General features: G+C 37.2%; 213 protein-coding genes, 2 tRNA genes, 1 other RNA gene and 2 pseudogenes (2 of these 218 only partly in view). 115 read left to right on the forward strand and 103 right to left on the reverse strand.

Going from position 1 to position 230,686, the window contains the following annotated elements; genetic code table 11:
- From SJY44_RS06730 to SJY44_RS06745, 4 genes are all read left to right on the forward strand, one after another.
- A protein-coding gene (locus SJY44_RS06730) for a S9 family peptidase (RefSeq protein WP_396591790.1) crosses the window boundary here: on the forward strand, window positions 1-1,184 show its 3' portion. It extends 847 nt beyond the left edge of the window; the window shows 1,184 of its 2,031 coding nt (coding positions 848-2,031); the start codon falls outside the window, past its left edge; its stop codon occupies window positions 1,182-1,184.
- A gap of 269 nt (window positions 1,185-1,453) precedes the next feature.
- Complete coding sequence (locus tag SJY44_RS06735) at window positions 1,454-1,657, forward strand: hypothetical protein (protein WP_396591791.1); 204 nt, start codon at window positions 1,454-1,456, stop codon at window positions 1,655-1,657.
- A 114-nt stretch (window positions 1,658-1,771) separates the two neighbouring features.
- The gene (locus SJY44_RS06740; protein WP_396591792.1) at window positions 1,772-2,830 is read left to right on the forward strand and encodes a sensor histidine kinase; all 1,059 of its coding nucleotides are present in this window, start codon (window positions 1,772-1,774) and stop codon (window positions 2,828-2,830) included.
- Window positions 2,827-3,552: a LytR/AlgR family response regulator transcription factor gene (locus tag SJY44_RS06745; protein WP_396591793.1), complete on the forward strand. Its 726-nt coding sequence runs from the start codon at window positions 2,827-2,829 to the stop codon at window positions 3,550-3,552. Before SJY44_RS06740 ends, SJY44_RS06745 begins: the two co-directional genes overlap by 4 nt.
- A gap of 60 nt (window positions 3,553-3,612) precedes the next feature.
- Here SJY44_RS06745 and SJY44_RS06750 read toward each other — a convergent pair whose 3' ends face one another.
- The 3 genes from SJY44_RS06750 to SJY44_RS06760 form a co-directional block, all read right to left on the reverse strand.
- The gene (locus tag SJY44_RS06750) at window positions 3,613-3,987 is read right to left on the reverse strand and encodes a DoxX family membrane protein (protein ID WP_109661542.1); all 375 of its coding nucleotides are present in this window, start codon (window positions 3,985-3,987) and stop codon (window positions 3,613-3,615) included.
- A 96-nt stretch (window positions 3,988-4,083) separates the two neighbouring features.
- A complete protein-coding gene (locus SJY44_RS06755; protein WP_396591794.1) occupies window positions 4,084-4,869 on the reverse strand; it encodes an SDR family oxidoreductase in 786 nt (261 codons plus the stop codon).
- Window positions 4,870-4,871: 2 nt separating this feature from the next.
- The gene (locus SJY44_RS06760) at window positions 4,872-5,183 is read right to left on the reverse strand and encodes a cupin domain-containing protein (protein ID WP_396591795.1); all 312 of its coding nucleotides are present in this window, start codon (window positions 5,181-5,183) and stop codon (window positions 4,872-4,874) included.
- A 96-nt stretch (window positions 5,184-5,279) separates the two neighbouring features.
- On the opposite strand from SJY44_RS06760, the gene murC reads away from it, so the two are divergent.
- Together murC and SJY44_RS06770 are read left to right on the forward strand one after the other, a co-directional pair.
- Window positions 5,280-6,635, forward strand: coding sequence for a UDP-N-acetylmuramate--L-alanine ligase (murC, locus tag SJY44_RS06765; RefSeq protein WP_396591796.1), 1,356 nt, complete (start codon window positions 5,280-5,282; stop codon window positions 6,633-6,635).
- A gap of 69 nt (window positions 6,636-6,704) precedes the next feature.
- The gene (locus SJY44_RS06770; protein ID WP_396591797.1) at window positions 6,705-6,890 is read left to right on the forward strand and encodes a hypothetical protein; all 186 of its coding nucleotides are present in this window, start codon (window positions 6,705-6,707) and stop codon (window positions 6,888-6,890) included.
- Between the two features lie 22 nt (window positions 6,891-6,912).
- Here SJY44_RS06770 and SJY44_RS06775 read toward each other — a convergent pair whose 3' ends face one another.
- The 12 genes from SJY44_RS06775 to SJY44_RS06830 all read right to left on the reverse strand — a co-directional run bounded on the left by SJY44_RS06775 (window position 6,913) and on the right by SJY44_RS06830 (window position 16,638).
- Complete coding sequence (locus tag SJY44_RS06775) at window positions 6,913-7,152, reverse strand: hexameric tyrosine-coordinated heme protein (RefSeq protein ID WP_396591798.1); 240 nt, start codon at window positions 7,150-7,152, stop codon at window positions 6,913-6,915.
- A gap of 63 nt (window positions 7,153-7,215) precedes the next feature.
- A complete protein-coding gene (locus SJY44_RS06780; protein WP_396591799.1) occupies window positions 7,216-7,839 on the reverse strand; it encodes a Crp/Fnr family transcriptional regulator in 624 nt (207 codons plus the stop codon).
- Between the two features lie 38 nt (window positions 7,840-7,877).
- Window positions 7,878-8,420, reverse strand: a complete 543-nt coding sequence (locus SJY44_RS06785; protein WP_396591800.1) for a DUF7010 family protein — start codon at window positions 8,418-8,420, stop codon at window positions 7,878-7,880.
- Window positions 8,421-8,452: 32 nt separating this feature from the next.
- Entirely contained in the window at window positions 8,453-9,466 is a 1,014-nt protein-coding gene (locus SJY44_RS06790) for a metallophosphoesterase family protein (protein WP_396591801.1), read from the reverse strand.
- A gap of 23 nt (window positions 9,467-9,489) precedes the next feature.
- Window positions 9,490-10,752 (reverse strand): nitrate/nitrite transporter, encoded by a 1,263-nt coding sequence (locus SJY44_RS06795; protein ID WP_396591802.1) that lies wholly within the window; start codon window positions 10,750-10,752, stop codon window positions 9,490-9,492.
- Window positions 10,753-10,870: 118 nt separating this feature from the next.
- A complete protein-coding gene (locus tag SJY44_RS06800) occupies window positions 10,871-11,293 on the reverse strand; it encodes an SRPBCC domain-containing protein (protein ID WP_396591803.1) in 423 nt (140 codons plus the stop codon).
- A gap of 12 nt (window positions 11,294-11,305) precedes the next feature.
- Window positions 11,306-12,382 carry a ribosome small subunit-dependent GTPase A gene (rsgA, locus tag SJY44_RS06805; protein WP_396591804.1) on the reverse strand — a complete coding sequence of 359 codons (1,077 nt, stop codon included), beginning with the start codon at window positions 12,380-12,382 and terminating at the stop codon, window positions 11,306-11,308.
- A 17-nt stretch (window positions 12,383-12,399) separates the two neighbouring features.
- On the reverse strand, window positions 12,400-13,155 hold the full coding sequence (locus SJY44_RS06810) for a hypothetical protein (protein ID WP_396591805.1): 756 nt from the start codon (window positions 13,153-13,155) through the stop codon (window positions 12,400-12,402).
- 205 nt (window positions 13,156-13,360) lie between these two features.
- Window positions 13,361-14,470 (reverse strand): serine hydrolase domain-containing protein, encoded by a 1,110-nt coding sequence (locus SJY44_RS06815; RefSeq protein WP_396591806.1) that lies wholly within the window; start codon window positions 14,468-14,470, stop codon window positions 13,361-13,363.
- Window positions 14,471-14,618: 148 nt separating this feature from the next.
- Window positions 14,619-15,161, reverse strand: a complete 543-nt coding sequence (locus SJY44_RS06820) for a dihydrofolate reductase family protein (RefSeq protein WP_396591807.1) — start codon at window positions 15,159-15,161, stop codon at window positions 14,619-14,621.
- A 21-nt stretch (window positions 15,162-15,182) separates the two neighbouring features.
- A complete protein-coding gene (locus SJY44_RS06825) occupies window positions 15,183-16,061 on the reverse strand; it encodes a bile acid:sodium symporter family protein (protein WP_298928987.1) in 879 nt (292 codons plus the stop codon).
- Between the two features lie 127 nt (window positions 16,062-16,188).
- Complete coding sequence (locus tag SJY44_RS06830; RefSeq protein WP_396591808.1) at window positions 16,189-16,638, reverse strand: DUF1569 domain-containing protein; 450 nt, start codon at window positions 16,636-16,638, stop codon at window positions 16,189-16,191.
- A 58-nt stretch (window positions 16,639-16,696) separates the two neighbouring features.
- Here SJY44_RS06830 and radC point away from each other — a divergent pair, with 58 nt between their 5' ends.
- The 6 genes from radC to SJY44_RS06860 all read left to right on the forward strand — a co-directional run bounded on the left by radC (window position 16,697) and on the right by SJY44_RS06860 (window position 22,300).
- Complete coding sequence (gene radC, locus SJY44_RS06835) at window positions 16,697-17,395, forward strand: DNA repair protein RadC (RefSeq protein ID WP_298928981.1); 699 nt, start codon at window positions 16,697-16,699, stop codon at window positions 17,393-17,395.
- A 13-nt stretch (window positions 17,396-17,408) separates the two neighbouring features.
- Window positions 17,409-18,704 (forward strand): polysaccharide deacetylase family protein, encoded by a 1,296-nt coding sequence (locus SJY44_RS06840; RefSeq protein WP_396591809.1) that lies wholly within the window; start codon window positions 17,409-17,411, stop codon window positions 18,702-18,704.
- Window positions 18,697-19,386: a YjjG family noncanonical pyrimidine nucleotidase gene (locus SJY44_RS06845; RefSeq protein ID WP_396591810.1), complete on the forward strand. Its 690-nt coding sequence runs from the start codon at window positions 18,697-18,699 to the stop codon at window positions 19,384-19,386. Before SJY44_RS06840 ends, SJY44_RS06845 begins: the two co-directional genes overlap by 8 nt.
- A 58-nt stretch (window positions 19,387-19,444) precedes the next feature.
- Window positions 19,445-19,996 carry a hypothetical protein gene (locus SJY44_RS06850; RefSeq protein WP_396591811.1) on the forward strand — a complete coding sequence of 184 codons (552 nt, stop codon included), beginning with the start codon at window positions 19,445-19,447 and terminating at the stop codon, window positions 19,994-19,996.
- Window positions 19,993-21,450 (forward strand): DUF5723 family protein, encoded by a 1,458-nt coding sequence (locus SJY44_RS06855; protein ID WP_396591812.1) that lies wholly within the window; start codon window positions 19,993-19,995, stop codon window positions 21,448-21,450. The genes SJY44_RS06850 and SJY44_RS06855 overlap by 4 nt, the downstream gene beginning before the upstream one ends.
- 67 nt (window positions 21,451-21,517) lie before the next feature.
- Window positions 21,518-22,300: a hypothetical protein gene (locus tag SJY44_RS06860; RefSeq protein WP_396591813.1), complete on the forward strand. Its 783-nt coding sequence runs from the start codon at window positions 21,518-21,520 to the stop codon at window positions 22,298-22,300.
- Here the strand turns inward: SJY44_RS06860 and SJY44_RS06865 are convergent.
- Window positions 22,297-23,574, reverse strand: coding sequence for a replication-associated recombination protein A (locus SJY44_RS06865; protein ID WP_299166930.1), 1,278 nt, complete (start codon window positions 23,572-23,574; stop codon window positions 22,297-22,299). The genes SJY44_RS06860 and SJY44_RS06865 overlap by 4 nt on opposite strands.
- Before the next feature lie 137 nt (window positions 23,575-23,711).
- Between SJY44_RS06865 and SJY44_RS06870 the strand changes: the two genes are divergently transcribed.
- A complete protein-coding gene (locus tag SJY44_RS06870) occupies window positions 23,712-24,440 on the forward strand; it encodes a rhomboid family intramembrane serine protease (RefSeq protein ID WP_396591814.1) in 729 nt (242 codons plus the stop codon).
- A 6-nt stretch (window positions 24,441-24,446) separates the two neighbouring features.
- Here SJY44_RS06870 and rlmB read toward each other — a convergent pair whose 3' ends face one another.
- From rlmB to SJY44_RS06895, 5 genes are all read right to left on the reverse strand, one after another.
- Complete coding sequence (gene rlmB, locus SJY44_RS06875) at window positions 24,447-25,178, reverse strand: 23S rRNA (guanosine(2251)-2'-O)-methyltransferase RlmB (RefSeq protein ID WP_298928958.1); 732 nt, start codon at window positions 25,176-25,178, stop codon at window positions 24,447-24,449.
- A gap of 48 nt (window positions 25,179-25,226) precedes the next feature.
- Complete coding sequence (locus SJY44_RS06880; protein WP_396591815.1) at window positions 25,227-28,565, reverse strand: VCBS repeat-containing protein; 3,339 nt, start codon at window positions 28,563-28,565, stop codon at window positions 25,227-25,229.
- Window positions 28,566-28,791: 226 nt separating this feature from the next.
- Entirely contained in the window at window positions 28,792-30,114 is a 1,323-nt protein-coding gene (locus tag SJY44_RS06885) for a hypothetical protein (protein WP_298928952.1), read from the reverse strand.
- A 32-nt stretch (window positions 30,115-30,146) separates the two neighbouring features.
- Window positions 30,147-31,880, reverse strand: coding sequence for a SusD/RagB family nutrient-binding outer membrane lipoprotein (locus SJY44_RS06890; protein WP_396591816.1), 1,734 nt, complete (start codon window positions 31,878-31,880; stop codon window positions 30,147-30,149).
- Window positions 31,881-31,891: 11 nt separating this feature from the next.
- Complete coding sequence (locus SJY44_RS06895) at window positions 31,892-35,143, reverse strand: SusC/RagA family TonB-linked outer membrane protein (protein WP_396591817.1); 3,252 nt, start codon at window positions 35,141-35,143, stop codon at window positions 31,892-31,894.
- A gap of 336 nt (window positions 35,144-35,479) precedes the next feature.
- On the opposite strand from SJY44_RS06895, the gene SJY44_RS06900 reads away from it, so the two are divergent.
- From SJY44_RS06900 to SJY44_RS07080, 37 genes are all read left to right on the forward strand, one after another.
- On the forward strand, window positions 35,480-36,259 hold the full coding sequence (locus tag SJY44_RS06900) for a hypothetical protein (RefSeq protein WP_396591818.1): 780 nt from the start codon (window positions 35,480-35,482) through the stop codon (window positions 36,257-36,259).
- 195 nt (window positions 36,260-36,454) lie between these two features.
- Window positions 36,455-36,829 (forward strand): 30S ribosomal protein S12, encoded by a 375-nt coding sequence (gene rpsL / locus SJY44_RS06905; RefSeq protein WP_031445118.1) that lies wholly within the window; start codon window positions 36,455-36,457, stop codon window positions 36,827-36,829.
- Window positions 36,830-36,849: 20 nt separating this feature from the next.
- Entirely contained in the window at window positions 36,850-37,326 is a 477-nt protein-coding gene (rpsG, locus tag SJY44_RS06910; RefSeq protein ID WP_055397037.1) for a 30S ribosomal protein S7, read from the forward strand.
- 8 nt (window positions 37,327-37,334) lie between these two features.
- Window positions 37,335-39,467 carry an elongation factor G gene (gene fusA / locus SJY44_RS06915; RefSeq protein ID WP_298928937.1) on the forward strand — a complete coding sequence of 711 codons (2,133 nt, stop codon included), beginning with the start codon at window positions 37,335-37,337 and terminating at the stop codon, window positions 39,465-39,467.
- 12 nt (window positions 39,468-39,479) lie between these two features.
- Window positions 39,480-39,785: a 30S ribosomal protein S10 gene (gene rpsJ, locus SJY44_RS06920; protein ID WP_007094989.1), complete on the forward strand. Its 306-nt coding sequence runs from the start codon at window positions 39,480-39,482 to the stop codon at window positions 39,783-39,785.
- 157 nt (window positions 39,786-39,942) lie between these two features.
- Window positions 39,943-40,560, forward strand: coding sequence for a 50S ribosomal protein L3 (gene rplC, locus SJY44_RS06925; RefSeq protein WP_298928935.1), 618 nt, complete (start codon window positions 39,943-39,945; stop codon window positions 40,558-40,560).
- On the forward strand, window positions 40,560-41,189 hold the full coding sequence (rplD, locus tag SJY44_RS06930; protein WP_298928933.1) for a 50S ribosomal protein L4: 630 nt from the start codon (window positions 40,560-40,562) through the stop codon (window positions 41,187-41,189). Before rplC ends, rplD begins: the two co-directional genes overlap by 1 nt.
- 7 nt (window positions 41,190-41,196) lie before the next feature.
- The gene (rplW, locus tag SJY44_RS06935; protein ID WP_109661640.1) at window positions 41,197-41,487 is read left to right on the forward strand and encodes a 50S ribosomal protein L23; all 291 of its coding nucleotides are present in this window, start codon (window positions 41,197-41,199) and stop codon (window positions 41,485-41,487) included.
- 9 nt (window positions 41,488-41,496) lie between these two features.
- Window positions 41,497-42,321: a 50S ribosomal protein L2 gene (rplB, locus tag SJY44_RS06940; RefSeq protein WP_298928922.1), complete on the forward strand. Its 825-nt coding sequence runs from the start codon at window positions 41,497-41,499 to the stop codon at window positions 42,319-42,321.
- A 12-nt stretch (window positions 42,322-42,333) separates the two neighbouring features.
- Window positions 42,334-42,612, forward strand: a complete 279-nt coding sequence (gene rpsS, locus SJY44_RS06945; protein WP_298928920.1) for a 30S ribosomal protein S19 — start codon at window positions 42,334-42,336, stop codon at window positions 42,610-42,612.
- 7 nt (window positions 42,613-42,619) lie between these two features.
- On the forward strand, window positions 42,620-43,027 hold the full coding sequence (rplV, locus tag SJY44_RS06950) for a 50S ribosomal protein L22 (RefSeq protein ID WP_163423574.1): 408 nt from the start codon (window positions 42,620-42,622) through the stop codon (window positions 43,025-43,027).
- 8 nt (window positions 43,028-43,035) lie between these two features.
- Complete coding sequence (gene rpsC, locus SJY44_RS06955; RefSeq protein WP_298928918.1) at window positions 43,036-43,752, forward strand: 30S ribosomal protein S3; 717 nt, start codon at window positions 43,036-43,038, stop codon at window positions 43,750-43,752.
- 20 nt (window positions 43,753-43,772) lie between these two features.
- Window positions 43,773-44,192: a 50S ribosomal protein L16 gene (gene rplP / locus SJY44_RS06960; protein ID WP_109661647.1), complete on the forward strand. Its 420-nt coding sequence runs from the start codon at window positions 43,773-43,775 to the stop codon at window positions 44,190-44,192.
- Window positions 44,193-44,210: 18 nt separating this feature from the next.
- Window positions 44,211-44,402 (forward strand): 50S ribosomal protein L29, encoded by a 192-nt coding sequence (rpmC, locus tag SJY44_RS06965; RefSeq protein WP_163423571.1) that lies wholly within the window; start codon window positions 44,211-44,213, stop codon window positions 44,400-44,402.
- 13 nt (window positions 44,403-44,415) lie between these two features.
- Complete coding sequence (rpsQ, locus tag SJY44_RS06970) at window positions 44,416-44,673, forward strand: 30S ribosomal protein S17 (RefSeq protein ID WP_163423570.1); 258 nt, start codon at window positions 44,416-44,418, stop codon at window positions 44,671-44,673.
- 2 nt (window positions 44,674-44,675) lie between these two features.
- Entirely contained in the window at window positions 44,676-45,044 is a 369-nt protein-coding gene (rplN, locus tag SJY44_RS06975) for a 50S ribosomal protein L14 (RefSeq protein ID WP_055397059.1), read from the forward strand.
- Window positions 45,045-45,060: 16 nt separating this feature from the next.
- Window positions 45,061-45,372, forward strand: a complete 312-nt coding sequence (gene rplX / locus SJY44_RS06980) for a 50S ribosomal protein L24 (protein WP_298928905.1) — start codon at window positions 45,061-45,063, stop codon at window positions 45,370-45,372.
- A 2-nt stretch (window positions 45,373-45,374) separates the two neighbouring features.
- Window positions 45,375-45,926, forward strand: a complete 552-nt coding sequence (gene rplE / locus SJY44_RS06985) for a 50S ribosomal protein L5 (protein WP_298928902.1) — start codon at window positions 45,375-45,377, stop codon at window positions 45,924-45,926.
- 2 nt (window positions 45,927-45,928) lie between these two features.
- Window positions 45,929-46,198, forward strand: a complete 270-nt coding sequence (rpsN, locus tag SJY44_RS06990) for a 30S ribosomal protein S14 (protein ID WP_055397065.1) — start codon at window positions 45,929-45,931, stop codon at window positions 46,196-46,198.
- Between the two features lie 17 nt (window positions 46,199-46,215).
- Window positions 46,216-46,614: a 30S ribosomal protein S8 gene (gene rpsH, locus SJY44_RS06995; RefSeq protein WP_396591819.1), complete on the forward strand. Its 399-nt coding sequence runs from the start codon at window positions 46,216-46,218 to the stop codon at window positions 46,612-46,614.
- A gap of 19 nt (window positions 46,615-46,633) precedes the next feature.
- Window positions 46,634-47,176, forward strand: coding sequence for a 50S ribosomal protein L6 (rplF, locus tag SJY44_RS07000; RefSeq protein ID WP_298928897.1), 543 nt, complete (start codon window positions 46,634-46,636; stop codon window positions 47,174-47,176).
- 11 nt (window positions 47,177-47,187) lie between these two features.
- The gene (gene rplR, locus SJY44_RS07005) at window positions 47,188-47,541 is read left to right on the forward strand and encodes a 50S ribosomal protein L18 (RefSeq protein WP_163423565.1); all 354 of its coding nucleotides are present in this window, start codon (window positions 47,188-47,190) and stop codon (window positions 47,539-47,541) included.
- A gap of 6 nt (window positions 47,542-47,547) precedes the next feature.
- On the forward strand, window positions 47,548-48,072 hold the full coding sequence (gene rpsE, locus SJY44_RS07010; RefSeq protein ID WP_109661663.1) for a 30S ribosomal protein S5: 525 nt from the start codon (window positions 47,548-47,550) through the stop codon (window positions 48,070-48,072).
- A gap of 13 nt (window positions 48,073-48,085) precedes the next feature.
- Window positions 48,086-48,265, forward strand: coding sequence for a 50S ribosomal protein L30 (gene rpmD / locus SJY44_RS07015; RefSeq protein WP_055397075.1), 180 nt, complete (start codon window positions 48,086-48,088; stop codon window positions 48,263-48,265).
- A 13-nt stretch (window positions 48,266-48,278) separates the two neighbouring features.
- A complete protein-coding gene (gene rplO, locus SJY44_RS07020) occupies window positions 48,279-48,731 on the forward strand; it encodes a 50S ribosomal protein L15 (protein WP_163423564.1) in 453 nt (150 codons plus the stop codon).
- Window positions 48,732-48,741: 10 nt separating this feature from the next.
- Window positions 48,742-50,085 (forward strand): preprotein translocase subunit SecY, encoded by a 1,344-nt coding sequence (gene secY / locus SJY44_RS07025; protein ID WP_298928885.1) that lies wholly within the window; start codon window positions 48,742-48,744, stop codon window positions 50,083-50,085.
- A gap of 3 nt (window positions 50,086-50,088) precedes the next feature.
- Window positions 50,089-50,304, forward strand: a complete 216-nt coding sequence (gene infA / locus SJY44_RS07030) for a translation initiation factor IF-1 (protein WP_014031991.1) — start codon at window positions 50,089-50,091, stop codon at window positions 50,302-50,304.
- A gap of 4 nt (window positions 50,305-50,308) precedes the next feature.
- On the forward strand, window positions 50,309-50,425 hold the full coding sequence (ykgO, locus tag SJY44_RS07035) for a type B 50S ribosomal protein L36 (RefSeq protein ID WP_013621733.1): 117 nt from the start codon (window positions 50,309-50,311) through the stop codon (window positions 50,423-50,425).
- Between the two features lie 2 nt (window positions 50,426-50,427).
- Window positions 50,428-50,802: a 30S ribosomal protein S13 gene (gene rpsM, locus SJY44_RS07040; RefSeq protein WP_298928882.1), complete on the forward strand. Its 375-nt coding sequence runs from the start codon at window positions 50,428-50,430 to the stop codon at window positions 50,800-50,802.
- Between the two features lie 12 nt (window positions 50,803-50,814).
- Window positions 50,815-51,207 carry a 30S ribosomal protein S11 gene (gene rpsK / locus SJY44_RS07045; RefSeq protein WP_298928879.1) on the forward strand — a complete coding sequence of 131 codons (393 nt, stop codon included), beginning with the start codon at window positions 50,815-50,817 and terminating at the stop codon, window positions 51,205-51,207.
- Between the two features lie 100 nt (window positions 51,208-51,307).
- The gene (rpsD, locus tag SJY44_RS07050; RefSeq protein ID WP_396591820.1) at window positions 51,308-51,913 is read left to right on the forward strand and encodes a 30S ribosomal protein S4; all 606 of its coding nucleotides are present in this window, start codon (window positions 51,308-51,310) and stop codon (window positions 51,911-51,913) included.
- Window positions 51,914-51,931: 18 nt separating this feature from the next.
- On the forward strand, window positions 51,932-52,924 hold the full coding sequence (locus SJY44_RS07055; RefSeq protein ID WP_298928873.1) for a DNA-directed RNA polymerase subunit alpha: 993 nt from the start codon (window positions 51,932-51,934) through the stop codon (window positions 52,922-52,924).
- A 61-nt stretch (window positions 52,925-52,985) separates the two neighbouring features.
- Window positions 52,986-53,489, forward strand: coding sequence for a 50S ribosomal protein L17 (rplQ, locus tag SJY44_RS07060; RefSeq protein WP_298928870.1), 504 nt, complete (start codon window positions 52,986-52,988; stop codon window positions 53,487-53,489).
- A gap of 95 nt (window positions 53,490-53,584) precedes the next feature.
- Window positions 53,585-54,697 carry a glutamine-hydrolyzing carbamoyl-phosphate synthase small subunit gene (carA, locus tag SJY44_RS07065; protein ID WP_396591821.1) on the forward strand — a complete coding sequence of 371 codons (1,113 nt, stop codon included), beginning with the start codon at window positions 53,585-53,587 and terminating at the stop codon, window positions 54,695-54,697.
- Between the two features lie 117 nt (window positions 54,698-54,814).
- Window positions 54,815-56,107, forward strand: coding sequence for a phosphopyruvate hydratase (eno, locus tag SJY44_RS07070; RefSeq protein ID WP_396591822.1), 1,293 nt, complete (start codon window positions 54,815-54,817; stop codon window positions 56,105-56,107).
- A 108-nt stretch (window positions 56,108-56,215) separates the two neighbouring features.
- Window positions 56,216-57,754: a glycogen/starch synthase gene (locus tag SJY44_RS07075; RefSeq protein ID WP_298928861.1), complete on the forward strand. Its 1,539-nt coding sequence runs from the start codon at window positions 56,216-56,218 to the stop codon at window positions 57,752-57,754.
- 128 nt (window positions 57,755-57,882) lie between these two features.
- Window positions 57,883-59,166 carry a citrate synthase gene (locus tag SJY44_RS07080; protein WP_298928856.1) on the forward strand — a complete coding sequence of 428 codons (1,284 nt, stop codon included), beginning with the start codon at window positions 57,883-57,885 and terminating at the stop codon, window positions 59,164-59,166.
- A 60-nt stretch (window positions 59,167-59,226) separates the two neighbouring features.
- Here SJY44_RS07080 and SJY44_RS07085 read toward each other — a convergent pair whose 3' ends face one another.
- The gene (locus tag SJY44_RS07085) at window positions 59,227-59,694 is read right to left on the reverse strand and encodes a hypothetical protein (RefSeq protein ID WP_298928852.1); all 468 of its coding nucleotides are present in this window, start codon (window positions 59,692-59,694) and stop codon (window positions 59,227-59,229) included.
- Between the two features lie 287 nt (window positions 59,695-59,981).
- On the opposite strand from SJY44_RS07085, the gene SJY44_RS07090 reads away from it, so the two are divergent.
- Together SJY44_RS07090 and ctlX are read left to right on the forward strand one after the other, a co-directional pair.
- Window positions 59,982-60,896, forward strand: a complete 915-nt coding sequence (locus SJY44_RS07090) for a dimethylarginine dimethylaminohydrolase family protein (RefSeq protein WP_396591823.1) — start codon at window positions 59,982-59,984, stop codon at window positions 60,894-60,896.
- Window positions 60,897-60,909: 13 nt separating this feature from the next.
- Entirely contained in the window at window positions 60,910-61,845 is a 936-nt protein-coding gene (ctlX, locus tag SJY44_RS07095; protein WP_396591824.1) for a citrulline utilization hydrolase CtlX, read from the forward strand.
- Window positions 61,846-62,090: 245 nt separating this feature from the next.
- Here ctlX and SJY44_RS07100 read toward each other — a convergent pair whose 3' ends face one another.
- From SJY44_RS07100 to SJY44_RS07120, 5 genes are all read right to left on the reverse strand, one after another.
- Window positions 62,091-63,578: a carboxypeptidase-like regulatory domain-containing protein gene (locus SJY44_RS07100; RefSeq protein ID WP_396591825.1), complete on the reverse strand. Its 1,488-nt coding sequence runs from the start codon at window positions 63,576-63,578 to the stop codon at window positions 62,091-62,093.
- Window positions 63,579-63,694: 116 nt separating this feature from the next.
- Entirely contained in the window at window positions 63,695-65,119 is a 1,425-nt protein-coding gene (locus SJY44_RS07105) for an SDR family oxidoreductase (RefSeq protein WP_396591826.1), read from the reverse strand.
- Window positions 65,116-65,634 (reverse strand): DUF1648 domain-containing protein, encoded by a 519-nt coding sequence (locus SJY44_RS07110; protein ID WP_298928841.1) that lies wholly within the window; start codon window positions 65,632-65,634, stop codon window positions 65,116-65,118. The genes SJY44_RS07105 and SJY44_RS07110 overlap by 4 nt, the downstream gene beginning before the upstream one ends.
- Entirely contained in the window at window positions 65,631-66,056 is a 426-nt protein-coding gene (locus tag SJY44_RS07115; protein WP_396591827.1) for a hypothetical protein, read from the reverse strand. The genes SJY44_RS07110 and SJY44_RS07115 overlap by 4 nt, the downstream gene beginning before the upstream one ends.
- A gap of 11 nt (window positions 66,057-66,067) precedes the next feature.
- A complete protein-coding gene (locus SJY44_RS07120; RefSeq protein WP_396591828.1) occupies window positions 66,068-66,439 on the reverse strand; it encodes an MmcQ/YjbR family DNA-binding protein in 372 nt (123 codons plus the stop codon).
- A 115-nt stretch (window positions 66,440-66,554) separates the two neighbouring features.
- Between SJY44_RS07120 and argS the strand changes: the two genes are divergently transcribed.
- Complete coding sequence (argS, locus tag SJY44_RS07125; RefSeq protein WP_396591829.1) at window positions 66,555-68,333, forward strand: arginine--tRNA ligase; 1,779 nt, start codon at window positions 66,555-66,557, stop codon at window positions 68,331-68,333.
- Between the two features lies 1 nt (window position 68,334).
- Here the strand turns inward: argS and SJY44_RS07130 are convergent, their stop codons facing one another.
- The 3 genes from SJY44_RS07130 to SJY44_RS07140 form a co-directional block, all read right to left on the reverse strand.
- Entirely contained in the window at window positions 68,335-70,902 is a 2,568-nt protein-coding gene (locus SJY44_RS07130) for a carboxypeptidase-like regulatory domain-containing protein (RefSeq protein WP_396591830.1), read from the reverse strand.
- Complete coding sequence (locus SJY44_RS07135) at window positions 70,880-71,794, reverse strand: FecR family protein (RefSeq protein ID WP_396591831.1); 915 nt, start codon at window positions 71,792-71,794, stop codon at window positions 70,880-70,882. Before SJY44_RS07135 ends, SJY44_RS07130 begins: the two co-directional genes overlap by 23 nt.
- 63 nt (window positions 71,795-71,857) lie before the next feature.
- The gene (locus SJY44_RS07140; protein ID WP_298928829.1) at window positions 71,858-72,355 is read right to left on the reverse strand and encodes a sigma-70 family RNA polymerase sigma factor; all 498 of its coding nucleotides are present in this window, start codon (window positions 72,353-72,355) and stop codon (window positions 71,858-71,860) included.
- A gap of 113 nt (window positions 72,356-72,468) precedes the next feature.
- On the opposite strand from SJY44_RS07140, the gene SJY44_RS07145 reads away from it, so the two are divergent.
- The 3 genes from SJY44_RS07145 to folD all read left to right on the forward strand — a co-directional run bounded on the left by SJY44_RS07145 (window position 72,469) and on the right by folD (window position 76,592).
- The gene (locus tag SJY44_RS07145) at window positions 72,469-74,232 is read left to right on the forward strand and encodes a hypothetical protein (protein WP_396591832.1); all 1,764 of its coding nucleotides are present in this window, start codon (window positions 72,469-72,471) and stop codon (window positions 74,230-74,232) included.
- Between the two features lie 98 nt (window positions 74,233-74,330).
- Entirely contained in the window at window positions 74,331-75,659 is a 1,329-nt protein-coding gene (ffh, locus tag SJY44_RS07150; RefSeq protein ID WP_298928825.1) for a signal recognition particle protein, read from the forward strand.
- A gap of 45 nt (window positions 75,660-75,704) precedes the next feature.
- Entirely contained in the window at window positions 75,705-76,592 is an 888-nt protein-coding gene (gene folD, locus SJY44_RS07155; RefSeq protein ID WP_396591833.1) for a bifunctional methylenetetrahydrofolate dehydrogenase/methenyltetrahydrofolate cyclohydrolase FolD, read from the forward strand.
- On the opposite strand, the gene SJY44_RS07160 is transcribed toward folD, so the two are convergent.
- Window positions 76,589-76,747, reverse strand: coding sequence for a hypothetical protein (locus SJY44_RS07160; protein WP_299166953.1), 159 nt, complete (start codon window positions 76,745-76,747; stop codon window positions 76,589-76,591). The genes folD and SJY44_RS07160 overlap by 4 nt on opposite strands.
- Before the next feature lie 148 nt (window positions 76,748-76,895).
- Between SJY44_RS07160 and SJY44_RS07165 the strand changes: the two genes are divergently transcribed.
- A complete protein-coding gene (locus tag SJY44_RS07165; protein WP_396591834.1) occupies window positions 76,896-78,623 on the forward strand; it encodes an alpha/beta hydrolase-fold protein in 1,728 nt (575 codons plus the stop codon).
- 184 nt (window positions 78,624-78,807) lie between these two features.
- Window positions 78,808-79,434 (forward strand): DUF2306 domain-containing protein, encoded by a 627-nt coding sequence (locus tag SJY44_RS07170; RefSeq protein ID WP_298928817.1) that lies wholly within the window; start codon window positions 78,808-78,810, stop codon window positions 79,432-79,434.
- A gap of 88 nt (window positions 79,435-79,522) precedes the next feature.
- Here the strand turns inward: SJY44_RS07170 and SJY44_RS07175 are convergent, their stop codons facing one another.
- Window positions 79,523-79,945 (reverse strand): VOC family protein, encoded by a 423-nt coding sequence (locus SJY44_RS07175; protein ID WP_298928815.1) that lies wholly within the window; start codon window positions 79,943-79,945, stop codon window positions 79,523-79,525.
- Between the two features lie 193 nt (window positions 79,946-80,138).
- Between SJY44_RS07175 and SJY44_RS07180 the strand changes: the two genes are divergently transcribed.
- Complete coding sequence (locus tag SJY44_RS07180; RefSeq protein WP_396591835.1) at window positions 80,139-80,930, forward strand: DUF1080 domain-containing protein; 792 nt, start codon at window positions 80,139-80,141, stop codon at window positions 80,928-80,930.
- 12 nt (window positions 80,931-80,942) lie between these two features.
- Window positions 80,943-82,379 carry a Gfo/Idh/MocA family protein gene (locus SJY44_RS07185; RefSeq protein WP_396591836.1) on the forward strand — a complete coding sequence of 479 codons (1,437 nt, stop codon included), beginning with the start codon at window positions 80,943-80,945 and terminating at the stop codon, window positions 82,377-82,379.
- Between the two features lie 42 nt (window positions 82,380-82,421).
- Here the strand turns inward: SJY44_RS07185 and SJY44_RS07190 are convergent, their stop codons facing one another.
- Complete coding sequence (locus SJY44_RS07190; RefSeq protein ID WP_396591837.1) at window positions 82,422-83,261, reverse strand: alpha/beta hydrolase; 840 nt, start codon at window positions 83,259-83,261, stop codon at window positions 82,422-82,424.
- Between the two features lie 97 nt (window positions 83,262-83,358).
- Between SJY44_RS07190 and SJY44_RS07195 the strand changes: the two genes are divergently transcribed.
- The gene (locus SJY44_RS07195; protein WP_163423529.1) at window positions 83,359-83,781 is read left to right on the forward strand and encodes a helix-turn-helix domain-containing protein; all 423 of its coding nucleotides are present in this window, start codon (window positions 83,359-83,361) and stop codon (window positions 83,779-83,781) included.
- Here the strand turns inward: SJY44_RS07195 and SJY44_RS07200 are convergent.
- The 3 genes from SJY44_RS07200 to SJY44_RS07210 form a co-directional block, all read right to left on the reverse strand.
- A complete protein-coding gene (locus SJY44_RS07200; protein WP_396591838.1) occupies window positions 83,778-84,740 on the reverse strand; it encodes a YybH family protein in 963 nt (320 codons plus the stop codon). The genes SJY44_RS07195 and SJY44_RS07200 overlap by 4 nt on opposite strands.
- 74 nt (window positions 84,741-84,814) lie before the next feature.
- Window positions 84,815-85,363 carry a hypothetical protein gene (locus SJY44_RS07205; protein WP_298928807.1) on the reverse strand — a complete coding sequence of 183 codons (549 nt, stop codon included), beginning with the start codon at window positions 85,361-85,363 and terminating at the stop codon, window positions 84,815-84,817.
- Between the two features lie 5 nt (window positions 85,364-85,368).
- Window positions 85,369-86,880, reverse strand: coding sequence for a helicase HerA-like domain-containing protein (locus SJY44_RS07210; protein ID WP_298928806.1), 1,512 nt, complete (start codon window positions 86,878-86,880; stop codon window positions 85,369-85,371).
- A 56-nt stretch (window positions 86,881-86,936) separates the two neighbouring features.
- On the opposite strand from SJY44_RS07210, the gene SJY44_RS07215 reads away from it, so the two are divergent.
- Together SJY44_RS07215 and SJY44_RS07220 are read left to right on the forward strand one after the other, a co-directional pair.
- The gene (locus SJY44_RS07215; RefSeq protein WP_396591839.1) at window positions 86,937-87,389 is read left to right on the forward strand and encodes a RidA family protein; all 453 of its coding nucleotides are present in this window, start codon (window positions 86,937-86,939) and stop codon (window positions 87,387-87,389) included.
- Between the two features lie 45 nt (window positions 87,390-87,434).
- Window positions 87,435-88,067: a 7-carboxy-7-deazaguanine synthase QueE gene (locus tag SJY44_RS07220; RefSeq protein WP_396591840.1), complete on the forward strand. Its 633-nt coding sequence runs from the start codon at window positions 87,435-87,437 to the stop codon at window positions 88,065-88,067.
- A gap of 9 nt (window positions 88,068-88,076) precedes the next feature.
- On the opposite strand, the gene SJY44_RS07225 is transcribed toward SJY44_RS07220, so the two are convergent.
- Together SJY44_RS07225 and SJY44_RS07230 are read right to left on the reverse strand one after the other, a co-directional pair.
- Window positions 88,077-88,874 (reverse strand): hypothetical protein, encoded by a 798-nt coding sequence (locus SJY44_RS07225; RefSeq protein ID WP_396591841.1) that lies wholly within the window; start codon window positions 88,872-88,874, stop codon window positions 88,077-88,079.
- A 42-nt stretch (window positions 88,875-88,916) separates the two neighbouring features.
- Window positions 88,917-89,627 carry a class I SAM-dependent methyltransferase gene (locus SJY44_RS07230; RefSeq protein WP_396591842.1) on the reverse strand — a complete coding sequence of 237 codons (711 nt, stop codon included), beginning with the start codon at window positions 89,625-89,627 and terminating at the stop codon, window positions 88,917-88,919.
- Between the two features lie 82 nt (window positions 89,628-89,709).
- Here SJY44_RS07230 and SJY44_RS07235 point away from each other — a divergent pair, with 82 nt between their 5' ends.
- From SJY44_RS07235 to SJY44_RS07250, 4 genes are all read left to right on the forward strand, one after another.
- Window positions 89,710-90,204 carry a YkgJ family cysteine cluster protein gene (locus SJY44_RS07235; protein WP_396592083.1) on the forward strand — a complete coding sequence of 165 codons (495 nt, stop codon included), beginning with the start codon at window positions 89,710-89,712 and terminating at the stop codon, window positions 90,202-90,204.
- A 71-nt stretch (window positions 90,205-90,275) separates the two neighbouring features.
- Window positions 90,276-91,493, forward strand: a complete 1,218-nt coding sequence (locus SJY44_RS07240; protein ID WP_396591843.1) for a hypothetical protein — start codon at window positions 90,276-90,278, stop codon at window positions 91,491-91,493.
- Window positions 91,494-91,599: 106 nt separating this feature from the next.
- On the forward strand, window positions 91,600-92,436 hold the full coding sequence (locus SJY44_RS07245; protein ID WP_396591844.1) for a sterol desaturase family protein: 837 nt from the start codon (window positions 91,600-91,602) through the stop codon (window positions 92,434-92,436).
- 21 nt (window positions 92,437-92,457) lie between these two features.
- The gene (locus SJY44_RS07250) at window positions 92,458-93,315 is read left to right on the forward strand and encodes an alpha/beta fold hydrolase (protein WP_396591845.1); all 858 of its coding nucleotides are present in this window, start codon (window positions 92,458-92,460) and stop codon (window positions 93,313-93,315) included.
- A 22-nt stretch (window positions 93,316-93,337) separates the two neighbouring features.
- On the opposite strand, the gene SJY44_RS07255 is transcribed toward SJY44_RS07250, so the two are convergent.
- Window positions 93,338-94,564 carry an exo-beta-N-acetylmuramidase NamZ domain-containing protein gene (locus SJY44_RS07255; RefSeq protein WP_396591846.1) on the reverse strand — a complete coding sequence of 409 codons (1,227 nt, stop codon included), beginning with the start codon at window positions 94,562-94,564 and terminating at the stop codon, window positions 93,338-93,340.
- Window positions 94,565-94,567: 3 nt separating this feature from the next.
- Here SJY44_RS07255 and SJY44_RS07260 point away from each other — a divergent pair, with 3 nt between their 5' ends.
- From SJY44_RS07260 to SJY44_RS07275, 4 genes are all read left to right on the forward strand, one after another.
- Window positions 94,568-95,809, forward strand: a complete 1,242-nt coding sequence (locus tag SJY44_RS07260) for an ABC transporter permease (protein WP_396591847.1) — start codon at window positions 94,568-94,570, stop codon at window positions 95,807-95,809.
- A gap of 78 nt (window positions 95,810-95,887) precedes the next feature.
- Complete coding sequence (locus tag SJY44_RS07265; protein ID WP_396591848.1) at window positions 95,888-96,868, forward strand: PLP-dependent cysteine synthase family protein; 981 nt, start codon at window positions 95,888-95,890, stop codon at window positions 96,866-96,868.
- A 33-nt stretch (window positions 96,869-96,901) separates the two neighbouring features.
- Window positions 96,902-98,200, forward strand: a complete 1,299-nt coding sequence (locus tag SJY44_RS07270) for a M20/M25/M40 family metallo-hydrolase (protein ID WP_396591849.1) — start codon at window positions 96,902-96,904, stop codon at window positions 98,198-98,200.
- Window positions 98,200-98,976 carry an aldose 1-epimerase gene (locus tag SJY44_RS07275; protein WP_396591850.1) on the forward strand — a complete coding sequence of 259 codons (777 nt, stop codon included), beginning with the start codon at window positions 98,200-98,202 and terminating at the stop codon, window positions 98,974-98,976. The genes SJY44_RS07270 and SJY44_RS07275 overlap by 1 nt, the downstream gene beginning before the upstream one ends.
- Before the next feature lie 316 nt (window positions 98,977-99,292).
- Here the strand turns inward: SJY44_RS07275 and SJY44_RS07280 are convergent, their stop codons facing one another.
- Entirely contained in the window at window positions 99,293-100,654 is a 1,362-nt protein-coding gene (locus SJY44_RS07280; RefSeq protein WP_396591851.1) for an exonuclease domain-containing protein, read from the reverse strand.
- Between the two features lie 118 nt (window positions 100,655-100,772).
- Window positions 100,773-100,904 carry a hypothetical protein gene (locus tag SJY44_RS07285; protein WP_298928768.1) on the reverse strand — a complete coding sequence of 44 codons (132 nt, stop codon included), beginning with the start codon at window positions 100,902-100,904 and terminating at the stop codon, window positions 100,773-100,775.
- 467 nt (window positions 100,905-101,371) lie between these two features.
- Between SJY44_RS07285 and SJY44_RS07290 the strand changes: the two genes are divergently transcribed.
- Genes SJY44_RS07290 through SJY44_RS07305 form a run of 4 tightly spaced genes read left to right on the forward strand, consistent with a single transcriptional unit; the run spans window position 101,372 to window position 106,782 of the window.
- Window positions 101,372-103,243, forward strand: coding sequence for a fibronectin type III domain-containing protein (locus SJY44_RS07290; RefSeq protein WP_396591852.1), 1,872 nt, complete (start codon window positions 101,372-101,374; stop codon window positions 103,241-103,243).
- On the forward strand, window positions 103,240-104,442 hold the full coding sequence (locus SJY44_RS07295; RefSeq protein WP_396591853.1) for a fibronectin type III domain-containing protein: 1,203 nt from the start codon (window positions 103,240-103,242) through the stop codon (window positions 104,440-104,442). The genes SJY44_RS07290 and SJY44_RS07295 overlap by 4 nt, the downstream gene beginning before the upstream one ends.
- Before the next feature lie 5 nt (window positions 104,443-104,447).
- On the forward strand, window positions 104,448-105,617 hold the full coding sequence (locus SJY44_RS07300) for a fibronectin type III domain-containing protein (RefSeq protein WP_396591854.1): 1,170 nt from the start codon (window positions 104,448-104,450) through the stop codon (window positions 105,615-105,617).
- Window positions 105,604-106,782 carry a discoidin domain-containing protein gene (locus tag SJY44_RS07305; RefSeq protein ID WP_396591855.1) on the forward strand — a complete coding sequence of 393 codons (1,179 nt, stop codon included), beginning with the start codon at window positions 105,604-105,606 and terminating at the stop codon, window positions 106,780-106,782. The genes SJY44_RS07300 and SJY44_RS07305 overlap by 14 nt, the downstream gene beginning before the upstream one ends.
- 272 nt (window positions 106,783-107,054) lie before the next feature.
- Here SJY44_RS07305 and SJY44_RS07310 read toward each other — a convergent pair whose 3' ends face one another.
- The 22 genes and pseudogenes from SJY44_RS07310 to SJY44_RS07415 form a co-directional block, all read right to left on the reverse strand.
- Entirely contained in the window at window positions 107,055-107,618 is a 564-nt protein-coding gene (locus tag SJY44_RS07310; RefSeq protein ID WP_396592084.1) for an REP-associated tyrosine transposase, read from the reverse strand.
- 415 nt (window positions 107,619-108,033) lie between these two features.
- Window positions 108,034-108,312 (reverse strand): hypothetical protein, encoded by a 279-nt coding sequence (locus tag SJY44_RS07315; protein WP_396591856.1) that lies wholly within the window; start codon window positions 108,310-108,312, stop codon window positions 108,034-108,036.
- Between the two features lie 2 nt (window positions 108,313-108,314).
- Complete coding sequence (locus tag SJY44_RS07320) at window positions 108,315-118,325, reverse strand: RES domain-containing protein (RefSeq protein WP_396591857.1); 10,011 nt, start codon at window positions 118,323-118,325, stop codon at window positions 108,315-108,317.
- Between the two features lie 127 nt (window positions 118,326-118,452).
- On the reverse strand, window positions 118,453-119,166 hold the full coding sequence (locus tag SJY44_RS07325; protein WP_396591858.1) for a hypothetical protein: 714 nt from the start codon (window positions 119,164-119,166) through the stop codon (window positions 118,453-118,455).
- Complete coding sequence (locus tag SJY44_RS07330) at window positions 119,166-126,977, reverse strand: immunoglobulin domain-containing protein (RefSeq protein WP_396591859.1); 7,812 nt, start codon at window positions 126,975-126,977, stop codon at window positions 119,166-119,168. The genes SJY44_RS07325 and SJY44_RS07330 overlap by 1 nt, the downstream gene beginning before the upstream one ends.
- A gap of 48 nt (window positions 126,978-127,025) precedes the next feature.
- Complete coding sequence (locus SJY44_RS07335) at window positions 127,026-133,358, reverse strand: hypothetical protein (RefSeq protein ID WP_396591860.1); 6,333 nt, start codon at window positions 133,356-133,358, stop codon at window positions 127,026-127,028.
- Between the two features lie 11 nt (window positions 133,359-133,369).
- Window positions 133,370-133,966, reverse strand: coding sequence for a hypothetical protein (locus SJY44_RS07340; protein WP_396591861.1), 597 nt, complete (start codon window positions 133,964-133,966; stop codon window positions 133,370-133,372).
- A 57-nt stretch (window positions 133,967-134,023) separates the two neighbouring features.
- On the reverse strand, window positions 134,024-135,073 hold the full coding sequence (locus tag SJY44_RS07345) for a hypothetical protein (RefSeq protein ID WP_396591862.1): 1,050 nt from the start codon (window positions 135,071-135,073) through the stop codon (window positions 134,024-134,026).
- A 59-nt stretch (window positions 135,074-135,132) separates the two neighbouring features.
- Window positions 135,133-135,438, reverse strand: a pseudogene (locus SJY44_RS07350) (OmpH family outer membrane protein); the annotation flags it as partial.
- A gap of 289 nt (window positions 135,439-135,727) precedes the next feature.
- Window positions 135,728-136,213, reverse strand: a complete 486-nt coding sequence (locus tag SJY44_RS07355) for a hypothetical protein (RefSeq protein WP_396591863.1) — start codon at window positions 136,211-136,213, stop codon at window positions 135,728-135,730.
- Window positions 136,213-137,169 (reverse strand): hypothetical protein, encoded by a 957-nt coding sequence (locus SJY44_RS07360; protein WP_396591864.1) that lies wholly within the window; start codon window positions 137,167-137,169, stop codon window positions 136,213-136,215. Before SJY44_RS07360 ends, SJY44_RS07355 begins: the two co-directional genes overlap by 1 nt.
- On the reverse strand, window positions 137,153-137,680 hold the full coding sequence (locus tag SJY44_RS07365) for a hypothetical protein (RefSeq protein ID WP_396591865.1): 528 nt from the start codon (window positions 137,678-137,680) through the stop codon (window positions 137,153-137,155). Before SJY44_RS07365 ends, SJY44_RS07360 begins: the two co-directional genes overlap by 17 nt.
- Window positions 137,673-138,872, reverse strand: coding sequence for a hypothetical protein (locus SJY44_RS07370; RefSeq protein WP_396591866.1), 1,200 nt, complete (start codon window positions 138,870-138,872; stop codon window positions 137,673-137,675). The genes SJY44_RS07365 and SJY44_RS07370 overlap by 8 nt, the downstream gene beginning before the upstream one ends.
- Window positions 138,872-140,803 carry a type II secretion system protein GspD gene (locus SJY44_RS07375; protein WP_396591867.1) on the reverse strand — a complete coding sequence of 644 codons (1,932 nt, stop codon included), beginning with the start codon at window positions 140,801-140,803 and terminating at the stop codon, window positions 138,872-138,874. The genes SJY44_RS07370 and SJY44_RS07375 overlap by 1 nt, the downstream gene beginning before the upstream one ends.
- Window positions 140,803-142,221 carry a GspE/PulE family protein gene (locus tag SJY44_RS07380; protein WP_396591868.1) on the reverse strand — a complete coding sequence of 473 codons (1,419 nt, stop codon included), beginning with the start codon at window positions 142,219-142,221 and terminating at the stop codon, window positions 140,803-140,805. Before SJY44_RS07380 ends, SJY44_RS07375 begins: the two co-directional genes overlap by 1 nt.
- A 53-nt stretch (window positions 142,222-142,274) precedes the next feature.
- Complete coding sequence (locus SJY44_RS07385) at window positions 142,275-142,763, reverse strand: hypothetical protein (protein WP_396591869.1); 489 nt, start codon at window positions 142,761-142,763, stop codon at window positions 142,275-142,277.
- A 1-nt stretch (window position 142,764) separates the two neighbouring features.
- A complete protein-coding gene (locus SJY44_RS07390; RefSeq protein WP_396591870.1) occupies window positions 142,765-143,136 on the reverse strand; it encodes a type IV pilin protein in 372 nt (123 codons plus the stop codon).
- Window positions 143,137-143,251: 115 nt separating this feature from the next.
- The gene (locus SJY44_RS07395) at window positions 143,252-144,268 is read right to left on the reverse strand and encodes a type II secretion system F family protein (RefSeq protein ID WP_396591871.1); all 1,017 of its coding nucleotides are present in this window, start codon (window positions 144,266-144,268) and stop codon (window positions 143,252-143,254) included.
- 112 nt (window positions 144,269-144,380) lie between these two features.
- Window positions 144,381-144,860, reverse strand: a complete 480-nt coding sequence (locus SJY44_RS07400) for a type II secretion system protein J (RefSeq protein ID WP_396591872.1) — start codon at window positions 144,858-144,860, stop codon at window positions 144,381-144,383.
- Window positions 144,860-145,228: a hypothetical protein gene (locus SJY44_RS07405; protein WP_396591873.1), complete on the reverse strand. Its 369-nt coding sequence runs from the start codon at window positions 145,226-145,228 to the stop codon at window positions 144,860-144,862. Before SJY44_RS07405 ends, SJY44_RS07400 begins: the two co-directional genes overlap by 1 nt.
- Window positions 145,191-146,255 (reverse strand): hypothetical protein, encoded by a 1,065-nt coding sequence (locus SJY44_RS07410; protein WP_396591874.1) that lies wholly within the window; start codon window positions 146,253-146,255, stop codon window positions 145,191-145,193. The genes SJY44_RS07405 and SJY44_RS07410 overlap by 38 nt, the downstream gene beginning before the upstream one ends.
- Window positions 146,256-146,459: 204 nt before the next feature.
- The gene (locus SJY44_RS07415) at window positions 146,460-147,104 is read right to left on the reverse strand and encodes a toxin-antitoxin system YwqK family antitoxin (protein ID WP_396591875.1); all 645 of its coding nucleotides are present in this window, start codon (window positions 147,102-147,104) and stop codon (window positions 146,460-146,462) included.
- A gap of 572 nt (window positions 147,105-147,676) precedes the next feature.
- On the opposite strand from SJY44_RS07415, the gene SJY44_RS07420 reads away from it, so the two are divergent.
- The 11 genes and pseudogenes from SJY44_RS07420 to SJY44_RS07470 all read left to right on the forward strand — a co-directional run bounded on the left by SJY44_RS07420 (window position 147,677) and on the right by SJY44_RS07470 (window position 158,015).
- Entirely contained in the window at window positions 147,677-148,276 is a 600-nt protein-coding gene (locus SJY44_RS07420; RefSeq protein WP_396591876.1) for a hypothetical protein, read from the forward strand.
- Window positions 148,261-148,590: a hypothetical protein gene (locus SJY44_RS07425; protein WP_396591877.1), complete on the forward strand. Its 330-nt coding sequence runs from the start codon at window positions 148,261-148,263 to the stop codon at window positions 148,588-148,590. Before SJY44_RS07420 ends, SJY44_RS07425 begins: the two co-directional genes overlap by 16 nt.
- A gap of 22 nt (window positions 148,591-148,612) precedes the next feature.
- Window positions 148,613-149,098 (forward strand): response regulator transcription factor, encoded by a 486-nt coding sequence (locus SJY44_RS07430; protein WP_396591878.1) that lies wholly within the window; start codon window positions 148,613-148,615, stop codon window positions 149,096-149,098.
- An 18-nt stretch (window positions 149,099-149,116) separates the two neighbouring features.
- Window positions 149,117-149,236: pseudogene (locus tag SJY44_RS07435) on the forward strand (LuxR C-terminal-related transcriptional regulator); the annotation flags it as partial.
- 238 nt (window positions 149,237-149,474) lie between these two features.
- Window positions 149,475-150,014, forward strand: a complete 540-nt coding sequence (locus SJY44_RS07440; RefSeq protein WP_396591879.1) for an RNA polymerase sigma factor — start codon at window positions 149,475-149,477, stop codon at window positions 150,012-150,014.
- Window positions 150,015-150,094: 80 nt separating this feature from the next.
- On the forward strand, window positions 150,095-151,087 hold the full coding sequence (locus SJY44_RS07445) for a FecR family protein (RefSeq protein WP_396591880.1): 993 nt from the start codon (window positions 150,095-150,097) through the stop codon (window positions 151,085-151,087).
- Window positions 151,088-151,160: 73 nt separating this feature from the next.
- On the forward strand, window positions 151,161-154,796 hold the full coding sequence (locus tag SJY44_RS07450) for a SusC/RagA family TonB-linked outer membrane protein (RefSeq protein WP_396591881.1): 3,636 nt from the start codon (window positions 151,161-151,163) through the stop codon (window positions 154,794-154,796).
- A gap of 19 nt (window positions 154,797-154,815) precedes the next feature.
- Window positions 154,816-156,282: a SusD/RagB family nutrient-binding outer membrane lipoprotein gene (locus SJY44_RS07455; RefSeq protein WP_396591882.1), complete on the forward strand. Its 1,467-nt coding sequence runs from the start codon at window positions 154,816-154,818 to the stop codon at window positions 156,280-156,282.
- 17 nt (window positions 156,283-156,299) lie between these two features.
- A complete protein-coding gene (locus SJY44_RS07460) occupies window positions 156,300-156,785 on the forward strand; it encodes a hypothetical protein (protein ID WP_396591883.1) in 486 nt (161 codons plus the stop codon).
- Window positions 156,786-156,804: 19 nt separating this feature from the next.
- Window positions 156,805-157,374 (forward strand): peptidylprolyl isomerase, encoded by a 570-nt coding sequence (locus SJY44_RS07465; protein ID WP_396591884.1) that lies wholly within the window; start codon window positions 156,805-156,807, stop codon window positions 157,372-157,374.
- 8 nt (window positions 157,375-157,382) lie between these two features.
- On the forward strand, window positions 157,383-158,015 hold the full coding sequence (locus tag SJY44_RS07470; RefSeq protein WP_396591885.1) for a peptidylprolyl isomerase: 633 nt from the start codon (window positions 157,383-157,385) through the stop codon (window positions 158,013-158,015).
- Window positions 158,016-158,231: 216 nt separating this feature from the next.
- Here SJY44_RS07470 and ssrA read toward each other — a convergent pair.
- Window positions 158,232-158,631, reverse strand: a transfer-messenger RNA (tmRNA) gene (gene ssrA, locus SJY44_RS07475).
- 208 nt (window positions 158,632-158,839) lie between these two features.
- On the opposite strand from ssrA, the gene SJY44_RS07480 reads away from it, so the two are divergent.
- Window positions 158,840-160,045, forward strand: a complete 1,206-nt coding sequence (locus SJY44_RS07480; RefSeq protein WP_396591886.1) for an NAD(P)-dependent oxidoreductase — start codon at window positions 158,840-158,842, stop codon at window positions 160,043-160,045.
- Between the two features lie 83 nt (window positions 160,046-160,128).
- A complete protein-coding gene (locus SJY44_RS07485; RefSeq protein ID WP_298928743.1) occupies window positions 160,129-160,404 on the forward strand; it encodes a hypothetical protein in 276 nt (91 codons plus the stop codon).
- On the opposite strand, the gene SJY44_RS07490 is transcribed toward SJY44_RS07485, so the two are convergent.
- From SJY44_RS07490 to SJY44_RS07510, 5 genes are all read right to left on the reverse strand, one after another.
- Window positions 160,401-161,519 carry an Sb-PDE family phosphodiesterase gene (locus SJY44_RS07490; protein WP_396591887.1) on the reverse strand — a complete coding sequence of 373 codons (1,119 nt, stop codon included), beginning with the start codon at window positions 161,517-161,519 and terminating at the stop codon, window positions 160,401-160,403. The genes SJY44_RS07485 and SJY44_RS07490 overlap by 4 nt on opposite strands.
- Before the next feature lie 108 nt (window positions 161,520-161,627).
- Window positions 161,628-162,266: a DUF1361 domain-containing protein gene (locus tag SJY44_RS07495; protein ID WP_396591888.1), complete on the reverse strand. Its 639-nt coding sequence runs from the start codon at window positions 162,264-162,266 to the stop codon at window positions 161,628-161,630.
- A 65-nt stretch (window positions 162,267-162,331) separates the two neighbouring features.
- Window positions 162,332-163,690, reverse strand: coding sequence for a cell envelope integrity protein CreD (creD, locus tag SJY44_RS07500; RefSeq protein WP_396591889.1), 1,359 nt, complete (start codon window positions 163,688-163,690; stop codon window positions 162,332-162,334).
- A gap of 53 nt (window positions 163,691-163,743) precedes the next feature.
- Window positions 163,744-164,037 carry a winged helix-turn-helix domain-containing protein gene (locus SJY44_RS07505; RefSeq protein ID WP_396591890.1) on the reverse strand — a complete coding sequence of 98 codons (294 nt, stop codon included), beginning with the start codon at window positions 164,035-164,037 and terminating at the stop codon, window positions 163,744-163,746.
- 1 nt (window position 164,038) lies between these two features.
- Window positions 164,039-164,647 carry a hypothetical protein gene (locus tag SJY44_RS07510; RefSeq protein WP_396591891.1) on the reverse strand — a complete coding sequence of 203 codons (609 nt, stop codon included), beginning with the start codon at window positions 164,645-164,647 and terminating at the stop codon, window positions 164,039-164,041.
- Window positions 164,648-164,739: 92 nt separating this feature from the next.
- On the opposite strand from SJY44_RS07510, the gene SJY44_RS07515 reads away from it, so the two are divergent.
- Window positions 164,740-165,105: a DUF1801 domain-containing protein gene (locus SJY44_RS07515; protein WP_396591892.1), complete on the forward strand. Its 366-nt coding sequence runs from the start codon at window positions 164,740-164,742 to the stop codon at window positions 165,103-165,105.
- A gap of 2 nt (window positions 165,106-165,107) precedes the next feature.
- Here SJY44_RS07515 and SJY44_RS07520 read toward each other — a convergent pair whose 3' ends face one another.
- Complete coding sequence (locus SJY44_RS07520) at window positions 165,108-167,075, reverse strand: DUF3857 domain-containing protein (RefSeq protein ID WP_396591893.1); 1,968 nt, start codon at window positions 167,073-167,075, stop codon at window positions 165,108-165,110.
- 17 nt (window positions 167,076-167,092) lie between these two features.
- Entirely contained in the window at window positions 167,093-167,911 is an 819-nt protein-coding gene (gene kdsA / locus SJY44_RS07525; protein ID WP_396591894.1) for a 3-deoxy-8-phosphooctulonate synthase, read from the reverse strand.
- Between the two features lie 69 nt (window positions 167,912-167,980).
- Between kdsA and SJY44_RS07530 the strand changes: the two genes are divergently transcribed.
- Together SJY44_RS07530 and typA are read left to right on the forward strand one after the other, a co-directional pair.
- Window positions 167,981-168,538, forward strand: a complete 558-nt coding sequence (locus SJY44_RS07530) for a hypothetical protein (protein ID WP_396591895.1) — start codon at window positions 167,981-167,983, stop codon at window positions 168,536-168,538.
- 97 nt (window positions 168,539-168,635) lie between these two features.
- Complete coding sequence (typA, locus tag SJY44_RS07535) at window positions 168,636-170,435, forward strand: translational GTPase TypA (RefSeq protein ID WP_298928716.1); 1,800 nt, start codon at window positions 168,636-168,638, stop codon at window positions 170,433-170,435.
- Here the strand turns inward: typA and ppgK are convergent.
- From ppgK to SJY44_RS07550, 3 genes are all read right to left on the reverse strand, one after another.
- Complete coding sequence (ppgK, locus tag SJY44_RS07540) at window positions 170,432-171,199, reverse strand: polyphosphate--glucose phosphotransferase (RefSeq protein ID WP_396591896.1); 768 nt, start codon at window positions 171,197-171,199, stop codon at window positions 170,432-170,434. The genes typA and ppgK overlap by 4 nt on opposite strands.
- Before the next feature lie 87 nt (window positions 171,200-171,286).
- A complete protein-coding gene (locus tag SJY44_RS07545; RefSeq protein ID WP_396591897.1) occupies window positions 171,287-171,718 on the reverse strand; it encodes a hypothetical protein in 432 nt (143 codons plus the stop codon).
- A 2-nt stretch (window positions 171,719-171,720) separates the two neighbouring features.
- Window positions 171,721-172,404 carry an ATP-binding cassette domain-containing protein gene (locus tag SJY44_RS07550; protein WP_298928709.1) on the reverse strand — a complete coding sequence of 228 codons (684 nt, stop codon included), beginning with the start codon at window positions 172,402-172,404 and terminating at the stop codon, window positions 171,721-171,723.
- A gap of 146 nt (window positions 172,405-172,550) precedes the next feature.
- On the opposite strand from SJY44_RS07550, the gene SJY44_RS07555 reads away from it, so the two are divergent.
- The 3 genes from SJY44_RS07555 (at window position 172,551) to SJY44_RS07565 (ending at window position 178,530) form a co-directional block, all read left to right on the forward strand.
- Complete coding sequence (locus SJY44_RS07555) at window positions 172,551-175,574, forward strand: tetratricopeptide repeat protein (RefSeq protein ID WP_396591898.1); 3,024 nt, start codon at window positions 172,551-172,553, stop codon at window positions 175,572-175,574.
- 13 nt (window positions 175,575-175,587) lie between these two features.
- Window positions 175,588-177,339, forward strand: a complete 1,752-nt coding sequence (locus SJY44_RS07560; protein WP_396591899.1) for a TonB-dependent receptor — start codon at window positions 175,588-175,590, stop codon at window positions 177,337-177,339.
- A gap of 102 nt (window positions 177,340-177,441) precedes the next feature.
- The gene (locus tag SJY44_RS07565; protein ID WP_396591900.1) at window positions 177,442-178,530 is read left to right on the forward strand and encodes an OmpA family protein; all 1,089 of its coding nucleotides are present in this window, start codon (window positions 177,442-177,444) and stop codon (window positions 178,528-178,530) included.
- Between the two features lie 86 nt (window positions 178,531-178,616).
- Here SJY44_RS07565 and SJY44_RS07570 read toward each other — a convergent pair whose 3' ends face one another.
- The gene (locus SJY44_RS07570) at window positions 178,617-179,042 is read right to left on the reverse strand and encodes a hypothetical protein (RefSeq protein WP_396591901.1); all 426 of its coding nucleotides are present in this window, start codon (window positions 179,040-179,042) and stop codon (window positions 178,617-178,619) included.
- 152 nt (window positions 179,043-179,194) lie between these two features.
- Here SJY44_RS07570 and SJY44_RS07575 point away from each other — a divergent pair, with 152 nt between their 5' ends.
- Both SJY44_RS07575 and SJY44_RS07580 read left to right on the forward strand, forming a co-directional pair.
- Window positions 179,195-180,283, forward strand: coding sequence for an OmpA family protein (locus SJY44_RS07575; RefSeq protein WP_396591902.1), 1,089 nt, complete (start codon window positions 179,195-179,197; stop codon window positions 180,281-180,283).
- Window positions 180,284-180,340: 57 nt separating this feature from the next.
- Window positions 180,341-181,963, forward strand: a complete 1,623-nt coding sequence (locus SJY44_RS07580; protein ID WP_396591903.1) for an amidohydrolase — start codon at window positions 180,341-180,343, stop codon at window positions 181,961-181,963.
- A gap of 47 nt (window positions 181,964-182,010) precedes the next feature.
- Here SJY44_RS07580 and SJY44_RS07585 read toward each other — a convergent pair whose 3' ends face one another.
- Window positions 182,011-182,544, reverse strand: coding sequence for a DUF2911 domain-containing protein (locus SJY44_RS07585; RefSeq protein WP_298928683.1), 534 nt, complete (start codon window positions 182,542-182,544; stop codon window positions 182,011-182,013).
- Window positions 182,545-182,784: 240 nt separating this feature from the next.
- Between SJY44_RS07585 and asnB the strand changes: the two genes are divergently transcribed.
- The 3 genes from asnB to SJY44_RS07600 all read left to right on the forward strand — a co-directional run bounded on the left by asnB (window position 182,785) and on the right by SJY44_RS07600 (window position 187,729).
- A complete protein-coding gene (asnB, locus tag SJY44_RS07590) occupies window positions 182,785-184,455 on the forward strand; it encodes an asparagine synthase B (RefSeq protein ID WP_396591904.1) in 1,671 nt (556 codons plus the stop codon).
- Between the two features lie 250 nt (window positions 184,456-184,705).
- On the forward strand, window positions 184,706-186,646 hold the full coding sequence (gyrB, locus tag SJY44_RS07595; RefSeq protein ID WP_396591905.1) for a DNA topoisomerase (ATP-hydrolyzing) subunit B: 1,941 nt from the start codon (window positions 184,706-184,708) through the stop codon (window positions 186,644-186,646).
- Window positions 186,647-186,718: 72 nt separating this feature from the next.
- Entirely contained in the window at window positions 186,719-187,729 is a 1,011-nt protein-coding gene (locus SJY44_RS07600; RefSeq protein ID WP_298928674.1) for a DUF6588 family protein, read from the forward strand.
- 76 nt (window positions 187,730-187,805) lie between these two features.
- Here the strand turns inward: SJY44_RS07600 and SJY44_RS07605 are convergent, their stop codons facing one another.
- The gene (locus tag SJY44_RS07605) at window positions 187,806-188,174 is read right to left on the reverse strand and encodes a hypothetical protein (RefSeq protein ID WP_298928671.1); all 369 of its coding nucleotides are present in this window, start codon (window positions 188,172-188,174) and stop codon (window positions 187,806-187,808) included.
- Window positions 188,175-188,419: 245 nt separating this feature from the next.
- Between SJY44_RS07605 and SJY44_RS07610 the strand changes: the two genes are divergently transcribed.
- Window positions 188,420-189,346 (forward strand): malate dehydrogenase, encoded by a 927-nt coding sequence (locus SJY44_RS07610; RefSeq protein WP_298928664.1) that lies wholly within the window; start codon window positions 188,420-188,422, stop codon window positions 189,344-189,346.
- Window positions 189,347-189,485: 139 nt separating this feature from the next.
- The gene (gene secDF, locus SJY44_RS07615; RefSeq protein WP_396591906.1) at window positions 189,486-192,449 is read left to right on the forward strand and encodes a protein translocase subunit SecDF; all 2,964 of its coding nucleotides are present in this window, start codon (window positions 189,486-189,488) and stop codon (window positions 192,447-192,449) included.
- Window positions 192,450-192,515: 66 nt separating this feature from the next.
- Here secDF and SJY44_RS07620 read toward each other — a convergent pair whose 3' ends face one another.
- The 10 genes from SJY44_RS07620 to folE form a co-directional block, all read right to left on the reverse strand.
- Window positions 192,516-193,286 (reverse strand): HEAT repeat domain-containing protein, encoded by a 771-nt coding sequence (locus tag SJY44_RS07620; RefSeq protein ID WP_396591907.1) that lies wholly within the window; start codon window positions 193,284-193,286, stop codon window positions 192,516-192,518.
- A gap of 11 nt (window positions 193,287-193,297) precedes the next feature.
- On the reverse strand, window positions 193,298-193,621 hold the full coding sequence (locus SJY44_RS07625; protein ID WP_396591908.1) for a hypothetical protein: 324 nt from the start codon (window positions 193,619-193,621) through the stop codon (window positions 193,298-193,300).
- An 11-nt stretch (window positions 193,622-193,632) separates the two neighbouring features.
- Window positions 193,633-194,148: a GNAT family N-acetyltransferase gene (locus SJY44_RS07630; protein ID WP_396591909.1), complete on the reverse strand. Its 516-nt coding sequence runs from the start codon at window positions 194,146-194,148 to the stop codon at window positions 193,633-193,635.
- On the reverse strand, window positions 194,135-195,394 hold the full coding sequence (locus SJY44_RS07635) for an ATP-binding cassette domain-containing protein (RefSeq protein WP_396591910.1): 1,260 nt from the start codon (window positions 195,392-195,394) through the stop codon (window positions 194,135-194,137). Before SJY44_RS07635 ends, SJY44_RS07630 begins: the two co-directional genes overlap by 14 nt.
- A gap of 46 nt (window positions 195,395-195,440) precedes the next feature.
- Complete coding sequence (locus SJY44_RS07640; protein ID WP_396591911.1) at window positions 195,441-195,965, reverse strand: GNAT family N-acetyltransferase; 525 nt, start codon at window positions 195,963-195,965, stop codon at window positions 195,441-195,443.
- Window positions 195,966-196,448 (reverse strand): DUF192 domain-containing protein, encoded by a 483-nt coding sequence (locus SJY44_RS07645; RefSeq protein ID WP_396591912.1) that lies wholly within the window; start codon window positions 196,446-196,448, stop codon window positions 195,966-195,968.
- A gap of 1 nt (window position 196,449) precedes the next feature.
- A complete protein-coding gene (lgt, locus tag SJY44_RS07650; protein WP_396591913.1) occupies window positions 196,450-197,418 on the reverse strand; it encodes a prolipoprotein diacylglyceryl transferase in 969 nt (322 codons plus the stop codon).
- Window positions 197,419-197,539: 121 nt separating this feature from the next.
- A complete protein-coding gene (yidD, locus tag SJY44_RS07655; protein ID WP_163418107.1) occupies window positions 197,540-197,767 on the reverse strand; it encodes a membrane protein insertion efficiency factor YidD in 228 nt (75 codons plus the stop codon).
- 27 nt (window positions 197,768-197,794) lie between these two features.
- On the reverse strand, window positions 197,795-199,276 hold the full coding sequence (gene cysS / locus SJY44_RS07660; protein WP_396591914.1) for a cysteine--tRNA ligase: 1,482 nt from the start codon (window positions 199,274-199,276) through the stop codon (window positions 197,795-197,797).
- A 14-nt stretch (window positions 199,277-199,290) separates the two neighbouring features.
- Window positions 199,291-199,971, reverse strand: a complete 681-nt coding sequence (gene folE / locus SJY44_RS07665) for a GTP cyclohydrolase I FolE (protein WP_298928635.1) — start codon at window positions 199,969-199,971, stop codon at window positions 199,291-199,293.
- A gap of 133 nt (window positions 199,972-200,104) precedes the next feature.
- On the opposite strand from folE, the gene SJY44_RS07670 reads away from it, so the two are divergent.
- Window positions 200,105-201,910, forward strand: coding sequence for a T9SS type B sorting domain-containing protein (locus tag SJY44_RS07670; protein WP_396591915.1), 1,806 nt, complete (start codon window positions 200,105-200,107; stop codon window positions 201,908-201,910).
- A gap of 115 nt (window positions 201,911-202,025) precedes the next feature.
- Window positions 202,026-203,471 (forward strand): T9SS type B sorting domain-containing protein, encoded by a 1,446-nt coding sequence (locus tag SJY44_RS07675; protein ID WP_396591916.1) that lies wholly within the window; start codon window positions 202,026-202,028, stop codon window positions 203,469-203,471.
- Window positions 203,472-203,520: 49 nt separating this feature from the next.
- Here the strand turns inward: SJY44_RS07675 and SJY44_RS07680 are convergent, their stop codons facing one another.
- Window positions 203,521-205,020: an OmpP1/FadL family transporter gene (locus SJY44_RS07680; RefSeq protein WP_396591917.1), complete on the reverse strand. Its 1,500-nt coding sequence runs from the start codon at window positions 205,018-205,020 to the stop codon at window positions 203,521-203,523.
- A 37-nt stretch (window positions 205,021-205,057) separates the two neighbouring features.
- Window positions 205,058-206,398, reverse strand: a complete 1,341-nt coding sequence (locus SJY44_RS07685) for a hypothetical protein (RefSeq protein WP_396591918.1) — start codon at window positions 206,396-206,398, stop codon at window positions 205,058-205,060.
- A 94-nt stretch (window positions 206,399-206,492) separates the two neighbouring features.
- Here SJY44_RS07685 and proS point away from each other — a divergent pair, with 94 nt between their 5' ends.
- From proS to rpsT, 4 genes are all read left to right on the forward strand, one after another.
- On the forward strand, window positions 206,493-207,968 hold the full coding sequence (gene proS, locus SJY44_RS07690) for a proline--tRNA ligase (RefSeq protein ID WP_396591919.1): 1,476 nt from the start codon (window positions 206,493-206,495) through the stop codon (window positions 207,966-207,968).
- 74 nt (window positions 207,969-208,042) lie between these two features.
- Window positions 208,043-208,114: transfer RNA gene (locus SJY44_RS07695), tRNA-Glu, on the forward strand.
- Between the two features lie 92 nt (window positions 208,115-208,206).
- A tRNA-Glu gene (locus SJY44_RS07700) sits at window positions 208,207-208,278 on the forward strand.
- Between the two features lie 93 nt (window positions 208,279-208,371).
- The gene (gene rpsT / locus SJY44_RS07705) at window positions 208,372-208,623 is read left to right on the forward strand and encodes a 30S ribosomal protein S20 (RefSeq protein ID WP_298928617.1); all 252 of its coding nucleotides are present in this window, start codon (window positions 208,372-208,374) and stop codon (window positions 208,621-208,623) included.
- Window positions 208,624-208,781: 158 nt separating this feature from the next.
- Here rpsT and SJY44_RS07710 read toward each other — a convergent pair whose 3' ends face one another.
- From SJY44_RS07710 to rho, 5 genes are all read right to left on the reverse strand, one after another.
- A complete protein-coding gene (locus tag SJY44_RS07710; protein WP_396591920.1) occupies window positions 208,782-210,701 on the reverse strand; it encodes an LruC domain-containing protein in 1,920 nt (639 codons plus the stop codon).
- Window positions 210,702-210,888: 187 nt separating this feature from the next.
- A complete protein-coding gene (locus SJY44_RS07715; RefSeq protein ID WP_396591921.1) occupies window positions 210,889-212,934 on the reverse strand; it encodes an LruC domain-containing protein in 2,046 nt (681 codons plus the stop codon).
- 254 nt (window positions 212,935-213,188) lie between these two features.
- Window positions 213,189-213,878, reverse strand: a complete 690-nt coding sequence (locus SJY44_RS07720; protein ID WP_396591922.1) for a hypothetical protein — start codon at window positions 213,876-213,878, stop codon at window positions 213,189-213,191.
- 6 nt (window positions 213,879-213,884) lie between these two features.
- A complete protein-coding gene (locus SJY44_RS07725) occupies window positions 213,885-214,550 on the reverse strand; it encodes a hypothetical protein (protein ID WP_298928606.1) in 666 nt (221 codons plus the stop codon).
- A 144-nt stretch (window positions 214,551-214,694) separates the two neighbouring features.
- Entirely contained in the window at window positions 214,695-216,287 is a 1,593-nt protein-coding gene (rho, locus tag SJY44_RS07730) for a transcription termination factor Rho (protein WP_396591923.1), read from the reverse strand.
- Between the two features lie 192 nt (window positions 216,288-216,479).
- Here rho and SJY44_RS07735 point away from each other — a divergent pair, with 192 nt between their 5' ends.
- A complete protein-coding gene (locus tag SJY44_RS07735; protein WP_298928600.1) occupies window positions 216,480-216,890 on the forward strand; it encodes a DUF4293 domain-containing protein in 411 nt (136 codons plus the stop codon).
- A gap of 84 nt (window positions 216,891-216,974) precedes the next feature.
- On the opposite strand, the gene SJY44_RS07740 is transcribed toward SJY44_RS07735, so the two are convergent.
- From SJY44_RS07740 to SJY44_RS07750, 3 genes are all read right to left on the reverse strand, one after another.
- Window positions 216,975-217,826: a DUF6503 family protein gene (locus SJY44_RS07740; RefSeq protein WP_396591924.1), complete on the reverse strand. Its 852-nt coding sequence runs from the start codon at window positions 217,824-217,826 to the stop codon at window positions 216,975-216,977.
- Window positions 217,827-217,907: 81 nt separating this feature from the next.
- Window positions 217,908-218,867, reverse strand: coding sequence for an MBL fold metallo-hydrolase (locus SJY44_RS07745; RefSeq protein ID WP_396591925.1), 960 nt, complete (start codon window positions 218,865-218,867; stop codon window positions 217,908-217,910).
- 3 nt (window positions 218,868-218,870) lie between these two features.
- Window positions 218,871-219,365 carry a metallophosphoesterase family protein gene (locus SJY44_RS07750; protein WP_298928591.1) on the reverse strand — a complete coding sequence of 165 codons (495 nt, stop codon included), beginning with the start codon at window positions 219,363-219,365 and terminating at the stop codon, window positions 218,871-218,873.
- Between the two features lie 88 nt (window positions 219,366-219,453).
- On the opposite strand from SJY44_RS07750, the gene truA reads away from it, so the two are divergent.
- Entirely contained in the window at window positions 219,454-220,200 is a 747-nt protein-coding gene (gene truA, locus SJY44_RS07755; protein WP_396591926.1) for a tRNA pseudouridine(38-40) synthase TruA, read from the forward strand.
- On the forward strand, window positions 220,193-221,965 hold the full coding sequence (locus tag SJY44_RS07760; RefSeq protein WP_298928584.1) for an ABC transporter ATP-binding protein: 1,773 nt from the start codon (window positions 220,193-220,195) through the stop codon (window positions 221,963-221,965). The genes truA and SJY44_RS07760 overlap by 8 nt, the downstream gene beginning before the upstream one ends.
- A gap of 1 nt (window position 221,966) precedes the next feature.
- On the opposite strand, the gene SJY44_RS07765 is transcribed toward SJY44_RS07760, so the two are convergent.
- From SJY44_RS07765 to folP, 3 genes are read right to left on the reverse strand one after another with little or no spacing between them, the layout of a single operon-like run.
- Window positions 221,967-222,731, reverse strand: coding sequence for a DUF3667 domain-containing protein (locus SJY44_RS07765; protein ID WP_298928581.1), 765 nt, complete (start codon window positions 222,729-222,731; stop codon window positions 221,967-221,969).
- Window positions 222,732-223,517, reverse strand: a complete 786-nt coding sequence (gene cdaA, locus SJY44_RS07770) for a diadenylate cyclase CdaA (protein ID WP_298928578.1) — start codon at window positions 223,515-223,517, stop codon at window positions 222,732-222,734. It abuts the gene before it with no gap.
- Window positions 223,518-223,561: 44 nt separating this feature from the next.
- Window positions 223,562-224,395 (reverse strand): dihydropteroate synthase, encoded by an 834-nt coding sequence (gene folP / locus SJY44_RS07775; protein WP_396591927.1) that lies wholly within the window; start codon window positions 224,393-224,395, stop codon window positions 223,562-223,564.
- Between the two features lie 95 nt (window positions 224,396-224,490).
- Here folP and SJY44_RS07780 point away from each other — a divergent pair, with 95 nt between their 5' ends.
- The 5 genes from SJY44_RS07780 to SJY44_RS07800 are packed head-to-tail and all read left to right on the forward strand — an operon-like array spanning window position 224,491 to window position 228,040.
- On the forward strand, window positions 224,491-225,030 hold the full coding sequence (locus SJY44_RS07780; RefSeq protein WP_298928570.1) for a DUF1599 domain-containing protein: 540 nt from the start codon (window positions 224,491-224,493) through the stop codon (window positions 225,028-225,030).
- On the forward strand, window positions 225,030-226,124 hold the full coding sequence (locus tag SJY44_RS07785; protein WP_396591928.1) for a BT_3928 family protein: 1,095 nt from the start codon (window positions 225,030-225,032) through the stop codon (window positions 226,122-226,124). The genes SJY44_RS07780 and SJY44_RS07785 overlap by 1 nt, the downstream gene beginning before the upstream one ends.
- Before the next feature lie 27 nt (window positions 226,125-226,151).
- Window positions 226,152-226,901: a triose-phosphate isomerase gene (tpiA, locus tag SJY44_RS07790; protein ID WP_396591929.1), complete on the forward strand. Its 750-nt coding sequence runs from the start codon at window positions 226,152-226,154 to the stop codon at window positions 226,899-226,901.
- A gap of 6 nt (window positions 226,902-226,907) precedes the next feature.
- A complete protein-coding gene (gene prmA / locus SJY44_RS07795; protein ID WP_298929195.1) occupies window positions 226,908-227,744 on the forward strand; it encodes a 50S ribosomal protein L11 methyltransferase in 837 nt (278 codons plus the stop codon).
- Between the two features lie 20 nt (window positions 227,745-227,764).
- Window positions 227,765-228,040 (forward strand): ATP-dependent Clp protease adaptor ClpS, encoded by a 276-nt coding sequence (locus tag SJY44_RS07800; protein WP_298928561.1) that lies wholly within the window; start codon window positions 227,765-227,767, stop codon window positions 228,038-228,040.
- Window positions 228,041-228,088: 48 nt separating this feature from the next.
- Here SJY44_RS07800 and SJY44_RS07805 read toward each other — a convergent pair whose 3' ends face one another.
- The 3 genes from SJY44_RS07805 to SJY44_RS07815 form a co-directional block, all read right to left on the reverse strand.
- Window positions 228,089-228,976: a glycosyl hydrolase family 17 protein gene (locus SJY44_RS07805; protein WP_396591930.1), complete on the reverse strand. Its 888-nt coding sequence runs from the start codon at window positions 228,974-228,976 to the stop codon at window positions 228,089-228,091.
- A 113-nt stretch (window positions 228,977-229,089) separates the two neighbouring features.
- Window positions 229,090-229,704: a hypothetical protein gene (locus SJY44_RS07810; RefSeq protein WP_396591931.1), complete on the reverse strand. Its 615-nt coding sequence runs from the start codon at window positions 229,702-229,704 to the stop codon at window positions 229,090-229,092.
- Window positions 229,705-229,752: 48 nt separating this feature from the next.
- Window positions 229,753-230,686, reverse strand: partial view of an MFS transporter gene (locus tag SJY44_RS07815; protein ID WP_298928554.1) — the 3' portion only. Its footprint extends 497 nt past the window's final position; the window shows 934 of its 1,431 coding nt (coding positions 498-1,431); its start codon lies beyond the right edge, outside the window — the gene reads right to left on this strand; it ends in the stop codon at window positions 229,753-229,755.

The following is a 230,686-nucleotide window of genomic DNA, read 5'->3' on the forward strand; positions in this document are numbered from 1 at the left end:
TAGTGCTCTATGATTTAATGGAAGATAAAGTAATAGAGAAAGTCTTTACAAATGATCAGTATGATGTTCAGAGTATGGGGCTTTCCAGAAAAAGAAATTATGAAATAGATTACTTCTCCTACGAAGGAGAAAAGAACATTGTGGTACCAATAAGTGATTCGTACAAAAAATTGGATAGCAAGATCAAAAAAGAACTTCCTGGAAAGCAATACAGTGTTTTAGACACTACAGATGATGAAAACCTTTATATGGTATATGTGGACAGCGATCGCCTGTATGGAGCATATTACGCTTTCGATGTTCAAAAAAATGAACTCAAGGAACTTTATAATACCATGCCTCAGCTTAAGGAAGAGGATATGTCAGAAATGAGGCCTATAACTTTTAAAAGCAGAGATGGTATAACGTTGCATGGTTACATTACTTTACCCAAAGCAGCGTTGGCAGGGGAAAAAGTTCCTGTAATTGTAAACCCTCACGGAGGTCCACAGGGAATACGTGATTCATGGGGTTTTAATCCAGAGTCGCAATTGTTTGCCAGTAGAGGGTACGCTACACTTCAGGTAAACTTTAGAATATCAGGAGGCTATGGAAGAGAATTCTTAGAATCTGGTTTCAAGGAAATTGGTAGAAAAGCTATGGATGATGTAGAGGATGGATTGCAATATGTTATTGACCAAGGTTGGGTAGACGCGGACAAGGCAGCAATATATGGAGGTAGTCATGGTGGATATGCTGTTTTAAGAGGTTTAACCAAAACACCGGATTTATATGCTTGTGGTGTAGATTATGTCGGAGTTTCAAATCTTTTCACTTTTATGAAAACCATTCCGCCTTATTGGAAACCTTACTTAAAGATTATTAAGGAAATCTGGTATGATGAGGATGTGGCCGAGGAGAAAGCAATAATGGAAGAAGTTTCTCCAGTATACCAAATAGAGAAGATTAAAAAACCACTGTTTGTGGTACAAGGCGCCAATGATCCTAGGGTTAATATAGATGAGTCTGATCAAATTGTAAGCGCTTTAAGAGGAAAAGGCTATGACGTACCGTACATGGTAAAATATGATGAAGGACATGGTTTTGGTAAAGAAGAAAACAGAATTGAACTGTATAAGGCCATGATGGGCTTTTATTCCAAACATTTAGGAAATGAAGAAATACCAACACCTTTAAAAGATTAAGTTCAACACCATCTATTTGTAAGATAAAAAGGAGCTTTTAAGCTCCTTTTTTTTATGGCTTAAAATCTTCGGATATTTTTAGATACCGTTCGCACTTTCAATTTTACCACTGGTCATAATCTGCTTCTTTTTGGAAGGGTTGTTGGGTATTTTCGAAGTATAAATAATTAGAATCTAAAAAACATGATAGCCTTAGCTAAATTAATCATCACTTTACTAGTTGACATTTTTATCTAATCAACCCATGGGTTAAACTTTAAAATTCAACAATGAAAAAACTAAACACATCACAAAAAATAGTATTGATTTCAGGAATAATAGGCGTGCTTATTGGGCTTTATGGAAAGTTTAATGGGTGGGAATACGATGATTACTTTATCTTTTTTTACACGGGGATATCACTTACTTGGGTGGCCTTCTTGAAAACGGATAAGAAAAGTTGTAGCCTTCCCGGAAAAAGAGGTAGGGCATAGGTCATTTATTTAATGGTGCATTGGGCTTTTGGAAAATACAACACCGAAAGAATCTTTAAAAATAAATGGCAAAACTGCAAAGAAGTATATTTGAAATAGTATTGATTACTAAAAATGGAATTGACCAATAAAAAAAACAAGTACACTTTTTGGATTCTACAAGTTCTTGGTTGGGGCTTTGTTAATATGCTTTCACTCTTTGTTCTAAAGAAAATAAGCATAGAGCTGATAATATACTCAAGTATATTTGGGATGTTTATCGGTATTTCTTCTACTTCTATGCTTCGTTGGTATTTAAAAAGAAATATTCAATTTGATTCATTCGGTATTAAGGAACTCACCAAAGTAATGGTGTCTTTTCTTATAACTGCAATGTTGTTTGGAGCAATGAACTATGGTTTTGGTTATATCTACGCAAAATTTGGACCTGAACTAACTGAAGTGGAACTCCAGATGTTCAATAATTACGATAAAGTTTGGATTCAAATATTAAATTCACTTTTTGTAATTGGAGCATGGACTACAACATATTTGGTTGTAAAACTGCTTCTAAAGCTAAATAAAGATAGAATTGAACGTTTGGAACTTAATACCAACCTTAAACAAGCACAACTTAATACTTTAAAAGGGCAAATCAATCCACATTTTATGTTCAACAGCCTTAATAATATTAGAGGGTTAATGTTGGAAGATGTTGAGAAGTCCAGAGAAATGCTAACAAAATTATCTGAGATTTTAAGATACTCGCTTACCAAGAATAACACAAACGCTATAACGGTGGCAGAAGAGTTGGAAATGGTTGGTAATTACATAGATCTCTCAAAAATTCAGTTGGAGAATCGATTGGAATTTGTTGAAGAAATAGATGATGATACGCTCTCATTAAACATTCCGCCAATGGTTGTGCAACTATTGATAGAGAATGCTGCAAAACACGGAATTTCCAACTTAAAACAAGGGGGGAGAATTGTTTTAAGTATAAAAAAAGATGGAGAACTGCTGGTAATTCAGGTAAGAAATACTGGAAAACTGCAAATAGGTAAAAATACGACCCAATTAGGACTAAAGAACATCCGCCAAAGGCTAAAACTATTGTATGCGGACAAAGCTTCTTTTAGTTTAAAAGAAGTCTCAAGTGAAGTTGTGGCCCATATAAAAATTCCTCTGGCATGAAAATTAGAGCTGTAATTGTTGAGGACTCCAGATTAGCTCGAAATGAATTAAAAGAGCTTATCAAAAAACATGAAGAAATTGAGCTTATCGGGGAGGCTGAAAATGTGGACAAAGGGTTTGAACTCATACAGAAGGAAAACCCAGACTTACTTTTTTTAGATATCAATATGCCGGAAAAAGATGGTTTTGAGCTCCTTGAGATGTTAGATGAGGTGCCAATAACAGTTTTTACCACCGCTTTTGATGAATATGCCATTAAATCTTTTGAGTATAATGCATTAGATTATTTGTTAAAACCAATAAATGAAAAGCGTTTTGCCATGGCTTTGGAAAAAGTAAAAACGCAATTAAGTGGAAACCCAGAAGAAACAGAATCTGAAAAGAAGCTAACAGAAAACAGTCAAATATTTATTAAAGATGGAGAATCTTGTTGGTTGGTGAAGATTGGAGATATTTCTCATTTTGAAATTGTTGGGAATTATACTCGTGTTTTTTTTGAAGAGAAAAAGCCATTATTGTACAAGTCTCTTAATCAAGTAGAAGAAAAACTTCCTGTAGAATCTTTTTTCAGAGCGAATAGACAGCAAATTGTGAATACCAATTTTATAGAAAACGTAGTGCCATGGTTTAACGGCAAGCTAAAGCTTCAGATGAAAAACGGCGAAGAAGTTGAAGTGTCCAGAAGACAGTCTTATATATTTAAGGATAAAATGAGCTTATAATCAAAAAACGAGTAGTATTTAAAAAGCCCTTCTTTTATAGAAGGGCTTTTTTGTTTGAGCTTAAGCTCGTAAGATATCTTTGTATCTATCCTTATAGCCAAGAAGGACAACTATATTTAAAATAATCAATGCCAAAGCCCCACCAATATCTGCGGGCGCTAGAGTAGCATGGAACAAAACAGCGTTTACTGAAACACTCATTAAAATAAGAGCCATTAGAGCGCCATATTTATTTAGTATAAATGCCAATCCTGCTAATATCTCAATAACACCTACAATTTTTAAGGTGTGTGTTGAAGACAGTGCACCAAAATAGTTCATTGCCGCTTCGGGCATTTCTCCAAATGGGATAAAACCAAAGAATTTGTTTAAACCAAATACTAAAACAAATAGCCCAAGAAGAATACGTGCGACTAGAAAAACTTTTGAATTCATGTGTTTGAATTTTATTGGTTAAGCAATAAAATTAACTAAAAATTACGAATACGATAATTTAATAGACAAACTGTTTGTTTTTTGAAATTTTTTAGATTAGAAAGATTTTAATAACCCACCGTCAATGGGAATGTTTGTTCCTGTAATATAAGCGGACTGATCTGATGCTAAAAACGCCACTAAAAAGCCATATTCCTTGGGTTTACCTACACGTTTCATTGGTACCTGTGCTTCCATAGCAGAACGAACTTCAGCGGATGTTATCCCTAGTTTTTCTGCCTTGGTGGTATTAAGTTGGGCAATTCTGTCCGTATCAAAATAACCTGTAAGAACACTGTTTACGGTAATTCCGTCTTTTGCAACATCAAAAGCAAGACTTTTTGCCCAAGTAACCACAGCCGCTCTTATAGTATTGGATAATGCCAAATAGTTTAAAGGCTCTTTTATAGAAATGGATGCTACGTTAATGATTCTTCCCCATTTCTTTTTCTGCATGTTTTTGAGTGCAAGCTCTGTTGTAAAAACAACGGACTTAAACAGAAAATCGAAGGCTTTTTGGTAATCTTCTACATTTTTTTCCAATGCCCCCCCTGCTTGTGGGCCTTGGGTGTTATTCACCAAAATATCAATGGTATGCTGTTCAAAAAATTGAGTGATGGTTTTTTTAAAAGCGTCAAAGTTTGAAAAGTCAACCACCAGATATTGATGTTTTTGCCCTTTGTCCATGGCAAGTTCTGAAACGATGGTTTTCATTTTATCCTCGTTTCTTGCCATAAGTATCACATTTGCTCCACTATCCGCTAATTGCCTTGCAATAGCTTCTCCAATACCTTTACTACTGCCCCCAACCAAGGCATTTTTACCTAAAAGAGATATATTCATAACTATTTATATTCTTCTCTAGCTGGACTAAAAACATCCATCAATTTACAGGCAGTTATGGCTTTTCCACCATGCGGTACGTTAGACGGAATTATAACAACATCCCCTGGACTATAAATATCCGTTTTCCGGCCAACGGTAAATTCAAAATCACCTTCCACAACATGCATAATTTGTTCATGTACATGGTTGTGTTCAGGCACTTCAGCGTCTTTTTCAACATCCCAAAACACCCACGTCATTGTTTCACTATGTACCATTTTTCCATGATACCCGGGCATGATTTCTTTGGATTGAATTTTTGATAAGTTCATTGCATCTAATTTTAGTCTAAGATAAAAATTAATAAGATGAATGGTTTATTTGTATTGGCTTTGCCAATGTCTATTTTTGACCTTTAAATCGTAACGATGAAAATCCATTTTATAGCAATTGGTGGGAGCGCCATGCATAACCTTGCCTTGGCGTTGGAACATAAAGGGTACGAAGTCACAGGGAGTGATGATGTTGTTTTTGAGCCTTCAAAAAGCCGTTTAAAAGAGAAAGGATTGTTGCCAGCTGAGTTTGGTTGGTACCCTGAGAAAATTCATGATGAATTGGATGCGGTAATTTTAGGAATGCACGCCAAACCTGATAATCCTGAGTTGCGAAAAGCTCAAGATCTTGGAGTCAAAATCTATTCCTATCCTGAGTTTTTGTATGAACAATCCAAATATAAAACAAGGGTTGTCATTGGTGGGAGCCATGGCAAGACCACTATAACATCCATGATATTGCATGTACTGCATTATCATGACATTGCTGTGGATTATATGGTAGGGGCACAGTTAGAAGGCTTTAACCGAATGGTTCACCTTACGGAAGAAAATGATTTTATAGTATTGGAAGGAGATGAGTACTTATCTTCTCCAATAGATAGAAGACCAAAATTTCACCTTTATAAGCCCAATATAGCCTTATTGAGCGGCATTGCCTGGGACCATATTAATGTATTTCCCACTTTTGAAAATTATGTGGAACAGTTCCAGATTTTTGTTGATAGTATTGTCCGCGGAGGTAGTATTACCTATAATGAAGAGGATTTGGAGGTGAAAAAAGTGGTGGAGGCCACTGAGAATTCAATTCGTAAGTTTCCATATAATACACCAAACTATAACGTGGAGGATGGGGAAACGCTTCTGGATACACCTGAAGGGGAGATGCCCATTGCCGTTTTTGGCAAACATAATTTAAATAATTTGGCTGGAGCAAAATGGATATGCCAGAACATGGGTGTGGACGAAGATGCTTTTTATGAAGCAATAGCTTCTTTCAAAGGAGCATCAAAACGAATGGAAAAAATTGCAGAAGGAACGGGGAAAGTAGCGTTCAAAGATTTTGCACATTCTCCCAGTAAAGTAAAAGCGACCACACTGGCCGTAAAGGAACAATATTCTCAAAGAAAATTGATTGCCTGCCTAGAATTGCATACCTATAGCAGTCTTAATGCTGAATTTTTAAAGGAATATGATGGAGCTTTGGATGCGGCGGATGAAGCTGTCGTCTTTTATTCACCAGATGCTGTAAAGATCAAGCAGTTGGAAGAAGTGACCGCAGACCAAATTGCAAAGGCATTAAACCGGGAAGATGTGCAGATTTTTACCGATTCCAGTGTTTTTCAAGACTACCTTTTTGCCCAGAATTTTGATAATACTGCTTTACTGCTAATGAGTTCTGGCAACTATGGAGGATTGGATTTTGATAGGGTAAAAGCCACTTTTCAATAAAAGAGCTACCTAAAAAGGCAATTTTGTCAGCATATATAGGTGTGGAACAATAATTGTCATAAAATCAAGGTGAAGCAACAACAACATTTTTCTATTAAAAGGGGATATTGCAAACTTCAACGCTTTGCTTCCATAGTGTTGGTTTCATTCATGCTGGGAATCTCCAATGTTATCTTAGAGGAGGACAGAATGATCAATGATTCCTATAACAAAGTTGAATTGCAAGAAACCCAAGACGAGGATGAAAACCTCTAATACAGCTGATTTTATTTTTTAACTATTTCCAATAATTATTGGCTTTTGCAATGATTGCAAATTCCATGGCAACCGTTTGACCAATAGCAATTAGCATTGAAGCATCATTGGCATATACCGGGCGTAATTTTTCTCTGGTTTCAGCATTTGGCTGCGTAATCTTTATGGTTAATCTAGCAATCTTAACCGCTAGTGCCCTTCCTTCTTCGGGCGAATTGGTTTTTAATGAGTTACCGGGAATTAATTGAAATTGTTCTGACATGTTTTTATAATTTGAGCATAAAACTATTGGTTATGCAATTCAAAAACAGTGACATATGCTACTTTACAGCACTTTTATTTTTCGTCCCATTTGTTCCACTTTTTGATTTTTCCCCAGTTTTTTCAATACACGGGTTATAACTTCTCTAGACGTACCAAGATTGTCTGCAATTTCTTGGTGGGAGATTTTTAGAAGGGTGGACTTTTCGATTTCCGCTTTGGTTTTTAAATAGTCTATCAATCTATCTTCAAGGTTATAGCAAATAACCTGTTTTGTGGTATGCAACAGGTCTGTATAATGTTTTTGATAATCATTCAACACTATACTGGCAAAAGATGGATATTTTTTTAGCCATAAGCGAACTCTTTCTAACGGAAGGAGCATTAAAGTGCTTTTTACTTCTGTAATGGCAGAAAATTCTGCAGGTTCATTATTGAAGGTATGTGCAAAACTGTAAATACAAGATACCCCTGATGAAATGTAGTACAGTAGAAATTGCATGGTATCTTCAGTACTATAGACCCTTATACTTCCGTCTAGCACAATGGGCAATGATCGAATAAACTCCCCCTCTTTTACAATGTATTCTTTGACCTCAAAATTTTTGATGGACGAATATTGCTCTATTTCAGCAACGAGCTCTTTCTCAAGGTTTGGAAAACAGTCAACCAAAAAAGATGTTTTCATTTGGATTATTCTTTAGTTAGTGAAGCTTCAGCGTATTCCTATTTAGTTTTCATACCCTTTTTTTCTAAAGATATCAGTACGAATGAAAAGAGTATTTCAAGTGCTCCTCCTACCAATCCAAATAAATAGAAGGATGAGTTAAAAAAGAAGCCAAGAGCTCCTGACAATGCTAATATTGAGCCTAAAAGCCAGTAAAAACGCATTCCATAAATTGATGAAAACAAAAAATATCGCCCACCAATAATGAGCATCATCACTGGAAAAAACCAATTTGGACGAATGTACATTATAGAATAAGCAATAAATAACCCAATAAACAATAGAAGGGTGCTTTCCAATGCTAAAACGGATAATGGGTTTCCCTTTTTATGCTGGCCGCTACGTTTTAAAAGCTTGGACAACAAAATCCCTAAAGGATGTATGAACATTCCCCCGAAGAAGAATACCAAAACACCTGTTTTTTCTGTGGTTAACCATGCAGTTACTCCAGATGCGAACCACACAATCCCTGATGCAAAAACTCCCGGGCCACCTCCAAAGTAAGAGGTGCGCATATCTTCCTGTGCTTCTGTAAAATTCATTTTTAATCTAATTTGAAAGGCTAATAATGGAATTACTGTTCTGGAACTCTCCCTGTCTCATCTAAAATGCCTTCCATTTTTAAATGTGTGATGATAGGTTCTTTTGCCATTCTTACTAAAGTGACGTGATCAAAAGACAGTGAATCCGTCTTGTCTTGACCACCTCCGGTAGTACCTAATATAGTGTAATCCCTACCCTTTCTTTTACGATGGGAAAAGGAATGAAAATGACCATTAATTACGGTGTACGGGCGATTGGCTAAAAGGGTTTCAAGATTGCCCAGTCCTTTTTCATCTTCTCTCATCCAAAGTGGTTTATGCATGAGCACAAAAGTCCACTTTGCATCTGGGTATTTTTCCAGAACTGTTTTAAAGTAATCAAATTGGTCACCGCTCATTCCGCCAATTCTGCGTTCATCCATGCCGAAGTATTCGGATTCTTCATAAACGCCTTCAATTTCACCGTTTATAATCTTAATTGCTTTTGCTCTGGCATGATAAATTTCTAACATCCTTTTTTCTTCATAATCTTCAGAATCCATCATTAAGAACAACACATCATCATATAAAAAATGGTAGTAACGCGGGCCAAATCTATTCTTCCAAAAATCCCGCATTTTAGGGTTGGTCAAATCGTGATTTCCGCCCAAATAAAAGAAGGGCATATTCAATTTTGAAGTTCTTTGATCAAAAGAGTCCCATTCCTTTGCTAATTGCAAAGAATCTTCTGTTCCTCCGTCAATTAAATCCCCCACACTGAGCACAAATGTTGGGTCTAGCCTATTTAATTGAGAGACCGCGGTACTATAGACACCTTCACGTTCACCTCCATTTAAATCAGAAATTATCGCAAAAGTGAAGTCATCTTCAGTGGTTTCAAAGTTTTCGGAAGTCCAGGGTTTTGGTCCATTTGCAACATCAGAAACAAAAAGAACCTCTTTTTCCTCTATTACTTTTGATTTTTCCTTGCATGCTGAAACAAGGAGAAGTAAAATCAATAGCTTCCAAAGCCTAAACTTTAAAGCAATCTTAGCATTACATTTCATGATCTTCAGATTTTTGAGCATATTTATTTTTTCTCTTTACTGTATAAACGGAAATAGAACCAAGCAGCTACACCTCCTATCAATGAAAACACCGCGAGCATCCAAAAGACATGTTGATGTCCTTCTGCCCCTGGAGAATTATCCAACAGATACCCCATAGCTGGACCTGCAAATATATCTGGGGTATATCCTATTATGGAAATAAGTCCAACCGCTGTCCCGGTAAGTATTAAAGGAATCTCACCTCTTTCCATTACGGCGAAATAAAGTGAGCGTGCGGCATAAATCCCTGCCGCCACAATTAGAATAGAAATAAAGAACAAGGCCGTAGCCGATTCTGAAATAATACCTGTGGCAAACAACAGTGCTCCCAAAAAGGCAATTATAAAACTAACCACTAACCAATATGTAGTTCGTGAGCGATCTGCCAAAATTCCAATAACGACTCCAATCACTGGACGTATAAATAATAGAAAAGTACCCACTTGTGCTGATCGTACTTGATCATAACGCATAACATCCTGTGCGTAGAGCGAAAACACATCGGTAATTTTATAGCCTACATAAGCACAAAGGATAATGACCATCAATAATAAAACAGAAGGGAGCTTTAATACCTCTTTTATTTGCGAAACGGATATTTTCTCCAAAATAATGGCCTGTTCTGCATTACGATCCATTTTCATGAAGAACCATACCAAAAACCCAACCAACACTGCTATTCCTGCCGAAACTAAAATTACATACTTAAAGGCGTCCCTACTTTCTGAGACTGAAGCCTCTGCAATTTCCGAGGTAATGAACAAGGAGAAAATTAGTACGCCCATTGCACCGAACAGTGCGCCTACCAAACCACGCCCTCCATCTAAAAAGCCAAAGGCTTTACCTTGTGAGTTTGAGCCTCCCCAAACGCGGGTAGCCTTAATCATTGGAGCCCAGAATAAAAAAATAGTGGTAAAGCCCCAATAACCATAAAGTATTTTTAAAACGGTATAGCTAGGAAAAGTGGCATAGACCAGGCCTCCTAAGGCTGTCATCCAAAGTGCCGTGGCAATCAATTTTCTTGGAGGGAATTTATCGGCCAAAGGGCCACCAATAAGGTATGATACCAAGGCTACGATACCGTAAACAGAAAAACACAAACCCAATTGTACGTTATCCAACCCAAAGACATCGAGTACGGTGGGTCTAAATACGCGGGAAAGTACAAATGGAAGTATAAAAACGGTCTCACCAGCTAAAATAAGTAGAAGGAGGTAATACCAAGGAGCTTTCTTTTGTTGCATGCAGCTTAGGCTAAAAAACTATCTATTGTTTGCTAATGCTTAAAGATAAGGTTTCAAGATTAGTTAAAAACATTTGGGAGGTTTGCCCTGCTAATATGTTGTGAGATCTATTGATTTTTTAATTGTCAGCATATTTTTGATCCCAAGTTTTGTTTGGGTCATGATTTCTTAAATCAATTTGAAAGTCGGCTGCTGCTTTTAGATTCATTAATACAGATACCCAACCAGAATGTACTTCTAGAAATTCGTCTTCAACTACGCCTTCATTTGTTAGAGTTAAATCTGTTCCATTATTTTTAGAAGGTTCTAAGCTAAACGTGACTATCGAATTGAAGTAATCCAATTGAAATTCATTGTTGGCATTAGATTCCACGATTTGACTCTCATAAGATTCTCCATTTGGAAAATAAAATTGGATGATTCCATCTTTTTCTGGAGCTTTTTCAGCCCAGAACTTTTCCCGTCCGCTTGCTGTGGAAAGAAGGTCAAAAACTCTTTCAGGAGAAGATTTTAAATGTATTTTCCAAACAATACTTTTCATAAATAGCTACACTTAGAATTTATTCTGTTTTCGCTGTTTTTTGACCTCTCTAATCATTTTTCCAAAGTTCTTGTCCTTCTTTTTCTTTTCTGCAATACTGGATTCAAAAAAGACCCTTTCTTTTTCCATTTTCTGAAAATTTGCATACGAATCCGCATCAACCTCGCCGCTTTCTACGGCATCAAGTATGGCACAACCATCTTCGTTTGAATGTGTGCAGTTATTGAATTTACAATTTTGTGCCAATTCAATAATTTCATCAAATGTAATTTCAAGTCCAACGGAAGCATCGGTAATACCAATTTCTCTCATTCCAGGATTGTCGATTAGGATGCCACCATCTTCCAAAACGATTAATTCTCTGCGAGTGGTTACATGCTTTCCTCTATCAATGCGCTCACTTATAGACCTTGTATCCATAAGTTCTTTACCCGTTAGTTGGTTTAAGAGCGTTGATTTGCCTACGCCGGATGAACCTAATAAACAGTAAGTCTTACCTTTTTGGATAATCGCTTTTATCTCATCTAGCCCAACATGGGATTGATTGCTAATGGCAATAACTTGAACTTCTTTGATTCTTTCTTTTATTTCATCATGAAGCGTGCTTAACGTTTGTTCGTCTATTAAGTCTATCTTACTTAAAATGATGATGGGTGCTACTTTGGCAGTATTGCAAATGGTTAAATATCTTTCTAAACGGTTGATGCTAAAATCCCTATTTACAGATTGAACAATTAAACCAAAATCAATATTTGTTGCTATTATTTGGGTATCCGTAGATTTACCAACTGCCTGTCGTTCTAATATAGAATGTCTTGGGTAAACAGCATGTATTAGAGCCTTATTCTCATCGTATTCTGAAATAGCTACCCAATCTCCAACGGCCGGTAAATCGTATCTGCTTTCCGCTGTAAATCTGAGGTTGCCAATTAGTTCTGCATCCAGTTCTTCAGTTGCGGTTTTGACCACATATCTGTCCTTATGTTCCAACACAACACGACCAACATCAAAAGAATTGATGTTATGTTCTTTTCCGTATTCTTCCAACGTAGCATTGTATCCTATGTCTTCAAGTGTCATTTTATTCATTGTTGGTAACTGATTTATTATTTTTGTTTCGTAATAAGTTTTACAAAGTTGTCCAAATCTTTTAAATCTTCTTTTGTTTTAAGATATTGGTCAGTTCTTTTGTCTCCCATATCCTGTACTCGGTAATCTGGTAAATACTCATTGAAGTTTAAGAATACAAAAGTGTCCACAATCCGTTCTTTTAAAGCATGAGGAACTTTATATTTATTAATAATCGCTTCTTCAACTCCGATATGGGTTATTTCGTGAATAATGGTATTGGCCGGATTATCATAATTCTTGAACCGTCCGTTGGTTGTAGTGAAAATCAGCACTGAACCTTCATCAGGATTATAACTTCCGCCTGGTCCATAGAGGGTAAGATTTACTTGATAGGTACTGAATTTTTTGAAATTCCATTTAAAGTTTGATTGACTTATTTCATCAATCATTCTATTGATCAGTTCAAGTTCATCCTCTATTTTTTGATACCCTTTTTGGTAGTCAGCTTTGTTGTATACGCTATCTCGAACAAATGCCTTTAATCTTTCATAATCCTCATTTGCAAGCTTCCCTAATTTAGATTTAATCTTTAAATCACTAATTAATGAGCCCTCTGGAAGACTAACTTGATAATTTTGTTCTTCAAAGAATTTGATATCTTGGATTGTTCTCCAGATATATTCTGACTCTGACTCTGCTGTCGGAATATTAACTACAACACGATTTTGACTGCTTCCATAGCAAGACGTAAGAAAGATTAATAGCGTTAATATGCTGATTTTAAGCCTCATTTTTATTTCTAGTTCGTTTCCATCAAATTTTAGAGTAAGGTTTTATCAAAAACAACTTTCAGGTATGGGCTTTTCAATACAATTTCCATCTCCAAAACACACTGTTTCTGTTTCGTAGCCTTCCTCTTCTTGTGTGCAGGGAAATTACTTAATTTAAACAAAATAGCGATTCGGGTTAGCACCCAATTCACTATTGTTCTTATACTTATTTGTTTTTATTAATAAACCCGAACAATTCATACCCAAAATCATATACTTCGTTAGCATTATTGAATTGAACCATACCCCATTTTTTCTCTTTGTTAAAAAGAAACAAGCTGTTGAATCCATCATTGTTCCCTTCGTGTCCATAGACTATATGACCAGAATTCTTATACTTTGCAAACCCAAGGGTCCAAGCGATAGCACCTTCATTGGTTAAAAGGGATGGTGCTTTTAAAGATGTGATTTGATCATCAAATAAATTTGCAGAACTATCCTCTGAAAGTAGGCTTTCCTCCATTATAGCGATTAGCCATTTGGAGAATTCCCGAGATTCGGTATGCATTGCAGAAGCTGCATTAAATTCATTAGCCGTCCAATTGTTTTTTTCTTTTTTAACGCCATTAAAATGGGGAAATGCCTTGTGGTTTCTGTTATATTCATCTTGAACAAATTTGGTATGAACCATTCCCAGTGGTTCTGCAATGCGTTTTTGGAAATAATTCTCTAGACCCTGAGAATCAGTTTGTAAAATTGATTTGACGGCCGCAACCAAGAATTGATATCCTTCACCAGAATAACTGAAGTTTGTACCCGGTTCAAACGATATGGTCAATTCATTTTTTCCACGCCAATTAGGAAAGCCAGTGGTATGGGACAGCACCATTCTTGCGGTAATTTTTTGATATCGGACATCATAATCATAATTATCGCTAGCATTTTTATCTAGATAAGTGTATAACGGAGTATCCAAATCCAATTTTTCGTCTTCTACCAATAACATAACCAAAGAAGCAAATACTGGCTTTGAAGTTGAAGCTCCTTCAAATAGAGTTGTATTATTTACGGGTTCTTTGGTTTCTAAATTGGAGTATCCCATTACATTGTGAAAAACTAACTTCCCATTATTGATAATAGCATAGGAAACCCCTGGAATATTCATTTCTTCCATTTTAAGTTTCACATATCTGTTTATTGAATCGATTGGTACTTCTCGATTGTTTAAGTTCAGGATAGTTTTTGTTTCTTTTTGCGATGAAGCTTGATGAGAATTTTCTCTGCAACTGGTGATTAAAACCAATGTAGCCATCAAAAAAATGAATGGAATTTTCATAGGAAGGGTATTGTCTTTGTTTTTAAAGACAAAATCAGAAATAGATCGTTACAGTATGCAAGTAATTTGAAATGAATGTTTAGTGCAAGTGGCTTCCGTTCTAAGTGATTAAATGTACTTGGAATTACATATGGTCATTGTCGCTATTTTATTCTCTTTTTCTACAATAACGACTTTGCACCAATTGATTAATATAGACCTCAGAAGAAACTAGTTCAAAATCAAGTTTCCGGTTTAATACAGTAAAAAGAGGAATGCCATCACCAAGAACAATAGGAATGATTGTTATAGTTAAATCATCTATTAAATCTTCTTTTAAAAAACTCTGAACGGTTGCTCCTCCATCTATGTACAAACGATAATGCCCTTTTTGATGAATTTGTTCAATTACTTTTTGCATGGTGCCCTTTACCAAATACGCTTTGTCTTGATAATCTTTCGGAATTTCTTTTAGAGAATTACTAAGCACAAATACGGGTATTTTATAAGGCCATCCAAAATCGAATCCACATACGGTTTCAAAGGTATTTCTTCCCATGACCAAGGCGTCTATTTGTTCAATGAATTTATTAAATCCTAAGTCAGATTTGTTTGGGTTTGGTGTGCTTTCCAGCCAGTCAATCCCTCCATTTTTATCAGCAATGTACCCATCTAAACTTGTTGCTAGAAAGACACTATTTCTTTTGTTCATTTTGTTGCGCTTAGTGTTTTCTTATTTAGAATCTGTTTCAGGTCTTTTTCCGAGTTGCCACATTAAAACCCCACCAGTTATAAACATCCATATAGCATAAGCTCCAGTTGGAATGCCCATTTCTATATTATTTAATATTGAAGTAGCAATCACAAATGCCAACGTTCCATTTTGTATACCACTCTCTACTGTGATTGAAATGGCGCTCTTTAAGTTCAATTTAAATAATCTAGCCGTTAAATAACCCAATCCCATGGTTATTAAGTTTAATAGCAAGGTGACTAACCCTACTTCTTTCATTGCTTTGCCTATTATGTTGAAATTTGCGGCTAATACTGCTAGAAAGACTAAAATAAAAATTACGGTGGAAGCAATTCGCATTGGTTTTTCCATACGCTTTGCAAAGTCTGTTTTAAACCTGCGGATGAGCATTCCTATGGAAATAGGAATTACAGTGATTACCATTATCTGAAGGATAGTATCTAATATGGGCAATTTGATTGTGACATTTGTGGCAGTACCAAAATACTCCAGCGCATAGGACAAGATAAAGGGTATTGTTATGATACTTACAATACTGGCAATAGCGGTTAATGTAACCGATAATGCAATATTTCCTTTGCAAACCTGTGTTATCAAATTGCTGGTAGGCCCGCCAGGACAAGTGGCTAAAATCATTAACCCAACTGCCATTACGGGATTTAAATTAAAAATTATAGCTAGTAAAAAACCAATAATAGGTAAAAAGATAAGTTGATTTAAAAGGCCAATTAAAATTGCCTTAGGATATCTTACAATTCTAGTAAAATCGGCAGGAATTAAAGTCATTCCCATACCAAGCATAATAATAGCAAGAGATAATGGTAAAAACACTTTACTTATAAGTTCGGTTGCGGTCATAGTTTGATTAATTATATTCTTCGTAAACGTATAAAACCCAACAACCTCATGTATTATTAGTTGTGTTGGCTAGAATTAAATTAGGAAAAGAAAACGAACTGGAGGAAATAATTACGGATTTTGTCAATTAGACTCCAAACTGTCTTAGGTGGTGGTCCAAGTGTTTGTATTGCATTTTTCCCCACTGTTCATGAGTAAAAAGCCCAAAAGCAGGGTGGGGTTCCCATATTTTTCTATCTTTTTCCAAATGAAAATCATTAACTAGGTCAACCAAAATGATCTTTTCAGGCTCAAAATCTTTTTTATCCGACACTTTAAAGTCTTTTGCTGTTGGCAGATTGGGTTTCCAGAGTTTATCATCATACATGCCTTTTTTAAAGCTTTTAAAAATTAGCTTCACAAAAGGGTTGGGCTTTTTCATTTGGTATCTGCCCAAAGCAAGACTTAAAGGAAACTGGCAATGGTGTAACATTTGGCCAATTTCCATTTCCCCCCAGGTAGCTTTGGTGGATTTGGTCAAGGTGTTAATACGGTTTAGTATTTCGGAACAAGTTTCAGTATCAAAAAGAGATTTCATGGTGGAAATATTTAGTGATAGAAAATTACATAAAATATTAATCTCCTATATTTAGACCATGCAAGAAAAAGTGGCTTCTTTTTCCATTAAAAATTGGGCGGATGACGATAGGCCAAGGGAAAAATTGGTGCAAAAAGGGCGCTCCGTACTTTCAGATGCCGAATTGATAGCCATTTTAATAGGTTCAGGTAATAAAAAGGAAAGTGCAGTGGAGCTTTCCAAACGTATTTTGGCCTCTGTAAATCATAATTTAAACGAGCTGGGTAAACTTTCTGTAAACCAATTAATGCAGTTTAACGGTATTGGTGAGGCCAAGGCGGTTTCCATTGCAGCGGCCCTAGAGGTAGGCCGTCGAAGAAGGGGAGAAGATGCTGGAAAAATTGCCAAGATTTCAGGCAGTAAAGATGCTTTTGAATTAATGCACCCCCTGATTGGCGAATTACAGCACGAAGAGTTTTGGATTGTCTACCTTAACAACTCCAACAAGGTGATTCACAAATCCCAGTTGAGCAAGGGTGGTATTACGGGAACCTTGGTAGATGTACGTTTGGTGTTAAAACAAGCGTTGGAACTTGGGGCAGTGGGCATTATATTGGCCCATAACCACCCCTCGGGAACGGTAAAACCAAGCACTGCAGATAAAGAGGTTACAGACAAACTCAAAAAGGCTTCAGAAGCTTTAGATATTAAGATATTGGATCATTTGATTTTAACCCAGCATGATTATTTAAGTTTTGCGGACCAAGGAATACTTTAGTTGACACGTAGAGATGTTATTGATATTTACCCATAAAATTACCAACCGACTTACTTATACAGCAAAACAGCTGTTTGAAAAGATTTTGGGTATAGAAGTAACGTTTACAACCAAGGTTGAAGATTTTATTAGGCACACAGGCCCAAAAATAACCTACTCAAAACAACCCCTGCAGAACGAATTTTTTATCAGGAGCAATGATCTGTTGTTTGAGCAGGGCATCAACGATTTGGATATTAAAATAGCAAGTTGGGACGGCATCCCATGTTTTTTTGCTTGTGGTGAAAAAAGCGCTATACCATATGATATATTTTCGGCAAGTTTTTACCTTTTAAGCAGGTATGAGGAATATCTGCCCCATGTAAAAGACAATGTGGGAAGGTTTCCAGCAAAAGAGAGCATTGCCTACCAAAACAAATTTTTGGAACTTCCCGTTGTTGATTTATGGGCGTATAAGATGTTGCAGGCCCTAAAAGAACGTTTTCCGGATATAAAAAACCCAAAAAGAAAATACAGCTTCACGTCTATAATAAACGTAACTACATCTCATAGTTATGCATTAAGAGGGTTTATAAGAAGTTTAGGGGGCTTCTTTTTAGATATTGGTGGTTTTAAATTTAGGAGTATGGCCAAACGTACCTTGGTGCTTTTGGGTATAAAAAAGGACCCCTATGATAATTTTCAGGAGCTGATAGCAATTCATAAAAAGTTTCCGATCAAAACCATGTTTTTCTTTCAGTTTGCCAAGTATTCAGCACATGACAAAAACATTTCACCAAACAATAACAAATTCGGGTACCTTATAAAATCGGTTGCAGATTACAGTGCTGTTTCCTTGAGTACATCCTTTTTGTCCTCTACAAATAAGATGGTCTTAAAAGAAGAAAAACGGCTCTTGGGCAACCTTGTTAATAGGCCAATTAAATATTCCAGATTAAGATATAATAGGGTCAATGTGCCAAGTACTTACCGCAACCTTATTGAAACAGAGTTCACAGATGATTTTTCTATGGGATATACCCATGAAATCGGTTTTAGGGCTGGTACCTGTACGCCGTTTTATTTTTATGATATTAATATGGAAGTAAGGCAACCCCTAAAAGTCCATCCCTTTGCCATACATGATTATGCCCTTGCAAATTGTAAAAAGAAGGAAGAAGCTTTTGAGGTTATGGATAGGGTGTATAGGCAAGTAAAGCAAGTAAATGGAGATCTAGTAATAATTTTCTCCAATGAGTTGCTGGGAAGTAGCCATAAGTTAAATTGGTTAGAACTGTATCAATCCTTCTTAAGGCGTTACTATGTTTAAAGAAGTGGTTACAGATGTTTTCTTTGATTTGGACCATACCTTGTGGGACTTTGAAAAAAATTCCGCGTTGACATTTCAAAAAATTCTTGAAGAAAATCAATTGAATGTGGATTTGGAGGATTTTCTAACAGCATACATCCCCATAAATCTTGAGTATTGGAAATTATACCGAGAAGATAGAATAAGCAAATCTCAACTTAGATACCAACGTTTAAAAAGAACTTTTGACAACATAGGCAAAACAATTTCAGACGAAACCATAAATGTTCTGGCGTATGAGTATATAGAACATCTGTCCTCTTACTCTCATTTATTTCCAAATACCGTTGAAGTATTGCAATACTTGTCGCCAAGATATAAACTTCATATTATCACGAATGGGTTTCAAGAGATTCAAGAAAAAAAATTAAAAGGATCAAATATCCATCAATACTTTGATCAAATAATTGATTCAGAAATCGCGGGAGTGAAAAAACCGCACCCATACATTTTTGAATTGGCATTGACAAAAGCAAACGTTGCACCTCAAAACTCTTTGATGATTGGAGATAGTATCGAGGCAGATATCATGGGAGCAAAATCGGCAGGTTTCCATACACTTCACTTTAATGCACACAAAGAACCTGAACATGGTTTATGCAAAATCATCAACAATCTCATTGAAATAAAAAGCATTTTATAGAGTTATATTAGGGTATAACAGGGCCACGTTGTTTTATTACAAAATGCTTTTAGAACCTATGAAAAAATTGCTTTCCCCCTGCCTGTTGTTGGTTATGGCTGCCATGCTGATTCTGTCATGCTCTGAAGAACAGGATTTTGACCAGTTTGATGATTTGAGCGTTACCCCAACAGTTGCTTCTAGTATTTTTTATCTGGAATCGGATGAAGAATTCATCAATTCTGTAAGCGCAGTAAACACTTTTTATGCACAAACTTTCAATTTTGATGCTTTCAATGAACAATTTGTGGCAGAACGATTGCTGGAAGGAACCATTAGTTATGAACTTGAAAATACTACAAGTAAAAGATTAAACATTACTATTGAATTTTTGGATGAAGGGGGGAATATATTGGACGTAGAGTCCTTAAGCATTGACCCTGCACCCGCTCAAACGGAAACTTTAGAAGTGGCCTATGGTCCTGGAGGAAAAAGTTTAGATATACTTACCAATACTTCAAGTTTTAGAGTAACGGGAAATAACCTAGGAGATGCCACAAGTATTTCATCCGAGCCAGAACCCAAGATTATAGTGCGATCTGCCGCTGAATTTTTATTCCGATTAAAATGAGGCTAGGCAAATTATTCTTTTTAACCACTTTTTTTGGGGTATCTTCTATGTGGTCCCAAAACAAGCAATTGCTTTATGATTTTTATGAGATTCCACAATCTTTAATGGTCAATCCCGGGGTGAAGACTTCAGAAAAATGGCACACCGGAATACCTGTTTTATCTGGATTATACTTTCAAGCTGCAACAAGTGGAGTGACCGTAAATGACCTATTTGCAAATGACGGTGTTGACTTTACTACTAAAGTTAGGGAGCGGTTGATAGAGGACATGAACAAAAGAGATGATTTTAGTACCACCAGTCAGATAGAGCTGTTCAATGTAGGTTTTAGAGGAAAGAATAGACCAGATGATTACTATTCCTTTGGAGTGTATGGTGAAACGGATATCATTGCGTATTGGCCCAAAGATTTGGCAATTTTAGCGTTTGAGGGAAATGGAGGAGATAACATAGGAAGAAGTTTTGATTTGAGTGATTTAAACGTGAGGGGAGAAATGGTCAATGTGTTTCATTTTGGTGTTAATAGAAAAATGAGTAATGATCTTACCATTGGAGCTAGAGCTAAAATCTATTCTAGTATTTTTCAATTCCAATCTATAAAAAACTCAGGATCTTTTACAACTACCCAAGGGCAGAACAATATCTACGCCAATACTATTAATGCTGATATGAAATTACAAACATCTGGGGTGCAAGAAATTATAGATATTTTGGATGAAGACACTTCATCAACCCAAAGGGATTTAACCAGTCTTTTTACTAGAAGGGTTTTGCTTGGTGGAAATCTTGGACTGGGTTTTGATGCTGGTTTTACATATCACCTAAACCCGCAAACAACTATTACAGGAAGTGTATTGGATGTTGGCTTTATTTATAATTCCAAGGATATTAAAAATTATACATTGAGAGGCAGCGCTACCAATGAGGGGATAGATGTTATCCTACCAGAGGATATAAACGATTTAAACAATGATTTGTGGCAGGAACTTATAGATGAAATTGAAGAATCCGTTCCGTTTGATGATAATGATACAAGTAGCTACATTTCTTTTAGACCGGTTAAGGTTTATGGGTCAATCCGTTATGATTTTGGTCTGGCTGAAACTTCCAATAAAGATTGCGGTTGTGCAATTAATACAGAAAGCGGTCAAAATGGTAATCTATACAGAAATAGTGTTGGGGGACAGTTATTTATGATGAAGAGACCTAGAGGTGTTCAAGCCGCGTTAACGGGGTTTTACCAAAAAAGATTGGGCAGAACCCTTTCTCTTAAAACTACTTATACTGTTGATAAATATTCATTGTCCAATATTGGACTAGGCCTTAATCTTCAGGCTGGACCAGTTAATTTCTATATTTTGGGCGATAATCTTTTAGGGTATAGAAATGTTGCTGATAGCCATTATGCCTCTTTACAGTTTGGATTTAATATTATATCTTGGAACGATAATTGATTATCTATTCCATATGAAATCTAGACTACTATTTTTTTTGATATTTACAATAGGATTGAGTTGTTCAATGAATGGTCAACTAAATGATTATAAATACATTATAGTGCCCAAAAAATTTGATTCTTATAATATTCAAAACAAGCACCAGACAAGTACCACAATAAAACATCTCTTTAACCAGAGAGGATATCAGGCGGTTTATGATGATGAATTACCTGAGGATTTGAGAAAAAACAGGTGTTTGGGCCTTTTGGTAAACCTTGAGGATACTTCATCGCTTTTCAGCACCAAAACTACTTTGGTTCTTAGAGATTGTCAGTCTATTGAAATTTTTAGGACCGTTGAAGGTAAAAGCAAGATCAAGGAATTTAGGCCTGCCTATACAGATGCACTGAAGAAATCATTTGTGTCGTTTGATACGTTGCAGTACAAATACATGCCAAAAGAAGAAGAGAAAGAAATTGCAGGACCTATTACGGTTAGTTTTAAAAACGATGTAAAAACATTGGAAGAAAAGCCTAAGGAGCCAATGGTAGTTCAGGAAGCGACTACAGAAACCCAGAGTTTTAAAAGCATGGAGCCAGTACCTTCTTCCATGAAAAAAGCAGATGTGGTTGCAGAACCCATAAATTCCGATTTGTTATATGCTCAACCTATAGAAAATGGATATCAACTTGTTGACAGTACTCCAAAAGTTAGGTTGAAATTGGTGGAAACTTCTGTGGAAAATGTTTTTTTAGTGAGCCACGGAGATAAAAATGGAGTGGTTTTCAAAAAAGATGATAAATGGTTTTTTGAATATGCCGAAAACGGCGAAAAGGTACTTAAAGAACTAAATGTCAAATTTTAAAATTGATATTTATCCTTCCATCTGTTTTTTAAAAATTCTTTCATAGCATTTTCTCTGGGATTGCCCCCTGGTCTATAGAATGTAGTTCCGGATATTTCTTCAGGGAGAAATTCAAAATCAACAAAGCTGTTTTCATGGTCATGGGCATAATTGTACCCTTTACCATAACCTATATCTTTCATTAATTTTGTTGGTGCATTTCTAATTGCTAAAGGAACTGATAGATCTCCCGTTTCCTTTACTTTTTGTTGTGCTTCTTTAATGGCCACATAACTGGCGTTACTTTTTGCTGAACTGGCTAGGTAAGTAGCGCATTGGCTAAGTATAATCCTTGCCTCAGGGTACCCAATAGTATTTACTGCCTGAAAAGCTGAGTTTGCCAGTACTAATGCTGTCGGATTTGCATTTCCAATATCTTCGGATGCTAAAATAACCAGTCTGCGTGCAATAAACTTTACATCTTCGCCACCTTCTATCATTCGTGCCAACCAGTATACTGCCGCATTGGGATCACTTCCTCTTATAGATTTAATAAAGGCGGAAATGATATCATAGTGCTGTTCTCCAGTTTTATCATAAAGCACAGTGTTTTTTTGCACCTTTTTCATAACCAAATCATTGGTTATAGTAACATTATCACTCGTTTCAGAATTTATGATAAGCTCAAAAATATTTAAAAGCTTTCTTCCATCACCACCGGACAATCGCAACAGAGCTTCAGTCTCTTTTAGCTTTATTTTTTTTGAACTTAAGGAGTTGTCAGTGTCCATGGCCCTTTTTAAAAGCGCTTCCAGATCTTCTTTTCCAAATGGATTTAGTATGTAGACCTGACATCTGGATAAAAGTGCCGGAATTACTTCAAAACTTGGATTTTCCGTGGTAGCCCCAATAAGGGTAACCCATCCTTTTTCAACAGCACCTAAAAGAGAATCTTGTTGTGATTTACTAAATCGATGTATTTCATCAATAAATAGGATAGGGTTTTTAGAAGTGAAAAGGCCTCCGCTTTGTTTTGCCTTCTCAATAACCTCTCTTATATCCTTTACACCGCTGCTAATTGCACTAAGCGTATAGAAAGGTCTTTGGCTCTCATGGGCAATAATATTGGCCAATGTAGTCTTGCCAGTACCTGGAGGGCCCCATAAAATCAATGAAGGAATAATTCCTTTTTTAATCTGATGCGTCAATGAGCCTTGTTCCCCAACCAAATGATTTTGGCTAATGTAATCATCCAGGGTTTTAGGTCGTATACGCTCGGCAAGAGGTTCATTCATAAAGATAAAAATAAGACAATTTTATATGAAGAATGTATCGTAATAACCATCTTTCAAATAAGAAGAACTTTTTAGTAAACCTGACAATTTGTGTAAATTCACTTGTATGGTCAAGTATTTGAATGTGAAATATAGTTATGACGGATAATAATCATTTCAAATTTTCTAACTGGGTTTTGTTGGCTCCTTTGCTAGCTGTACTGTCTATTTGGACCGTATTTTGGGTTGAAGTGCAATTTGGGCTCAATTTTAATGAGTTTGGGGTTTACCCCAGAAGACTTTCGGGCCTAATAGGTGTTTTGCTCAGTCCATTTATTCATGGGTCTCTAGAACACTTATATAACAATACCATTCCATTGGCGGTATTGACAGGCTTTCTGGTATACTTTTACAGACATGCCGCATTAAGAACATTGGTATTGGGCGTTCTTATCTCAGGATTTTTAACCTGGTTTATTGCTAGACCTTCATATCATATTGGAGCCAGTGGCCTTATTTATGTATTGGCAAGTTTTATTTTTTTTAAAGGGATTTTTGCCAAGCATTTTAGACTGGTGGCACTCTCATTGATTGTTGTTTTTGTTTACGGAAGTATGATATGGTATATTTTTCCAGTAAAAGAGAACATCTCCTGGGAGGGGCATCTTTCAGGGTTTCTAACAGGTTTATTTTTGGCACTTACCACGAAGGTTAGGCTTCCGGAGGAAAAAAAATACGATTGGGAAAAAGAGGGTTATAGGGAAGAAGATGATCCTTTTTTAAGTCATTTTGATGAAGATGGTAATTTTATTGAAACCAAAACGGAGGAAGAAGAGCATCAAAAAATTAAAGTGACCTATCACTATAAAAAAGATAAGGATGAATAGAGCTTTTTAACTCATACGTTGCCGTACTGCTTCATATAAGAACACTCCACAAGCTACAGAGACATTTAAAGAACCAATTTCCCCCAATAAAGGGAGCTTTGCCTTATGATCGACCAGATTAAGTATGGAGGTTGAAATACCCCTGTCTTCTGCACCCATAATTATTGCGCAGGGAGTCTTGAAGTCTACCGTGTAGATATCATTTTCAGACTTTTCTGTGGCAGCGATAACTTTAATGCCTGAAGATTGAAGGTAAAATATAGCATCTTTTAAATGGTCAACCTTTGCAATGGGAACTTTAAAGGCAGCACCTGCAGATGTTTTAACCGTATCGTCGGTAATTGGCGCAGCACCACTTTTAGGTATAATAATACCATTTACACCACAACACTCTGCGGTTCTAATAATTGCACCAAAATTTCTAACATCAGAAACTTGGTCCAGAAGCAAAAAGAAAGGACTTTTTTCTTGCCCCAATACTTTTTCCACCAATTCCTCAAAAACATGGAATTGAACAGGAGAAATATTGGCTACAGCTCCTTGATGATTGTTTTTGGTTAACCGATTTAGCTTTTCAATAGGCACATAGGAACTACTGATACCGTTTTTTCGTATTGAGGTTTCCAGTTCCCTGAACAACTCACCGCCAAGTCCTTTTTGAAGAAATATTTTATTTATGGGCTGTTCGGAATCAATCGCTTCCAGTACTGCCCGGATTCCATAGATTTGGTTGTTCATAGTGTTCAATTGAATAGAATCTTTCAGATGAAAATTTACTAAAAGATTTTACAAAGATATTTTATGTACAGACAATGGACCGTTATTAACTGTATTTATTATGAATTTCTCGTTTTTTTGATTGCTGATGATTTCAATGTCCTTGACATTACCATCTAAAAACAACCCAGATTCATTATTGGAGAGACATGTATAACCATCTTTTCCATTTGATAAAAGGATAAGACCGGAAATTGCATCAAGTCTAGGCGTTTCAACTTCCGTTTCATAAATATTTCCCACGGGAATTACATCTTCATATCCATCACCATTTATATCGATAAAAACACAATCCAAAAGTGGAAAAGATTGGCTTTCGGCTGGGAGAAGCACTTTTTCAAAGCTTAAATCTCCTTTATTGATAAGGATTGTTGAGTTGAATTCCGTAACGCTACTCTCATAGGAAGCATTTAATTTTTCTCCATAAATATCAACTAGACTGGCGTTGGCAAATTCTGAGTAAGTTTCAAATTTATCTTTTATAAAGGGCATTTGTTGAGATGAACATTCCCTTCCTCTTACGGGTACATAGGTGCCATTATATTTTTTGCTCAATACAATATCATTGGTGCCGTTTTCATCAAAATCGGCAGCATATACCTTAAAAGGTTTTTCAGAAGAGGCTTTAAACTTTATATTAAGTCCGGCATTTCCAATAATATAGTCTTTAAGGCCATCATTGTTCACGTCGGTTTCACTGACAGAAAACCACCAACCTTTTTCGTTTAAAACTGGGACGTTCTCCCCAATCCTTTCAAAGGTGCCTTGTTTGTTTATGAAAACACCAATACCCGTCCATTCACCAACCACGATAAAATCTTGCCAGCCATCATTATTAATATCTGTAACCTGTAAATCGTTTACTATTCCAAAATCTAAAAGCCCTGGAACAACTTTTTGCGTTACATCAACAAGTTCTCCTTCCATATTTTCGTATAGCACCGATGATTGATGGTTAGGGTATTTTTTGGGAACAACCCTATTCCCAACTAGAATGTCATTATCTCCATCTTTGTCATAATCAATTATGGATACTGTTTTGCCATTTTTTTGGTAAGAGCTTAAAACTTCGCTGTGAAGTCTGTTAAACTGCCCATTACCATTGTTTATATAAATTCTATCTGCATGATATGATGAATGTTCGGCAAATTCATTTCCTCCACTTACCACATATAGGTCTAAGTCTTTGTCTCCATCAAAATCAAAAAAGACAGACTCCATGTCTTCATAATTGGCATCGTCTGAGAGGGCAGGGGAGTTGATCTTTGTAAAACCATGCTCCGATTGAAGATATAACTGCCCAGATTGCCCAGAGGCGCCTCCTACGTGTAAATCTAATAAGCCATCATTGTTTATATCTCCTTTGGTTAAAAACGGGCCTAAATTAGATTGTTTGTATGGTAATAGAATTTCTTCTTCAAAATCATCATAAGCGTTTTCGCTATGGATAAAACCCAAACCTAAACCAGTTGCACTAACTTCTTGGAAATATTTGGATTTTCCTTGAGGCCTTTTAATACTAATATCAGCTTCACTTTCATTAAAGGACATTGTTGTATTTGAGGGGACGTTGAATTTTTGCTCCATTTTGCCAGATTTCCAAAAAATGGTAACCGTATCAATGGTTTTTTGATTACCTACGCCAAATAGTGCGTTGTTTTCTTGTGATGACCGGTAACCTCTTACCCTTTTTATTTCGATTATCTGAGAGTTTCCCCCAACGTCTATTTTTACTTTGGCAAATTCTTCAGATAAATCTCCATTGGCAGTCACTTTTAAGTAGTTGCCTTTTTTTTCTTCTATAGATGTGTTTTGATATAGAAATGCATTCTCATCTATATTATTGATAACAAGGTCCAAGTCCCCGTCATTGTCTAAATCTCCTGAGGCCGCACCATTGCTAAAGGAAAAATCATCTAATCCCCAATCGGAAGAAACATTGTCATAGCTTAGGTCTGACTTTCTTTTGTAGAGAATATTTGGCAACTTTTCCGATGGCATAGATTCATAAAGCCTTCGTTTTACATCCAAAGGAACATTTGAGCCATACTTTTGCCTAGCTTCAAACACCTGTCTTTGAAGGTCATTATCAAGTGCATAACGTCTATAACCGTTAGTGATGTGTATTTCTTTATGTCCATCAAGATCAAAGTCGTTCATAAGCACAGACCAGCTCCAATCTGTGTTTGCAACACCTGATAATTGTGCAATATTGTTGAACTTTGAATCACCTATATTCTTCTGCAATGAGTTATACATGTATTGGTGCTGGAAATCTGCCTTATTCACTAAGTAGTCAAATCTTCCTGTGCTCATAGAGGCCATGAGCGTTTTTGAACGTACGTGGTCGTTTGCAGCCATGTCCAAAACAAAAATATCCTGTAGGTTATCATTGTCTAAATCGGCAATATCAATACCCATCCCATAAAAGGAAATTTGGTTTGTGGATTCTTTTATTTTGTCTGAAAATGTCCCATTTTGATTGTTTATATAAAGCGCATCAGGAAGGTAATAGTCGCTTGCCATATAAATATCCATCCAACCATCTTCGTTGATGTCTGAAATTGTTAACCCCAATCCAAAAATTGGTTTTTCTAGCCCCGCAATTTTAGTGACATCCACAAACTTCCCATTATCGTTGCGGTAAAGATGTGAGGAGTTAAAATATATATTGTCTGGATTGGCTTTTAAGAGCCTTTGAAGGTTGATAGGGTCCACACCATAAAGCTCATTTTCGTTCATTACCAGACAATCTAAATCGCCATCCTTGTCAAAGTCGAAAAAGGCGGATTGTGTGCTAATTCCCATATCAGCAAGGCCGTATGTTTCTGCACTTTCAGTAAACGCACCGTTTTTTTGATTAATGAAGAGTAGGTTTTTACGATTTTCTCTAGTATTGGGGCCTCCTTGAGATATGTAAATATCCATCCAGTTATCTCCATTGATATCAACAAATGTGATACCATTGGACCAATTTTTCCCAGTATTAATGTTTGAAGTTTCGGTGGCGTCTTTGAACTTTAAATTACCTTCATTAATATAGAGTTGATTGGCTACTTGGTTTCCACAGAAAAAGATATCTAAAAGGCCATCATTGTTTAGGTCTTCAAGCCCAACTCCAGCACCATTATAAAAGTAATCGTAGTCAAATAGGTTTTGCATTGTTGCTACATCATGCTCAATAGTGTTTGAGAAATTGATGCCACTTGCTGTTGTCTCCAACCTTTCGAATACTGGACTTTCCTTTTCGGTTTCAGGTTTTTCAATTGTACCCTGATTGTCTTTTGTTTTGTCACCACAGCTTACGAGAAGAAAAAGTAAGAGTGTTATGTAAAAAACCTTAATCATTTAATTCAACCAATTTTGATGAAATATAAACTAATAATTCAAATTTTAAACGTAGGCGGCTATAAAAGTGGGGTGTTACAAAGTTAAACGGTTTCTTTTGAAGATAGTCGGCACTTAGTGTTTAAACTTATCTAGGAGTTAAGATAATCGCGTATTTCAATTTTAAGTATAAAAAAAGGGCATCTTAAACAGATGCCCTTTATATGAAATTATCTAATGATAAAGTTTACTCACAAACAGCTATACCAACTGTACCAACAACAGGGCCTAAGGCTCCGCCATTATCTACAGCAGCTTGGTTTCCATTTGGATCGGCAATATTATAGGAATGCTCAGATTCAAAGGCACCAGGAACATAAGAGACCACTAATGAAGTAGCACCCTCTGGTACAGTGAATTTACTATTTCCTGAAGAACCATTTCCAAGCGTAAAGGATGCTGCACTACCGCCATCAATAGACACAGTAATTTGAGCTCCATCCCATCCATCTCCAAAACTATCGAAGAAATTGATGGTGTATTCACCTGGGAACGGTGCATCTGCGTTCAACAATGTACATTCTAGAACATTGATTTGAACATAATTTTCCGTATCGGGTGCATTAGTTGTTACTATTCTGCCATCTGCAGTCTCAAATTCGAAACGTAGATTGAATTCATCATTTATTCCTAAGTCAGCAAACGTTAGCGTAGCACCATAAAGCTCCTCAAGTGTACGAGTGAATTCAACAGTTCTTACACCATCTGCGTCAGAAGTAAGACTGGAAATATCATAGCTGATCAACTCTGCTTCGGCTTCTGAAAGATCTGGATCTCCATCTTCGATGGTCCTGTCAACGAACTCTCTGAATATTGTTAGCGTGTTAAGCAAAGCTCCATCAGCTCCATCATCAATTCTAATCTGAACAGAGTAGATATCATTAGTTGCCGTTGGGGCAATATTGATACCAGTCTTGTCAGCAACATTGATACCATCGTTTAGAAATGGCAATAGAAGGCTAATGCCATCATCAACCGTTTCAGTATAACGATAGGGAGAGCTAAAGAAAGAACCTCCACTTACATTACCCGTGGTATCTTCGTTTTTAAATGATCTACCATCCGTAAGGAAAAGTTCCATGTCCACTACAAATTGATCACCTGGCAATACTTGCGTAAGAGGTATACCAACTGCAGTAAGAAACTCTGCCAAAGTAAGGCTGTAATCAAAAGTTGGAAGCCCATCTAACTCACCAAATTCACTAGCAGCAATAGTTGCAAGGGCAGCACCGGAAACAGAATCATCATCAGTACCATTGTTGTCCACATAACTTCCTGTAATCTCAACACGATCTAAAAGGGCTCCACCTTCTGCATCTTGCTCTTGAATACTAAAGGACAAAACACTTGCTGTGTCGAACATGTCCAAAGAACCAGATGAGTCCAAGGTTCTCAAGACTGCACCGGCTGTTACAGTATCCTGCACCAGTAAAGTAATCTTGTCGTCCTCACTACAGGCAGTAACAAAGACTGCCATGGCCAACAGGACATATATCTTAAAATTTTTCATGAAATTAAATTTTATGTTCATTGCTCTTTTTTTTAGTTGGCCACAGGGGCACTTGGGTTAGTATCCCAGAATACGGGCTGTGTTTGATCCGTTTTTTGCGTGATATTGGAATTCGTATTCACAGCATTTGCAGGATAATACATGGATCTAATAAAAGTACCTGGGTCAGGCTCTAGGTTTGGCTGTAATGTTGTTGGGAAACCTGTTCTTCTGTAGAAGTTGTAGGGTTCAACACCATTTCCAAAATGAGCAATAAAGAACTGCTCTGCCAAAACATCCCATTTTCCATCTATGTCAGCGTCGTCAAAACGAATTCCAACCGTTGTGTTCATGTATAAATCGATAGCAGCCTCTGAAGGTTCAAATGAAGTATCAGCTCCAGCTACTCTTCCGGATAGGAAAGCCTGAACCTTAGCGATAGATTTAGAAATACCAGCCATCATAAATGTACGAGCACCTCCTGTATTTCCAGCTGCCAGTGCCATCTCTGCTCTCATAAAATCCACGCCAAAAGCTGTCAATAGGTTGGTGATGCCTGTTCCGCCTCCACCTGAAGATGGGTTAATAGCTTGGAAACTGTCATCATCAAATCTACCACCAACTGGATAAGTACCGTAAGTAGCTCTCAACAAACCATCTGGTGGAATACCATCTGCTTCTCCATGTGCTCTACCCCAAAAACCGTTTGGTAAAAAACAGAAATCTCCTCCAAATCCTGCATCAAGATAATGTTGCGGTGGAGTCTCTAAAGAACAGTTTAATAATTCTTCATTTGGCGCTATACCAGCTCCTGGAACTGCCGAAGTCTGTCTGTAAAAGTAGTAACGAATCCTTGGATCATCTGTAGTATCCATCAATTGCATCAACCAGTTTGACATATACTCCCCAGCACCTGCTGCTTGATAGTTAAGTCCATATCTAGGATGTCTGGTATCTGGCTGTGTGGCACTAGCCGCTGGCCAGCTATACAGGAAATCATCTGCAGTATCGGTGATATAGTTACCGCTGGCAATGATTGCATTAAAACTAGCTTCTGCGTTTGTATCCACCAATCTACGTTGTAGATAGATTTTTAGTTTAAGCGTATTGGCCGCATTCACCCATTTGTCATAATCATTTCCATAAAAGAAATCATTAGCTGGATCAGAGGAAGGTGAGCTATTGAAATTAGCAATTGCATCATCTAAAAGCAGCAACATGGCATCATAAATGCTTGCTCCTGAATCCAAAGCAGGGTTAAAATTCTGCTCCGCCCCTTGAATGATTTCGGAGTAAGGAACATCACCGAAGAAATCCACCATACTGATCATCAAATACGCCTCAATAAACTGGGCAATACCAATGTGTCTAGTTTGTTCTGCAGCTTCAGCCAATGGTGTCATAGCGCGAATATCCGCAAGAACACCCCTATAGGCATTGATCCATTCATCGTTCATGTCACTATCTTGATAAACACTTTGGTAATTTCTACCATTCATGTTCACAACACGTGTCATCTCCATGCCCAACTCATTAAAACCATCCCCGGTGGTATTACCACCTGACTGGAAGTTGTCGTTAAGGTCAAAATCGGCATCACCTTCATACTGTCTTACAAAATCCTCCTGAATAGAATTCAAGAAGAAATCTACACCCGCTTGATCGGGGGTAAGCGCATTTGGATCTAAGGTAATGTCGAGCTCTGTAGTCTCACAAGAGGTGAATGCAAGCAATCCTCCCAAGACCGTCAAAGTCATATACTTATTTATGTTTCTCATTGTTTTCATTGTTATAATTCTTAGAATGTTGCTTTTACACTAAACCCGTACCTTCTTGAACTTGGTCCGTTGATAAAGTCAAAACCAAATCCGTTACCTACTCCAGTACCATTGGTGTTAGGATCAAAGTTTGCACCTTTTGGTGTATTTATTGCTCTGTACCAAAGGTTATTACCAGATACCGTGAATGTAAGTGCACCAAATGGAGTCTTGTCCAAGAATTTAGATGGCAAGCTGTAGCTAAAAGAAGCTTCTTGCAATCTAACCGTTGTGGCATCATACACTTGCAATTCATTAGGACCAAATAAAAGGTTACTAAAGAAATAGGTAGAGTTGTTAATCTGTCTGTTGTTGACATTGCCATTGGCATCAACACCAGGTAGAATAAAAGTATTCTCTCTATCTATAGTTTCAGTAATCAATCCTCTACCCAACAATGTAGAAATGGTAGATGAATATACATCTCCTCCTTGAGTGTAGTTCCATTGAAATCCGAAAGTAAAGTTCTTATAAGAAATACTGTTTCTTACGTTAGCTACCCAGTCTGGGTTTGGATCACCAATAATACCATCATTTGGATCCTGAACGTAGTTACCATCAGCACCTACAACAAAATCACCATTGGCATCTGTCAAAATTTTACTTCCAAAGAATACACCAAAAGCCTCACCTTCTATAGCAGCGTTACCTAAGTTAGAAAAACCAGAGAAAACTACTTGATCAGTATCCAATCCAAGATCATTTACCGTAGTCTCATAAGCGGTAAAGTTTACGTTGGTCGACCAATCAAAGTCACCTTCTTCTTTTCCTCTTATCCAGTTAACTCCCAAATCCAGCTCAATACCTTCAGATTCAATCTCACCAATATTGGTAGCAGTAATTGTAACTCCAGTTGCTGGATCCAATGGTCTGTCCAAAATCAAATCATTGGTTTTTCTCTGATATACGGAAGCATCCAATGTAATTCTGCTATCCCACCATCTAGACTCGATACCAACTTCGATTTCTTGTAAAGTTTCAGGAGATAAGTCTGGGTTTCCAAGACGTATACCTGTGGTGTTGGTCACTATATTTTGACCAGAACTATCTTGTGCATCTTGAGTATCCAATGTTAAAGTATTCGCTACTGGGAAATTAGAAGTCAGTACATCAAAGTTTGCAGAAACTCCAATACCACCACGAATCTTTAAGTAGTTAAGCACATTTTCTGATTTCAGACCATCAATTGCCGCAGTTGGTATGAAAGAAATACTTGCAGAAGGATAGAACTGTGAGCGGTTATCTTTTGAGAAGTTAGATACCCAGTCATTTCTACCTGCAAGCGTTAAATACAAAAAGTTGTCATAATCAAAATCTGCTTGCGCATATACACCAGCAATATTTCTTTCAGACGTTTGCTGAATTTCATTTTGGTTCAAGAAGTTGAAGTGTCTTAATACTCCAAATACTTGCTGACCATCACTGGCAACACCTTGCTGATTGAATTCCTCTCTTCTTGTAGTTGCTCCTATGTTGAAAGTAGAACCAATCTTTTCAGTGATGTCATAATCCCCGTTCAACACAAGGTTGTGATCCCAAATAGTATTGGTATTGTTCCATGTTTCATAGATACCACTGGCCAATCTTACATCTCCAGAGTTACTGTTGATACCACCTTTGTTTTGAAAGTTCGTATTTGCTTCACTATAAACATCAATACCAGCACGGTAAACAATGTTTAGGTTGTCGTTAAGCTCATATTGAATCGTTGCCTGACCGAAAACCCTGTTGGTTTCCTGATTTGTCTCTGCGTTGTTAACGGTCCAAAGTGGATGTTGAATAGAGTTGTTCTGTCTGTAGTATACACTGCCACCAGTAACTGGGTCTTGAAATGGAAGCCCTTGAACATCTATACTCCTTGGAGTAAACCAAAGGTCACCAAATACGGAAGAACCTGTTCCCGTAGCACCGTTACCTTGACTTAAAGCAACTGGAGGTGAAATGAACTTGGTTCTTGCATAGTTCAATGTACCATTTATAGTAAACTTGTTAGATAAGATAGCACGACCCCCAACAGAAAGTGTGTTTCTGTTAACACTGTTGTTTGGAGTAAAACCATTATCCTTAAGGTAACCATAGTTCATATTGTATCCAACTTTACCGTCATCAGAAGTTCCTCTAACGTTAATAGATGTATTTGATACAGTACCTGTTTTAAAGAAGTTTTTTACACTGTCATAAGGTCTCCAATCGTAACGAGCTCCCTGAAATTCTGGGAATGCTGCTTGGATACCTGCAGTGGAAGTTGAATAAGGATGAGCAAGCGTTGCATTTTCATCAATTGCAGGCTGATTTCCATATCCTGAAGCTCCGCCTTCTGCGAATGCAGGACCCCAGTTACTAAAGAACCATCCGAAGTTTTGATCAAAACCGTTACCATAAACATCTTGGTAATCTGGAAGTGAGGCAATCTCGTTAAAGAAAACCGAAGAATTAACAGTGATTTCTGTTTTCTTAGGACCTTGCGTAGTTGAACCACCTTTAGTTGTGATCAAGATAACCCCGTTACGTCCCTGAGAACCATAAAGTGTAGCAGCGGCAAGTCCTTTAAGAACGTTAACGCTTTCTATACTGTTTGGGTCCAAATCCAAGAACCTACTGGAACCGTTGTTACCATTTACGAAATCTTGACGAGATCCGTTTCTTCCTGAAGGGTTGGTATCCGTACTGAAAGGAACACCATCAACAATAAATAGTGCTTGGTTACTACCACTAAAAGTTGTTTGACCTCTAATGATAATATTGGTACCAGAACCTGAAAGACCACTTTGCTGGGTAATCTGTACCCCAGAAGCTTTACCTTGAAGTACACGAGCAACATCACCTTCAGCGCGTTGTTCAAGCTCTTCGGAACCTACTTCGGTAACGGCATAACCCAATGCTTGTTTCTCTCTTTTGATACCAAGAGCCGTCACAACTACTTCTTCAAGAGCTTGAGCGTCCTCCTGCATTTGAACGTTAACTACGCTCTCTGCGCCAACAGTCCTTCTCGCGGGTTTTTGCCCTATGTAAGTAAAAAGTAGTGCTTGACCTTGACTTGCACTAATAGCATAGTTTCCATCAAAATCTGTTTGAGTACCGTTAGTGGTACCTTCAACGACAATGTTGACCCCAGGCAACGGAAGTCCATCAGAATCCGTCACATTACCTGAAATCGTCTTGTCTTGTGCAAATGAAATTTGCACAACAAACGCCAATAACAGCGTTAACAATCCATTAAGTTTTGTTCTCATTTTAAAATTATTTGAATTAGCTAGGCGCTAAAATCATAATTTCATGTTAATAATCCAAACTAATTTTACTAAATTTTTAAGACAATGTTTTTAAATGCGTTAACCGTAAAATGATTCTTCATAATTATCAACTCTTTAATTAAGGGTATTAAAAATTATATTGAACGTAAATTCCCCTTATTTTAACATTGCCTAAAAAGTAGTTTGAAAACGACTGGAGTAGTATATATTGTATTTTAACATCCAGTTTAGGGGTCTTGTTTGTTAAAGATTATGGATGAATATTAAAAGACAATTTTAATTTGTAAATTATACCTTAATATATATACTACTATCATGAAGTTGATTTTACACGGAATTACATTCTTTTTGTGTTTTACATATTCAATAGCCCAACAAAGTGCTAATGTTCAGCCTGGCGTTATTGGTTCATACCAAAAAGGTTTGCAGGGTATAGGCCCTGATTTTGGGAATAATCCGGCATCTGAAAATTTTTATAATCAAATGCGGGATAATCTGGCCAACATGGGGATTGAGCAAAAAATTGAGTTGGAAGATATTGAAGGGTCTATATATTTAGAAGATGAATTCGTGTTAGGCACAATTTTCTTTAATAGTGATGAAGAAAGCAAAATGTATATGCGCTATAATGCATTTAATGATGAATTTGAGATTAAGAAATCGAAGCTTGAGAAAGATGAGACCCTTGCGCTGTTAAAAGATGCTGATATTTCATGTTCCTTGAATAATGATAAATTTAAATACGCAACTTTCCTTAATGATAAAAAGGTGAAGTCTTATGGTTATTTAAAAATGATATATTCCACGGATAATTACAAACTGTTTGAACAGAATAAGAAGTTGTTCAAAGAAGGCAAAAAAGCAAAGACATCACATGCCGTGTCTTTTCCACATCGTTTTGTGGATGAAACCAATTACTATATTTCAATGGGTGATAATGACCCCGTGTATGTTAGTAGAAACAAAAAAGAATTGGTTGATTTGTTTCGAGCTGAACATCAAAAGGAAATCAAGCAATTTCTGAAAGAAAAAAATGTGGACCTAAAAAGTAAAAGTGGGTTGGTAAATCTGGTGGCTTTTAGTGGAACATTGTAAAACAGAAATAGTAAAGGAGTTTTTTGCTCCATATTCCCTTGTTATCTAGGGCTTTCCATTTTCTTTATTCGTGTTCATTTTGGTTTTTTAAGATAGATTGCAAATTTAATCTGTCAAGATTTGAATTATTCCGAAATATCACTACATTTGCAGCCCTCAAAACGAGGGTTGTTTTGATTTTTAATAGAAATTTTAATGCCAACAATTTCACAATTAGTACGAAAAGGAAGAGTCACAATTACCAAGAAGAGTAAATCGGCTGCTTTGGATTCGTGTCCTCAAAGACGAGGGGTTTGTACGCGTGTTTATACAACTACACCAAAAAAACCAAACTCTGCAATGCGTAAAGTTGCAAGGGTAAGGTTAACAAATGGTAAGGAAGTTAACGCATATATCCCTGGTGAAGGTCACAATCTACAAGAGCACTCGATAGTATTGGTTAGAGGTGGAAGAGTAAAGGATTTGCCAGGAGTTAGATATCATATCGTCCGTGGTGCATTGGATACTGCAGGTGTTGCAGGTAGAACACAACGTAGATCTAAGTACGGTGCAAAACGTCCTAAAAAGTAAATAACTTTTAAGAAGAAGTAATGAGAAAAAGACAGGCAAAGAAAAGGCCATTGTTACCGGATCCAAGATTTAACGATCAGTTGGTAACACGTTTCGTAAACATGATGATGTGGGATGGTAAGAAATCAGTTGCTTTCAAAGTTTTTTATGACGCAATTGATATCGTTGAGGAAAAAAATACTGACGAAGAAAAAACCGCTTTGGAATTATGGAAAGATGCACTTTCCAATGTAATGCCACATGTTGAAGTAAGAAGTAGAAGAGTAGGTGGTGCTACATTTCAGATTCCAATGCAAATCCGTCCAGATAGAAAGATTTCTACTGCGATGAAATGGTTGATTAGTTACTCAAGAAAGCGTAATGAAAAATCTATGGCGCAAAAATTGGCTGCAGAAGTTTTGGCTGCTGCAAAAGAAGAAGGCGCGGCGGTTAAGAAAAGAGTAGATACTCACAAAATGGCGGAAGCCAATAAAGCATTCTCTCACTTTAGATTCTAGTTGGTAAAATGTCAAGAGATTTAAAATTCACAAGGAATATAGGTATTGCAGCGCATATTGATGCTGGAAAAACCACTACTACAGAGCGTATTCTTTTTTACACGGGTGTAAGTCATAAAATAGGTGAAGTACATGATGGTGCTGCCACTATGGACTGGATGGAGCAAGAGCAGGAACGTGGTATTACCATTACCTCGGCCGCAACTACTTGTACATGGGAGTTTCCTATAGAAAATGGCAAGCCGACAGAAGATACAAAAGGATATCACTTTAATATAATAGATACTCCCGGACACGTTGATTTTACCGTAGAGGTGAATCGTTCATTACGTGTTTTGGATGGCTTGGTTTTCTTGTTTAGTGCGGTTGATGGTGTTGAGCCACAGTCAGAAACTAACTGGAGATTGGCTGATAACTATAAAGTGCCACGTATAGGATTCGTGAACAAAATGGACCGTCAAGGATCTAATTTCTTAATGGTTTGTAAGCAGGTGAAAACCATGCTTGGTTCTAATGCTGTTCCAATTGTATTGCCAATAGGAGACGAGGCTGATTTTAGAGGAATTGTTGACTTGGCTAAGAATAGAGCTATAGTTTGGCATGATGATAATTTCGGTTCAACATTTGATGTTGTTGATATTCCGGAAGAAATGAAAGCTGAAGTTAAGGAGTATAGAGCTGCTCTAATTGAAGCCGTTGCGGAGTATGATGAAGAGTTGATGGAAAAATTCTTTGAGGATGAAGATTCTATCACTGAAGAAGAAGTTCATGCGGCACTAAGAGCAGCGGTAATGGACAGGGCTATCATTCCTATGATTTGTGGTTCTTCATTTAAGAACAAAGGAGTTCAGTTTTTGTTAGATGCTGTTTGTCGTTACTTGCCATCACCTATAGATAAGGATGATATTGTAGGTACTGACCCTAATACGGGTAACGAAATTACCAGGAAGCCTGATGCAAAAGAACCATTTTCCGCTTTGGCGTTTAAAATTGCTACTGATCCTTTTGTAGGTCGTTTGGCATTCTTTAGAGCATATTCAGGTCGTTTGGATGCTGGTTCCTATATATTGAACAATCGTTCAGGTAAAAAAGAACGTATTTCTCGTATTTATCAGATGCATTCCAATAAGCAGAATGCCATTGATTATATAGAAGCTGGGGATATAGGTGCGGCCGTAGGGTTTAAGGATATTAAGACTGGTGATACCATGTCGGCTGAGAAGCATCCTATTATCCTTGAAAGTATGGACTTTCCTGATCCGGTAATTGGTATTGCTGTTGAACCTAAGACTAAGGTTGATGTAGATAAACTAGGTATGGCTTTGGCTAAATTGGCTGAAGAAGACCCTACTTTTCAGGTAAAAACAGATGAAGCTTCAGGACAGACTATTATTTCTGGAATGGGTGAGCTTCACTTGGATATTATTGTTGATCGTTTACGTCGTGAGTTTAAGGTTGAAGTAAACCAAGGTGAACCACAAGTTGAATATAAAGAAGCACTTACTAAAATGGCTGCTCACAGAGAAACTTATAAGAAGCAATCTGGTGGTCGTGGTAAGTTTGGTGACATTGTATTTGAAATGAGTCCTGCAGATGAAGATTTCGAAGGAACAGGACTTCAGTTCGTAGATCAAATTAAAGGTGGTCGTATTCCAAAAGAATTCATTCCATCAGTTGAAAAAGGATTTGCAGCTGCAATGAAAAACGGACCTTTGGCTGGATTTGAAATGGATACCATGAAAGTGGTATTGAAAGATGGATCTTTCCACCCTGTGGATTCTGATGCACTTTCTTTCGAATTGGCTGCAAAAATGGGTTATAAAGCTGCGGGTAAAGCTGCTGGCGCTGTTGTTATGGAGCCAATCATGAAGATTGAGGTAATCACACCCGAAGAGAACATGGGTGATATTGTTGGTGACCTGAACAGAAGACGTGGAACAATCAGTGATATGAGTGATAGAGCTGGTGCTAAAGTTGTAAAAGGTACCGTTCCACTTTCGGAAATGTTCGGGTATGTTACTTCCTTAAGGACTTTGTCTTCAGGTAGAGCAACGTCAACTATGGAATTCTCACATTATGCAGAAACTCCATCGAATATATCAGAAGAGGTAATTAAATCAGTAAAAGGGGTAACCGCTTAATTTTTTAGCAAGATGAGTCAAAAAATTAGAATAAAACTTAAATCTTACGATCACAATTTGGTGGACAAATCTGCTGAGAAAATCGTAAAAACGGTGAAGACAACCGGTGCTGTGGTTACTGGGCCAATCCCATTGCCAACACACAAGAAAATATTTACGGTTTTACGTTCACCTCACGTGAACAAAAAATCAAGAGAGCAGTTTCAATTGAGTTCGTACAAACGCTTGTTGGATATTTATAGCTCTTCATCAAAAACTATTGACGCGCTTATGAAGCTTGAGCTTCCCAGCGGTGTTGAAGTTGAGATAAAAGTATAAGTTTAGTTCCCGTGCTGTTATAGACGGGAGACATGTCCTGAGCGTTTCGCAAGGGAAAAACGGAGAAAGAAAGAATCTGGGTCAGAGGATTTTCTTGACCCAATTTTTTTGCCAAGAAATTGGTGTAATAAAAAGTAAACAATTAATAATTATATATATGTCTGGGTTAATAGGAAGAAAAATCGGTATGACCAGCATCTTCGACGAGAATGGAAAGAATATTCCATGTACCGTTATTGAAGCTGGACCGTGCGTGGTTACCCAAGTCAGAACCGAAGAGGTCGACGGGTACAGTGCCCTTCAGCTTGGTTTCGATGACAAGGCAGAAAAACGTGCAAACAAGGCTGAACTAGGTCATGTTAAAAAAGCAGGTGCTTCTCCAAAGAAGAAAGTCATTGAATTCCGAGATTTTGAAGGTGAACACAAATTAGGGGACACTTTAGGTGTTGACCTTTTTGTAGAAGGTGAATTTGTAGATGTAATAGGTACATCAAAAGGAAAAGGTTTTCAAGGTGTCGTTAAAAGACATGGTTTTGCCGGTGTTGGTCAAGCGACCCACGGTCAGCATAACAGACTAAGAGCTCCTGGTTCTATTGGTGCAGCATCTTACCCAGCTCGCGTTTTCAAAGGAATGAAAATGGCAGGTAGAATGGGTGGAGGAAGAGTAACAGTTCAAAACTTGAAAGTATTGAAAGTGGTTGCAGAGAAAAACCTTATTGTAGTAAAAGGTTGTGTTCCTGGTCATAAGAATGCTTACGTAACAATTGAGAAGTAATGAAGGTTGCAGTTTTAGATATTAAAGGAAAAGAAACAGGAAGAAAGGTTGACCTTTCTGACGATGTTTTCGCTATAGAGCCTAATGAGCATGCCATCTATTTAGATGTTAAGCGATATTTAGCGCACCAAAGACAAGGTACACACAAGGCTAAGGAGAGAGCCGAGATAGCAGGTAGTACAAGAAAGATTAAAAAACAGAAAGGAACTGGTACCGCAAGGGCTGGTAGTATTAAATCTCCTGTTTTTAGAGGTGGTGGTAGAATTTTTGGCCCAAGACCAAAAGATTACCAGCAAAAATTGAACAAAAATGTTAAGCGTTTGGCAAGAAAATCAGCCTTAACATTAAAGTCAAAAGACAAAGCTTTAGTGGTTGTTGAAGACTTCAATTTTGAAGCTCCAAAAACCAAGGATTTTAAAGCGTTTTTGACCTCTCTGGGAATAGAAAATAAAAAGTCTCTTATAGTGTTGGGCGATTCAAATAATAATGTATATTTGTCGTCGCGCAATTTGGAGCGTTCCGAAGTTGTAACAAGCTCAGAATTAAGTACTTACAAGATTATTAATGCTGGTAAGGTAGTGCTGACTGAAAGTGCTTTGGAAGGAATAGAATCGAACCTAAAGAAATAAGAATATCATGAGTGTGTTGATAAAACCAATCATTACGGAAAAAATGACCGCAGACAGCGAGCTTTTCAATCGTTATGGTTTCTATGTTGACCCTAAGGCCAACAAACTTCAGATCAAAGAAGCGGTTGAGACTACCTATGGTGTTTCTGTGGACAAAGTACGTACCATGAACTATGGTCCAAATCGTAAGAGTCGCTATACAAAAACAGGAATCCAACACGGAAAAACAAATGCCTTGAAAAAAGCAATTGTTGATGTGGCGGAAGGCGATATTATTGATTTTTACAGTAATCTATAAAGACGAGAAATGTCAGTTAGAAAATTAAAACCGATAACCCCTGGACAGCGTTTTAGAGTAGTAAACGGATTTGACGCGATTACTACTGATAAGCCGGAGAAAAGCTTGCTTGCTCCGTTAAAAAAGTCTGGTGGTAGGAACAGTCAAGGAAAAATGACCATTCGCCATAGAGGTGGGGGTCATAAAAGAAGGTATCGTGTTATCGACTTCAAAAGAGATAAGCATGGTGTTGATGCTACTATTGTTTCAATCCAGTACGATCCTAACAGAACTGCATTTATTGCACTAGTTGAATATAAAGATGGTGAGAAGAGATATGTAGTTGCTCAAAATGGAATGCAGGTAGGTCAGAAGGTTTCTTCTGGTACCAAGGCTGCTCCAGAAATTGGAAATGCACTTCCTTTAGGTGAAATTCCATTGGGTACCATTATTTCCTGTATCGAACTAAGACCTGGTCAAGGAGCTGTAATGGCAAGAAGTGCAGGTACTTTTGCACAGTTAATGGCAAAAGATGGAAAGTTTGTTACAATCAAATTGCCATCTGGTGAAACACGTATGATATTGGCCAATTGTTTGGCTACTATTGGAGCTGTTTCTAACTCTGACCACCAACTGTTGGTATCTGGTAAAGCAGGTAGAAGCAGATGGTTGGGTAGAAGGCCAAGAACTAGGCCAGTAGCTATGAACCCTGTCGATCACCCAATGGGTGGTGGTGAAGGAAGGGCTTCTGGGGGTCATCCAAGATCTAAGAACGGTATTCCTGCTAAAGGATTTAGAACTCGTTCTAAGACAAAAGACACAAATAGATATATCATAGAACGTAGAAAGAAATAAAAGTAAAAGCAAATGGCACGTTCATTAAAAAAAGGACCTTACGTTCATTATAGTCTGGAGAAGAAAGTCCAGAACAATATAGATTCAGGTAAGAAAACGGTTATCAAAACATGGTCTAGAGCCTCAATGATAACACCAGATTTCGTAGGACAAACCATAGCGGTGCACAACGGGAGGCAATTTGTTCCTGTTTATGTAACTGAGAATATGGTAGGTCACAAGCTTGGAGAATTTTCACCTACAAGATCTTTTAGGGGTCATGCGGGAGCTAAAAACAAAGGAAAAAAGTAAGTAAGCTATGGGAGTTCGTAAAAAACAAATGGCCGAAAGGTTAAAAGAGGAGAAAAAGCAACTTGCTTTTGCAAAGCTTAATAACTGCCCTACCTCACCAAGAAAGATGCGTTTAGTAGCTGACTTGATTAGAGGAAAACAGATAGAAATGGCACTTGCAATTTTAAAGTTCAATTCAAAAGAAGCTTCTAGAAAATTGGAGAAACTTTTACTTTCTGCAATTGCTAACTGGGAGGCTAAGAATGAAGATGCAAGTATTGAAGATGCAGATCTTTTTATAAAGGAAATCCGAGTGGATGGTGGTACTATGTTGAAAAGATTGCGTCCAGCACCACAAGGTAGAGCACATAGAATTAGAAAACGTTCCAATCATGTTACCATGGTTTTGGAATCTAATAACAACGTTCAAAGCTAGAGTATAATATGGGACAGAAAACCAATCCGATAGGAAATCGCTTAGGAATTATCAGAGGATGGGAATCCAACTGGTACGGCGGTAAAGATTACGGCGATAAGCTGGCTGAGGATGATAAAATAAGAAAATACATCCATGCACGTTTGGCAAAAGCCAGTGTGTCTAGGGTTATTATTGAAAGAACTTTAAAGCTTATTACCATTACTATTACTACGGCAAGGCCAGGTATTATTATTGGTAAGGGAGGTCAGGAAGTTGATAAGCTTAAAGAAGAGCTTAAGAAAATTACTGGTAAAGAAGTTCAAATCAACATTCATGAAATCAAAAGACCTGAGCTTGATGCCAATTTGGTAGCGGCAAGTGTTGCTAGACAGATTGAGAGCAGAATTTCATACAGACGTGCTATTAAGATGGCAGTTGCAGCAGCAATACGTATGAATGCAGAAGGTATCAAGATTCAGATTTCTGGACGTTTGAACGGAGCTGAGATGGCACGTTCAGAGTCTTACAAGGAAGGAAGAATTCCATTGTCAACTTTCCGTGCAGATGTGGATTATGCTTTGCATGAAGCGCATACTACATATGGAAGATTGGGGATAAAAGTTTGGATAATGAAAGGTGAGGTTTATGGTAAAAGAGAACTTTCCCCATTAATAGGATTGTCCAAAGGTCAAGGAAAAGGCGGCAAACAAGATGGTAAAAAACCACAACGTCGTAGAAAGTAATAAGATAAAGTAAAGGTAAAATGTTACAGCCAAAAAGAACAAAATTTCGTAAAGCCCAGAAGGGACGTATGAAAGGAGACTCCCAAAGAGGGCACCAACTTTCCAATGGAATGTTTGGTATTAAGTCCTTGGATTCACACTTCATCACTTCCCGTCAGATAGAAGCTGCACGTATTGCTGCGACAAGGTACATGAAAAGGCAAGGTCAACTGTGGATTAAAATATTCCCGGACAAACCTATTACAAAAAAGCCTCTTGAAGTACGTATGGGTAAAGGTAAAGGTGCTCCTGAATATTTTGTTGCAGTTGTTAAGCCAGGAAGAATCATGTTTGAGGTAGCTGGAGTTCCAATGGACATTGCAAAAGAAGCATTGAGACTTGCCGCGCAAAAATTACCAGTGAAAACTAAGTTTATCGTAGCAAGGGATTATTCCGCTTAATTTTTTATTGAGAAGAAGATGAAACAATCAGAGATAAAAGAACTTTCAATTGAAGAGCTAAAAGAAAGGTTAGCTGAACATAAAAAACAACACGCTGATTTGAAAGTAGCGCATTCAGTTACTCCTTTGGAAAATCCTTTACAAATAAGAAAAACGAGAAGGACGGTGGCAAGACTTGCAACAGAATTAACAAAAAGGGAATTACAATAATTGGTTCTGCCTTATGGAAAAAAGAAATTTAAGAAAAGAAAGAATAGGGGTTGTTACCAGCAACAAAATGGAGAAATCGATTGTGGTTGCAGAGGTAAAGCGAGTAAAACACCCTATGTACGGTAAATTCGTTTTGAAGACCAAGAAGTATGTTGCCCATGACGAAAAGAATGATTGCAAAGAAGGTGACACTGTTAAAATAATGGAAACAAGACCATTGAGTAAGACTAAATGTTGGAGACTGGTTGAAATCCTTGAAAGAGCTAAATAATTATGTTACAGCAAGAATCTAGATTAAAGGTCGCGGACAACACTGGTGCAAAAGAAGTTTTGACCATCCGCGTACTTGGGGGAACAAAAAGAAGATATGCTTCATTGGGAGATAAGATCGTAGTTACTGTTAAGGAAGCTGCCCCCAATGGTACTGTAAAAAAAGGTTCTGTTTCAACAGCTGTTGTGGTTCGTACAAAGAAAGAAGTAAGAAGACCAGATGGTTCTTACATCCGTTTTGATGACAACGCGTGTGTGTTATTGAATCCTACAGGTGAAATGAGAGGAACTAGGGTTTTTGGACCAGTTGCCAGAGAGCTTAGGGACAAACAGTTCATGAAGATTGTTTCATTAGCTCCAGAGGTGCTTTAAAAGAAATATCAGAAAGATGAAGTTGAAAATAAAAACAGGGGATACGGTAAGAGTCGTTGCGGGAGACCACAAAGGCACTGAAGGTAAAGTACTTCAGCTTGACCGTGAAAAGAACAAAGCTATCGTAGAAGGAGCCAACATGGTTTCTAAACACGAAAAGCCAAGTGCAAAGAATCCTCAAGGAGGAATTGTGAAAAAAGAAGCTCCTATCCATATCTCCAATCTTTCGTTGATCGATCCAAAATCTGGAGAGAACACACGAGTAGGGTATGAAATGAGAGATGGAAAGAAAGTTAGATTTGCGAAGAAATCCAATGAAGTAATTTAGTTATGAGTTACATTCCAAGATTAAAGACAGAATATAAGGAACGTGTTGTAAAAGCATTGTCCGAAGAGTTTGGTTACAAAAACGTAATGCAAGTTCCAAAGTTGGAGAAGATAGTTGTTAGCCGTGGGGTTGGTGCTGCTGTATCTGACAAGAAACTTATTGATCACGCGGTTGATGAGTTGACAAATATTACCGGGCAAAAAGCGATTTCTACCCTTTCAAAAAAGGATGTTGCTTCTTTTAAATTGAGAAAAGGTATGCCAATTGGTGCCAAGGTAACTCTTAGAGGAGAAAGAATGTATGAATTTTTAGATAGATTGATTACATCTGCACTTCCTAGAGTAAGAGATTTTCAAGGAATAAAGGCTACAGGTTTTGACGGAAGAGGAAATTATAGCCTAGGCGTTACTGAGCAAATCATTTTCCCAGAAATCAATATTGATAAAATCAACAGAATTAACGGTATGGATATCACATTCGTTACTACTGCGGAAACAGATAAAGAAGCAAAATCATTGTTAACCGAATTGGGATTACCCTTTAAAAAGAACTAAATATGGCTAAGGAATCAATGAAAGCCCGTGAGGTAAAAAGGGCTAAAACGGTAGCAAAATATGCTGAAAAGAGAAAAGCTTTGAAAGAAGCTGGTGATTATGAGGCTCTACAAAAGCTTCCTAAAAACGCATCTCCAGTACGTATGCGTAACCGATGCAAATTGACTGGAAGGCCAAGAGGGTATATGAGAACATTTGGTATATCTAGGGTTACTTTTAGGGAAATGGCGAATCAAGGTTTGATCCCAGGAGTTAAAAAAGCAAGTTGGTAAACAGATAAAGAAAAGAAATGCTTACAGATCCAATTTCAGATTATTTGACCAGAATTAGAAATGCCAGTAGTGCAGGTCATAGGGTAGTGGATATTCCCGCTTCCAATCTAAAAAGACAGATTACCAAAATATTGTTCGATCAAGGATATATTTTGAGCTACAAGTTCGAGGATAACAAAGTTCAAGGGAACATTAAAATTGCCTTGAAGTATGATAAGTTTACCAAAGAGCCAGTTATTAAAAAATTGCAAAGGGTGAGTAAACCTGGACTACGTAAATATGCGGGTTCAGATGAATTGCCACGAGTTCTTAACGGCTTGGGTGTTGCTATTATTTCAACATCTCATGGAGTTATGACAAGCAAACAAGCTAAGCAGGATAACGTTGGTGGCGAAGTTTTGTGCTACGTTTATTAATTGAGTAAAGAGAAAAAAAATGTCTAGAATAGGTAACAATCCAATTACAATTCCTGATGGTGTCACGGTAGAAGTGAACGAGAATGTAGTTACCGTTAAAGGTAAGTTGGGAGAGTTGTCCCAAGAATTTTCAGGGGTTGCGGTAAAGGTTGAAGATGGAAATGTTCATGTGGCCAGACCTTCAGATTCCAAAGAACATAAAGCCAAACATGGTCTTTACAGATCATTGGTCTTAAATATGGTTGAAGGAGTTTCCAAAGGATGGACCAAAGAACTTGAATTGGTCGGTGTAGGTTACAGAGCAAGCAACCAAGGACAAAAATTGGATTTGGCTTTAGGTTTCTCTCACAATATTGTAATGAATATTGCTTCAGAAGTAAAAATTGAAGCTATTTCTGAAAAAGGGAAGAACCCGATCATAAAATTAACGTCTCATGACAAACAATTGGTTGGTCAAGTGGCTGCCAAAATAAGAGCTTTCCGTAAGCCTGAGCCTTACAAAGGAAAAGGAATAAAGTTTGTAGGTGAGCAACTAAGAAGAAAAGCCGGTAAATCAGCATAATAAGTAGTAAGATGGGATTATCTAAGACGGAAAGAAAATTACGAATCAGAAGAAGAATACGAAAAGTTTCTGCTGGTACTGAAACAAGACCAAGATTGTCTGTTTTCAGAAGTAATAAAGAGATATACGCTCAATTGATTGATGATAACAATGGTGTCACATTGGCAGCTGCATCATCAAGAGATAAAGGTGTAGATGCAAAAGGAACAAAAATTGAGATTGCAAGCCAAGTTGGTAAAGCAATTGCAGAGAAAGCTGCAAAACTAGGTTTTGAAACGGTAGCTTTTGATAGAGGTGGAAACCTTTACCACGGAAGGGTTAAATCATTAGCTGAAGGAGCTAGGGAAGCAGGACTTAAATTCTAATAAACTATGTACCAGAAATACAAAAACGTAGAAACAGTTAAGCCAGGTGGACTGGAGTTGAAAGATCGTTTGGTTGGTGTCCAAAGGGTTACTAAAGTTACCAAAGGTGGTAGAGCATTCGGTTTTTCGGCAATTGTTGTTGTTGGTGATGAGAATGGTGTGGTAGGACATGGTTTAGGAAAATCCAAAGAAGTTGCTACTGCTATTGCCAAAGCTATTGAAGATGCTAAAAAGAATTTGATAAGAATTCCTTTGAACAAAGGAACGCTACCTCATGAGCAGAAAGGAAAGTACGGTGGTGCACGAGTATATATTCAGCCAGCATCTCATGGTACGGGAGTTATTGCAGGTGGTGCGGTTAGAGCAGTATTGGAAGCAGTAGGAGTACATGATGTACTTTCAAAATCACAAGGTTCTTCCAATCCTCATAATGTTGTTAAAGCCACTTTTGATGCGCTTTTACAATTAAGAGGTGCACAAACAGTAGCTAACCAAAGAGGTATTTCTTTAGAAAAAGTCTTTAAGGGATAAATAAGAGGATATTATGTCAAAGATTAAGGTTAAACAAGTAAAGAGCGCTATTAAGAGAACTCAAAACCAAAAAAGGACTTTGGAGGCTCTTGGTTTGCGCAAGATTGGGCATGTTGTTGAGCATGATGCAACGCCTAATATCCTTGGAATGATAAATAAGGTAAAACACTTGGTTTCCACTGAGGAAGCTTAAAATATAACGGTACATGGATTTACATAATCTTAAACCAGCAGAAGGCGCTGTTAACAGAGATGGAAAACGCTTAGGAAGAGGTCAAGCCTCTGGTAAAGGCGGAACTGCCGCAAGAGGGCATAAGGGTGCAAAGTCTAGATCAGGATATTCCAAGAAGATTGGTTTTGAAGGTGGACAAATGCCTTTGCAACGTCGTGTTCCTAAATTTGGTTTTAAGAACATCAACAGAAAGGAATACCAAGGAATCAATTTGAGCAAATTGCAAGAATTGGTGGACAATGGTACACTGAAAAAAGAAGTGACCTTGGATATTCTTGTTGAAAACAGATTGGCACACAAGAATGATTTGGTGAAAATTTTAGGAAATGGCGAATTAAAAGCATCCCTTAAAATTTCAGTACATAAATTTACTGCTTCTGCTAAAGCAGCGATTGAAGCCGCAGGAGGTGAAGCAATAAGTTTATAAGAAAAATAGCATGAAGAAATTTATTGAGACCATATCAAATATTTGGAAGATAGAAGAACTAAGACAACGAATCCTCGTTACCCTTGGTTTACTTATAGTGTACCGTTTTGGTGCCCAAGTTGTTCTTCCTGGTATTGATACTTCCCAATTGGCGCAATTAACCTCTAATACCGAACAAGGTATTTTAGGGATTCTTAATGCTTTTACCGGTGGAGCTTTTGCAAATGCTTCTGTTTTTGCATTGGGTATTATGCCATATATCTCTGCTTCTATTGTAGTTCAGCTAATGGGAATTGCTATCCCCTATTTGCAAAAATTGCAGAAAGAAGGAGAAAGTGGTAGAAAGACCATAAATCAAATTACTAGATGGCTGACCATTGCTATCTGTATTGTTCAAGCTCCAGCATATTTGTTTGGTCTAGGTGCTCTTGGAGTTCCAGACAGTGCTTTTATATTGGGAAAAGGACCTGATTTCATCATCCCTGCCGTAATCATATTGGTTACAGGATGTGTGTTTGCCATGTGGTTGGGAGAAAAAATTACAGATAAAGGTATTGGAAACGGTATTTCTTTATTGATTATGATTGGTATTATAGCAACATTGCCACAATCATTTGTTCAAGAATTTATTTCTAGAACAGCTAACAATACTGGTGGTATCATGTTTATACTTATAGAAGTTATCATTTGGTTCTTGGTAATATTAGCCAGTGTCCTTTTGGTAATGGCAATAAGACAAATTCCAGTGCAGTATGCTAGAAGAACTGCTTCAGGAGGTTATGAGAAAAACATTATGGGATCTAGACAATATATTCCATTAAAGTTGAATGCATCTGGAGTAATGCCTATCATTTTTGCACAAGCAATTATGTTTGCACCAAGTTTATTGGGTAGAACATTTAATGATACAGCTGTTGGCCAATGGATGGAAGTCCAGTTTGCTGATATATTTGGATTGGCATATAATATCCTGTTTGCTGTGTTGATTATCATATTTACTTATTTCTATACGGCTATTACTGTTCCTACGAATAAAATGGCTGATGATTTAAAAAGAAGTGGTGGATTTATTCCAGGAATACGACCTGGTAAGGAAACTGGGGATTACTTGGATAAAATTATGTCGTTGATTACATTGCCTGGTTCTGTTTTCTTGGCACTATTAGCGGTTTTACCTGCTGTGGTTGTAAAGTTGATGGATGTACAAGCTGGTTGGGCGTTGTTCTATGGTGGTACATCGCTGTTGATTATGGTGGGTGTTGCAATCGACACGGTACAACAAGTAAATTCATATTTGTTGAACAGACATTATGATGGTTTGATGAAAACCGGTAAAAATAGAAAAGTAGCATAATTTATGGCAAAGCAGCCAGCAATAGAACAAGACGGAACAATAATAGAAGCATTGTCAAATGCAATGTTCCGGGTAGAATTAGAAAACGGGCATGTTGTTACGGCACATATCTCTGGGAAAATGCGTATGCATTATATAAAATTACTTCCTGGGGACAAGGTAAAACTTGAAATGAGCCCATACGATTTAACAAAAGCAAGAATTACTTACAGATACTAATACGATGAAAGTAAGAGCATCAATAAAGAAGAGAAGTGCCGAATGCAAGATAGTTCGCAGAAAAGGCAGATTATACGTAATCAACAAAAAGAATCCTAGATTTAAACAAAGACAAGGGTAATTATGGCAAGAATCGCAGGGGTAGATATACCTAAACAGAAGCGTGGAGTTATTTCACTTACCTACATTTATGGAATAGGTAAAAGTAGAGCCCAAGAAATTTTAGAAAAAGCCCAAGTAAGTGAGGATACTAAGGTTTCAGATTGGAGTGATGATGAAATAGGAAGAATTAGAGAAACTATTTCTTCTTTCACTATTGAAGGTGAACTTCGTTCAGAGACACAATTGAACATCAAACGACTGATGGATATTGGTTGTTACCGTGGAATTCGTCATAGATCTGGATTGCCACTAAGAGGTCAACGTACCAAGAATAACTCTAGGACGAGAAAAGGAAAAAGAAAAACGGTTGCCAACAAGAAGAAAGCAACTAAATAATAGGTAGGTATTATGGCAAAGGCAAGTACTAAAACAGCTAAAAAGCGCAAAGTAATAGTAGAATCTACAGGTGAGGCACATGTTACTGCTTCATTCAACAATATCATTATTTCTTTGACCAATAAAAAAGGAGATGTGATTTCTTGGTCATCTGCTGGTAAACTGGGTTTTAGGGGTTCTAAAAAGAACACACCTTATGCAGCTCAAGTTGCAGCTGAAGATTGCGCTAAAGTTGCACATGAAGCAGGTCTAAGAAAAGTAAAAGTATATGTAAAAGGACCAGGAAATGGTAGGGAATCTGCCATTCGTTCGATTCATAATGCTGGTATAGAAGTAACAGAAATAGTTGATGTTACCCCACTTCCACACAACGGTTGTAGACCACCAAAAAGAAGAAGAGTTTAATTATTTTATAAAACGGCCCGTTAGGGTCTTCATGAAAGTGCTTTATAGATTATCGAAGGATAAGCCTTAATTCATAATCGCACTTTCCAATTTAAAGAAGATGGCAAGATACACAGGACCAAAATCAAAAATCGCTAGAAAATTTGGAGAAGCGATTTTCGGAGACGATAAAGCCTTCGAAAAGAAAAGTTACCCTCCAGGACAACACGGTAATAACAGACGTCGTGGAAAAAAGTCTGAATATGCAATCCAGTTAATGGAGAAGCAAAAAGCCAAGTATACCTACGGTATTTTGGAAAAACAATTTAGAAACCTTTTTGAAAAAGCCAACAGAAGTAAAGGAGTGACCGGTGAGGTTTTACTTCAGTTGTGTGAATCCCGTTTAGACAACGTAGTCTATAGAATGGGACTTTCTCCTACGAGAAGTGGTGCAAGACAATTGGTTTCTCACAGACATATTATTGTAAACGGAGAGATTGTTAATATTCCTTCTTACTCATTAAAACCAGGTGATGTGGTTGGAGTTAGAGAGAAATCTAAATCCGTGCAAGCTATACTAGATTCGTTGACCAACAACAGTAGCGTTTACGAATGGATTACCTGGAACACTGAAAAGCAAGAAGGCGCTTTTGTAGCCATTCCAGAAAGAATGCAGATTCCTGAAAATATCAAGGAACAATTAATCGTCGAGTTATACTCTAAATAAAATCAACATTAATCCAATATGGCATTACTAAATTTTCAGAAGCCCGATAAAGTTATAATGATAGATTCAACCGATTTCGAAGGGAAATTTGAATTTCGCCCTTTGGAACCTGGTTATGGATTAACAGTTGGAAATGCGTTAAGAAGAGTTCTACTTTCCTCTTTGGAAGGTTTTGCAATTACTTCTGTTCGCATAGATGGAGTTGAACATGAGTTTTCTGTTATTCCTGGCGTTGTTGAAGACGTTACAGAAATGATATTGAATCTTAAGCAAGTTCGTTTCAAAAGACAGATTGATGATGTTGAGAGCGAAACAGTTTCTGTTTCCGTTAGTGGAAAAGAACAATTGACCGCTGGAGATTTCCAAAAATTCATTTCTGGGTACCAAGTACTCAATCCAGATTTAGTTATCTGTAACATGGATCCTAAAGTAAGTATTAACCTAGAGGTTATTATTGAAAAAGGACGTGGTTATGTTCCTGCTGAGGAGAACAAAAAATCCAATGCACCTTTGGGTAGCATTGCTGTAGATTCTGTTTACACCCCAGTTAAGAATGTAAAATATAGCATTGAAAACTTTAGGGTAGAGCAAAAAACCGATTATGAAAAATTGGTTTTTGAAATCTTAACAGATGGTTCTATCAACCCTAAGGATGCATTGACCGAAGCTGCTAAAGTTTTAATTCACCACTTCATGTTGTTCTCTGATGAACGTATTACATTAGAAGCTGATGAAATTGCGCAAACAGAGACATATGATGAAGAGTCTTTGCACATGCGTCAGTTGTTAAAAACCAAATTGGTAGACATGGACTTGTCCGTAAGGGCCTTGAACTGTCTAAAAGCTGCTGAAGTTGATACTTTGGGAGATTTGGTTTCCTTCAACAAGAATGATTTAATGAAGTTCAGAAACTTTGGTAAAAAATCATTGACCGAATTAGAAGAGTTGGTAATCAACAAAGGTCTTCAGTTTGGAATGGATTTATCCAAATATAAATTGGACAAAGATTAAGTAATCATATTTTGCTCCTCGTGGCAATACGAGTTAGGAAGCAAGATGATAAAACAAAAACATGAGACACGGAAAGAAATTTAATCACTTAGGAAGAACAGCCGCCCATAGAAAGGCCATGTTGGCCAATATGGCGTGCTCCCTAATAGAACATAAAAGAATCAACACTACAGTTGCCAAAGCAAAAGCATTGAAGCAATTTGTAGAACCGTTGATTACCAAGTCTAAAGCAGAGAACAACCAAACTACTGAGAAAGGAACTCACAACAGGAGGATTGTTTTTAGTAACCTAAGAAGCAAGTATGCTGTTACGGAACTGTTTGGTGCAGTTTCTGAAAAAGTTGCTGATAGACCGGGAGGATATACAAGAATCATCAAGTTGGGTAACCGTCTTGGGGATAACGCTGATATGGCCATGATAGAGTTGGTAGATTTCAATGAAGTTTACAACGCTGGAAAACCCGCCAAGAAAACTACACGAAGAAGTAGAAGAGGTGGAGGTAAAAAAGTAGAAGCTGCTGCTCCAGTAGCTGAAACAGAAACAACAGATGATTCAGAGGAATAGCAATATGTTATTAACTATTGTATTAGAAAAAAAAGGATAAGTGAAAACTTATCCTTTTTTTATGTTTTTTTGTCAAACTTGAAATTAAAAATAGCATGAAGTATCACTCAAAGAAAAGAGCACTGTTATTACTGGCAGATGGTACTATTTTTTATGGCAAAGCCATTGGGAATAATGAAGGTACCGCTGTTGGAGAAGTATGTTTCAACACCGGAATGACAGGTTATCAAGAAATTTTTACAGACCCTTCCTATTTTGGCCAATTAATGGTTACGACCAATGCACATATCGGTAACTACGGAACCAATGCGGAAGAAATAGAATCGGATTCTATTAAAATTGCTGGACTAATCGTAAAAAACTTTAGTTATGAGTATTCGCGTCCAAGTGCGGACATGAGCCTATTGGATTTTTTGGAGAAGAACAACCTTTTTGCCATTTCTGATGTGGATACAAGAGCTTTAGTAAGCTACATTAGGGATAACGGCGCAATGAATGCGTTGATTTCAACTAGAGTGGACGAGATAGATGAACTAAAAAAAGAATTGGCAGAGGTTCCAAGTATGGAAGGTTTGGAACTTTCCTCCAAGGTTTCAACAAAAGAACCCTATTTCTTTGGGGAGGAAAACGCGGCGTACAAGATTTCTGCCCTAGATATTGGGATTAAAAAGAACATTCTGAGGAACCTTGCTAAAAGAGGAGCTTATATAAAAGTATTTCCATACAATACTCCGTTTGAAGAAATGAAGAAATGGAATCCAGATGGATATTTTATATCCAATGGGCCAGGAGATCCAGAACCACTGACAGATGCTATTTCTACTACAAAGGAGATGATAAAATCCAATAAACCATTATTTGGAATATGCCTAGGACATCAAGTGCTGGCATTGGCAAATGGCGTTTCAACATATAAAATGCACAATGGGCATAGAGGTATTAACCATCCAATTCTCAATTTAGTCACCGGAAAAGGAGAAATAACTTCACAAAATCATGGTTTTGCTGTGAATAGGGAAGAAACAGAAGCTAATCAAGATCTGGAGATTACCCATTTACATCTTAATGATGATACGGTAGCGGGTATAAAAATGAAGGGAAAAGAAGTGTTTTCTGTTCAATACCACCCGGAAGCTAGTCCCGGACCACATGATGCAGATTATTTATTCGACCAGTTTTTTGAAGCGATCAAGACAAGTCGTAACTAAAACGTTGTAGTTTATTTTTAGGTTATTATCAGTGTTTTATGAGTATTATCATGAAGCTAAAAAGTTCACCTTTCGTATCTTAGCCGAATTAATTTCAACCATAAATATTAAGTTCAGATGAGCATTATTATCAACATTCATGCAAGACAAATTTTAGACTCAAGAGGTAATCCAACAGTAGAGGTAGATGTAGTGACCGAAAACGGAATTTTGGGAAGAGCGGCAGTACCTTCAGGGGCATCTACAGGGGAGCATGAAGCTGTTGAATTGAGAGACGGTGGAAGTTCGTTTATGGGAAAAGGTGTTGGACAGGCAGTCAATAACGTAAACACAACTATAGCGGAAGAATTAGTGGGGACATCAGTTTTTGAACAAAACTATATTGATGAGACCATGATTGCTTTGGATGGAACACCAAACAAATCTAAATTGGGAGCAAATGCAATCCTAGGAGTATCGCTTGCAGTTGCTAAAGCTGCTGCAAATGAATTGGGCATGCCTTTGTATAGATATGTTGGTGGCGTAAGCGCCAATACACTGCCAGTACCTATGATGAATATTATCAATGGAGGTTCTCACTCAGATGCTCCAATTGCTTTTCAAGAGTTTATGGTAATGCCGATAAAGGCAAATGATTTTAGTCATTCCATGCAAATGGGAACAGAAATCTTCCACAACCTTAAAAAAGTACTGCATGACAGAGGACTGAGTACTGCTGTAGGTGATGAAGGTGGATTTGCGCCAAATTTGGAAGGTGGAACAGAAGATGCTTTGGATACCATTGCGAAAGCAGTTGAAAAAGCAGGATATAAATTAGGTGATGATGTGATGATTGCTTTGGATTGTGCCGCCGCCGAATTTTTCGTAGACGGCAAATATGACTATACCAAGTTTGAAGGTGATAAGGGAGTAGTAAGAACCTCAGAAGAACAAGCACAATATCTTGCGGACCTATGTGAAAAATATCCTATCATATCCATTGAAGATGGAATGGATGAAAATGATTGGGATGGTTGGAAAACGTTGACAGATAAAGTTGGAGATAAAGTACAATTGGTTGGTGATGATTTATTTGTGACCAATGTAGAAAGACTATCCAGAGGAATTGAAAACGGTATTGCCAATTCAATTCTAATAAAAGTAAACCAGATTGGTACATTGTCTGAAACGATTGCTGCTGTAAACATGGCAAAGAATGCAGGATATACTTCAGTTATGTCTCACCGTTCAGGAGAAACAGAAGACAATACCATTGCAGATTTAGCAGTCGCTCTAAATACAGGACAGATTAAAACAGGTTCTGCCTCAAGAAGTGATAGAATGGCCAAGTACAATCAGTTATTACGTATTGAAGAAGAGTTGGGAAGTATAGCATACTATCCACAGGAGAAAGCTTTCAAAATAAAGTAATGATAATGATTTTTTAGCACCATAAAAGCCTTTCTCAATTGGGAAAGGCTTTTTTTTGTTTCAGAAATAAACTTTGGTTAACTTAATTGACTAAACAAAACTTACCTAATGAACAATTTTCTTTTTGCTGCGGCAGAAAATGATGCTTTGGCCAATTGTAAGGCTGGTGGAATGGGAGACGTGGTTAGAGACGTTCCTAGACAAATTTCAGAACGAGGAGATAAGGTTCATGTAATTGTACCGTCGTACTCTAGACTTCATCAAGATGGCCTATTTAAAACAAATCTAAACTTTAGTCTAAGAGGGCTGTCCTATACCGCAGAACTTTATGAAGTAAAACCAAAGAAAGAATATCCGAACATTGTTCATTATGTAATCCACCATCCAGAAATTGAAGCTGGTGACATTGCCCATATCTATCATAATGACCCAGAAGAGCCTTTCTATACAGATGCTGTGAAATATTTCATTTTCTGTACGGCTGTGGCCGAGGCAATTAAAAAAGGCGCTTTTGGAAAGTTGGATATTATTCATTTACACGATTGGCATTCAAGTCTATTTTTATTTTTAAGGGAATACCATAAGGATTATAAAAGCCTAAAGGATATTCGCACTGTTTATAGCATACACAATTTGGCTATTCAAGGTATTAGACCGTTTGATGACAATTACTCATCGCTTAAGAATTGGTTTCCAGATATACCAATCGACTATATGTCTCTTATGGATTATCGGTATCAAGACTGCATTAATTTAATGGCGGTTGGCATTCGTTTTGCTGATGCGGTACATACCGTTTCTCCATCATACAAGGATGATGTGTTGCTTCCTAGCTCCCCACCTGAATTCATTGGTGGCGAAGGGTTAGAAAAAGATTTGTTGAAGGCAGATGAAGAGGGAAGACTCTTTGGTATTTTAAATGGGTGCAATTACAAAAATATCAATGCAGAAGAATCAGGTTTTATTTACAGAAATACGGTAAAAGCACTTTTTAGATGGTTACAAGAAGAATCAAAAAAATATAAAGCGGATTTCTTGGCGCACACGGGTGAAAAAATAATGGAGTACGTGGATAACAGACCAAAATTCATTGTATCCAGCGTAGCTAGATTAACAGAACAAAAATTTTACTTTTTTAGACGCTCCCCAGAGGCTTTTGTTGAAATTCTGAAAAAGCTGGAAAAGGTAGATGGTATTTTCATGCTTTTAGGCACTGGAGCCCCTGAGTATGAAGAACTTTTTAGAAAATTGAGCTATGAGCATAAGAATTTCGTTTTTACCAATGGCCAATCTGAAAGCCTTATTGACTCCATTTACTTGGAATCTGACCTGTATTTTATGCCTAGTCTTTTTGAACCCTGTGGAATAAGTCAAATGTTAGCTATGCGCAATGGCAATCCATGCTTGGTTCATCATACAGGAGGCCTAAAAGATACCGTCTCACATATGAAGACAGGTTTCAGTTTTGATGGGGATACTTATGATGAAAAAATCAAGAGTATGTTAGAAGGTTTTGACCTTGCCTTGGATGTCTATAAGAATGATAAGCCCACATGGAAAAAAATTCAAACTGCAGCTAAAAAAAAGAGATTTACCTGGAAGAAATCTGTAGATAACTATTATAAAGAGTTGTATAATTTTAGTTAGCTTCTTCGCTAGTTTACGACCCATATAATATGCAATTCCTGAACCATAATTGAAGCTTGGAATATTGTTAATGCCCATGCTTTTTCGTAAATTTAAGGTTCTATTTTATTAATCTATTAAAACATACAATGTCGGACAAAGCTATACTTGAATATGATGGTAAAAAATACGAATTCCCAGTTATTAAAGGTACTGAGAATGAACTAGCTATAGATATAAAAACACTTAGAGGAGTAAGTAGTATAGTAACCATTGATCCAGGCTATAAAAATACAGGTTCATGTGAGAGTGCTATCACTTTTTTGGATGGAGAAAAAGGAATTTTGCGATATAGAGGTTATTCTATTGAAGAGTTAGCTGAGAAAGCTGATTTTTTGGAAGTGGCTTATCTTTTAATTTTTGGAGAATTACCGAACAAGGAGCAACTAGATGCTTTTCATAATGACATTAAAGAGGAATCTCATGTAGATGAGGAGATGAAAAAGATTTTGGATGGTTTTCCAAAGTCAGCACATCCAATGGGTGTGTTATCCTCGTTAACAAGTGCATTAGTGGCTTTTAACCCTGTTTCAGTGGACGTTTCTTCAGAAACTGCAATGTACAGTTCCATAGTTCGTATTCTTGCTAAGTTTCCAGTTTTAGTTGCTTGGGCGCAGCGTAAAAAGAAAGGATTGCCTCTGGATTACGGAGATGATAGTCTAGGCTACGTGGAAAACATCCATAAAATGATGTTTAAAAAGCCAAACCAAGAGTATAGAAAAGATCCGATTGCTATAGATGCATTAGACAAACTATTGATTTTACATGCAGACCATGAGCAAAATTGCTCTACATCTACAGTGCGTATAGTAGGTTCATCACATGCCGGTCTTTTTGCGTCATTATCAGCTGGAATCTCTGCATTGTGGGGTCCTTTACATGGTGGTGCCAACCAAGCGGTTTTAGAAATGCTTGAAGCTATTCAAGAAGATGGAGGGGATACAAAAAAATATATGGCCAAAGCCAAGGATAAAAATGACCCTTTTAGGTTAATGGGCTTTGGACACCGGGTATATAAGAACTTTGACCCAAGAGCAAAGATTATCAAAAAATCTGCAGATGAAGTATTGGGCAACCTTGGAATTGAAGACCCAATCTTGGATATTGCAAAAGCTCTTGAAAAAGAAGCTTTGGAAGATGAGTATTTTGTAAAAAGAAAACTCTATCCTAATGTAGATTTTTATTCTGGAATTATCTACAGGGCATTAGGTATTCCTACGGAGATGTTTACTGTAATGTTCGCCCTAGGAAGACTACCTGGCTGGATTGCCCAATGGAGAGAGATGAGGTTGAGAGGCGAACCAATAGGAAGACCAAGACAGATATATATTGGTGAAAACCTAAGACCTTTTGTTAAAGTGGAAAAAAGATAACTTATCTGTAAAAAATAAAGTTTAGAAGTAAGGCGATTTGATAAAATCGCCTTTTCTTTTTTATAAATTGGCTATGTTACCGTTAGAATGGAGATTTAAAAACCTATCCTTATCATAACATATTTGCATAATACCTTGGTGATAGTACTTCTGAATTTCTGATAAAGAACCTGCACTAATTTTAACCTTACATCTTAGATATTCGGAATGCAGAAACTCATGTGCATCAATGGCATTTAGGTTTTTAATAGTAGAATCAAGAGAACGTTGATAGTTTTTCAAGCATGCATCTATTTCTTCAATAAAAATTTCATCTACTTGAGGTATTTTGGTTTGTAAAGATTTAGAAAATTGGGAATGATCGCTTTTAGTAATACAATCTGAATATTTTGTGGAATAATTAGGAACCTTATTCTCCTTAGTATTAAATACTTTGGATAAAGATATTTTTCCTGGCAAAGAATTCATGGATAATAAACCAATGCTCGCCATGATGATAAAACATAAAGGGAAAACAACTTTTTTCATCCTGAAGTTTCTTTCTCAAATTAAATGTAATGATAACAACGTAATTTTTCGCATTTTTGCACGAGAAATTCTCAAAAAGAATCCATTTTATATACTTGTAAATCAGATACTTAAATGAATAAGGATGAAATTCATAAAGGTTTGGGAAAACCCCTAATGAAATTGGGTTTTTTCTTTTTTTGTGAAAGGAAAAATCGCCAGTAAAACACTAGTTTTGCCATAGAATTTTTAAGGATTTCTTGCTATTCGTAACTGGAATGAATCCTTTAGTTTTGAAAATATATTGTATGATGCAGTTGCATATTATCGATGAAACAAGCCCACTAAAGGCGGTAATTTTGGGAACGGCGGAAAGTTGTGGCCCAACTCCAACTCCAGAGGAAGCATATGATCCAAAATCTTTGGAACATATTCTCGCTGGAACGTATCCTAAAGAAGTTGATATGATAAAGGAGATGGATGCTTTTTCCAAAGTTTTTAAAAAACATGGAGTTGAAGTCTTTAGGCCATCAGTTTTGCAAGATTGTAATCAGATTTTTTCAAGGGACATTGCTTTTGTAATTGAGGACAAACTATTTCATGCCAATATATTACCTGATAGAGAACGAGAGTTTGAAGCAATAGATCATGTTTTGGGGAAAATAGATCCAATAAAAATTATAAGGCCTCCAGAGGAAGTTCATATAGAAGGTGGTGATGTAATGCCTTGGAAAGAATATATTTTTATTGGCACCTATACGGGCAATGATTATCCAGATTTTATTACGGCAAGAACCAATAAGGCTGCTGTAGAATATATAAGGAGTATGTTCCCACATAAAAAGGTTAAATCCTTTGAATTGAGAAAATCCAATACCAATGCTAAGGATAATGCGTTGCATTTAGATTGTTGTTTTCAACCTGTGGGAAAGGACAAGGCCATTTTACATAAAAATGGATTTTTGGTCGAGGAAGAATACGAATGGTTAGTAGGTCATTTTGGAAAGGAAAACATATTTGAAATCACCAAGGATGAGATGTACAGTATGTTCAGCAACGTATTTTCTATTTCACCGGAAGTAGTGGTTTCAGAAAAAAACTTTACCAGATTAAACAATTGGCTTAGAGAACAAGGTTTTACTGTTGAAGAAATCCCATATTCTGAAATTGCAAAACAAGAAGGCCTTCTCCGTTGTAGCACATTACCTTTAATAAGAGCATAAATTAACTTTTTCAATGCAAGTAACAAATAGCATTTTAATGATCAGGCCTGTCAATTTCAGAATGAATGAGCAGACGGCGGTCAACAATTACTTTCAAGAGGATTTAAGTATTAAAAATGGCGAAATCAATAGTAAAGCTCAAAAGGAGTTTGATGATTTTGTGACCAAGCTAAGAAATCACGGAGTGAATGTTATCGTGGTGGATGATAAAAAGGAAACGGACACTCCTGATTCCATATTTCCAAATAATTGGATTTCGTTTCACGAAAGCGGCACAGTATGCGTGTACCCTATGTTTGCGGAAAATCGAAGAAAAGAACGTAGAGAGGATATTTTTGATATTTTGGAAGGACATGGATTTCGTATAGATAATGTTGTTGATTATACCGCGGCTGAAGAGGAAGGTGTTTTTTTAGAGGGAACAGGTAGTATCTTAAAAGATAGGGTCAATCAAAAGGCATATTGTGCATTGTCCGAGCGAGCAGATGAAGAACTCTTTATTGAGTTTTGTGAGGATTTTGATTGTTTTCCAGTAATATTTACAGCCAACCAAACTGTAAATGGAGAACGTTTGCCCATTTACCATACCAATGTTATGATGGCAATGGCTGAGACTTTTGCAGTTATCTGTTCAGATACTATTGATGACAAAAAGGAACGTAAAAATGTAGTAGATCATCTTAAAAAAGATGGTAGGGAAATCATTTCCATTACAGAGGAACAGATGTATCAATTTGCTGGTAACATGCTTCAGGTTATAGGAGCAGATAATGAACGTTTTATGGTAATGAGTTCAGCAGCATATAATAGTTTGGATAAGGCTAGGATAGCCGCTATTGAAAAGCATTGTAAAATTATCCATAGTCCGTTGGACACTATTGAAACCTGTGGAGGAGGAAGCGCCCGTTGTATGATGGCAGAAGTCTTTTTGCCAAAAACATTGACATGAGTTTTCAACTTCAAATTTAAGAGTTGACATATCACACTTGAGTAAGATGATTCTCTTTATAGAAAACTATCTATACAAGAAAAAATCGCCAATGATAAAGGCCCTTTGCACTCTTCACTTATTTTATATTTGTCAGTCATTTGGTTTCCAAATGATTGATAAGTAGTATTGTTTTTTTTTGGATAAAGAATCTTTTTTTCAGATAAAGAGAAGATTGTATCATTTTTCTTTAAGAGACTGCTTAGTTATTCCTCCACTGTAAACTCCCTTATGGCCCGGTTTGGTTCCATAATATTATATCCTTTCCAAAACTCTGGATTATAGGCAGATAAATAGGTGGCTTTTACTGTTTCGTCCTCTTCCAATTCTTCAAAACTTGTTTTTGAGATGGTATTGGAATTAAAAACTACCATTTCAAACTTTTCTGTATTGTAATTCACAATATCCAAAGCAAGGGATAGTTCGTTTTGTTTTCTTCGGCCTTTTACATGCTTATTTTTTTCAATCACTTTTAACGGGCGGTCCACTCCCATTTTACGGCCAAAGGTCAAGGTCATAAATTTGAGGTTATACTTGTCCGTTCCGTATTTGGAGAATACGGTGGTTCCGTTATATGTTTGTTCACTATAACTAAAGCCCAATAATTTGATGCTTTTTATAATTTTTACATTTTCATAGTCTATGCGCATAATGGCAAAATCTTCTATATTCACGAAAAGCTTACCTTTAAAATCGGCTCTTCCTGAAGGTTCATATCCAATTACGTATACACCTTGGTTTTCAAGTTCAGAATAACCTAAAAGTTCAAAATCGTATCGGTTAAGTTTCTTGGCCACATCCAATTTGGACTTTTTTCCAAAAAACTGGGAATGTATTTCATCAAGCACATATTTTCGGTTACCTAGAAAATCGTTTTTCTCAGGTTTTTTTAACTCCTCTTCTATTTCTTCAGTGTCATCCTCTGCTTCCAAAATAGAATCTACCTGTACCTTTTGGCCAAAAATTCCAGATTTTATCTTTAAATAAGAATCTGGCTTTACATTGGCTTTGAAAATGGCTTCCATCTTGTCTGAAAGCGCTTCCATGGAGCCTTCATTGCTTTTGTCATACAATTCTGCGGCCTTAATCACTTCCAATTTATTTTCTTCATCTGCACGGTAAAAATCGCCTAGGGTTTCGGTATAATAGGTAGCACTTCGTGGAAGAATATTAATGATGCTATCTATCAGTTTTTTGTTCAATTCTTCAATGGTTGATTTTTTAAATTCGATATCCAGTTTCTGCATGGTATTGTAACTGGACTGCCTTAAAAAGAAACGCTGTTTTATGGGTGCTTTATTATAATTTATAGGAAGACGTTCTTCCACTTTTTCCATAATGTCATCAACACTCAGTTCTTTGTCAAAAAGATACACGCCACTTAGTTCTATGGCCTTAGGTGTTATTGTTATGATGCTATCAAGTGCCTGTTGAAAGGTAATCCCTGTTTTAGTGTACCCCATACTGGATACATAAATGGAATCTAACTGCTCAACGGATTCATTCAATTCAAAGCTAAAACGCCCTTCTTCATTGGTAATGACTCCTTGGTTTTCTCCATATTGAATGGTGGCATAAGGAATGGGCTCCTTGGTTTTACTATCAATGATTTTTGAAGAAATGGTTTGTGCAGATAGCTGAAGCTGGATGAAATTGAAAAACAATAGTAAAGCAATAAGCTTAATAGATCGCATAGGTTGAATTTTCATGGTCTTTTAAAGAAAGACAAGTTTTTAGGCCAAAGGGTTGCTTTAGTCTAAAAGATTTGACGATTTACACGGAAACTTGTTTCAAAGTTCGAGCCAGAATATTATGTTTTTGAAAGATTTTTTATCATTCCCCCAAAAATAAAATAGTGAAAGGGTAGGATACTATACCAATACAGTCTGCCCCTAAGTCCTTTTGGCCTAAAGGTTGCAGTTTGGTGCAAGACGTTATGCTCATCTATTTTAAACTCTAGCCATGCTTCTCCGGGCATACGCATTTCTGCAAAAAGAAGAAGTCGCTTTGCTTTTTTGTCCGCAAGCAAAACACGCCAGAAATCAAGCGCATCCCCGGGAAATATTTTATCTGGATGTGTGCGCCCTCGACGTAATCCAGGACCGCCGTTTAGCTTATCTAAAAACCCACGGATTTTCCATAATCTATTTCCATAATACCAACCTTGTTCACCACCAATGCGCCAAATATTATCCAAAACTGCACTTTCATTTTTTATTGGAAGCCTTTTTTCATCTTTTAATACCCCATACTTGGGTACTTGAATGTATTTTTCCAAATCGTCACTTATCTGGCCGCTAACAATACTGTCTTTCCAACTGCTCAAAACCAGATTCTGTTCAATCTTTTTAAAGGCCATTTCAATTGCTTGTTCGTAAGAGTGGGTTTTAAGTCCCAATAATTGTTGCAATTTGTCGTCTTTGGCTACCACCTCCATTTTCATGCTATCTACAAGGTTAATGGCCAATTTATATGAGGTTGAGGTAACAAAATACAACCAATAGGAAGATAACTTTGGTGTCATTATCGGAACAGTGAGTATCCAATTTTTAAAACCCCTTACCTCTGCATATTTGTGAAGCATTTCTTTGTATGTAAGCACATCTGGGCCTCCAATGTCAAAAGATTGGTCATAAGTTTTTTGGTTTCCAAGAACCCCAGTTAGAAAGTTGATAATATCTCTAATTGCAATGGGCTGGGATTTTGTCAAAACCCACTTGGGCGTAATCATAAAGGGAAGCTTTTCACCTAAATCCCTAATGATTTCAAAGGATGAACTTCCTGAACCTACAATAATACCTGCTCGTAAAACGGTAAGATCAAAATTACCTTGGTATAAAATATCCTCAACGTTTTTTCTAGAGCTTAAGTGTTTGGACAATTTCTTTTCGTTTACAATGCCGCTCAAATAAACTACCTGTTTAATATTGGTATCAGAAAGATATTCATTGAAGCTTTTAGCGGTTATGGCCTCTTTTTCATCAAAATCATCAATAGAAGAAGTCATTGAATGGATAAGATAATAGGCAGCATCAATGTCTTTGGGTATTTTGCTTTTGTCGATATCTTCCAGAAAATCTATTTCAACTACTTTAATTTGTTCCCTGACATCTTTTTCTACTGAAAGTCTTTTTTCATCGCGTACGGCGCAGATGACCTCATGTCCCAATGCTAACAGCCGAGGTAATAAACGCATTCCAATATATCCGTTGGCACCTGTGAGAAGAATTTTCATCGTCTTGAAACAATGAACATTTTAAAAGTATAGATAAAAGGAAGTAATGCAATGGCAATCCATAAACCAATAAGGTTCTTTACATCAATAGTATCAATAAACCCCTTTATCTTCAATAGGAAGATTATGGTTGTTAGTAGAAAAATAATTACTGTTGTAAGGTTCATTACGGCTAGCATGCGTATGCCCAAGGCGTATAATTCTCTGGCGTTTTTCAACGTGACTTTTACTGGGTAATTCATATAATAGGGCTTTAATTTTAATGCTAAAAAACTGGTAACCAAATATAATGCTGCACTTATGGCCGGAATAATCCAGAGGGTGGATTTACTTCCAAACCCATTGATCTCACCTTTTAAATTAAAGTGAACGGGTATGGTTTCTGGTAAATCAAAATAAAACATCAATACTACTATGAAGTTAAGGATAACAACACCCCACCCTATTAGGATTAACTTTTTATCAGTTGCAGTAGGTTTTACTTCAATTTTTGGTTTTTTTCGAAGGATATTCATAAATCTTCAATTGAGGTTGGGGCATTATCGGCTTTATAATCCAAAAACTTTCTAAAATACTTTTGAATGGCTTTTGTATCAGACTTTACTTTTATAAAATAATTGTCCTTATAAATGGAATATACAGCAAAATCGCCTTTATATACAGTGAGCTTGTAATACGGAATGATTAAGCCATAGGTTTCCAATAGTGATCTAAAACGCACAATGATTCCTTTAGGGCGCATTTCAATATTACAGGTGTTTAAGTTGTTGTCCAGTATTAGTAAATTTTGGATTTCGATGTTGGCATCTGTAATAAAAAGTTTGGGAGAGCCTATTCCATTTAAAGCAAAACGCTCTTTTAATGTAAAGGGCTTGCCTACCGCTTCATCAACTTTTTTTGTAATTTTTTTATCGGTGTAAGAGACATTAAGAAGCATGGGACATAACTTTATATGGAAGAATTTTCGTTTTCAAGTTGCAGGCGCATGGATTTGGGAAGGTTGTCAACAACCAGATTATAGGAGGTGTCCAACCAACTAAAAAGTAGTTCATCTGGAATACTGCCATCCATAACCACTCTACTCCAATGTTTTTTACTGAAATAAGAGGGCTCTTCCATAGCTGGGTAAGTTGCTCTTAATTCTTCAATGGTGTCTGGAACACATTTTATGCTAAAGCTTGCAAAGGTGCTTATATCTGTAGCAGTAAACATTTTCCCTTTTACTTTAAACGCTAAAACATCGGGTAGTTTGGAAAAAGGAATGGATTCAGTCACTCCGTTTTTGGACAGGCAATATTGTCTATATACTTCTATGTTCATTTTTCTATCAAAAGCTTAATATATAAAGTTAACCAAAACAGGATGGATTAGTATGGGTCTTGTTAATTAAAGACAAAGAATTGATTAGTTTTGCACCCTTAAACGCAGCGTATAGATGAATATTCAACACGTCCTTACTACTACAGTTAAAAAAGCAGCTTCTTCCATTTTTAATGTGGATTTACCATCAGTGGAGTTTCAACCTACACGCAAAGATTTTGAAGGCGATGTTACTGTGGTTATTTTTCCCATGCTACGCTTTATAAAAGGCAACCCTGTTGAAATAGGCACTAAGATTGGTGAGTACTTGCAAGAAAATGTAGATGAGGTTGCCAAGTTCAATGTGGTTAAGGGTTTTTTGAATGTTGTTATTAACAATGATTTCTACCTTAAATTTTTCAATGCTATTCAAGACGAAGAAGATTATGGGTATGTGAAAACTTCTTCTACAGGCGCCTCAATGGTGGAGTATTCCTCTCCAAACACCAATAAACCATTACATTTAGGACATATAAGGAATAACTTATTGGGATATTCTGTTGCTGAAATTTTAAAAGCATCAGGTAAAAATGTATATAAAACCCAAATTATTAATGATCGTGGAATCCATATCTGTAAGAGTATGTTGGCTTGGCAGAAATTTGGCGATGGTGAAACCCCAGAATCTTCAGGTTTAAAGGGAGATCATTTAGTAGGGAAATATTATGTAGCTTTTGATAAAGCATATAAAGAACAAATTTCTGAGAAGATAGCCAATGGAGTTAAAAAGGAAAAGGCTGAAAAAGAAGCACCAATCTTACTGGAAGCTCAAGAAATGCTCAGGAAATGGGAGTCTGGTGATGATGAGGTGGTAGCACTTTGGAAAAAAATGAACGGTTGGGTATACACCGGTTTTGATGTTACCTATAAAAATTTAGGTGTTGATTTTGATACTCTGTATTATGAGAGCAATACTTACCTTTTAGGAAGAGATGTGGTCCAAGATGGTCTAGAAAGAGGTGTTTTCTTTAAAAAGGAAGATGGCAGCGTCTGGATTGACTTAACGGATGAAGGTTTGGATGAAAAGATTGTCCTACGTTCCGATGGAACTGCGGTATATATGACCCAGGATATTGGAACGGCTATCCAAAGGGTGACAGACCACCCAGATATCAATGGTATGGTCTATACTGTTGGTAACGAGCAAGATTACCATTTTAAAGTACTGTTCTTAATTTTGAAAAAACTGGGATATGATTGGGCAAAGCAATTGTATCATTTAAGTTACGGTATGGTAGACCTTCCCAGTGGAAAAATGAAGAGCAGGGAAGGTACAGTTGTGGATGCTGATGACCTTATGGTTAATATGACAAATACTGCAGCTAAAATTTCGAAAGAACAGGGTAAATTAGAAGGATATTCGGAAGAGGAGAAGCAAAAATTTTATAAAATAATAGGTCTTGCCGCATTGAAGTATTTCATTCTTAAGGTGGATCCAAAAAAACGGATTCTGTTCAATCCAGAAGAATCAGTTGAATTTCAAGGAAATACGGGCCCCTTTATTCAATATACATATGCACGAATTCAATCTATTCTGCGTAAAGCAGATGGTGTTGGGGCGAGCTCAGTGGATACCTCATTAGCATTACACGAAAAAGAGAAGGAATTACTGAAACAATTGCAACTTTATCCGGAAACCATTCAATTGGCAGCAGAATCTTATAGTCCTGCTTTAATAGCCAATTATACCTATGATTTGGCTAAAGAATTTAACTCTTTCTATCAGCTGGTCCCTGTTTTGCCAGAAGTTGACAAAAAGAAAAAACAATTCCGGGTGCAGTTATCCAGAAAAGTTGGGGAAGTGATTCAATCTGCCTTTAAACTTTTGGGGATTGATGTTCCGGAACGGATGTAATCTAAAAACTAACCCTAAAGCTAACATTGGGCGTAATACCCAAAGAGATGCTTTCTACGGCTTCAATTTGATTGTCCTCTGTAACCCTATAATACTTGTTTAAACTGTTTTTTCGGTTGGTCATGTTAAGAAGAGACACCCCGGTAGTGGCCTTTATTCGCTGGTTAATATTAAATTTATAAATAGCGGAAGCATCTACCCTTAGATAATCAGGGAGTCTACTGCTGTTGGGTGATTCATAATTTATTCTCGTAGGAAAAACCGATGTATCCAGCGCGAAATCGCCTTCTTGAGGTTCCGTAAATGGTTTTCCAGAACGGTAGTTGACCCCCAAACTTAATTTCAGATTTTCGTAGGAATAAGTACCTGCAAAGGTGATGGTATGCCTAATATCTAGATTATTGGGAAAACTATTAGGGTTTATGGCATTAAAGTTATAATCATTTTTGTTGTAAGTATAAGTTAGCCATGTGCTGTAGTTAGTTCCTTTTTTGTTGATTAAAAATTCAACTCCTTTAACATCATAACTACCAATCTCTCCATTGAATTGATTTTGGTTCTGAAATCCTTGAGTACTGGTGCTTATGCCATCTACTTTTTTGTAAAACCCTTCTACGCCAATGTAGATGCTGTTCTTATCATAGTTTATTCCCAGAGATCCTTGCTTACTCTTTGTAATGGGCAAAGTATTGTCATCAGATAAAATCCATCTGCGTTTTTCAATACCCAAGAAATTCTGTTCTAAATCTATAATCTGATTGGTGGTCTGACTTTTAAATTCACCCAAAACTTCACCTCTTAGATGATTTGCTAATCTAAAATTGAGATTAAGACGAGGTTCAACCAAGAACTTTGAAAATGTGCCGAGGTTTTCTATATAGTTGAAACGAACACCTGCTTTACCAATAAATATATTTTCAGGAGAGCTATAATCAATTTCAGTGTGTGGGGCATGAATTCTAATAACTCCCTTTATTTCACTATCAAAAGGAGGTTGGGTAAGATTCGTAGTATTTGTAATACCTGTTTCAATGTATTGATAACCATTGTTCCATTTGAGGTTCTCTAGTAACGAGTAATTCGTATTTAGTTTTATGGCATTTTCTAAAACCTGATTATTCTGAAGAAGAAGCTGTATTTGGTTTCCAAAGAGGTTTTGGGCATCCAAATTGTAGCGAGAATAGTAAATATTTAAGTTGGAAGAAAGTCTATCCGTCCATTGACTTTTCAACTGTCCACCAAAAGATAGATTGGTCTGCTCTAAAACACTATTGGTAGTTTCTAAATCTATAAGATTGGTTTCTACATAGTCAAGATTATTATTGATACTGATAAAATTCAATCTAAGTTGATGTTGGTCATTCACATCAAACAAAAGCTTCCCGGTAAAATCGTAAAAAAAGAAATTTTCATCTCTAATAATATCCTCATTTACGGATATGTTGTTTTCATTGGTCACTTCACTATCCTGAAAAGCACGGTCAAAAAATTTGTTGTAGGTGGGTGTGTTTAAAAAATCTGTAGTAGATCGCCTTGCGGAAAATTGTAATCCAATTTTTTCAGTGATAGGGATTTGACCATATACGTCCCCACTTATAAAGTTAAACCCAGCACCACCGGTTAAATAATCTGATAGTTCATTGCTGGTTTCCATTTGTATAACACTGCTCACCCCATCTCCATAAGCAGAAGGCGTACCATTTTTAATAACGGTTATTTTGTCTGTTAGATAAGGATTAAAGGCTGAGATCAATCCAAAGAAATGCCCAGATTGATACATTTTAATACCGTTCCATAAAATCAAATTTTGATCATTGGTGCCACCACGCACGTTGATATCGGATACGGTTTCATCAATACTTTTAATTCCGGGGAGCGCTTGTACGGTTTGTAAGATATCAGGCTCAATTAATCCAGGTAAAATTCCAAAATCCGCAGTATTTAAGGTAATGCTGGCATCTTTATCCCTAATAAGACCGGTTGTTAGAAACTGATAGACAATCACTTCTTTTAGTTGTTCATAATATTGGGCCAAGAGTATTTTGGCCACCCCACCTTCTTTTAATAATTCTTCTACATTAATGTATTTAGTGATGTAGCCAAGAGATCTAACCTTCAACGTTGCGTTTCTAGGAATGTCTTTTAGAACAAAGGTGCCATCTGTGTCTGTGGCAATGGCTATTTCCGTATCAAAAACCTCCACAGAAGCACCTGGAATGGTGTTTTCTGCAAAGTTGTCCAGTATCTTTCCCCGGACTGTTACAAGGGTGCTTTTGGTAATGGTATAGTAACGGTCATTAAGCTTTTCCGTTTTTATCTGAAACTGGGTCTCAATGTATTCAAGAATATCAGGCAATGCCACTAAATTGCTAGGTACAGCAACATCAATATCTTCCAAATCTTCATTTATATATGAAAACTTGACATTGAATTTGTCTTCTAAATTCTTTATGTACTGAACGAGAGCTATGGGTGTGTCTTGTCCTTCCTGTGCATTTATACTGGAATACAGCAAGAAGAAAAACCCAAAGAGGAGGCCAAAATGACTACTGCGGAGCTTTTTCAGCATAGAAAAGTACGTTATCACCCTCAAGTTTGTAATCAATATGAGATGGGGTACTTATACTTTTTAACGCCATATTTAAGTCTGTGTTGCTAAAAGTTCCAGTAAATAACAGACTTTTATCCACATTTTGTGAATTTACTTCGATATCATATTGCCTTTCCAGTTCACTAAAAACATATTCCAACGGAATACTATTAAAGCTACTTTCGTTATTTACCCATGATGGTTGTGCGGTATTGGGCTTGGTGGTATCCATAATTTTGCCATTAATGACCAAAAAGGATGTGCCAGCTGGTAACTTGGTTTCAGTATTGTTATAGGTTACACTTACTAAGCCTTCATAACAAGTCACCTCAAAAAATCCTTCTCGGTTTTCCACATTAAACTGGGTCCCCAGAACAGCTACTGTTCCTTGATCTGTAGAGACGGTAAATCGTTTTCCTTTGGCAACTTTAAAAAATGCCTCACCTTTTAAGGAAACATTTCGTTTTTCATTCCATTTTTTCTCACTAAAAGAGACTCTGGAACCTGCATTTAAGATAATTTCAGAATTGTCCGGTAAGATGACTTCAGAACGTTCTGCCAACTGTGCTGTAACAGATTCGTCCAAGGTGCTTACATAAAAATAAGAGCCGGCAAGTAATACAGCAATAACGGCAGCAACACGCAAGAATTTTTTAAACGGATTCAATGCAATAACCTTTGGGGTATTACCAATACGTTCTTCTTTTAATTGTTCCAAAGCTTGGTCAACATCAAATTCAGGAGCTTTCAAAGTTGCTGAAACATCCTTTAATTTCTGGTAAGAGGCATAAGCTTCGGACTTTTTAAATTCCGTAAGCTCCTCCCCAGAGAGTTCACCGTTTAACCATTTTGCTAAGTAATTTTCTTGCATGATTTCTATGCTTTACACCTTTATAACAATTATCTTATAAAAAACCCTACTTTTTAATAGACTTTAAATACCATCAATTTGTTCGCGTAATGTTTTTAATGCCAAATGCATACGTTTTTCAATGGCTTTAATGCTTACTCCCTCCATTTCGGCAATTTCAGCATATTTTTTCCCATCGATTCTATTAAGTAAAAAAGTAGTTCTTTGGTTTTCGGGCAAATCATTCAATGCTTTGTCCAATTTCTCCTTGTATTCTTTCTCCTCCAACAAAAACTCTGGAGACTCATTGGAGTGCTCATAAGTTGGCTCTGCGTACTTCAACCTAACTTTTTCCGCCTTAATTACATTTAGGTATAGATTGTTGGCAACCGTATATAAATATGACTTTGCTTTTTCCGGTGTTACCTTGGAGCAATTTTCCCAAAGTTTTACAAATGCTTCTTGGACAGCATCATGGGATTTCTCCTCATTCCCAAATTTATAATATATATAATTGAATACCGTTTTGGAATTAGCCTTGAATATTGAGCTAAAGACTTGCTCTTCGCAAACGTTGTTCATTGAGGAAGGTTTGTCGATTGCTCAAAGATATTTTAAAAAAAATTAAGATAAAGTAGGGTTTTTTACTTGAGAGTTGTTTTAAGGTTGTATTCTAACTGAAAATCCAAATCGTTATGAAAAAGTTGATAAATAATTTATTGTATGCTGGCCTTGTAGTTATGGTCCTTAATTTTACCTCTTGTCAAGAGGAATTTGAAGAAGTAGCAGGAGGTAATGATCAAGAAACCATTACAGCAAACTCTTCCACTGCTGAATTGATCGAAAAAACATCTTCCAATGATGGTTCTTTTGATAACATAGTGGACGGCGCTAGCTGTTTTGCTTTAAAATTCCCATATACTGTTGAGGTAAATGGAATCCAAATTACAATAGACTCTAGAGAAGATCTTCACACTATTGAAGATATTTTTGATGAAGTTGATGTGGACGAAGATATTTTAGATATCATTTTCCCAATTACTATTACTCTTGCTGATTTTACTGAGATTGTTATCGAAAACAAAGAACAACTAAGAGAATTGGCTGCACAATGTATAGAAGGTGGAGGTGATGATGATATTGAATGTATTGACTTTGTATACCCTATTACATTATTCACGTTTGATATTAATAACCAACAAACAGGAGAAGTATCTGTAAACAGTGATGAAGAATTAAGGAAATTCTTTGCTGGATTAGAGGATAATGATCTTGTAAGCATACAATTCCCGTTGACTTTGAAGAAATTTGATGGTACAGAGATTGTTGTGGATAGCAATGGTGAATTGGCCAATGCATTGGAAATGGCTAAAGAAGAATGTGATGAAGATGATGATGATGATTTTAACGATGATGATTTTGATGAAGAACGATTTGACTTTTGTTTGACGCAGTGTCCATGGGAGGTTCGTGAGGTAATTAGAGATAACCAAAGTCAAACGGATCAGTACTTAGAGTACATAATGACGTTTGCCGAAGATGGTACCGTAACAGTAAAAGATAGAGAAGGTGGTGTTCTTAACGGTACTTGGGCCTCAAGTTTTACAGAACGTGGACCATTATTAACCCTTGAATTTGATACGTTGGTTGACTTTAACCTAGAATGGTTGGTATATGAAATTGGAGATCATACCATTAAACTGTATTCAGACGATGGAAACAAGATAATTCTTAAGCAGCTTTGCGAAGATGATCCAGGAGAAGTGCCAGGTCCAGAGACTTTGAGAGAAATCTTGAAAGAATGTGAGTGGATTATCAAAAAGGTGAAAAACCAAGGTGAAGAAATTGACAGACTTTTAGGATTTGAGTTTAAATTCTTGCCAGAAGGTGTAGTAAGCCTAAGTAACGGAATTACAACATCAGAAGGTACTTGGGAGATTGGTTATAACGATGATCAAGTCTTATCGCTACTGATTACAATGGGAGATGAACCCGGAGTTAACTTTGAATGGCCTTTAAGAGATCTTAATAATACCAGATTAAGGTTTGAAGTTGAAGAAATTGATTATGAATTAGTGCTATTACGAGTATGTGATGACAATGCCGGTGACGGTGATGTGCCTGAGATTAGAAACATAATGATGGGTGGAGCTTGGAATGTTGCCATGTATAAAGAAAATGATATGGACATGACCTCAGAATTTGCAGGAATGGACTTCAATTTCTCTACTATGCATCAAGTTGAAGTTTCAGTGAATGATGATCCTATAGCCGCAGGTGTATGGAGAGTATTAAGAAATCACGATAATGAGTTAAAATTCTTCTTGAACTTTGGTGATGAGGCTGTTCTAGGAGAACTAACAGATGACTGGTACATAAACTCAGTAGAAGCAAACCGTATTGAATTGATACATGAAGATGAAAATTCTACGGATACATTGGTTTTTGAGAAGCCATAAAATATTTCCCCAATTTTTTTGAAAAGGACGGCTATCCCCAAAGCCGTCCTTTTCTTTTTATTCTTAAATTTGTCCTTCTTCAAAAATGACGAAAGCACATGTTCGATAATTTAAGTGAAAAACTGGATAAAGCGTTCCACGTCCTCAAAGGTCATGGACAGATAACAGAAATCAATGTAGCGGAAACCCTTAAGGAAGTAAGAAGGGCTCTTCTAGATGCAGATGTCAATTTTAAGATAGCTAAGGAGTTTACCAATAGGGTAAAGGAAAAGGCCTTAGGTCAAAATGTTTTGACCAATTTGCAGCCTGGCCAGTTGATGGTCAAGATTGTAAAAGATGAACTTACCGAGTTAATGGGAGGAGATGCGGAAGAGCTAGACCTTTCTGGTAATCCTTCGGTAATTCTAATGTCTGGTCTACAAGGTTCAGGTAAGACCACTTTTTCTGGTAAACTAGCTAGTTATTTAAAAAGTAAAAAAAATAAGAAACCACTTTTGGTTGCATGTGATGTGTATCGTCCAGCGGCGATAGACCAATTACATGTGGTAGGAGAGCAAATAGGGGTAGATGTTTATTCAGATAGGGAAAACAATGACCCTGTAGCTATAGCAAAAGCTGGTGTAAAACAAGCAAAAAGCACTGGATGTGATATAGTCATCGTAGATACCGCAGGTCGTTTAGCTGTGGATGAGCAGATGATGACAGAGATAGCCAATATCCATAAGGCCATTACTCCTCAGGAAACTCTTTTTGTGGTTGATTCCATGACTGGTCAAGATGCTGTAAACACAGCAAAAGCCTTTAATGATGTCTTAAATTTTGATGGAGTTATATTGACCAAATTAGATGGCGATACCAGAGGTGGTGCGGCCATTTCTATTAAATCTGTTGTTGACAAGCCAATTAAGTTTATTGGTACAGGAGAAAAAATGGAAGCCATTGATGTTTTCTATCCTTCAAGGATGGCAGACAGAATTTTGGGAATGGGTGATGTGGTTTCCTTGGTAGAGAGGGCCCAGGAACAGTTTGATGAAGAACAAGCCCGAAAAATTCAAAAGAAAATTGCCAAGAACCGCTTTGGTTTTGATGACTTTCTTAGTCAGATACAGCAGATTAAGAAAATGGGGAACATGAAGGACCTTATGGGGATGATTCCTGGGGCTGGAAAAGCACTAAAAGGATTGGATATAGATGATGATGCCTTTAAACACATTGAGGCCATTATACATTCTATGACTCCAGAAGAACGTTCAACCCCATCAAAATTAAATGCAAGCCGTAAAAAACGCATTGCCATGGGAAGCGGACGCACCGTACAAGAAGTAAATCAGTTGTTGAAACAATTTGAACAGATGAGCAAGATGATGAAAATGATGCAAGGCGGCGGCGGAAAGAAGATGATGCAAATGATGCAAAACATGCGGTAATTTAAATCAATGACCTGAAAACCTTAGCCAAAATAAACCAATCTCATGGAAATCCTTGACGGAAAGAAAATATCAAACCAAATAAAAGACGAAATTGCTATTGAAGTAGCAGAGATGAGGGAGAGAGGAGAAAAAGTACCTCATTTGGCTGCAGTTTTGGTTGGTACGGATGGAGCAAGCCTAACCTATGTAGGCAGTAAAGTACGTTCCTGTAAAAAAATAGGCTTTGAATCAACCTTAATACACCTTCCAGAAGAAACCACAGAGGAAGCATTATTGAAACAGGTCGAGGATTTAAATACCAATCCGGATATTGATGGGTATATTGTGCAATTGCCCTTGCCTAAGCACATAGATGAGGAGAAGGTGCTTATGGCAGTTGACCCCGATAAAGATGTAGACGGTTTTCATCCCACCAATTTTGGTAAGATGGCCTTAGATATGGAATCTTTTATATCCGCCACGCCTTTTGGGATAATGGAACTGTTGAGACGTTATAATGTGGATACAGAAGGGAAACATACCGTTGTAATTGGACGTAGCCATATCGTAGGAAGACCCATTAGCATTCTTATGAGTCAGAAAGGGAAAGCGGCCAACGCAACAGTTACTTTAACCCATAGTAGAACCAAGAATATTGAGTCCTTTACCCAAAAAGCGGACATTATTGTTTCCGCCTTGGGAGTCCCTAACTTTTTAAAGGCGGAAATGGTCAAGGATGGTGCCGTTGTAATTGATGTGGGGATAACCCGTGTGCCGGATGAAACCAGAGAAAGAGGATATTACATTACAGGCGATGTTGATTTTGAAAACGTAAGTAAAAAAGCTTCATACATTACTCCAGTCCCAGGAGGTGTTGGACCAATGACCATCGCTATGCTTCTAAAAAACACTCTATTGGCAAGAGAAAGACACAAGGTAAAAAAAACTTAGTTGCTGCTTTCTTTTTCAGGTTGAATTGAAACCCTTTCTTGTTCGTCATTTGGAGTGATAATGTCTAAATCACTGTCACCTTCGTCATTGGTGCAGCTAGATAATGCCATGGACGAGAATAAGACGGTAATTAATAATAGTACAACTTTCATCATTTGGTAATTTAGTAGGTATGGTACCCTATGATTTCTAGATATATAACGTTCTGCAAGCATCAATTAGTATTCATTTTTAGTTAGGCTGTAAAATGATTTGAACAGCGATTTAAATTCAGTACCTTTTTAATCAAATTCTGTACTGATCATGAAAAATCGACTTTTCGCATTCTTTTGCCTTTTACTTTTATTAAATTCTTGTGCCAAAAATGAAAACTCAAATCAGATTGTAGTCTCTTTTTCTAAGGAAATAAGCGAGAATGCTATTGATGGACGTTTGCTTTTAATGCTTTCTACTAATGACGAAAAAGAACCTCGTTTTCAAATCAGTGGTGGATTAGATACCCAATTGGTTTTTGGGATGGATGTAGATGGCCTAAAACCAGGAGATGAAATTGTATTCAATGATTCAGTATTCGGATTTCCGTATGCAAGTTTAAAAAAGGTACCTCCCGGGGAGTACAATGTGCAAGCACTTTTGCATACATATGAAACATTCAATCTATCCACTGGCCATACTGTTAAATTACCTATGGATAATGGAGAGGGACAGCAGTGGAACAGGTCGCCAGGAAATCTATATAGCGAACCTTTTAAGATTACCATTGATGAAAATGGTATCCAAAACCTTAGTGTTACCATGGATAAAGTTGTTCCGCCAATTGAAGAGGCGGAAGACACTGAATGGATAAAACATATAAAAATAAAATCTGAAAAACTATCTGAGTTTTGGGGCAGGGACATGTATTTGGGAGCTCATGTTTTGCTTCCAAAAGGTTTTGAAGAACACCCAGAGGCAAAGTACCCGTTAATGGTTTTCCATGGTCATTTTCCAAATGATTTTGGAGGTTTTAGAACTTCACCCCCAGACCCAAACACAAAACCGGAGTATTCTGCACGTTTTGATGTTGATGGCTACAATATTATTCAACAACAAGAGGCTTACGACTTTTATAAAAGATGGAACGAACCAGATTTTCCTCGGTTTTTAATTATTGAAATTCAACACCCAACACCATACTACGATGATTCGTATGCAGTAAATTCTGCAAGTCAAGGACCTTATGGTGATGCAATTACCCATGAATTAATTCCATATATAGAAAAGGAGTTCAGAGGTATGGGAGAAGGTTGGTCACGGTTTTTGTATGGTGGCTCAACAGGAGGTTGGGAAGCTCTTGCTGTACAAGTAAAGTATCCTGAAGAATACAACGGTTGCTTTGCTGCTTGTCCGGACCCTATTGATTTTAGAGCCTATTGTCTGACCAATATCTACGAAGACAAGAATGCATATTATTATGAAAGTGATCACAAAAAGCTAGAAGTGCCGTCTCATCGCGATTATCTGGGTCATGTTCAGTCAACGGTTCGTGAATCCAATCATTTAGAATTGGTTCTGGGCACAAAATCAAGATCAGGTCAACAGTGGGACATTTGGGAGGCCACATACTCTCCTCAAGGCAATGATGGTTATCCAGAGCGAATTTGGGATAAAATGACGGGGGAAATCAATCCAACGGTAGCTGAATATTGGCGAGAAAACTTTGATCTTAAGCATATTCTGGAACGCGATTGGGATAAATTAGGTGAAGACCTCAAAGGGAAAATTCATATTTATTGTGGTGATATGGACAACTATTATTTAAACAATGCTGTTTATTTAATGGAGGACTTTTTAGAAAACACGACCGACCCTTACTATGAAGGCGAAGTATTGTATGGTGATAGGGCGGAGCATTGTTGGAATGGAGACCCAGAATTGCCCAATCACATCACTAGAATGCGTTATAATTCTATGTATGTACCCAAAATAATGGAACGAATAGCCAAAAGCGCACCAAAAGATGCTGATCTTACAAGTTGGCGTTATAAATAAATGAAGGCTTCGGACATACGGTAAAACTAGGATAAGATTGTAGAAGAGAACGGTTATCAATAAAAGAACCATAAATCAGTTTAAGAGGTAATAGTACCTACTCAATTGATTTTATCACGCTTTAGAATTATAATTCTTGTTCTTTAAACTACATATTGGATAATTTGCCCATAAACAATAAAGCATGGCAGGTATTATAAGAAATAAAATAGCATGGATAGTATTTGCTTTTTTGGCAATAGGGGTAGGGCTTTACCCATTAATATATTGGTTTGCCGCTGATAGATTTGGTATTTTATACAGTAAAACTGCCGAACTATTAGCGAACGAGGTTTGGAACGTTGGTTTCTATGGCCATATTACTTTTGGTGGTTTGGCACTTATGAGCGGTTGGTCTCAGTTTAGTAAAAAACTTCGCTCCAAAAACCTAGCATTACATCGCAACCTTGGGAAGGCATATGTGTTTTCTGTTCTAATTGGGGGTATTTGTGGTGTTTACATCGCTTTTTTTGCCACTGGCGGCCTTATTGCTTCATTGGGGTTTCTTTGCTTGGGAATAATCTGGTTATACACCACCCTAAAGGCATATTTTGCTATTCGAGCAAAAGATTTAGCGCTCCATCAAGGAATGATGATTTACAGTTATGCCGCTTGTTTTGCAGCCGTTACACTTCGCATATGGCTTCCACTTTTAACAATTGCCTTTGGCGAGTTTCTAATTGCCTATAGAATAGTGGCTTGGCTTTGTTGGATTCCAAACATGATATTTGCTTTTTTCTGGGTAAGAAAAAAAGGTATCAATTTGGCTTAGTTGATTGTAACATTTTCTTGCTTTTACAATCTTAACCAAAATGGCCAAACTAGGATGGATTTTGGAAATTTTAAGCACCATCAACACTTCATTTAGCGAACAACTGCCCCATATCCTTAAATGCTTTAAACTCTAGAGCGTTACCTGCTGGATCTAGAAAAAACATGGTAGCCTGTTCGCCAACTTCACCTTCAAACCTAACGTAGGGCTCAATAATGAACTCAACACCTTTATCTTTTATGGTTTTCGAAAAAGATTGAAATGTATCCCAGGGTAAAACAACTCCATAATGGGGAACAGGAACATTTTTACCATCAACTGGATTAATATGTAGCTCTTCATTGGATTTTGGTTTGTAATGAATCACCAGTTGGTGGCCAAACAAATTAAAATCGACCCAATGGTCACTACTTCGACCCTCTTCGCATTCTAAAATAGTTGCATAAAAAGTTCTACATTCATCTAGATTGTGGACAGGAATAGCGATATGGAAAGGAGTAATATTTTGCATAGTTGGATAAAAGTAAATTGTCATTGTCAATCTTCCAAATAGATGTGCAGTAATTTTATTGAAAGTACTGATGGTTCTAGATAAAACGGTATTCGTAGTTTATGAGATGTTGGTTGTCTATATAATGTTTCCTAAAAAAAGAAATGTATTTATATTTAATAACTATGAAGCTATCAATTTGAAAAACAAGTACATGAAGAAAATTGTTATCCTAATTTCGTTTGTATTAATAGCATCTTGTAAAAAGGACATTAAAAATCAAACTACAGTAACAAGTGAGACACAAGCTGCCACAAAATCCAACGAATGGATTTACCTTTTTGACGGCGCAAATACAGAAGGTTGGAGGGCTTACAACGGAGATTCCCTTCCTCCAGGTTGGGTGGTTAAGGACAGCACATTGACTTTTGATACTGAATTGGGACTTGAACAAAACTACAAGGGAGGCAAGGATATTATATATGGTGCTGAGGAATTCGATAATTTTGAGCTATATCTTGAATGGAAATTACCTGAAGGAGGTAACAGCGGTATTTTCTATCATCTTAAAGAAGGATATGACGGGCCACCAGAGGTTTCACCTGAATATCAGCTCATCGATGATGAAAACTATGCCAGAATCCATGATTTAACCGCCTATAATACTAGCCTTGGCTATACGGATAAACCTGAAGAATTAAAACCATTGCAGCGAACGGGTTCAGATTATGCCATGCACCCAGCAGATTCGACAAAAAAGGCATTGAACCCGATAGGTGAATGGAATTCTTCGAAAATTGTCTTTACCCCTAAAAAGGTAGAACATTGGCTTAATGGAGAAATGGTACTATCTTTTGTTCCATGGGATGAAGCTTGGTACGAAAAGAAAAATTCGGACAAATGGAAAAACAGCGCTGATTATGGAAAATATAAAACCGGATTCATTGGCTTGCAGGATCACTCCAGCCCTATCTGGTTCAGAAACATAAAAGTTAAAAAATTATAACAGGTTTTAGATATGAAAAAAAGAGAGTTTTTAAAGACCGCCGCAGTAGCATCATCATTGGCATTATTGCCTTCAGGAACTTGGGCTTTTTCTGGGAATAAACGGTTACGAACTGCACATATTGGCGTTGGCAACATGGGTTTTGAAGATTTAAAGGCAATTTCATCTCATAAGATGGTGGACGTGGTGGCACTTTGTGATGTGGACTCCAACAATCTAGAAGCAGCAAAAAAGATTCATTCCAATGCCAAAACGTTTTCAGATTATAGGGAAATGTTACGAGTTATGAGTGATGATATAGATGCCGTTATTGTATCTACACCTGATCATACACATGCTCCAGCCTCTATGATGGCCATGGATATGGGTAAGCCAGTATATTGTCAAAAACCGTTAACACATCATGTATCTGAAGCAAGAGCAATGCGTAAACTGGCCACTGAAAAGAACTTGATTACACAAATGGGCATTCAGGTACATTCTTTTTATGACTACAAATTGGCCACTTTGTTGATCCAATCGGGAATCATTGGTAAAGTGCATACGGTAAGAGCATGGTCTCCCAAGGATTGGGGATATAATGGCCAGGCTCCTTCAGGTAGTGACCCTATTCCGGAAACCTTGGATTGGAATCTTTGGTTGGGTACCGCCGCAGAAAGACCTTATAAAAAAGATTATTATCATCCTGGAAATTGGAGAAAGTTGATGGATTATGGTTGTGGTACCTTAGGAGATATGGGAGTACATATTTTTGATACCCCTTATAATGCCCTTCAGTTGGATGTACCACTCACTATTAAAAACGAATGTAGACAACCAACAGGATTTGGCTTTCCAGAGAAGAATATAGTTACATATGAATTTCCAGGTACAAAGTATACTGCTGATAAATTAAAGTGGGTTTGGTATGATGGTCCCGGTGCTCCAGAAATGCATAAGGATCTTGAATTACCCAATTCAATGGGTCAATCACAGAAAAATGAAGAAGCTCAAAACGGTGATAATCAAGCTATGGAAGATAAAATGTCACTTGATACCAAAGAAGCTATGGATGGAGTATTACCAGATCAAGGTGCTATGTTCATTGGAGAAAAAGGACGTTTGTTGTTGCCACATTTCATGCAATTGCCAAAGAAAATCGTTGATGGAAAATATGTAGACATATCAACGGAAATTGCAGCGGTGGAGAAAGCAAATAATATGGGCAAACCCATACGCAATTACGATTCCGAAGGTCCAAAACATTACCATCAGTTTGTGGATGCGTGTTTGGGCAATGATAATTGTACAGCACCTTTCTCTTATTCTGCAAGATTAACGGAAACCATATTGTTAGGCGTTATTGCAGGTCGTTTTCCTAATAAAACGTTGCATTGGGATAATGAAACTGCGCGATTTTCTGAAGAAGAAGCAAATCAGTATTTAGAATCACCGTATAGGGATTTTTAATATCGGACACAGGCTTAGCATAACTTTGGATGTAATTTTCTGTTAAGCCTCCAAAAAAGAAATAATTTGGTTATTCACGTCTTCTTGGTGCATGGAATGCCCTAATCCTTCTGTACTTATCAATGTGCTGCCCTTCCAATTTGCGCTTACATTTTCAGAAGCGTGATATGGCGCTATAGCATCTAATTTATCATGAAATAGTAATCCTTTTTTTGTGTTGGATTGTGCAAATTTCGATGCAGAAAAATCATGAATGTTAAACCCAAATCGCTTAAAGATATAATTGTCGAGAGCTTTCATGACTCTATTATTAAATTTTAATAAGTATTGGTAATGCTCCATAATTTCATGAAATTCTGAAGGAGCACCTATGGTAACTATTTTTTCAACTTTAGGATTTGGATTCTTATACTCATTGTACATCAACGTCATGCCCCCCACGGAGTGCCCTATCAGATATTTTGGATCATACTTTTTAATCATATGCTGCAAAGCTTCCTCATACAAGGGAACGTATAAAATTTTACCAGTTGAATACCCATGTGACGGAGCATCAAAAGCTATGATATTAAAATCAGCGTCTTTAAGTTTATTGATAAGATTGCGCCAGCGGAAGGTATTGCTTTCCCAACCATGTACTAACAACACGGTTTCTTTCTTACCGGGCCAATGATAGGATTGCAGTTTATGCCCAGCGGCGGATTCCACTCCATTCTTGGCTTTATCTAAATATGCCTCCTGCTGAGGCAAAACTCTTCCTTTTCTAACGGTACAAAACAAATTGAAAGCCTTGTGAGCGGTTTTTTGTGGAGCTAACAACGCATACAGGTTGAAATATTGACCATACGCGAGAGGAAGAATTTTCGTAATTAGTTTTTTCATCAGGTTACTTTTTGTAACTTACTCTTTTAAGGAAACTAAAAATACAGAATCCTTTTGTAAGAAAAAAGAAGTCACCCATTCCAAACTAAGTATAAATATGGAAACTGTTACTGAAAATCAACAACTTAGAACTGCAAAAAAAATTGAAAAAATGTTTGGGCATATTGATTACAAGAACCCACCTGAGCTTTGTCCTGTTCGTGATGTAATGTCAGTTGCTTCAGATCAGTGGAGTACATTGATTATTCTTTGGTTGGGCTATTTTCCAGTTTTACGCTTTAATAAGCTTAAAAAGTTTGTCTATGGTATATCTAATAAAGTTTTAAGCCAACGTCTAAAGGTACTGGAAGCTGACGGCTATATTTCTAGAAAGGCATTTCCAGAAGTGCCCATTAGAGTGGAATATAGTCTCACTGATTTTGGAAAAACTTATGTTGAAAAATTACTGGAACTAACGGAATGGATGCAGACCAATAGCCCAAAAGTACTTGCAAATAGAGAGAAATATGGCTTATTTTAATCTATAAGCCTATTCCATATATCAATATACATTTTCCAAGCGCCTTCCTCTTTTTTCCAGACAACCACATATTTTCCTTTCCAACTAGTCTCAGGTTCTTCTCCTTTTTTACTAGTACCATGGTAGTACCCATAATCATAGGCATAGTCCCCTATAATTTTTATTTCTGATGTATCCATACCATGAGATAGGATCTTAGTGTCCTTTCCTAACAGCCAACGTGCTTTAATGGCCTCTCTTCCTTCTACTATTGGAACTCCTAACGGAATGAGTTTGGCATCCTGAGTGTAACTGTTTGCCATTGCATCAAAATCTTGGGCGATAAAAGCAGTTGAGAAACCTCTGGAAGCGGCAACTACTTTATTTTTTTCACTGTCATCGGTATTAGATATTTTACCATTTGAACAATCGATTCGCCACGTTGGAAAAACTACAGATTCAGTTTTATCTACCCATTCTCCAACCCATTTAAAACCTTTATCATCAATGTCGTAAAATGATAGTCTATAAAAACCATCCGTACCGTTTGGTGCTTTTTGTTCACTATACAATACAATTTTACCTTCTTCATTTTTATTTCCTTCCCATGCTCTTAATGTTGTAGAAACAGTTCGAGTGGTGTAATAATGGACATACCATCGCGTGCTATCTTGACTAAATTGACGAATACTACCAGAATAGGTTTCATCTTCTTTCAGGGTTTCATCTTGAATGGCCATGCCATTCATAATGTATTTAAATCGCCAAATCATGTCAACAGGCTCCGCCCAAGTCTGATCAGGGTTTCTGGTTTCAGATTTGCAGTTGCATTCCCCTATCAACGGTGCAAAATCCAATAGTTCTTTTGGCGCCTTTGGATTTGGTAACCCAAATGGGTGTTCTGCAGAAGGTTCAAAATCGTATTGAGCCAGTAAAATAATGGGAGCTAGGAAGATAGTAAGAAAGTGTATTGTTTTCATTTGGTTGGATTTAACTTTCAAATTACCCAAACGAAAATAAGTAGCTACGTCCTTTAGGATTTAATTAACAAAGGCTAATCCCACCCCAACATCAAATATTTTATTTTGGCATTGTCCGGTATTTGAACAGTTTCAATATTGGAAGTAGTATAGCGAAGGTTAGAAGGCAATTCCTCTTTATCAATTGTAAAATATAGATTACTTCCTTTAGGAAATACAACAACACTGTTAAGAGTTGTCACTGTTTTTTTGATTGTATACTTATTTTGAATCTCTTTGAATGTACTGTTTAAGCCAATCCCCTTGGCTGTAGTATAGCGCGAATCAAATATTCTAATGTTTCCAATAGTGGGAACACTTTCAGAATTTGAAGTAAGCGTTAAAAGATGTTTGCCCCCTTTTTCAAAAACCTTGATTTTTTCAGTCTTTGTTCCAACCTTAAATCTAGAAGTGTCCTTTACAATGGAATCTTGAACAAAAATGGTTTCCAAAGTACCTATTGTAGATGTTTTTAGAAGAGATCCCACGGAGTTTTCGGTTATTAAAAATGTGGTGTCATTTTTACCACACTGAATGAATGCAAGACAGCATCCAAGTGCAAAAACTATAAATATTCTTTTCATAAAAATTATCGGATAACTTTTTTCAAAACCCCAAGTACTCCACGAATAAACGTAGCACTTGTCAAAACTTTTACTACTGGGTTCATTCTAGTGCTTCTTCTAGTGGATGTTTTTCTTCGTGATGTAGTTTTTTGTTTCTCTTCCTTTTCAGCTTCTTTTTGAGCTTTTTCTATTTTTTCATTCAGCAATTCATAAGCGCTCTCTCTATCAACGTCGTCATTATATTTTTTAATCAATTTGGATTTGCCCAAAGTTTCTTTAAGTTCGGCCTTGGTCAAAACATCCATACGACTCATAGGAGCACGAAGCAAAGTTGCTGCCAATGGAGTAGGTCTTCCTTTTTCATCTAATGCGGAAATAAGGGCCTCTCCAATTCCTAATGATGTCAGTACTTCTTTAGTATCATAAAACTCAGAGTCTGGGTAGTTTTCGGCGGTAAGCTTTATGGCCTTCCTATCTTTTGCGGTAAATGCCCTTAGGGCGTGCTGTACTTTTAACCCCAACTGCGCTAACACATCATCTGGAACATCAGTAGGGTTTTGGGTTACAAAATAGAGTCCAATGCCTTTAGAGCGAATCAATTTTACAATGCTCTCAATCTGGTCCAATAAGGCTTTTGAAGCTTCTTTAAAAATAAGGTGGGCTTCATCGATAAAAAGAATCAACTCTGGTCTATCGCTATCCCCTTGTTCTGGAAAAGTAGCGTAGATTTCAGCTAAAAGGCTCAACATAAATGTAGAAAAGAGCTTTGGTCTATCCTGAATATCCGTAAGTCTAATAATATTGATGTAACCTCTTCCATTTTCATCAATACGAACCAAATCATCAACTTCAAATGATTTTTCACCAAAGAACAGGTCAGCTCCTTGTTGTTCCAGCTCAATAATCTTTCTTAGAATAGTTCCTGTGGAACTTGTAGAAATACGCCCATAGGATTCTTGGAACTCCTTTTTTCCTTCTCCTGTGGCGTACTGCAATACTTTCTTAAAATCTTTTAAATCCAATAATGGAAGCTTATTGTCATCGCAATACTTAAAGACTACAGCGACAATTCCTTCTTGAGTAACGGTTAAATCAAGAATTCTGGAAAGCAAAACGGGGCCAAATTCAGAAACAGTGGCCCTTAAACGAACACCATCTTGGTCTGAAAGGGATAAAATCTCTACTGGAAATCCATTGGCTTCAAACGGCAGCCCAATTTTTTCATGGCGTTCATCTATTTTAGGATGACCGGGACTTGGTTGTGCAATCCCACTTAAATCACCTTTTAAATCCATAAGCAGAACAGGAATACCTTTATTAGAGAGGTTTTCCGCAATAACTTGTAGTGTTTTTGTTTTTCCCGTACCCGTGGCACCAGCAATTAATCCATGTCTGTTAAGTGTCTTTAGAGGAATCTTGACAAAAGCGTTGGTTACCGTTTCTCCATTGAACATTCCGGCTCCCATTGTAATGAAATCACCTTTGGTGGTATAGCCTTTTTCAATATGTTCAAAGAATTTTTCTTTGCTGCTCATGGAATTCAATTTCCGATAAAAATAGGGTAATTTTGGGCAATTCTAAAAACACACTTATGAAAGCCACTCTTCGCATTTTTCTTTCCGTTTTGATGATGGGGGTATTGACCAACACATATTCACAAGAAAAAACAGAAATCATTTTTCACAAGCCAGCAAATCCAGAGCGAGCAAAAGCCCCATTCAGTGAAGCCGTTCAGGCAGGAAACCTTTTCTTTTTAGCCGGACAGATAGGCATGGACCGCTCTGTTGGAAAATTGGCCGATGGAGGTATTCAAGGCGAAACAGAGCAGACTATCAAGAATATTCAGGGAGTTTTAAAACATCATGGATTGTCACTGGACAATGTGGTGAAGTGTACTGTGATTCTTAGTGATATTAATGACTTCAAAGCTTTTAATGAAATATATACCCAGTATTTCACTAACAAACCAGCCAGAACTACTTTTGCAGCTAAAGATCTTGCTGCCGGAGCCAAAATTGAGATTGAAGTGATGGCGATTAGATAGCTTTTAAACCTAGGTCTAAGATGAACTAAATCCTATCTTTGCAAAATGGTTACAGCAGAGGTAATGGATTTGGTGAACAAGGGTCATATGCTCCCCTTAATGGAAGAATTTTATACCATTCAGGGGGAAGGTTATCATAAAGGAACCGCAGCTTATTTTATTCGTATAGGAGGTTGTGATGTTGGGTGTCATTGGTGTGATGTTAAAGAAAGCTGGAATGCCGAGACGCATCCGCCTACTTCAATTGGGAGTATTGTTGACAATGCAGCAATATATTCTGATACAATAGTAATTACTGGTGGTGAGCCACTTACATGGGATATGGGTCCTTTGACTGCTGCATTAAAGGCTAAAAACCTTCAAACACATATTGAAACTTCCGGTGCTTACCCTTTTACGGGAACTTGGGATTGGATTTGTCTTTCCCCAAAGAAAAACAAACTTCCGGTTGAGGAAATATATAATTTTGCTGATGAACTTAAAATCATTGTCTACAATAAACATGATTTAATTTTTGCTGAAGAACAAGCGGCCAAAGTAAACGAAAACTGCATTCTCTATCTACAACCAGAATGGAGTGTCCGTGAAAAGATGGTTCCTATAATCGTGGATTACGTAATGCAAAACCCAAAGTGGAAAGTATCTTTACAGACACATAAATATTTAAATATTCCCTAGGTTGCTCTGTTAGCGTCCGCCGTTACTTTGTAAATCTAAAATACATTCGGCATCAAGAACAGGAACAGCTGCAGATCCTTTTGAAGCATTGCTTTCCATTATTTTCATCATTTGAGCGCCAAACTGTAATTCAGCCCGCATAAGACAACCCGGTACGTCACAATGGTTTTCCGCATCAGGGTCTTCGTGGTCATTTACGGGAACTGTGCCTAAGTTAACAAGTCCAAACAAATGCCCGAATTCGTGGTTCAATGTGGCTGTTTCTACATCGGTTACGGTTATGGTTGAACTTCTGCTTGCTAAATCCCTTATAGTGGATTCGTATATCACCATGGAGGTATTTCTGTAAACAGCTCCTAATGTGACCAAACCTTCTTCCTCATCATCTCCATCAGAAGGGGCATCAGCAAAATAAATATAAATAGCAAGTGTGGTTCCACTGTTGTAAGCAGTTCTATTCTCACTTTCCAATTCGGCAATTTCGTCCAGGACTAGTGTTTCTTCATCTGGTGATGAAAGACTTTTAAAAGAGAATTCTATATTCTGCTTAAAAGTTCGTTCTTTCAGATAGTCTTCAAAATTAGAAACTGTCTGTCCTGTTGGTTGAAAACCTTCAACGTAGGCTATTTCAATCAAAAGCCTGTCAAAATTATCATTGGATAAAATATCGTTTGCAGAAGAACCGGTAGCCTGCAGGTTTGGAGTTTTGTTAACACTTTGAGTAGTTGGGGAATCATCAGAATCATTAGAACAGGCAATGATAAATCCAAAAACAAATATGAATGCGATAAAGATTTTCTTTTTCATGTTATATTGATATGTATTAAAAACGATAAGGCAGGCATTCTATTATGATTTTAAAGAAAGTTTTGCCAAATAGTCGTAATGTTCTCCCTCACTTACAAGTTCACAATCAAAATCAAGGGCTATACAAGCATTTTGTAAAGTTGTAAAATCAATGTAAAGCCAATCAAAAGCCTGACTTTTTTGTCTCTTGTACTCCATGACAAAGGTTACTTCACCATAATAGTTGTCATTGTTTGGTACCCAAAATCCACCGTCTTCATCTTGTTCAAACATATAAATGATATTACTGGAATCCAATAAAATCTGGCCGTTTGGTAATAAAAGCGATTTTAAATGATTTAGAAAAGCGTGCAAATGACCCAACTTTCCAGCTAGACCTATGCCATTCATAAGTAATAAAAGTGTATCGAATTTTGAACTATTATAGTCAAGAAAAGAACTGTGAACTGAAGATTTAACCCCTCTTTTTTTGCAAACTTCAATTGCGCCTTTTGAAGCATCCAAAGCAGTAACTTCAAATTCTTTTTTTTGCAAGTATAAGGTGTGGTTCCCAGCTCCGCAACCAATATCAAGTACCTTGCCTTCTGTCAGTTCTAGAGCTTTTTTCTCTAAAAAAGGCATTTCATCAAAATCTCGAAATAAATAGGGCAGCGGAACACTATCTTCCTCATCAAGTGAGGAATAGGTTTTAATATCTTCTGTGTAATTGCCAGACTGATAATCGAGCAAAGCTTTTCCAAGAATATCCACCATAATTCAAACTAAATGATGCAAAAATGGGACTTTATTAGTAGATAAAGGTTTAATTGGAATCTCTTTTTTATGTTTGTCTATGATGAAAGAAGCGTTGGAACAATTACCAAAAAAAGCAAAAGAAAAACATGAAGAAAACAAAAGGGTTTTTATCAAGCTGAAAAAACGCCCGCCAAAGAATTTGGATTACGTAATGAGTGAATTGCATGAAGCTGAGTTTGAAAAAACGGATTGCCTTACTTGTGCTAATTGCTGCAAAACAACAGGTCCTCTTTTTACCAACGCAGATGTTGAGAGAATTGCAAAGCACTTTAGAATAAAACCTTCAAAGTTTATTGATCAATATTTAAGAATAGATGAGGAAAATGATTATGTATTAAAAGAAGTGCCCTGTGCTTTTCTTGGAGCGGATAACTATTGCTCCATTTATGGTGTTAGACCAAAAGCATGCAGAGAATTCCCTCATACGGACCGAAAAAAATTTCACCAGATCGGTAATCTCACATTAAAAAACGTGGCTGTGTGTCCTGCTGCTTTTAATATTGTTGAGGAAATGAAAAAGAAACTAGGTAAATAGCCCATAACTATTTTGAGAATTGAAAAATCTGTATACTTGCAAACTCATAAAAAAATCATAAACCTCCTATTATGAAAAGTTATATTACCTTTTTGATCTGCACGTTTTTTCTTTATTTACCAGTTTTGAATGCTCAAGCTATTGAAGTCAAATTGGTTGATGGAACGTCATTAAAAGGCATTGTCAAATACAGTGGATGGGTAAAGACACCAGCTGAAATTGAGATAAAGTCTGACAAAGAAACTGCGATTTACAAACCATCTCAGATTTTGGGGTTTGATATAGAGGGTGATAGATATCTCTCAAAAACTGTAGATCTTAATATCACAAAACAAGACATTCAGAATCTATCAGATTTTAAAGAGTTGAAATCTGTCCGTAAACAAGTTTTTTTAAAGGTAATAGTTCAAGGAAATGCAAATTTGTACACGTATAAGGACAATAGAACGCATTATTTTGTAGAGAAAGGAGGGGAAATTATCGAACTCATACGGTTGATACGATCTACTAGGTCTCCATTTAATAAATATGTTGGTCAGTTGAACATTTTACTCTCCGATTGTCAGAAACTGTCTAAAAATGAAAATGTTCAGTTTAATAAAACAAATTTAAAGCGTACCATAATTGCTTACAATAAATGTCAGTCAGGCGAAAGTAGTTTTATTGAAAAAAAACATCCAATCCAATTCTCTTTATATGCTATCGGGGGCTATAAGTTAACTTCTTATGGAATTGATAATGGTGGTTTTTATGGCAATTACCAAATTGAAAATGAAAGCAATGGAGCACCAGCATATGGAATTGGTTTTGATTTTGACATATTGCAAAGAACAAAAAAGCTGCAATTTTATGCAGAATTCCTTTTGCAAAACTATAAGTTTGAGGCATTTTACCGGGATCAAAGATTACCAGAACAGTACATTGATTACTTTCTTGATGTGGATGTTAGTTATCTGGAGATAAACGGATTAGTGAGGTATAATTTTGGAAATGATTTAAATGGTGCTCGTGTTTTTGTGAATGCCGGTGTTAATGAAGCAGTTCAGGTTTCTGATAAAAGTACAGAGTATGCAAATTCCGTTTTTTTTGGGACTGAGAACAGAATAGAACGTGAACCTTTAAACGGGGATATAGTAACCAATAGAATAACATTTTTACTTGGTGCGGGTCTGAGGTACAAGTTTGTTAGCGGGGAGATTCGTTATGGTTTTAATCCTAGATTTTCTGATTTTCCAACCATTTCAAGGACTGATAATCTGAATTTTCTGTTGGCGTTTAAAGTATTATGATTTAACTGGGATTTATACAATTGAGAAAATAGGTAAAGAGTAAAAAAGGAATCTTTTTCAAATATTACTTATTTTAGACCGGAATCAATCCTTGTTACTTATTTTAATGGATCAGATAATAACATATTTTGAAAATATTCCAGCACTGCACAGAAGCCTTATTCTTGTTGGAGGAATTACATTCTTCTGGATTTTAGAAGGAATAGTGCCACTTTTTAGTGTTAGTTATAAGAAATGGCGTCATTCTGTTCCAAATTTTTTCTTTACCCTCACTACCATTATTATCAACTTTCCCCTGGCTTTTTTATTATTGAAAACATCGGATTGGGCGGTGGAAAATCAATTTGGAATTATTAACTGGTTGCCAGAAATGCCTCTGTGGCTTTATGTTGTTCTTGGAGTTATGTTTCTAGATTTAATTGGTGCCTATACTGCGCATTTGGTAGAACATAAAGTAAAGCCTCTTTGGATGGTTCATTTGGTGCATCACTCAGACCATAATGTTGATACAACTACAGCTAACAGACATCATCCATTGGAAAGCTTGATTCGCTATATTTTTACGTTGATCGGTATTTTCGTTGTTGGAGCGCCAATTGGTATTATTATGTTGTATCAAAGTTTGTCCGTTGTCCTTTCACAATTTAATCATGCCAACATCCGACTGCCCAAAAAAGTTGACAATGCGATAAGTTGGCTTATTGTGAGTCCAGATATGCATAAAGTGCATCATCACTATAGATTACCCTATACCGATTCTAACTATGGCAATATTTTCTCTATTTGGGATAGACTTTTTGGAACCTTCATGAAAATGGATGTTGATTCCATCGTTTATGGCGTGGATACTTTTCCGGATGAAAAAGAAAACAGTAGTATTATAGGCTTGCTCAAACAACCTTTTCATAAATATAGGAGGCCTACTACCACAGAGCCTAAGTAACCTTTTTAGGAATCTTTACGTATGATGTGCAAAGAGATTGATATTCCTTGTAAAGATGGGTTTGTAATCAAAGGAACTATTTACTCCGCTAAACCTTCTTTAAATAAAGAGAAAGTACTTGTCATTAACTCAGCTACGGCTGTAAGCAAAGACTTGTATAAGAATTATGCATTATACATGTCAGATTATGGTTTTGATGTGATTACCTATGACTACCGTGGTATTGCAGCTTCGAGGCCAAAGAAACTGAGAGGTTTCCAAGCTTCTTTTTCAGTTTGGGGACAAAAGGATTTCACGGACGTATTACAATATGTAAAACAAAACTATCTAAATCATTCAATTTTGGTTTTAGGCCATAGTATTGGAGGAACCATAATAGGAATGTCCGAAGATTGTTCATTGATTAATGGAATAGTTAATATTGGTGCCCAGACAGCCTACTATAAAGATTGGGATGTAAAAAAGCAGCAACTTTATTTTTTATGGCATGTAGTTTTCCCTTCTGTTACAAGGGTTTTTGGGTATTTTCCTGAAAAGCGGCTTGGTCTTTTAGAAGATGTTCCTAAGGGGGTGATAAAACAATGGCATGGGAGAAGAAAAATTCATAACATGACCGAGCAGTTGAACAAAAGTGGTCAAAAAGTATACTATCATGAGTTTTGCGGTAAACTTTTGACCCTAGCAATTGAGGATGATCCCATTGGAACAGAAAAAGCATTAAAAAGAATACACGATGTATTTATTTCTGCTGATAAAAGAATTGAACTTGTAAGACCCAAAGATATTGGTGCTCAAAAAATAGGTCACTTCGGTTTTTTCAGTAGAAGATTTAAAACCACACTTTGGCTTAAAACTGCCCTGTATTACGATACAATTTAAAGGTTTATGGATGCCGGTTAGATTAATCGTAGATTAAATACTTAGCTCTTATTTTTTTGAAAGCATCCAAGTCCTGCTTCCAAGTTGCCTTTATTTCTGATTCTGTTAGTCCCTCTTCAATTTGTTTTTGTAATTCTGGTGTTCCCACATGTTTGGTAAAGGATTTGGTGATAAAGAACTTGGATTTGTCCAAAGTGTTTTTGTAAGCGTCAACAAGCCATAACAAAGAAACTGAGTCCATTTGTGGTGTTTTGGAGAGGTCTTGGCCAAAACACATTTTGTCTTCTTCTTTTGGATGTTTAGAACCAAAATTAGGTTTGGGCATATAGCTAAAATCATATTGGGTACTATCCAAAAAAGATGCTCCGTACCGTTGAAATTGAAATTCAGTTCCGCGTCCGGCGTTAACATTAGTGCCTTCAAAAAGCCCCAAACTTGGGTAAAGGTTAATGGAAACATCGTTCGGGATGTTAGGTGAAGGCCGTATTGGAAGATGGTATTCAGAGTTATGACTGTAATTTTTAAGTTGAATTACGGTCAAATCGGCTTTCTTTCCATTTTCTAACCACTGTTCTTCATTTATCATTTGTGCGTACTCTCCAATTGTCATCCCATATACTAAAGGAATTGTTGTCATGCCCAAAAAGCTGGTATGTTCCTTTTTCATGGTGGGGCCATCCACGTAGTGCCCATTGGGATTTGGTCTGTCCAAAACAATTACGGGAATGTTGTTTTCAGCACAAGCTTCCATGACTAATTGTAATGTGGCAATGTAGGTATAGAATCTGACTCCTACATCCTGAATATCAAAAACCACAAGATCGAGTCCTTCTAATTGTTCTTTGGAAGGTTTCCTATTTTTTCCATATAAAGATGTAATGGGAAGTCCTGTTTTAGTGTCGACACCATCTTTAACCAATTCTCCTGCATCAGCCTTTCCGCGAAACCCATGCTCAGGTGCAAATACTTTTTTAATATTGACATCTAAAGAGAGCAAGGAATCCACTAAATGCGTATGTCCATTTTCTTTGAAAATAACACTGGTTTGATTGGCAACAACTCCTATGGTTTTGCCTTCGAGCAATTGCAGGTATTCTTCTGTTCTATTGGCAGCAACACTAATTTTTGGCAGCGAATCAGTTTCTGCGTTTACGGCCGTGAGCTTACTTTCTTTTTCCTGTCCCCTACATGAAGAAAGCAGCAAAACCAACAATAAAACTGTACTTTTGGAAATAGATAAAATGGACATTCGTTGAATTTAGAATTGTTTATAGCCAAGCGCCTGATTACAGGGAAGGAGCATAAAATTAGCATTTCCGCCCCTATAATAAAAATTGCCATTGCAGCTATTGCAATTGGTATTGTAATGATGCTTATTGCCATTGCTACCGGGGTGGGCTTAAAACACAAGATTAGAGAAAAAGTTGCTGCTTTTAACGGCCATATTCAAATTTCAAATTACGATAACAATACTTCTGAAGTTTCCGTAGACCCAGTTCCTTTAGAGCAGGATTTTTACCCAAAATTCAAAGATGTTGAAGGCGTCTCACATGTTCAAGCTGTAGCCACCAAAGGTGGAATTATAAGAACAGAAGATACCTTTGAAGGTATGTTGGCCAAAGGAGTGGGTCAAGATTATAATTGGACTGTTTTTGAAGAATACATTGTTGATGGGAGATTACCAGATTATACTGGAAAATTGAATGATGAGGTGTTGATTTCAAGGATGATGGCGAATCGCTTACAATTAAAAGTTGATGATTCCTTTTTCTCTTTTTTCTTAAAAGATGGAGATGCATCCAAAGTTCCCAATAACAGAAAGTTCAAAATCACAGGGATTTACGATAGCGGCTTTGAGGAGTTTGATGCCACTTATGTCTTTGTAGACATTCGCCATATACAACGAATGAACAAATGGACATCCAACGAAATAGGGAATTTTGAAGTATTTCTGGAAGATTTTGACCAACTTGAGGAGAAGAGCAATGAAATCTATGGAAAAACACTCTCCAATTTAGATACGCAGAATATTAAAACCAAGTACTTCAGAATCTTTGAATGGATCAGCCTGTTCGATTTTAATATCGCGCTTATTATTGGGATAATGATCATAGTGGGGGGAATAAACATGATTACCGCCCTATTAGTGCTCATTTTGGAGCGAACCCAAATGATAGGAGTCTTAAAAGCTTTAGGTTCTGAGAATTGGAGCATCCGCAAGGTGTTTTTGTACAATGCCACTTATTTAATAGCAATAGGGTTGTTATGGGGCAACGGTATCGGTTTGGCATTGCTCTATCTTCAAGATAAATTCCGATTGTTTAAATTTCCCAATCCTGAAGAATATTATATCGAGTATATTCCAGTATATATTGATGTTTCTACGATTTTATTGTTAAACCTTGGAGTAATGTTACTCTGCTTGGTTATGCTTTTAGTGCCCTCTTATATTATAACCAAAATAACTCCGGTCAAGGCAATTAAATTTGAGTAGAAGACACTAAATTTAGTAGTCTTTTTTAGGCTTTGTTGATATGGTCACCCAACTCAAAAAACTATCTTTGCCACCATTATGGAATATGCAAATAACATTCTTGAAACCATTGGTAATACCCCATTGGTGAAACTCAATAAATTGACCGCCGACCTTCCTTGCATGGTATTGGCCAAGTACGAAACTTTTAATCCAGGAAATTCCGTTAAAGATAGAATGGCACTTCAAATGGTTGAAGATGCAGAAGCTTCTGGTATTTTAAAACCGGGGGGTACAATTATCGAGGGAACTTCAGGAAACACAGGTATGGGATTGGCTTTGGCAGCAGTGGTCAAAGGGTATAAAATGATTTGTGTTATCAGCGATAAGCAGTCAAAAGAGAAGGTAGATATTCTAAAGGCCGTTGGGAGTGAAGTTCATGTTTGCCCAACAGATGTAGCGCCAGATGACCCTAGAAGCTATTATTCCACTGCTAGGCGTTTATCCACAGAAATTCCAAACTCTTGGTATGTAAACCAATACGATAATCCAAGTAACGCCAAGGCACATTACCAAAGTACGGGACCTGAAATATGGAATCAAACGGCAGGGAAAGTAACCCATTTTGTTGTGGGAGTTGGCACGGGAGGTACCGTTTCAGGTGTTGGTAAATATCTTAAAGAACAGAACCCCAATATCAAAGTTTGGGGTATTGATACCTATGGTTCCGTATTCAAAAAATATCATGAGACTGGTATTTTTGATGAAAACGAGATTTACCCTTATGTTACTGAGGGAATAGGAGAGGATATTTTACCTAAGAACGTTGATTTTGATGTTATTGATGGTTTTACCAAAGTAACTGATAAAGATGCCGCAGTTTATACGCAACGTTTGGCTAAGGAAGAAGGTATGTTTTTGGGGAATTCAGCAGGAGCCGCAATAAAGGGGCTGTTGCAGCTGAAAGAACATTTTTCCAAAGATGATGTGGTTGTGGTTTTATTCCATGATCACGGTAGCCGTTATGTGGGTAAAATGTTCAATGACGATTGGATGCGGGAGAAAGGATATATAGACTAAATCTTCTTTAAATTAGAATCAAAATCAACCAATATGTGCAATAAGAATTTCCTTATCATTTTCAGCCTTTTACTATCAGCTTCTATCTCTGCCCAAGAGCTTTCCAGAACAGAAAAGAAGATTTTAACTTCTATTGAAAAGAACAATGCTGACGCCATTACCTTTTTGGAAAAAGTGGTCAACATAAATAGTGGGACGCTAAATTCCAAGGGAGTAAAAGAGGTAGGCATGGTTTTTAAAGATGCCTTTGAAGGAATTAATTTTGAAACCAAATGGATTGAAATGCCAGATGAGATGAACCGCTCTGGACATTTGTTTGCGGAGACTTCTGGCAATAAGGGAAAAAAACTATTGCTTGTTGGTCATTTGGATACCGTTTTTGAAGAAGACAGTCCTTTTCAGAAATTTAAGATGGTGAATGACAGTATTGCCCATGCTCCAGGCGGAAATGACATGAAAGGCGGGGATGTTATTGTACTCTACGCTTTAAAAGCATTGCATGATAACGGGTTATTAAAAAATGCACAGATTATTGTTGCTTTTACTGGAGATGAGGAAAGCACGGGAAAACCTTTGACCATTAGCAGGAAAGATTTGTTGGATGCTGCTAAAAGAAGTGACATTGCCCTTGGTTTTGAAACATCCACAGGTTTTAACTATGCAACCGTGGCAAGAAGGGGGTCTTCTGGATGGGCTGTTGAGGTTGAAGGTAAACGAGCTCATTCTTCAGGAATATTCAGTGAACGGACCGGTGCAGGGGCCATATTTGAAATGTCACGTATCCTGCATCAATTTTATACAGATGTAAAAGGAGAAGATTTATTGACTTTTAACCCTGGCACTTTGTTAGGAGGTACTTTTGTAAACTATGACAGTTCCACCAGCAAAGGAGATGTCTTTGGAAAAAGTAATGTGGTTGCTCAAAAAGCCATGGTTAGAGGAGGGTTGAGGTTTATATCAGAAGAACAAAAGGAAAGAGCTAGAGTAAAGATGAGGGAGATAGTGTCCAATAACCTACCCAAAACCTCAGCAAAAGTTACGTTTACAGATAGTTACCCTGCAATGAAGCCCACAGAGGGAAATACCGCATTATTGAACATATTGAATGAGGTAAGTCTGGACCTAGACCAAGGAGAGGTTTTGGCATATGACCCCGGTAAAAGAGGCGCTGCAGATGTATCTTTCATTGCTGAATATGTAGATTGTTTAGATGGGCTTGGCACTATGGGTTCCAACGCACATACTCCGGAAGAAACAGTAAACCTCAATACCATAGAAGCGTTGACCAAACGTACGGCAATCTTGATATACAGACTTATTAATACCAAATAATGGTGCTGCTCAAAAAAGGAAATTGCACGGTTGGGATTGATAAAGGTGAACTAACAAGTTTTATATCTGAGGGTCATGAGTTTATCCACCAAAAAGGGAGTCCTGGGTGGAGAAGTGCAGATACAGAGATGTTTCCTATTATTGGACCATTGAACGAAACCGACTTTAGAATACAAGTGCCAAGAGGAAGTGGAGCAATTCAAGATCAACACGGACTACTTCGTGAATTGGAATATGATGTAATTTCCCAAACAGAAACAACAACTACTTTCAAAAAAAAATATACGGCTGGAACAAGGGTCAAAAATTCTAAATTTCCTGAAAAATCGAATAAAGAGTGGTTGGTTTGGCCATATACTTTCGCTTTTGAAAAATCTTTTGAGTTAAAGGAGAATACACTTGAAGTAACCTTTTCGGTTTCTGGAGAACGAGATATGCCATTTATGCTGGGATATCATCCTGCATTTAAACTGCATGCAGATAACCCGAAAATCCTTGCTGACCAAAAGGAGATTACCTTGGATGAGGTACTGGCTGTGGGAGGTAGGGCCTTACAAGTTGAAAGTTGCAACTCCATTACACTAAAGGACAAAAAGGTGATTACCATTGAGACGGAAGGTTTTGAACATTTTATGTGTTGGACAGAAGTTAGAAACATGGTTTGTATAGAACCAATAACCTTTTATCCCTACGCAGTGGCACAAAGAGAACTACATACTGGCTTTCAATATCTTGCTGATTCTGCAGCCGTTTTTAAGGCTATCTTCAAAGTCTGATGACCTAAAAGTTAAAAAAATCACAATTTCTTATTAAAACGTAACTTATTTCTTACTAACTTAGAGTTGTCTCTTAAAGTGATGATGGTTATTTAGTCCACTTTTTAGATTGTACTTTTCCAAGGGAAACACTAAGAATTCGAATGTTACGGATTCCGGTATAGGGGCCTTATTAATACAAACCAATCACTTGTGTTATGGATATTATACTTCCTTATGTTTTGTTAGTTGCCCTGGTCTTTATTGCTTGGATAGTTTTTATGGTTAAGATGTATCGCCGGATTAATAAGTGAGTTTGTTAGCTACTTTCTGCATTTTACAACACAAACGATTCCAGTTTTGGTAATAAAGATTCTACGATTCGTTGTGCTTCCAGCGTATTTTTCTGTGGGATTATAAAGGCTTCTATATCAGTTAGCGAAGAAACTTCCAATTGCTGATCAATAAACCCGTATCCTCTGTACATACCTTCGGTAATAAGAACTACAGCATTTTCATCCTCATTTCTACCTTTTTCCTTAATAATTCTAACTTCGGACTGTGAAGCTTTCATGCCTGCAACAGCAGCTTCAACCTTTTTATTGTACAAGGGTATAGGTTCGTCTCCCCGGCATACCCCATCACAAGAAGTTAGTTCATGATGGGAGCATGCTGCATTGGTCTGTTGTAAATGGCAATATTTTGGACAGAGTGCAAATACTTTGCATATTTCATGTAAATAGGCTCTGCAATCCGTTTGATTGTAGAATACTTTAAGCGGATTTGGAACTCCTTTTATACCATTAAAGGCTAGGTGAACAATCCCTTTTCTGTCTTCATAAGCAAATATGGCGTACTGTTTTACAATTCGTTTTTGGGCTCTGTTAAATGGCGGAAAGTGTTTTTTTATTTCGGCAGATTCCATCAGTAAGGCCACAAGTTCACTACCAGAAAGCTTAAAATCTATATCCGCGGTTTCGCTGCACATTTGGGTTTCTTTTGTGCTCTTGTCATAAAAGTGACCCAACACCCTTTTTTTTAGGTTGATGGCTTTGCCTACATAGATAATTTCACCTTTCTGATTTTTAAAATAGTAAATACCAGGTTTCTGGGGAATTTTGTTAAAAACAGATTTGGATAGGTGAGGGGGCAATGTGGCTTCTTGACTTCTGGCATTCAGAAATTTTTGAAATACTGATTCTGAATCTGGTGTTTTAAGCAATTTTTGGAACAATAATACCGTGGCATGGGCATCTCCTCTAGCGCGGTGTCTGTCTTTTAATGGAATGTTGATGGCTGAACACAGTTTGCCTAAACTATAGGATTGTAACCCTGGAATAAGTTTACGGGACAAACGAACGGTACATAGTTTTTTTCTGGTAAAATCAACACCTATCTGTCTAAATTCTTCTTTGATAACACCATAATCAAAGTTCACGGCATGAGCCACAAAAATGCTGTCTTTGGTAACCTCTAGCACTTTATCAGCAATTTCAGGAAAAGTTGGTGCGTGTTGAACAAGTTGATTGTCAATTCCAGTAAGACCGGTTATAAAATGTGGAATGGGGCATTGTGGGTTCACTAGAGAGGTAAACTCGTCAATTATTTGCTCACCATCGTATTTAAAAACAGCGATTTCGGTAATCTTGTTTCCTTTGATCCCGTTACCGGTAGTTTCTATGTCAATGATGGTGTACAAATCCTTAAAATCAATTAATCATTGAATTTATGGATAAAGTAAAAAGCCACCAAATAGGAGAATGGTTTTTAGTTATGAACGGTTACAGAACCTTAATACTGAAAATGATAGGGAGTAATTATAACAGTGTATCTCTACCAATGACCGCCATAATAAAGAAAACGGTAACAGAGATAATCAAACAGCTAATAGCAGCAGTTAAGTTATCTGGAGTAAACTCTTTCTTGATATTATTTACAAGTGTTTTCATGGGAACTTCTTTGATACAAAGTTGGGAAGACACAGGATTTTGACATAAAGGAATCGTTCAAGGAAAGGAACAACGGATAAATGGTAAATGAAATTGGTTTCATCGAAAAATAGCGTCTTTTAACCAATTTTCTAGTTAGAAAAGTATAATCTGGGATGGGTGAATTTGTCTACAGTAATCACTTTTAACCTTCATCTTGATCATTTAAAGCAAATCTTCACTTTTATAACAGAGATTTTACATAATAAAATAAGGAATTTACCTACAAATAAGTAAATTTATGATTAAATATATCTCCAATGAATAGTGCATAAACTAGTTCTGTGAAAGTGTCTTCTACAAGATGATCTGAAGTAAAAATATAACAACCTCTTGCTTAGATATACATTGGAAGCTTTTACACAATTTTACCTTCTATTCATTAGGCAGAGAAATGAATCAAAACCCTAATTAACAACCTAAATAATATGAAAAACAATTTTTGCCTTACTATTCTATTAGCTTTCGTTTTTAGCACAGTTTGCTCAAACACAACGAATCCTACTAACTTCAAAACAGATGAATCTACAGAAAACCCCTTATTGTATTATGGTTTTGAAAGTTGGGGAAAGAAGCATGCCATTACTATTCAAGCTGGTCAAATAGCAGGTTCTTTAGATCTTGTTGATTTCCCGGTACTGATCACCTTAGATCATTTGAACAGTGAAGTATTGGACGGTGGTGCCAGTTCAGCACTAAATGGAGGGGGAGATATTCGGTTTTCCAGTGATGTTAATGGCGATAATCAATTGGCAATGGAAGTGGTGGAATTTGTGACCGATCCTACTCCTGCAAATAGAAGATGTCAGATTTGGGTTAAGGTTCCCTCTCTTTCTGCAAGCTCAGATACCACTATTTATATATGGTATAACAAAGTTGGCGAAGTGCAGCCCGCCTTTGATTCGGCGTTTGGTTCCCAAGCAGTTTGGTCGTCTTATTTCTTTGTTTCGCATGATGGAAGAACGGATTCGGCAGGTGGACGAGCTATAACAGACCTTCCGGCAGGCACCGAAACAGGGCCTTTTGGAAGTCAGGTTTCTACTTACACTGGTTATGAAAGAGCAGTCTCAAGCGTGCCGGATGCTGAATGGGATCCTGTAGGAGTATCTTTAATGTGTTGGGCCAAGTATAATTCAACGGGTAGTTGGAGAAGGGTGGTTCATATTATAAATACAAACGTAGCCCTACAATTGGTGCAGGGTGACGGAGATGAGGACGATTCTTTTCAGTTGGGCGCACAGACACCTATGATTACCTCTGGTATAGGTAATGCTAACAATAGCAAGGTTAATGCAGTGTCTCAAGAAACATGGAATTTCTATGCAGGAGCTGCATCAAACGCTGATCCAAACCTTGTCTATAATGGTGCCATTATAACAAACGATTCTGAAGATGGATTAACAAATGCGGATACTACACAAAAAGCAATTTTTCTTGGCGGTAGAAGTGATAACAATGCTCGCTTTGACGGAGCGATTTCAACAATAATGATAGGTGATGGTTCTTTTACTGATGAATACTTCGTAACGCAATACAACAACCAATCAAGCCCAGCCACTTTTGCCACTGCTGGAATCCCGGAAAACGTTTCTGGAAGCGGAAGTGGAGATACCCAAGCTCCCACTGCCCCAACGCTTTCCAGTACTGCTCAAACAGATACCACGGCAGACCTTTCATGGACCGGAGCTACGGATGATACTGGGGTTACCGGATATAATATTTTTAAAGATGGTGTTTTAGAGACTACCTTAGGCAATGTAGGTACCTATCAAGTTATCGGGCTAACGGCTAGTACAACATATAATTTTACCGTTACCGCCATGGATGCTGCTGCAAACCAAAGTGCGGTAAGCAATATAACGCCGGTGACCACAGATGCTTCTGGAGGTTCTTCTGGAGGAGGAGGAACATGGACGGAAGCTTCTGGAAACCTCTCTTACACCACTGGTAATGTTGGGATAGGAACCAGTACCATACCCACGGATTACAGGCTTGCAGTAAGCGGGAAGATTATTAGTGAAGAACTCAAAGTGCAGTTGCAGGCTACCTGGCCAGACTATGTGTTTAAAGAAGGGTATGATCTGCCTTCTTTGGATGAAGTACAAAAGTATATTATGGAAAATGGGCATCTACCCAATATTCCCGCAGCAAAAGAAGTGAAGAAACATGGTATTGAAGTTGGTGAAATGAACAGACTTCTGTTAGAGAAAATTGAAGAATTGACCTTATATGTTTTGCAATTGAAAGCTGAAAATGAAAAACAACAAAAAGAAATAGAACAATTAAAACTTAAGGAATGAGAAAAACGATTATGAGTCTATGCGCAATACTTTTGTCAATGAGCGCATATGCTCAAGAGCTTTATACCCAAGACAACGCGGCAAGTATTGACAGTGAGAGTGATTCCACCACAGGTTGGAACGCTCAATCAACTTTAATGACCTCAGATTCTAGCAACCCCCAGCATGGTACTTATTCGTTAAAGATAGAGGCTACGACCACAAGTGGCAGCTCAGGTACTAGAAGTGTATTGTACGGTTTCACGGCGGTAAATGGTACAACATATGATATAAGCATTTGGGGAAGGGAAGGGGCTCAATCCAATGATCCCGCTTTTGCCAACTGGACGGGCGTTTCAGGTTTTTCTACTACGGAAATTATTGGTACTACATGGTCCGAATATACTTTTACGGTAACTGCCACCAGTACAAGTCCTGAGATAAGAGTTTATACAGGGTCTTCTGGGAACAACGTTATTGGAGATTATGTATTTATAGATAGGATTTCCATAACCCCTCAAGGATCAGCGGATACCCAAGCTCCTACCGCCCCAACGCTTTCCAGTACTGCTCAAACAGATACCACAGTAGACCTTTCGTGGACAGGCGCTACGGATGATACTGGGGTTACCGGGTATAAGATATTCAAGGATAATAATCTGGAGGCCACCTTGGGTGATGTTAGTAGCTATCAGATGACAGGGCTCACCGCGAGTACAATATATAGTTTTGCAGCAAAGGCAATTGATGCAGCGGGGAACGAGAGTTTGGCCAGTAATGTATCGGTGACCACAGATGCTTCTGGAGGTTCTTCTGGAGGAGGAGGAACATGGACGGAAACCTCTGGAAATATCTCTTACACCACAGGTAATGTAGGGATAGGAACCAATACCATACCCACGGATTATAGGCTTGCAGTAAGCGGTAAGATTATTAGTGAAGAACTCAAGGTGCAGTTACAAGCTACCTGGCCCGATTATGTGTTTGATGAAGGTTATGACCTTCCTTCTTTGAAGGAAATCCAAAAATATATCGCACAGAATGGACATTTGCCCAACATCCCCACAGCAAAAGAAGTAACGGAGCATGGTATTGAGGTAGGGGAAATGAACAGGTTATTGTTGGAGAAAATAGAGGAATTGACGTTATATACGCTCCAACAACAAAAAGAAATAACCGAACTAAAAACTCAGGTAAACCAATTAAAAACAAATAGATAGTAATCATGAAAAATAGTTTCTCACTGGCCATTCTTTTAATCTTTTTGTTCACAGCCCAAACTAATGCACAAATAGATGATGGTACAATTTATTTGGTAGATGCCGACATAGATCACGACCCAACTAATTTCCAACACAGGCTCCTTCAAATAACCGATGGGATGACCATTGCGTTGGACAACTTAAATGGTGCTGTCAATCTTAATTTTGAAATTGTTGGCCCCAATGGTACCGCAAGCACAATATTCGCTTCTACTTACTTAAATCACTCACAGACTGAAAGCAGTCCACCTCATGCAGGTTTTGGTGACACTAGTGGAAATTATGAGGCTTGGGTACCGGTTTTGGACCAACTTATTGATTTTACTGCTGAATACTACAGCCTATCTGGAGGCAATGGAACCCTTTTGGGTACCGATTCTTTCACCTTAACTTTTGTGCAAAATTTTCCTGACACCCAGGCTCCTACCGCCCCAACGCTTTCCAGTACTGCTCAAACAGATACCACGGCAGACCTTTCATGGACAGGCGCTACGGATGATACTGGGGTTACTGGGTATAAGATATTCAAGGATAACAATCTGGAGGTCACCTTGGGCGATGTTAGTACCTATCAGATGACAGGGCTCACTGCAAGTACAACATATAGTTTTGCGGCAAAGGCAATTGATGCAGTAGGGAACGAGAGTCTGGCCAGTAATATATCGGTGACCACAGATGCCTCTGCAGGTTCTTCTGGTGGGGGTACGGTTTGGGCAGAATCTTCCGGGGATATTTCATACACCACAGGGAATGTAGGAATAGGAACCAGTACCATACCCACGGATTATAGGCTTGCTGTAAGCGGTAAGATTATTAGTGAAGAACTCAAAGTGCAGTTACAAGCTACCTGGCCAGATTATGTGTTTAAAGAAGGGTATGATCTACCTTCTCTGGAGGAAGTACAACAACATATTACAGAAAAAGGACATTTGCCCAACATCCCCACAGCAAAAGAAGTAAAGGAGCATGGTATTGAGGTAGGGGAAATGAACAGGTTATTGCTAGAGAAAATAGAGGAACTTACACTCTATATTTTAAAACAGCATCAATTAAATGCCAGACAAAAAGAGATAAATCAAATTTTAACTAAAGAAATAATAGCTATAAATAAAAAATTAAATGAAAGACTTTAGAACCTCTGTTATCGTAGTGTGGATTTTCTCTATCGGGTTTGCCCAAGCACAAGAGATTGCGATTGTTTCATCGGTTTCAAGTATTGATGATGGAAATGTAGTTTCCAATACTTATGACAATAACTTAAACACCAGATGGAGTGCACTTGGCGATGGTGAATGGGCACAATGGGATTTGGGGTCCTTCCAAAATTTTAATGAATTGAGAATTGCGTTTTATTTGGGTAATACACGAACGTCAACTTTCGATATTCAGGTTTCTGCGGATGGTTCAAATTGGACCTTGGTTCAAACTGGGTTGGTGAGCAGTGGGACAACGCTTGATCTACAAAGTTTTGTAGTGCCAAATCAAAATACTCGATACATTCGTTACATAGGTCATGGAAATTCCTCGAATACATGGAATAGCATTACCGAAATAGAGATAATAAACAACATAGTTGCCGATACCCAAGCTCCTACAGCTGCAATCCTTTCTGGCACAGTCCAATCACAGACAACGGCAGACCTTTCCTGGAGTGGGGCAACGGACGATGTGGGGGTAACGGGGTACAATATCTTTAAAGATGGAACGCTGGACGGCACTTTGGGTAATGTAAGCACCTATCAGGTTACAGGTTTAACGGCAAGCACCACATATGATTTTACGGTAACCACCCTTGATGCTGCTGCCAACGAAAGTGTAGCCAGTAATACGGTATCCGTTACCACAGATAGTTCTGGTTCTTCCGGAGGTAGCACGGTTTGGGCAGAATCTTCCGGGGATATTTCGTATACCACAGGGAATGTAGGAATAGGAACCAATACCATACCCACAGATTATAGGCTTGCTGTAAGCGGTAAGATTATTAGCGAGGAGCTTAAAGTGCAGTTACAAGCTACCTGGCCAGATTATGTGTTTAAAGAGGGGTATGATCTACCTTCTCTGGATGAAGTACAACAACATATTACAGAAAAAGGACATCTGCCCAACATCCCCACAGCAAAAGTAGTAATGGAGCATGGCATTGAAGTAGGAGAGATGCACCGATTATTGCTAGAGAAAATAGAGGAACTCACCCTTTATACCCTTGAACAAAATATACAGATCAAGCAATTGAATACCAAAGTACTGAAGCAGCAGCAAAAATTGGAGCAACTGATGAACAGCTTGTCCGAGGAGTAATTTAAAATAAAAGCAAAAATACAGCAAAGCTGCTCCTACAAGGAGTGGTTTTTTGTTGGCTCGTTGTTTTAAAGCGCAATGTCTTTCCGATGAAGCAAAGCGACGAGGAATCTCATGATTTTAAAATTTGGGTGAGATTTCACACTTTGACCTCGACTACCCCTTCTACTTCGCTCAGGGTGACAGTCCGATCTGACAGTTCGAAATGACATGGGATTTTCTGTAAAACCTTTTAAAACCTTCGCTAACGGCAGTCTTGGATTGGTGGGATATTAATCACTGGCCAAAAAACCCATAGCATCAATTTGTAAAACCGTATGGTCGTCTGCAAAATTGCGTGCACTGCTATATTTCCAATCCTCTGGTTTGGTCACAAAGCCTGATTTCACCGGATTGTAATGGATATAATCCACTTTTTGTTTAATGACCGCATTGCTCCAAAGCTCCACAGGTTTGTTGTGGTGTTGCCAAAATTGATATTTAGAAACATTGTTTTTCTTTTTTCCAGCCCTTTCAAATAGCGATAATAACCATTCTTTTCTACTTTCCTGTGGATTTTCCTTAACTAATTGAAGAAGCTGCTTTGCCGTATGTTTCTTAAAATCACGTAGTAGACCTGAAGGGTCTCCATCTGATGAACGGAAAATCATATGGGTGTGGTTGGGCATAAAACAATAGGCATAAAGTTCCATGCCCTTTGCTGCCCTGCAATACTCTATACTTTTTGCCAATACCTTAAAATATTGCGGCCTTGTAAAGACATCTATCCAGTATACGGTTGCAAAAGAAACAAAGTAGGCTGCATTTGGGTTGCGAAACTTATAGTTCCTACTCATGCGTAAAAGATAGCTGTTCTGTTTTTCGTTTTCAGGGTTGAATTGACCTATGATCGCCATTAGTTTACGCTTTTGGGCAAAATAAAGACCGTAGCTACCACCAGTTTGCAATTGGTGGGTGTCACAAAATAAAAGCCACGGTATTGACCGTGGCTTTTGTCTCAATTTTATTGCTTACTCTTGCTTGCCGCTAGTCATGCTTTGACAAGCTCAGCACAAGTGGACCAGGCAACAGTTTTTAGTACTCTTACTTTCTGGAACGGCACTAGTCAGAGACTAGCGGTAGCGGGGTCTATCAAAAAAATGAATAGTCTGCATTATATCTTTTAAAGCTAATATCAATAGCAACAGGCATAAAACATAAAATAAATAACCTAATCCTTTCTTTAACGACACTATAATATTTTTAAGTTAATTAAAAACGCATAAGCATAGTTCTTAATCTATTTAATAAATTACCTTCAAGACATTCTATAGGCTTTAAACCACCTAATGCTGGGTTGTCTTGAGTTACCCAGTTAAGACTTTCTTTAGAGCCTATTAATTCATAAATAACTACAGATAAATCCTTATTCATATTCATATTATTGAATAACTGCTTGTATTCTTCTTTACATTGTAAACTATCGTGTTTGGGAAAAACCGATACAAAATCTTCCCATAGTTTATCTCCTTTATAAAATTCTTCTAACATAATTAATCGTCTTTTGCTTCCCCAAAGATTATCACATTTGCACCTGATTTATCTCTTGCTGAAGGTGCTATTATACCATCATACCCATTTTGTCTCGCATATGTTCCAATTTTTTGGGTAACATCATATCCATCAGAGGTTAAGTCTTTTAAAGTAACTCCTAACTCTTTACGCACTTTAGCATCTGTTAAATCTAGTGCATTGTTAAGTTTCACATCTTTTGATACAACTACTCTTCCTCCTAAAGCATTATAATGACTTATTTCTGCTTTAGCTGTCTCTTTAGTTATCCCTGCATAAACTGCGGCTTCTCCAGGTTTAGAATATCTATGGTCTGCTTTTTTATTGTATTTATTCACTTGCCAAGTACCATCTACTCGGTCTGGTTTTTCATATCGATATACTTTACCTTCCCATTTTGTTCCTACTCTTCCTCCTTTTAGAACTCTTTTAAAAATTAATGCTATTGCAATATCTCTAACCAAGTTCCCCATTATTTCGCCATCGGTAACAAACTCTCCACTATTTATAGCTGCTAACGGGTTTTCTTGGAACTTTTGAAAATCTCCAATATAATTCCCATTACCTAATTCTCCATTGTGCCTTGCACTTCCTCCGCCTGTAACAGTAAATGTATATGACAAATAAGAATTATTTGGACCAGGGACTTCAACTTTCACATAATCTGGTTCAATAAAATCTGGTATCCAATAGTCAACCGTCTTATTAAATTGTAATTGAGGCTTTTCTTTTCTTAAATCCAAAACATACCAATCTCCTTCTAATCCTTCTATTTCTTTTAAAGCAATAGGTGAATTAGATGCAAATTGATAAGGTGTTAATGCAGGATATTCGTGTGCAAGTGGGTCAACAGCGAAGAAACGTCCAATACGTGGGTCGTGCATTCTGAACTTATAATTCGAACTATTTCCCTCTCCTTTAATTTCGTTGTCCATTTCCTGACCTTGGAAACCGTAGCGGTAATCACTAGTATTGGCATGGCGGTTGGGCAAGAGCATACCAAAGGGGTAGTAGTCGTTATAGGCCACTACATCTGGTAATAAAGAACCATCACCAAGCACCAATTTACGGTCCGTAACCACACTAAGTACATTGCCCAAATGGTTATTCAACTCATAGCGTTTGTCCCCAACAATATTTTCAAAGAGCGTTACGGGTAAGGTAGGAGCTACTTCGGTAATATCCAAATTCTTTTGCTCCAGTCCCAAGCGGGAGCTACCATATATATGGTGTTCCGTAAGCACCAGACCATTGGTATTGCCGGGGCCGCTGTTGGTCACGTTCTGCGCCTGTGCCAAAAAAGTGGCGCCTGCTTTTACTTCAAAATCTGGTAAAATGGTAATGCCCTCTCCAGCGGTCAAAGTAAGGTTGCCCCCAGTTTCCACCGTATTGCTGCCAGCTGGGTTAGCCACTGTAATGGTGTTCAAGGCGGTAAAACTATCGGTACCGGTTATCTGTATGTTGTTCAAGCTAACATCAGGGTCAAAGTTCTCCGGGGCAGTATTGATCTCTCCGTTAGAGGCGCTATCATAAACGGCCATTACATTGCCCTGGGCGTCGCGTACGTATAGGGTAGTGGTATTGCTCTCCACATCGCTCTTGGCAATTCTATTGCCCAAGCCATCATAGGCAAAGGAGATATTGCTCTCTTGGCCGCCAATGTTCTTGGTCACCTTTTTTACCTTCCCATCTACACGCCATTCTATATTGGTAATGTTCTCGGCAGTATCGCTGATCAACTGCCCAATGGCATCGTATTGGTAATTGCCGGGGCTTTGGGAGGCCAGGTCGTTATAACCGTTATCGCCTACGGCATCCGCTACAAAATCCAATTGGTTGCTGCGCTCTTGCGAGCCGGTATTGGGGTTCAGCTTGGTCTTATAGGTATAGGTCAACTGGTCCATGGGCTCCGTGGGAGCGTTCCGGTTTAAGGCCAGCAGGTTGCCGTTACGGTCATACCCATAAGTGGCGGCGTAATCTGCAGAGGGGCCGCTACCGCTAAAGGCCTTTATACGGTTCAGTTGATCGTACCCATATTTGTTAAATTGGGTGGCGAGTAGGCTCTCGTTATTATCAATCAGGGCCGTGGCCATATGTTTAATGTTCCCGTTGTAAAGGTTGTCGCCCACGTCTATACCATCTTGTTGTTCCACTCCAGAATTGGCGGTACTTACCCCAAAGGTATTAGTGCCCAAACTGCCAATGGGCTGGTAATCGTTGTCATAATACCCTAGGGAGTAGCCCATGGCATCGGCCGCTACGTTGGAGGAGGCCAAAATACCATCTTGGCCCATGTCGTCCGTGGTTGCCAAGGTCTCGGAGTTCACCCCTTTTAACCAGCCTTGTAGCGTATAGGCGTAGTCCATGCCCTGTACTTCTTTACCACCCAAAACGGTACGTGCCAAAGGCCCGTGGGGGTAGTATTCGTAATTGGCGTCTTTTTCCCAGATCATACCATCACTGGAGGTTTCTACCTTGGTAATACGGTTGTCGGCATCATAGATATAGCGGTGCGCAAACATATCTGGCGCTCCGTTTTGGTAGGTAACCTGGTTTACGTTACCGCTGATCAGGTCGTAGTCGTATAGCACCTTCTTCATTCCAGAGTAAGGGTTGCTGGGATCCAGCACCATAAGTTTGTTATGTTGTACCAGCTCTTTTACATTACCATGAATGTCATAGTTATAGAACATGGCATTGTGGTAACTGGCCTGGTTGGTGGTGCCATCCTGCAGGTCATAATAGTATATTGCGGTTACGCGGTTACGAGTGTTGCTGTCTGTATTGTTCGCAGCATCTACAGTATCAAAAATATCGGCTGCAAAACTCACCAATTCACTATAGACCGTAGTGGTGACCTCATACTGCGTAGCAGAAATGTTAGCGGGAAAGGTGCCGGTGGTATCCACATAGGAATCATCGGCGGTATAGACGAGTTTACCGGTAGTGTCCTCAATGGCAATGGCTACATTGGGTTCCAACTCCCCAGCCTCCACAATGCGGCCTAAAAAGTCGTATTGGGTATAGCTAAACCTATTATTGGCTGCTTGTTTGGCATTTTGTGAAGCAATGATACGCCCAAGAGCATCATAGGCAAAACGGGTTTCCCCACCATCTGGGGTGTATTGCCATACCAATTGGTTAAGGGAATTGTAACGGTATTCCGTTACCAGGTCATGATCGGGCAGTAGAGCGGTATTTTCCAAGGCTTCATTAGTTTCCCTATGGGCATTGATTTGAGCGTTGATACCTCCATTAAGTTGCTGTTCCGTGTAACGGGCTACTCCTTCTGGCGGAACCGTCTGCACCAAATTTCCAGCCTGGTCGTAATAGTAGAGCGTATATTGGTATTCCTTATCAAAATAGGTCATGCTAAAATTCTCCACTGGCGTGGATATGGCATGCTCCAAATAAGCATTTATAAACTCTTCGCGTTTTTGTGCCACCAAGTTTTGATAGTTATCGTCGTTATAGGCTTTAATGACACTTTTCTTAAACTGGACACATTGGCTATCATCTGGAAGGGTAACACTGGCACTGCCAAAGTTGATGGGGAAGGAAGCCGGTACGCAAATGCTTGGATTAACGTTGAGGTAATCGCGAGTAAAAGCTGCCCAGTCCTGTGTAGGTTGTGAATCATCTATACGAGTTTGCTCCACATGGGTTTTGTACAGGTCAATAATTCCTTGGATACCACTGTAGCCATAATTAAAATCGGTGGCCCCAAATCGTTGTATGGACATATATTCCAAGTCCAGCGTGTTGGTTACCCCAAACGTAGTGATGTAATGTTGGTAATCTGCAACCAAATATTGAAAGGAATTGGCACAAAAATCTTCCTCGGATACGATATCATCATCTTCAAGATCCCTGGTAATCCCATTCATAATGGCCACATAGTTGGGGTATTCATCAGTACAGCTCAATGGAGTGGGTATAGGAGGGATACAAATCTGAGTTGTAAGACATTCATCACTGGCTTCAGAGATGAATTTGGAAGTAAGGGTGCCACCGGATTTACCAGCCGATTTGGACGCAATAGATGAACCACCTATACCTTCCATGATGTTCAATAATTCCATTTCCACAACCATTTTTTCATCTTCGGTCATGAAGTCTTTTTGGTATTCAATGGAATGAAGGGCGCCATTTAGAAGTGTTACTTCTGCATTGGGTATTTGAATTTTTTGGGCAGTACCATTCTTTGATTTGGCATTTTGGTTTGGACTGATTTTCAAGAGACTACCGGAAACATCACCAAATAATTCCGAGCATAATGAATCAAAATCTGCAATGGCATGGACGGCTGTATTATCACGAGCTCGAAGATGCAATCTGAAATTTGCAGAAATAACCTCATCGGAATCATTTAAATAAGTTAGGGTACCTGCAGCTCTGTTGCTACTTAAAGGCGTGATATCTTGAATGATGTCCAATTCAAGAATCTCTTGGATTTGACCAAGTTGGTCAGTGGTGTAGGAACCACTTTGAGTATCCCAAATATCCAATTCAATTCTGATGTTTGATCCATTAACCCAATAGGGGTAGGTGCCCATATACACTTTGATAGGATAGTATGAAGATCCAGCATTATATTCGGCATTGGCACTTCCTCTTACTAAGGGATATCTAAAAGGCTGACTATGGAATTCGGTAAACTCTATGGAAGTCTTTCTTTCTAGCTCAAGCGAGTTGTCATTCAATAGGTTATCTGTCGCCAATGAACTGATTGGGAATCGAACAACAGATATTGGAGTAGATATAGAGATAGGATCAAACACTTCCAAAACATCGTTAAAAATTTCCAAAACATGGTTTTCGAAGCTTTCTTCCATCAACGGGTCTGATACGCATGAAATCACCTTTTGTGGTTCTTGCGGATTTTGAGAAATTAAATCACAGCCCCAGTAGGAGCCAAATAGCGCACTCCCACCCGTTTGTACGGCTCCTTGCCTTCGTTGAAGACCAATGGAGATTCCAGTCCAAGTTTGAATAAATGTAGACCCATTTTCAGCATATTCATGTTCCAATTCAAAGCCATTATCTGGCCTCAAAAGTTCATCTGTTGCTATTAGGCTTCGTATTTCTGTTGTGGATTGAGAGAAAAAACCACCAATTGAGGGTATCCTTATCCTAGAAGAATGGATAAAATTACCATTATCATCATTATATGTAAAGATAAATAGGGTCTCTATTTCATCAACTTCATAAGTCCAGGTTACATTGCTAGTATCGGTAAAATCTACAGTGGTAGACGGACAGGTTCTAAAGCTATCTTCACAAAAAAGAACTGCATTTGCTTGAAGGAAATCTTGAAGAAAAGTGTTGTATTCAGGATAACCAGCTAAACTTACATCTTGACCAAACAACTGCCCATTTAAAATTAGGGCATTCATAAGATTTTTTAAATAAAGCAAGGTTTCTGGTTTTATGCTGCCCGCACCCTCTTCACATGTTAGAATCGGGTCTACTGGGTCTCCAGCAAAATCATTGATATTTCCACAGCATAAAAAGTTTACAAATGTCTCATTTGGCTGCCCACTGCCCAGTATAGAACCTGTCGCCGTCTCTTTTTCAAAGTTGATGTCCAAATAGGTGACCCTGGCATTTTGCCGTACCACCAAGTTTTGATCATTAAACTCATCGCTTATGGCAATGGCCAAAAAGTCTATGACTCCATTGGTAGGTAATTGCTGATCCATATCCAATACAAACTGTTGTGTACCGTTAACATCAATGAAATACATATTGGCAGAGGCATTCCAAGTGGCAAACTCACTATTAAAAAAAGTACTGAGGTAACTATCGCGAAATTCTGGGAAATTGTTCAGTGCAACCCCAGAGGCAGATAGATTTCCTGTATCGTAAAGCGCATTTAAGAGACCCACCAAGGCTTTAGAAAATCGAGGGCGTATGTTACAATCTGCCAATGGGCCATAAGTGGCACCATTGCCCAGATATTGTCCTACTCCGTTGGGAGCATCTATGGAACAATTTGCTATCCGCGCGTCGGTTATCCCAGAAACAACAATTTCTTCAAAATCAGGAGCTGTTAAACTGGTCCTTGTTTCAATTACTGCATCATATCTAAAGCGTTGAATAGAGGAGTCATAAACGGGATATATGTTTTTGACCTTGGTAATGACCCAATTGGTACCATAGTCGTTCCAAGTTCTAGTACTAGCAGGAAGAATGACTTCTGTTGGAGCACCAGTAGTTCCAGATACGCTAAGTTCCAATGTGGTTCCTGCAGTAGTACTTACATCCAAGATGGGGTTGGATGCTGGATAAATACCGCCAAAATCTTCATAAAGCTCCCTACTAAGGTAATTTCCAGTATAGGGTATTTGTCCAGAAGAGCCCGTGCCAATGAGATCTAAAAAAGTGTATTCCAAAAATACTTGAAGATCTCTGGCCATAGGGCAAACACCTGTTTCTATATAGTACTCGTACCCTGTAAATTCAGACATCTCAGCTATGACATCTTCATTGGATTGTCCAGAATCATACAATACATCTGAGGGTTTGAATCTTTTCTCTTTTTGGGCATATTCGTCGGCCACTTCACTATTGCATATTTTGTCTTCTCCAGCTTCAATGATTCCATTCAAGTTACTCTTGTTGATGGAAGTATAATCCGCGATTGTCGCTAAAATATTGACAGGAGCCGCTTCTTCACCTATACAGCCATTATAGCAATCCTTGTTTTCGGCATAAACATTAGCAAATAAGGATAGAATTGTTTGCTTTACATTGATGTAGTTGGCTTTGTAAATATTCCAGTACTGATTTTGTTGTTCAGTTGTCAAAGAACTGGGATTGCCCCCTGTTGGACAATCAGAGATACTATTACATGCAACGGTAGCATAAGCAAATTCCTGTAGGCTACGACCGCTACCGGCATAGTTTGATGTTAATGCTTCCTGCATGATGTTATCCCTTAAATCGAAAGAAATTCCTGAAAGGCCAGCCGGAATACTACCTGCAAAAAAAGGATCTGCATCCATAATATCTGTACCTGTTGCCAGATTCCCTGCAGTGCTATAGGATATTAGTTCCTGTCTTAAATATTGGTCATAGGCATCAGAATTTGTGATTCCTGCACCACCGGGACGTGATGCTGTAATTCCACAGACCAATTCAGCATATTCCAAATAACAATATTCTGGGTGATAGACCAACAGAGATTCTGCCCATTCATCTTTCCAAATTCCTGAATCTATAAAGTCGGTGGGATTGGTCAAATACTTAGGTTCTACCTTGTACTCATCATTATTGGCATTTTGTGAAATGGGCAATCTTGGTGACCCGGCTAAAATTGATGGTGAATACGTTACATTTCCATCATTATCGGTAATTTCCTTAACGGTTATATAGCTTGTGGTGCCATCTTCATTATAGTAATGCCCCTGAGTGTATAAACCAGTTCCTTGCGGTATTGGATCATATACGGGGTGTCTTGGGTTTCTCCAACTATTGCGTAATGTGCTGTTTTCTATTTCTGTTGTAAACAATTGGTTTCCATCGTAAAAGATGTTCAAAATCATTTGTGTGGGATTGCTCGTGTTCCCATTGTTATCAATTGTGGAAGGATATTGCCCATATTGTCCAGTAGGCTTCATATCATTCAATAGGGAAGAACGAATAATATTGCATGTAAGTGAATTGGAAACTATGTCGGCCGAATCGATATTGGTTAAATCCAAAGTATCCCCATCACAAGGAGCGTTACATGCTCTTATGAGGTCGTTCCACTGTTCTTCAAAGGAGGCATCCAATCTTAATTTTTCTTTATCCAACTCTGATTGGGTCAATATGTCCTCTAGCTGGGAAAAATCGTAGTTCGCTCTACGGCTTATAACATAACCTGATTGTCCTCCATATTCACTTATCAAAGCATTTTCGCAATCAGAACAAGTAACAAAACAACCATCAAAAGGGTCTTCTACAACATCAACAGTAACAGGATCAATATAACAATCATCACTAGGGTTCATCAACTTCGCTACAAATTCATCAGCATAGGTTTCCAAAGTGTTTTGATTTACCACCAGCCTTTTTACAAGACTGAAAGATCCCCTATTTAAATCTGCTGTAAAGTTGGATAAATCAAAACCTGTTCTGTCTTCTGGTAACAAGCTAATACCATCTGCATCCAAAATATCTACAAAAACATCATAGTCCACCGTATAATTTATTGGTGTAGTGCATTGGTAAATAAAATCTGATTGTTGCAACGTATAAGAAAACGTGCGCTGTTCATTAAATGCCAGCAATTTGGTAGCGCTATACAAAAGAGCATTATTTTTAGCTCCAAAAGTTTGTGTGGCCCATTTTCTATTATTATCCAAACTGGTATCTGGGTCATTGGAGTTTATTTTGCCCAACAAATCCACTGTAGTCTGAACATGAAGTCCTGAACCATTATCTTCATCATCCAAGGCCTCCATATTGGTTGGTGAAGACCCCATCAATGCTGTGGCAATTGTGCGACCTTGGGGATCTATATAACTAACACTTACTTGACGGTTTGGATCTATGACCAAGTTTTTTTTGTAATGGGACGAATTACCAACACTGTAACCGAACAGACGGTTAAGTTCTTTCTGTTCAGGAGTACCATAATAGTATTCCATTTCGTGTCCGCTACCCAGCTGGTGGGTTAACCCTACACCACTTTTTCTGCGGATTCTACCTGTATTGTCAGGCATATATTCAATCTGTGAAAAGGGATGCTCCAATGCATCCGGTATTCTGTTTTTAAAAGGTGTGGTAATGTCGTTGGTGTTTGAATAGTATTTGCTTGCACCATCATCAGTAGCCATGCCTTTTTCCGTAGAAAGTTGATCTAAAATATTCTGATTGTTCAAATCAAAATCTTGATAACTGTAGACGGTGGCGGTATTTTTTAGATTGAACTGATCTATGTAATCCAGTCCCAAACTTCTTGTGGTAGGTACAGGCAAGATTTCCACGGCTGGTCTACCTTGCGCATCATATATTACCTCACCAACGATGAGATTGTCATCAGAATTTATCTTTGTAACAGTTTGCCTATTCCTTAGCGTACCATCAAAATAGCTGACCACCTCTTTCTTCTTACCATCTTCAGCAAATGATGACTGAAACTGCCAATTCTTTGAGACTTGATGATCAGAATTAATGATGTACATATAGGTCCCTGGCCAGTCTGCAAGTGTGGTACCATTATTATCTTCTGCAGCACTCCATTCACCATATTTATATTTAGTGCTATTTTCAAGATACTTACCAACGCCTCTTACTCTAAACAAGAAGTAACCTTTTGAGTAAATTAAAGGAACCACATATTGGGTATTGCTTGTTTGTACCCTAGTGCTATTAAGTTCAAAATCACGTCTTGTAAAAGGAATAGTATTTAAAGCCCTTAAATTATTAAAAGCATCGTCATATCCATCTATCCATGTCCATTCCACATCGTAGGAAACTGCGCCTGGAATTGCACTCCAATCTATTTGTAATTCTTTACCTGCTGCTGCAAGTTGAGCAGTCGGGTTGGGAATTGTTGTAGAAAGCTCTACATAAGTTTCTGCACTAAATCCTATTTCTAGCCCAATGTTAGCAGGTATAGCCCCATTAATGACAGGAGAAGAACCATCTAAGGTATAGGTGCCTTCAATGAGCTCAATACTTGCTCCATAAGCTCCAATGGCAACATGTTTGCTGATATCTGTTGATAAGCCGTTTGCTCCTTGGGTGACATTGTTTTCTACGGTAAGGGTCACTTCGGTTGTAGTGCCATCAAATGCACCTGTAACGGAAGCTGGAGTTATGTTAAGTCTTAATGTATAAGTAAATCGGTCATAAGGCGCTTGATTTTCCTTTATAAACAAACTTACGTGACCCATGGGAGAAACATTGACCAAATTGCTTGCATCCAAGTTAGCGGTGACAAAATCCAAGGTATTTGATGTGCCCAGCACCACTTGCATTTCTGAATTGCTATATTCCATTTTTTCCTGTGCGCACAATGAAGTACTGAGCAAAAGAAAAAAGATAGATAGCCCGAAGAATCCCTGATTTTTTATTTTAGTAAACATACGCCTTTGGTATTTACTTGGTTGTTTAATTATATTGTGTTTATTTGACCAATTGATAATCGTTATAATCTTTTTGTAACTGTACATTGTTGTTTGGGAGTACAGTAACAAAATCACTTAGTTTCAGTTTATCCACCTTTGCATCAAAATCATGTGACAAAGCAATAACCATTCTCCCATAGTCTTGTTTAGTGGTTTTATTCTCTTTGTTATAGAATGGGATTAGATTAGCGAAATACAATACTTGCTTTACAACACTATAGTTACGCTTATTGATATGTAATTCAATTTTTGAATAGGGTAATTGGAAAAAATTACGGTTTGCAGAGACCATTTCACAAATCCATTTTTCTCCCAGGTCTATCAATTGCGAACTTTTATAATATTCTAAAAAACTATTCATATTAAAGTTTGCACTGAGTTTTGAAAGAGTGGCATCTTTTGAATAGGTGATTTTTTTATTGCTTTGATCCATCACAATTTGCCCATTTTGAAAGACAAATACAGATGTGCCTAAAATCACATTTTTGGTATAGTTACCGTTTCTTTCCATAAAGGCATCATATGACTCCGTAACTTTATTTCCATTTAATCCCCGTAACAGGGTAAAATTCATTTGGACTCTATATTGGGGAGTATTCTTATAAAAATCTGTTACTTTATTCAATACCTCCTCTACACTTTGTGCTTTACCGTTGGTAGAAACACAGAGAAAGAAAAAAAGTAAAACTGGGTATACGCTTCTTTTTTTCATTATTCTGAGCCGTTATTTAGTTTGGAATTGCCCGACCTGGTTTCTTGTATAGTATACACACCACGTTCCGTTTCTTTCTTTACTCTTACTAACCCTCCTTCTGAGTCATATTCATAAAAGGTGGCATAATTATTTTCATCCAGTTCCGCTTGTAATCGTTGTGTAACAGGATCGTAAACAAATGATTTCAAGTTACTGTCAAATGGATGCATTCGGACATCATCAAAGTAGGCGTTGAGGCCTGAACCATCATTTTTAAGGTAAATCTTCATATTGGCAGCATTAGTGGGAATGGTGAAATCTCCTGATATACGCTGCCATCCATCAATAATGGCACCTTTTGGCTGAAACAGGACGTTTGAATTGGGGAGGATAATAGCTTGCCCGTTTTCGTCTAAATATTCTAGCGTTATGCTTGTATTTAAATAATCCATTGCCATATGTTGTGGTTCTTCCACATAGTCAAATAATTGCACGTTTGCCTCAATACCTGAATCAGTATCACTATCTGTAGTATGTCCTGTGAAGTTGGTTTTATAAGGAGAATCAGTTGCGCCGGATAGATTGAAATTGGATGTTATTCGAAACGAATTCCCAACAATAGCAACATCGGTATATTCAATTTGAAGGTTAACATAGTTTAGAATGGGATAATGGTAATCTTCGAAAATAACTACATTGAACCCACCAGGTAAGGGGCTGTTAAATTGATATGCCACCAACGGGGTACGGTAAACAAAGCGATATAGATTATCAGGTGACAAAGCAAAGGAATAACCCACGGCAACTTCTTGTAAACCAATTAATTCAGTTTCAAATTGAAAGTCATAGACCGTTACATTGGTTCCCGTAAAATTTCTAATAAATGGCAAAAGAGGATTTACGTTAGGAGCTTGAGGGTCCTTGTACAGTTCATAAACAGGAGGTATATCTTCTTGTGCAAAGATTTTAGATGTTAGGTGATCTAATAACGCTATGAAGGACTCCTTTTCGGTAAATTCTAAGGTATTGGCTGGAACGGGCGTAGCAGCATGCTCGCGAACCCAACCACTTATTACGTATCGATCTCCTGGTTGCGGTATAAATTTAATACAGCTTACCAACTCTGGATTTGTCACATCTTCTATGGCTACAGTTACTGCAAGTACTTCTAGGGCATCACAAAGTCCTTCGCTAATTCTAGCATAATATGTTTCTCCATCAATAAGGGTGTACGTATTGGGATATGCGGTACCAGCTTGCGGAAAATCATACCATAGTATGGTTGGTTCCAATTCAAAGAAAGTAGTTATATCAGCGATTGTGGTACCGGACGCTACTTGAATATCGCGTTCGTATAACTTATTCTCTTCTGCGGTATCTATTACAGATACTCTAACCGGATACCGTTCTTCACTTGAATCTGCTCCATTGCCCTGGCTTGCATAATATGTTTGGCCATCAACCAAGCTATCTGTACTGTTGTAGGCCAGCCCCCCAGTTTCTGCATCATACCATGTCAAGGTATACGATGGGTCCGTGGTCTCCATGACCAAATTCCCAACGGTTGGATTGGTGGAACTGCAAAATTCTTGATTACCGTCCCCCACAAGAGTTGGAATGCCCACAAATACTTGGACAGAAAGTCGGCATGGGTTACCATCCTGAGCGGCATAATAGATTACATCATTGGTTAGAGGGGTGGAAGTTGGCAATACATCTATGCTGGCATATGATGAATGCCATGTAATATTGATGCCCTCAACAACCAAATCGGCCAGGGTGGGCGAATTATTGCCATCAAAAGATTGATAGGTATCTCCAAAGGGAGCACCAAAATCAAGTAGGATTTCTACAGGGACCCGAGCTTCACCATTACCTTCGTCTGCCCAGACAAAAGTTTCATTTATACTGCCCAATTCTACAGATTCAAAATATCTGGTGCCGTCAATTGGAGCGCTGTGCCACGTTACACTATTACCACTTGGAGATGTTAAATCGCCAATTGTGGGCTGATTGTCATCATCACTGTTACAAAATACTTGGGGTTCAATTAGAGCGCATGGGTTTGAAGATGTACTTTGTGGTTTTTCATAAACTCTGATACCATCGATTAACATGTACACTGGATATGCGTTATTTTGATTCGTTGCATTGGAACCGACTTTAAACTCCATAAATTGAGTCGTTGATGAATTGGTGTCAAATTCCAAACGTTCCCTTTTCCAGGTGGTTGCCACGGAAGTACTGGGAGCCATGGCTGCGGTGGATTTTGTGGTCCCAGCAAAGGTTATCTCCCAAAAACCCTGTGCCTCATTGGAAATGGCATCATTGACCACATTGGTAACATTGGCCACGTAAAGCTCAACAACATATGTAGTGCTTGCATTTAACCCAAAAATATCGGCGCCAAATGCCTCAGCCGTGTTTTGAAAGCGAAGTCCTCCAGCACAGATGTCCCCATTTTGTGAGGCGGTAAAAGATGACTGAAGGTACGGATCTGTGGTATTGGAATACGGAGTGGAAAAAGTATCCGGCGTTCCCAAGGTTGTGGTCCACCCGCTTGCGCCCATGGATTCGTTTCTGCTATTGGCTATGATTACATTGGCGGCACCTTCAAAATTGCCGTAAAGCGCATTTGGTTCCTGGGGAGTGTCATAAACCACTTCTGTACAGACATCAAGAATGGCAAGGAACACCCTGATTTCCAATCTACAAGTTGTTGCATTTTCCGCGGCAAAATAGGAGACCCCATCTTGCAGTGCTGTGGTATTGGCCAATGCCGTTGTGCTTGTTGCAGAGGCATACCATTGTACTTGACTTGCCGTACTAGAGGGGTTTAACGAAACCACAATATCTGCCAGCGTAGGATTTGTTGGGGCATCAAACTCTTGTATGGGATTTCCAATGGGGATAAGATTGTCAATATTGACCTCAACCCCAGCACGACCTATCGTATTTCCCGTATAATCCCTCCAATATGTATTGTCATTTTGCAAGGTTTCATTTTGATCTAATGGTGTGCCGCCTGTTTGCGTAGGATACCAAATTGCCGTGACACCTGCCGGGGTTGGTATTGATAAATCTGCGACTGTTGGTACGCCGCCGGTAGCACAAAACTGTTGCTGAACTATGGTATTGGAACCAGGTTCGACATTCAATGTAATATCATTTCTGGTCAGTGTAAGTCCAGTGACCACGGAGTTGGTAGCCTCAAAATAATAGACCCCGGCATCTGTGGCTGAAGCATTGGGGATTACATAATCTTTACTGGTTGCCCCTGCAATGGCCACCCCATCTTTAAACCATTGGTAGCTGTTGTTGGTGCTGGTAAGCACAGTGCTGGTCAAGGTAATGTTACTGAATTCCTGTACGGTTAAGATTTCTTCTGCATCTACTTTTGCTTGGGGGGAGAAGGTATATTGAGAAAAACCTGTTACATAATCGGAGTGTTGGGATTCAAAATCAGAAAATATAAAGTTATTGATAGGAATCAAGAGTGTGCTTAGGGGAGTTGCAGTTGTGGTAAAATCAGGAATTGTTCCAGATAGTTGATTATTGTTCACCCGCAGATCAACAAGATTGGGAAGATTCAGTAATTCAATTGGAATGCTTCCCGTTAATTGGTTGTTTGACAATGCCAAGCCTGTAAGATTGGTCATGTTTGCGAGTTCTGGGGGAATATTACCGGTGAATAGGTTGTCATTTAAAAATAAAGATGATAGGTTAGTAAGGTTTCCCATTTCCATGGGAATGCTTCCCGAAAAATTATTATCACCTAGACTTACATAATTTAAGCTGGTCAGTTGTCCAAAAGCAGCAGGGATGCTCCCGGTAAATTGATTTAAGCTAAGGCTAAGGCTCTGTAAATTGGTCATTGACACTATTTCTAGAGGAAAACTGCCAGAGAGTTGATTGCTGTTCAATGCTATATTTCTTATGTTCACAAGATTGCCAATACTTGGAGGAAGGCTACCGGTAAGTTGATTGCTAAATAACCATAAACGAGTAAGGTCCGTTAAATCACCGATAGATGCTGGAATAGGTCCTGAGAGATTGTTGTTCCCTATATTTAATACTGTTACATTCCCATTTACCACGGTCACCCCAAACCAATCACAAACGGGTATATTGGTATCCCAGGGTTGGTTATTGGCCAGGGTATTGGTCCAATTGGCCCCGTTGGTACTGTTATAAAGATCAAGCAGAGCTTGCTTTTCAGTGGCGGAAACTCCGCAAGAGTCAGTACCTAAGTTTAAGGTAATATCATTGCGTGTTAGTGTAAGCCCGGTTACCACGGAGTTGGTGGCCGTAAAGTGGTAGACCCCAGCATCTGTGGCCGTGGCATTGGAGATTATATAATCTTTGTTGGTGGCTCCGGCAATGGCCACTCCATCTTTATACCATTGGTAGCTGTTGTTGGCGCTGGTAAGCGCGGTGCTGGTCAAGGTAATGCTTCCAGATTCCTCCACATATAAGGTTTCTTCCTGATCTACCTTGGCTTGAGGGGAGAACAAGTATCCAAATAGGCTTGCTGCATAGCTAGAATGTTCTGATTCAAAATCGGAAAAAATAAATGCATTATTATCGAGTATTAAAAAATTTAATGAGAGCCCTAATAAATCTGGAATTGTACCTGAAAGTTGATTGTTTTGTAAGTTTAATAAAGCAAGGTTGGTCAATTGATTAATTTCTATGGGAATACTTCCTGAAATCTGGTTATTAAATAACGTTATTTCAACCAAATTGCTTAATTGGCCAAGTTCAGCTGGTATTGATCCTGTAAGTTGGTTATCAAATAACCTAAGTTCAGTTAAATTACTTAATTGGCCGAGTTCAGCCGGTATTGACCCTGTTAACTGATTACTATAAAAATCAAGAATAGTCAAATTACTTAATTGACCAAGTTCAGCCGGTATTGATCCAGAGAGTTGATTATCCCTTAAGAGAAGCTCGACCAAACTAATTAACTGGCTAAGCTGAGTTGGTATAGATCCTGTAAGTTGATTTCCAGTTAAATTTAGCAAGCTCAAATTACTCAACTGACCAAATTCAGGAGGTATTATTCCTGTTAGCTGATTTTCAAATAGGTTAAGTTCAGCCAAACTATTTAATAGGCCAAGCTCAATAGGTATATTTCCAGATAAATTATTATCAGCTAATACTAGAGTTGTTAAATTTGACAAATTTCCTATAGTACTTGGGATTTCTCCCGTTATTGCATTATTAGGTAATGATAAATCGGTTAGATTTATTAAATTGCCAATAGATGCTTGAATTGAACCCGACATATTATTGGTGTGCAGTTGAATTTTTATTACATTTCCGTTACTAACCGTAACCCCATGCCAATCACAAGGTTCATCGTTTACAATGTCCCAAGTATTAAACCAATTGGCCCCATTGGTGCTGTTGTAGAGATCCAACAGTGCCTGTTTTTCGGCTGCGGAGACCCCACAAGTGGTCGTGGTTACGCTTAGGGTAATATCGTTACGGGTAAGGGTAAGGCCCGTGACCACGGAGTTGGTGGCCTCAAAGTAATACACGCCCGCATCTGTTGCGGTAGCATTGGAGATGACATAGTCCTTACTGGTAGCTCCGGCGATGACCACACCGTCTTTATACCATTGGTAGCTGTTATTGGCGCTGGTAAGGGCAGTACTGGTCAAAGTGATGGTACCATTTTCATCCACGGTAAGCGTTTCTTCCAGATCTACTTTGGCTTGGGGGGAGAAATTATAATAATTTAAATTTGCCTCGTAATTGGAATGCTCTGTCTCAAAATTCGAAAAAACGAAATTGTTATTAAAAAAATTGAAAGCCGCTAGATTCGGTATATTGGAAATTGCAGCTGGAATATCCCCAAAAAAATTATTTCCCGAAAGTTGCAATGACTGTGCATTAAGTAAATTACCGAAAGTATTCGGGACGGTTCCAGTAAGATTGTTTGTATTGACCTGTAAGGTGATAAGATTTGATAAGTTCCCTAAGGATGTAGGAATGGTCCCTGTCAACTGATTGTTGCTTAACAAAAGTGAAATTAAATTACTTAGATTACCAATTTCATCAGGTAAATTACCTGTTAATTGATTATTCAATAAATTAATATGAATAAGGTTTGAAAGGTTTCCAATCGATGTGGGTATTGAACCAGAAATGTTGTTGTTTCCAAGGTCCAAAGTAATTAAACTTACCATATCACCTATATTGTTAGGAATCGAAGTTAAATTATTCCCTACAGCAAGAAAATCCCTTAGATTCAATAAATTTCCGACACTTGATGGAATGGCTCCGGATAATGAATTGCCGCTAAGTCTAAGGTTGGTCAAATTTACTAAACTACCAATCTCATCTGGTATGACCCCACTTAAATTACATGTGAATAAATTCAAATCCAAAAGCCCAATTAAATTTCCAATTTCAGTTGGAATAGCTCCATTTAAGCTTCCATTGTTGGAAAGATCTATTCTTGATAAATTAACCAATTGGCCAATTTGATTTGGAATACTCCCCACAAGATTATTATTTGACAATTTCAATTCTGAAACTTCCCCATTCACCACCGTCACTCCATACCAATCACAAGGTTCGTCGTTTACAATGTCCCAAGTATTGGTCCAATTGGCCCCATTGGTGCTGTTGTAGAGATCCAACAGTGCCTGTTTTTCAGCGGCGGAGACCCCACAAGTGGGCGCGGTTACGCTTAGGGTAATGTCGTTTCGGATAAGGGTCAACCCGGTGACCACAGAGTTGGTGGCCTCAAAATAATAGACCCCAGCATCCGTGGCCGTGGCATTAGAGATGACATAATCTTTGCTGGTAGCACCAGCAATGGCCACTCCATCTTTATACCATTGGTAACTGTTGTTGGTGCTGGTAAGCGCCGTACTGGTCAAAGTAATGCTGCCATTTTCCACCACGGAAAGTGTTTCTTCTATATCTACCTTGGCTTGGGGGGAGAAAGCATAGGTAGTAAAATTTGATACATATGTTGCATGCTCAGATTCAACATGGGAGAAAACAAAGTCATTCCCCTGTATTTCTAGTCTAATCAAAGAGTTATTTGTAAAGTCTGGAACATTTCCGGTTAACGAGTTATCTCCTAATAATAACAGTGTTAAGCCATTTAACTGGGAAAGCCCTATAGGAATGGCCCCAGATAATTGATTATTAAATAGTGATAATAAAAAAAGATTGGATAGCTGGGTCAACTCAACAGGAATTGAACCTGTAAGTTGGTTGTTAGACAAATCCAATTGCAGCAAACTAGTCAATTGTCCAAGTGAAGATGGTATTGTTCCAGAAAGTTGATTGCTAAACAAAAATAGCCTTTCCAAGTTGATGAGTAGTGATAAACTTGACGGTATTGTTCCCGTAAAGTTGTTATCCCATAATGCTAGTAAATCTAAATTGGTTAGCTGACTAAGTTCTGTGGGTAAACTCCCAGATAATTGATTACGGCTCAGCGTCAATTTTTCCAAATTGGTTAGCTGACCAATTGAGGTTGGGATTGCCCCAGATAATTGATTTTCATCAAAATTTATGTTGATTAGTCCGCTTAGGTCATCTATGTTTTGTGGAAGACTGCCAGATAACAGGTTAGAACTTAAATCAAGTTCCGTAACTACATCATTGACCACAGTCACCCCATGCCAGTTAGTGACTAAAGCACTAGTATTCCAATTAGTATTATTGGTCCAATTAGCACCATTGGTGGCATTGTATAGATCAATCAAGGCTTGGCGTTCTGCTGTGGAGACATCTTGTGCTTGAACCACATGGCCCAAGAAAAAGAGTATAAAGCTTGCCAGTAGATAGTTTAGTTTTCCCATTGGGTCAGTTTTTTAGTGAGCTGTTGCGGTATATTTTTAATACGATTATTATTTTTCATTTTGTGGGATATAATCCTTGTAATCCACAAACTCTCCTTCGGTAGAAAGGTTGGCGCATTTATGCGAGTCCACTTTTACATCTACGGTAATTTGGTCATATTCACCTCCAAAAATTTGAACACCTTCGGAGTTTGTCAGTGTTAACACAGCACTTAGGTAATGGCTGGAATGGCCCTTTCTTCTTTTGTTTCTACCTCCAATATCATAGTCTACCAAGGCCCTGCCTGTTTCATCAAGAACTATGGTTCCGTCGTAAGTGTATTCGTTGGAATCTATATCTATAATAGGTTGCTTGTTTACCAATACAACCCAGCCTTGCCTGCGGTTTCTTGCTTGATACCAGGTTTTCATTCGTACGTTATAGTACACCACATCATTGGGCTTACCATGAATGGTAAGATTGGATTGTGTACCCTGGCAATATTCCAATTCTGATGTTCCATAGTCAAACCCTGTATGATCATTATGGGTGATTCTAGCGTCAGTGATTAAGGGAATATCACCAATATCGCACTGATCACCTACACCATCTCCATTGTAATCCAATTGCAAGGGATTATAGGTGTAAGGGCAATTATCGATATCGTCCGTTAGACCATCACTATCACTGTCACCAACTGTAATCACTTCCCCTAACAGTTGCCGTTCTAGGAAGGCATTGTCACCTTCACGAACCAAGAGACTGTTACGGCCCGTATGCGCACGAATGTCTGTAATTTGTGCTCCATCCGGTCCATCTAGGTTAACAGCTTCTTGATAATTAAAATGCCCATAAAGGGAGTTGAAAAAATCATAATCTTCAAAATTGTCAGCACCCATATCCTGATATCTACTATTGGATGCCACTGCGGTGGGTAGGGTATAATTATATCCGTATTGGGCTGAAAAATAACGATTTAGGGCATCTTTGTTTTCCAATTCGGCTCCATAGGGACTGTATTGGGTAACCTCACTGGCAAAGGTCCACTTGTTAGAACTATCTTGGGGGTCTATAGCTTTTTCCCAAACGTTGGATAGTTTATTATAGTATGGGGTAAACTCTTTAAAATAACCCTCTTTTCGTGTATTTACCTTATTGGATGTTCCTTCGGTAATGTTAATGCGCTCTGTTAAATAGGCATAGGAGTATTTTGCACGCCATTCCGACTTTATGTTATGCAGAAAAGGATTAAATCCATAGTTTTCAATAGGAGTACCAGCCAAATCTGTAGATGATTCTACGCTTTTAGGTAAAAGGGAGAGGTTGCCTTCGCATTGACAAGGCCATAAGTCATCATATTCGACCGCACTGGCGTTAATGATTTTTAAATTGTCGACAGCTGCCCCAACCGCGGATTGTTCAAAAGAGCCTGAATCTAATGTTGACAAATAATCACCAGAATTATTTGTAATCGGGTTTTTCATTAGGGTAACTGATGCCATGTTGGCCAATTGCTGGTTTCGGTACCCGGAACGTATGATTTTAAAATCAAGAGTATTGAGCAAATCCAGTCCTTTACCAATCATTTTACCGTCCCTGTCCATCAATTTTATTCCTGATGCAGTGACTTCTGCCACCCATAATCTTTGTGAGGACTCATTTTCATCGGTAATCAATAATTCGTCACCTTCATAAAAATATTCTTGCACATCTTCTTGCATATTGTACAAGTCCCCAGCTTTGTTTAGGACGCCCCAAATACCAAAGTTTTTAGAAGCTTGTCCCATACCTTCATATGCCCAATAGGCTGGAAAATTGAAATTAAAGTACTCATCATCAAATTCGTTAATAGTTCTTGTTAGAATCACTTGACCAGTTTCAGCATCCCATGCTTCATTGATTGTTGATACCCTTGACCCTAGATCAGTTGCTATTTTTTCCTTTAATTGTGCGGTGGTATGTATCACTTTTGTTGTGATGGTAGAGTGGGCCACATTTTCAATTTTGGAACGTGATGGCACAGCAGTTGGAACAATAACAGGGAAAATCCCTATGTACAAAACGACAACATTAGCTTTAACTCCTGTGGTTTTTGATTCAGAATAACTTTCCCTAAAGTCAGTGACCACATCATAATCAACCCCAATATGTTTATCTATCTGAATACTACCATCTTTGGAAACGGTTGGTAATCTGTTGTCCAATACACTTTGATTTTCAGATTGAGTACTGTATTTATACTCAACTGATGAGATGGGATCTTCGGCATTTTCAGCATATACTTTTTGAGCACGAACTTTACCATTCATATCATTGGTGTGTACTACAAAGCCTTGAGAAAGAGCATATTCGTTTTTTACTTCCACTGGAGCACCTAGGATTCCTTTGACCACGTTAAGCAAAAACTGGTTTTGGTTACTTGTGAAATTGTTTGGACTATCGATATCCGTAAAATCAACCTTTGTAGGGAAATCTTTTGATGTATAATGTTCAGTAATTACTCTACCTGTAGCATGTGCGGAAATATTATCGCGTTCCAAATTTTTAACTGTAACCCGACTATAGGTCACGGCGGATGAAGGGAAAAATTGCTCCCCAAATGGTTTTTCCACATAGCTTACCTCTTTAGGAGCTACCAATCTCTCACCAATGTTGTAAAAAGGTTCTACAAAAGGGTTTTCCTTGCTCATATTGGGTTCGTATGTTGCCACACCACTTGAACTGCCATCTTCTAAAAGGTATTCATAAGTTTGCCCGTATTCTTTATCATACCTTCTTTCGGAAGGCGGTATTTGGTCTTCATCAACACCTACCATTTTGTGCCATTGATCTTTCATGACCAATTTTTTAATGCGAGATCCACCACCCAATTTGTAACTTTTGGAAGTAGATAACCTAATCCATGATTTATTTGGAACAAAGCGTTGGGCGCTTAAATTGGTATTCTTGCGCAATTTCTTATTGGGCCCTGTAAAAATATCCTGTATAGCACCAAAACTATTGACAATGTTTTTGGCGATATCCTTTATGTTCTGTGTTTGCGCATCAGGCTGAAGCCCGTACACCCAACCATTTAAATATTTTCTTCCAAAATACCAACCGGCTTTGGAAATTGGGTTAACTTGTTTTCCGCCACCAAAGGCGCCACCTTCAATATCAGAAGTCTGCATGGGTATGGCAGCATAGATGGGACCGGAGCTTCCAGGTTGGAAAATAGTTGGTTGAAGTCCAGGGTCAATCTCAAAATAACCCGTTACGTAATCATAATTTGGACTGGTTTCCGATTGTGCCCCTTCTTTGTTCATGTTCAACAAAAACCTAAAGTATATAGGTTTGTCTATACCTACTTTAAGATATTTTCGAATAAAATCGTCGCTGCTGATAAGTGGTGCATTGGAATCTTCATCAGGCAGCTCAACATATAAATATCTGGCTTCATCATAGCCATTTGCTTTGTACAAAAATTGACGAGCAGCATTTTCCGGATCATTAGGACTGGTTTCGCCATCACCACCTACTCCAACAACTTTGAACATTTGCATGGTCTCCCTGTCCTGCACGTATTGGTAATCATCACTCTCATAGGTTAACTCAATTCGACCTCCTGATGGTAAATCTATGGAGCTTAACGACCATGCTGAGGCATAACTGTCCTGTAAAGCCTTATCATTTTGTTGAACAAAAGGAAATTCAGGGGCTGTAATTTCATCTTGTGTATTGCAACCCCCACTGATGTTTGGTTTATAATTCCCCCAGATGTCATAGGATTTGAGGTTGTAATCTGGGTTGAAGTTATCGTAGTTGAACACATAGGGTGTAAATTTTCCCATTTGAGAACCTCTATATGTAAAATGTACTTTTTTAAGGGTAAGCTTTCCAGAATTGTCGATTTGGCTGTTTTCATCTATAAAAGGCAATTCGTTTTCATCCAATGTACCTCCTAAATTGTTGGGGAGGTTTTTGCACATGGAATAATTGTATGTAAAATGAGCTGTTTTAATGGGTGTAATAGATAGGTCATTACTTGGGTCTGAGTCCAAAATATTTGCAGCAATTGCCTCTGGTTTGGAATACAATCGTATCCTATCTATTTTATAAGTATAGTCCTCTACACTGGCAGAATTGTTTTTTTCTTTAGCTCCCCTTGCATCTTTGCGCTGAGAAAGGTCAAATAATGCAACATGGGTCTTTGTGATGATTCTGTCTAGATATTTGATTTCTTTTTCACCATAGATATAACTCCCCTTTTGGTCGTTTGGATGGGTGTTGAAGCCAGCATCATAAGATGCCCATCCATTTGCATATGGTACTCTCCACTTGTAGTCATCCGATTTTGTCTTGTATTCAAATAAGGTATAGGCACCTAAATCATCATCGGTAGGCCCATCTCCTTCCAAATCCTCATAATCAGAAGAAAGGACCGATGATAGTAAATAGGTATGTGCGAAGGGATTGGTAGCGGTATTGCTATAAAAATGATCAATACCACTTTCGTTCTGAGAAGTGTCCTCACCTGTCTGATACTGCACCATTCCTGTTGCACAATTGTAGATGGAACTGTTGGTGTTAAATGTTATTTCCTGCTTTTGTTTGTTGTAGGCAGTTTCACCAAAAACATAAGAAGAACCGTCGCTTTTCAAAACTCTTATTTCTGCTGTGTGGTGAGGGCTTTTTTTGGCTTCATCATTAATTAAATTACCATAATATCCTCCCTCTCCGTAAAGGGATTTAACCTCCTTGACACTTAACTTTTGAATAGATTGATTTCGAACTTCGCGTTTTTGACGTTTATACTTGCCAGAAATTGGATTGATTGCGTCATCATTGCTTGTTGGATAGAAGGGAACACCCTCATTATCGTATCTTTTTACCCTAAACTTATTGTCAGCAAATTGGTTAAAGCCGGTTCCCCCAATTTCCAAAGCAATGGGGTCATAGTCTCCCAAGGCATTGAATAGCTCCTCATCTTGATTAACTCTTGGTTCTCCAATGTATTTGAAGTAAACAGATTCATAATCTAAAGCATCAGATGCCTCGCGTACGTCCTCTCTTTTTTGTTTGAAATTTTTTAATGCTCTGGTATCCCAGGAACCGGTCCAACTTCTAGATGGAGCTGCGGTAAAGTTTGCACCCATATGGAATGATGTTGTGGCCTCCACTTCAACACCAAATTGAAAACTATCACTCTCATCTTCCACAAATTCATCATGCAATTCTCCAACTTGGCTCCGATATGGACGAAACATACCGGCAATGCCCTGCCCATTCACCGAATAGAGGTCATAGGTATAATTTGTTGTGGGCAAGGCCAAAGTGGTTTTACTTATTAATCCATCTTTCTCCCTATTGTAGTCGAGCACATCATCAGATGTGGCATGGCCTGTAAATTCATACCCGTACGCTTTTTCATATTTTATGGGGTCTTTAAGTTGTTGAACTGCCCCCATTGCCGACAATTCAACCTCTCCATCTAGACCCCAAACTGAAGTACCCACGGATACTGACACAGTAGCCGAAATATCTTTAAACGCCGTCCGTTTTCTAGGAGTTAGAGTAGTGTTTTGAAAAGATACCGATCCAAAACTGCCTAGGCCAGAATTTACTAATCCTCCAACCGTATCATCACTTCCATTTGATTTGATTATTTTTTTTTCTCCAAGCTTAAAAGGTGACCCTAGGCTAGAGGAAAGATTAAATGAGGAAAGCCCTCTGTTCGAATTATAGGAAACACCGGCATTTAATATGCCACTCATAAGGCCTGTCTTTTCAAGAAAGCCTGCTTTGGCACTAACGGTTGGGGATATGGTAACCCCGTCCATAGCTGAGGTCTGTACATCCATTCCTACGGTTATATTATCTGACAAATCAAATGAAAGACCATATGATGGAGAAAAAGATAACCCTGTGAAGTTGTTGTATCGAAGATTAACGCCAATAGAGGTATTAATATTGTCAGGAGTTTCAAACCCAAAGACCTGTGCATCAACCCCTGTGGTAACCCCAACAGTAACATTGTCCCGAATATTATTTTCATACACAATGGTGTCGCCTTTAAAATCATCTGGGATACCCCTTACCTGTCTATTGATCTGCCCCACATTCAAGTTCCAACCAAGACCTACCCATGAGGCTTCTTGATCCATGGTTACTCCAGAATCATAGGCCAAATTCAATGGGTATCCACCAACATCCATTATGGGAATATTATAGTTGAAATTACCAGATTGTAAATTCACCATATCGGAAGTCCCAATAGGAGTAAAAGAGTTGAACTCGGGTTGGGATGGCCCGCTGGTTAAAGCCCACAGATTAGATGGTTGCGCCATTTGTACAATAAGTTGAATGGCCAAATAGCTTGCGAGAATCTTTGAAAATTTACTGGTTCTGATTTTTTGTATCATCCTGTTAAGCGTTATAACTTTAATGGTTTTTCAGTGAATTTGAATTTTAGGATACCATTGCTAAAAAGTTTGTCATGGTAAACCAATTGTATCTGGTCATTTTCGGGAATGCCTCCAAAATGCAGTAGTATTCTTTTGAACGGAGCTACCTTAAAGTTTCGCTCAAATGTTACACCCGAGCAGTTTATGGTATCCCCTAGTTGTGTAATAGCCACAAAGTCCTTCTCAAGGGAAAATGACATATACTTGACTGCAGATTCATAATCCATTTGGGTGTATTGAGTTTTTAACAAGTCATCCTTTGCGGTGTGTTTGAATTCAACTTCGATGACCCGTTCATCTTTGTGGGACTGGTAGATAGAATCTATTAGGGATGGATTTCCATTGCCTGAATTTTTAATAATATAATATTGAATAGGGACCCATGTTGCGGTATATTCAATATTTGATAGGTTATGAGATGCACTCTTGGATTTCCAACCAGCCTGTTCTAGGTTAAAGAACTTGTAGCCTATTGGCAAAGAAGTATTTGCATCCTTAGTCCTATCGCAGGAAGCCGCCGAAATAATAATAAAGAAGATAAATGGAATAAGGATAGTATCCTTCATCAAAAAATGACTTTAAATAGTTGTGTTCTTCGGTTTATTTGGTTCTAAGAATTACTTTTATCTAAGTTTCGACTCTAATTTTTCCAGTCGTTTTAGGTACAGCTGATTGACTTTTTCTTGTTGTTTTAACCTATGTTGTAAATCAATTGCATATAAAGTAAGCTCCTCTATTTTTTCAAGAAGTTTAAAATTCATTTCCTTGAGATTCAATCCATTGATTTCAATTTCTTCTGCTGAAGGAATGTTCGGCAAATGCCCATGGTCAGTTATATATTGTTCAACTTCTTCCAAAGGTTTTAATTCATAGTCCTTATCAAATACATAATCTGGAGCAATTGCACCCAGGACATCTACCTTTACTTCTTGCACATGTATCCGACCCTTAACAGTTAAACTATAGCCAGGGTCTTCATCAGTAGTGCCAATGGATAATCTATTATTGGCAAATAGCGCATCACCAATAAAATTACCTCCAACAGCCAAAGCCATATCCGCTGGAATGGTAGTAGTATTTATTCCAACCTGATTATTAGAAAAATCACCATATATTAAGGGAATGTCTGCATTGGTATTTTCAATGTAAAGCATGTTGTTTCCTTGTACGTTAAAACCTGCATTGTAGCCAATAAAAATATTTGCGTTGCCAGTATTTGTCCTTCCTGAAGAGGAGCCTACAAAGGTGTTCCGGGAGCCTACTATGCTTTCGTTTCCGGAAAAAGGACCTACAAAAACATTGTTGTTGCCTGTCTGAATGGTTCTACCTGAACCACTCCCTAGAAATACATTGCTTAAACCAGATGTGTTGTCACGTCCAGCGTTGTTTCCTACAAAAGTATTATTAATGCCATCTATGTTTCTCCTGCCAGCGCTAAATCCAAAAAAGGAGTTATTTCTGCCGGCATTATTGGAAGAACCTGAAAAAGCTCCGTAGAAACTATTTGTGCCTGAAGTTGTTAATTCACCAGATCTAAAACCATAATAGCTATTATTGACTCCTTGAGTCCCAGACCTTATTCCCGTATTGGTTGTATTTTCTTGTGAGGTACATAAAAAAAAAGAAAAAAAGCTAGCAAAAGCAACATATGCTGAGATTAATGTTTTATTCATGGTTGGCCTATGGAATTTATGTGTTTCTAGAATTTTGGTTTTACTTCTTTTATACTATTTCAACTTCCCTCATATCTGTTGTTAGAATAGTTCAATATTTCATTTGTAATGTCAATCACATCTTTGGCATACATCACGTTGCCACTCCCTTGGGTACCCATTATAATATCATAACCATTAACCTCCCCATATTCTTTTATATATACATTAAGTCTCTTCCAGACTTTATTGCTAATATCATTTGATAAAAGCTTGGTCATCTCTTTCAATCTTTTATCTTCTTTTCTAAGCTGATTTTCAAGTTTATCCAATAGTTCAGGTTTTTTGTTCTGCTGGTACATATTGAATAGACCGTACAGACTGTCTAGCTTTTTTTTTGCTTTTTTATCTCAATGACGTTTAGGTCATTCAGATCTTTACTCATATTAAAATCGTTGAATAGCTTAATATTATTTATATAGACAACTTTCGATTGATTTTCACTATAAGATGTAAGCAAGAAAACTGCTAGTATTAGGAGTAAGGAAAAATTAATGTATGTGAATATGCTAAGATTTTTTTGCTTCATTTTTTGTATCGAGGAATTTGATAATGATGTTAAATATATTAAAAAAAACCTTACAAATTATGTAGTAAAAATATTGTTAATAAATTTTATTTTTTTTTAAAACTACGTGACTCTTTACCATTAGTTACTTGTATCAGATTATTGTTGATTTTTGTAATCATTAATCCTTTGACAATGGTGTTTTGATGGACTCTATGTAGCTTTCCATCAATCCGTACAAGCCCTAAAGGACTATTACTTGTTTTGGATTTTACAAAGCCTAGATATTCTACCAGGGGCCACGGCACAGGTACAGATGCTTTTTTTCTTTTAGAGCTTTGAATTTTAGGTTTAATTACAGAAGATTGTTTTTTTGTTTTAGATAATTTACCAAGGAAAGGATCTCTTGTAGCGAAAATCAAAATTATTGTATCCTTTTTTTTTATGGGTAATACTTTTTTTTCAACTAAATTCTTTGCTGTAATAGATGGTTCCGATTTTTTAAAGTATGGAGCTATGAACTTATAAAGGATAACCCCCCAAATAAGGACAACTATAAAAAAAAGTACTGTATTTAGTTTTTTCTTTTCCACTAGTTTATAGTAAATGACCTTGGGGCACTCTCATCTCCTTTGTTTCCTGCTTCATCTTCCCCATAAACCCTCCAATAAAAAGTGCCTGCAGAAGTAAATGTTGTTGAAAATTGTTCGCTTGTTCCTGTATTGGAAAGTATTATAGTATTAAAACTTTGATCGGATGCAATTTCTATGGTTCCACTAATGACAGATTGTATGGCCCCACTATCCTCAAAATCCCAACTAAAGGAAACTTCATCATCTACGTCAAAATTCTGTTCATCATCGGGCTCCTCTATAGATGGTATTGGAGGTGCTAATCGGTCTATGAAAAAAGATCTTCTGAAAAATGAAGTACTACTGTTATCGTTTTGAGCTTTTACTTCCCAAATGTATTCAGCATCATTGGCAATTACGGCATTGTTAAGGTTTATAGAATTATCCACCACGGCTATATCTTCAAAAATTTGTGTTTCATTTGTCCCCTCTCTCTCCAAAATTCTAAAATGATACGAGTCTGCAGTACTGATTCCTTGCCAGCTAAAAGAAAATTGTTCGCTGTTTAGGTATACATTGTTTGCAGGGGACGTTAGGGTCACCAATTGATTTGTAAGATCTTCAGAAGAATTAATCGTGAAAACGGATACAAAAGTATATGGGGTGACGTAGGCAAAATTCTCTCCTCTCACCCTCCATTGGTAGGTGCCTGGATCTATTTGGTACTCAAATATGTCAGTTTCCACTAAAGAATCTAAAACAATTTTTTGTTGATTCCCTATAATTTGGAGGTGGTAATTATCAGCTCCTTCCAATATACTCCATCGAAATTGTACGGCATTCCCGGTTAAGTTTGCCTCATTTTTTGGTGCTATAGAGACAATAGTGTCATCACTAATATCTTCCTCAAAAACGTCATCACAACTAATAAAAATTAAGGAACAACTCAAAAACATTCTGCTAATCAATCTTTTCATAGTTTTGGAATATTATTTGTTCAAATAACTTTTTTTTGCGGGTTCTTAGTTCTTTTTCTACATAAAACCTCACACTTACCACCCTCGAAAATTCAAATTCCTTTTCATATTTATATGTGGTTGCTAGTAATTCGTTGAAGGTGCCAGATATTAGAAGTCTATTCGTATAAATATTGAAATATTCATTATTTGCTTTGTGGACTTCCTCTAGCTTTACTAAATCGGAATCATTTTTGATTTTTGTGAACGTATTTATGATTTCTTGTTGGACCAAATCTGCATTTGTCGCCTTCTTTCCAATAATGTTATCCAAATAATCTACCTTCTCTTTTAAAATAGCAATTCTTTCCTGGGAGTTGCTTACATCTTTTAACTTTTCCCTAGAGGATTTCAAGGATTTGTATGCATCAAGGGTTATGCTATAAGATCTCTTATAAGCTGTAATCCCAATAGCTATCAGCAGGGTAATAAGAACCAAAAATTTCTTCCTATATGATATATTTTCAAACATTTAATAGTAAGATTAACCTGATTTCAAAAGTGCTGATACTTCCATCTTTTTTAAAGTCTATGATTTCTAGGCTTTCAACCCAATCTGATTCTTTTAACTTTTTGATCCATGCTGTAAAGGATTGATTAGATGAGACAGTTCCATTTATTTGAATCAAATTATTGTTAAAATGGATACGCTCTTTTTGTTTTATCTTCACTTTTGAAGGAAACACCATCATTTCAATTAGACTGATTTCTGGAGGAATATCTTTGGCGATTTCGGAAATATAGGATGCCAAGAATCTACTATCATTTAATCCCGATTCTCTTAGAATGGCCTCTTTGTTTTTTTGATCAAGCTCTAGTAAAATCAACTTGTTATAAGCGATGTTTTCTTCTCCGAGCTTTACCTGTAGCTCCATGTACTCAGCTTGGTAATACCTTAGCATAAGATAACTGCTCAATAAGGTGGTTAGCAATAACATTAAGCCAATAGCGCCTATCACATTAAAGGCTTTTTTAAACTTAAATTCCTGTCTTTTTGATTTTAGAAATTCTTTATCAGCTTTTATAGTCTCATTTGGGTAGAGGTAAAACAAGAGACTGGAGAATGGAATTATATGTATAACCCCAACCTTTTCTTCTCCTAAAAAGTATTGTTCTGTTTTCTTTTCTTTAGTTTGACGTTTTGCGAACCCTGTTATTGTATCCTTGTCGAATTTTAGCTCAAAACTTGGAGTTAAGATGCTCAGATTTGAGGGGAGTAATGGTTTGAGAGCTATGGTGATGAAAGGACCAACGCTCACATCCACAATGGAAATACCTTGGTTTTCTAAGTATTCAATTTCATCGAATAATGTTGTTTTTCGAATTATAGAGACATAAATATGGTTGGACTGGGGTATTTCAAACCAATAAAAATCTTCGGTATTGGCATTAAACAGTATAGTGGATTGATAATTTGGAGTGTTTTCTACTTTTTTGGTTATTATTCCTTGACCTGAAAAAGATAAGATCGTTGGATTGTTCTTTGGAATCTGTTGGAGAAGAGTATTCAAATCCCTTGCGATAAAAGAATTTATAAGCGAAAGGTTGTTTTTCTTTCTCACCACTTCCACGGCACGATATGTTTTATCGCTATCCCCAAAATGAACTTCAATACATAGGAATTTATCTGATTGAATTAGAGTATTTAGAATTTTTTCTCTCATCAATAAATCACTGTAGGTTTTATAAAGACATGCAATTTTGACTTTTCTTTAGCCTTTCGTCTACTACTGAAAAACCACTTAATAATCGGGATCCTAGACAAAAATGGAGTTCCCGTTCCAGAGTTTTCTTTTTCTAACTCGTCAAGGCCACCCAATAGAATCATCTCATTGTTCCTAACTCGGATTAAAGATTCAAATTTTTGGGTGGATTTTCCTGGAGGTGCATTTTCTCCAGCCCTTCCTAAAAAAGCGCTTTTCTCAACTACAATATCTAAAGTAATGTGTTCGTCTTTGGAGACATATGGCAAGATATCCACACTGAGATTTGCTTCTGTGGGTTTCCATTGACCTGATTGGAGAATATTGTCGTTGACCCCTGAATTTATCAACCTGTTGGTAGATTCAAAGTAATAGCTGGTTTCTCCAATAGATACATTGGCTTTATGTCCACTTAATGTTGCTATTTTTGGTGTTGATTTTAAATTGATTATAGAATTACTTTCCAACAGTCTAAGATTAGCATAAAAGTTTTCCGCTACTTTACCTATGTTAATAATCCCAAGACCATTGAATGCATCAATCAACTTGTTTATAGATTTGGAGTTTACGGTTGCATCTACAGTAGGAAATAAGACCCCTTCTGTTTTAATACCTTGTCCTTTATCACCTAAGATTCCTTGAATACCGGTTTGTACATCATAACTTTTTTGGTATTGTACGATCAGTACTTCTATCTGAATCAATGGAACAACTTTGTCCAGTTTTTTAATGACTTGTCTTAGTTCTTCCAAAATGGGTTTGGATCCCGATACTAAAATCCCGTTCAACTCAACAAATTCCTGCATCTCAACATCTTGGGAAAAGGATTTTGGGAGCGTGTTAAGCACGCTTTCTATAGTGCGATTTTCTAATTGGATAAGTTCAGTGGCCCTTAATCCTTCCGTGGTTTGTAGACCAATTAAGTATAGATCTTCTGTTTTTTTGGAAGTATAGCGTTTGCCCTTGAAAATATGATTCAGGAGACTATCAAAATCAATACTGTCTGCATAAAGAGTAGCGACGACATCATCGGGTTTGTTGTAGAAAAAATAGCTTATGTTCAGTAAATCTGAAGCTTGTTCAATAATTGATGTGACATCCGCTTCATATGCTTTAACAGAAAGGTACCCATTGTCATTCAAAGAAACCTTTAGTTCTCCTGTTGCAAAATTCTTATTCGTTGCAATACGTGAGGAAATTCTTTTTGTTCCTGAGTTCCGGCTTCCCAATCCTTGTTGATCTGTAATTTCAAAATCCTTGGAAAGAAAGTAAAAACCATTTTCGTCTACAGTGGATACCAGTTGATTTGATTTAGCAATCATTTCAACAACTTGGTCAAAGGGTCTATTTATTATGTAAGCAGATACCTTCATTTCTTTGACCTCTGGGGCAAGGACAATATTTTTGTTGGAAAGCTCGGTGATACGCTCAGCAACTAAGGGAAGAGAATCATTTTTTAGTTTTACCGAGAGAAATTGATTCTGGGAATTAAAAGTGATATCTATTGGTTTTCTCGATTTTTCCTTGGGTTTTTCTGCTAGAACCGCCTGTTTTTTGAAGATTATGATGCCATTCATATATTCTACTACAAGATTGTGTTTGTTTACCAAGAATAAAAAAACATCCTTTACACTCACATCAAAGAAATTGCTAACTACCAGTTCGTTTAGATTGGTATCTACGCTCACATTTATTCTATGCTCTTCAGCCAAAGAAGTAATGATTTCAAATAAGGTAAGACCAGAAACGTCTAATTCGGTCAGTTCATTTAGACCTAATCTTTCCTCAGCTATTTTTTCAAGTAATTCCTCAGTAGTTTGCGCAGTATTTTGGGAAAACAATGAGCTTAGAAACAAGAAAAAGCAAATAAAAACTGATTTTTTTATCATCATTATTGTGCTTCTATTATAATGGAATAAACCTCCTCTATGGAGGTGATGCCTTTCTGTACCAATTCAATTGCTTTATCTGGGAGTCTTGAATAATTCTCTTTAGAAACATACTCTTCCAGATTCGAGCTATTTTTCTTTATTTCCTGGGCAAAATTCAATCCAATTGGAATTATCTCATAAATTGCCGTTCTGCCTTTGTAACCTGTATAATGACAATTTTCACAACCTTCTCCTTTCCAGTGCTTCGGGATATCTTTGAACATATCATTTTGGTAAATAGCTTCTGCGGTTCTATATTCCTTTTTGCAGTTGGGACATAATTTTCGAACAAGTCTTTGAGCCACTGAAATTTTAAGAGTTTCAGCAATAAGAAAAGCTGGCACTCCCATGTCTATAAGTCTGGAAATAGTACCCAAGGCAGAATTTGTGTGTATAGTTGAAAGAACGAGATGTCCAGTAAGACTTGCTCTGATTGCCATTTCAGCAGTTGAACCATCTCTAATTTCTCCAAGCATTATAATGTCTGGATCTTGCCTTAGAAAGGTTTTTAAGGCACTGGTAAAGGTAAGTCCGATATCTTCTTTAAGCTGTACTTGGTTAATACCCTTCAGCGTATATTCAATAGGGTCTTCTACTGTTACGATATTTGTTTTAACAAGGTTGAGTAATTTTAAACTTGCATAAAGAGTTGTTGTTTTTCCAGAACCCGTGGGACCACTAATTAGAATAATCCCCTTAGAGGATTTGAGGGCTTCTAGATAATGGTTTTTTTCGATGGGAGCCATCCCAAGTCTTTCTATGCTTAAGTGGTCAGTGTCTCTTCCTAATATCCGCATTACAATTTTTTCTCCATATAGTGTGGGCAGGATGGAAACTCGAATATCAAAATTCTCATAGTTGATTCTACCGTCCTGTGGAAGGCGTTTTTCGGTGATGTCGAGGTTGGATTTTATTTTGATTTTATTGATTAGCTCCAAATAATTCTCTTTTCCTATTTTGTATTTTTCAATTAACTTTCCATCAATCCTGTACCTGACACGCGAATCGTCTTTATACACTTCAAAGTGAATATCGCTGCTTCCTATAGCTTTTGCCTCATAAATAACCTCCTCAAGAAAATCACTGGATGCAACTTCAAAATTTTGGTGACCGTTTGCTCCTTGAATTCTGTGCTCTCCCTTTCTGTAGTATAATACCAAGGCTTTTTTTACAAATTCTGATGATATAGGGTGAAGGATAATCTCTTTTCCTAAAATAAGCCCTAGTTCATTTGCCAAATCATCGAAAGCCATATGCTCATCTACAAAAAAAACGATTGTATTGTCTTTTACATCTTTAGGGATAATTCCATAATTATGTGCTAAATCGGCATTTATAACCTGAAGATGTTCAACTGATAACTCAATATTGGGAATCATGTCTAGTTTTATAGTCCTTGGCGGGAGGTTAGTATTTGATTTGGGTAATTGGGTTATAAAATGTTATTATTAAAAAAGTCAAGATTCATCCAGTAGAAAATTCCTTTCAAAATCATAAAATATATTGCTAGCAATCCGGCCAAGGGAACTAGTTCTGTCTTGGATAGGATTTTTATAATTATAAATACCAATATTGAAAACATCATTCCTGTAATAAAATATAGAATGTAATTTATTGTAGAAAAGTAAGGTATTACAGCGACAAAAAAAAGTAAATCACCTACACCAACTGATAGAAATAGATTTATTATTTTATTATTTTTAATTACTAAATATAAATAAAGCCCTACAAATGTAATTAGAAGGAAAAAAAAATTGTATCCGATAATAGTGTAGTCACGATGCTCACTGATAAAGAAATACAAACCTATAGCGGCAACAAGGACTGGGAGTGTTATGTGTATGGCCCTATGTTTTAAATCTTGAACGAAAATTAAAAGTAAAACGATTACTACTATTCCTTCCAAAGCTTCCCTGATCATTTTAATCCTTTAAAACTTCCTTAAGTAGTTTTTTATGATCTATTTCCCAAGTATTAAAATTGCCATCATCGTCAAAATCAGACAAAGAAGTTGCTGTGGCCTTAAAAGAATTGGTGGAGGCTTCAATAATCTCAATCTTATAAATTGCTTGACCGCCTTGGTCGATTGTAGGCGCGGGTTCAAATCCAACTTCTTCAAAATCAGTTGAATAACGAGAGTATCTGTAAAAATGATTTTTTTGAAGGCCGTATAAATGATTTAACATACTTTGTGCTTCAATGGACTTAGCTTGAGAAATTACCGAGGTCTGACTAGGCAAGACCATCAATAATAGAATGCCAATAATACATAGTACGATTAAGATTTCAGTCATTGAATATGCATTAACATAGTATCTTTTTATTTTATTTTTTTGTTGAAAATTCTTTAAATATTTGTCCACTGTTATATTTTTTAACAAGTATAAATTTAAACTTTTTTCCTTCATATCAACCACCATTGATTACTTTGCTCAAATCAAACATGGGTGCGTACATGGCGACCATTATGGTACCCACAATCAAACCAATGAAGATAATGATGACTGGTTCTAGAATAACACCTATCATTTTGGTGCGGTGCTCAACCTCCTCGTCATATTCATCGGCAAGCCTTGAGAACATAGTGTCCAATTCATTTATCTCCTCTGCCACTGCTATCATGGAAATAAGTTTATTTTCATAGATGGAATGTTTTTCCATGGCCGACGAAAACGAAGACCCCTTGATAATATTACTTTTAATAAGATCAATAGATACTTCGATTGGGTAGAAACCTATCATTTTTTTTACCATATCCAGAGATTCCGTCAAGGGAGTTTTAGAGGTAAGTAATAGATCTAAAAACTGACAAAACCGAGCGAGGTATATTCGCTGGATTAACTTTCCAAAGTAAGGAATCTTCAAAAGGAGTTTTGATCTTACATATCGATACTTGGCATTTTTACTATAAACTTTTGTGAGCCCAATCGATAATACAACTATGAAAGTGAATACAAGAAATATAACTGGGAAATGTTCAGATAGTACAATAATATTTTTGGTAAGCCCCGGTAACTCTGCATCAAATTGGTTGAAAACAGATTTAAACATAGGGACTACATACGTTAGCATGAAGTACAGCACTGCTATGGTAAGTACTAAGACAAAAGCAGGGTAAGTAACCACAGAAATTATTTGTTTCCGAAGCTTAATCTGTCTTTTGAAATACTTATGAAGCTCCATGAGTACTGCATTGAGCTTTTTGGTCTCTTCACCAATTTTTACGCTAAAATGTTCATATGGAGAAAAGTTTCCAGATTTTTCCATGGCCTCATGAAGACTTCTCCCACTTACGACTTGTTCCTTGAGATGCAATATGAGTTCTCTAATCCTTTTTTTCTTTTGTTGATTGGCCAAGATTTCTAGTGATGATTTGAAATCTACTCCAGCGTTCAAAAGTGTTGCAAGATCCTTATACAGTACCATTTTTTTTTTGGAACCAAGTTTCTTGGTAGTTCCAAATTCCAAACTCGGAAGATGGAGAGTTAAAAAAGTTGAATTGGGGTTGGTTTTAACCTTTTTATTTATTTTGCTGATATCAATCGCCATTACTTCTTTCTAACTGTATTATGGTTGGATAATCTTTGGTAATTACCAATTCTATAGGTTCATCAAATAAGTAGGCATTAATACTTACTCTTTGTATCAATTCCTCTTGACTTTGAAGGTGTTTTATAGTATGCAAACTTACGGATTGAATATGGAGACTATCCTGGTTTTTCTTTTGCTCGCGAACCAATTGCTCACCTAACATCTTATAGTTGATGTTCTCAGTATTGTACAAGACTATTTGGAAAGATTTGGGTTTGCTCAATACCTTTTCTGCACTATAAAAATCAGATTTAAGCTGAAATACAAAGCGGTTAAGATGGTTTTTTTCCTCTACATCTTTTCGAAAAAATGAAAGTTGTTTGATATATGATACATAAGTAAAATAAACCATGCCAATAATGATTGAGCTAATCAGCATATTGATTAGTACTTCCATAATTGTAAAGGCCTTGATGGTATTTTTCATCATTTTAAGATTAAATAATAGTACCTTGTTGTATCTGTAGATTCTTGTAAGACAAAGGTTACTTTCAGTAAGTTATCATCGTTTTCATATGTAGAAACAGTTTTGTGAATAGAATAAGTTTCAAAACCAAAAACTTCATTGCTATAGTTTTTGTTCATTTTCATATTGGTAACTAATCGGTTCAGAACAGCCAATTTTCTTGAATTGTTGATAAACGCACTTTTATCCAAAATTGTTACATGTAATTTTAGAGCAATGAACAAGCAAATGGTTATCAGTGTTATAGCAATTACAGATTCTACAAGAGATCCTGCGACCAGATAGCTTTTTTTATAGGTTTTTAATGACATTATAATTGCTTTCTTCATTTTTAAAGCTTAGAAATGGACTTAAAGCGCCTTTCGGTCGATCACTTGCATTTATTTCAGCATTGAGTAATGTATTCTCGTAGCTTCCATTCTTGGTTTCCAAGTTTAGTTTATGAGATAATACAGTACCTAGCACTTTTCCTTGGAGCTCAAGTTTTCCATTGCAATAGATATCTCCTACGATCAGGGCTCCTTTTTTTATAACAATTGTATTAGCTTCTCTTTGGTCAAAGGAAGCACCTCCCAATACAATGCCTCCATAGATTTGAGCATTTTTGGAAATGGTAATATTCTTACTGAACTCATTAGTCTTTGAAAAGATGAAAAGAGCAGAAGGGTAAGTAAGAATAACATTGCTATCTATGACAATTTCCTTGTCCGCGAATACTTGGATACTTCCCTGGAAACCATTCTGGATAACAACTTTTGGGGCAGAAATAATTACATCTTCAAGTCTTGAGCTACTTTCAATATAAATGGTGTCATTGGATTTCAAGAGAATATTCCCTTTAAGATTAAAATTCGTTATTCGTTCGGTTTTAGCAACATCTACTAATAAAGTAGGTGACTCGAAATCGTTGAAAATCTGCTGATTTGTTTTGATTTTAGAGAGTTTGATTTGAGTTGTTCGTTCTGGTAATGGATTACTTTCAATTAAAATCTCAGGCAAAGATTGATTTGAAGAGGTAATTAATCCACTGATTACAGGTCTATTTAATTGACTATTTCCCAAAATGGAACTCTTTTTGAACCGTCCATTTGGAAGCTTTAAATCCCCTAGAATTTTTGTAGTTCCAGATACTTTTAGTTCATCTCCCCAATTGCATAAATATAGAGCTAGACTATTTTGAGGGTTTTTTCTTCCAATAAAGGAAGTTCTTGTTACTGTATCCTTTTTAAAAAATGACTTTACTTTAACTTTGGTGAATGCGCCCCAGGTTGATTTTATGAACCTGCACTGTATACCATCATCAAAAAGGTTAATATTTTCTATGGTTTTACCCGTACCCTGATTAGAACCTGACATGTACAGGTTCAAGCAAGACTCGCACCTATCAATCAACTTTGATTTAACCAAATGTCTAGCAGAAGACTCTAAATTAAGATTAAAGACAAACACAAGGGCCCCACAAAAAATTGAAATGAGCAGGGATACATAAACGGCGTATAGAAGAGAACCTGCCTTTACTATCACGATGTTGACTTTCCTTTTTTTTCCTTTTTCAAAACCTTATTTTCTTTTGATTCGCTTACGTTTCTTTACTCTATCTTTTTTAGAATTTTTGTTTTCCAAGCTGTCTTTCTCTTTGCGGCTAAAAATGCTTTTTAAGAATATGCCCACTTTATCCTTGAATTTCTTTTGATTTTCTTTTTTGATTTGGATACCCTGCTTAAATTGAAGTGTATCCTTTGTTTCACCATTAATCCAAATGCCATTTTTTTTATTTTCCTTAAATCGACCACCCTCTATAATTTCTCCTTTGTTATCGTATTCAATGGTCCATCCAGATCTGAAACCTTCTTTCCATTCAATGGTCCTTTTTAAACTTCCGTTAGAATACCATTCTTTCCAGACAGCATTTTTAAGTCCCTTTTTAAAACCACCCTGCTCAACTATGCTGCTGTCCCTATAACTTTTCGTGTATTGGCCATCCAATAAATCTCCATGGTTTCCACCTGCAGAAGAATGAATTTCTCCAGATTTATACCAGTAGTATTTTTTTGAATTTTCGTAATTTTTAATAGAATCGGTTGAAACATAAAAGACATAGTTGTACGTTTCGTCTGAAATAATTTTTCGTTGTCGATTCTCTGCCCAGATTAAAAAGCAAAAAACTGTAAAGAAAAGAGGAAATATAACTTTTAAGGAAAACATATAGAAAATATCTTATATAAGTAAAGGGTAAAACACTATTTTTTGTAAGATTTTTATTATGTCTAAGATAGAGATTTAGAAGTTAACCTTAACTACATTGATAAAATTTAACAAAGAGTAAGTTCAAGAGTTTAAAGATAAAAGAGTGCAAAACTCTTCTTGATATATAGAACTAACTAGTTATAAAAAGATTTTTACTCTGCTGTATAAACCCAATTTGTATGCCATCTTTAAAATGGGATACTGTCAATATTCCTAAAACTTCTGTGTTATACTGCTTAGGAGGAATTTAGAATTCATCTAGTTGGCTTATCAGAATAGCTTGATGTTTTGTTTTTAGTTTAAGTCAATTGAGTTTAAAAAGCATGGAATTGCATATGGTTTTCTTTAAGCTTTTAAGAGCTTGTTTTCCGTGTTTTTCCAATATAATCTAGACCTTGTTGTAGGAGCACATAAATTATACAATCGCTTTTATCAGGGAAAACCCCTAGAGAAAATTTCAGGGATTTTCATGGGTAAATAAGAGAGTCGGTGCCAATACCTTAGCCCTGAATATAAAAACATAAAACGTTATGAAAAAGCGACATGTAAATTTATGGGGCATTCTATTCTTAATTACCGTTGCATCTTGTAGCAAAGATGACGGCAATGAAATTGAAGAACCAACCAAAAGTAATTTAAAGCAGATTACTGCATTTATATTTAAATCTGACAGCAATACTGCTCTTGCTATAGACATCAGTGCTAGTATAAATGAAACTGACAAGGTTATTTCAGTAACCATGTCCTATGGAACGGATATTACTGCTTTAACGCCCGAAATAACCGTTTCGGACAAAGCTGAGGTGAACAATTCTTCTAACGATTTTTCAGGCACGGTAAAAGTAACCATTACGGCAGAAGACGGTTCTACAGTCACTTATGATATCGTAGTTACAGTTGAATCTAACAATACCAATAATATTCTATCATTAACCTTCTCTAATGCCGATAATCCCATAGATGTTACTATCGTAGGACAAATTGATGAGGAAAATAAAACCATATTACGTTTGAAACACCACTTGATACTGATATTTCTTCATTGCTGCCACAAATTCAAACTTCAGAAAGTTCAAGTTATAGCCCAGAAGAGCGCCAAAACTTTAATGAACCAGTGGTATACATCATAACTGCTGCAAATGGTTCAGAGCAAAACTATGATGTTAACTGGGAAATCTCACAAAGAAATATTCTGCTTACGCTTTACAACGAAAACCCAGAAAATACCATGGATTGGGATTTGGAGAATCCAGATATCTCAACTTGGGAAGGTGTAATTACCGATGCAGAGGGTAATGTCACTGAATTGTATTTAACAGGGAGAAATATTCAAAATATTCCAGAGATCATTGATAGATTTATGGAGTTGACTCAATTGGGATTATCCCATAATACAATTATTAAAATTCCAGTACCAGCGGTACAACTTTTAGTATTGAAATAGATTTAACCAAAATAAATGACGTGTGATACAAGTAGCTATTTTAGACGATCATAACATGGTATTAAAGGGTATTGAAACCATGCTGGAAGATTCTGATATCATTACCATTGTTGCCACTTATAGTTTGGGCAAGCAGCTTTTAAGTGAAATTGAAAACAACATGCCCCATGTTTTGTTACTTGATATTAATTTACCAGATAGCAATGGATTGGATTTATGTAAGGAACTAAATAAAACATATCCTGAACTAGCAATCTTAGCCTTATTCAACTACAGTGAAACGGGATTAATAAAAAGTATGTTGAGAAATGGAGCCAAGGGATATTTGCTCAAAAATACGGGGAAGCAAGAATTGATTACAGCCATTAAAACCGTACATGAAGGAATCAACTATTTGCCAAGAGGGTTTCAAGATATTTTACTGAATGATAGTATAGGGACCGCTCAAACAAGCTTTATTCCTAAGCTAACGCGAAGAGAAAAAGAAGTACTGAATCTTATCTCCTAAGAACATACCAATCAAGAAGTTTCTGAAATACTCTTTATGAGTTCTAAAACGGTTGAAAGTCACCGAAACAACCTGATTCAAAAACTGGGAGTAAGAAACACAGCCGGACTTATACGAATCGCCCATGAAAAAGGGTAATTGGGCTAAACCCGTTGCATACAACGGTTTCCTGTTCCCACAAAACCAAGAAAGAAATTTCCTAACCTGTTTGACTCTCTATTATGGTATTGGAACATGTTCTTTAAATTTCTGTAATTTAGTACTCACTGCAGCGGAAATATCATAAAACAATACGCAGTTTTAGGAAAGAACAATTATTTATTTTGGACACTATAAATAATCAGTATCCTTGATATAACCATTAAGCTGAGAAAGAATGGTGGAATCATTATACAGAAAGTACTATAGCAAACTATATCAATATGGTTGCCTTGTGCATAATGATTCCGTGAAAGTGGAAGATACCATTCAGAACTTTTTTGTTTGGACTTTGGAGCATTCAGAAAAATTAAAGGACATCAAAAATTTTGAAGCGTTTGCATGCAAAGCGATTCGAAAAAATCTTATTCATCGTATTATTAAGGATAACCGTTCCAAAAAAAATAAGGATAATTACTTGGTGACCTTGGTTAATGAAAAATCCATTACCTCAGTGGAAAAGGAAATAATGCAAGCTGAGGAAAGTTCATGTCTAAAAATGAACTTGAAAAATGCCATAGAAAAATTACCGGACAAGCAAAAGGAAATCATCTACCTGAAATACTATGCTAATTTCTCTTATAAAGAAATTGAAGACATAATGAACGTGAGCAACCAAGTAGCTCGAAACTATGTTTCCAGGGCCCTTAAAAAACTGAAAAACTCCATATTTTCAGAAAAAATAAGGTCTTTTATAGTGTCTGCTTTTTTAGTTTAAAACAAGTTTTTTTAAAAAAGTTTATTTTCCAAGGTTACATTTTTATGTTTTGCGGCTTCTATTATAAATAGCATTGTTACATGAGCCACAAAAATTTTAAAAATTATCTTTTTGAAGACTTCATCAAGGACTCTTATTTTAGAGAGTGGGTATACTCCCCAAATGAGGCAGTAAGTGCTTTTTGGGATGCTTTCTTGGAGGAACACCCAAGTAAATCCTTGGATATTGAGAAGGCAAAACTTTTTTTAGAAGGTGTTCATGAATATTATGATAGCAATAGGGTAAGTGAAGCTCAAATTCAGGAGAAATACCAAGAGTTTGTTTCTAAATATGCCAATAAAACGACCGGCAAAATACGGGTTCTTAAAAGAAACCGGAAAAGAGTATTTAATTATGTAGCAGCAGCTTCAATAGTTGTATTGGTAGCTTTCAGCTTATTCTACAAAAACATCAATACAGATTATTATACTACGGCCTACGGAGAGTATAAGAAAATCGAACTTCCAGATGGAACCCAAGTTACTCTAGGGGCCAATTCCAAGTTAAGATTAGCAAAAAAATGGGACAAAGCCGTTGACCGTAAAGTATGGTTAGATGGAGAAGCCTACTTTAATGTAACTACGATAGAAGAAACACAGGCTAAATTTATTGTTATCACTGACGATGTTAATGTTGAGGTTTTGGGAACAGCTTTTAACGTTGATAATAGAAAAGAAGACACCAAAGTAATTTTGGATAAGGGAAAAATCAAGCTTGATATAAAAGGCAATTTGAACAAGCAGCTCCTTATGGCTCCCGGTGAAAAAATAACGTATAAAGCTAAAAGCCGAAAATTACCAGAAAAACAAAAGGCAAAAAAGGATGAAACTTCATGGAGAGATGGGGTTATGACGTATACAAATACACCGTTACATGTCGTGCTGGCGAAGATGGAAGATGTATACGGAATTCAACTAAAACTTAAAGATAATGCACTCAGAGATAAAGAAGTTACCGTAGGAGTTTCAATTACAAACCAAGAAGTTGCGGTAACTACCATTGAGAGAATAATTGGGACTGAGTTTATCAAATAAAAAAGGGATAATCTTCTGAACAAGATTACCCCCACTAATTGCAATATAATACAACTAATTAACGACCAAATTTATGAAAAAATCTATTGTCTTCAAAAGAGGCATTCTACTGTTGGCTTTCATTTTGAGCAGCAGCTATGCATCAGCCAATTTATCAGAAACGAATAAGGACCCGTCTTATGCCTTTTCAAAGGCTAATAAAATAAAACTCACGGATGCTTTACAGGCGGCAAGTGAGAATTACCATGTATTCTTCAGCTATGAAACCAAATTGTTGGAAAATGTTGAAATAGAGGTGTCTTTAAGTGAGCTTTTTAGTAAAGAAACAGAAATAGAAGTTGTGGTTAACTCTTTACTTAGTGGTACCAATTTAAAATTTGAGACGATTGGCGATAAGTATATTGTTATCTATAAGAACAATAGAAATGGAAAAAATAAACTAGAAAGGCTAAAAGAAAAGCTTAATGAGCTTAGGGATATTGAAAATGGAGATGATATATTGCTCTATCCCAATTCAAAAAAAGCTCAAAAAGTATTGGCCACAAAAAGGGGAGTAAACGTAACCCAAGACCTTACAATAACAGGGCTTGTGACGGATGAACTGGATGTGCCCCTTATTGGAGCTACAGTTGTTGCTAAAGGCACAACAGTAGGTGCTGTTACTGACTTTGATGGTCTTTATTCCCTAAAAGTGCCCGCATCAACTACACATCTTGTGTTCTCGTACATAGGGTATGAATCGAAAGAGGTGGCCATTAACCAGCGTACAACAATCAATACACACTTAAGAGAAGATGCCAATGCGCTTGATGAAGTGGTAGTTACCGCTTTAGGTATTGAACGAAATAAAAAGACATTGTCCTATGCAGTTTCAGAAGTTAAAGGCGATCAATTGGCTGATAAAGCTGAGGCAGATGTTTTAAGGGCTTTGAGCGGTAAAGTAGCAGGGGTGAATATCTCTGGCTCTGGAGGTGCTTCGGGTTCTTCAACGAATATTATTATTAGGGGAAACAATTCAGCAACAGGTAACAACCAACCGCTCTTTGTGGTAGATGGTATTCCATTCGATAATTCAACTACCAGTACTTCAGATTTGGCCGGTGCTTCGTCTTCCTATTCCAATAGGGCTTTGGACCTCGACCCTAATGATATCGCCAGTATGACGGTTTTAAAAGGAGGGGCAGCTGCGGCATTATATGGTTCACGAGCTTCAAATGGGGTAATTATCATTACTACCCGGTCGGGTAGTGCCTCTAAAAAAGGAATGGAAGTAGAAATATCGAATACCGTAGGTGCCGAGACCATTTCAAGGTTTCCTGATTATCAAAATAAATATGGCCAGGGAAATTATTTAAATGGACAATATACTTTTAGTCCCGTTGCCACAGAGTCTTGGGGCCCAGCGTTTGACGATCCTAACTTGGACGGTAATGGTGATTTGTTTTCAGATGATGGTGTAATTAAATATATTAACCATGTGGGTGACGCAGTTCCTTACAGAGCGTTTCCTAACAATGTAAAAGATTTTTACAGAACAGGTTTCCAGAGGGAAACATCCATAAGGGCACAAGGTGGAGATGGTAAAAATGCCTTTGCGGTAACAGCGAGTAATCTTGATAATGAGGGCTTTATACCCTTTACTGGCCTTAAAAGAACATCCATTAAGGTTTCTGGGCTGACCAATCTTGAAAACGGCTTAAAAATAAAGGCATCTGCGACTTACGTTAATACACATCAAGACGGAATTTTATCAGGTGGACACAATACATTATCCAGTATTAATAGGCAAACCCTGTTTGTGCCTCGTAGCTATGATTTAACAGGTTTTCCATATATAGATGAAGTCACGGGAGAGCAACTTCGATATACATTTTGGGACAACCCTAGATGGTTGGCACAAGAAGGGCCTTATGATAGTGATGTGAATAGAGTTTACGGTTATCTTTCTGCCGATTACAAAGCAAACGAATGGTTGAATTTTTCTTATAAAATTGGACTCAACACCTATAACGATAGCAGAGTTGAGATTGTTCCTAGAGGTAGTTTCAATTCTCCTGGTAGCATTACGGACAATGATATCACCTTTACAGAAATATCTTCTGATTTTATCGTTACGGGATCGAAACAATTGACCGAAAACCTCAATTTAAGGGTGGTTTTAGGGCATAATTTCAACCAAAGAAAAACTGACATTACGAGTTTTACGGGTTTAGGTATTATTAGACGAGGTATTTCAAGAATTACCAATACTGAATCAGTGGTTACGGATTTATCTACTTTTAGTAATAGGAGAATTGTGGGGCTTTTTAGTGATATGGTGCTTTCTTATAAGGACTATTTATTTTTGAACCTGACTGGAAGAAATGACTGGTCGTCCACATTGCCTAAAGGAGAAAGAAGTTTCTTTTACCCATCCATATCAACAACTTTTAACTTTACGGACGCATTTAATGTGAAATCGGATTTCTTCACATTCGGCAAGTTGAGATTGGCCTATACTAAAATCGGGAATGATGCAGATCCTTATTTGCTCCAAACGGTTAACACTATAAACGGTGACGGAAACGGTGGCTTATCAGGGCTTCAATTTCCATTTAACGGAATATCCGGTACTGAGGTAGGTGATAATTTAGGGAATGAAAACTTAAAACCAGAATTTACTACCGAATATGAAGCCGGTCTCGAACTTAATCTCTTGAAAGGTAGAGTGGGAATCGATGTTACCTACTATAGTAAGATTACGGAAGATCAGATTTTCAGTGTGAACATACCTGCGGCGACTGGGTATTTTACAAAAACATTGAATGCGGGAGAGATATCGAATAAAGGATGGGAAGTAGGACTGGACTTGAATCCTTTTCTAAATCCGGAAGGATTCAGCTGGAATATTTATACAACCTTCGCCAGAAATGTAAGTAAAGTAGAAAAGCTTATCGATGGTTTAGATCAAATAAATCCTGGAAACAGGGTTGCTGCCTACGGTAATATCTTACGTGTTGGTGAACCATATGGTGTCATTGAAGGTGAGGTGCAAAATAGGGATACTAATGGCAATCTTCTGATCAACGCGCTTACTGGATTACCCACCAAGGCACCAGGTCAACAAATTGTAGGTGATCCAAATCCTGACTTTCTAATGGGTATAAACAACACCATGACCTATAAAGGCTTCAAACTAGGATTTCTTTTCGATTGGAAGCAAGGGGGTGATATCCTTTCTCTTTCTAACGGATATCTAAGAGGTTTTGGATTGACAGAGGAAACTGCTGTAGACAGGGATAGAACCTATGTTCTACCCGGTGTTTTGGCAGACCCGAACGACCCAACACAGCCCATGTTGGACCAAAATGGAAATACCGTAACGAACAATATTCAAATTTCCCCTCAGAATTACTGGAGTGGCGCTACAAACGGTACACAACGTAATCAGTATCGATTTAGTGCGGAATCATTGATTTTTGATGCTACGGTCTTTAGACTTAGAGAACTTAGTTTAGGATATACATTTACAAAACAGATGTTGAAAAAACTTCCATTCGGAAGTATGAGTGTGACTTTATTGGGAAGGAATTTATGGTTTAAGGCCCCAAATTACCCTCATTTAGACCCTGAAGTGTCAACTTACGGAGCAGGTAATGCTCAAGGTGTGGAGCAGTATGCCCCACCAACGGTAAAAAATATGGCTCTGAACATAAAACTCTCATTCTAATAGATATAAATACAATTCGATGAAAAATATTATATATAAAAAAGCACCCTATCTTTTCATATTGATGTTGATTTTCTCATCATGTGATCTAGATATTAACGATAATCCAAACAGCCCAACAACAGCAACGGTTATAGAATTATTGCCTCATGGTCAAGTGTCTGTAATAGAATCTTTTGCAAGTCTGGTAAATGCCATTACCTCAAGCGCTGTGCAAACAAGGGTAAATTCAAGATATGATAACTACACGGTCACTAGAACTACTATTGATGGTTTATGGAACAGTAATCTTTATAGTGGTGGTCTTAAGGATCTTGAAGACGTTATTACCCAAGGAACTATAGAAGAAAATTGGCATTATGTTGGAATTGCCAAACTCATGAAGGCCTATACTTTTAGCCTTATGGTAGATCTTTGGAATGACATACCTTATTCCGAAGCCTTCAATGCTGAAATTGATATGCCCGCTTATGACTCGGGAAGTGAAATCTATGCTAATTTGGAAGCATTGATTATCGAAGCACTGGGCGATTTGAACAAAACTTCAGTGCTTTCCCCTGGAAGTGACGACGTAGTTTATGGTGGCGATCTTGCTAAGTGGGAAAGAATGGGAAATACCTTGTTGCTTAAAATGTACAACCAGACACGGTTGGTAGATAGTAGTGTAGGTCCCAAAATAGAAAGCTTGATAGCGCAAGACAATCTTATACAGTCGAGTACTGACGATTTTCAACTTTTGTATGGTGACACGGCTGCACCTGAAAACAGAATGTCACTTTTTGAAGTTGATTATGTGATACGGTTGGATAACAGAATAGCAAACTATTTTAATGATCTTTTGACAGGTAATAATGACCCTCGTATACCTTATTATCTATATAACCAAACCCCTGGTGAGTTTATTGGACGAGATTCGGGGAACCCTAATGGCTTATCTACTTTCGAAGACCAAGACACTAGAACTTTCCATGGAGCATATCCTGCAGGAGGAAAATACGATGATGGTTCTGGCGGAATTACTACTGCCGACTTGGGACTAAAAGGAGCGGCAACCTATAGAATGATGACCAACGCTATGCGGATTTTTATTGAAGCTGAGGCAGTAATGGCTTTAGGTATTAATGCTTCTGCAAGTGCAGAGGTATTGTTTGAAGATGGCATACGAGAGTCAATGGCAAAGGTTAACGACTTAGGTGTGGGCCCGGGGATTTCAACTGCTCAAATAGATACCTATGTTGCCGATAGATTATTAGTTTTCAATGCTTCTAATGATGCAGATAAATTAAAGCTGATAATGCTCGAAAAATATGTACACCTTTTTGGTAATGGAATGGAGCAATATAATGATTGGCGTAGAACTGGGATTCCAGATGACCTAACATTGGTTGTGCAGACCAGTCCAACGCTAAACAGATTTCCTTATCCGTCCAGTGTTACTCCACCAACCACACCCAATAATGATGAATTTGTTTTCTGGGACAACTAAACTTAAAAAATAAGACAATGAAAAATATTATAAAATACGTTCTGGCAGTCATAATTGGTATAACACTTTCCTGTAGTGATGACGAAAACCAGGTGGTACCAGATTTTTTAAAAGGAACGGAATATGGCGTGCTATTAGATGTAGCAGTTGCTAGTGCCGTTGAAGTTTCTTTGACTGATGTAAATACCTATGAACTCGGTTTTACTGTGAGTTTCAAAGGTGATAAAAGACCCGTGCAATCCATTATTGTAAATAAATCTTACGTTAGTAGCGTAAACGGGGAATCCTCAGTAATCGAAGAGGAAGTTATTGTTGATTTTCCAACCACAATAACCTTATCTTCAAATGAGTTAGTTAGCGGCTTTCCAAATCTCTCAGTTGGAGATTTGGGAGCTGGGGATTCTTTTAACATAAGCTTTGTTATCAATTATGCAGATGGCGGCGTTGTGGATCGATTTGATAGTAGTATGCGCACCAACTTTGCGGTTTCAATTGTTGATTAACCTTTAAAATATTGGATTAATGAGAACAATCCTTTCTTTTTTTCTTTTTGCTGTTCTAACAAGCTGTTCCTCTGTTTCTAAAAATCATTATGTGATTGAAACAGAGGTTGGAGATATAACTTTTGAAGTATACCAAGATAAAGCGCCCATAACAGTTGGTAATTTTATTAAATATGTGGATCAGGCAGAATTTGATGGAGCTTATTTCTATAGGGTGGTACGGTTAGACAATCAACCTGTAAATCCTGTAAAGATTGAAGTGATACAAGGTGATTTCACTGGAAAGGAGCATTATTTTCCAGTGATTGCCCACGAAACAACCTTAGAAACAGGACTAACCCATAAAAATGGAACAATTTCTATGGGCCGTTTTGATGTGGGAACTACCGCTGCCGAGTTCTTTATTTGTATCAACGATCAACCAGAACTTAACTATGGAGGAAAACGCAATCCAGATGGCCAAGGTTTTGCCGCTTTTGGTCAAGTTATCGATGGCATGGACGTTGTACTTAAGATTCAAGCAGGTGAAACTGACAGTCAAATACTGAAAAAGAAGATTGAGATAAAAAGGATTTACGCCATAAAATAACAAAAACTATGCTTAATTTTTTTAAAACACCAGCTTTGGTATTTAGTTTTTTCTGCCTTTTATTGCTGAATAGTTCCTTCAAATGTAAAGAGAAAACTGGTGCAGAGATTACTGCACAGGATGTGGAATCAAAACATATCTATACCATAGAAACGGAAGTCGGAGACATCGTAATACAGGTATATCCGAAAAAGGCTCCAATAACGGTCAAGAACTTTCTTCAATACGTTGAAAACGAAAATTTTGAAGGGGCAAGTTTTTATAGAGTTGTAAGAATTGATAATCAGCCTGTGAATCCAAAAAAAATAGAAGTTATCCAAGGAAACTTCATTGCAGGTGACTTGGCATTGCCTCCAATTGTCCACGAAACAACCAATATTACTGGGATTTTGCATAAAAATGGAACAGTCTCAATGGCAAGATTGGACCCAGGTACTGCTTCAGCTGCTTTTTTCATATGTATCAACGATCAACCTGAACTTGATTTCGAAGGAAAACGTAATCCAGATGGACAAGGTTTTGCCGCTTTTGGAAAGGTGATTGAAGGTATGGATATCGTAAAACAGATTCAATCCGGCAAGACAGATGGGCAATCACTATTAAAAGAAATAAAAATCAAGCGGATTTATAGACAGAAGTAAAGGGCTTGGTATGTCAATGTCCAAAACATGTCATTTTGATAAATGTCAGTAGACGTACATATTCTCATGGGGTTAAGTAAATATGGAACTCTACCGCCAGTGTAGTTCGTTCTTCTATTTTACTTCAAATAATTAAGTGGTTGTTAGTTTCCTCATGAAATAAAAAACCCTGTAATCAATTGATTACAGGGTTTTTGTATCGTTTTGATACCTAAAAAGTGGAGCCGGAGGGAGTCGAACCCTCGTCCAAACAAGCAAAGTCAGTGCTTTCTACATGCTTAGTCCTTATTCAGTTTTCGATGCACGACCGACCAAAGACCGCCTATCGTACACTTAGCTTCTTAAGGTTTTAGTGATGTTGCCAAAGCGAACAACATCCTTATGTTGACTTTTATGGTGCTCCTAAATGGATCGCCATCAACAAGGGCTATCCAGGAACATCTCGCTTCCCTACCTAGTAAGGACGAGGCTAAATCCTACTATAATTCGGATTAAGCGGCAAGAGCGTAGTTATTTTCGCCAATTAAAAGTGTGGAAAATGAGTTTAACGAGCTGTATCCCAGCGCTCGACATGCTTACAATGCCATTGGTCTCGCTGTCAAAACCGGTCGGCCCCATTATTTCAATGATCTTAATCCCCCTAAACAAAGTCTAAGGATGTGCGTTTCCCTTCTGTAAAAGGGTCGGGCTATCGGCTATACAAAGTACTTGCCTCTATCCCTAACGCGGGCGGCAAAGTTAACTTTTATCTATCAAAGGAGAAAAAAGTTTGTGCCACCTCTTCAATACCCTTATTTTAGGTCAATAATTATACCAGATTATTTATGAAGTTCGGAATTATAAGAGAACGAAAAAACCCGCCAGATCGCAGAGTGGTGCTATCCCCGGCAGAGTGTCAAAATGTCCTTTCCACCTTTCCAGAAGCACATTTAAGTGTGGAATCTTCCCCTATTCGAGTATTTAAAGATGAAGAATACCAAGAAAAAGGTGTTTCCATATCTCAAAACATGGAAAATTGCGATGTCTTGCTCGGGGTAAAAGAAGTACCAATAGAAGCTCTAATCCCTAACAAAAAATATTTTTTCTTCTCACATACCATAAAAAAACAGCCCTATAACCGTCCATTGTTAAATGCTATTTTAGAAAAGAACATAGAACTCTATGACCATGAGGTAATTACCAATAGCAAAGGGCAGCGTTTAGTGGCATTTGGCCGTTATGCAGGCATAGTGGGGGCCTATAATGGCATACGGGCATATGGGTTAAAGTTTAATGTGTTCAACCTTCCAAAAGCAGAAACTTTAAAAGATCAACAAGCATTGATAACCGAACTCAAAAAAATAAAACTTCCAAAGATTAAAATTTTACTTACAGGTAGGGGTAGGGTAGGTAATGGGTCTAGAGAAATGTTAGATGCTATGGGTCTTAAAAGAGTAAACGTTGCAGAATATTTAAAAGACAGCTTTAACGAACCTGTGTATTGCCAGATAGATGCATCAGAATACAACAAACGCAAAGATGGGGTCAGAGGCAATAAAGCGGATTTTTTCGAAAACCCACATGAATACAAATCCAATTTTTTTCGCTTTGCTGAGGTTACGGATTTTTATATAGCAGGTCATTTTTATGGAGATGGAGCGCCCTATTTGTATACTCGCGAAGATGCAAAGCATCCTGATTTCAAAATAAAAGTAGTAGCGGACGTGAGTTGCGATATTGATGGTCCTGTAGCTTCAACAATTAAGCCTTCTACCATTGCAGAACCCATTTATGGCTATGACCCTTTAACAGAAAAGGAGACCGATTATAAAAATGCTAATGCTATTGCAGTCATGGCTGTGGACAACTTACCTTGTGAACTGCCTAGAGATGCCAGCAACGGTTTTGGTGGAGCTTTTTCAAAATATGTGATTCCCGCTTTCTTTGATGGAGATGCGGATGGAATCCTAGAACGAGCGCGAATGACCCAAAATGGAAGCTTGACCAAAAGGTATTCTTATCTACAAGATTACGTGGATGGACTAGAATAATTGTGCTTGGTCGAGGAGTGTTTCCTATTCGTTATTCAATTGTTATTTTTTGTTATCTTGGTATTCCCTTTATAACCAAACTAGTGAATTTCAACTGGGTAATTTCTGGAGATACCAATCCAACCATAAAAAAGGTCTGCATAGATTTAGAATATCGATTACGACCTAGAATCACCAAATTCCTATTATCTCGATTAGATAGTGAGTGCTTTGGGGATTTTTCCTCTTTCCATTTTGATGTGGACATTAAAAACCAATGGGTTTGGATTTCAGAAAAAACACCTCAAGGCTATATAGATAAAATAAAAACAGACTTTGATAACGAAATCAATGGTTCTGCGCTTTTCTCTGTTGCCTAGTTATTCTCAACTACAATTTGCCACTGCAGTACTGGATGTTTTTTAGGAGCAATGTAAGCACCCAATACCTTTAATTTTAATTCAACAGAATCTAATCTTTCCAATGTTTTTATTTGTATGGTCTTTGTTCCTTCTGCAGGAACGGTAAAAACTGGAGAACTTGAATAAAACGTATGTGGCATTTGGTTTTCAAACAAAAGATCACTGCTCGAAACATTTTTCAAGGTAACCTTTAAAATTGAGGTATTATTAATATAAGTAGCACCCTCCACAACAATGCAAGCTTTTAATAATGGGGTCAAATTTTCCTCTTTTCCTACCAAGAGCGAATTAAAAACAGCAACTGTTCTACCTGAAAAAAGGGCTTCTTTTAAGGAAGTTTCGGAGCTTTCTTTAGCAAAAACCAATGTAATTGGTCGATTGTGACCTTTTTCAGTGTAGTCCCAATCAATTAAATCATGAACATCACTCGTTCCCATGATGGTTAAATTGTTTTCCAGGGCCAGGGCCAGGGATTCTTCAGCATAATCGGTTGCATTGATGACTTCAATACCGTGCAACTCTCCATTTTTAATCCGATCTTTTTGAAAATCACTCAAAACAGGATTTCCATTAGGAGATTGTGGGTACCAGGCAGGATGGTTCCAGAATACGAAGGCACCTTGTTTCTTCGCCTCAGCAAATTGTTTTACAGAATCTTTGTCCATTAGATTGTTTGCATCAGAAATAAAGATGGCATTACTATGCCCTGCTGGAGCACTTCTAGTAATTTCAGAGCCATGTACAATCAATAAATCGTGTTTTTTTGCTTCTTGCAATGCCAATTCAAAAGAACGGTTTCTGTCAGGATGGGGAATATCTTTAGAATGTGGTTGGTATTCTAGGTGTTCTGTCAAAGAGATTACATCCAAATTATCTCGTAAGGCTTCCATCACGCGAATGGTAGGCCAAACGTTTCCATCTGAAAATACCGTATGTTGGTGCAAATCGGTTTTCAATGTTTTGTATCCAGGGACATTAGGGTACGTTATAGCACCAGAACTTTTATGTGAATGTTCTTGGGCATAAAATGTGATTGAAAAAAGAATTGAAAGAAAAAGTAGTTGGGTTTTCATAATGATGGTTTCTTCAAATGTATAAAACTACACGGATTACCAATTTTACAAGAGAATTACTTTTGGTTAAGAAACGGTTAACCATAAAAAAACCATGTTTAACAACGACTATTCCTTAACCCAACGAAGAACAGAAAAAACCATCCAAAGAAATATTCCAAATGCAAATGTCATCAACCATACTTTAGATTGTCCTAAACTTAAAACTATTTCATTGGACAGTAAGCGTGGTCGAACTAAAATGTCCCATGAATTAAACCGAAGGAATCGACCTACATAAATACCATATCCGCTCACTATACAAATACCAAAGACGATAACTAATGCCCATCTTTCTTGTAGATAGAAGCATAAGAATTTGAATACATCAATCAAAGATAGAATACCTAAAATCAATCCATTGAAAGCAAAAACAAAGACAATAAACAAATCAAACCATTTCCAGAAAGAGTATTCATTATGTAGATGTATGAGATCTGTTATAATGTAAGGCGCATTTGGAATGAGAACCAACCAAATTAAAAACAATACCAAACGAGTACGATTTTTTATTCTCTCATACGGATACCAATATACTGTTTGCGTAAGTATGTAAGGCAAAGCAGCTAAGAATAGATTCCAAATTAAAAAACCGTAAAAGGAGGAGCCTGTAACCAATGCCCTGACCAGTACCAATATGGTCGCAAATAATAAAGAGAGCAGTAGTGTTCTATAATGAACTATTGCAAATAATATGAATCTGTTCATGAAATATGATTTAAAGCGATTGTAAAAAATACTGTTCCAGGTTTACTGGAACAGTACATATACTTTTAGGTAGGCAATTGACTTCCTGACCAATCAATTTTTCTAGAGGTAAACATGATAATACTCAAAATGACAAACAGACCTATACTACCAACTAATAAGGCGTAGTCTTCCAGCTGTATTATCACAAAAATGAACGTATACAAACTAAACATGGACCCTAAAATCAAAAAAGTGAATTTTGAATTTTTTAAGATGGATCTGGAATATATTGTAATCAGTGTTACTACAGATACTCCTGAAATTAGATAGGCAAAAAGGTAACTTTGATGTTCAGAAATGGAAATTAAAAGGGTATAGAACATGACCAATGCCAATCCAATCATCAAATATTGAAAGGGATGAATGGATATTTTACTGCTAATCTGAATCAATAGAAATACTAAAAGAGTCAACCCAACAATCATAAGGCCATATTTACTGGTTCGCTCGGTTTTCTGGTAGTCGTCCACAGGCACAAGAAACTCGGTTCCAAATGAAAATTGTGATAAATCTGGTAACGAATCAAAAAAGTATTGCCCAAATCTTCGGTTGGTTTCCAACACCTTCCATTTGGCTTCAAAACCTTTGTCAGAAATCTTTTTACCTTCTGTATCTGGCAGAAAATTTCCATTAAAGCTTGGAGAATGCCAATTGGACTTCATGGATACGTCAGTTTCCCTGCCAATGGGAATATACTGTAGTGTTTGGCTGCCATTTATCCCAAAATTAGATTCAAAAGCAAAAGAATGTTCCTTTATTTTATTTAAGTCCGTTAAAAAACCAGATTCCAAGGTATTCATAAAAGAAGAATCGAACTTGGGTTTTAAAGGATATGTATTTTCGCTAAGTTTTACGTTGATGGTGTTCCGAATGCCTTTAAGGTTGCTAGTTTTAAATACAACCGTAGCTTTGTTCCAAAGAATATCTTCGTCCTTTATTTCCCTGACAGCGAAGTTGAGCTTGGCAAATTTTCCTTTTATTTTGGTATCAGCGGTATATACTACAGACTCATAGATGCCACGTTCTAAAGGTTGTGTGTTTACGTTAGAGTCTATATCAAGTTCCCAAGGAAAGAAATACGCTGTATGCATCTCCGGTTTTTCAGTTTTCAAAAAAGTTTTGGTTTTTTCATCAAAAACTTTTTCTTCTACATAAGTTCTATAAGGGACTTTTAAAATAGGTCCATAGAGCACCACTTTTTCACCCCATTTACTGTTGATTTCGGCAATAACATCAGTTTGTCTAAATCCTCTTTCTCTAATAAGGTCTTTTACAAAACTCAGCGGAATCAATAATATTAGAATTAAGAATCCTACGGTTAGCATTTTAGCTGAGATTGAGTTTTTAAACCAGTTTCCAATTTTCTGTTTTTGAATAGCCATAATATATAATTTAAAGTACTTTGAATTTCAAAGTGAATGAATAAAAAAAATGATTATTGATTTTTAATGATATGTTCCAATGCTTCTATGTGTTTTTTAAAGGATACTTTACCTAATGCAGTAGCTGAATATCTTGTGTTGGGCTTTTTGCCAATGAACGACTTTTCAATTTTTATATACTCCGCTTTTTCCAATGTCTTTGTATGACTGGCGAGATTACCATCCGTAACATCCAATAACTCTTTAAGCCGATTAAAATCAACCTCTTCATTAACCATAAGAATAGACATTATACCTAATCTTATGCGATGATCAAACAATTTGTTGATATTGTCAATAAGCCCCATGCTATGCTTTTTCTTCTTTAAAGTAAATCAGGCTGCCATATATAATGTGCAAAACACCAAATCCAATCACCCAGAACCAAAATCCGTACCCAGGTAGTGCAGCACATATCAATCCTAAAATGATTTCTGCATATCCCAAATATTTTACATTTCCAATGGTGTATTTGGAAGCATTTACCAACGCCAATCCATAAAAAATGAGCATTAATGACCCTGTGAGTCCATAATGCTGGCTGTTAAGTTTGATGAGAATATATATACCGCCAGTAACCAGTGGCACCAAAAAACTGATAAGCAATCTTTTAGTGGTTTCATCCCATACCTTTTCATTATTCTTTTTTGCTTTTTTTGAGGACAACAAATATGCAGTAACCAAGCTCAGAACAGCAACTGCGACTAAAATACCCACAATTATTTTAAAATTCCAACTATGTAGGGTCACATAACCTTCGTTTTTAGGAATTAGGAAGATATAAGTGACAATGGCTCCAGTAATGGCATAGATGCCAGCTAAAATCCCAGATAGCCCGCTAAGAGAGATAAATCTGGAAGAACGATTCATTAAATCCTTGATTTGGGAAATATCGTCTAAGTATTTTTTTGATTCCATTTTAAAGTACTTTGAAATTCAAAGTTAATATAATTTTCTTATCACGATGATTTTTTTTAAAAATTAGATGAATTACCACTTATTTTTGAATTATGAATCCAGCAGAGGACTACATTCTAAGCCAAGAGGAACCTTTTAAAGGTATTTTATTACAGCTACAAGTACTGATTGAAACGACTATCCCTCAATTGGAGCTAAAATTTAAATATAGAATCCCATTTTACTATTTAGATGGTAAGCCATTTTGTTATATAAATGTACCCTCCAAAAAAAAGTATGCTGATGTTGGTTTTTGGAGTTCTGCTCATTTAACTGCCCATCTTGATAAAATGACTACAGACGGAAGAAAAGTAATGAAATCTCTTCGCTATACTACTTTGGATGAAATTGATGGGCAAGTTTTGATTGAGGTCTTACAAGATGCCTATAATGTAAACCACAAAGGGTTTTGGAAGTAAGATTACATTTTTTCTAATACAATCAATGAATTACTCTGAATATTAACCGCGTTCATGAAGATTTCTTTGAGCGGATTATAATAATGAGAGGCAAAATTCGAATTTTTAATACAAAAATCAAAAAGCACTGTGATTACGCCGTATTTTTCAACGCACTCAAACCTTAGCTGTGCTGAATTATCACCGAGGATAATATTGCTGTTTTCGGGTAAGTTTTTTAGATTGTACCCTTCAGGTATTTTAATATATGTTTGATACTTAAAATTTCTTTTATACCCAAAATCTATAGGGTAGTTACGTTCTTCAAGAATAAAGGGATTCTTTGAAAAGAACTTTATAAAAAAGGGATTTAGATATAACTTATCTTCTATGCTACCCATTTCCCATTCAAATTTATACCGTTCTGAAACCCTTTTTTCATCTGAATTTTCTTCTTGTAATTCATAATCCGAAATACTTACCTCATTTGCAAAAGAGTCTTCAAGTTGTATGAGATAGTCTTCTTTGGATAATGCATTAATAGCTTTTCTTTTGTCAACGGCATAGTATCCTGTTTGAATGGAATTAAAACTTCCTTCAATTATTTCATTTTCCAAATCCAAAGAAACCATGCCTCTTACAATGTTCTTATTTTTTTCTTCAGGTGTAATGTCGTGCCAATAGCTCCCATTCGTAAAATCCATTACCCGACCATAATAATTCAAGCATCTATAGGGGAGCATTCCAAAAGGGGTTTCCTTATCAGTGGCATCCAAAAGATAGCTTTCCCCGTTTATTTCTGCTTTTACGACTAGATAATTAAAATCGGACATTACGGGATGTATTTTTTTTGGCATCCCGTTTTTTCTTGTAGACATAAGCATTATTTCAGCTTTTATATTAGACGCGTTGAGCAAATTGATTAGTGATAAATTAATTTCTCCCACGTTTCCAGCTTTTTTCTCAAAAGCATCTTTTACTCTACTATTTTGATGGATACTGTATTTTTTATTCCAAGTAAAGTAACTTTTTGTAAACTCATATATTTCCTTTGCTCTTTTGAGTTCGTCGGGTTCATCGAAAAGTTCTGATGGCACATTTTTTTCGAAATATGCATTTTTAGTAAGCTGCCTTCCAATGTCTTTATCAGCTTTGAACTCTTTATCAACATCCTTCCAAGTTTTGGTATATTTTTCCCGAACACCATTGAACCCCTTGAACTCAGACAGTTCAAACTCAATTTTTGAGATATAGTTTGAAGGCGCCAACATATATTTTTCCGCTTCTTTAAAAGCAGGGATATCTTTCATTCCGTATTTTACCACCTCGCAATCGCCAGTTATAGCATAACCTTCTATATGAAAACAACGCTTTTTTACACTGGATTCGTTAATATCCAATTCTAATGAACCAATAAGAGTTCTATTGTAAACATAATTTCCTGGTATCTCCGCAGTAAATTCACTCTGTACTTTTGGAATGTCGCTTTGAAAGACCCATCCTGTTAAATTATACATGTAAGGTGTAATCAATTTGTATTGATACTCCAGAATACTACCTTCTTGTAGATTTGGAAACGTAAATTTTTTTTCAGACCAATTTTCACTTACATCAGAAGTATAAATCTTGTTTTTTAACACAAAGTTTTTCGAATCTCCGTTGTGGGTTATGGCACTAATATTTTCAATTATTTCGGTTAGTCTATCTTTATGATAATAAGGAATAGAGATGGTGGCTTTATCAAACCCTTCCTTTTTTAGAATTTTTATTTTTACATGATATTCTTTGATTAATCTAATCTTACTACCTATTACCTCAAAATGGTCTTTGCCTTTTTCAAAAAGTACAACTGCCTTAGCGGTTGAATCTTTTTCATACGTTTTAAAATTTTTCTCAAAAGAAGTAAGCTTTCCAAATTCATCTTCTTTTTGGGCACTTACGGTTAAAAAGAAACAAGAAAATAGTAGCAGAAGAGTTTTATTACAATTCATCTGAATTAGGAAATGGGTTAGAGGTTGTTAATAGTTTTTCTTATCGCCACCAAATCGGTCAATAGTTTTTCTAGTAAACTTAGGTCCAGCATATTTGCACCATCACTCTTGGCATTGGCCGGGTCAAAATGGGTTTCCATAAAAAGTCCGTCAACTCCCGCGGCAATGCCTGCACGTGCCATAGTTCCTATTAACGCAGGTCTTCCCCCAGTTACACCAGAAGATTGATTTGGTTGTTGTAACGAATGCGTTACATCTAGTACCACAGGTGCATACTGCTTCATGGTGGGGATACCTCTAAAATCCACAATCATATCCTGGTAACCGAACATGGTACCGCGATCTGTTATAATGGCCTGCTCGTTACCCATCTCTGTTACCTTGGTAACGGCATGTTTCATGCTCTCTGGAGACATAAATTGTCCCTTTTTTAGATTGACAGTTTTGCCGGTTTTTGCCGCTGCTACGACCAAATCTGTTTGTCTAACCAAAAAAGCAGGAATTTGAAGGATGTCTACATATTCCGCAGCCATAGCTGCATCCTGTTCTGTGTGTATATCCGTAACTGTGGGAACTTTAAAAGTTTCTGATACTTTTCTTAGAATTTTCAATGCTTTTTCATCGCCAATACCAGTAAAAGAATCTATTCTGCTTCTATTGGCCTTTTTAAAACTCCCCTTAAAAACATAGGGAATCTCAAGCTTCTCCGTAATCTCAACTACTTGTTCGGCAATTCGAAGGGCCATTTCTTCACCTTCAATGGCACAAGGACCCGCTAGCAAGAAAAAATTATCACTATTTGTATGTTTTAACTGAGGGATTACGTCTAATTGCATCAACACATGTTTTGGCAAAAATACTATTTTGAAAAAGTATATGTTATAATAGTACCAAATTAACCTACAATGCATAGAATTATCCTTTTAGCAACCTTCTTTTGTTGCACTCTGATACAGGCCCAATTTGGCAAAAACTGCGAGGTAAGACAAATTAAGATTAACTTCTTTAACCCTGGCCTTGAGTATGAGATGGGTTTAGGGGTCAATAGCACTTTGGATTTTAGGGTAGCATGGCAAGTTGCATTGGAACCGGCAAGCTCTACACCTATTGAAGATTACGATTTCTTCCCGGCCATTACCGTTCAGAACAGATATTACCACAATTTTAATGGTAGGTATAGAAGAGGTAGACAGATTTATGGAAATTCGGGGAATTATATAGCTCCCACTGTTGCAGTTTTTTCTCCTGAGAAAAGAGTCGTAGAAAATACACTGGTAGATGGCGTACATGCATATTCAGGCTTGGTTTATGGTGTGCAAAGAAGTTTTAATTCTGGATTGAGTTTTTCAATAGATGCGGGAGCCGGTTATTATTTTGGTCCTTTTGAAGGGGGAATCCACCCAGTTTTAAATTTTAGTTTGGGTTGGATTATTAGCGAGAAGCGATGGTGTGTTGGAAAATAACTATGAAACACACTCAAAATCAATAAGATAAAAATAACATTTGATAGCACTAACAAGCAGAAAATAGCAGTATCTTTGCAGCCTTAAAAATTAGGTTATGACCAAGATTAAGAATATTGCTATCATAGCGCACGTTGACCACGGTAAAACAACCTTGGTTGATAAAATCATGTTTCATTGTCAGTTATTCAGAGACAATGAGAACAAGGGTGATTTAATTTTGGATAATAATGACCTTGAAAGAGAACGGGGAATTACAATTGTTTCCAAGAACGTTTCTGTTGTTTACAAAGACACTAAAATAAATATCATAGATACTCCTGGTCACGCCGATTTTGGAGGTGAAGTTGAGCGTGTGCTTAATATGGCAGATGGGGTACTGTTATTGGTAGATGCCTTTGAAGGACCTATGCCACAGACTCGATTCGTTTTACAAAAAGCTATTGATCTTGGATTAAAACCTTGCGTTGTCATCAATAAAGTTGATAAGGAAAATTGTACTCCAGAAGAAGTACATGAAAAGGTTTTCGATTTAATGTTTGAATTGGGAGCTGAAGAATGGCAATTAGATTTTCCGACGGTATACGGTTCAGCAAAGCAGAACTGGATGAGTGAAGATTTTCAAAAACCGACCTCTAATATAGAACCACTTCTGGATATGGTAATAGAACATGTCCCAGAATTTAAACCAGAGCAAGGGTCTACTCAGATGTTGATTACCTCTTTGGATTTCTCATCTTTTACAGGACGTATTGCTATTGGTAGATTACAACGTGGTACTTTAAAAGAAGGCCAGCAAATCTCTTTGGTGAAAAGGGATGGTAGTATTGTAAAAACCAAAGTGAAAGAACTTTTTACTTTTGAAGGATTGGGTCGTAAAAAAGTACAAGAAGTTGTAGCGGGTGATATTTGCGCAATAGTTGGTATGGAAGGCTTTGAAATTGGTGACACGGTTGCTGATTTAGAAAATCCCGAAAAATTGAAAACCATTGCCATTGATGAACCTACAATGAGCATGTTGTTTACAATTAATGACAGTCCATTTTTTGGTAAGGATGGTAAATTTGTGACTTCCAGACACATCAAAGAACGTTTGGAAAAAGAACTGGAAAAGAATTTGGCGCTACGCGTTGAAGAAACCGATAGTGCGGATAAATTCATGGTTTTTGGTCGAGGTGTTTTGCATCTTTCCGTATTGATAGAAACCATGCGTAGAGAAGGGTACGAACTTCAAATAGGACAGCCTCAGGTTATAATCAAAGAAGTTGATGGAGTAAAGTGTGAACCAGTAGAACATTTAACCATTGATTTGCCAGAAGAAGTATCTGGAAAGGCAGTAGAAATGGTTTCCATTAGAAAAGGTGAAATGACCAGTATGGAAGCAAAGGGTTCTCGAATGCTTTGTGAATTTTTGATTCCGTCCAGAGGAATTATTGGTCTTAGAAATCAATTGTTGACTGCCACCGCAGGTGAAGCTATAATGGCTCACCGCTTTTTAGAGTACCAACCTTTAAAAGGGGATATTGCACAAAGGCAAAACGGGTCTCTGGTCTCTATGGAGAATGGTACTGCTATTCCTTATTCTATCGATAAACTTCAAGATAGAGGCAAATTTTTTATTGATCCGGGAGAAGATATTTACGAAGGACAGGTTATTGGTGAAAATTCACGTGGTGATGATATGACCGTTAATGTAACCAAGACTAAAAAGTTATCGAATGTACGTTCTTCAGGTGCAGATGATAAGGCTAAAATTGTACCGGCTATAAAGTTTTCTTTGGAAGAAGCATTGGAATATATTCAGAAAGATGAATATGTTGAGGTAACTCCTAGTCATATTAGACTTAGAAAAATTTATCTAAAAGAAGTAGACAGAAAGCGAAACAAGATAGATTAAGCTTTTTCGCTTAAGTGACCATGATGCTGTTCTCTTAAACAAGCTACGGCAGCTCCAATAATACCGGCATGGTTCATTAATTCCGCTTTTACCACATCAGTTTCAATGGTAATTAAATGGTTGAATTCCTGCCATTTTTTTGATGTGCCCCCACCTACAATAATTAGGTCTGGAGAAATTATCAATTCTACCAATTTTAGGAACTTGTTGAAGCGTTTGCCCCATCTTTCAAAAGTGAGACCTTCTCTTTCTTTTGCCGATGCAGCTGCCCACTCTTCAATTTTCTTGTATTTTTTATAAGGAATTTGACCCAATTCAAAATTAGGAAGCAATACGCCATTGTAAAAAGCACCACTACCTAATCCTGTACCTATGGTAATCATGAGTACAAGTCCATTTTTCCCTTTTCCAACACCATAATTCATTGAAGCATAACCAGCAGCATCGGCATCGTTTAAAACGGTGAATTCATGGCCGGTAACTTTTGTGAAGAGTTCATCTATATTTACCCCAACCCAACTTGGATGCAGATTTCCGGCAGATTGGCAAACTCCATTTTTAACGATTGTTGGAAAACCACAACCAACAGGGCCGTTATACTTAAAATGATCAACAATTTGAGATATGACTTCGGCCATATCTTCTGGCTTTCTTGAACTAGGAGTAGGAATGCGGTATCTTTCCGTCAGCATTTCTCCAGTTTCAGCGTTTACCAACGCACCTTTAATACCTGAGCCTCCAATATCAATACCAAGAATTTCCATAAAAGGGAAGAAAATTTAGTTTTGACAAATAAACAAAAAACTTTTGGCGGTCAAAGGATTAACCGGTTAACAATATTCAATTATTTGTTAACGGTTCTCTTCAGAGGGCTGAATATAATAGTCTATAGAATTAAGGGAGTGATTTGAATCAATGCTATCCAAAATTTTGTCTATTGCCTTTCCAAACCCTGATAATGTGCCTAATTGCTTGTTTTTTCCAAGAGCGCTGGAAATAGTTTCATCGCTATTCCCAAATTCATATCCTCCATCTTTTATCCATAATAAGTTAAAGAGATGTTGCATGACTACATTCCCCAGCTGATCTATGGAAACGGCGATTTTTAAGGCAAATTCGCCAACTCCAACTAAGCCTTTGGTGAATAATTGTTGAAAAAAGCCGTAGACAAGCCCCAGCGGTCCGGTTAAAACCATTAAGATAATTGAGATTAAAAATAGAAGTATCCCAATTAAAGGTCTTGATTTTTTGTCCTTATTGCAATCCTGTTTTTTAAGAATCATGATCAAATCGCTTTTTGAATAACTTCAAAAACCTTACTGCCATCACATTTTAGTGTTTTGTGGGGATATTTTAGGATGAGCGCGTAATCATGGGTTGCCATGATTATGGTACGTCCATTTTGGTTAATGTCTTGCAGCACTTTCATGACCTCTACGCTTGTCTGGGGATCAAGATTTCCTGTGGGCTCATCTGCAAGAATGAGTTCGGGGTCATTTAATAGCGCACGGGCAATAGCTATGCGTTGTTGTTCTCCCCCAGAAAGTTCATGCGGAAACTTAAAACCTTTTGTTTTCATTCCCACTTTGTCCAAAACCTCTTCAATCTTGGCATCCATTTTAGAAGCATCTGTCCATCCGGTAGCTTTTAACACAAAACGGAGATTATTGTTTATGTTTCGGTCCGGCAGTAATTTAAAATCTTGAAAAACGATGCCTAGTTTCCTCCGTAAGAATGGAATATCTTTTTCTTGAAGTTTCTTTAAATCAAAATCCACTACACTGCCTGTTCCCTGTTTTAATGGAATATCAGCATACAAGGTTTTCATAAAACTACTTTTGCCACTTCCCGTTTTTCCAATGACATAAACAAACTCACCCTTCTTAACTTCTAAGGTGATATTGTTAAGAATTAAATTTTCATTTTGAAAAACAGCAACATCTTGTAATTTTACGATAGTTTCGGGCATAGTTTTACATTAAAAAAATAAAGGTACTAAGTTCTAAAATTATAAAGCGTTAAGCCTATCCAAATTTCGCTTCTTAGCTTTTAAATATACTTTGGCCCAAATTTTGACGTTATGTAAACAATCAATCGAGAACAGCGTAGAACACTATGAATCGAAAAAATCTTCTTCTTTTTCCCACTTTATTGGGTGCTTTTTTTATTGTTAAAGCTCAAGAAACCAAAATCTATTCACATGAAGACAAGGCTTTTCAAGATGCATTGGCCTTGTATAACAATGAACAATATCAGGCCTCGCAGGCTGTTTTTGAAAAAGTAAAAACCACCACCAAAGACGGTGAAACCGAAGCGAACAGTGCTTATTATTCTGCCAATGCCGCAATTAGATTGGGTCAGCGTGGAGCGGATAAAAAAATGGAAGATTTTGTGGAGCGTTACCCAACTTCCACCAAGCGTAACTCTGCTTTTTTAGATGTTGCCGACTACTATTTTGAGACGGGAAAATATCCTTATGCTTTAAAATGGTACAGAAAGGTAGATCAGTCTGCCATGTCAAATGCGGACAAGGAACGTTTTAACTTCAATAACGGCTATGCGTTATATGCTTCTAAAAAACCTAAGGATGCGGAACGCTATTTGAGCAAAGTGAGCAATTCACCAAAGTATGGTTCACAGGCTAAATATTATTTAGGATATATTGCTTACGAACAGGACGATTATGATGAAGCAAGCGCACGTTTTGACCAGATTACGGACCCTGAGTTGCTTAATGAAAAGTTGTCCTATTATCAAGCTGACCTAAATTTTAAACTTGGGAATTTTGAAGAGGCCATTGAAATAGCTAAAAAGCACCTGCCAAAATCTGACCGTAAAGAAATATCAGAACTCAATAAGATTATAGGGGAAAGTTACTTTAACCTAGAACAATATGATGAGGCCATTCCCTATTTAAAAAAATATAGAGGTAAGAGAGGTAAATTAAGTAATACGGATTATTACTTAACCGGATATAGCCATTACAAAAAAGGTGACTACGAAGGAGCAATCCAACAGTTTAATAAAATTATAGGTGGCACTAACAGTGTTTCCCAAAATGCATATTATCATTTAGCGGAATGTTATTTAAAGCTAGACAAGAAATCAGAGGCGTTAAATGCTTTTAGAAATGCATCTCAAATGGATTTCAGTGCTGAGATTCAAAAAGATGCGCTTTTAAACTACGCAAGATTGAGTTATGAAATAGGAAATGCCTACGAACCCGTTCCGCAGGTGATGACCACTTATTTGGAAAAATACCCGAAGGATGAGCATCAACAGGAAATACAGGAATTGTTGGTGGACTCTTATATCACCTCCAAGAATTTTGAAGGAGCCATGATGCTACTAGAAAAGAATAAGGGGTATGCCAGTAAAGAGACCTATCAAAAAGTAGCATTTTACAGAGGTGTGGAATTATTCATGGATGGTGATTACGAACCAGCTTTTGAACGGTTTTCAAAATCCTTAAAAAGTGCTGAGAATGCAGATTTTGAATCGCGCACCTTATACTGGAAAGCAGAATCTGCCTACAGGTTAAATAGGTTTGATGAAGCACTTGCAGATTTTAGCCAATTTCAGAAGCTTCCGGCATCAAAGAAAATGGAGGAATATCAAGATTTGGACTATAACCTGGGATACTGTTATTTTAAGTTGAAAGATTACGGCAAGGCAATTACATATTTTAAAAATGTAACCAATTCCGGTACAGAAGATGGCGAGCGGTTGAATGATAGTTATTTACGACTAGGAGACAGCTATTTTGTGACCAGTAAATACAAATCCGCACAGTCTGCTTACCATGAGTCATCCAAATTAAATGGCCCTGAACGAGATTACGCAGCATTTCAAAAAGCCTTGTGCAGTGGGTTTCTAGGAAACAATTCTGCTAAGATTGATGGATTAAATCAATTTTTAACCAGATATTCCAAATCTTCTTTACGTGATGATGCACTATTTGAACTTGGTAATTCTTATATCAAAAGCAACAAAGAATCTATAGGGTTACAAACATATGACCGATTGGTGGATGAATTTGGCAGGAGCAAGTTTGCCCCACGGGCTATGTTGCGTCAAGGCTTGGTGCATTACAACGCCAATAGAAACGATCAGGCTTTAACAAAGTTAAAGGGCGTAGTGCAGAAGTACCCGAATACACAAGAAGCAAAACAAGCCGTAGCTACTGCTAAATTGATATATGTGGATGAGGGTAGGGTTAGCGAATATGCAGCTTGGGCTAGAAACTTGGACTTTGTTGAAGTTACAGATGCTGAACTGGACAATGCAAGTTTTGAATCTGCAGAAAGAAAATATGTCGAAGGTAAGACTGATTTAGCTGTTCGAGGCTATGAGGACTACTTGAAAGAATTCCCCAATGGACTTCATGCGCTAAAGGTGAACTTTAATTTGGCCCAGCTCTATTTTTCAAAAGGAGATAAGGAAAAAGCATTGCCTAAATATCAAATTGTTGCTGACAGCGGCAATGGAGAATTTACAGAGCAAGCACTTACCAGGGTGTGCGAGATATTTGTTGGAAAACAAGATTATCAGAGTGCCATCCCATATTTGGAAACGTTGGAAAATACCGCGGAAATTGTGCAGAACAGAACCTTTGCACAGTCCAATCTAATGAAAGGCTATTATGGAAAAAAAGATTATCGCCAGACCATAGCTTATGCAGAAAAGGTATTGAAGGCTCCCAAAATTGATAATCGGATTAAGAGTGATGCGCAAATCATGATTGCCCGTTCGGCCATTGCAACCAATAACGAACCTTTAGCGGAGACTGCATACAAAGAGGTAAGGAAGATAGCAATTGGAGAAATGGCGGCCGAAGCCTGGTTTTATGATGCCTATTTCAAAAATAAGAACCAAGATTATGAAGCTTCAAATGTATCTGTCCAAAAATTGGCAAAAGATTATTCAGCTCATAAAGAGTGGGGCGGAAAAGGTCTGATTATCATGGCTAAGAATTTTTATGGTTTGAAAGATGCTTTTCAGGCAACATACATCTTAGAAAGTGTAATCACCAATTTTGCCGAATATGATGATATCGTGGCAGAGGCAAAAGGAGAGCTTTCCATTATAAAAGCCCGTGAAGCACAAAGTAATTCTTCAGTAGATCCTAATGGGAACTAAACCACAGCAAATCATGTACAAGAACATCTATATATATTCAATTCTATTTTTGAGCTTTTGGGGCACTGTTTTAGCACAGGAAACCGATGATATTGGTACTGAAACAGTTACCGTTGTAAAACCGTATTCCCCCACTGTTTCGGATGCCTTTAAACTAAAATCGACTCCTAATCTGAATGATTCCATTGTGCTTCAAAAAAAGAAAATCAATTACAGTATTTTCTCTGTTCCTGTTGCCTCAACATTTACGCCGGCAAAAGGAAAGGCATCGAGAGTGAAGAAGACTCCAGCTCCCACCTTATACAATTCATATGCTTCAGTAGGGTTAGGGAATTTCAATAATGCTTTAGTAGATCTATACACCAGTAGAGAATTTAATAGAGGAGAGGATTTATTGGATTTTGGGTTTAGCCATCATTCATCTCGCGGAGATATTGAAACTACACCGCTTGAAGCTGATTTTTATAATACGAAGTTTGATGTTTCCTATTCGAAAAAAGACAGGGATATTGAGTGGGGCGCGGACCTTGGACTCCAACATCAGTTATACAATTGGTATGGCATAGAAAACGGCGCTTTTGATGATGCTACGGTTGCTTCAATTGATGAAAGACAAAATTATTTTAATGCCGAAGCAAAAGCACACCTAAATTTGGAAGACTCCTTCTTTAAAAAGGGTAATATCTTGCTGAGACGATTTTGGGATGCCACAGAATCCGGAGAGAATCGTGTGGTTATCAAGCCAACTATAGAGCTTCCTATTACCGAAGAATTGGTGACCATCAATACAAAATTGGATTATATAAACGGGAACTTCAAAAATGCATCTTTGAACAATACCGTAAACGATGGGGAGATTAACTATAGTCATTTTCAAGCTGGGGTAAACCCAAGTCTTTTAATATTAAGAGATGACCTTACCCTAAATTTGGGAGCCAATCTTGTATATGGATTGGATACGGAAAATAACGACAGCAACTTTTATATTTATCCAGCTGTAACAGCGTCTTATCGCTTACTTGATGAAACAGTAATTGCCTATGGAGGGTTAGAAGGAGAGCTAAAACAAAATTCTTACTACGATTTTGTAGAAGAGAACCCTTATGTTTCTCCAACCCTGTCCATACTGCCCACAGACCAACAATATGAAGGATATTTAGGTTTAAAAGGCCAATTACTTTCTAATGTAAGTTATAATATTAAAGGCTCATACACTGCCGAAAATAGAAGACCATTATTCCTTTTAAATCCACAAAACTTGGTTAGGGATGATGAAAAGGGCTATTTCTATGGGAACTCCTTTCAGGTTTTTTATGATGATGTAAAAACCCTTGGCATTTTCGGAGAATTAAATATCGATGTAAACCGAAATTTTACTTTGGGCATCAATGCTGAATTCTATGACTATGATACCGAAACCGATAACCCAGCTTGGAACTTACCAAGTGTTAAAGGGTCTTTGTTCATGGATTACCAAATAGATAAGCAATGGTACCTTGGCGCCAATTTGTTTTATGTTGGCGAGCGTGAGGATTTGGTGTCAACAGCTGTAGCCAGTACTCCACCCAATTTATTTCCTTCAACCATTGTGACATTGGATAGTTTTTTTGATGCCAACGCTCATGTTGGGTATCGTTTTAATGAACAACTTTCGGTTTTTGTAAAAGCTTCCAATATTGCCAATAATGATTATCAACGTTGGGCCAATTTTAGGGTTCAAGGTTTTCAAGCTCTAGCGGGGGTTTCGTATAAGTTTGACTTCTGATTTGTAGGAAAAATACAATAAGGTGTTAGGAAAATCGTTATACATCTTACTAATGACCTGCTTATTTTATCAAGGTCGGTTGCTCCAATTCAATTGGAAGTCATGCGATTACGATTCATACACATATTGCCCCTTTCTCTTTTTACCCTGATTTTTTCGTCAGCGGTATCCCAAAACCTGGTACACAATGGTGGTTTCGAAGATTTTATAGAATGCCCAATTAAAATGAGCAATCTAAACAAAGACGCCGAATATTGGAGCGCCCCAACGTTGGGAACTACGGACTATTTTAATGAATGTAGCAAGACCAAGCTAGGAATTCCATTGAATTTTAAAGGAAAACAAGAAGCTTTTGAGGGAAATGGCTATGCTGGCCTGTATTTGTTTGCCCCAAAAGATTACAGGGAATATATTCAAGTACAGCTATCTGAAACCTTAAAAAAAGGACATAGGTATAGACTTAGTCTTTCTCTAAGTCTTTCTGAAAAATCCGACGGAGCAGTAATGGATATTGGTGCCGTATTTTCAGAAAAACCATTATCTATTCATACCAAGAGGCAGCTCTCAAATGCTACTTTGGCCTCTGAGATTACAAAAACCACGCATGCCAAACAATTTTCGTCCAATGGGTTTTATGATGATAAAAAGAACTGGATGCAAGTTGAATTGGATATTGTTGCCAAAGGATTTGAAAGCACCCTTGTCCTAGGGAACTTTAAAAGTAACGGAGGTACAAACTATTTGGATTTTGGAAAGAATACGGTCAATGACGAAGGGTATTCATATTATTACTTAGACGATATTACACTCACATATTTAGGTCCTGAATACAAGCCAAATCAAAGTTATGTGCTGAATCATGTTAATTTTGATTTTGATCGCTTTGAATTGGAACCTAAAGCAAAACAAAGTTTAAAGGATGTTTACGAGTATCTAAAAAAGAACCCTAGTCTAAAGGTATCCATTAGTGGACATACAGACGATTTGGGCTCCGAAGAATACAATGAGGTATTATCTAATGAAAGAGCCAATACCGTTGCACGCCATCTAATACGTTTAGGGCTTGAAAAAACACGTATAACCTATGCTGGTTATGGAAATAAGATTCCTTTGGATAGTACACTTACAGATAAAGCCAGAAGGAAGAATCGCAGAGTTGAATTTGTGATGACCGAATTTGTTGATGAGTAATAACCTATCATCATCTACAATAGTAACAACTTTACTTGCATTAAATCTGCCACTAGATAACTGGAAGGCTGGAAGAAGGGTGGAATTTAATTGGAACTATTGAAAACGCTGGCCAAAAGGTTTTCAGATGTGGGAAACAAAATTGCTTCATTCCATGAATCCCAATAAAATTTTTGGTGCAAGCTAGAACTGCCATCCAATAGTTTCTTTATATCGGCATCATATTCCAATATAATATTACCTGCATTGCCACCGCTTAAAACAAAAAAAGACTCTGGTTTATAACCTTTGGATTTGATGTTGATTTTCCAATGAAAATCTTTTTCGCTACTGAGCAAAAAGGTACCCTCATAGTCGGTATAGGTAATAATGTCCGTTGCATTTATTTCAACAGAAGCCCGATAAACAGGAAACCCAAGTTGATCAACAACTTTGCCATTTATCTTATTTTGGCCAAAGCCTAAATAAGGAACAATAGATAAAACGAGCATATAGGTGACTATGCGCATCATAGTAAGATTTGGACTATAGTAACGAATTTTGTTGGAAATTAGTATTATAAGAAGTATGAAATTAGCAAAACCAAAAAATATCAAGTTGAACAATATGGGCTAAAAAACCACGTTTGTATAAGCGGTACGAGAACCTACAAATCAACATAACTATGTTTTACAAGGTTACTCGTATTTTTTTACTTCTCAGTTTTTGTTTTTTACTAGGAACTCCACTTTCAGGGCAAAATTTGATTTTAAACCCTGGCTTTGAAAATTATAAATCCTGTCCAGAGAACATCACCAATTTTGGTACTTTGCTTGAAGATGTTTCTTTACCGACATCAAGTTCAGGTGACTACTTTAACGCATGCGGTTCAAATGATTTTGGTGTGCCATCCAATTTTAAGGGCTCCCAAAAAGCGAATGAAGGCTCGGGTTATGTAGGACTTTATTTCTATGCATTAAACGACTATCGTGAATATATTCAGTTGAACACCAGCAAAACACTCAGAGAAAAACACCCTTATAAAATTACATTGCAATTGAGTCTTGCAGAGGCTTCTAGTTTGGCTTTGAAAAATATGTCAATTGTGTTGGTCAATAAAAAAGTAAAGTTCCCGAATGGTTCGGCTTTGACCGGTTCTCGTTTGGATTTACAGGAAGATGTAGCATTTCAAGTAGTAAAGCTTAAACCAAACAAATCATTGGCAAACACAGATGATTGGATAACGCTAACAGCTGAATTTGAAGCCAAAGGTTTTGAAAACCATATTATTGTTGGGAACTTCAATAATAATTTAAATACAGAATTATTGGAACAAGAGGGTACTGTGCTATCCAGTGATTTTTCCTATTATTATGTTGATAATGTGGGTCTTGAAGAATTGCCAAGGGTCAATTATGAAAAAGACAAGATATACGTTCTAGAACGCAATCCATTTGAACCAAAAGGATATGAACTGGATGCTGAAGCAGTTGCGAGCGTTAAAAAAATATTCAAGTATCTCAAAGAAAATGCTGAGGTACAAATGAAGATCACAGGTCATTCAGATAATGTTGGACAACCTGGATACAACAAGTTTATATCCTCTTTAAGAGCTAGGGCCGTTGCACTTTATCTTAAAAATCTTGGCATTGACGACAATCGTATTGTTTGGGAAGGTGTTGGGGACACAAGACCGCTCGGAAATGGAAAAATCAAGGAGAGTCATCTTTCCAATCGTAGAGTAGAGTTTGTGATGACCCAATTTGAAGATTAATAAGACGATAATAAATACATACGATTACATTTTCTATTTTTGAGGAAACCTTCAAAAATGAATAAGCTTCTTTTCTATTTTTTAATCACTCTTTTATTTGCTTCCTGCAATTCAAAAGAAGAGGTGGATTTAATCGTTTTCAATGCCAATGTCTACACTGTAGATGCCAATTTCTCCAAAGCAACCAGTATTGCTGTAAAAGATGGAAAAATTGTGGCAGTAGCTGATATTGAGGACATCAATCAAAAATATAAGGCAAAAAAAGAGTTAGACGTCGAAGGAAAAACTATTGTTCCTGGATTAATAGACGCGCACTGCCACTTTTATGGATTGGGCCTTACCCAACAGGTTGTGGATTTGGTCGGCACTTCTAGTTTTGATGAGATTGTTGATAAAGTTGTAGCGTTTCAAAAAGAAAACCCAACCAACTTTATTCAAGGTAGGGGATGGGACCAAAATGATTGGGAGGTCAAAGAATTCCCTACAAAAGATAAGCTTGATGAATTATTTCCTGATACCCCCATCGCTTTAGAGAGAGTAGATGGACATGCTTATTTAGTCAATCAAAAAGCTTTGGATTTGGCAGGAATTACTGCAAGTACTGAAATTGAAGGAGGGGAAATTGTAAAAAAGGATGGAAAAATAACCGGTGTATTGGTGGACAATCCCCAAAGGATGATAGATGCGGTTATTCCGCAGCCTAACCGGGCAACTCAAATTCAGGCCCTAAAAGATGCAGAACGTTTGTGTTTAGATTACGGTTTGACCACGGTTAACGATGCAGGATTGTACAAATCCACAATTGAGCTGATCGATAGTTTGCAAAATGCTGGGGAATTGGCAATAAGGGTATATGCTATGGTAAGCAATACCAAAGAAAACCTGGATTATTACTTGGATAAAGGAATTATTAAGACGGATAGGTTAAATGTGCGTTCTGTAAAAGTTTATGGCGATGGTGCTTTGGGTTCCCGTGGTGCGGCACTTAGAGAACCGTATTCAGATAAAGAGGGGCATTTTGGGGCCATGATTACTCCAGTAGACCAAATTGAAGGTTTGGCAGAGCGTATTGCCGCTTCGGAATATCAGATGAATACCCATGCCATTGGGGATTCGGCAAACATTGTTGTTTTGAGAGCTTATAAAAAAGCACTTGAAGGGAAACAAGATAGACGCTGGAAAGTGGAGCATGCGCAGGTAATCTCGGAAGCAGATTTTGATTATTTTGAAAATGGAATAATTCCCTCAATACAACCCACACATGCAACTAGTGATATGTATTGGGCCGAAGATCGTTTGGGTGAAGAGCGTGTGCAAGGTGCCTATGCTTTTAAGACCTTATTGGATAAAGCAGGTACGGTGGCCTTAGGTACCGATTTTCCAGTAGAGCGTGTAAGTCCTTTTTTAACATTTTATGCAGCTGTGGCGCGTCAAGATTTGGAAAAGTACCCAGAGGGAGGTTTTCAAATGAAGGATGCACTCTCTCGAGAAGAAACCTTAAAGGGAATGACCATTTGGGCGGCACACTCCAATTTTGAAGAAGGTGAAAAAGGAAGTATAGAAGTTGGCAAATTTGCTGACTTTGTGATTTTAAGTGATGATATTATGACCATGCCAGTTGATGGAATTCCTAACTTAAAAGCAGAGCAAGTTTTTGTTGGAGGAAATCAAGTAAAATAAAAAAACGAGCCTTTTGGCTCGCTTTTTCAACATTAAAATTATTGTGATTATAAGCTCATAGCTAAAGAAACACGAGTGGTTCCCCATCCCATGACCATATTGCTTCCAGCTTCATCAAAAGCAATTGAGAATGCTTCCAAAGACTCGCTGTCAGTACTAGCTTTAGCAGTAACTCTTGCAACGTCTGCAGCACTATCATAGGAGTATGCTCCCCATTGATTCAAATTGCTATTCAGAATAACAGTCCATTCACTCTCTCCAGGAATGGTAAACAATGCATAAGTTCCAGCTTTTACAGATTTTCCACCAATTGTGGCATCCTTGTAAAAAGTAATTTCTGGTGCTTCGTTAGCTCCAGTTCTCCATACCTTACCTGCTGGTGCAAGTTCAGAAAGGCTCCGACCTTTTAATTGTGGACGACTATAGATTACACGAACAGCTTTTTCCGAAACTCTATAACTGGAAGGATAAGCAGCGATGTCCGCAGGGCTTTTATCTAAACCACCAAACTTTTGTGCTGTGGCTTCTGTAGAAAAAACCAATGCTAGGGTTAAGAAAGTAAGTAAGAATACATTTTTCATGATTAAAATTTTAGTTGTCCCCAAAACTAGCGTGTAATTGAATGGGGTTTTTATAAAGAGACGTTAAAATTTGACAACCTTTCAAAATGTTCAAGATTTGTGCAAAAGAACTTAAAAACATATAGATTTTCAGTTTAAATGAATTTTTTAGTTATGAATTGTAATTAAAAAGATGTTTGATGTTTTATTTATGAAACTATAAAATCATATTTGTATTAAAATTGTTATAAATATAAAGATATGTGCGGAATTGTATGCGCGTTTGATGTTAAGGAAAGTACGGAAGCGCTGAGGCCTCAACTATTGGAAATGTCCAAAAAAGTTAGGCATAGAGGCCCAGATTGGAGTGGAATATATGCAGATGATAAAGCAATACTAGCTCATGAGAGGTTGGCCATAGTAGATCCAGCATCTGGAAAGCAACCACTTTTCAGTGCAGACGAAAAATTGATTTTAGCAGCTAACGGCGAAATTTATAACCATAGGGAACTTAGACAGCAGTTTGAAGGTAGTTATGAGTTTAAAACCAAATCGGATTGTGAGGTAATTTTAGCATTATACCAAGAGAAGGGTGTTGATTTTGTTGATGAACTGAACGGAATTTTTGGTTTTGCCATATATGATAGCGAAAAAGATGAGTATTTCATCGCAAGAGACCATATGGGAATTATTCCACTATACATTGGCTGGGATAAAAACGGAACCTTTTATGTGGCTTCAGAACTTAAAGCTTTAGAAGGAACGTGTTCAAAAATTGAATTATTTCCTCCTGGTCACTATCTACATAGTAAAGACGGTGAATTTAAAAGATGGTATAAGAGAGACTGGATGGATTATGAAACCGTAAAGGAGAATGAAACCAGTATTGCGGAGATTAGAGATGCTCTAGAGGCTGCGGTCCATCGTCAATTAATGTCTGATGTGCCTTATGGGGTTTTGTTATCTGGTGGATTGGATTCTTCGGTAACTTCTGCAGTTGCAAAAAAATACTCTCAAATGAGGATTGAGTCAGGGGATACCAAGGAAGCTTGGTGGCCCCAATTACATTCTTTTTCTGTTGGATTGGAAGGTTCGCCAGATTTGGCCGCTGCCCAAAAAGTGGCGGAGCATATTGGAACTATTCATCATGAAATAAAATTTACGATACAAGAAGGTTTAGATGCCATTAAAGACGTTATCTATAATTTGGAAACCTATGATGTTACTACCATAAGGGCTTCTACACCTATGTATTTAATGGCAAGGGTAATTAAGTCAATGGGAATAAAGATGGTTTTGTCAGGAGAAGGTGCTGATGAGTTGTTCGGAGGATACCTATATTTTCATAAAGCGCCAAGCCCAAAAGATTTTCATGAAGAAACAGTTAGAAAACTGGATAAGTTACACATGTATGATTGTCTTAGAGCTAACAAGTCACTTGCTGCATGGGGAATTGAAGGACGAGTTCCGTTTTTGGATAAGGAGTTTATGGATGTTGCCATGCGCATCAACCCAAAAGATAAAATGATTAATGGGGAGCGTATGGAAAAATGGGTGGTTCGTAAAGCGTTTGAATCGTATTTGCCTCACAGTGTAGCTTGGAGGCAGAAGGAGCAATTTTCAGATGGAGTGGGTTACAGCTGGATAGATACATTAAAAGAGCTGGTGGATCAGGAAGTAAGTGATGAACAATTGGCAAATGCCCATTTTAAGTTTCCCATACAAACACCCGCAAGTAAAGAAGAGTACTATTACCGTTCTATTTTTGAAGGGCATTTCCCTTCAGATGCAGCGGCATTGAGCGTTCCACAGGAACCTTCGGTGGCTTGCAGCACAAAAATAGCTTTGGAGTGGGATGAAGCCTTTAAAAATATGAATGATCCTTCGGGAAGGGCCGTTGCTAACGTACACGAAGATGCATATATAAAATAACCAACCAATTTATAGAATATGATGTAGGAAGATGCCGTTTTGTTTCATTTTCAATTAGTCAGAAAAGCCCCTTAACTAAGGGGCTTTTTGATGCTTTCCAAGGTAGGTTTCACATTAAAAACCAAACCTTATTTTTCCACATTCACTTGTTGATAACTTAGAGGTCGCAAATGGCTTCAAGTACCTAATTCCATTGGGTATTCCTTATATTTGTAAGATTTGAAAATTTCAAGGCTAATAAAGAAAATATATGAGCGAAGAAGCTAAAAAAGACCAATATTCAGCGGACAGTATTCAGGCCCTGGAAGGGATGGAGCACGTGCGCATGCGACCTTCCATGTATATAGGTGATGTTGGGGTTAGAGGACTGCACCATTTGGTATATGAAGTGGTTGATAATTCCATAGATGAAGCTATGGGTGGCCATTGTGACACTATTGATGTTATTATTAATGAAGACAATTCCATAACAACAAAAGACAACGGTAGAGGAATCCCTATCGACCTTCATAAAAAGGAAGGTGTTTCTGCCCTAGAGGTGGTAATGACCAAGATTGGTGCTGGTGGTAAGTTTGATAAAGACTCTTATAAGGTTTCTGGGGGTCTACATGGTGTTGGGGTTTCCGTAGTTAATGCTTTGTCCGCTCATTTAAAGGCCACGGTCTTTAGAGAAGGAAAAGTATGGGAGCAAGAATATGAAAGAGGTAAAACCCTATATCCTGTTAAAAGCGTAGGCGAGAGTCAAGAAACGGGTACAGTGGTGACCTTTATACCAGATGAAACCATTTTTTCCCAAACCATAGAGTATAGTTATGATACTTTGGCAAATAGAATGCGTGAGCTTTCTTACTTGAATAAAGGTGTTACTATTACCCTTACAGATAAGCGAAATAAGGATGATAAAGGAGAATACATCTCGGAAACTTTTCATTCTAATGAAGGATTAAAAGAATTTATCAAATTTTTAGATAGTAATCGTGAGCCACTTATCAAAAGTGTCATCTCAATGGAAGGTGAAAAAAATGGAATTCCCGTAGAAGTAGCTATGGTCTACAATACAGGGTTTACCGAAAACCTTCATTCTTACGTAAATAATATCAATACTCACGAAGGAGGAACTCATTTGTCAGGTTTTAGAAGAGGATTAACATCTACCTTAAAAAAGTATGCAGATAGTTCTGGGATGCTTGATAAGCTAAAATTTGAGATTGCTGGTGATGATTTTAGAGAAGGGTTAACAGCCATTGTTTCGGTTAAGGTTGCAGAACCTCAGTTTGAAGGTCAGACCAAAACTAAATTAGGTAATAGAGAGGTGACCAGTGCCGTAAGTCAGGCAGTTTCAGAAATGCTGACTAATTATCTGGAAGAACATCCAGACGATGCAAAAGTAATAGTCCAAAAAGTTGTTTTGGCAGCTACAGCAAGACATGCAGCTGCAAAGGCTAGAGAAATGGTCCAACGCAAAACGGTAATGAGTATTGGAGGACTTCCAGGAAAATTATCAGATTGTTCAGATCAGGATCCTGCTAATTGCGAAGTGTTCTTGGTAGAGGGTGACTCTGCAGGAGGAACAGCCAAACAAGGAAGAGATAGAAAGTTTCAGGCAATCTTACCTTTACGTGGTAAAATCTTGAATGTTGAGAAAGCTATGCAGCACAAGGTTTTTGAAAACGAAGAGATTAAAAATATCTACACGGCCCTTGGTGTTACTATCGGAACAGAAGAGGATAGTAAAGCATTGAACCTTGAAAAATTACGCTACCACAAAGTAGTAATCATGTGTGATGCGGATGTAGATGGTAGCCACATTGAGACCTTGATTCTTACATTCTTCTTCAGATATATGCGTGAATTGATAGAAGGGGGACATGTTTACATAGCAACCCCACCATTATATCTTGTTAAGAAAGGGACCAAAAGAAGATATGCTTGGAATGATGAAGAACGTGATCAGATTGTAGAGTCTATGAACGGAGCTGCGGGAATACAACGTTATAAAGGTCTTGGTGAAATGAATGCAGAACAATTATGGGATACTACGATGAATCCTGATTTTAGAACTTTGCGACAAGTTACCATAGATAATGCAACAGAAACTGATCGTATCTTCTCAATGTTAATGGGGGATGAAGTGCCTCCAAGACGTGAATTTATAGAGAAAAATGCCGTCTATGCGAACATAGATGTATAGATAACTGCTGTTTCACAACAAAAACTCGCTCTTACAAAGCGAGTTTTTTAGTTTTAGGAAAAATTTTACAAGATGAAAAGAATTGTTCTTTTATTCGCATTAAGTAGTTTTTCCTTTGGAATAGCACAATCTAATTTAAATGATCTCTTAGCAGCCGGTCTAAATGACGCCGAGCGATTCACAACAGCTTGGTTAGCTCCGGTAACTGAAGCAGGGGTTTATAGTATTTCCAATGGATGGTATAATTCAGCTGATGCAAAACCATTAGGTGGGTTTGAAATTTCTATTATTGGTAATATAACAGGATTCAAAAATAAAGCTGATAAAAAAGCTTTTACGCTAAATACGGCGGATTATGAAAACCTTACGTTTGTTGATGGCAGTACTTCTAAAGAAGTAGCAACGGCACTTGGTGATATAGAAGGAGTTGATGTTGCAATTAACGCAACTATTGAAGGACAACAGGTAAGTACAGAATTTGAATTGCCATCTGGTCTGTCTTCAGAAGACCTAAACTTTGTTCCTTCAGGATATATTCAAGCTAGCGTAGGTTTAATCAAAGGAACTGAGGTTAAAGCTAGATTTTTACCAAAAATAAAAACAGATGATGTCTCCATTGGACTTATTGGTTTTGGAGTTCAACATGATTTTACAAAACACCTTCCTGCAGACAAATTACTGCCTGTTGCAATCTCTGCGGTAATTGGATACACCAAATTAAGTGGTGAGTATGATTTTACTAGTACGGAAGCTATAAGTGGTGAAAACCAGCGTATTGACGCCCAATTTAGTTCTTGGAACTTTAGTGCTGTAGTTTCTACACGTTTGCCTGTCATCAATTTTTATGGAGGCCTTAATTATATCACCGGAAAAGCTGATACCGATATTTTAGGTAGATATGAAATTGAAACCATCGCCGCACCAATTGTTTATAATGATCCGTTTGCCATTAGTAATAAAGTGAGCGGAGTATCAGGAAACATTGGAACAAAATTGAAGTTGGGTTTCTTTAGATTAAATGCAGACTATAACATAGCCGAATTTAGCACTTTTACATTTGGAGTGAACTTCGGATTTAGATAGAAAATAACATTATAATATAAAAAAAGCCCCAACGAAAGTTGGGGCCTTTTAATTTTCATATTGCGCGTCTTCTTAATTACTCTCTAGTGGCGAAGACGGTGCCATTCTCTAGAGCTAATATTTCTGGGTCATTGGTCTCTTCCAAACTTACAATAACATCGGTTATTTCAGTATCTGAATAAATAATGGTATAAACGCCATTTTCTTCAGACCATTTAAAATCGGTGTAAAATAATAAGTTGGATTCAGAATAACTTTGGTATCTACCTAAGTAGACGTCGTTGAAAATCCACTCCTCTCGGGTGGCGTTTTCGTTTTTGTTTTCAAGAGTTGAGCCAGATCTAGCCCAGATACCTAAAATAGGATCATTATTTTCTGGGATACTGGTACAGTTGCTAATAGCAATTATGCATACAATTGACAACAATGAAAAGAACTTTTTCATAGGCTAAGTAGGTTAAACGTAATTTGGGATTATTAGAACGCTGATTTATAAAGAACTATTGTTGCAAATTCGATGTATGGTATACCTAACATATATTTCTTCGTTGAACTACATATTTTATTAACATTAGGTTTAATTTACCTACAAGACTATAGGAAAATAGATGTTGTGTAAAATGTCAAAAATCAGTTTTTTTCTTACCTAAATGCCTTATTTTTGAACGATTAAAATTTAAACCTAAAAAGATGAAAGTTACCGTAGTAGGAGCAGGCGCTGTTGGTGCAAGTTGTGCCGAATATATCGCAATGAAAAATTTTGCATCAGAAGTTGTCTTATTGGACATTAAGGAAGGATATGCAGAAGGGAAAGCAATGGATTTAATGCAAACAGCTTCCTTAAATGGTTTTGATACCAAAATTACAGGAAGCACAAGTGATTATTCCAAAACTGCTGGTAGCGATATCGCTGTAATTACATCAGGTATTCCTCGTAAACCGGGAATGACACGTGAGGAACTTATAGGTATTAATGCGGGAATTGTAAAGACAGTATCATCTAGCCTTTTAGAGCATTCACCAAATGTTATTTTAATTGTTGTAAGTAATCCAATGGATACCATGACCTATTTGGTACATAAAACCACAGATTTGCCAAGACATAGAATTATAGGCATGGGCGGCGCTTTGGATAGTGCTCGTTTCAAGTACAGATTGGCAGAGGCATTAGAAGCCCCAATCTCTGATGTAGACGGTATGGTGATTGGCGGTCATAGTGATACAGGTATGGTTCCATTAATTGGCCATGCAACAAGGAATAGCGTTAAGGTTTCAGAGTTTTTAGCAGAAGACCGTATGCAACAAGTTGTTGAAGACACCAAAGTAGGAGGTGCCACACTTACAAAACTATTGGGAACCAGTGCATGGTATGCCCCTGGAGCTGCTGTTTCTGGATTAGTACAAGCAATTGCTTGTGATCAGAAAAAAATGTTTCCATGCTCTACACTTTTAGAAGGAGAATATGACCTTAATGATATTTGTATAGGTGTGCCTGTAATACTAGGTAGAAACGGTATTGAAAAGATTGTAGAAATTGAATTAGGCGACGCAGAAAAGGCCAAAATGCAAGAAAGCGCGGAAGGAGTTAAAAAAACTAACGGCCTACTTCAATTGTAAGCTTTGATACATTTTAAGATTTAAAATAAATGGGCAGGAGACTGCCCATTTGCAATTCCACTAAATTCTATTGGCAAATCTTGTGGGAAATGATATATTTGCACGCTGTTTAAGAAAACTTCTAAAAATTTAATAATCAATGCAAAATAAAGGACTTATAAAGCTTTTTGCGCTCCTTTTTGGTTTGGTAAGTATTTATCAGCTTTCCTATACATTTATCGCAAGTAAGTTAGAAGGGGATGCCGAAACATACGCCATTACTCAAATTTCGGAAGCTGAGGAAGATTATGTGGCTAAGCGTGAGGCTTTAGAAGCATCATATTTAGATTCCATTGGTAGCAACCCTGTCTTGGGATACACCAGTTATGACGATGCTAAGAAAAAAGAACTGAACAAAGGATTGGACCTTAAAGGAGGTATCAATGTGACCTTACAGATTTCTGTAAAAGATATCTTGAAAGGTCTTGCAAACAATACTAAAAACCCAATTTTCAATAAAGCTTTGGCGGATGCCGATGCTGCTTCTAAGAATAGCGATAACACCTATTTGGAGTTGTTTTTTGAAGCTTTTGATAATATAAAGGGAGATGCCAAATTAGCTTCCCCCGATATTTTTGCAAACAAGGGATTGAGCGATGTTGTCAATTTTCAGATGACCGATGATCAGGTTAAACCTATCATTAGAACTAAGATTGATGAATCTATCGTTTCGGCTTTTGAAGTACTTCGTGAACGTATTGATGGTTTTGGAGTAACGCAACCTAACATTCAGAGAGAAGGAAATTCTGGCCGTATTTTGGTAGAATTACCAGGAGCAAGAGACATTGCAAGAGCGCAAGAGTTGCTATCAAGCACAGCTCAATTAGAGTTCTGGGAAACCTATGCACAGAGCAATCAGAGCTTGGGAAGCTTTTTTGTTAATGCAAATGAGAAACTTAAAGAGATTTTAGAACCTGTTGAAGAAGAGGAAGAAATCTCTAAACCAGAATCAGAAATTGATTCTTTATTATCAGATGTTGCCCAAGATTCTTTAGACTTAACAACTCAAGCAAACCCATTATTGGGTAAATTGATTCCTGCTAACCCAGGGAGTCATGCAATTGCTAGAGTATTGGTTACAGATACTGCCGAAATAGGTGGATACCTTAGAATGCGAGAAATCAGAAGGCTTTTGCCAAATGATGTACAGTTTACTAAATTCCTTTGGGAACGATCTGCTAAAGATTCTGAACTAGCAGAATTATATGCTTTAAAATCGAATAGAGACAATACTCCTAGAATAAGTGGAGATGTGGTTTCTGATGCGCAAGACACTTTTGATCAATACAACAAGGCTGCGGTAAGCATGACCATGAATACAAAAGGGGCGAAGGAATGGGAAAAGTTGACTGGTGACGCTTTCAACAACCAAACCGGTATTGCTATCGTCTTGGATAACAAAGTATATACCGCTCCAGGAGTTTCTACAGGGCCAATATCAGGTGGTCGTTCAGAAATTACAGGAACGTTTACCGTAAATGAAACCAAAGATATTGCGAACGTATTGCGCGCAGGTAAATTACCAGCCTCAGCGGAGATTATTCAATCAGAAGTTGTTGGTCCATCTTTAGGGCAAGAAGCTATAGATAGTGGTTTTATGTCTTTCTTGATAGCCATGATGTTTGTATTGGTTTGGATGGTTTTCTATTACGGAAAAGCTGGAATCTTTGCAGATATTGCGTTAATATTGAACATTCTATTAATTTTTGGAGTACTTACAAGTTTAGGTGCTGTATTGACTTTGCCAGGTATTGCCGGTATTGTTTTGACCATAGGTATGTCTGTGGATGCCAACGTACTGATATTTGAGCGTATTAAAGAAGAATTGGCACGTGGTAAAGGAAAGGCACAAGCTGTAGCTGATGGTTTTAGCAATGCACTGTCCTCTATTTTAGATGCGAATATCACAACAGGACTTACTGCAATCATACTTTTTATCTTTGGTTCAGGTCCAATTAAAGGATTTGCAACTACCTTATTAATAGGTATTGTTACTTCTTTGTTTACAGCAATTTTTATTACACGCTTGTTGGTGGATTGGTATGTTTCCAAAAAGGGAAGAAGCCTAGATTTCTCTACACCCATAACCAAGAACCTGTTCAAGAATATGACCATCAATTTCTTGAGTAAACGTAAGATTGCTTATGTGGTTTCTTTGATTCTTGTTGGTGTTGGAGTGTTCTCTTTGTTCACTACTGGATTGCAACAAGGAGTTGATTTTGTTGGAGGACGTTCCTATCAAATCCGTTTTGAAAAAGCCGTTAATCCATCTGAGATAGCTTCTGAACTAAATACTGTATTTGGTAGTGGAACCAATGTGAAAACTTTTGGTGAAGCCAATCAGATTAAAGTGACTACACCTTACAAGGTGGAAGTTGAAGGTATCGAAGTGGATAATGAAATTCAGAATAAATTATATACATCACTGCAGAAATATTTGCCAGATGGGACTTCTTTTGAAGACTTTACGGTAGGAGCATCAGTGCAGTCAATAGGCATATTGCAATCCGTTAAAGTTGGTCCGACCATTGCGGATGATATTAAGAACAACGCCTTTTTAGCGATTATTGGTTCTTTGGCTGTTGTATTCTTATATATCTTATTACGATTTAGAAAATGGCAGTTCTCTTTAGGAGCTGTTGTAGCGGTATTCCATGATGTTATGATCGTATTGGGTATCTTCTCTTTAACGGGTAGTATTATGCCGTTTAATATGGAGATTGACCAAGCTTTTATTGCGGCAATTCTTACCGTAATTGGTTACTCCTTGAACGATACGGTGGTAGTGTTTGACCGTATTCGAGAGATTGTAAATCTAAAAGGATGGAACAATGGAGAAAATATAAATCAAGCATTAAATAGCACTTTGAGTCGTACATTGAATACCTCGTTAACAACATTAATAGTGTTATTGGCCATCTTCGTCTTTGGGGGAGAAAGTCTAAGAGGATTTATGTTTGCGATGATTGTTGGTGTGATTGTAGGTACATATTCATCTGTATTTATTGCAACGCCAATCATGTTTGATGCATTGAAAAAGAAAATAGCAGGAGCTGACGAATAGGGTTCTATAAGATTCATAATATTAAAAAAGCCACCTTCAAGGTGGCTTTTTTATTTCCCTAAAATTCTACTTATTTTTTCTGCCGTAGTTTTCATCGATATAGGCTACAGCCTGGTTTTGGGTAAGTACGGCAAAGTTTTTATAGCGATGGTGGACATCTACAATTTCGTCTAAAGCTTTTTCAACAAGCTCCTTGTTTTCCCAAGTCCTTAATTCTTTCACTACAATAGCTAAGCATCCTTTTTTATAAGCTATTTGTCCCAAAACATGAATTAATGTGTTTTTTACGCGGGCTGTTGGGTCATACTGTAATTCTTTTAGCAATGGGAGAATGTCTTGGGGATGTGTCCGTCCTCTTAATTCTATACCATGGCAAATCTCTCGTCTAACTTCTTTATCTGGATGGTGAAGGTACTTTTTAGCCCAATTTAGAACAGGGGTTGGGTTTTTCTCTCCCATTTTTTTTATAGAGCCTATTACTGCATTTCTAACTGAATGGTGTTCATCAAACAGACCCTTATCAAAAAAGTACTCTACATTTTCAAAATTAATCTTGCCTAATTCTCCAGCAGCATTAATTGTAGTCTGCCTTACCTTTTCAAGTTCAGATTCTAGAAGTTGGTTAAGTAGGGTGATAATAGAAGAGGAGCCAATCTTGTTGTCTTTATATATTTTTCCAACACCCAAATATCCAGCTTTTCTAATATAGGTATCCTCATCTGAAAAGTACTTAAGAATGGTTTCTGTTTGTCTTTTTTGAAGGTCACGCAGTATGTCCGATTCGATTGTATGAACTAGGTCTACTCGTTGTTCTTTTGACAAATCATAAAAACCCATGGTTATTAAATTTATTTTGGAGATAAGGACATTACATATTCAAATCCTTTTTTAAGATATTTCCCCAATGTTTCTTCATCCTCCAATAACGATTCAGGAATCAAGACATATTCCCGCATTGTTGCACCATAGGATATAAAAGGTTTAGCTCCATAAGTTTCATCAAACTTGACCGTATCTTCCTTAGAAAGGCGAATGCCTAACTCACCGTCTTTGTTTAATAGGGAAAACATGTATCCGTTTGCCGAAGTATAAGGCATGGTTTTCCCCTTTCTAACAAAGTTGGGATTTGCTTCTACCACCTTATCGTATAGTTGAAGTATTTCTTCTCGCACAAGATTTCGATTTAAATTAAATTTTTGGTCATTGCCTGAAACTCAAAATGTTCCTTTCCAATTTGGAAATCATGGTCACCAATGGTTTCAAAATCATTTTTTTCATAGAACTTGATTGCCCTCACATTAGTTTTTAAAACAGATAACCAAATTTTTTCGGAGTTGCTCATAGCTGCTCTACTCAGCAGTTCATTTTGTAGTGAGTGACCAACTTTCTTGGATAGAAAATCTTTCAAGACATATATTTTTTGAAGTTGGCACACATTTTCCGCAGCAATAAATTTTGATGGGGAGTTTAGTTTCAATTTAGCATAACCAACAGGAAGCTCATCAATATAGGCAAGCCAAAAAATATTATTCGGTTTTTCAATACTATTACGAATTTTTTGAACTCCAAAAGTCTGATCCAAATATTGGTACAAGTCGGTTTTATCAGTAAAGAAATGACCAAACGTTTCAGTAAAGGTAATTCTGGCTAAAAGGGCTATATAGGTTGCATCCGTTGTGGTCGCTTCAGTTATTCGCATGATTTGTTACTTTTCCGGTCGAACCATTTTTATTCATAGTTAAAATGTAATCAAATTGTGGCTCTAATCCAACCTCAGTTCTGTGGGAAACAAAAATAATTGCTGTTTCACTTTCTTGCGAAATTTTGTTGACCAAAGCAATAAATAGCGCTGCACTGGCATCATCCAAACCAGCGGTGGGTTCATCCAAGATTAGTAATGGTGGATGTTTTACCATTGCCCTTGCCGTCATAACCAATCGCTTTTCCCCTGTGGTAAGTTCCAAGAATGGGATTTTTCTTTTGTCATAAAGCTGTAAAAGTTTTAGCCATTGATTAGCCAAACGTTTTTCTTGATCAGATGGATTGGTATAAAGACCTACGGAATCATAAAACCCAGAGATGACCATATTCTCTGTGGTATGGTATCCTCTAAATTTATCAGTCATTGCTGGAGTAAAATATCCAATTTCCTTTTTTAAATCCCACACACTTTCTCCACTTCCCTTTTTTTTGCCAAATAAAGTAAGGTCTTGTCCATATCCTTTGTGACTATCACCTGTAATCATGGATAGTAGGGTAGTTTTTCCGCTACCGTTAGGACCAATAAGCTGCCAGAATTCACCTTTATTGATAGTCCAATTGATGTTACTCAAAACTTGACGGCCATCAAAACTGACGGATACGTCTGCGAAATTGATAAGCTGAGTGTTCTCAACTTCTGAGGGTTTAATCGGCGATGGAATGGTTTCAATGAATTGAATGGAGGCTTGTTCGTGCTGTTTCCAGAATGTTTCTGGTGAAGCGTAAGAGAACAATTTGTTTCCATCTAGTTTAAAGAAATCAGTGGTTATTCGTAAAATATCGTTTGAACGACTTACCAGCTGAACTAAACTGGTGGTTTTGCAAATAGATAATAATTGTTCTTTTAAATTGGTCTGGGTGGCAATGTCTAAATTGTCAAAAGGGTTGACCAACACCAAAAAATCAGGTTTTTGCTCCAGTAAATGACTCAGCAGGGCTTTTTTTTGTTCCCCACTGCTCATAGATTTTAAGGATTGGGAAATTCCTTGAGTTAGAATTTTAGTGTCGTGCCGTTCTTCTTCGTCCATGAAACGTTCAATCTCAGATCTTGAGAAAAGCAATCCTTTTTTATTGTGTAATTCTTTAAACTCATCAATAACCGAGTTACTCAATAGATCATGCACCAAACCTTTAGTTTGGGACTTATTGTTGATCAGTATCGCGTAGTTTTTATGCTGATTCATTCAACTATCAATATCCAGAATTGGATTACTGTTCTGAAAATAAAGATTATCCTTGATTTACCCTAAAAATATGAACGGGATTGTCCTTGTAGGTGGTAGTTTTGTCCAAGTGCATACCGTTTTTGAGTGCCACTTTTTGTGAAGGAATGTTGTCAATATGAATTATAGAGATCAAAGAATTTGCAAAGTTATTCTCAAAAGCAAAATCTTTACATTTTTGAGCTGATTCAAAAGCAAAACCTTGTAACCAGAATTCAGGTAAAATGGAATAACCAATCTCTAATTCTTCAACTTCATCAACATTTTGAACCAAAAGACCGCACATGCCAACCAATTGGTTGGTTTCTTTTAGAACAAGGGCGTTCATGCCACCCAATCCTAGGTCATATCGTTCAAAAATTCGCGCAAACTGTTCTTTGCATGCTACTGAAGGATCAGTGGGTAATCCATCCCAATATTTAGTGGATAATGGATTTTGATAGAATGGCATCCAATCATCGAAATCTGAAGATAGAAATCTTCTAAATTCTAATCGCTCTGACGTTTGATTTTCTAATAAGTAAAGGGACATCTATTCTTTAGTAAAGGATATGGCATCACCAATATCCAATCCCAATCTTTCGGAAAGGCCTGCATTAATTTCCAACACATATTTTACTGGAACTTTGGAAGAAAGCCCTGTTTCATTGTATGGTTGGGCATCTTTCTGAAAACTGGCAATTTTTAGACTTTCATCGATATAGATAATATCCAAAGCAATTTGTGTGTTCTTCATATAAAAAGAGTGCATGGCCACATCAGGAAAGATAAATAACATTCCTTGATTGTCTTCCATGGATTCACGATACATTAATCCAGTCTGGGTTTCATATTCAGATTCAGCAATTTCAATATCTAACTGGGTTAATATGGAATCGGTTTCTTGTTTTAAAATAGTTAGAACCCCTTCTTTTGTGAAGCTGATAGCCTCAGTTTTTATTTCCTTTTTGGATTCTGTTTTGCAAGATTGCAATAACAGAACAGAAATAAATAAGACTGTAAAAAGTGTTCGCATTCTAAGTAGTAGTTTTGGTTGAACTTGGTCTAAACATAAAATATATTCCTACTAGAATCATTGGAATACTTAACCATTGTCCTGTGGAAAGAAGCCCCAATGACTCCTCAAAACCTCCTTGGCTCTTCTTAAAGTATTCCACAAAGAAACGAATGGTCCATAGTCCTACCATAAAGAAACCAAACAGGTAACCTGTCTTATCTTTTTTGTTTGTTTTCCAATACAAAAAATATAGTGCCACAAACACAAAAAGATAGCAAACACCCTCATATAATTGTGCCGGGTGTCTGTATGGAATTGATTCTAAAACGCTTGAAAATTCCGGATTGTTCTCAATTGCTTTATAGGCAGCACTAGCAGTCTTTTCTTTGGTGATGGACATAGCTTTGTAAGCGGGCATATCATCTGAATCTCTTATAAAACGAGTGGCCAAAGCAAAAGATTTGTCCACAATTTTTCCATTTATTTCTGAATTGAAAAAATTTCCCAGTCGTACAAAACCAGCTCCGATAGCAGTAGCAACGACCATTCTGTCAAGCAGCCAAAGCATTTTTATATCCTTCCATTTTCTGCAATACAGCCATACACCAATAATGGCCGCTATTGTAGCGCCGTGACTTGCCAATCCCGTGAAACCTGTGAATTCGTAACCGTTTATAAACCCAAATAAAGACTCGTTCGCACTTTCTCGGATAGGCAATAGGATTTCCACTAAGTGGTTTTTGTAATAATCCCAGTCGTAAAAAAAGACATGCCCCAAGCGTGCTCCTAACATTATGGAAACTACTCCATGGATAAAAAGCGAATCTAATTTTTCCATCGATTTTTTTTCATTCAGGAAAATTCGCTTCATAATATACCACCCCACAACAAAAGCTGCAATCCAGAGTAAGTTGTAATATTTAATCTGGATAAAACCCAATTTAAATAGGGTGCCATCTGGATTCCAATTAAAGCCTAGGAAGTACATGTGTAAAATTTTTGGGCTAAGATAAATGTTTTGGACGGTTGCCAAGTTAGATTAACTTGATTTTTAGAAGTTCAGCTTTAATAGTGAATTAGCGCATGCTCTCCTTCTAAAATAGATTCTACTAAGGAACAGGGTCATATCCTTTACCGCCCCATGGGTTGCAGCTAAAAATTCGCTTTATGGACAACCACCCTCCTTTAAAGAGGCCATGCTTTTTTAATGCTTCTAAAGTATAGGCAGAACAAGTAGGGGAGTACCTGCATGTGGCGGGGGTATATGGTGAAATTAAAAGCTGGTATAATCTTACCAAAAGAACAAAAGGAGCAATAAGGATTTTTTTAATCGACATTCCTTTTATTCAATATGATTTATCCGTTTAATTTATGCTGAAACTAGTGCCGTCTTTTCCATCTTTAAGCTGAATGCCCAAGGCAGTCAATTTATCCCTTATCTGATCAGAAGTGGCAAAATCTTTATTGGCGCGCGCTTGATTTCGTAGCTCAATCAATAAATCCATAACACCGCCCAATGCATTGGAATCATCTTTTACAGTGGATTGATTTTCCAGTCCTATAACATCATAAACAAAGGTGTTCAATGTATTTAGAAGTAAGGTTTTATCTTCTTCGGTAATACTTTCTTTACCTTCTTTGATTAGATTGATGTGTTTAACGGCATCAAAAAGATGCGCAATGAGGATGGGTGTATTAAAATCATCATTCATGGCATCATAGCATTTTTGCCGCCAAGTGTTAATGTCGAAATCAGATTTGGTTCCAGTGCTAAGGTTCTTAAGGTTTTCCATCCCATCCATCAAACGATTATATCCTTTTTCCGAAGCTAGGAGCGCATCATCACTTAGGTCTAAAATACTTGTGTAATGAGCCTGCATCATAAAAAACCTTACAGCAGATGGAGCGTATGCTTTACTTAGAATATCGTTTTCACCAGTAAAAATCTCTGAGGGATATATATTATTTCCAGTAGACTTGGACATTTTTTTTCCATTCAAGGTCAACATATTGGCATGTAACCAATATTTAACTGGGGATTTACCTTTGCTAGCTTCTGCCTGGGCAATCTCACATTCGTGATGGGGAAATTTTAAATCCATTCCGCCACCGTGAATATCAAATGCCTCACCAAGATACTTGGTGCTCATTGCGGTACATTCCAAATGCCAACCGGGGAAACCATCTCCCCATGGAGAAGGCCAACGCATTATATGCTGTGGCTCTGCTTTTTTCCAAAGGGCAAAGTCTTGAGGATTCCTTTTTTCATCCTGTGCGGTAAGCTCACGGGTATTGGCAATCATATCTTCCAACTTTCTCCCACTAAGCTTGCCGTATTCGTTACTCTCGTTAAATTTTAGAACATCAAAGTATACGGAGCCATTTGCCTCATAAGCGTAACCTTTTTCAAGGATTTCTTTTATGATTTCTATTTGCTCAATAATATGACCCGTAGCTGTGGGTTCTATACTAGGGGGTAAAAAGTTGAATTTTTGGAGCGTGTTATGAAAGTCAACAGTATAACGTTGAACTACTTCCATTGGTTCAATTTGCTCTAGTTTTGCCTTTTTGGCAATTTTGTCCTCTCCATCATCTGCATCATTTTCCAAATGTCCGGCATCCGTAATATTACGTACATACCTTACTTTAAAGCCCAAATGCTTAAAATACCGGAAAATCATATCAAAAGACATGAAGGTACGGCAGTTTCCAAGGTGAACATTACTGTAAACTGTTGGTCCACAAACATACATACCAATATGGCCTTCATTTATGGGTTGAAAAACCTCTTTCTTTCCTGAAAGTGAATTATGAACTTTTAGGGTTTGGTTCTTATAAAGTTGCATTGAAAAACTAATGTTTAAAAATCGGTATCTAGGTTGATGTAGTCCAAAAATTCTCTTCTTACGGCTTCATCTTTAAATTTTCCGCCATATTCTGCCGTAACAGTGCTGCTTTCAATATCACGTATTCCCCTAGAATTTACACAGAGGTGTTTTGCGTCTATGACACAAGCAACATCTTCCGTTCCCAATACTTTTTGAAGCTCTTTAACAACTTGGATGTTCAACCTTTCTTGTACCTGCGGGCGTTTTGCATAGTAATCAACCACACGGTTCATTTTTGAAAGACCTACGACTGTTCCATTGGAAATATAAGCAATATGGGCTCTTCCTATAATAGGTAGCAGATGGTGTTCACAAGTTGAATACAGAACAATGTTTTTCTCAACTAACATCTCCCCATATTTGTACTTGTTTTTGAACGTGGAGGATTTTGGTTTTCTATCAGGATGAAGTCCACCAAAAATCTCTTTTACATACATTTTGGCTACCCTATTTGGCGTACCGTTAAGGCTGTCATCATCTAAATCAAGACCGAGGGTCAGCATAATTTCCCTTACACTTTTTTGTATTCTCTCAATCTTTTCATCCTCGCTCAATACAAACGCATCTTTCCTAATAGGGGTCTCTGATGAAGAGCCAACATGGTCGTTGCCTCTTTCCTCATATTGTTCTTCCAAAGCCTGCTCTAGTTTCATTTCCTTTTTCTTCAAGAAGCAAAGATATACATTAATACCCTATTTAACATCTGGTATACCTAGTTTGACAACATAAATTATTGTTAAGGCAAAAGCTGATTTATTTTTATAACACCCAAACTTACAACCCTTTATGGTAAAATTGTTGACGAAGGTTTTAGCGGTTGTTTTCTTTTGCCAAATGGCTCATTCTCAAGTTACTTCAGAATGTTCCGATGCTATTCCTATTTGTAATAATACCCCAATAAATGGTGGAGCCAATGGTTTTGGCACAGATGACTTCAATGGAGCTACTTCTAGTGGATGTTTGGAGCAGACCATTTCCGGTGCCATAGAGTCCAACTCAGTATGGTACAGATTTAGAACTGCCGCCGCAGGGCAATTTGGTTTTAATATAGGGCATGATAGCACAGAAGATTGGGATTTTGCACTATACAGAGCTAGTAGTTGTGGTAGTTTAGGTGATCCTGTTCGCTGCAATTTCTTCGATAATAGTGATTTTAAAACATTTATTGGTGTTGGGGAAGACCCTACCGGGGATGAAGATTCTGTCCATTATGAAGACTGGGTCAATGTAAACCCTGGTGAAGACTATTACTTGCTGATCAACAATTTCAGCAACTTAAATTCTGGCTTTTCCATTCAATTTACGGGAGATATTTGGGTAACCAACCCAAATGATGCCTTAGATTGTTCCATAATAAATAATTTATTGGGTCCTCCGATTGCTGCTTGTGAGAATGAATCAGTTGTTTTAAATGCCACTACTTCCGGTGCAACAGCTTATGAGTGGTATAATGATACTGGCAGTGGATTTCAACCAATAATCGGAGCTATTTCATCAACATTAAATGTTTTGAACTCTGCGATGTACCGTACGGTTGTAACAACTCCTATGGGTACAATTATCAGTGATGTTCAAGTGGCGTTTAATGCGGTTCCTACAACAAGAACAATGATGGACGAGGTTTTATGTCATACCGATGATATGACATTTGATTTGGAATTAAAGGATTTAGAAGTACTTGGTTCACAGAACCCAGATAATTATATTGTTAGTTATCACAGTTCTCAGGCAGATGCTACAGCAGGGACAAATCCCTTGATGAAACAATATGAAAAGAGTTCAGGGCAAGAGGTTATTTATGTAAGAACAACTTCTTTGGCAAACCCTAATTGTTATGATGCTTCAGAGAGCTTCGTTTTTGATGCCATTGAAACTCCAGAACTTACTTTCCCAGAAGAAGTGACTATCTGCGAGGATTCCAGCGGAATTGTAATTGGGGAGACCATACCTAACCCTAGCTATACCTATTTATGGAGTACAGGGGAACAAACACCAAGTATATCTGTTTCTCAAGGTGGGGAATATAGGGTAACAGTCACCAATTCTTCCAATGGATTAAGTTGTGAGTCACAGAGAACGATAAGTGTTCAAACATCTAGTTTGCCTATTATATCAGATATTGAAATTGAGGATTTGCAATCAAGCAATACCTTGACCGTTATCACTGAGGTTGATGGGGATTTTGAGTATCGATTGGATGATGGAGCGTTTCAAACAAGCAATGTTTTTAAAGGTGTGCTGGGAGGTACACATTCGGTAACCATGAGAGATATTTATGGTTGCGGAGAAGTTGTGGAAAGTAATATTGTTATAGTAGGATTCTCGCCTATTTTCTCACCAAATGGAGATGTGCTTAATGAAACTTGGCAAGTTGAAGGACTTTCAGAATTGAATGATCCTATTATCACTATTTATGACCGATATGGTAAACTAATAAAAGAAATGACGGAATTTAGTGCTGGTTGGGACGGTAGTCTTAACGGAAGGCCGCTTCCTTCCACAGATTATTGGTTCAAATTATCCTATTTAGATGATAGTGGAAATAGGATAAATGCAAAGTATTTACAGAACCATTTCTCCTTGAGAAGATAGTTTATTATGCATTTTATCGATTAACTGTATTATTTTTCGGTTGAAAAATAATAAAAGAGTGTTTTGGGCAGTTATACAAGGTAGATTACAGAATAACCTTTAGCCCCAAAATTCTATGAGAGCTCTATTTAGCGCTATCTGTTGTTTATTTCTATTTACTATAGGAGCAAATGCTCAAAACTCCCCAGATTGTAGAACAGCCATTCCTGTTTGTGCCGATGCGCCTATTTTGTCCACTACGGATGGAAGTGGTGATATTGATGATTTTGACCCAGATGTAATAACCGAATCAGGCTGTTTAGAAAAAGGTAGTGTTAGTTCTGCCAATATTGAAAACAACACTTCTTGGTATGTTTTTAGGGCAGGAACAGATGGGCAGATTGGTTTTGACATTGAAGCACTTCCTGTTACCGCGGGAGGAATTGTTACATCAGAATTGGATTTTGCGTTATATGGACCTTTTGACCAAACTACGGGGCAAAATTTTTGTACTCTAGTCGGCAATGGTTCGGCACAACCTATACGTTGTAATTACGAAGTAAATGATACAGGATATACCGGAGTAGGGGTAAACTTTGCTGATGGGAGATTGGGTGCACCATTTGTGATTGGAAGTCAGAATACCTATGATGAATGGTTAGATGTAACTGCAGGAGAAATTTACTACCTGTTTATAAATAATTATAATACCAATTTTGACGGAGATGCAGAGCCTTTTGAGCTGAGATTTACAGGAAGTTCTGTAGACGCCGACCAAGATACCGCTTTGGATTGTACGTTGCGTGATGAATTCTTAGGATTGGATATCATTGCTTGTGAAGGTGATCCAGATATAATATTGAGTGCTTTAAATTCTCCAGCTGGACCTGCTGTAGCAAATGTTACTTGGGAATTGGATGCAGATGACGATGGTACTTACGAAACAGTTTTGGCAAGTGGCCCTACAGAGACGGAATTTACAGTTACAAGCCCTAATTCTGGACGTTATAGAGTGACCATTGAAACTACTTTGGCCACTGTTATCACCGATGATATTCTTATCACTTTCTATGGAGTTCCAGAATTAGACGAGGTACGCGTAATTGATGATTTAGTCAATAGTGATCAAACAGATCCTTACAATATAGAAATTATTCCTTTGGGTGATGGAGATTATGAATATGCGATTAATGGTGGAGAATTTCAGGATGACCCGTTATTTTTTGATGTGCCACCAGGTGAAAATACAGTTATTATCAATGATAAAAATGGTTGTGGTATTACAGAACCTCTTCCTTTCTTAGTGGTTGGTTATCCAAAGTTCTTTACCCCTAATGGTGATGGCATACATGACAATTGGAATGTATTGGGAATTGAAACCCTCACGGACCCTAGCGTTTTTATCTTTGATCGTTACGGAAAGTTATTGAAAGAATTAGATGTAACAGGAGGCTGGGACGGTACGTTTAATGGAAGGCAATTACCATCTTCGGATTATTGGTTTCGTTTAGACTACGATCGTGATGATTCAGGCGTTGTTGTTGCACGCTCTGTTAGAAGACATTTTTCTTTAGTGCGCTAAACAAAAAAGACCGGATTGCTCCGGCCTTTAATTACAATATTTTATCTACTTAGAATTTTAAGGTATATCCTAAAGTAACATTGGTATTTATTCTGTTTATCATTGCGGAGCTATTGATTCCAGCATCAAACAACAATGTATTTATATCTTGTTCAGTTCTGTTAACGGCTAAATCTAATCTACTTCCGCCAAAATTATAACCAATACCACCTGAGTATCCGTTTAAATCACCCACAATATCTCCATTTTCATAAGGACTGCTCTCATACCTGTATCCGGCACGTAAACTAACTTCATCAATACGATATTCCCCTCCAAGTCTATAAGTGTTTACAACACCTAGTTGTGCAGCTATAAAATCATTTTCCGATACAAAATTAGGGTCTGTAGTAGGTCTAAGCTCAGCTTGCGACATATCTTGATATCCGTAGTCAAAACTCAAAAGGCCATCTTTTCCAAAAACAACCGCTACGCTTCCGGTAAGCTTTGATGGAGTTTTTATTCTGTACTCTTCAAACAAATTAACAATACTGAAATTGATAAAATCAATATCCTGCTCGGCCAATGTCGAATTGATGCGTTGCGATGTATCATCTGTTAGTTCATACCAAGTGGGGGATTGATAACTACCACCTACACGAATATTATCGTTCAACTTTGCTATACCGCCCAAACTAAAAGAAAAACCATAGCCTTCTGTATGAAGCAAATTATCAAATGTGGTAAATTGTACTGGAGAATCAGTGTCATAACCATTTTCATCCAATAAAGTCAATCTATCATACAAAACTGTATGAAAGTTTAAGGAAGCCCCTAGATAAAGGTTTTCTTGGTATTGCCCAGCAAAGTTTACAGTGAATTTGCTATTGTAGCCCGTTGTGCTTTGTAAATACTCTTGGTTTACATTGCTGTATTGCGCATTTGAAAAGTAGGAAGTATTAGTATCTTCATCCGCAGTTGGTTCTATAATACCGGCTTGAAACCCAAGAAATGCCTGTTGCGCTCCAAAACCAATATTGGAACCTATATCTAAATAGGCATCTTCTATAAATTCTCCTTGCTGAACTCTTAGCGGGCCAAGAGCCTGTCCTTGGGCAAAATTTAAGAAGTAGTTGTCAATACCTTGAGTTGTATTTCCTGAAACAACAAATTCATCATCAAAATTTTGTACTAAATCATAATTGAAAGCCAATGCGAGTTTTTTCCATGGACTATCTGAAGATTTGAAGACAAAAACGCCTCCGACTTGATTTAATTCCAACGAATTAATATCGGTGTTGCGAAAGCTATTCCCAAAAAAGGCATCGCTACTTCTATTGTAATTGGAACCAGAAACTGTAAACTGACTGTGATTAAAAACAGCAGAACCAGCTGGGTTCACATTTAAAGAGGATAAATCTCCTCCCAGGGCACCAAAAGCACCACTCATAGATTGAAATCTTGCTGTTCCCTGAATGTTTTCAGTGCTATATCGCAATACGTCATTTATGTTTTGAGCACTTACAAATGTGCATGCCAATACCATTATGAAAGTTGAAATTCTTTTCATTTCTCGTGATTTAGTTTTTACAGTAAATTTTTAGGATTTATTGTCTTCTTCCGCTCCTGCTAGATGATGATCTTGAACCGCCAGAAGATCTGCTAGAACCTCCAGAACTTCTGTAGCTTCCTGAACTTCTTGAACTGCCCCCGGAACTCCTGTAACTTCCACTGCTTCTTGAGCTTCGGTTACTTCCGCTACTCCTATAACTTCCAGAGCTTCTTGAACTTCTGGATGATCTATTGTAGTTGCTGCTACGTGGTGCAGTTCTACCTGAAGACTGATAACTTCTAGTACTTCTTCCTGAAGTTCTATACCCGGAAGAAGAATTTCTGTTGGTACTACCGCTTCTGTATGTTCCGCTACTTCTTGTTGATGGAGAAGTCCCATAAGAACGATTTGTTCTAGAGTTTCCACTATAATTAGGAGTGGTTCTGGTGCTTCTACTGGTTCTATAGCTTCTGTTTCTTGCAATGGCATCTGCGCTTACTGACCTTCTTGCAGTGGTTCCGGTTCCGCTACGGTATGTTCTAGAACTTCTTCCTGCTGATGCGCTTCGGTTTACATTAGAACGTCCAGCATTGGCATTAGTTCTATATCTTGATGAGTAGCCGCTTCTTCTTGCTGCTACATTTGACCTTCCACGAATTGATGTTCCAGGAATTATTGTATTTGAATACCCTCTTCTTCCTCTGTTGTATGCGTAACCTCTATTGTTGCGGAAACCTCTGTTATAAAAGCCTCTATTATATCCTCTGTTCCAACCGTAACCATAGCCGCCCCAGCCAAAGCCACCGCCCCAATAGGGATGTCCCCAGCCACCGGCCCAGCCCCAGCCGCCGCCCCAACCGAAGCCACCGCCCCAACGGTTCCATCTCCAAGGGTTGTTCCAGCCCCAGCCGTAACCAAAGCCACCCCAGCCCCAGTTGTTCCAAAGCCAAGGGTCAGCGCCCCAACCAAAGCCACCGCCCCAGTTGTCATAGATATTTATTGATACGTTTGTTGGATTGTCTCCCCAACCTGGATTTCCGTTGTAGGAATTATTGTTTGCAAAGTAATCTGTCTGCTCACCTATTGGAATACTATCGTTTTCAACACCGCTGGAATAACTGTCGACATCGGTGAAAATCTCTTCCTCTAAAATATCACCGTATTCATTTGCTTTTTGTCCAAAATAATCTCCATAAATATCGCTCTCCTGCTTTTCTATTCTTACGGCTTCAGCTGATTTTTTTTCTACGCGAACTGTTCTATTATTGTTGGAATAAATTCCATCGTCATCATAATAAGAAGCTGTTTGATATGAACCGCAAGAAGTCATTAGAAGAATGCCCATAACGGATATGGTCAGGATTTGAAATTTGGAGTAGGGTAGAGACTTTATCATAACGCAATTTTTATTGTTGAACATACTAAAAATAGTTAGTTTTACCGAACTATTTTGAAGACAAAGTCACAAGTTTTGTGCCAAACTAATGTAGATGGGTAAAAAATTAACAAGTAGAAGCGAGGATTATTCCAAATGGTATAATGAACTTGTAGTAAAAGCAGATTTAGCTGAAAATTCAGGAGTTAGGGGATGTATGGTCATTAAACCTTATGGCTTTGCCATATGGGAGAAAATGCAGGCCCAATTGGATAAAATGTTCAAAGAAACTGGGCATGAGAACGCTTATTTCCCTTTGTTTATACCAAAATCATATTTGAGCAAAGAAGCTAGCCATGTAGAAGGTTTTGCTAAAGAATGTGCTGTTGTTACGCATTACAGATTAAAGAATGCTGAGGATGGGAGCGGTATTGTTGTAGATGAAGATGCCAAGCTAGAGGAAGAACTGATTGTTCGCCCCACATCAGAAACCATTATATGGGATACGTATAGAAGATGGATACAGTCTTATCGTGATTTACCGTTACTGATCAACCAATGGGCCAATGTGGTACGTTGGGAAATGCGTACGCGTTTGTTTTTGCGCACAGCGGAATTTTTATGGCAAGAAGGTCATACGGCGCATGCAACAAGACAAGAGGCTGTGGAAGAAGCGCAACAAATGATGCACGTGTATGCGGAATTTGCTGAAGAACATATGGCCGTTCCAGTAATAAAAGGAACAAAAACGGAAAGTGAGCGTTTTGCTGGCGCCGAAGAAACCTATTGTATTGAAGCTTTAATGCAAGATGGAAAGGCTTTGCAGGCAGGAACCTCACACTTTCTTGGGCAGAATTTTGCAAAGGCTTTTGATGTTAAGTTTGCTACTAAAGAAGGAAAACAAGAACATGTTTGGGCTACTTCATGGGGTGTTTCAACACGGTTAATGGGTGCTTTGGTTATGACCCATAGCGATGATAATGGGTTGGTGCTTCCACCTAAATTAGCGCCAATTCAAGTTGTAATTGTTCCAATTTACAAGGGATTGGAGCAGTTAGATGTTATTTCTGAAAAAGTAGATTCTTTAGTAAAAGAATTACGTTCCAAAGGAATTTCTGTAAAATACGATAAGAGGGATACGCATAAGCCAGGTTTTAAATTCAATGAATATGAATTAAAGGGTGTTCCTGTACGTTTGGCCATTGGACAACGAGATTTGGAAAATGGAACATATGAGGTTGCAAGAAGGGATACGTTGGAAAAAGAATCTATAAAGGCAGAAGATATTGTTGGTAAAATAGTGTCTTTAATGGATGAGATTCAGGAAAACATTTATAAGAAAGCTTTAGATTATAGGAAAGCGCACATAACCAAAGTAGATTCATACGATGAATTTAAGGAAGTTATAGAAGGAAAGGGAGGTTTTGTATTAGCTCATTGGGATGGTACTGCAGAAACAGAGGATAAGATAAAAGAAGAGACAAAGGCCACTATACGCTGTATTCTTTTAAATGCTGAAAAAGAGGAAGGTAAGTGCATGGTGACCGGAAAACCGTCTATGCAAAGAGTACTGTTTGCCAAGGCTTATTAAAAGGAGCAAAAAATAATATTTACTCTTGCAAGACTTAAAAATAGTTGTATTTTTGCATCCGCAATTATGCACCCGGCCCGTTCGTCTAGGGGTTAGGACGCCAGGTTTTCATCCTGGTAACAGGGGTTCGATTCCCCTACGGGCTACGAAGTTCAGTGAAATATTGGGTAGATTAATTAAAAGCTATATGATAGGAAACATCTTTGACTTAACTTTTAGTTTTTCATTTTATCCAAATGGCCCGTTCGTCTAGGGGTTAGGACGCCAGGTTTTCATCCTGGTAACAGGGGTTCGATTCCCCTACGGGCTACAAAAATAATTGTAAAGTATAATAAAAAAAGAAAGGTTTAAAACATAGGTTATTACCAGTTTCAATCTTTCGTTATCCATTTAAATTAAGACAATGGCAAACCATAAGTCAGCATTAAAGAGAATTAGAAGAAACGAAGCAGTACGTTTACGCAACAGGTATCAACATAAGACTGTTCGTAATGCTATTAGAAAACTGCGAAATGAAGAGGATAAAAAAGCTGCTGAAACACTTTTACCTACAGTTGTAGGTATGATAGATAAGTTGGCAAAGCGAAATATTATTCACAATAATAAAGCGGCTAACCTAAAGAGCAAGTTAATGAGTAGTGTTGCAGCAATGTAATTCTATTTCATATTTATATAAAACTAAAAGCGCCCCTAATTAGGGGCGCTTTTAGTTTTATGTTAGTTGCTTAACCTTACAATTCCGATTCATTGTATAACCAATTGAATTTTATACCAATTTTGGAAAGAAGCTTCTCTAATGTTAGTAAAATTAGTTTAGTTCCCTTTTAGTTTAGCCCTATTTCTATAATCAGGAAAGTCTTTATACCAGTCTTTTCTATTTTGCCCTCCAGACAATCCCCATTCTTCAAAATAAAGATAGCCTGTATTTATAGGTTCTTTTTCTAGTAAAAGTGGGAAAGATTCAATTACGTTAATTGCCCATGGCAGACCGTTCTCAGTTGTATAGCTACCATCTATGTCTGCATTGTTCCCTAAAACCTCGGGCTGGGAATTACCTAACGTTGTTGGCTCGTAATTGGCTAAATGAATCTCTTTTTCTCTTTCTCCATTGGCTACTAAAAATGGATTAAAAGGAGCAAAATCCAATGATGTGTCCAAAATTGGGTTGACAAATGTAACTCTCACAATGTTTTCTTGATTAACAAGGGTTGAGTGGTCATCAAATAATGCCACTACGGTATGTTGTTGCCCCAACTCTGTTCCATTGTTAGCAAGGTTAAAAACATCTCCTTCTAGAATTTGACCAGTAATTGATGCTACATTATTTGGGTTTAGACCCTCTATTTCAAAAGCCATACTATTAACAAAGCCTGCACCATCTGAAGTTACCACGTAGTCAAAATCAATTGCTACCAATTGGTTTGAGGAATTAAAAATTTTGATTATTGAATAGTCTAACGCTGTATCATTAAAATCGTAATCCCCTTTAAAAGGCCAAAGATCTTCAAAGATCAAAGAAGCTTTTGTTGAACTTGAAGGATAGGTTGTTGAGTAAGCTTTTGTTGCATCGTTAGGATATTCATCTACTGAGTCCGTTACGCCGTCTCCATCTTGATCATTGCAAACCTCAATTTCAGAAAATGTAAACCAATTAGAGTCATTTTGTGAATTGCTTGTTGGGTCATCGATCCTTCGCCAAACAATTTTATCAAAGGTTCCTGAAGTTGCTGAAATCAGAATAGAACCATAACCATCTCTATAATATCTTCCCTTAGATCGTGAATCAATGTCTTTGAGTATTCTTTCGGAATCGTCGTAAAAGAATTCGCTTCCTCCAGATAATATGGTTTCAGCGTGCTGCGCACCAACAAACTGGTACATTGAAGCATCTACACTTCTAAAATGCATCAACAGGTTTTGAACTGGTGTGTCAAATGTCATTTCAAATTCCACATAACCATCTGAATCATTATTGGTATCAATTCTTGAGCTTATCCAGAAATTAAAACCGGAAAATGTGAAAATTGGGGTCGAAAAGCCGGCACCAGCAAGTGAAAGTCGGTTTTTAAGTTCAACTCCGTCCACTGGAGTGGCTGTTATGATCGCCGTTACCCCTTGTTTGGGAAACTGGATATTCGAAATGGTGTTGATATCACCGTTGGTCTCAATTATGGTGTTACTTAAATCGGTATAAAATCTTTGACCATAAACGTTGGCGCAATCAGTATTGCGTTGACTTTTTTCTGTAGTTATTTTAGAAACAGTTTTCTTACCTGCACTACCATTGTAAGTATAAGAAGCCGAGTTTTGTATTATAGGAACCACAAAATCGTCAATGTGTTCATTTGATTTTCTAACGATAAATAGGTTGTCAATAATTGATGATAGCGTAACACTTTCTTGGATGGAGCCATTAAAGGGCAATCTTTCAAAAAGTTTATTGGGTAGCGGGCCAGTGATACTGTCTAAACTATTAATAAGTTCATCACTATAGGCGTAAACTTCGTAAAGTACGTTTGGGGAATTATCGTTTATACTGACCGATACTATGGTTTCGGTCTTAAAATCAAAATCAGAAGGGAATTTTAAATCTGTTAAGATTGGGTTCTCAATCGCAGTAGAATCATTGGCTATTGACTCAAGATAATCGTTATATTTTTCTTTTAAACAGCCTTGAAATATAAAGGCCGTTATGAAAATAAGAACTAATCTAAAAATTCTGTTCTTCTTCATTGTTGAGAATTTCATTAAATGAACGAAAAAACCTACAAAAACACATATTTTGTCGATAAACAGCATTTCAAAGTTGTAAAAGCAGTTAAAAATGTGGTGAGGAAAATATTTTGTCCGTAGCGTTTTCTATTACGATTAAAAATGCCCCATAAAAGGGGCATTTTTTTTATAATTATAACTGAACTGGCTAATCTTGCAATACAGATTCATTTCTATACCCTGCTGAATCTTTGTACCAATCCTGGAACAAAGTTCCTCCAGAAGTGGCCCATTCATTAAAAAAGTTATAGGCTTGATTTACGGGGATATTTTCTTTTGGTGGCTTAAAGTTGTGCATAATATTAATGGCCCAAGGCAGACCAGTATCGGTTTTATAATTTCCATCTTCATCTCTATTTACGCCTCCTACAGTTGTATCATTTACGCCTAAAGTTGTTCTGAACCTATTTGGTAAATGAATCTCCTTACCTCTGTCTCCATTAACAATTATGAATGGGTTAAAAGGAGCCAAGCCCAGCTGGGTGGTTGTAATCGGAGTTGTGAATTTTATAGCGACCGTCTTAGGTACATTCAACATGGCATGGTTATCATCAAATAGTATTATTACAGCTCTATTTTGTCCTTGTTCCACTCCGTTTGATGCAACATTGATAAAATCCTCGGTTAAAACTGTTCCTGTAACGGATTCAATTAGACTAGGTGCTATACTTTCCAGTTCAATACCAAAGGCATTAATAAGACCAGCTCCGTCAGATGTTACCTCAAAATGTATATCTAATTGTACGGCCATATTATCTGCATTCAAAACGGCAACAAACCTGTAATTTACAGCCGTATCATTAAAATCATAATCTCCAAGAAAGGGCCATAAATCTTCAAAAGCTAGAGTTCCCCAGCCATATTTACTAGGAGTAAATTGTTCAAAAGCCTTATCTGCATCATCTGGGTATTCATCATTACTATCTGTAATTCCGTCACCATCTGTATCAGGATCAACTGTAACTTCATCAAAAACCCTAAATGTTGTCAAGTCATTAATGGCTCTATCATATGTTATGCCTGAAGTAGAATTTGGGCCGTAACGGTATTCCCATCCGCCGGTTTCGGTATCCATCACAATAAGATTGCTATTTCCTCCATTATTGGCTAACCATAATTCATTGTTTGAGTCAAAAGTCATAGAAGTGGGTTGAAAAGGTAAATCTTCACCACTAATTCTTATAGCGTCATAGTCTCCATCAGAATTTAGGTCTAGTCTGTATAATCCGGAAAATGAGGAGAGAAATATGGTGCCATCTTCTGCAAAAGCCATATCTCCTCCTTGAGTTTTATCAAGGCCATTTATAATCCAGTTTGAAAGTATATTGGCATTTTGGGGATCAATTGTAAAGAGCTTCGCCCCGGTAGAAAAATATAACAACCCATCTTGCTTGTTATAATCTAATCGAGGCCCTCCGTTTCCTACATTACCTACAGTGGTCCATGTATCATTCACGATATCGTACCTCATTAAAGGGTAAGGGTTGCTCTTACCAATTGAATAGAGCATGTTATTCTCTTGATCTATTGCTGCGGTCCAACTTCCCATTGGCATATCAGAAATAAAGGTATATGCTCCCGTTAGGGGATCTACTTGGAATAAATCACCTCCACCGTTAACACAGTATAAGTAGTCTTCTACCATAGGTTTACCATTGGAGGCTCTCTTTCCACTGCTATCAGGTGTGTACGTATAGGTAACAAGATTTGAAACGATGTTAACCACTGCTGATGAATACTTAAACCCTTCTTTTCTGCGGATGTACAACTTTTCAAAATAGTTTGGAACTACAAAGGAATGTTCAATTTTGCCTCCTGCAGGAACTCCACTGAAAATTAAATGGTTTAAATTATCTACTGAAACTTCAAAACCAGTTTCCTCTTCGTCCTCTTCGTTTAAATACGTGATTTGGTTTCCAATAGAAACCTCTTCGTTGTATGCGTAGACATTATACCTAACATTGGCAGTATTGTCATTGATGATGAGTTGTATTTGTTTTTCTGTACTAAACTCAAAACCTGATGGAATTTGTAGTTCGGTAATCTCTAATTCGTCTATAGGGACCTCAATTGGTGTTTCAGGTTCACTTTCTGTATCTGGAACAGAATCATCAAAACTATCTTTTACACATGAGGTGTAGGTCATTGCTATTATAAAACATAATGCAGATAAAACAATTTGGGGCGTTTTCATCTTTATAGATATTTGCTGGATTTACTATCCGAATTTTGATTAAAAGTATTTACTATTTAAGGGTCAATATTTTAATTTTAGTTGGTTTACTTCAATGTGTCGGTAAACGGTATCTTTTATTCGTTAAAATAATTTCAACTTTATTTGAACGAAAAAGCTTACAAAAACGTATATGTGATCGATAACCGAACGTCTTAAGTTGTGAAAGAAGTGAAATCTGTGGTAGTAGGTGGGTAATTGAAAAATGGGAAGAATTACCTAAAAGCCTTTCTTTTTCCGATTAAAAGACCAACAATGAAAAGTAGATACATTAAGGCTATAAAGGTCAGTAATGTAATTCTAAGATGATACTGAGTTGAAATACTCAGGTTAAAATAATCTGAAAGTAAAATAAAAGGGAAAAAAGCATAAAAAATAAACAGGCCTGTACTTACCCAATACAGCAAATTGTGTTTTTGAGGGTAAGGATTGTCTTCTGATTTTTTCTCTTTGAAATAAAGTATGATCGCAAAAACTAAAATTAATGAACCGATAGCATGCGCATAGGTTAGTTGTTTGTGCAATGGATTTTGAATGAAAGTGTTAACTAAATAGGACAATGAGCATAGATAAGCCCCATACTCAATTACTTTTTTTGAAGATTTGTTTTTAAGGGTTTTCCAATACACCCAGTAGAAGAAAAGAAAAGTAACTATTTGATAAACATTATAGATAATGACGTTATGCCAATTATATCTGTCATCTGAAAAAAACTGAAAATCTGCATGATTTTTAATAAAGTAACCCAAGAGCTCAGTAAAAAAAGTATAGATGATAAGTATAGGCAGATATTTCAATACGGTATCAAAATATCTTTTATACCTATAAACAGCAACCAACCATGTAACAAAATAAATGGCTAGAAAATACTGATTTTTTAGAAAAATGATGAGCTCTTGGATCATCTTAAGTTAAAAATCGTTGTTTGGTGGAGGTCCCGAATTCCCGTGATTCATATTCAAACTTTGACCCTTGAATAGCACAGGAGGTGCAGAAAGACTAGGAACAAAACTTGCATATGACTTTTCATCGTTTTTAGAAATACCGCCCATACCTTTGACATTAACAGCATCCTTAATCAATTTGGCCTCGCCATCTTCTCCTATATAAAATCCATAATCCAAATCATCAATTTTTATAGTTGGAAGTATGAAAATAGAGTTTTGTCTTGGGTGTACCACTTTCTGTCCATCGGGGAGCTTTTCTTTATCTGGATAATTGGCAAAATAAAAACGAATTGTGGAAATATCGACTTTGGCATCTTTTGCCTCTTGCTCAATGAATGCAATATACTGTTTGATGGTTTTATAATCCCAAGAAGCATATCTAGCTGCTTCAAACTTTTCGTCATTGTTTTCTTCCCTTTCATACGATTTTATGAGTTCTACCCTGTTCTTTGAATAGTTGTCATACAATTTTTTAGATTCTTCTAAGGAAATAATTTGTTTGGGTGGTTTTACTCTTTCTTGAGGTTCTTCATGTGGCTCTTCATCTTTTTTTGGTTTTTCGTGGCAAGCTCCTAAAATAAGAAGCATTGAACCCAACAGAAGAGTGGTTGCTTTTCTTGCGTTTTTCATTTTGTAAGTGTTTTAGTGTTCATAGTATGGGGAAACTGCACTAAAGATATGTTTTTTCTTCAGAATTAGTACATAAAAAAACCCTTTGATGTGACTCAAAGGGTTTTAAAACTATACTGTTTTCAGGGTTTTACAAACTCAGAGCTATTGACTCATGGTTAACAAAAACTCTTCATTGTTTTTGGTTTGCTTTATGCGTTGTTCCATAAACTCCATTGCTTCTACAGGATTCATATCTGCTAAATATTTTCGCATGATCCACATGCGTTGTATGGTAGTGGCATCCAATAAAAGATCGTCTCTACGTGTAGAGGAAGAGATAAGGTCGATAGCTGGGAATATTCTACGGTTAGAAATCCTTCTATCCAACTGCAGCTCCATATTACCGGTACCCTTAAATTCTTCAAAAATTACTTCGTCCATTTTAGAACCGGTTTCCGTTAAAGCTGTAGCGATAATAGAAAGTGATCCACCATTTTCAATATTTCGTGCCGCACCAAAGAAACGTTTTGGTTTATGTAATGCATTGGCATCCACACCACCACTCAATACCTTACCTGAAGCAGGCTGCACGGTATTGTAAGCTCTTGCCAATCGTGTAATGGAATCTAAAAGGATAACCACATCATGTCCACATTCTACCAAGCGTTTTGCTTTTTCCAATACAATATTTGCAACACGTACATGTTCCGTAGCTTCTTTGTCAAAAGTAGAAGCAACAACTTCACCGCGTACATTACGTTGCATATCTGTAACTTCCTCTGGACGCTCATCTATAAGAAGGATAATTTGATATACTTCTGGATGGTTCGCAGCAATTGCATTGGCGATATCCTTAAGTAGCATGGTTTTACCCGTTTTTGGTTGGGAGACAATCATGCCACGCTGTCCTTTACCTATAGGTGAGAACAAATCCATTATCCTAGTGGATAATGTACTTTGTCTCTCTGCCAATTTAAATTTTTCTTTTGGGAACAATGGAGTAAGGTGTTCAAATGACACTCTATCCCTAACCACTTGTGGGTCTAACCCATTTATTTTACTGACCTTAATAAGGGGGAAATACTTCTCTCCCTCTTTAGGAGGTCTAACGTTACCAAGTACGGTGTCTCCTGTCTTTAGGCCAAATAACCTAATCTGCGACTGGGAAACATAGATATCATCGGGAGAAGACAAATAATTGTAGTCAGAAGAACGTAAAAAGCCATAACCGTCCTGCATAATGTCAAGAACGCCTTCGCTTTCAATAATACTATCAAACTCAAATTCAGGTTCTTTATACCTGTTTTTTAAGTCTTTATCAAAATTGCTGCTCTTTTTTTCGTGGCCGCTATTTCTTTGATGTGGATTATTTCTTCTGCTGTTTTGAGGTTTTTGAGATCCACCTTGTTTGTGCGGCTCCCTTTTAATGGGCTGCGCTACTGGCGTATTCTCTTTTTTCTCAACAGTTTCAGACTCTGCTTTTACCTTTGCAGGTTCAACAACAGTTTCCGAAACAATTTCTTTTATTTCTTTTTTTGGTCTTGGAGCTCTTTCTTTTCTAGGTTTTGGAGCAACTTTTTCTTTTGGTGCTACAGCGCTCTCTTGTACCACTTTTGGGTTAGACGCTTGCACATCAAGTATCTGGTAGACTAAGTCCAGTTTTTTTTGAGTCTTAAATTTTGGGACATTGAGGCCTTTTGCAATTTCCTGCAATTCAGGAAGCTTTTTAGCTTTTAGATCTGAAATCTCGAACATTAAGTAATGAATAAATTAAACTTGTATAATGTGTATAATTGAAGTAAAAAGTTATTTGGGTACTACGATAGGAAAGATTTCCCTGGGTAAGTGCTTTGCTAATAACGACACAAGTATACAAATTATTTTTCAACAATAGGGGTCATTTACCGAAAAGACACTTATTTTTGCCATCCGATATCAATTTAAACAATGATTCAACGAATTCAAACATTTTTTTTGGGGTTAGTGGCACTAATTGCTGGTGCATTGCCGTTTGTATTGAATTTATGGGTTGATGGTGATGGAACAAAGTTTTTTGCCAAGAGCGAGTTGTGGATCAGTATTGCTTTTTACGCCTCGGCAGCTTTGGCCTTGATTTCGATTTTTATGTACAATAACAGACAAAATCAATTTGTGATAAACAGATTGAATATGATATTGAATCTTTTTTTACTAGGATTTTTCGTTTACCGATCGCTAAACTTATCCGGAGAAAATGTTATTTCTGAGAAGGGTATTGGGATGCTGATTCCTGTATTTTCTATCGTTTTTCTAGTTCTGGCCAACAGAGCTATCAAAAAGGATGAAGATCTTGTAAAATCTGTTGATCGCTTACGTTAAACCTAACATCTTAGTAGTATTAGTGCGAGAAAAACCCGGCCTTGGCCGGGTTTTTTATTTATTCTAATCTAAAAGGATTTCAAACTATTGCATTAATGTTTCCTCGGTAAACCCATTATCAAATTTTACATTGGTCATTGTCTGTACAAGATTTGGCTCCTCAGAATAACCTTGCTCGCTTGGCATAAAATAGGAGCGCTTGGTTGAAATCATTTGTCCCTCTATGTCTTCGTATTCATAGTTTGCGATGATTACGGGTTCTTCTACACCTAAGAATGGCAATGAAAAGAAAAACCTGTCAATTAGTTTGGTTTCTGGATTAACATACAAGATATAAATATCATTTTGCTCTTTTCCAGTTACTTCTGGGTCATAGGTCACGTGCACTTTGTCATACATCTTTCCATTGTATTCCTCTTGCCCAAGGTATTTGGCAACGGTGCCTTTATCATTAAGTTTATAAGGCATAGTGAACCAATAATAATTTGCCCTTCTAAGGAAATCACCAGTACCTACCAATTGAGGGTCTTCGGATTTCTTTCCATTTACCAAGACTAACGTCTCTTTGCCATCAAAACATTGAATAACTTCTCCTGCCTTATCTGGCATTACATTGATTTGATGTTGGGAGTACTTTCCGTATGAAGCTTCAGAATTAAAAATGTAGCGTTCTGTGGATACGTCAGCCTTTTCATTTGATCTATAATCATAAGTGTATTCAACGTCTCCTTTTTTCCATAAATCGTTCCAACCACCATGCGCATGGGCAACAGCAGCTAAGACTGTCATTGGTTCGTTGGTGTCATAAATGGGGACTTTAGAAACTTCTTCAACAGTTTCAATCACAGTTGTCTCTGCTTTTTTAGCTTTTTGTGCACAAGAGGCCAAAAGTAAAAATGCAGTAATAGTTAATAGTTTTAAACTAAGTTTTTTCATGTTGTTTTGAATAATTGTTTACCCACTTAGACGTAATAGGTTTAAAAATCTTACCGTTAATAAAGGTAAAGGAGGAAGAAATTACAAATCAATTTTTTTATTGAATTGAGCAATGTTAAAACCTTGCTTAACTACCCTTTTAAATTCATCACTATTTTCATTAAGCAAAGGATTGGTATGGTTAAAATGAATAAAATGGATTTTTGCCTTTTCAGTATCAGGTAATTTTTCAAAAAGAGTTGCGCTTTCTATCACAAAAGGATGTGGTATTTCAGAAATATCTCGGTTGTTGATTTCTTTCCCATCATAAAAAGTGGCATCTAAAAAGGCAAAATCTACCTTACGCACCTCTTCAATGATGCTTTTCTCCCATTTGGACCATTTATCAATATCAGGAATAAAAAGCGCCGATTTATTGCCCCCAATAATTTTATAACCTACAGTTTCCGAATATTCATCTCTATGTGGGACGGTAAAGGGAATAACACTCAGATTTGGGGTAAGCTGTACTTTTTTTTCGTTTTCAATTTCCTTTACAAGTATGTTTTTTAATGTCACTAATTGATTCCAAGGACCATTGTTTTCTATAAATGATTTCATTTTGGGCATTGCATAAATGGAAACTGCTTGGGCACCCATGGCTTCCCTGCCCAAATACATTAAACCTGTATAATGTCCTATGTGCGCATGGGTCAAAAAAATGCCATCAGGAGTTTCTTCATACTTTTCTGAAAGTTCTTTTAAAAGTTTTAATTGTGAGGGCATATCTGGCGTTGCTTCAAAAAGGAACGATTTTGAATTTTCGTGATCAACCACACCTAAAGAAACAACCTTGCGTTCATGGTCCGGATTTTTAAACAAAATGGAACAACACTCTTTTTTACAACCAATGTGCGGACTTCCTCCATCCTGAGCCGTTCCTAGTATATAAAGGGAAACACCAGACTTGGGTGCTGAAGCATTAAAAACCTCTTTTTTTTCTTTTTTTGAACACGCAACTGCAAAAAACACGAATAGCAATAGACAACCTTTTGTTTTCATACGCTATCTTTTTTCTAACTCAATCACTTCCAAATCAGATATTTTATCTCCATCGATTACAAACCTGAGCATGGTCCGTACATGATGAAACCCATACTTTCCACAAGCTCCAGGATTCATGTGCAACAGATTTAGCTTTTTGTCACTCATTACCTTTAAAATATGTGAATGGCCGCAAATGAATAATTTTGGTGGATTCTGTTTTATTTCTTCCCGTATCCTAACATTGTATTTGTTGGGATAGCCCCCTATATGAGTCATCCATACGTCTACCTCTTCACATAAAAAACGATTGTGTTCTGGAAACTCTTTCTGTATTACATGGTCATCTATGTTGCCATAAACTCCTCGCAAAGGCCTAATTTTCTTAAGTTGATCCGTTACATCAAGGTTTCCAATGTCACCGGCATGCCAAATTTCATCAGCCTGTCTTGCATACTTTAAAATGGTTTCATCCATGTGCCCATGGGTGTCTGAAAGCAATAGAATTTTGGTCATAACGCTAAAAATATGCTAAAAAATAGTGGTTAGATATCTTTTGCGGGGGATTCAAGTATCTTTAATGCCTTAAAATTAAAGAATCCAATTGAGATATTTTATCCGATTTTCTTATTTCGGAAAGGCTTATCATGGATGGCAGAACCAACCCAATGCTATTACGGTGCAAGAAGTACTGGAAAATGCGTTGTCGACCTTGCTGCGAAAAAAAATTGAAGTAGTTGGCGCAGGTAGAACAGATGCCGGAGTACATGCCAAAGAAATGTTTGCCCATTTTGACTTTGATTTAATTGAAGATAAAATAGAGTTGGTTTATCGCCTAAATGCTTTCCTTCCAGATGATGTGTCTGTTCAAGAAGTTATTCAGGTAAATTCGGATGCACACGCTAGGTTTGATGCTATCGAACGCACGTATGAATATTGGATAGTTCAAGAAAAAAACCCTTTTTATTCAGATTTCACTCATTTTGTTAGACAGCCTTTGAATATTGAGGCAATGAACAATGCGGCTTCTTTTTTATTAGAGCATACGGATTTTGAATGTTTTTCCAAGTCCAATACAGATGTCAAGACGTTTAATTGTGATATTAGGCAAGCAGTTTGGAAAAAAGAAGAAGACAAATTAATTTTCACGATTAGTGCTGATCGTTTTCTTCGCAATATGGTTAGAGCGATTGTAGGGACGTTATTGGATGTTGGTACCGCAAAGATGAAACCTGAAGAAATCAATACAATAATAACAAGCAAGAATAGGGGAGAGGCAGGAGTTTCTGTCCCTGCAAAAGGATTATATTTGACCAAGGTCTTATACCCAAAAAATATATTTAATGAGTAAGAACGACGAAATAGGAAAAGCATTTGATTTTGGTCTGTTCAAAAGGATTTTTGCGCATACCAAACCCTATAGGACTATCTTTTGGGTTGTGGCCATTGTTGCCATCCTATCTGCTGCTTTTGCTGTTTTAACGCCAATTCTGGTTAGAGATATCATAAATGAGGCACTTTCTAACAAAGACAGTGACAAACTCGTCTTTGTAGTACTCGCTATGTTGGGGGCGTTATTTGGACAAGTATTATGTCAACTTTCTTTCAATTATTATGCAAACCTTCTAGGGGAATCTGTCATTAAAGATATTCGTATCAGGCTTTTTCAAAAGATGATGGGTTTTAAAATGACCTATTTTGATAACTCTTCCATTGGTGTATTGGTCACTAGAGCTGTTGCGGATATGCAACGTATTGGCGAGATTTTTAGCCAAGGTTTCTTTGTTATAGTGGCTGATTTACTAAAAATGCTTTCCGGCGCTGCAGTAATGATTTACATCAATTGGAAATTGGCATTTATCGTCTTTGCTATTTTACCCGTAATCTTGGTAGCTACACGATTGTTTCAGCAGGCGATGAAAGTTGCTTTCATTGAAGTTCGTGCCCAAGTTTCCAACCTTAACTCATTCGTTCAAGAAAGAATTGCGGGAATGAAGATTGTTCAGCTCTTCAACAGAGAGGAAATTGAAAAGGAGAAATTCAGAAAAATCAATGAAAAACATCAAAATGCTTGGTTAAAGACAGTTTGGTACAATTCCATCTTTTTCCCAATTGCAGAGATTTCCTATTCTATCGGTATTGGTTTGGTGGTTTATTTTGGTGTCATCCAAAACATTGAAAACGTTGCTTTAAATGATACGGGTTCCATTTTTGCCTTCTTTTTCTTGATGGATTTGTTGTTCCGACCACTTCGCCAGATTGCAGATAAATTCAATACCCTACAAATGGGAATGGTTGCGGCCAACAGAGTATTTAAAATTCTGGATACGGAAAGCCATATTTCTGATGAAGGTAAATTGAAAGACACTGATGTTAAGGGGACTATTGAATTCTCCGATGTTCGTTTTGGTTATGTTGAGAATGAAGAAGTTTTACATGGTATTTCATTTAATGTTAAGGCAGGAGAGACTGTTGCAATAGTAGGAGCAACAGGTGCCGGAAAATCCACCATTATCAACCTATTGAACCGTTTTTACGAAATTAATTCTGGAAATATTTTGATTGATGGTCATAATATTCGTGACTATTCATTGAAATCACTTCGCTCTCACATTGCCATTGTCCTGCAAGATGTTTTCCTTTTTGCCGATTCAATAGCCAACAATATTTCATTGCGTGAAGAATCCGTTGCTTTATCAGAAATTGAAGCAGCAGCTAAGCAAATTGGAGTACATGAATTTATTTCCAGTTTACCAGGGGGCTATCAGTATAATGTTAAGGAGCGTGGAACTATGCTTTCCAGTGGCCAAAGGCAATTAATAGCGTTTTTAAGAGCTTACGTGAGCAATCCAAGTATTCTTATCTTGGATGAGGCCACTTCATCCGTAGACACCTATTCTGAACAACTTATACAAAAGGCTACCGATAAAATCACGGAAGGAAGAACATCAATTATAATAGCACACCGATTGGCAACCATTAAAAAAGCGGATAAGATTATTGTGATGGATGCTGGAAAGATTGTTGAAACAGGAACTCACCAGGAGCTTCTGAAAAACGGAGGTTATTATAGTGACTTGTATGAAGCTCAGTTTTTGGCAGAAGAAGTTGCCTAGACTATTTTGGAGCAAGGTTTTCCAATGTTAACTGCCCAGTCATTGTAGTTAATAGGATAATGACCATTCCTAAAGCCAGCATTACGATGGCGAAGAAAATCAAGTAAATAAAACCTCTTGCAAAAGTGCTTAAAAACCCTGTTTGGTGTATTCGACCGAGCACAAAAAATTGATATACAAGTATCATCAACAAGAATATCCAATTGAAAATATCGTATCTAATATCAAAAAAACCGAATAAAGGTAAACAGATCAGGACCTGTACAAAAGAGGTTTGCCCAGTAATATAGGCGTTGACAACTAAATGTTCAGTGTAGTTGAGCTTTTTTTTATCTAAAAATAGAAGCCAGGTCATTAATGCGTATATGGGCATTATGATATAGGAAAGTAACCCTTGATAGTCAAACACGAAATCCATATTTGGCATCTCGTCTTCTGATAAAATGTTAGGTGCTAGTTCTACATTGTATACTTTTCTAAGTATAAAAAACAAGATTCCTGAAAGCGTTATTGCAATAGCGAAATAACTTATCGGATTCATGTATTTTTTTCTCGTTCCTGATATGTATCTTTCAACAACAACTTCTGGTTTAGAGAATAAATGTCTAAACGTTTTAAAAAGAGTGTTGTCCAAGTTGAACACTTGATATCTTAGATCCTGCCAAACGTTTTTTAAGGATAACCGGTTTTTGATGATTTTTGCTCCACAATTTGGACAGTAACTAAAATCTGTCCTTAAAGAATTGTCACAATTTTTGCAATCCATCTATTCCAAATCTTTTTTGATAAGATCAGTAAGTTCCTCTAGACCTTTGTAAGGAACAAACTCTCCATTTTTTATGTAAGAAATTAGACCGGTTTCTTCACTTACCACCAAACAAATAGAATCGGTTTTTTCAGTAATTCCAACCGCAGCACGGTGCCTTAATCCATAACGTAGGGGAATATCACGATCATTGGAGACAGGCAAGATTACCCTGGTAGCTGTAATAAAATTATCCTGAATTATTGCTGCCCCATCATGCAAAGGACTGTTCTTGTAGAAAATACTCTCTAGAATGGGCTGGGTTATTTCAATATTCATGGTATCTCCAGAAGATCTTACAAAGTCCAAAGAATTGGTTCTTTCAATAACAATAATAGCGCCGGTCTTTGTACTTCCCATTTTTTCGCAAGCTCCAATAACGGCATCCACATTGGTATCTGTGGGCATGGCCTCTTGCTTTAGGAATTTAAAATGTCGGATAAAATTCCGCTTAGACGCAAAATTGGTGGAACCAATCATCAATAAAAACTTCCTTATTTCTTGCTGAAAAACAATAATCAAGGCAATAAGTCCAATATTCATGAATCCACCTACCATGCTGCTGATCATTTTCATTTGTAACAGTTCAGTAAGCTTCCATAAAGCCCAAACAATCACAATTCCTATAAAAATATTAATAGCGACAGTGCCTTTAACTAATTTGTAGATGTAGTAAAGTAGAGCGGCGACTAGAACAATGTCTATGATATCTGTGATTTTAAATTCAAGAAAATTAAGAAAATCCAACCGCGGTGTTTTTGTAAAATTAGCAAAAATAGAAGAACCAAAAATTACTTGGTGTTCACATTTAATTCCTGCACAAGTTTAATACATTCCATAGCTTCTTTTATATCATGTGCACGTAAAATGTTTGCTCCTTTCAATAAAGCAACGGTATGCAAGGCAGAAGTACCGTTTAAAGCCTCTTTTGAAGATGATTTTAAGACTTTATATATCATGGACTTTCTACTTAGACCTACTAGAATAGGCACTCCAAAAGTTTTGAATAAATCTAAGTTGCCAAGGAGTTTATAATTTTGTTTTGTTGTTTTTGCAAACCCAAACCCTGGATCAATTATGATATCATTGATTTTTTTGGAAGTAGTGTCACTTACTTTTTTTGAAAAATAGAATAGCAAATCTTTTAGCAAATCATCATAGGTAGCTTCCTTTTGCATGGATTGCGGAGTTCCTTTTAGGTGCATCATTATGTACGGAACTTGATATTGTGCTATGACGTTTAGCATATCTGCATCTAAATTCCCAGCAGAAATATCATTGATAATTGCCGCGCCAAGCTGTATGCTTTCTAAAGCGACCTTACTTCTAAAAGTATCTATTGAAATTAAGGTTTCTGGAAAGTTGTTGCGTATCAGTTCAAGTATGGGGAGCATTCTTTTTAATTCATCATCTTCAGGCACATGTTCTGCACCTGGTCTAGAGCTATAGGCACCCATATCTATAAAAGTAGCTCCATCTAAAAGCATTTTTTCGACTTGTTTAAGAATGGAACTTTCGTCTTTGCACAAACCACCGTCATAAAAAGAATCCGGTGTTAGGTTAAGAATGCCCATTACTCTGGGGGTGCTTAAGTCTATGAGTGCTCCTTTGCAGTTTATGGTCATAAAAAATCCCTGCTTTATTGTGTTTGATTATCTTTGGCGAAGTGCTTTAGAGTGCTATTTATTTGGACGAAATTTACGCAAATTAGCAAGAATACATGCAGCAGACCTCCCAACAATATGATGCAGTGATCAATACCTGCAGGGAACTATTTTTAAAAAAGACGCAAGATTACGGTACGGCTTGGCGCATTTTGAGACTTCCTTCGCTTACAGATCAGATTTTCATCAAGGCCCAACGTATCCGTAGCTTACAGCAAAATGAAGTGAGAAAAGTGGATGAAGGGGAGCAATCTGAATTTATTGGAATAATAAATTATTCCATAATGGCATTGATTCAACTTGAAAAAGGCATTGCAGAACAGCCTGATCTTGATGCAGATGAAGCCATTGGTCTTTATGATAAAGAAGTTTCCATTACAAAAAGTTTGATGGAGAACAAAAACCATGATTATGGCGAAGCTTGGCGAGATATACGTGTAAGTTCGCTAACGGATTTAATCTTGCAAAAGTTGCTCCGGGTAAAACAAATAGAAGATAATGCGGGGGCTACGTTGGTCAGTGAGGGTATAGATGCCAACTATCAGGATATAATCAATTATGCCGTATTTGCGCTAATTCATTTAAGTGAAAAATAATGAAGTACTTGGTATGGATTTCTAGAATCTTTGTTGGAGTCTTATTTATAATAAGTGGACTCATCAAATTGAATGACCCTGTCGGGTTCTCTTTTAAGCTTGAGGAATATTTTAGTCAAGGGGTTTTGGATTTACCTTTTTTGATGCCTTTAGCCTTGGCAATTTCCATTTTTGTGGTCATTGTGGAAGTGATTTTAGGCGTGTTGCTACTTATAGGGTTTAAACCAAAATTTACCGTTTGGAGCCTGCTATTAATGATAGTTTTCTTTACGTTCCTAACATTTTATTCTGCATACTTCAATAAAGTAACAGATTGTGGTTGCTTTGGAGATGCGGTAAAATTGACTCCATGGGAATCTTTTACAAAAGACATCATTCTTTTAATATTTATTCTAATCTTATTTTTTGGCAGAAAACATATCAAATCCATTTTTAGTCCCAAAGTCAATTGGATTTTAGGTGGAGTGTCATTGTTTGCGTGCGCTTTGTTTGCGAACCACGTATTAAACCATCTGCCCTCTGTTGACTTTAGACCTTATAAGATTGGAGCAAACATTCAAGAAGGTATGAGTGTTCCAGAGAATGCTCCCAAAGCGGTTTATGAGTATGCTTGGCGATTTAAAGTAAATGGCGATGACAAAATTGTGGTTACCAATGGTGAATACCCATCTGTGGATGGTGAGTTTATTGATGTTGAAACAACAGAAATTCAGAAAGGTTATGAACCTCCAATCCATGATTTTACTATTGAACAAGACGGACAGGATTTAGCTTCAGAAATTCTACAAGAAGATAAATTGATAATGGTTATTGCCTATGATTTGGCTAAAAGTAATAATGATTTTTTCTCCGATGTTGCTGCGGTTGCAACAAAGGCAAAAGCTAAAGGATATAAAGTTGTGGGAATGTCGGCCTCCAGTAACGAGAGGGCAGATAAGGTTAAGAAAAATTACAATCTAGATTTCGACTTTTATTTTACTGATGAAACCACACTTAAAACCATTGTGCGTTCCAATCCGGCAATACTTGTTTTGAAGAAAGGAACAATCATGCAAAAAGTACATTATAACGACTTAGATCAACTAAACTTCTAAAAATAACATTAAAGAAATACCAATAACATGAGAACTAAAATAGTTGCAGGAAACTGGAAAATGAATAAAAACCTTGATGAAACGGAAGTCTTGTTATCAGAATTATCGGCAAAATTACCGGATACTCATGCGGAGGTTATTGTAGCGCCAACTTTTGTGAATTTGGTTGCGGCCCAAAGAAACCTACAATCATCAACAATACAAGTAGCCGCACAGAACATGCACTTTGCTGAAAATGGGGCTTATACAGGCGAAATTTCGGCAGATATGCTTTTGAACATAGAAGTGGATACTGTTATTATAGGGCATTCTGAACGCCGAGCACTTTTTGGAGAAACGGATGATCTATTATCGAAAAAAACGAGAACGGCATTGGAAAAAGGAATGAAGGTCATTTTCTGTTTTGGCGAAGAATTGGAAGACAGAAAATCTGACAATCATTTTGCAATTGTCGAAAGCCAGCTAAAGAATGCTTTGTTTGATTTAGATGGCAAAGTATGGAGCAACATTGTTTTGGCATACGAACCTGTTTGGGCAATAGGTACGGGTGAAACTGCAAGCCCAGAACAAGCTCAAGAGATGCATGCATTTATAAGAAAAACCATTTCAGAAGCTTACAATGCTTCGATTGCTGATGGGGTTTCCATTTTATATGGAGGCAGTGTAAAACCTTCAAATGCTGAAGAGATATTCTCAAAACCAGATGTGGATGGTGGTCTTATTGGAGGAGCATCTTTAAAAGCTGATGATTTTGTTGCCATTATCAAGGCCATTTAATCCTTAATTTTTAGTTTGGTATATCTTGAATACAATTTTAAAATAACTCCTTTACAACCTGCAACAGATATTTTGATTGCTGAATTGAGCGAAGCAGGATTTGAGAGTTTTGTGGAGAATGATTCTGAGCTATTGGCTTATGTGCTGAAATCTGATTGGGAGGAAGGCATTTTGAAGGATTTGTTTGCACTTCAAAATCCAGATTTTAAAATTACTTGGTCCAGTAAAGAGATTGTTCAACAAAACTGGAATGCCGAGTGGGAAAAAAGCTTTCAACCCATTAAGGTTGGTGATGAATGCATGGTAAGAGCTCCTTTCCATGAGTCAGAGAACGTAGCATATGATATTGTTATAGAACCCAAAATGAGTTTTGGGACAGGGCATCATGAGACAACCCATATGATGTTACAACATATTTTAGATATGGATTTTAAAGGAAAATCAGTTCTGGACATGGGTTGTGGCACTGGAGTTTTGGCAATACTTGCTAAAATGAGAGGAGCCAAATCTGTGGATGCCATTGATATTGATGAATGGTGTTTTTTAAACTCCAAAGAAAACGTTGAACGAAATAGTTGTAATGACATTGATGTTTATCAAGGTGATAGCAGTTTATTAACTGATAAAAAGTATGATATTATACTTGCTAACATCAACAGGAATATTTTGCTTGAGGATATTCCAATTTATGCCAATTGCCTAAATACTGGTGGCACACTTTTCTTAAGTGGCTTTTATTTGGAGGATTTAGATGCAATTTCTTCAAAATGTGGTGCATATAGTTTAGAATTTGAAAAAAAACTAGAAAAGAATAATTGGATTTCCACAAAATATGTAAATTAGGATTGATTAATTCCAAAATTATGGGAATCAAAGAAAAAGTATCAGAAGAACTCCTTTTAGAAGAACAAACTGTAAAGCAGAGTGAGATAGTGCTTTTTAATGACGAGGTGAATACTTTTGACCATGTTATTGAAACGCTAATAGACGTCTGCGAACATACTCCGGAACAAGCGGAGCAGTGCTCTTTAATTGTACATCACAATGGTAAGTGCACTGTAAAGACTGGTGAGTATAAAGATTTAAAACCTAGATGCTCAAAATTACTTCAAGCTGGGTTGAGTGCTGAGATTGTTTAGAGTTTATCTAGATATAATTCCGACAAACTCTTTTCAATAAATTGTTGATTAAAACTTTAGTGCCTCATCCTTATCCCAAAGACCCCAATAAGCCCCTACATCTCCTTCAGCTCCAACTTTCCAAGATTCATCAAAAGATGAGAAGTAGAATACCTCAATATCATCTTCTTCAGACCATTTTTGAGTGTTCATGAAATATTTCAATGCGTTTTCATGAGATGGGAATGCACCTTCAAGACTTGTTCCTTGACTAGGCCACCCGGTTTCAGAAACGATTATCTTTTTGCCATTGGCTACTTTCAACACTCTTTGATACATGTCTTTCATGTACAGCAAAGAATAATCCATATCGCAACCTTCCCAAAACGGATAACAATTAGCTAGAATAACATCACAAGCTTCGGTTATTCTTTCACGTTCAGTAAATTCATAATAGGCGTCAACATAGCCAACAGGAACATTGGGAACTGCTTGCTTCACTTGATTCATAAAATCTAACAGTTCATCTTCCGTTAAATCTCCCCGTAGCATTACTTCGTTGCCAACTGCTGCAATATCAACGTATCCATCTTTGGCCAATTCAATGAGGTTTTCAATTTCTTGCTTATTTACTTTTGGGTCATCACCTAACCAAGCACCCACCATGGTCTTAATTCCATATTCTCTGGCAATACGCGGAATGGCTTCATTACCTTCTGTACATGAAAAAGAACGAATCCATTTGGTATACGGCTTAATAATTTCCATTCGTCTACGTATTTGATCCTCTGTAATCTGATCTCCTGGTTTTTGACCTTCTATATAGGGACTAAAACATAATCCATGCATTCCGCCTTCTAAAACGCGTTTGCATAGAATTTCCAGTTCTTCAGTGGTTTTACCGACATAGTCTAGTGCGGCCAACGCCAAAAACTTTTCTTTTCTAGATGACGACATAATGTTCTGTTATATTGTATTATTAGGTTTATTCAAATTTAGGCTAAAGTTCCCCACTACGTTTTACTAATTCAGGTTTAATTTCTCAATAGATTCATCCTTAGTGGTATGTACTAAAAAACTCCTCTACAGTTTTTCCTTGTGTAAATCTTAAGGCGCTCCACTTCTTTGGCTCCAGCTGGTATTTCTTCTAGCTTTAAACCGGGATAATCATCGGCTTCTTTCCATTTTTCTATTGTGGAACTAAAAAATGAAGAAGCTGCGGGGTCTACCTCATAAATAATCAAATCATAAGCCTCTCCCTTATCTCCACCAAAACGAGTAACAACCTGCCATTCGCCTTCTCTTTTGTAGGATGTATTGGTATGGTCAGATTGTGGATAATATCTATCATCAGTGGGTCTAACCATTACCCAAATATCTTTTTTATGGGCTTCGGGATATACTCCCATTGTTAAAATCCGGCAATCCACAGAATCTTTATCTATTGGAGAAACAACTTTTACAGCATTAACCGGTCCGTCAATCTTTAACTTTTTTCCTATAGAGACTTGTTCAATTTGGCTATTATAATTGACTAAATCTGATGAATAACTTCCGTAAATCATCATTAAAACACCAAGGATTCCTAAAGGTATTCCTAGCTTAGAACTACCTTTTTTACTTGCGAGCAGCGCAATCAAGATAAATAAGACTCCTATTATTAGTATTATTATTTTGGTTGACATTTTATTATTTTTTTTAGTTATATAAATTCACTTAACAATTCAACATTGTTATAACACGCCTCTTCTTTCTTCTAATTGAGCTTTAATATCTTTTGCTCTTTCTTCAGACAGGCTGTATTTCCACATAATCCAAATAGCCAAAGCAGCTGTTACTATAGGTATAATTATGTCAGCGATTCGCAACTTTGTTAAAGTATCAATAGATTGAGTAGCTGCGTTGCCGTCAAATCCTATTAACTTTAATACTAGGCCTCCTAAAACTAGAGCCAATCCTTGACCAAGTTTTACAACCCACCAGTATAATGCTCCGAAAGTACCCTCTTTCCTTGGCATGCCATTAACAAGTTCATCTAAATCACAAACATCGGCAGTCATACTCATCATTAAGGTGAATAAACTTCCTAAACCAAATGACATTAAAGGTATTGGAATAAAAGAAAGCCAAATATTGTCAGGAGTAAAAGCCCACCATTTCATGGCATATCCAACAATGGAAAGAGCTGTTGAAATAATAAACGCTTTCTTTTTACCCCATTTTTCAGCCATTTTTGATACAATTGGAATCACTAAAAATGCTGAAACCAATGCTCCAATGGAACTAAACCAAGCTGGCCATGTTGAAGTGGCTTCGTAGCTCCCATTAAAAATATAAAAAACGAAAATGAAAAAACTAAAAGACGCCACAATTTGGTAACCGTTAAATACTAAAAAAGTAGCGCCACATAATTTCATAAAAGGTTTATTCTTTACAGCCTCTTTTATACTGATGAATAAATCCTTCAAGTTGGTAAACATTGAGGTAAAAGTTAATTTTTTCCTATTTCCCATATGAGAAGCATCGATACCTCTACAAAAAATAGCTGGCAAAAGACCTAGTAGTAAACAAGCTACTCCTACATAAATTGCCATGGTTCTTACACCTTCAGCTTGATTACTAAAAATATTAGGGTCGGCAATAATTACCCAAAACCAAGGAACAATT

Source organism: Allomuricauda sp. R78024, assembly GCF_044596045.1.
Taxonomy (GTDB): domain Bacteria; phylum Bacteroidota; class Bacteroidia; order Flavobacteriales; family Flavobacteriaceae; genus Flagellimonas.

Coding starts and splice junctions, on each gene's coding strand:
- SJY44_RS06735 (WP_396591791.1), top strand. CDS start 1,454: ATGAAAAAACTAAACACATCACAAAAAATAGTATTGATTTCAGGAATA.
- SJY44_RS06740 (WP_396591792.1), top strand. CDS start 1,772: ATGGAATTGACCAATAAAAAAAACAAGTACACTTTTTGGATTCTACAA.
- SJY44_RS06745 (WP_396591793.1), top strand. CDS start 2,827: ATGAAAATTAGAGCTGTAATTGTTGAGGACTCCAGATTAGCTCGAAAT.
- SJY44_RS06750 (WP_109661542.1), bottom strand. CDS start 3,987: ATGAATTCAAAAGTTTTTCTAGTCGCACGTATTCTTCTTGGGCTATTT.
- SJY44_RS06755 (WP_396591794.1), bottom strand. CDS start 4,869: ATGAATATATCTCTTTTAGGTAAAAATGCCTTGGTTGGGGGCAGTAGT.
- SJY44_RS06760 (WP_396591795.1), bottom strand. CDS start 5,183: ATGAACTTATCAAAAATTCAATCCAAAGAAATCATGCCCGGGTATCAT.
- murC (WP_396591796.1), top strand. CDS start 5,280: ATGAAAATCCATTTTATAGCAATTGGTGGGAGCGCCATGCATAACCTT.
- SJY44_RS06775 (WP_396591798.1), bottom strand. CDS start 7,152: ATGTCAGAACAATTTCAATTAATTCCCGGTAACTCATTAAAAACCAAT.
- SJY44_RS06780 (WP_396591799.1), bottom strand. CDS start 7,839: ATGAAAACATCTTTTTTGGTTGACTGTTTTCCAAACCTTGAGAAAGAG.
- SJY44_RS06785 (WP_396591800.1), bottom strand. CDS start 8,420: ATGAATTTTACAGAAGCACAGGAAGATATGCGCACCTCTTACTTTGGA.
- SJY44_RS06790 (WP_396591801.1), bottom strand. CDS start 9,466: ATGAAATGTAATGCTAAGATTGCTTTAAAGTTTAGGCTTTGGAAGCTA.
- SJY44_RS06795 (WP_396591802.1), bottom strand. CDS start 10,752: ATGCAACAAAAGAAAGCTCCTTGGTATTACCTCCTTCTACTTATTTTA.
- SJY44_RS06800 (WP_396591803.1), bottom strand. CDS start 11,293: ATGAAAAGTATTGTTTGGAAAATACATTTAAAATCTTCTCCTGAAAGA.
- rsgA (WP_396591804.1), bottom strand. CDS start 12,382: ATGAATAAAATGACACTTGAAGACATAGGATACAATGCTACGTTGGAA.
- SJY44_RS06810 (WP_396591805.1), bottom strand. CDS start 13,155: ATGAGGCTTAAAATCAGCATATTAACGCTATTAATCTTTCTTACGTCT.
- SJY44_RS06815 (WP_396591806.1), bottom strand. CDS start 14,470: ATGAAAATTCCATTCATTTTTTTGATGGCTACATTGGTTTTAATCACC.
- SJY44_RS06820 (WP_396591807.1), bottom strand. CDS start 15,161: ATGAACAAAAGAAATAGTGTCTTTCTAGCAACAAGTTTAGATGGGTAC.
- SJY44_RS06825 (WP_298928987.1), bottom strand. CDS start 16,061: ATGACCGCAACCGAACTTATAAGTAAAGTGTTTTTACCATTATCTCTT.
- SJY44_RS06830 (WP_396591808.1), bottom strand. CDS start 16,638: ATGAAATCTCTTTTTGATACTGAAACTTGTTCCGAAATACTAAACCGT.
- radC (WP_298928981.1), top strand. CDS start 16,697: ATGCAAGAAAAAGTGGCTTCTTTTTCCATTAAAAATTGGGCGGATGAC.
- SJY44_RS06840 (WP_396591809.1), top strand. CDS start 17,409: ATGTTATTGATATTTACCCATAAAATTACCAACCGACTTACTTATACA.
- SJY44_RS06845 (WP_396591810.1), top strand. CDS start 18,697: ATGTTTAAAGAAGTGGTTACAGATGTTTTCTTTGATTTGGACCATACC.
- SJY44_RS06850 (WP_396591811.1), top strand. CDS start 19,445: ATGAAAAAATTGCTTTCCCCCTGCCTGTTGTTGGTTATGGCTGCCATG.
- SJY44_RS06855 (WP_396591812.1), top strand. CDS start 19,993: ATGAGGCTAGGCAAATTATTCTTTTTAACCACTTTTTTTGGGGTATCT.
- SJY44_RS06860 (WP_396591813.1), top strand. CDS start 21,518: ATGAATGGTCAACTAAATGATTATAAATACATTATAGTGCCCAAAAAA.
- SJY44_RS06865 (WP_299166930.1), bottom strand. CDS start 23,574: ATGAATGAACCTCTTGCCGAGCGTATACGACCTAAAACCCTGGATGAT.
- SJY44_RS06870 (WP_396591814.1), top strand. CDS start 23,712: ATGACGGATAATAATCATTTCAAATTTTCTAACTGGGTTTTGTTGGCT.
- rlmB (WP_298928958.1), bottom strand. CDS start 25,178: ATGAACAACCAAATCTATGGAATCCGGGCAGTACTGGAAGCGATTGAT.
- SJY44_RS06880 (WP_396591815.1), bottom strand. CDS start 28,565: ATGATTAAGGTTTTTTACATAACACTCTTACTTTTTCTTCTCGTAAGC.
- SJY44_RS06885 (WP_298928952.1), bottom strand. CDS start 30,114: ATGAAAAATTTTAAGATATATGTCCTGTTGGCCATGGCAGTCTTTGTT.
- SJY44_RS06890 (WP_396591816.1), bottom strand. CDS start 31,880: ATGAAAACAATGAGAAACATAAATAAGTATATGACTTTGACGGTCTTG.
- SJY44_RS06895 (WP_396591817.1), bottom strand. CDS start 35,143: ATGAGAACAAAACTTAATGGATTGTTAACGCTGTTATTGGCGTTTGTT.
- SJY44_RS06900 (WP_396591818.1), top strand. CDS start 35,480: ATGAAGTTGATTTTACACGGAATTACATTCTTTTTGTGTTTTACATAT.
- rpsL (WP_031445118.1), top strand. CDS start 36,455: ATGCCAACAATTTCACAATTAGTACGAAAAGGAAGAGTCACAATTACC.
- rpsG (WP_055397037.1), top strand. CDS start 36,850: ATGAGAAAAAGACAGGCAAAGAAAAGGCCATTGTTACCGGATCCAAGA.
- fusA (WP_298928937.1), top strand. CDS start 37,335: ATGTCAAGAGATTTAAAATTCACAAGGAATATAGGTATTGCAGCGCAT.
- rpsJ (WP_007094989.1), top strand. CDS start 39,480: ATGAGTCAAAAAATTAGAATAAAACTTAAATCTTACGATCACAATTTG.
- rplC (WP_298928935.1), top strand. CDS start 39,943: ATGTCTGGGTTAATAGGAAGAAAAATCGGTATGACCAGCATCTTCGAC.
- rplD (WP_298928933.1), top strand. CDS start 40,560: ATGAAGGTTGCAGTTTTAGATATTAAAGGAAAAGAAACAGGAAGAAAG.
- rplW (WP_109661640.1), top strand. CDS start 41,197: ATGAGTGTGTTGATAAAACCAATCATTACGGAAAAAATGACCGCAGAC.
- rplB (WP_298928922.1), top strand. CDS start 41,497: ATGTCAGTTAGAAAATTAAAACCGATAACCCCTGGACAGCGTTTTAGA.
- rpsS (WP_298928920.1), top strand. CDS start 42,334: ATGGCACGTTCATTAAAAAAAGGACCTTACGTTCATTATAGTCTGGAG.
- rplV (WP_163423574.1), top strand. CDS start 42,620: ATGGGAGTTCGTAAAAAACAAATGGCCGAAAGGTTAAAAGAGGAGAAA.
- rpsC (WP_298928918.1), top strand. CDS start 43,036: ATGGGACAGAAAACCAATCCGATAGGAAATCGCTTAGGAATTATCAGA.
- rplP (WP_109661647.1), top strand. CDS start 43,773: ATGTTACAGCCAAAAAGAACAAAATTTCGTAAAGCCCAGAAGGGACGT.
- rpmC (WP_163423571.1), top strand. CDS start 44,211: ATGAAACAATCAGAGATAAAAGAACTTTCAATTGAAGAGCTAAAAGAA.
- rpsQ (WP_163423570.1), top strand. CDS start 44,416: ATGGAAAAAAGAAATTTAAGAAAAGAAAGAATAGGGGTTGTTACCAGC.
- rplN (WP_055397059.1), top strand. CDS start 44,676: ATGTTACAGCAAGAATCTAGATTAAAGGTCGCGGACAACACTGGTGCA.
- rplX (WP_298928905.1), top strand. CDS start 45,061: ATGAAGTTGAAAATAAAAACAGGGGATACGGTAAGAGTCGTTGCGGGA.
- rplE (WP_298928902.1), top strand. CDS start 45,375: ATGAGTTACATTCCAAGATTAAAGACAGAATATAAGGAACGTGTTGTA.
- rpsN (WP_055397065.1), top strand. CDS start 45,929: ATGGCTAAGGAATCAATGAAAGCCCGTGAGGTAAAAAGGGCTAAAACG.
- rpsH (WP_396591819.1), top strand. CDS start 46,216: ATGCTTACAGATCCAATTTCAGATTATTTGACCAGAATTAGAAATGCC.
- rplF (WP_298928897.1), top strand. CDS start 46,634: ATGTCTAGAATAGGTAACAATCCAATTACAATTCCTGATGGTGTCACG.
- rplR (WP_163423565.1), top strand. CDS start 47,188: ATGGGATTATCTAAGACGGAAAGAAAATTACGAATCAGAAGAAGAATA.
- rpsE (WP_109661663.1), top strand. CDS start 47,548: ATGTACCAGAAATACAAAAACGTAGAAACAGTTAAGCCAGGTGGACTG.
- rpmD (WP_055397075.1), top strand. CDS start 48,086: ATGTCAAAGATTAAGGTTAAACAAGTAAAGAGCGCTATTAAGAGAACT.
- rplO (WP_163423564.1), top strand. CDS start 48,279: ATGGATTTACATAATCTTAAACCAGCAGAAGGCGCTGTTAACAGAGAT.
- secY (WP_298928885.1), top strand. CDS start 48,742: ATGAAGAAATTTATTGAGACCATATCAAATATTTGGAAGATAGAAGAA.
- infA (WP_014031991.1), top strand. CDS start 50,089: ATGGCAAAGCAGCCAGCAATAGAACAAGACGGAACAATAATAGAAGCA.
- ykgO (WP_013621733.1), top strand. CDS start 50,309: ATGAAAGTAAGAGCATCAATAAAGAAGAGAAGTGCCGAATGCAAGATA.
- rpsM (WP_298928882.1), top strand. CDS start 50,428: ATGGCAAGAATCGCAGGGGTAGATATACCTAAACAGAAGCGTGGAGTT.
- rpsK (WP_298928879.1), top strand. CDS start 50,815: ATGGCAAAGGCAAGTACTAAAACAGCTAAAAAGCGCAAAGTAATAGTA.
- rpsD (WP_396591820.1), top strand. CDS start 51,308: ATGGCAAGATACACAGGACCAAAATCAAAAATCGCTAGAAAATTTGGA.
- SJY44_RS07055 (WP_298928873.1), top strand. CDS start 51,932: ATGGCATTACTAAATTTTCAGAAGCCCGATAAAGTTATAATGATAGAT.
- rplQ (WP_298928870.1), top strand. CDS start 52,986: ATGAGACACGGAAAGAAATTTAATCACTTAGGAAGAACAGCCGCCCAT.
- carA (WP_396591821.1), top strand. CDS start 53,585: ATGAAGTATCACTCAAAGAAAAGAGCACTGTTATTACTGGCAGATGGT.
- eno (WP_396591822.1), top strand. CDS start 54,815: ATGAGCATTATTATCAACATTCATGCAAGACAAATTTTAGACTCAAGA.
- SJY44_RS07075 (WP_298928861.1), top strand. CDS start 56,216: ATGAACAATTTTCTTTTTGCTGCGGCAGAAAATGATGCTTTGGCCAAT.
- SJY44_RS07080 (WP_298928856.1), top strand. CDS start 57,883: ATGTCGGACAAAGCTATACTTGAATATGATGGTAAAAAATACGAATTC.
- SJY44_RS07085 (WP_298928852.1), bottom strand. CDS start 59,694: ATGAAAAAAGTTGTTTTCCCTTTATGTTTTATCATCATGGCGAGCATT.
- SJY44_RS07090 (WP_396591823.1), top strand. CDS start 59,982: ATGATGCAGTTGCATATTATCGATGAAACAAGCCCACTAAAGGCGGTA.
- ctlX (WP_396591824.1), top strand. CDS start 60,910: ATGCAAGTAACAAATAGCATTTTAATGATCAGGCCTGTCAATTTCAGA.
- SJY44_RS07100 (WP_396591825.1), bottom strand. CDS start 63,578: ATGCGATCTATTAAGCTTATTGCTTTACTATTGTTTTTCAATTTCATC.
- SJY44_RS07105 (WP_396591826.1), bottom strand. CDS start 65,119: ATGAAAATTCTTCTCACAGGTGCCAACGGATATATTGGAATGCGTTTA.
- SJY44_RS07110 (WP_298928841.1), bottom strand. CDS start 65,634: ATGAATATCCTTCGAAAAAAACCAAAAATTGAAGTAAAACCTACTGCA.
- SJY44_RS07115 (WP_396591827.1), bottom strand. CDS start 66,056: ATGCTTCTTAATGTCTCTTACACCGATAAAAAAATTACAAAAAAAGTT.
- SJY44_RS07120 (WP_396591828.1), bottom strand. CDS start 66,439: ATGAACATAGAAGTATATAGACAATATTGCCTGTCCAAAAACGGAGTG.
- argS (WP_396591829.1), top strand. CDS start 66,555: ATGAATATTCAACACGTCCTTACTACTACAGTTAAAAAAGCAGCTTCT.
- SJY44_RS07130 (WP_396591830.1), bottom strand. CDS start 70,902: ATGCTGAAAAAGCTCCGCAGTAGTCATTTTGGCCTCCTCTTTGGGTTT.
- SJY44_RS07135 (WP_396591831.1), bottom strand. CDS start 71,794: ATGCAAGAAAATTACTTAGCAAAATGGTTAAACGGTGAACTCTCTGGG.
- SJY44_RS07140 (WP_298928829.1), bottom strand. CDS start 72,355: ATGAACAACGTTTGCGAAGAGCAAGTCTTTAGCTCAATATTCAAGGCT.
- SJY44_RS07145 (WP_396591832.1), top strand. CDS start 72,469: ATGAAAAAGTTGATAAATAATTTATTGTATGCTGGCCTTGTAGTTATG.
- ffh (WP_298928825.1), top strand. CDS start 74,331: ATGTTCGATAATTTAAGTGAAAAACTGGATAAAGCGTTCCACGTCCTC.
- folD (WP_396591833.1), top strand. CDS start 75,705: ATGGAAATCCTTGACGGAAAGAAAATATCAAACCAAATAAAAGACGAA.
- SJY44_RS07160 (WP_299166953.1), bottom strand. CDS start 76,747: ATGATGAAAGTTGTACTATTATTAATTACCGTCTTATTCTCGTCCATG.
- SJY44_RS07165 (WP_396591834.1), top strand. CDS start 76,896: ATGAAAAATCGACTTTTCGCATTCTTTTGCCTTTTACTTTTATTAAAT.
- SJY44_RS07170 (WP_298928817.1), top strand. CDS start 78,808: ATGGCAGGTATTATAAGAAATAAAATAGCATGGATAGTATTTGCTTTT.
- SJY44_RS07175 (WP_298928815.1), bottom strand. CDS start 79,945: ATGCAAAATATTACTCCTTTCCATATCGCTATTCCTGTCCACAATCTA.
- SJY44_RS07180 (WP_396591835.1), top strand. CDS start 80,139: ATGAAGAAAATTGTTATCCTAATTTCGTTTGTATTAATAGCATCTTGT.
- SJY44_RS07185 (WP_396591836.1), top strand. CDS start 80,943: ATGAAAAAAAGAGAGTTTTTAAAGACCGCCGCAGTAGCATCATCATTG.
- SJY44_RS07190 (WP_396591837.1), bottom strand. CDS start 83,261: ATGAAAAAACTAATTACGAAAATTCTTCCTCTCGCGTATGGTCAATAT.
- SJY44_RS07195 (WP_163423529.1), top strand. CDS start 83,359: ATGGAAACTGTTACTGAAAATCAACAACTTAGAACTGCAAAAAAAATT.
- SJY44_RS07200 (WP_396591838.1), bottom strand. CDS start 84,740: ATGAAAACAATACACTTTCTTACTATCTTCCTAGCTCCCATTATTTTA.
- SJY44_RS07205 (WP_298928807.1), bottom strand. CDS start 85,363: ATGAAAAGAATATTTATAGTTTTTGCACTTGGATGCTGTCTTGCATTC.
- SJY44_RS07210 (WP_298928806.1), bottom strand. CDS start 86,880: ATGAGCAGCAAAGAAAAATTCTTTGAACATATTGAAAAAGGCTATACC.
- SJY44_RS07215 (WP_396591839.1), top strand. CDS start 86,937: ATGAAAGCCACTCTTCGCATTTTTCTTTCCGTTTTGATGATGGGGGTA.
- SJY44_RS07220 (WP_396591840.1), top strand. CDS start 87,435: ATGGTTACAGCAGAGGTAATGGATTTGGTGAACAAGGGTCATATGCTC.
- SJY44_RS07225 (WP_396591841.1), bottom strand. CDS start 88,874: ATGAAAAAGAAAATCTTTATCGCATTCATATTTGTTTTTGGATTTATC.
- SJY44_RS07230 (WP_396591842.1), bottom strand. CDS start 89,627: ATGGTGGATATTCTTGGAAAAGCTTTGCTCGATTATCAGTCTGGCAAT.
- SJY44_RS07235 (WP_396592083.1), top strand. CDS start 89,710: ATGAAAGAAGCGTTGGAACAATTACCAAAAAAAGCAAAAGAAAAACAT.
- SJY44_RS07240 (WP_396591843.1), top strand. CDS start 90,276: ATGAAAAGTTATATTACCTTTTTGATCTGCACGTTTTTTCTTTATTTA.
- SJY44_RS07245 (WP_396591844.1), top strand. CDS start 91,600: ATGGATCAGATAATAACATATTTTGAAAATATTCCAGCACTGCACAGA.
- SJY44_RS07250 (WP_396591845.1), top strand. CDS start 92,458: ATGATGTGCAAAGAGATTGATATTCCTTGTAAAGATGGGTTTGTAATC.
- SJY44_RS07255 (WP_396591846.1), bottom strand. CDS start 94,564: ATGTCCATTTTATCTATTTCCAAAAGTACAGTTTTATTGTTGGTTTTG.
- SJY44_RS07265 (WP_396591848.1), top strand. CDS start 95,888: ATGGAATATGCAAATAACATTCTTGAAACCATTGGTAATACCCCATTG.
- SJY44_RS07270 (WP_396591849.1), top strand. CDS start 96,902: ATGTGCAATAAGAATTTCCTTATCATTTTCAGCCTTTTACTATCAGCT.
- SJY44_RS07275 (WP_396591850.1), top strand. CDS start 98,200: ATGGTGCTGCTCAAAAAAGGAAATTGCACGGTTGGGATTGATAAAGGT.
- SJY44_RS07285 (WP_298928768.1), bottom strand. CDS start 100,904: ATGAAAACACTTGTAAATAATATCAAGAAAGAGTTTACTCCAGATAAC.
- SJY44_RS07290 (WP_396591852.1), top strand. CDS start 101,372: ATGAAAAACAATTTTTGCCTTACTATTCTATTAGCTTTCGTTTTTAGC.
- SJY44_RS07295 (WP_396591853.1), top strand. CDS start 103,240: ATGAGAAAAACGATTATGAGTCTATGCGCAATACTTTTGTCAATGAGC.
- SJY44_RS07300 (WP_396591854.1), top strand. CDS start 104,448: ATGAAAAATAGTTTCTCACTGGCCATTCTTTTAATCTTTTTGTTCACA.
- SJY44_RS07305 (WP_396591855.1), top strand. CDS start 105,604: ATGAAAGACTTTAGAACCTCTGTTATCGTAGTGTGGATTTTCTCTATC.
- SJY44_RS07310 (WP_396592084.1), bottom strand. CDS start 107,618: ATGAGTAGGAACTATAAGTTTCGCAACCCAAATGCAGCCTACTTTGTT.
- SJY44_RS07315 (WP_396591856.1), bottom strand. CDS start 108,312: ATGTTAGAAGAATTTTATAAAGGAGATAAACTATGGGAAGATTTTGTA.
- SJY44_RS07320 (WP_396591857.1), bottom strand. CDS start 118,325: ATGGAATATAGCAATTCAGAAATGCAAGTGGTGCTGGGCACATCAAAT.
- SJY44_RS07325 (WP_396591858.1), bottom strand. CDS start 119,166: ATGAAAAAAAGAAGCGTATACCCAGTTTTACTTTTTTTCTTTCTCTGT.
- SJY44_RS07330 (WP_396591859.1), bottom strand. CDS start 126,977: ATGGGAAAACTAAACTATCTACTGGCAAGCTTTATACTCTTTTTCTTG.
- SJY44_RS07335 (WP_396591860.1), bottom strand. CDS start 133,358: ATGATACAAAAAATCAGAACCAGTAAATTTTCAAAGATTCTCGCAAGC.
- SJY44_RS07340 (WP_396591861.1), bottom strand. CDS start 133,966: ATGAAGGATACTATCCTTATTCCATTTATCTTCTTTATTATTATTTCG.
- SJY44_RS07345 (WP_396591862.1), bottom strand. CDS start 135,073: ATGAATAAAACATTAATCTCAGCATATGTTGCTTTTGCTAGCTTTTTT.
- SJY44_RS07360 (WP_396591864.1), bottom strand. CDS start 137,169: ATGAAAAGATTGATTAGCAGAATGTTTTTGAGTTGTTCCTTAATTTTT.
- SJY44_RS07365 (WP_396591865.1), bottom strand. CDS start 137,680: ATGTTTGAAAATATATCATATAGGAAGAAATTTTTGGTTCTTATTACC.
- SJY44_RS07370 (WP_396591866.1), bottom strand. CDS start 138,872: ATGAGAGAAAAAATTCTAAATACTCTAATTCAATCAGATAAATTCCTA.
- SJY44_RS07375 (WP_396591867.1), bottom strand. CDS start 140,803: ATGATGATAAAAAAATCAGTTTTTATTTGCTTTTTCTTGTTTCTAAGC.
- SJY44_RS07380 (WP_396591868.1), bottom strand. CDS start 142,221: ATGATTCCCAATATTGAGTTATCAGTTGAACATCTTCAGGTTATAAAT.
- SJY44_RS07385 (WP_396591869.1), bottom strand. CDS start 142,763: ATGATCAGGGAAGCTTTGGAAGGAATAGTAGTAATCGTTTTACTTTTA.
- SJY44_RS07390 (WP_396591870.1), bottom strand. CDS start 143,136: ATGACTGAAATCTTAATCGTACTATGTATTATTGGCATTCTATTATTG.
- SJY44_RS07395 (WP_396591871.1), bottom strand. CDS start 144,268: ATGGTACTGTATAAGGATCTTGCAACACTTTTGAACGCTGGAGTAGAT.
- SJY44_RS07400 (WP_396591872.1), bottom strand. CDS start 144,860: ATGAAAAATACCATCAAGGCCTTTACAATTATGGAAGTACTAATCAAT.
- SJY44_RS07405 (WP_396591873.1), bottom strand. CDS start 145,228: ATGAAGAAAGCAATTATAATGTCATTAAAAACCTATAAAAAAAGCTAT.
- SJY44_RS07410 (WP_396591874.1), bottom strand. CDS start 146,255: ATGTCAGGTTCTAATCAGGGTACGGGTAAAACCATAGAAAATATTAAC.
- SJY44_RS07415 (WP_396591875.1), bottom strand. CDS start 147,104: ATGTTTTCCTTAAAAGTTATATTTCCTCTTTTCTTTACAGTTTTTTGC.
- SJY44_RS07420 (WP_396591876.1), top strand. CDS start 147,677: ATGAAAAAGCGACATGTAAATTTATGGGGCATTCTATTCTTAATTACC.
- SJY44_RS07440 (WP_396591879.1), top strand. CDS start 149,475: ATGGTGGAATCATTATACAGAAAGTACTATAGCAAACTATATCAATAT.
- SJY44_RS07445 (WP_396591880.1), top strand. CDS start 150,095: ATGAGCCACAAAAATTTTAAAAATTATCTTTTTGAAGACTTCATCAAG.
- SJY44_RS07450 (WP_396591881.1), top strand. CDS start 151,161: ATGAAAAAATCTATTGTCTTCAAAAGAGGCATTCTACTGTTGGCTTTC.
- SJY44_RS07455 (WP_396591882.1), top strand. CDS start 154,816: ATGAAAAATATTATATATAAAAAAGCACCCTATCTTTTCATATTGATG.
- SJY44_RS07460 (WP_396591883.1), top strand. CDS start 156,300: ATGAAAAATATTATAAAATACGTTCTGGCAGTCATAATTGGTATAACA.
- SJY44_RS07465 (WP_396591884.1), top strand. CDS start 156,805: ATGAGAACAATCCTTTCTTTTTTTCTTTTTGCTGTTCTAACAAGCTGT.
- SJY44_RS07470 (WP_396591885.1), top strand. CDS start 157,383: ATGCTTAATTTTTTTAAAACACCAGCTTTGGTATTTAGTTTTTTCTGC.
- SJY44_RS07480 (WP_396591886.1), top strand. CDS start 158,840: ATGAAGTTCGGAATTATAAGAGAACGAAAAAACCCGCCAGATCGCAGA.
- SJY44_RS07490 (WP_396591887.1), bottom strand. CDS start 161,519: ATGAAAACCCAACTACTTTTTCTTTCAATTCTTTTTTCAATCACATTT.
- SJY44_RS07495 (WP_396591888.1), bottom strand. CDS start 162,266: ATGAACAGATTCATATTATTTGCAATAGTTCATTATAGAACACTACTG.
- creD (WP_396591889.1), bottom strand. CDS start 163,690: ATGGCTATTCAAAAACAGAAAATTGGAAACTGGTTTAAAAACTCAATC.
- SJY44_RS07505 (WP_396591890.1), bottom strand. CDS start 164,037: ATGGGGCTTATTGACAATATCAACAAATTGTTTGATCATCGCATAAGA.
- SJY44_RS07510 (WP_396591891.1), bottom strand. CDS start 164,647: ATGGAATCAAAAAAATACTTAGACGATATTTCCCAAATCAAGGATTTA.
- SJY44_RS07515 (WP_396591892.1), top strand. CDS start 164,740: ATGAATCCAGCAGAGGACTACATTCTAAGCCAAGAGGAACCTTTTAAA.
- SJY44_RS07520 (WP_396591893.1), bottom strand. CDS start 167,075: ATGAATTGTAATAAAACTCTTCTGCTACTATTTTCTTGTTTCTTTTTA.
- kdsA (WP_396591894.1), bottom strand. CDS start 167,911: ATGCAATTAGACGTAATCCCTCAGTTAAAACATACAAATAGTGATAAT.
- SJY44_RS07530 (WP_396591895.1), top strand. CDS start 167,981: ATGCATAGAATTATCCTTTTAGCAACCTTCTTTTGTTGCACTCTGATA.
- typA (WP_298928716.1), top strand. CDS start 168,636: ATGACCAAGATTAAGAATATTGCTATCATAGCGCACGTTGACCACGGT.
- ppgK (WP_396591896.1), bottom strand. CDS start 171,199: ATGGAAATTCTTGGTATTGATATTGGAGGCTCAGGTATTAAAGGTGCG.
- SJY44_RS07545 (WP_396591897.1), bottom strand. CDS start 171,718: ATGATTCTTAAAAAACAGGATTGCAATAAGGACAAAAAATCAAGACCT.
- SJY44_RS07550 (WP_298928709.1), bottom strand. CDS start 172,404: ATGCCCGAAACTATCGTAAAATTACAAGATGTTGCTGTTTTTCAAAAT.
- SJY44_RS07555 (WP_396591898.1), top strand. CDS start 172,551: ATGAATCGAAAAAATCTTCTTCTTTTTCCCACTTTATTGGGTGCTTTT.
- SJY44_RS07560 (WP_396591899.1), top strand. CDS start 175,588: ATGTACAAGAACATCTATATATATTCAATTCTATTTTTGAGCTTTTGG.
- SJY44_RS07565 (WP_396591900.1), top strand. CDS start 177,442: ATGCGATTACGATTCATACACATATTGCCCCTTTCTCTTTTTACCCTG.
- SJY44_RS07570 (WP_396591901.1), bottom strand. CDS start 179,042: ATGATGCGCATAGTCACCTATATGCTCGTTTTATCTATTGTTCCTTAT.
- SJY44_RS07575 (WP_396591902.1), top strand. CDS start 179,195: ATGTTTTACAAGGTTACTCGTATTTTTTTACTTCTCAGTTTTTGTTTT.
- SJY44_RS07580 (WP_396591903.1), top strand. CDS start 180,341: ATGAATAAGCTTCTTTTCTATTTTTTAATCACTCTTTTATTTGCTTCC.
- SJY44_RS07585 (WP_298928683.1), bottom strand. CDS start 182,544: ATGAAAAATGTATTCTTACTTACTTTCTTAACCCTAGCATTGGTTTTT.
- asnB (WP_396591904.1), top strand. CDS start 182,785: ATGTGCGGAATTGTATGCGCGTTTGATGTTAAGGAAAGTACGGAAGCG.
- gyrB (WP_396591905.1), top strand. CDS start 184,706: ATGAGCGAAGAAGCTAAAAAAGACCAATATTCAGCGGACAGTATTCAG.
- SJY44_RS07600 (WP_298928674.1), top strand. CDS start 186,719: ATGAAAAGAATTGTTCTTTTATTCGCATTAAGTAGTTTTTCCTTTGGA.
- SJY44_RS07605 (WP_298928671.1), bottom strand. CDS start 188,174: ATGAAAAAGTTCTTTTCATTGTTGTCAATTGTATGCATAATTGCTATT.
- SJY44_RS07610 (WP_298928664.1), top strand. CDS start 188,420: ATGAAAGTTACCGTAGTAGGAGCAGGCGCTGTTGGTGCAAGTTGTGCC.
- secDF (WP_396591906.1), top strand. CDS start 189,486: ATGCAAAATAAAGGACTTATAAAGCTTTTTGCGCTCCTTTTTGGTTTG.
- SJY44_RS07620 (WP_396591907.1), bottom strand. CDS start 193,286: ATGGGTTTTTATGATTTGTCAAAAGAACAACGAGTAGACCTAGTTCAT.
- SJY44_RS07630 (WP_396591909.1), bottom strand. CDS start 194,148: ATGCGAATAACTGAAGCGACCACAACGGATGCAACCTATATAGCCCTT.
- SJY44_RS07635 (WP_396591910.1), bottom strand. CDS start 195,394: ATGAATCAGCATAAAAACTACGCGATACTGATCAACAATAAGTCCCAA.
- SJY44_RS07640 (WP_396591911.1), bottom strand. CDS start 195,965: ATGTCCCTTTACTTATTAGAAAATCAAACGTCAGAGCGATTAGAATTT.
- SJY44_RS07645 (WP_396591912.1), bottom strand. CDS start 196,448: ATGCGAACACTTTTTACAGTCTTATTTATTTCTGTTCTGTTATTGCAA.
- lgt (WP_396591913.1), bottom strand. CDS start 197,418: ATGTACTTCCTAGGCTTTAATTGGAATCCAGATGGCACCCTATTTAAA.
- yidD (WP_163418107.1), bottom strand. CDS start 197,767: ATGTCGATTAAAAAAATCCTTATTGCTCCTTTTGTTCTTTTGGTAAGA.
- cysS (WP_396591914.1), bottom strand. CDS start 199,276: ATGCAACTTTATAAGAACCAAACCCTAAAAGTTCATAATTCACTTTCA.
- folE (WP_298928635.1), bottom strand. CDS start 199,971: ATGAAACTAGAGCAGGCTTTGGAAGAACAATATGAGGAAAGAGGCAAC.
- SJY44_RS07670 (WP_396591915.1), top strand. CDS start 200,105: ATGGTAAAATTGTTGACGAAGGTTTTAGCGGTTGTTTTCTTTTGCCAA.
- SJY44_RS07675 (WP_396591916.1), top strand. CDS start 202,026: ATGAGAGCTCTATTTAGCGCTATCTGTTGTTTATTTCTATTTACTATA.
- SJY44_RS07680 (WP_396591917.1), bottom strand. CDS start 205,020: ATGAAAAGAATTTCAACTTTCATAATGGTATTGGCATGCACATTTGTA.
- SJY44_RS07685 (WP_396591918.1), bottom strand. CDS start 206,398: ATGATAAAGTCTCTACCCTACTCCAAATTTCAAATCCTGACCATATCC.
- proS (WP_396591919.1), top strand. CDS start 206,493: ATGGGTAAAAAATTAACAAGTAGAAGCGAGGATTATTCCAAATGGTAT.
- rpsT (WP_298928617.1), top strand. CDS start 208,372: ATGGCAAACCATAAGTCAGCATTAAAGAGAATTAGAAGAAACGAAGCA.
- SJY44_RS07710 (WP_396591920.1), bottom strand. CDS start 210,701: ATGAAGAAGAACAGAATTTTTAGATTAGTTCTTATTTTCATAACGGCC.
- SJY44_RS07715 (WP_396591921.1), bottom strand. CDS start 212,934: ATGAAAACGCCCCAAATTGTTTTATCTGCATTATGTTTTATAATAGCA.
- SJY44_RS07720 (WP_396591922.1), bottom strand. CDS start 213,878: ATGATCCAAGAGCTCATCATTTTTCTAAAAAATCAGTATTTTCTAGCC.
- SJY44_RS07725 (WP_298928606.1), bottom strand. CDS start 214,550: ATGAAAAACGCAAGAAAAGCAACCACTCTTCTGTTGGGTTCAATGCTT.
- rho (WP_396591923.1), bottom strand. CDS start 216,287: ATGTTCGAGATTTCAGATCTAAAAGCTAAAAAGCTTCCTGAATTGCAG.
- SJY44_RS07735 (WP_298928600.1), top strand. CDS start 216,480: ATGATTCAACGAATTCAAACATTTTTTTTGGGGTTAGTGGCACTAATT.
- SJY44_RS07740 (WP_396591924.1), bottom strand. CDS start 217,826: ATGAAAAAACTTAGTTTAAAACTATTAACTATTACTGCATTTTTACTT.
- SJY44_RS07745 (WP_396591925.1), bottom strand. CDS start 218,867: ATGAAAACAAAAGGTTGTCTATTGCTATTCGTGTTTTTTGCAGTTGCG.
- SJY44_RS07750 (WP_298928591.1), bottom strand. CDS start 219,365: ATGACCAAAATTCTATTGCTTTCAGACACCCATGGGCACATGGATGAA.
- SJY44_RS07760 (WP_298928584.1), top strand. CDS start 220,193: ATGAGTAAGAACGACGAAATAGGAAAAGCATTTGATTTTGGTCTGTTC.
- SJY44_RS07765 (WP_298928581.1), bottom strand. CDS start 222,731: ATGGATTGCAAAAATTGTGACAATTCTTTAAGGACAGATTTTAGTTAC.
- folP (WP_396591927.1), bottom strand. CDS start 224,395: ATGACCATAAACTGCAAAGGAGCACTCATAGACTTAAGCACCCCCAGA.
- SJY44_RS07780 (WP_298928570.1), top strand. CDS start 224,491: ATGCAGCAGACCTCCCAACAATATGATGCAGTGATCAATACCTGCAGG.
- SJY44_RS07785 (WP_396591928.1), top strand. CDS start 225,030: ATGAAGTACTTGGTATGGATTTCTAGAATCTTTGTTGGAGTCTTATTT.
- tpiA (WP_396591929.1), top strand. CDS start 226,152: ATGAGAACTAAAATAGTTGCAGGAAACTGGAAAATGAATAAAAACCTT.
- SJY44_RS07800 (WP_298928561.1), top strand. CDS start 227,765: ATGGGAATCAAAGAAAAAGTATCAGAAGAACTCCTTTTAGAAGAACAA.
- SJY44_RS07805 (WP_396591930.1), bottom strand. CDS start 228,976: ATGTCGTCATCTAGAAAAGAAAAGTTTTTGGCGTTGGCCGCACTAGAC.
- SJY44_RS07810 (WP_396591931.1), bottom strand. CDS start 229,704: ATGTCAACCAAAATAATAATACTAATAATAGGAGTCTTATTTATCTTG.